General features: G+C 60.4%; 211 protein-coding genes and 3 tRNA genes (2 of these 214 running past the window's edge). 124 read left to right on the top strand and 90 right to left on the bottom strand.

Annotated features, from left to right (window positions below):
* Positions 1–533 carry the 5' portion of a pentapeptide repeat-containing protein gene (locus D3Y59_RS12925; protein ID WP_162910768.1) on the bottom strand. The gene continues 76 nt to the left of window position 1, outside the view, so 533 of the gene's 609 nt are visible here — the first part of the coding sequence; it begins with the start codon at positions 531–533; its stop codon lies beyond the left edge, outside the window.
* Positions 534–678: 145 nt separating this feature from the next.
* Entirely contained in the window at positions 679–945 is a 267-nt protein-coding gene (locus tag D3Y59_RS12930) for a hypothetical protein (protein ID WP_119445425.1), read from the bottom strand.
* 4 nt (positions 946–949) lie between these two features.
* Between D3Y59_RS12930 and D3Y59_RS12935 the strand changes: the two genes are divergently transcribed.
* Entirely contained in the window at positions 950–1,504 is a 555-nt protein-coding gene (locus D3Y59_RS12935; RefSeq protein WP_240410362.1) for an NUDIX hydrolase, read from the top strand.
* 21 nt (positions 1,505–1,525) lie between these two features.
* Here D3Y59_RS12935 and D3Y59_RS12940 read toward each other — a convergent pair whose 3' ends face one another.
* Together D3Y59_RS12940 and D3Y59_RS12945 are read right to left on the bottom strand one after the other, a co-directional pair.
* The gene (locus D3Y59_RS12940; RefSeq protein ID WP_162910769.1) at positions 1,526–2,185 is read right to left on the bottom strand and encodes a hypothetical protein; all 660 of its coding nucleotides are present in this window, start codon (positions 2,183–2,185) and stop codon (positions 1,526–1,528) included.
* Positions 2,186–2,331: 146 nt separating this feature from the next.
* Entirely contained in the window at positions 2,332–2,592 is a 261-nt protein-coding gene (locus tag D3Y59_RS12945) for a hypothetical protein (protein ID WP_119445427.1), read from the bottom strand.
* Positions 2,593–2,804: 212 nt separating this feature from the next.
* Here D3Y59_RS12945 and D3Y59_RS12950 point away from each other — a divergent pair, with 212 nt between their 5' ends.
* Positions 2,805–3,392: a hypothetical protein gene (locus D3Y59_RS12950; RefSeq protein WP_119445428.1), complete on the top strand. Its 588-nt coding sequence runs from the start codon at positions 2,805–2,807 to the stop codon at positions 3,390–3,392.
* Between the two features lie 86 nt (positions 3,393–3,478).
* Here the strand turns inward: D3Y59_RS12950 and D3Y59_RS12955 are convergent, their stop codons facing one another.
* Both D3Y59_RS12955 and D3Y59_RS12960 read right to left on the bottom strand, forming a co-directional pair.
* Complete coding sequence (locus D3Y59_RS12955; protein ID WP_119445429.1) at positions 3,479–5,599, bottom strand: M13 family metallopeptidase; 2,121 nt, start codon at positions 5,597–5,599, stop codon at positions 3,479–3,481.
* Positions 5,600–5,792: 193 nt separating this feature from the next.
* Complete coding sequence (locus D3Y59_RS12960) at positions 5,793–7,916, bottom strand: M13 family metallopeptidase (protein ID WP_119445430.1); 2,124 nt, start codon at positions 7,914–7,916, stop codon at positions 5,793–5,795.
* A 177-nt stretch (positions 7,917–8,093) separates the two neighbouring features.
* On the opposite strand from D3Y59_RS12960, the gene D3Y59_RS12965 reads away from it, so the two are divergent.
* Positions 8,094–8,549, top strand: a complete 456-nt coding sequence (locus D3Y59_RS12965; protein ID WP_119445431.1) for a hypothetical protein — start codon at positions 8,094–8,096, stop codon at positions 8,547–8,549.
* A 408-nt stretch (positions 8,550–8,957) separates the two neighbouring features.
* Here the strand turns inward: D3Y59_RS12965 and D3Y59_RS12970 are convergent, their stop codons facing one another.
* Entirely contained in the window at positions 8,958–10,034 is a 1,077-nt protein-coding gene (locus tag D3Y59_RS12970; RefSeq protein WP_119445432.1) for an NADH:flavin oxidoreductase/NADH oxidase, read from the bottom strand.
* Positions 10,035–10,109: 75 nt separating this feature from the next.
* Positions 10,110–10,541, bottom strand: a complete 432-nt coding sequence (locus D3Y59_RS12975) for a hypothetical protein (RefSeq protein WP_119445433.1) — start codon at positions 10,539–10,541, stop codon at positions 10,110–10,112.
* 157 nt (positions 10,542–10,698) lie between these two features.
* Between D3Y59_RS12975 and D3Y59_RS12980 the strand changes: the two genes are divergently transcribed.
* The 3 genes from D3Y59_RS12980 (at position 10,699) to D3Y59_RS12990 (ending at position 14,216) form a co-directional block, all read left to right on the top strand.
* On the top strand, positions 10,699–11,553 hold the full coding sequence (locus D3Y59_RS12980) for a pirin family protein (protein WP_119445434.1): 855 nt from the start codon (positions 10,699–10,701) through the stop codon (positions 11,551–11,553).
* A 279-nt stretch (positions 11,554–11,832) separates the two neighbouring features.
* Positions 11,833–13,653, top strand: a complete 1,821-nt coding sequence (locus D3Y59_RS12985) for a serine hydrolase domain-containing protein (protein ID WP_162910770.1) — start codon at positions 11,833–11,835, stop codon at positions 13,651–13,653.
* A gap of 113 nt (positions 13,654–13,766) precedes the next feature.
* A complete protein-coding gene (locus D3Y59_RS12990) occupies positions 13,767–14,216 on the top strand; it encodes an SUKH-3 domain-containing protein (protein WP_119445436.1) in 450 nt (149 codons plus the stop codon).
* On the opposite strand, the gene D3Y59_RS12995 is transcribed toward D3Y59_RS12990, so the two are convergent.
* The gene (locus D3Y59_RS12995; RefSeq protein WP_240410363.1) at positions 14,213–14,731 is read right to left on the bottom strand and encodes a GNAT family N-acetyltransferase; all 519 of its coding nucleotides are present in this window, start codon (positions 14,729–14,731) and stop codon (positions 14,213–14,215) included. The two genes, D3Y59_RS12990 and D3Y59_RS12995, sit on opposite strands and share 4 nt — an antisense overlap.
* Before the next feature lie 41 nt (positions 14,732–14,772).
* Entirely contained in the window at positions 14,773–16,020 is a 1,248-nt protein-coding gene (locus tag D3Y59_RS13000) for a TCR/Tet family MFS transporter (RefSeq protein WP_119445437.1), read from the bottom strand.
* A 184-nt stretch (positions 16,021–16,204) separates the two neighbouring features.
* On the opposite strand from D3Y59_RS13000, the gene D3Y59_RS13005 reads away from it, so the two are divergent.
* Both D3Y59_RS13005 and D3Y59_RS13010 read left to right on the top strand, forming a co-directional pair.
* Positions 16,205–16,567, top strand: a complete 363-nt coding sequence (locus tag D3Y59_RS13005) for a VOC family protein (protein WP_119445438.1) — start codon at positions 16,205–16,207, stop codon at positions 16,565–16,567.
* Between the two features lie 180 nt (positions 16,568–16,747).
* Entirely contained in the window at positions 16,748–17,503 is a 756-nt protein-coding gene (locus D3Y59_RS13010; protein ID WP_119446464.1) for an Hsp20/alpha crystallin family protein, read from the top strand.
* Between the two features lie 61 nt (positions 17,504–17,564).
* On the opposite strand, the gene D3Y59_RS13015 is transcribed toward D3Y59_RS13010, so the two are convergent.
* Positions 17,565–18,266 carry a hypothetical protein gene (locus tag D3Y59_RS13015; RefSeq protein ID WP_162910771.1) on the bottom strand — a complete coding sequence of 234 codons (702 nt, stop codon included), beginning with the start codon at positions 18,264–18,266 and terminating at the stop codon, positions 17,565–17,567.
* 193 nt (positions 18,267–18,459) lie between these two features.
* Here D3Y59_RS13015 and D3Y59_RS13020 point away from each other — a divergent pair, with 193 nt between their 5' ends.
* Positions 18,460–18,843, top strand: coding sequence for an Hsp20/alpha crystallin family protein (locus tag D3Y59_RS13020; RefSeq protein WP_119445440.1), 384 nt, complete (start codon positions 18,460–18,462; stop codon positions 18,841–18,843).
* 355 nt (positions 18,844–19,198) lie between these two features.
* On the opposite strand, the gene D3Y59_RS13025 is transcribed toward D3Y59_RS13020, so the two are convergent.
* Entirely contained in the window at positions 19,199–19,528 is a 330-nt protein-coding gene (locus D3Y59_RS13025; RefSeq protein WP_119445441.1) for a hypothetical protein, read from the bottom strand.
* A 112-nt stretch (positions 19,529–19,640) separates the two neighbouring features.
* Here D3Y59_RS13025 and D3Y59_RS13030 point away from each other — a divergent pair, with 112 nt between their 5' ends.
* From D3Y59_RS13030 to D3Y59_RS13040, 3 genes are all read left to right on the top strand, one after another.
* Positions 19,641–20,489 (top strand): glycoside hydrolase family 25 protein, encoded by an 849-nt coding sequence (locus D3Y59_RS13030; protein WP_119445442.1) that lies wholly within the window; start codon positions 19,641–19,643, stop codon positions 20,487–20,489.
* Between the two features lie 128 nt (positions 20,490–20,617).
* Positions 20,618–21,007: a septal ring lytic transglycosylase RlpA family protein gene (locus D3Y59_RS13035; protein WP_119445443.1), complete on the top strand. Its 390-nt coding sequence runs from the start codon at positions 20,618–20,620 to the stop codon at positions 21,005–21,007.
* 17 nt (positions 21,008–21,024) lie between these two features.
* Complete coding sequence (locus D3Y59_RS13040) at positions 21,025–21,222, top strand: hypothetical protein (protein ID WP_119445444.1); 198 nt, start codon at positions 21,025–21,027, stop codon at positions 21,220–21,222.
* An 86-nt stretch (positions 21,223–21,308) separates the two neighbouring features.
* Here the strand turns inward: D3Y59_RS13040 and D3Y59_RS13045 are convergent, their stop codons facing one another.
* Positions 21,309–21,731, bottom strand: coding sequence for a DUF6799 domain-containing protein (locus D3Y59_RS13045; RefSeq protein ID WP_119445445.1), 423 nt, complete (start codon positions 21,729–21,731; stop codon positions 21,309–21,311).
* Between the two features lie 247 nt (positions 21,732–21,978).
* On the opposite strand from D3Y59_RS13045, the gene D3Y59_RS13050 reads away from it, so the two are divergent.
* Entirely contained in the window at positions 21,979–22,935 is a 957-nt protein-coding gene (locus tag D3Y59_RS13050; protein ID WP_119445446.1) for a DnaJ C-terminal domain-containing protein, read from the top strand.
* A 336-nt stretch (positions 22,936–23,271) separates the two neighbouring features.
* Here the strand turns inward: D3Y59_RS13050 and D3Y59_RS13055 are convergent, their stop codons facing one another.
* The 6 genes from D3Y59_RS13055 to D3Y59_RS13080 all read right to left on the bottom strand — a co-directional run bounded on the left by D3Y59_RS13055 (position 23,272) and on the right by D3Y59_RS13080 (position 27,492).
* Positions 23,272–24,006, bottom strand: a complete 735-nt coding sequence (locus D3Y59_RS13055) for a ZIP family metal transporter (RefSeq protein ID WP_119445447.1) — start codon at positions 24,004–24,006, stop codon at positions 23,272–23,274.
* A 34-nt stretch (positions 24,007–24,040) separates the two neighbouring features.
* Positions 24,041–24,790 (bottom strand): class I SAM-dependent methyltransferase, encoded by a 750-nt coding sequence (locus D3Y59_RS13060; RefSeq protein ID WP_119445448.1) that lies wholly within the window; start codon positions 24,788–24,790, stop codon positions 24,041–24,043.
* Between the two features lie 150 nt (positions 24,791–24,940).
* Positions 24,941–25,336: a hypothetical protein gene (locus D3Y59_RS13065; protein ID WP_119445449.1), complete on the bottom strand. Its 396-nt coding sequence runs from the start codon at positions 25,334–25,336 to the stop codon at positions 24,941–24,943.
* A gap of 50 nt (positions 25,337–25,386) precedes the next feature.
* Entirely contained in the window at positions 25,387–26,031 is a 645-nt protein-coding gene (locus D3Y59_RS13070) for a hypothetical protein (protein WP_119445450.1), read from the bottom strand.
* Positions 26,032–26,137: 106 nt separating this feature from the next.
* Positions 26,138–26,998, bottom strand: coding sequence for a carboxylating nicotinate-nucleotide diphosphorylase (nadC, locus tag D3Y59_RS13075; RefSeq protein WP_119445451.1), 861 nt, complete (start codon positions 26,996–26,998; stop codon positions 26,138–26,140).
* A gap of 95 nt (positions 26,999–27,093) precedes the next feature.
* A complete protein-coding gene (locus D3Y59_RS13080; RefSeq protein ID WP_119445452.1) occupies positions 27,094–27,492 on the bottom strand; it encodes a DUF4783 domain-containing protein in 399 nt (132 codons plus the stop codon).
* 142 nt (positions 27,493–27,634) lie between these two features.
* Between D3Y59_RS13080 and gpmI the strand changes: the two genes are divergently transcribed.
* Positions 27,635–29,179 (top strand): 2,3-bisphosphoglycerate-independent phosphoglycerate mutase, encoded by a 1,545-nt coding sequence (gpmI, locus tag D3Y59_RS13085; protein WP_119445453.1) that lies wholly within the window; start codon positions 27,635–27,637, stop codon positions 29,177–29,179.
* A complete protein-coding gene (locus tag D3Y59_RS13090) occupies positions 29,172–29,756 on the top strand; it encodes a hypothetical protein (RefSeq protein WP_162910772.1) in 585 nt (194 codons plus the stop codon). The genes gpmI and D3Y59_RS13090 overlap by 8 nt, the downstream gene beginning before the upstream one ends.
* Positions 29,757–29,773: 17 nt before the next feature.
* Here the strand turns inward: D3Y59_RS13090 and D3Y59_RS13095 are convergent, their stop codons facing one another.
* The 5 genes from D3Y59_RS13095 to fumC all read right to left on the bottom strand — a co-directional run bounded on the left by D3Y59_RS13095 (position 29,774) and on the right by fumC (position 34,624).
* The gene (locus tag D3Y59_RS13095) at positions 29,774–30,298 is read right to left on the bottom strand and encodes a hypothetical protein (RefSeq protein WP_162910773.1); all 525 of its coding nucleotides are present in this window, start codon (positions 30,296–30,298) and stop codon (positions 29,774–29,776) included.
* A gap of 89 nt (positions 30,299–30,387) precedes the next feature.
* Positions 30,388–30,813 carry a secondary thiamine-phosphate synthase enzyme YjbQ gene (locus D3Y59_RS13100; protein ID WP_119445456.1) on the bottom strand — a complete coding sequence of 142 codons (426 nt, stop codon included), beginning with the start codon at positions 30,811–30,813 and terminating at the stop codon, positions 30,388–30,390.
* A gap of 153 nt (positions 30,814–30,966) precedes the next feature.
* Positions 30,967–32,487 (bottom strand): hypothetical protein, encoded by a 1,521-nt coding sequence (locus tag D3Y59_RS13105; RefSeq protein WP_119445457.1) that lies wholly within the window; start codon positions 32,485–32,487, stop codon positions 30,967–30,969.
* Between the two features lie 142 nt (positions 32,488–32,629).
* Positions 32,630–33,070, bottom strand: a complete 441-nt coding sequence (locus tag D3Y59_RS13110; protein WP_119445458.1) for a hypothetical protein — start codon at positions 33,068–33,070, stop codon at positions 32,630–32,632.
* Between the two features lie 150 nt (positions 33,071–33,220).
* Positions 33,221–34,624 carry a class II fumarate hydratase gene (fumC, locus tag D3Y59_RS13115; RefSeq protein WP_119445459.1) on the bottom strand — a complete coding sequence of 468 codons (1,404 nt, stop codon included), beginning with the start codon at positions 34,622–34,624 and terminating at the stop codon, positions 33,221–33,223.
* Between the two features lie 387 nt (positions 34,625–35,011).
* On the opposite strand from fumC, the gene D3Y59_RS13120 reads away from it, so the two are divergent.
* The 7 genes from D3Y59_RS13120 (at position 35,012) to D3Y59_RS13150 (ending at position 39,315) form a co-directional block, all read left to right on the top strand.
* Positions 35,012–35,479 (top strand): group I truncated hemoglobin, encoded by a 468-nt coding sequence (locus D3Y59_RS13120; RefSeq protein ID WP_162910774.1) that lies wholly within the window; start codon positions 35,012–35,014, stop codon positions 35,477–35,479.
* A gap of 37 nt (positions 35,480–35,516) precedes the next feature.
* Positions 35,517–35,948: a heavy-metal-associated domain-containing protein gene (locus D3Y59_RS13125; protein WP_162910775.1), complete on the top strand. Its 432-nt coding sequence runs from the start codon at positions 35,517–35,519 to the stop codon at positions 35,946–35,948.
* 187 nt (positions 35,949–36,135) lie between these two features.
* Positions 36,136–36,495: a heme-binding domain-containing protein gene (locus tag D3Y59_RS13130; RefSeq protein WP_162910776.1), complete on the top strand. Its 360-nt coding sequence runs from the start codon at positions 36,136–36,138 to the stop codon at positions 36,493–36,495.
* Positions 36,496–36,615: 120 nt separating this feature from the next.
* Positions 36,616–37,101 (top strand): YceI family protein, encoded by a 486-nt coding sequence (locus D3Y59_RS13135; RefSeq protein WP_240410364.1) that lies wholly within the window; start codon positions 36,616–36,618, stop codon positions 37,099–37,101.
* 28 nt (positions 37,102–37,129) lie between these two features.
* Positions 37,130–38,050 carry a DUF5777 family beta-barrel protein gene (locus tag D3Y59_RS13140; protein ID WP_240410365.1) on the top strand — a complete coding sequence of 307 codons (921 nt, stop codon included), beginning with the start codon at positions 37,130–37,132 and terminating at the stop codon, positions 38,048–38,050.
* Between the two features lie 51 nt (positions 38,051–38,101).
* Positions 38,102–38,539: a CHRD domain-containing protein gene (locus tag D3Y59_RS13145; protein ID WP_119445464.1), complete on the top strand. Its 438-nt coding sequence runs from the start codon at positions 38,102–38,104 to the stop codon at positions 38,537–38,539.
* A gap of 401 nt (positions 38,540–38,940) precedes the next feature.
* Positions 38,941–39,315 (top strand): dodecin family protein, encoded by a 375-nt coding sequence (locus tag D3Y59_RS13150; RefSeq protein WP_119445465.1) that lies wholly within the window; start codon positions 38,941–38,943, stop codon positions 39,313–39,315.
* A 138-nt stretch (positions 39,316–39,453) separates the two neighbouring features.
* Here the strand turns inward: D3Y59_RS13150 and D3Y59_RS13155 are convergent, their stop codons facing one another.
* Positions 39,454–40,563, bottom strand: a complete 1,110-nt coding sequence (locus D3Y59_RS13155; RefSeq protein ID WP_119445466.1) for an energy transducer TonB — start codon at positions 40,561–40,563, stop codon at positions 39,454–39,456.
* Positions 40,550–41,143, bottom strand: coding sequence for an RNA polymerase sigma factor (locus D3Y59_RS13160; protein WP_119445467.1), 594 nt, complete (start codon positions 41,141–41,143; stop codon positions 40,550–40,552). Before D3Y59_RS13160 ends, D3Y59_RS13155 begins: the two co-directional genes overlap by 14 nt.
* 135 nt (positions 41,144–41,278) lie before the next feature.
* On the opposite strand from D3Y59_RS13160, the gene D3Y59_RS13165 reads away from it, so the two are divergent.
* Both D3Y59_RS13165 and D3Y59_RS13170 read left to right on the top strand, forming a co-directional pair.
* Positions 41,279–43,219: a vWA domain-containing protein gene (locus tag D3Y59_RS13165; RefSeq protein ID WP_119445468.1), complete on the top strand. Its 1,941-nt coding sequence runs from the start codon at positions 41,279–41,281 to the stop codon at positions 43,217–43,219.
* Between the two features lie 18 nt (positions 43,220–43,237).
* Positions 43,238–43,999: a carboxypeptidase-like regulatory domain-containing protein gene (locus D3Y59_RS13170; protein WP_119445469.1), complete on the top strand. Its 762-nt coding sequence runs from the start codon at positions 43,238–43,240 to the stop codon at positions 43,997–43,999.
* Between the two features lie 174 nt (positions 44,000–44,173).
* On the opposite strand, the gene D3Y59_RS13175 is transcribed toward D3Y59_RS13170, so the two are convergent.
* On the bottom strand, positions 44,174–45,382 hold the full coding sequence (locus tag D3Y59_RS13175) for a tetratricopeptide repeat protein (RefSeq protein ID WP_162910777.1): 1,209 nt from the start codon (positions 45,380–45,382) through the stop codon (positions 44,174–44,176).
* Between the two features lie 119 nt (positions 45,383–45,501).
* Here D3Y59_RS13175 and D3Y59_RS13180 point away from each other — a divergent pair, with 119 nt between their 5' ends.
* On the top strand, positions 45,502–46,902 hold the full coding sequence (locus tag D3Y59_RS13180) for a lysophospholipid acyltransferase family protein (protein WP_162910778.1): 1,401 nt from the start codon (positions 45,502–45,504) through the stop codon (positions 46,900–46,902).
* A 10-nt stretch (positions 46,903–46,912) separates the two neighbouring features.
* Here the strand turns inward: D3Y59_RS13180 and D3Y59_RS13185 are convergent, their stop codons facing one another.
* The 4 genes from D3Y59_RS13185 to D3Y59_RS13200 form a co-directional block, all read right to left on the bottom strand.
* The gene (locus D3Y59_RS13185) at positions 46,913–47,584 is read right to left on the bottom strand and encodes a hypothetical protein (protein ID WP_119445472.1); all 672 of its coding nucleotides are present in this window, start codon (positions 47,582–47,584) and stop codon (positions 46,913–46,915) included.
* Positions 47,584–48,399, bottom strand: a complete 816-nt coding sequence (locus D3Y59_RS13190) for a metallophosphoesterase family protein (RefSeq protein ID WP_240410366.1) — start codon at positions 48,397–48,399, stop codon at positions 47,584–47,586. Before D3Y59_RS13190 ends, D3Y59_RS13185 begins: the two co-directional genes overlap by 1 nt.
* Positions 48,400–48,624: 225 nt before the next feature.
* On the bottom strand, positions 48,625–50,286 hold the full coding sequence (locus D3Y59_RS13195; protein ID WP_119445473.1) for an FAD-dependent oxidoreductase: 1,662 nt from the start codon (positions 50,284–50,286) through the stop codon (positions 48,625–48,627).
* A 126-nt stretch (positions 50,287–50,412) separates the two neighbouring features.
* On the bottom strand, positions 50,413–51,816 hold the full coding sequence (locus tag D3Y59_RS13200; protein WP_119445474.1) for a sensor histidine kinase: 1,404 nt from the start codon (positions 51,814–51,816) through the stop codon (positions 50,413–50,415).
* A gap of 281 nt (positions 51,817–52,097) precedes the next feature.
* Between D3Y59_RS13200 and radA the strand changes: the two genes are divergently transcribed.
* The 3 genes from radA (at position 52,098) to D3Y59_RS13215 (ending at position 56,455) form a co-directional block, all read left to right on the top strand.
* On the top strand, positions 52,098–53,483 hold the full coding sequence (radA, locus tag D3Y59_RS13205) for a DNA repair protein RadA (RefSeq protein ID WP_119445475.1): 1,386 nt from the start codon (positions 52,098–52,100) through the stop codon (positions 53,481–53,483).
* 205 nt (positions 53,484–53,688) lie between these two features.
* On the top strand, positions 53,689–55,155 hold the full coding sequence (locus tag D3Y59_RS13210) for a TlpA family protein disulfide reductase (protein WP_119445476.1): 1,467 nt from the start codon (positions 53,689–53,691) through the stop codon (positions 55,153–55,155).
* Positions 55,156–55,432: 277 nt separating this feature from the next.
* Positions 55,433–56,455, top strand: coding sequence for an SPASM domain-containing protein (locus tag D3Y59_RS13215; protein ID WP_119445477.1), 1,023 nt, complete (start codon positions 55,433–55,435; stop codon positions 56,453–56,455).
* 151 nt (positions 56,456–56,606) lie between these two features.
* Here the strand turns inward: D3Y59_RS13215 and D3Y59_RS13220 are convergent, their stop codons facing one another.
* From D3Y59_RS13220 to D3Y59_RS13230, 3 genes are all read right to left on the bottom strand, one after another.
* Positions 56,607–59,675, bottom strand: a complete 3,069-nt coding sequence (locus D3Y59_RS13220) for a M16 family metallopeptidase (RefSeq protein WP_119445478.1) — start codon at positions 59,673–59,675, stop codon at positions 56,607–56,609.
* A gap of 265 nt (positions 59,676–59,940) precedes the next feature.
* Positions 59,941–60,354, bottom strand: a complete 414-nt coding sequence (locus D3Y59_RS13225; protein ID WP_162910779.1) for a hypothetical protein — start codon at positions 60,352–60,354, stop codon at positions 59,941–59,943.
* Positions 60,355–60,506: 152 nt separating this feature from the next.
* The gene (locus D3Y59_RS13230) at positions 60,507–61,616 is read right to left on the bottom strand and encodes a glycosyltransferase (protein WP_119445480.1); all 1,110 of its coding nucleotides are present in this window, start codon (positions 61,614–61,616) and stop codon (positions 60,507–60,509) included.
* Between the two features lie 141 nt (positions 61,617–61,757).
* On the opposite strand from D3Y59_RS13230, the gene D3Y59_RS13235 reads away from it, so the two are divergent.
* Entirely contained in the window at positions 61,758–62,177 is a 420-nt protein-coding gene (locus tag D3Y59_RS13235; protein ID WP_119445481.1) for a hypothetical protein, read from the top strand.
* A gap of 79 nt (positions 62,178–62,256) precedes the next feature.
* Here D3Y59_RS13235 and D3Y59_RS13240 read toward each other — a convergent pair whose 3' ends face one another.
* From D3Y59_RS13240 to D3Y59_RS13260, 5 genes are all read right to left on the bottom strand, one after another.
* Positions 62,257–63,864, bottom strand: coding sequence for an MFS transporter (locus D3Y59_RS13240; RefSeq protein WP_119445482.1), 1,608 nt, complete (start codon positions 63,862–63,864; stop codon positions 62,257–62,259).
* 83 nt (positions 63,865–63,947) lie between these two features.
* Complete coding sequence (locus D3Y59_RS13245) at positions 63,948–65,807, bottom strand: alpha-amylase family glycosyl hydrolase (protein WP_119445483.1); 1,860 nt, start codon at positions 65,805–65,807, stop codon at positions 63,948–63,950.
* Between the two features lie 139 nt (positions 65,808–65,946).
* Positions 65,947–66,654 carry an SDR family oxidoreductase gene (locus tag D3Y59_RS13250; protein ID WP_119445484.1) on the bottom strand — a complete coding sequence of 236 codons (708 nt, stop codon included), beginning with the start codon at positions 66,652–66,654 and terminating at the stop codon, positions 65,947–65,949.
* A 31-nt stretch (positions 66,655–66,685) separates the two neighbouring features.
* Entirely contained in the window at positions 66,686–67,087 is a 402-nt protein-coding gene (locus tag D3Y59_RS13255; RefSeq protein ID WP_119445485.1) for a GxxExxY protein, read from the bottom strand.
* 66 nt (positions 67,088–67,153) lie between these two features.
* On the bottom strand, positions 67,154–69,055 hold the full coding sequence (locus D3Y59_RS13260; RefSeq protein WP_240410367.1) for a glycoside hydrolase family 13 protein: 1,902 nt from the start codon (positions 69,053–69,055) through the stop codon (positions 67,154–67,156).
* Positions 69,056–69,398: 343 nt separating this feature from the next.
* Between D3Y59_RS13260 and glgP the strand changes: the two genes are divergently transcribed.
* Positions 69,399–71,066 (top strand): alpha-glucan family phosphorylase, encoded by a 1,668-nt coding sequence (gene glgP / locus D3Y59_RS13265; protein ID WP_119445486.1) that lies wholly within the window; start codon positions 69,399–69,401, stop codon positions 71,064–71,066.
* A gap of 185 nt (positions 71,067–71,251) precedes the next feature.
* On the opposite strand, the gene D3Y59_RS13270 is transcribed toward glgP, so the two are convergent.
* Positions 71,252–71,962, bottom strand: a complete 711-nt coding sequence (locus D3Y59_RS13270; RefSeq protein WP_240410368.1) for an arylesterase — start codon at positions 71,960–71,962, stop codon at positions 71,252–71,254.
* A gap of 264 nt (positions 71,963–72,226) precedes the next feature.
* Between D3Y59_RS13270 and D3Y59_RS13275 the strand changes: the two genes are divergently transcribed.
* Together D3Y59_RS13275 and D3Y59_RS13280 are read left to right on the top strand one after the other, a co-directional pair.
* The gene (locus D3Y59_RS13275; RefSeq protein ID WP_119445487.1) at positions 72,227–72,544 is read left to right on the top strand and encodes a thioredoxin family protein; all 318 of its coding nucleotides are present in this window, start codon (positions 72,227–72,229) and stop codon (positions 72,542–72,544) included.
* A gap of 13 nt (positions 72,545–72,557) precedes the next feature.
* A complete protein-coding gene (locus tag D3Y59_RS13280) occupies positions 72,558–72,800 on the top strand; it encodes a DUF6952 family protein (RefSeq protein ID WP_119445488.1) in 243 nt (80 codons plus the stop codon).
* Between the two features lie 216 nt (positions 72,801–73,016).
* On the opposite strand, the gene D3Y59_RS13285 is transcribed toward D3Y59_RS13280, so the two are convergent.
* The 5 genes from D3Y59_RS13285 to D3Y59_RS13305 form a co-directional block, all read right to left on the bottom strand.
* The gene (locus tag D3Y59_RS13285) at positions 73,017–73,628 is read right to left on the bottom strand and encodes a TetR/AcrR family transcriptional regulator (protein WP_119445489.1); all 612 of its coding nucleotides are present in this window, start codon (positions 73,626–73,628) and stop codon (positions 73,017–73,019) included.
* A 44-nt stretch (positions 73,629–73,672) separates the two neighbouring features.
* The gene (locus tag D3Y59_RS13290; protein ID WP_162910780.1) at positions 73,673–74,335 is read right to left on the bottom strand and encodes a carotenoid biosynthesis protein; all 663 of its coding nucleotides are present in this window, start codon (positions 74,333–74,335) and stop codon (positions 73,673–73,675) included.
* A gap of 57 nt (positions 74,336–74,392) precedes the next feature.
* Positions 74,393–75,913, bottom strand: a complete 1,521-nt coding sequence (gene crtD, locus D3Y59_RS13295) for a 1-hydroxycarotenoid 3,4-desaturase CrtD (protein WP_119445491.1) — start codon at positions 75,911–75,913, stop codon at positions 74,393–74,395.
* Between the two features lie 58 nt (positions 75,914–75,971).
* Positions 75,972–76,913, bottom strand: coding sequence for a hypothetical protein (locus D3Y59_RS13300; protein WP_162910781.1), 942 nt, complete (start codon positions 76,911–76,913; stop codon positions 75,972–75,974).
* Positions 76,914–77,314: 401 nt separating this feature from the next.
* Positions 77,315–78,502 carry a class I SAM-dependent rRNA methyltransferase gene (locus D3Y59_RS13305; RefSeq protein WP_119446469.1) on the bottom strand — a complete coding sequence of 396 codons (1,188 nt, stop codon included), beginning with the start codon at positions 78,500–78,502 and terminating at the stop codon, positions 77,315–77,317.
* A 170-nt stretch (positions 78,503–78,672) separates the two neighbouring features.
* On the opposite strand from D3Y59_RS13305, the gene D3Y59_RS13310 reads away from it, so the two are divergent.
* Positions 78,673–79,149: a GNAT family N-acetyltransferase gene (locus D3Y59_RS13310; RefSeq protein ID WP_119445493.1), complete on the top strand. Its 477-nt coding sequence runs from the start codon at positions 78,673–78,675 to the stop codon at positions 79,147–79,149.
* A gap of 28 nt (positions 79,150–79,177) precedes the next feature.
* On the opposite strand, the gene D3Y59_RS13315 is transcribed toward D3Y59_RS13310, so the two are convergent.
* Entirely contained in the window at positions 79,178–79,624 is a 447-nt protein-coding gene (locus D3Y59_RS13315) for an SRPBCC family protein (RefSeq protein ID WP_119445494.1), read from the bottom strand.
* 90 nt (positions 79,625–79,714) lie between these two features.
* Here D3Y59_RS13315 and D3Y59_RS13320 point away from each other — a divergent pair, with 90 nt between their 5' ends.
* From D3Y59_RS13320 to D3Y59_RS13330, 3 genes are all read left to right on the top strand, one after another.
* The gene (locus D3Y59_RS13320) at positions 79,715–80,803 is read left to right on the top strand and encodes an aminotransferase class I/II-fold pyridoxal phosphate-dependent enzyme (protein ID WP_119445495.1); all 1,089 of its coding nucleotides are present in this window, start codon (positions 79,715–79,717) and stop codon (positions 80,801–80,803) included.
* 217 nt (positions 80,804–81,020) lie between these two features.
* Complete coding sequence (locus D3Y59_RS13325) at positions 81,021–83,435, top strand: TonB-dependent receptor (RefSeq protein WP_119445496.1); 2,415 nt, start codon at positions 81,021–81,023, stop codon at positions 83,433–83,435.
* An 11-nt stretch (positions 83,436–83,446) separates the two neighbouring features.
* Positions 83,447–84,574, top strand: a complete 1,128-nt coding sequence (locus tag D3Y59_RS13330) for a PepSY-associated TM helix domain-containing protein (RefSeq protein ID WP_119445497.1) — start codon at positions 83,447–83,449, stop codon at positions 84,572–84,574.
* A gap of 10 nt (positions 84,575–84,584) precedes the next feature.
* Here the strand turns inward: D3Y59_RS13330 and D3Y59_RS13335 are convergent, their stop codons facing one another.
* From D3Y59_RS13335 to D3Y59_RS13360, 6 genes are all read right to left on the bottom strand, one after another.
* Positions 84,585–85,499: an alpha/beta fold hydrolase gene (locus D3Y59_RS13335; RefSeq protein WP_119445498.1), complete on the bottom strand. Its 915-nt coding sequence runs from the start codon at positions 85,497–85,499 to the stop codon at positions 84,585–84,587.
* A gap of 76 nt (positions 85,500–85,575) precedes the next feature.
* A complete protein-coding gene (locus D3Y59_RS13340) occupies positions 85,576–86,145 on the bottom strand; it encodes a Crp/Fnr family transcriptional regulator (protein ID WP_119445499.1) in 570 nt (189 codons plus the stop codon).
* A 62-nt stretch (positions 86,146–86,207) separates the two neighbouring features.
* On the bottom strand, positions 86,208–89,114 hold the full coding sequence (locus D3Y59_RS13345) for a DEAD/DEAH box helicase (RefSeq protein WP_119445500.1): 2,907 nt from the start codon (positions 89,112–89,114) through the stop codon (positions 86,208–86,210).
* A gap of 205 nt (positions 89,115–89,319) precedes the next feature.
* Complete coding sequence (locus D3Y59_RS13350; RefSeq protein ID WP_119446470.1) at positions 89,320–90,549, bottom strand: ABC transporter permease; 1,230 nt, start codon at positions 90,547–90,549, stop codon at positions 89,320–89,322.
* Between the two features lie 80 nt (positions 90,550–90,629).
* Entirely contained in the window at positions 90,630–91,439 is an 810-nt protein-coding gene (locus D3Y59_RS13355; RefSeq protein WP_119445501.1) for a class I SAM-dependent methyltransferase, read from the bottom strand.
* 100 nt (positions 91,440–91,539) lie between these two features.
* Positions 91,540–91,956, bottom strand: coding sequence for a ribosome-binding factor A (locus D3Y59_RS13360; RefSeq protein WP_119445502.1), 417 nt, complete (start codon positions 91,954–91,956; stop codon positions 91,540–91,542).
* A 234-nt stretch (positions 91,957–92,190) separates the two neighbouring features.
* Between D3Y59_RS13360 and D3Y59_RS13365 the strand changes: the two genes are divergently transcribed.
* Entirely contained in the window at positions 92,191–93,612 is a 1,422-nt protein-coding gene (locus D3Y59_RS13365) for a hypothetical protein (protein ID WP_162910782.1), read from the top strand.
* A gap of 65 nt (positions 93,613–93,677) precedes the next feature.
* Here the strand turns inward: D3Y59_RS13365 and rpiB are convergent, their stop codons facing one another.
* The 3 genes from rpiB to D3Y59_RS13380 all read right to left on the bottom strand — a co-directional run bounded on the left by rpiB (position 93,678) and on the right by D3Y59_RS13380 (position 96,508).
* Entirely contained in the window at positions 93,678–94,112 is a 435-nt protein-coding gene (rpiB, locus tag D3Y59_RS13370; RefSeq protein WP_119445504.1) for a ribose 5-phosphate isomerase B, read from the bottom strand.
* A gap of 94 nt (positions 94,113–94,206) precedes the next feature.
* The gene (gene tatC / locus D3Y59_RS13375) at positions 94,207–95,082 is read right to left on the bottom strand and encodes a twin-arginine translocase subunit TatC (RefSeq protein WP_317127412.1); all 876 of its coding nucleotides are present in this window, start codon (positions 95,080–95,082) and stop codon (positions 94,207–94,209) included.
* A gap of 130 nt (positions 95,083–95,212) precedes the next feature.
* A complete protein-coding gene (locus D3Y59_RS13380) occupies positions 95,213–96,508 on the bottom strand; it encodes a serine hydroxymethyltransferase (RefSeq protein ID WP_119445505.1) in 1,296 nt (431 codons plus the stop codon).
* Positions 96,509–96,729: 221 nt separating this feature from the next.
* Between D3Y59_RS13380 and D3Y59_RS13385 the strand changes: the two genes are divergently transcribed.
* Positions 96,730–98,022: a sigma-70 family RNA polymerase sigma factor gene (locus D3Y59_RS13385; RefSeq protein ID WP_162910783.1), complete on the top strand. Its 1,293-nt coding sequence runs from the start codon at positions 96,730–96,732 to the stop codon at positions 98,020–98,022.
* A gap of 189 nt (positions 98,023–98,211) precedes the next feature.
* Here the strand turns inward: D3Y59_RS13385 and D3Y59_RS13390 are convergent, their stop codons facing one another.
* From D3Y59_RS13390 to D3Y59_RS13400, 3 genes are all read right to left on the bottom strand, one after another.
* Entirely contained in the window at positions 98,212–98,913 is a 702-nt protein-coding gene (locus tag D3Y59_RS13390) for a metallophosphoesterase family protein (protein ID WP_119445507.1), read from the bottom strand.
* Positions 98,914–99,159: 246 nt separating this feature from the next.
* Positions 99,160–99,384, bottom strand: coding sequence for a hypothetical protein (locus D3Y59_RS13395; protein ID WP_059071635.1), 225 nt, complete (start codon positions 99,382–99,384; stop codon positions 99,160–99,162).
* Between the two features lie 61 nt (positions 99,385–99,445).
* Positions 99,446–100,030 carry a hypothetical protein gene (locus tag D3Y59_RS13400; protein WP_119445508.1) on the bottom strand — a complete coding sequence of 195 codons (585 nt, stop codon included), beginning with the start codon at positions 100,028–100,030 and terminating at the stop codon, positions 99,446–99,448.
* Positions 100,031–100,174: 144 nt separating this feature from the next.
* On the opposite strand from D3Y59_RS13400, the gene D3Y59_RS13405 reads away from it, so the two are divergent.
* The 7 genes from D3Y59_RS13405 to D3Y59_RS13435 all read left to right on the top strand — a co-directional run bounded on the left by D3Y59_RS13405 (position 100,175) and on the right by D3Y59_RS13435 (position 106,295).
* Positions 100,175–100,432, top strand: a complete 258-nt coding sequence (locus D3Y59_RS13405) for a 4a-hydroxytetrahydrobiopterin dehydratase (protein WP_119445509.1) — start codon at positions 100,175–100,177, stop codon at positions 100,430–100,432.
* Between the two features lie 116 nt (positions 100,433–100,548).
* Complete coding sequence (gene rsmI / locus D3Y59_RS13410) at positions 100,549–101,247, top strand: 16S rRNA (cytidine(1402)-2'-O)-methyltransferase (RefSeq protein WP_119445510.1); 699 nt, start codon at positions 100,549–100,551, stop codon at positions 101,245–101,247.
* Positions 101,222–102,856, top strand: coding sequence for an apolipoprotein N-acyltransferase (gene lnt, locus D3Y59_RS13415; RefSeq protein ID WP_240410369.1), 1,635 nt, complete (start codon positions 101,222–101,224; stop codon positions 102,854–102,856). Before rsmI ends, lnt begins: the two co-directional genes overlap by 26 nt.
* Positions 102,857–103,174: 318 nt before the next feature.
* Positions 103,175–103,975: an inositol monophosphatase family protein gene (locus D3Y59_RS13420; RefSeq protein WP_119445512.1), complete on the top strand. Its 801-nt coding sequence runs from the start codon at positions 103,175–103,177 to the stop codon at positions 103,973–103,975.
* Between the two features lie 257 nt (positions 103,976–104,232).
* Positions 104,233–104,433 carry a FeoB-associated Cys-rich membrane protein gene (locus D3Y59_RS13425; protein ID WP_162910784.1) on the top strand — a complete coding sequence of 67 codons (201 nt, stop codon included), beginning with the start codon at positions 104,233–104,235 and terminating at the stop codon, positions 104,431–104,433.
* Positions 104,434–104,561: 128 nt separating this feature from the next.
* Positions 104,562–104,903 (top strand): hypothetical protein, encoded by a 342-nt coding sequence (locus D3Y59_RS13430; protein WP_059071642.1) that lies wholly within the window; start codon positions 104,562–104,564, stop codon positions 104,901–104,903.
* Positions 104,904–105,008: 105 nt separating this feature from the next.
* Positions 105,009–106,295 (top strand): erythromycin esterase family protein, encoded by a 1,287-nt coding sequence (locus D3Y59_RS13435; RefSeq protein ID WP_119445513.1) that lies wholly within the window; start codon positions 105,009–105,011, stop codon positions 106,293–106,295.
* A 66-nt stretch (positions 106,296–106,361) separates the two neighbouring features.
* Here the strand turns inward: D3Y59_RS13435 and D3Y59_RS13440 are convergent, their stop codons facing one another.
* Both D3Y59_RS13440 and D3Y59_RS13445 read right to left on the bottom strand, forming a co-directional pair.
* Positions 106,362–107,654, bottom strand: a complete 1,293-nt coding sequence (locus D3Y59_RS13440) for an NAD(P)/FAD-dependent oxidoreductase (protein ID WP_119445514.1) — start codon at positions 107,652–107,654, stop codon at positions 106,362–106,364.
* A gap of 91 nt (positions 107,655–107,745) precedes the next feature.
* Positions 107,746–108,387 carry a c-type heme family protein gene (locus tag D3Y59_RS13445; protein WP_162910785.1) on the bottom strand — a complete coding sequence of 214 codons (642 nt, stop codon included), beginning with the start codon at positions 108,385–108,387 and terminating at the stop codon, positions 107,746–107,748.
* A gap of 94 nt (positions 108,388–108,481) precedes the next feature.
* On the opposite strand from D3Y59_RS13445, the gene prfA reads away from it, so the two are divergent.
* The 3 genes from prfA (at position 108,482) to D3Y59_RS13460 (ending at position 110,765) form a co-directional block, all read left to right on the top strand.
* Positions 108,482–109,555: a peptide chain release factor 1 gene (gene prfA, locus D3Y59_RS13450; RefSeq protein WP_119445515.1), complete on the top strand. Its 1,074-nt coding sequence runs from the start codon at positions 108,482–108,484 to the stop codon at positions 109,553–109,555.
* A 219-nt stretch (positions 109,556–109,774) separates the two neighbouring features.
* Positions 109,775–110,371 (top strand): GNAT family N-acetyltransferase, encoded by a 597-nt coding sequence (locus tag D3Y59_RS13455; RefSeq protein ID WP_119445516.1) that lies wholly within the window; start codon positions 109,775–109,777, stop codon positions 110,369–110,371.
* On the top strand, positions 110,364–110,765 hold the full coding sequence (locus tag D3Y59_RS13460; protein WP_240410370.1) for a diacylglycerol kinase family protein: 402 nt from the start codon (positions 110,364–110,366) through the stop codon (positions 110,763–110,765). Before D3Y59_RS13455 ends, D3Y59_RS13460 begins: the two co-directional genes overlap by 8 nt.
* On the opposite strand, the gene D3Y59_RS13465 is transcribed toward D3Y59_RS13460, so the two are convergent.
* Positions 110,766–111,323 carry an RNA 2'-phosphotransferase gene (locus D3Y59_RS13465; RefSeq protein WP_119445518.1) on the bottom strand — a complete coding sequence of 186 codons (558 nt, stop codon included), beginning with the start codon at positions 111,321–111,323 and terminating at the stop codon, positions 110,766–110,768.
* 92 nt (positions 111,324–111,415) lie between these two features.
* Between D3Y59_RS13465 and D3Y59_RS18665 the strand changes: the two genes are divergently transcribed.
* The 5 genes from D3Y59_RS18665 to D3Y59_RS13490 all read left to right on the top strand — a co-directional run bounded on the left by D3Y59_RS18665 (position 111,416) and on the right by D3Y59_RS13490 (position 114,576).
* On the top strand, positions 111,416–111,883 hold the full coding sequence (locus D3Y59_RS18665) for a DUF6970 domain-containing protein (RefSeq protein ID WP_240410371.1): 468 nt from the start codon (positions 111,416–111,418) through the stop codon (positions 111,881–111,883).
* A 72-nt stretch (positions 111,884–111,955) separates the two neighbouring features.
* On the top strand, positions 111,956–112,435 hold the full coding sequence (locus D3Y59_RS13475) for a DinB family protein (RefSeq protein WP_059071650.1): 480 nt from the start codon (positions 111,956–111,958) through the stop codon (positions 112,433–112,435).
* Positions 112,436–112,530: 95 nt separating this feature from the next.
* Positions 112,531–113,157: a thioredoxin family protein gene (locus D3Y59_RS13480; RefSeq protein ID WP_119445519.1), complete on the top strand. Its 627-nt coding sequence runs from the start codon at positions 112,531–112,533 to the stop codon at positions 113,155–113,157.
* Between the two features lie 76 nt (positions 113,158–113,233).
* Positions 113,234–113,824: a nitroreductase family protein gene (locus D3Y59_RS13485; RefSeq protein WP_119445520.1), complete on the top strand. Its 591-nt coding sequence runs from the start codon at positions 113,234–113,236 to the stop codon at positions 113,822–113,824.
* 41 nt (positions 113,825–113,865) lie between these two features.
* Positions 113,866–114,576 carry a pirin family protein gene (locus D3Y59_RS13490; RefSeq protein ID WP_119445521.1) on the top strand — a complete coding sequence of 237 codons (711 nt, stop codon included), beginning with the start codon at positions 113,866–113,868 and terminating at the stop codon, positions 114,574–114,576.
* A 75-nt stretch (positions 114,577–114,651) separates the two neighbouring features.
* Here D3Y59_RS13490 and D3Y59_RS13495 read toward each other — a convergent pair whose 3' ends face one another.
* Together D3Y59_RS13495 and D3Y59_RS13500 are read right to left on the bottom strand one after the other, a co-directional pair.
* Positions 114,652–115,467, bottom strand: a complete 816-nt coding sequence (locus tag D3Y59_RS13495) for a DUF4382 domain-containing protein (protein ID WP_119445522.1) — start codon at positions 115,465–115,467, stop codon at positions 114,652–114,654.
* Positions 115,468–115,690: 223 nt separating this feature from the next.
* Positions 115,691–118,798, bottom strand: a complete 3,108-nt coding sequence (locus tag D3Y59_RS13500) for an AsmA family protein (protein WP_119445523.1) — start codon at positions 118,796–118,798, stop codon at positions 115,691–115,693.
* 154 nt (positions 118,799–118,952) lie between these two features.
* Between D3Y59_RS13500 and D3Y59_RS13505 the strand changes: the two genes are divergently transcribed.
* Positions 118,953–120,026, top strand: a complete 1,074-nt coding sequence (locus tag D3Y59_RS13505; protein WP_162910786.1) for a PorP/SprF family type IX secretion system membrane protein — start codon at positions 118,953–118,955, stop codon at positions 120,024–120,026.
* Between the two features lie 71 nt (positions 120,027–120,097).
* The gene (locus D3Y59_RS13510; RefSeq protein ID WP_119445525.1) at positions 120,098–121,369 is read left to right on the top strand and encodes an SUMF1/EgtB/PvdO family nonheme iron enzyme; all 1,272 of its coding nucleotides are present in this window, start codon (positions 120,098–120,100) and stop codon (positions 121,367–121,369) included.
* Between the two features lie 72 nt (positions 121,370–121,441).
* On the opposite strand, the gene D3Y59_RS13515 is transcribed toward D3Y59_RS13510, so the two are convergent.
* The gene (locus tag D3Y59_RS13515) at positions 121,442–122,137 is read right to left on the bottom strand and encodes a ComF family protein (RefSeq protein WP_240410372.1); all 696 of its coding nucleotides are present in this window, start codon (positions 122,135–122,137) and stop codon (positions 121,442–121,444) included.
* A 118-nt stretch (positions 122,138–122,255) separates the two neighbouring features.
* Between D3Y59_RS13515 and D3Y59_RS13520 the strand changes: the two genes are divergently transcribed.
* The 12 genes from D3Y59_RS13520 to D3Y59_RS13575 all read left to right on the top strand — a co-directional run bounded on the left by D3Y59_RS13520 (position 122,256) and on the right by D3Y59_RS13575 (position 136,429).
* Complete coding sequence (locus D3Y59_RS13520; RefSeq protein ID WP_059071658.1) at positions 122,256–122,636, top strand: carboxymuconolactone decarboxylase family protein; 381 nt, start codon at positions 122,256–122,258, stop codon at positions 122,634–122,636.
* Positions 122,637–122,638: 2 nt separating this feature from the next.
* Positions 122,639–122,998 (top strand): hypothetical protein, encoded by a 360-nt coding sequence (locus D3Y59_RS13525; RefSeq protein WP_119445527.1) that lies wholly within the window; start codon positions 122,639–122,641, stop codon positions 122,996–122,998.
* Positions 122,999–123,105: 107 nt separating this feature from the next.
* On the top strand, positions 123,106–123,870 hold the full coding sequence (locus D3Y59_RS13530) for an exodeoxyribonuclease III (protein WP_119445528.1): 765 nt from the start codon (positions 123,106–123,108) through the stop codon (positions 123,868–123,870).
* 211 nt (positions 123,871–124,081) lie between these two features.
* Complete coding sequence (locus D3Y59_RS13535) at positions 124,082–127,507, top strand: DUF4175 family protein (RefSeq protein WP_240410373.1); 3,426 nt, start codon at positions 124,082–124,084, stop codon at positions 127,505–127,507.
* 41 nt (positions 127,508–127,548) lie between these two features.
* A complete protein-coding gene (locus D3Y59_RS13540) occupies positions 127,549–127,980 on the top strand; it encodes an ATP-binding protein (RefSeq protein WP_119445530.1) in 432 nt (143 codons plus the stop codon).
* A gap of 4 nt (positions 127,981–127,984) precedes the next feature.
* On the top strand, positions 127,985–128,497 hold the full coding sequence (ybeY, locus tag D3Y59_RS13545) for an rRNA maturation RNase YbeY (RefSeq protein WP_240410374.1): 513 nt from the start codon (positions 127,985–127,987) through the stop codon (positions 128,495–128,497).
* Between the two features lie 173 nt (positions 128,498–128,670).
* Positions 128,671–129,399 carry a GNAT family N-acetyltransferase gene (locus D3Y59_RS13550; protein WP_240410375.1) on the top strand — a complete coding sequence of 243 codons (729 nt, stop codon included), beginning with the start codon at positions 128,671–128,673 and terminating at the stop codon, positions 129,397–129,399.
* 243 nt (positions 129,400–129,642) lie between these two features.
* Positions 129,643–131,505 carry a tRNA uridine-5-carboxymethylaminomethyl(34) synthesis enzyme MnmG gene (gene mnmG, locus D3Y59_RS13555; RefSeq protein WP_119446476.1) on the top strand — a complete coding sequence of 621 codons (1,863 nt, stop codon included), beginning with the start codon at positions 129,643–129,645 and terminating at the stop codon, positions 131,503–131,505.
* 151 nt (positions 131,506–131,656) lie between these two features.
* Positions 131,657–132,559, top strand: coding sequence for a class I SAM-dependent methyltransferase (locus D3Y59_RS13560; RefSeq protein WP_119446477.1), 903 nt, complete (start codon positions 131,657–131,659; stop codon positions 132,557–132,559).
* Between the two features lie 264 nt (positions 132,560–132,823).
* A complete protein-coding gene (locus D3Y59_RS13565; protein ID WP_119445532.1) occupies positions 132,824–134,443 on the top strand; it encodes an Ig-like domain-containing domain in 1,620 nt (539 codons plus the stop codon).
* Positions 134,444–135,277: 834 nt separating this feature from the next.
* Positions 135,278–135,769 carry a DUF4385 domain-containing protein gene (locus D3Y59_RS13570; protein WP_119445533.1) on the top strand — a complete coding sequence of 164 codons (492 nt, stop codon included), beginning with the start codon at positions 135,278–135,280 and terminating at the stop codon, positions 135,767–135,769.
* Between the two features lie 180 nt (positions 135,770–135,949).
* Entirely contained in the window at positions 135,950–136,429 is a 480-nt protein-coding gene (locus D3Y59_RS13575; protein WP_119445534.1) for a hypothetical protein, read from the top strand.
* Between the two features lie 201 nt (positions 136,430–136,630).
* Here the strand turns inward: D3Y59_RS13575 and D3Y59_RS13580 are convergent, their stop codons facing one another.
* Entirely contained in the window at positions 136,631–138,031 is a 1,401-nt protein-coding gene (locus D3Y59_RS13580) for an inorganic phosphate transporter (RefSeq protein WP_119445535.1), read from the bottom strand.
* A gap of 185 nt (positions 138,032–138,216) precedes the next feature.
* On the opposite strand from D3Y59_RS13580, the gene D3Y59_RS13585 reads away from it, so the two are divergent.
* Entirely contained in the window at positions 138,217–139,734 is a 1,518-nt protein-coding gene (locus D3Y59_RS13585; protein WP_119445536.1) for a glycine--tRNA ligase, read from the top strand.
* A gap of 99 nt (positions 139,735–139,833) precedes the next feature.
* Here the strand turns inward: D3Y59_RS13585 and D3Y59_RS13590 are convergent, their stop codons facing one another.
* The gene (locus D3Y59_RS13590; protein WP_205590837.1) at positions 139,834–140,220 is read right to left on the bottom strand and encodes a hypothetical protein; all 387 of its coding nucleotides are present in this window, start codon (positions 140,218–140,220) and stop codon (positions 139,834–139,836) included.
* Positions 140,221–140,407: 187 nt separating this feature from the next.
* Between D3Y59_RS13590 and D3Y59_RS13595 the strand changes: the two genes are divergently transcribed.
* From D3Y59_RS13595 to D3Y59_RS13630, 8 genes are all read left to right on the top strand, one after another.
* Positions 140,408–142,867: an efflux RND transporter permease subunit gene (locus D3Y59_RS13595; RefSeq protein WP_119445538.1), complete on the top strand. Its 2,460-nt coding sequence runs from the start codon at positions 140,408–140,410 to the stop codon at positions 142,865–142,867.
* A 148-nt stretch (positions 142,868–143,015) separates the two neighbouring features.
* Positions 143,016–146,420, top strand: coding sequence for an isoleucine--tRNA ligase (gene ileS / locus D3Y59_RS13600; RefSeq protein WP_119445539.1), 3,405 nt, complete (start codon positions 143,016–143,018; stop codon positions 146,418–146,420).
* 225 nt (positions 146,421–146,645) lie between these two features.
* Complete coding sequence (locus D3Y59_RS13605) at positions 146,646–147,284, top strand: lipoprotein signal peptidase (RefSeq protein WP_119445540.1); 639 nt, start codon at positions 146,646–146,648, stop codon at positions 147,282–147,284.
* 141 nt (positions 147,285–147,425) lie between these two features.
* A complete protein-coding gene (locus D3Y59_RS13610) occupies positions 147,426–149,435 on the top strand; it encodes an ABC transporter ATP-binding protein (RefSeq protein ID WP_119445541.1) in 2,010 nt (669 codons plus the stop codon).
* A gap of 443 nt (positions 149,436–149,878) precedes the next feature.
* The gene (gene rnr, locus D3Y59_RS13615; RefSeq protein WP_119446478.1) at positions 149,879–152,455 is read left to right on the top strand and encodes a ribonuclease R; all 2,577 of its coding nucleotides are present in this window, start codon (positions 149,879–149,881) and stop codon (positions 152,453–152,455) included.
* 370 nt (positions 152,456–152,825) lie between these two features.
* A complete protein-coding gene (locus tag D3Y59_RS13620; protein WP_119445542.1) occupies positions 152,826–153,800 on the top strand; it encodes a polyprenyl synthetase family protein in 975 nt (324 codons plus the stop codon).
* Between the two features lie 51 nt (positions 153,801–153,851).
* On the top strand, positions 153,852–154,493 hold the full coding sequence (locus D3Y59_RS13625) for a rhomboid family intramembrane serine protease (RefSeq protein ID WP_317127413.1): 642 nt from the start codon (positions 153,852–153,854) through the stop codon (positions 154,491–154,493).
* Between the two features lie 105 nt (positions 154,494–154,598).
* The gene (locus D3Y59_RS13630; RefSeq protein ID WP_205590838.1) at positions 154,599–154,877 is read left to right on the top strand and encodes a PLDc N-terminal domain-containing protein; all 279 of its coding nucleotides are present in this window, start codon (positions 154,599–154,601) and stop codon (positions 154,875–154,877) included.
* Positions 154,878–154,984: 107 nt separating this feature from the next.
* Here D3Y59_RS13630 and D3Y59_RS13635 read toward each other — a convergent pair whose 3' ends face one another.
* Complete coding sequence (locus D3Y59_RS13635) at positions 154,985–155,617, bottom strand: DUF2939 domain-containing protein (RefSeq protein ID WP_162910788.1); 633 nt, start codon at positions 155,615–155,617, stop codon at positions 154,985–154,987.
* 244 nt (positions 155,618–155,861) lie between these two features.
* On the opposite strand from D3Y59_RS13635, the gene D3Y59_RS13640 reads away from it, so the two are divergent.
* Complete coding sequence (locus D3Y59_RS13640) at positions 155,862–156,713, top strand: glycerophosphodiester phosphodiesterase family protein (protein WP_119445544.1); 852 nt, start codon at positions 155,862–155,864, stop codon at positions 156,711–156,713.
* Positions 156,714–157,097: 384 nt separating this feature from the next.
* Positions 157,098–157,472 (top strand): helix-turn-helix domain-containing protein, encoded by a 375-nt coding sequence (locus D3Y59_RS13645; RefSeq protein ID WP_119445545.1) that lies wholly within the window; start codon positions 157,098–157,100, stop codon positions 157,470–157,472.
* Between the two features lie 698 nt (positions 157,473–158,170).
* On the opposite strand, the gene D3Y59_RS13650 is transcribed toward D3Y59_RS13645, so the two are convergent.
* Together D3Y59_RS13650 and recF are read right to left on the bottom strand one after the other, a co-directional pair.
* On the bottom strand, positions 158,171–158,488 hold the full coding sequence (locus D3Y59_RS13650; RefSeq protein ID WP_119445546.1) for a DUF721 domain-containing protein: 318 nt from the start codon (positions 158,486–158,488) through the stop codon (positions 158,171–158,173).
* Between the two features lie 90 nt (positions 158,489–158,578).
* On the bottom strand, positions 158,579–159,688 hold the full coding sequence (gene recF, locus D3Y59_RS13655) for a DNA replication/repair protein RecF (protein WP_119445547.1): 1,110 nt from the start codon (positions 159,686–159,688) through the stop codon (positions 158,579–158,581).
* Between the two features lie 75 nt (positions 159,689–159,763).
* Between recF and pdhA the strand changes: the two genes are divergently transcribed.
* The 13 genes from pdhA (at position 159,764) to D3Y59_RS13720 (ending at position 176,047) form a co-directional block, all read left to right on the top strand.
* Positions 159,764–160,861 carry a pyruvate dehydrogenase (acetyl-transferring) E1 component subunit alpha gene (pdhA, locus tag D3Y59_RS13660; RefSeq protein WP_119445548.1) on the top strand — a complete coding sequence of 366 codons (1,098 nt, stop codon included), beginning with the start codon at positions 159,764–159,766 and terminating at the stop codon, positions 160,859–160,861.
* 57 nt (positions 160,862–160,918) lie between these two features.
* Positions 160,919–161,695 (top strand): tetratricopeptide repeat protein, encoded by a 777-nt coding sequence (locus tag D3Y59_RS13665; RefSeq protein ID WP_119445549.1) that lies wholly within the window; start codon positions 160,919–160,921, stop codon positions 161,693–161,695.
* A 125-nt stretch (positions 161,696–161,820) separates the two neighbouring features.
* Positions 161,821–162,297, top strand: a complete 477-nt coding sequence (ribH, locus tag D3Y59_RS13670; RefSeq protein ID WP_119445550.1) for a 6,7-dimethyl-8-ribityllumazine synthase — start codon at positions 161,821–161,823, stop codon at positions 162,295–162,297.
* 232 nt (positions 162,298–162,529) lie between these two features.
* Positions 162,530–162,913 (top strand): TraR/DksA family transcriptional regulator, encoded by a 384-nt coding sequence (locus D3Y59_RS13675; protein ID WP_059071681.1) that lies wholly within the window; start codon positions 162,530–162,532, stop codon positions 162,911–162,913.
* Positions 162,914–163,113: 200 nt separating this feature from the next.
* The gene (locus D3Y59_RS13680; protein ID WP_240410376.1) at positions 163,114–164,874 is read left to right on the top strand and encodes a pseudouridine synthase; all 1,761 of its coding nucleotides are present in this window, start codon (positions 163,114–163,116) and stop codon (positions 164,872–164,874) included.
* 83 nt (positions 164,875–164,957) lie between these two features.
* Positions 164,958–165,701 (top strand): type III pantothenate kinase, encoded by a 744-nt coding sequence (locus D3Y59_RS13685; protein WP_119445551.1) that lies wholly within the window; start codon positions 164,958–164,960, stop codon positions 165,699–165,701.
* A complete protein-coding gene (locus D3Y59_RS13690; protein WP_119445552.1) occupies positions 165,691–167,025 on the top strand; it encodes a hypothetical protein in 1,335 nt (444 codons plus the stop codon). Before D3Y59_RS13685 ends, D3Y59_RS13690 begins: the two co-directional genes overlap by 11 nt.
* A gap of 7 nt (positions 167,026–167,032) precedes the next feature.
* Positions 167,033–167,623 carry an LPS export ABC transporter periplasmic protein LptC gene (gene lptC / locus D3Y59_RS13695; protein WP_162910789.1) on the top strand — a complete coding sequence of 197 codons (591 nt, stop codon included), beginning with the start codon at positions 167,033–167,035 and terminating at the stop codon, positions 167,621–167,623.
* 9 nt (positions 167,624–167,632) lie between these two features.
* Positions 167,633–167,884, top strand: a complete 252-nt coding sequence (locus tag D3Y59_RS13700) for a hypothetical protein (RefSeq protein ID WP_119445554.1) — start codon at positions 167,633–167,635, stop codon at positions 167,882–167,884.
* A 79-nt stretch (positions 167,885–167,963) separates the two neighbouring features.
* Positions 167,964–170,072, top strand: coding sequence for a peptidylprolyl isomerase (locus D3Y59_RS13705; protein ID WP_119445555.1), 2,109 nt, complete (start codon positions 167,964–167,966; stop codon positions 170,070–170,072).
* Positions 170,073–170,267: 195 nt separating this feature from the next.
* Complete coding sequence (locus tag D3Y59_RS13710) at positions 170,268–172,103, top strand: tetratricopeptide repeat protein (protein WP_119445556.1); 1,836 nt, start codon at positions 170,268–170,270, stop codon at positions 172,101–172,103.
* A 254-nt stretch (positions 172,104–172,357) separates the two neighbouring features.
* Positions 172,358–174,079, top strand: a complete 1,722-nt coding sequence (gene recJ, locus D3Y59_RS13715; protein ID WP_119445557.1) for a single-stranded-DNA-specific exonuclease RecJ — start codon at positions 172,358–172,360, stop codon at positions 174,077–174,079.
* Positions 174,080–174,184: 105 nt separating this feature from the next.
* Complete coding sequence (locus D3Y59_RS13720) at positions 174,185–176,047, top strand: M61 family metallopeptidase (RefSeq protein WP_119445558.1); 1,863 nt, start codon at positions 174,185–174,187, stop codon at positions 176,045–176,047.
* Positions 176,048–176,118: 71 nt separating this feature from the next.
* On the opposite strand, the gene D3Y59_RS13725 is transcribed toward D3Y59_RS13720, so the two are convergent.
* Positions 176,119–176,658 (bottom strand): hypothetical protein, encoded by a 540-nt coding sequence (locus tag D3Y59_RS13725; RefSeq protein ID WP_162910790.1) that lies wholly within the window; start codon positions 176,656–176,658, stop codon positions 176,119–176,121.
* A 106-nt stretch (positions 176,659–176,764) separates the two neighbouring features.
* Here D3Y59_RS13725 and lptB point away from each other — a divergent pair, with 106 nt between their 5' ends.
* From lptB to D3Y59_RS13745, 4 genes are all read left to right on the top strand, one after another.
* On the top strand, positions 176,765–177,496 hold the full coding sequence (lptB, locus tag D3Y59_RS13730) for an LPS export ABC transporter ATP-binding protein (RefSeq protein ID WP_059071691.1): 732 nt from the start codon (positions 176,765–176,767) through the stop codon (positions 177,494–177,496).
* Positions 177,497–177,672: 176 nt separating this feature from the next.
* On the top strand, positions 177,673–179,184 hold the full coding sequence (locus tag D3Y59_RS13735) for a GH3 auxin-responsive promoter family protein (RefSeq protein WP_119445560.1): 1,512 nt from the start codon (positions 177,673–177,675) through the stop codon (positions 179,182–179,184).
* Between the two features lie 61 nt (positions 179,185–179,245).
* Positions 179,246–179,761 (top strand): toxin-antitoxin system YwqK family antitoxin, encoded by a 516-nt coding sequence (locus D3Y59_RS13740; RefSeq protein ID WP_162910791.1) that lies wholly within the window; start codon positions 179,246–179,248, stop codon positions 179,759–179,761.
* A 78-nt stretch (positions 179,762–179,839) separates the two neighbouring features.
* Positions 179,840–180,040 (top strand): hypothetical protein, encoded by a 201-nt coding sequence (locus D3Y59_RS13745; protein WP_119445562.1) that lies wholly within the window; start codon positions 179,840–179,842, stop codon positions 180,038–180,040.
* 113 nt (positions 180,041–180,153) lie between these two features.
* On the opposite strand, the gene D3Y59_RS13750 is transcribed toward D3Y59_RS13745, so the two are convergent.
* From D3Y59_RS13750 to D3Y59_RS13770, 5 genes are all read right to left on the bottom strand, one after another.
* Complete coding sequence (locus D3Y59_RS13750; protein ID WP_119445563.1) at positions 180,154–180,933, bottom strand: TIGR00266 family protein; 780 nt, start codon at positions 180,931–180,933, stop codon at positions 180,154–180,156.
* A 123-nt stretch (positions 180,934–181,056) separates the two neighbouring features.
* Complete coding sequence (locus tag D3Y59_RS18455) at positions 181,057–181,446, bottom strand: hypothetical protein (protein WP_205590839.1); 390 nt, start codon at positions 181,444–181,446, stop codon at positions 181,057–181,059.
* 232 nt (positions 181,447–181,678) lie between these two features.
* Entirely contained in the window at positions 181,679–183,235 is a 1,557-nt protein-coding gene (gltX, locus tag D3Y59_RS13760; RefSeq protein WP_119445564.1) for a glutamate--tRNA ligase, read from the bottom strand.
* A gap of 243 nt (positions 183,236–183,478) precedes the next feature.
* A complete protein-coding gene (locus tag D3Y59_RS13765) occupies positions 183,479–183,670 on the bottom strand; it encodes a hypothetical protein (RefSeq protein WP_119445565.1) in 192 nt (63 codons plus the stop codon).
* 55 nt (positions 183,671–183,725) lie between these two features.
* Complete coding sequence (locus D3Y59_RS13770) at positions 183,726–184,115, bottom strand: RidA family protein (protein WP_119445566.1); 390 nt, start codon at positions 184,113–184,115, stop codon at positions 183,726–183,728.
* Between the two features lie 57 nt (positions 184,116–184,172).
* Here D3Y59_RS13770 and D3Y59_RS13775 point away from each other — a divergent pair, with 57 nt between their 5' ends.
* Positions 184,173–184,868, top strand: a complete 696-nt coding sequence (locus tag D3Y59_RS13775; protein WP_119445567.1) for a 3-hydroxyacyl-CoA dehydrogenase family protein — start codon at positions 184,173–184,175, stop codon at positions 184,866–184,868.
* Here D3Y59_RS13775 and D3Y59_RS13780 read toward each other — a convergent pair.
* From D3Y59_RS13780 to D3Y59_RS13795, 4 genes are all read right to left on the bottom strand, one after another.
* Positions 184,865–186,355 carry a DUF6056 family protein gene (locus D3Y59_RS13780; protein WP_162910792.1) on the bottom strand — a complete coding sequence of 497 codons (1,491 nt, stop codon included), beginning with the start codon at positions 186,353–186,355 and terminating at the stop codon, positions 184,865–184,867. The two genes, D3Y59_RS13775 and D3Y59_RS13780, sit on opposite strands and share 4 nt — an antisense overlap.
* A gap of 113 nt (positions 186,356–186,468) precedes the next feature.
* Entirely contained in the window at positions 186,469–188,304 is a 1,836-nt protein-coding gene (gene glmS, locus D3Y59_RS13785; protein WP_119445569.1) for a glutamine--fructose-6-phosphate transaminase (isomerizing), read from the bottom strand.
* A 78-nt stretch (positions 188,305–188,382) separates the two neighbouring features.
* Entirely contained in the window at positions 188,383–189,855 is a 1,473-nt protein-coding gene (locus D3Y59_RS13790; RefSeq protein WP_162910793.1) for a DUF4270 family protein, read from the bottom strand.
* Positions 189,856–189,865: 10 nt separating this feature from the next.
* A complete protein-coding gene (locus D3Y59_RS13795; protein ID WP_119445571.1) occupies positions 189,866–190,678 on the bottom strand; it encodes a glycogen/starch synthase in 813 nt (270 codons plus the stop codon).
* Between the two features lie 116 nt (positions 190,679–190,794).
* Between D3Y59_RS13795 and panC the strand changes: the two genes are divergently transcribed.
* The 7 genes from panC (at position 190,795) to D3Y59_RS13830 (ending at position 196,949) form a co-directional block, all read left to right on the top strand.
* Positions 190,795–191,649 carry a pantoate--beta-alanine ligase gene (panC, locus tag D3Y59_RS13800; protein WP_119445572.1) on the top strand — a complete coding sequence of 285 codons (855 nt, stop codon included), beginning with the start codon at positions 190,795–190,797 and terminating at the stop codon, positions 191,647–191,649.
* Positions 191,650–191,719: 70 nt separating this feature from the next.
* Positions 191,720–192,067, top strand: coding sequence for an aspartate 1-decarboxylase (gene panD, locus D3Y59_RS13805; RefSeq protein ID WP_119445573.1), 348 nt, complete (start codon positions 191,720–191,722; stop codon positions 192,065–192,067).
* A 90-nt stretch (positions 192,068–192,157) separates the two neighbouring features.
* The gene (locus D3Y59_RS13810; protein ID WP_119445574.1) at positions 192,158–193,219 is read left to right on the top strand and encodes a lysylphosphatidylglycerol synthase transmembrane domain-containing protein; all 1,062 of its coding nucleotides are present in this window, start codon (positions 192,158–192,160) and stop codon (positions 193,217–193,219) included.
* Positions 193,203–193,697, top strand: coding sequence for a D-glycero-beta-D-manno-heptose 1-phosphate adenylyltransferase (rfaE2, locus tag D3Y59_RS13815; protein WP_119445575.1), 495 nt, complete (start codon positions 193,203–193,205; stop codon positions 193,695–193,697). The genes D3Y59_RS13810 and rfaE2 overlap by 17 nt, the downstream gene beginning before the upstream one ends.
* A gap of 106 nt (positions 193,698–193,803) precedes the next feature.
* Entirely contained in the window at positions 193,804–194,469 is a 666-nt protein-coding gene (locus D3Y59_RS13820; protein ID WP_119446482.1) for a zinc metallopeptidase, read from the top strand.
* A 257-nt stretch (positions 194,470–194,726) separates the two neighbouring features.
* Entirely contained in the window at positions 194,727–195,866 is a 1,140-nt protein-coding gene (locus tag D3Y59_RS13825) for an acyl-CoA dehydrogenase (RefSeq protein ID WP_119445576.1), read from the top strand.
* Positions 195,867–196,025: 159 nt separating this feature from the next.
* Positions 196,026–196,949, top strand: coding sequence for a helix-turn-helix domain-containing protein (locus tag D3Y59_RS13830; protein ID WP_119445577.1), 924 nt, complete (start codon positions 196,026–196,028; stop codon positions 196,947–196,949).
* A 74-nt stretch (positions 196,950–197,023) separates the two neighbouring features.
* Here the strand turns inward: D3Y59_RS13830 and D3Y59_RS13835 are convergent, their stop codons facing one another.
* The 3 genes from D3Y59_RS13835 to D3Y59_RS13845 are packed head-to-tail and all read right to left on the bottom strand — an operon-like array spanning position 197,024 to position 198,902.
* The gene (locus D3Y59_RS13835) at positions 197,024–197,797 is read right to left on the bottom strand and encodes a geranylgeranylglyceryl/heptaprenylglyceryl phosphate synthase (protein WP_119445578.1); all 774 of its coding nucleotides are present in this window, start codon (positions 197,795–197,797) and stop codon (positions 197,024–197,026) included.
* Positions 197,775–198,512 (bottom strand): hypothetical protein, encoded by a 738-nt coding sequence (locus D3Y59_RS13840; RefSeq protein ID WP_119445579.1) that lies wholly within the window; start codon positions 198,510–198,512, stop codon positions 197,775–197,777. The genes D3Y59_RS13835 and D3Y59_RS13840 overlap by 23 nt, the downstream gene beginning before the upstream one ends.
* Positions 198,513–198,533: 21 nt before the next feature.
* A complete protein-coding gene (locus tag D3Y59_RS13845; protein ID WP_119445580.1) occupies positions 198,534–198,902 on the bottom strand; it encodes a phage holin family protein in 369 nt (122 codons plus the stop codon).
* A 176-nt stretch (positions 198,903–199,078) separates the two neighbouring features.
* On the opposite strand from D3Y59_RS13845, the gene D3Y59_RS18460 reads away from it, so the two are divergent.
* Complete coding sequence (locus tag D3Y59_RS18460) at positions 199,079–200,218, top strand: DnaJ domain-containing protein (protein ID WP_119445581.1); 1,140 nt, start codon at positions 199,079–199,081, stop codon at positions 200,216–200,218.
* A 212-nt stretch (positions 200,219–200,430) separates the two neighbouring features.
* Here the strand turns inward: D3Y59_RS18460 and D3Y59_RS13855 are convergent.
* Positions 200,431–200,503: transfer RNA gene (locus D3Y59_RS13855), tRNA-Phe, on the bottom strand.
* Positions 200,504–200,668: 165 nt separating this feature from the next.
* Here D3Y59_RS13855 and D3Y59_RS13860 point away from each other — a divergent pair.
* The 5 genes from D3Y59_RS13860 (at position 200,669) to D3Y59_RS13880 (ending at position 207,323) form a co-directional block, all read left to right on the top strand.
* Positions 200,669–202,024, top strand: coding sequence for a 4Fe-4S dicluster domain-containing protein (locus D3Y59_RS13860; protein ID WP_119445582.1), 1,356 nt, complete (start codon positions 200,669–200,671; stop codon positions 202,022–202,024).
* Positions 202,025–202,171: 147 nt separating this feature from the next.
* Complete coding sequence (locus D3Y59_RS13865) at positions 202,172–203,026, top strand: (Fe-S)-binding protein (RefSeq protein WP_119446483.1); 855 nt, start codon at positions 202,172–202,174, stop codon at positions 203,024–203,026.
* A 151-nt stretch (positions 203,027–203,177) separates the two neighbouring features.
* Positions 203,178–203,672: a hypothetical protein gene (locus tag D3Y59_RS13870; protein ID WP_119445583.1), complete on the top strand. Its 495-nt coding sequence runs from the start codon at positions 203,178–203,180 to the stop codon at positions 203,670–203,672.
* 129 nt (positions 203,673–203,801) lie between these two features.
* The gene (locus D3Y59_RS13875; RefSeq protein WP_119445584.1) at positions 203,802–205,790 is read left to right on the top strand and encodes an OmpA family protein; all 1,989 of its coding nucleotides are present in this window, start codon (positions 203,802–203,804) and stop codon (positions 205,788–205,790) included.
* Between the two features lie 345 nt (positions 205,791–206,135).
* Positions 206,136–207,323, top strand: a complete 1,188-nt coding sequence (locus tag D3Y59_RS13880) for a DUF4476 domain-containing protein (RefSeq protein WP_119445585.1) — start codon at positions 206,136–206,138, stop codon at positions 207,321–207,323.
* Between the two features lie 80 nt (positions 207,324–207,403).
* Here the strand turns inward: D3Y59_RS13880 and D3Y59_RS13885 are convergent, their stop codons facing one another.
* A complete protein-coding gene (locus D3Y59_RS13885) occupies positions 207,404–207,871 on the bottom strand; it encodes a DUF4293 domain-containing protein (RefSeq protein ID WP_119445586.1) in 468 nt (155 codons plus the stop codon).
* Between the two features lie 79 nt (positions 207,872–207,950).
* Here D3Y59_RS13885 and D3Y59_RS13890 point away from each other — a divergent pair, with 79 nt between their 5' ends.
* From D3Y59_RS13890 to truA, 3 genes are all read left to right on the top strand, one after another.
* Positions 207,951–209,153: a thiolase family protein gene (locus D3Y59_RS13890; protein ID WP_119445587.1), complete on the top strand. Its 1,203-nt coding sequence runs from the start codon at positions 207,951–207,953 to the stop codon at positions 209,151–209,153.
* An 11-nt stretch (positions 209,154–209,164) separates the two neighbouring features.
* On the top strand, positions 209,165–209,725 hold the full coding sequence (locus D3Y59_RS13895; RefSeq protein WP_119445588.1) for a GNAT family N-acetyltransferase: 561 nt from the start codon (positions 209,165–209,167) through the stop codon (positions 209,723–209,725).
* 99 nt (positions 209,726–209,824) lie between these two features.
* Positions 209,825–210,649, top strand: coding sequence for a tRNA pseudouridine(38-40) synthase TruA (gene truA / locus D3Y59_RS13900; RefSeq protein WP_119445589.1), 825 nt, complete (start codon positions 209,825–209,827; stop codon positions 210,647–210,649).
* 79 nt (positions 210,650–210,728) lie between these two features.
* Here truA and D3Y59_RS13905 read toward each other — a convergent pair whose 3' ends face one another.
* Positions 210,729–211,259 carry a hypothetical protein gene (locus tag D3Y59_RS13905; protein WP_119445590.1) on the bottom strand — a complete coding sequence of 177 codons (531 nt, stop codon included), beginning with the start codon at positions 211,257–211,259 and terminating at the stop codon, positions 210,729–210,731.
* A gap of 146 nt (positions 211,260–211,405) precedes the next feature.
* Here D3Y59_RS13905 and D3Y59_RS13910 point away from each other — a divergent pair, with 146 nt between their 5' ends.
* The gene (locus tag D3Y59_RS13910) at positions 211,406–213,184 is read left to right on the top strand and encodes an ABC transporter ATP-binding protein (RefSeq protein WP_119445591.1); all 1,779 of its coding nucleotides are present in this window, start codon (positions 211,406–211,408) and stop codon (positions 213,182–213,184) included.
* 100 nt (positions 213,185–213,284) lie between these two features.
* Positions 213,285–213,806, top strand: a complete 522-nt coding sequence (locus D3Y59_RS13915) for a hypothetical protein (protein ID WP_119445592.1) — start codon at positions 213,285–213,287, stop codon at positions 213,804–213,806.
* A 24-nt stretch (positions 213,807–213,830) separates the two neighbouring features.
* Here the strand turns inward: D3Y59_RS13915 and D3Y59_RS13920 are convergent, their stop codons facing one another.
* From D3Y59_RS13920 to D3Y59_RS13930, 3 genes are all read right to left on the bottom strand, one after another.
* Positions 213,831–214,487, bottom strand: a complete 657-nt coding sequence (locus D3Y59_RS13920; protein ID WP_119445593.1) for an outer membrane beta-barrel protein — start codon at positions 214,485–214,487, stop codon at positions 213,831–213,833.
* A gap of 177 nt (positions 214,488–214,664) precedes the next feature.
* Positions 214,665–214,738 (bottom strand) — tRNA-Pro (locus D3Y59_RS13925).
* Between the two features lie 80 nt (positions 214,739–214,818).
* Positions 214,819–214,892, bottom strand: a tRNA-Pro gene (locus D3Y59_RS13930).
* 216 nt (positions 214,893–215,108) lie between these two features.
* Here D3Y59_RS13930 and D3Y59_RS13935 point away from each other — a divergent pair.
* Together D3Y59_RS13935 and D3Y59_RS13940 are read left to right on the top strand one after the other, a co-directional pair.
* Positions 215,109–215,477: a T9SS type A sorting domain-containing protein gene (locus D3Y59_RS13935; RefSeq protein ID WP_119445594.1), complete on the top strand. Its 369-nt coding sequence runs from the start codon at positions 215,109–215,111 to the stop codon at positions 215,475–215,477.
* 87 nt (positions 215,478–215,564) lie between these two features.
* Positions 215,565–216,704, top strand: a complete 1,140-nt coding sequence (locus tag D3Y59_RS13940; RefSeq protein ID WP_240410377.1) for an NAD(P)/FAD-dependent oxidoreductase — start codon at positions 215,565–215,567, stop codon at positions 216,702–216,704.
* Positions 216,705–216,759: 55 nt separating this feature from the next.
* Here D3Y59_RS13940 and D3Y59_RS13945 read toward each other — a convergent pair whose 3' ends face one another.
* A complete protein-coding gene (locus D3Y59_RS13945; RefSeq protein WP_119445595.1) occupies positions 216,760–218,544 on the bottom strand; it encodes an ABC transporter ATP-binding protein in 1,785 nt (594 codons plus the stop codon).
* 239 nt (positions 218,545–218,783) lie between these two features.
* Between D3Y59_RS13945 and D3Y59_RS13950 the strand changes: the two genes are divergently transcribed.
* The 8 genes from D3Y59_RS13950 to coaE all read left to right on the top strand — a co-directional run bounded on the left by D3Y59_RS13950 (position 218,784) and on the right by coaE (position 225,384).
* Positions 218,784–219,875 (top strand): Glu/Leu/Phe/Val dehydrogenase dimerization domain-containing protein, encoded by a 1,092-nt coding sequence (locus D3Y59_RS13950; RefSeq protein WP_119445596.1) that lies wholly within the window; start codon positions 218,784–218,786, stop codon positions 219,873–219,875.
* 113 nt (positions 219,876–219,988) lie between these two features.
* Positions 219,989–221,191, top strand: coding sequence for a transcription antitermination factor NusB (gene nusB / locus D3Y59_RS13955; RefSeq protein ID WP_119445597.1), 1,203 nt, complete (start codon positions 219,989–219,991; stop codon positions 221,189–221,191).
* A gap of 95 nt (positions 221,192–221,286) precedes the next feature.
* A complete protein-coding gene (locus D3Y59_RS13960; RefSeq protein ID WP_119445598.1) occupies positions 221,287–221,598 on the top strand; it encodes a YtxH domain-containing protein in 312 nt (103 codons plus the stop codon).
* 119 nt (positions 221,599–221,717) lie between these two features.
* Positions 221,718–222,719 carry an isocitrate/isopropylmalate dehydrogenase family protein gene (locus D3Y59_RS13965; protein ID WP_119445599.1) on the top strand — a complete coding sequence of 334 codons (1,002 nt, stop codon included), beginning with the start codon at positions 221,718–221,720 and terminating at the stop codon, positions 222,717–222,719.
* A gap of 83 nt (positions 222,720–222,802) precedes the next feature.
* Positions 222,803–223,327: a DUF1573 domain-containing protein gene (locus D3Y59_RS13970; protein ID WP_119445600.1), complete on the top strand. Its 525-nt coding sequence runs from the start codon at positions 222,803–222,805 to the stop codon at positions 223,325–223,327.
* Positions 223,328–223,415: 88 nt separating this feature from the next.
* Positions 223,416–223,733 carry a preprotein translocase subunit YajC gene (yajC, locus tag D3Y59_RS13975; RefSeq protein WP_119446485.1) on the top strand — a complete coding sequence of 106 codons (318 nt, stop codon included), beginning with the start codon at positions 223,416–223,418 and terminating at the stop codon, positions 223,731–223,733.
* A 34-nt stretch (positions 223,734–223,767) separates the two neighbouring features.
* Positions 223,768–224,754 (top strand): YbbR-like domain-containing protein, encoded by a 987-nt coding sequence (locus D3Y59_RS13980; RefSeq protein WP_119445601.1) that lies wholly within the window; start codon positions 223,768–223,770, stop codon positions 224,752–224,754.
* 3 nt (positions 224,755–224,757) lie between these two features.
* Positions 224,758–225,384: a dephospho-CoA kinase gene (coaE, locus tag D3Y59_RS13985; protein ID WP_119445602.1), complete on the top strand. Its 627-nt coding sequence runs from the start codon at positions 224,758–224,760 to the stop codon at positions 225,382–225,384.
* Here the strand turns inward: coaE and D3Y59_RS13990 are convergent.
* On the bottom strand, positions 225,353–225,722 hold the final stretch of the coding sequence (locus D3Y59_RS13990) for an ArnT family glycosyltransferase (RefSeq protein WP_119445603.1). It continues 1,226 nt past the right edge of the window; the window shows 370 of its 1,596 coding nt (coding positions 1,227–1,596); its start codon lies beyond the right edge, outside the window — the gene reads right to left on this strand; its stop codon occupies positions 225,353–225,355. The two genes, coaE and D3Y59_RS13990, sit on opposite strands and share 32 nt — an antisense overlap.

The raw sequence follows: 225,722 nt of genomic DNA on the forward strand, positions 1-225,722 counted from the left end.
TAGTTCAGGGTGGGGTCGATGATGAAGTTGGCGGCCGTGGTGAAATCGGCGCCGGCCAGCTGCGTATGCTCGAACACGGTACCGGCCAACGAGCATTCCTGAAACACGGCTTCCGTGAGGTCGGTGTTCGTGAAATCGGCGTCGTGCAGGGTGCAGTGCTCGAAGCGGGTGCGTGGCATCCGCTTGCCCGCAAACGAGGCGTAGTGCAGCTGGCACCGCTCGAAGTGCACCCCAAACAGCATTTCGCGGCATACCGCAAACTGCACCCCCGACAGCTTGCACTCGCTGAACGCCACGTTTTGTAGCCCCGTGTTGGCCAGGCTCGCCGAGGCCAGGTTGCAGCGCTCAAACAAGCAATCGATGAACAGCAAATTGTTCAGGTTGGCCCCCGAAAAGTCGCAGCTCACAAAGCGGCATTGCTCCAGCTCGTGCGGGTAAGCGGCGAGGTGGGCGGCATCCCAACGCTCAAACACGTTTTCGACCGGAAATACGGAGGGTTTGCGCAGGACGGGGGCTGAGCGCCGGGCTTTCACGACGGATGCGGGAATTGGGGTTGGGGCTGAACAAGCCGGAACAGACGCCGCAAGGTACCCAACAAACCGCAGGGCCTCGGCCAAAAACCGCAGCCCGGCTGCCCAAGGCAACCGGGCCGGGTTGGGGTGCTAAGCACCTAGGCGCTTAGCTGCGCTTGTTGGCTTCTTCGTCCGAGCCGAGGGTGCTGGGGTTGCTGTTCTGACCTTCCATGCCGTTGGTTTGGTCGCTGTCGCCGTAGCCGCCGCGTTGGCCGCTGCCGTCGCCCATGTTGCCTTGGGTTACCTCGGTGGCGCCGCCGGCGCCCTGCGAGGCCGCACCGGGCGTATGGTTTTGTTGCGGATTTTCCTGGCGGCTGTTCTGCTCGTCGGCTTCGTTGGGGATGCTGTTGGGTTGGTTTTGTTCGGTGCTCATGGGTATGATCGAAATAAAAGCTCGGGAGCCGCGGCCCTGCGCCACTGGCTACTCCACTGTACGCCGGCCGCGCCCGGTGGTTGGGGCCCACCGCAGCGGCTGGCGCCGCAGCCGCCGCGCCCTAGGTACCTTTGCGCCTCTACCCGCTTTTGCCTGCATGAAGATCATCGACAAAATTGCCTGGCTGCTGCTCGATGGCCAGGGGCGCGTGCTGAGCACCCGCAGCCGCGGCAAAGACTGCTACTACTTCCCCGGGGGCAAGCGCGAACCCGGCGAAACCGATGCCCAAACGCTGCTGCGCGAAATAAAGGAGGAGCTGACCGTTGACCTGGACCCCGACAGCCTGCAGCACCTAGGCACTTTTACGGCGCAAGCCCACGGCCACGCCACCGGCATTCGGGTACAGATGACGTGCTACGCCGCCCGCTACCACGGTACCTTGCAGCACGCCGCCGAAATCGAAGAAGTGGTGTGGCTCCGTTACCACGACCGCCCCCGCGTGTCGCCCGTCGACCAGATTATTATGGATTGGCTGCACGCGCAAGGCCAACTCGCCTAGGTGGCTCCGGCTAACAACGGGCTACTTCGTGTACACCCGAATGATGCCGTTGCGGCCTTGCTCACCGTAGGTTTGCAACAGCTCGGGGTGGCCGGTGATTACGGACACACCCTTGAAACGCGCGGCGGTTAGGGCGCGCAGCTGGGCCGGTGTGGCCGCCTGCTGATCGATGTAAAGCAGGCGGCCGGCCAGCTCCTGCTCGGTGAGGGGCTGTCCGGTTATGAATTTCTCGTAAAGCTGTTTGGTGGAGGCATACAGCTGCGCATCCAGCCCCGGGTGGGTAGCCGGCCGATGCCGTGCCAGGAAAGCGCGCACGGCCGGCTGCTCGGCATTTTGCCTGGTAGTGATAAGCACCACCACCGGCGACATGGGCCATAGTAAGCTGCTGCTTAGCCCCTCGCGCTGCAAAAGGGCAGCTGCCTCCGCGTCGCGCAATGCGCTGATTTCGTCAATGGAGTCGGGAGCAAGTTGGGTAGCGGCGGTGCGCTCGGCCAGCTTGCCGTCGATAAAATACACGGCCTTGCGGGGCAACGTGGCGGGCTCGTGCCTGGGCCGAAACAGCGCCATAAATCCGCCGCCAGGCGACGGGTTCTGCTGCGCCGAACTTGAGGCCGCGCCTAACAGCATCGGCAATGCAACAAGCGCCATGCGTAGCGCGCGGCCCAACAATGGTTTCATCATGGCGATAGAGGTGTAATGGTGACGAATGATAAACAATTACACCGGCCTAACGCCTTGCCTGGCTGCACATTGCGCAGCACCGCGCCGTTTTTGGCTGGCTGCTGCCAAGCCCGCTTGGTGCGGCGGGTCGAACGCCGCCGCGGCACCTAGGCGCGCGTGACTTTGCCTTTCAAATCCCAATGGCTGGCCTGTACTTGCTGGCTGCCGGGCACGCGCTTAATGGTGCGCACGTACCGCTCGCCGACAATGGCGCCATCGGGCCGGCGCTGGCCGATAAACAGCGTAACCGGCTCGCCTAGGTCGTTGGTTACGAAGGTGATGTCGAGGCCGCGAAAACGGTCGTCGATGGTGCTGGAGGGCTCGTAGGTTTTGCTGAGTTTTTCGGCGAGCTGGCGGTGCAGAGGCATGGCTGAAGGGCAGTTGTACCAAGGCCGGTATACGCGCAGCGGTGCGGTTGGGTGGGCGCTGCGCGGCAGCTGGTGGCACCTAGGGCAACCCGTCCGAAACGGTACTCACATCATCATGTGAGGCGCTGCGCGGGTTTCTGGCATTGTTTTCGAGACTTGACTCAGCAGCTGTCGAGCTTTCGGCAGCGTCTGCTCTCAACACTTTTCCGCGCATGAAAACACTAGCTCTACTCCTGCTGCCAGCCGCTGCCCTGCTCACGGCTACCTCCTGCTCCAAAGACTCCGTAAAGCCCAAGCCCGACCCGGCCGTTGAGTTGGGCATGCAGCGCAGCTTTCACTTCACGGCCGACAACACCCACCGCGACACCACCTTCGCATCGGGTGCCATGGAGAGCTTGGCCGCGCGCACTTCACAAGAAATGTACTTGTGCTTCGGGCCCGCTGCGGGCGCCGATTACATCAACCTGAAGCTTGATCCGCGCCAGATGCCCAGCAACTTCGTGGGCACCTACTCGCTGGACTCGAACACCGGCGCCGTGTACTCGCGCTACCTGTACCGCCGCATCACCCCGAGCGGCTACAGCGCCTCCATTCTCAGCAGCGACGCCCACCCCACCACCGGCACGCTCACCATCAGCCACTACGATGCCGAGCGGAAGCTCATCAGCGGCTCCTACACGGCGCAGTTTACCGGCGTGTATGACCCTACTTCCACCTCCACCAACCACACGCAGCTGCGCCGTTGCAACTTATCGTTGTCGGGCACATTCGAGAACGTAAAACTCTCGGTGGTTCCCTAGGTGCCGAAGCGCCTGTAACACAAAACGGCCGGCCTGCACCCTGCAGACCGGCCGTTTTGCTTATGGCACATAAGGTTAATGGCGGCTTACCACACCTTAGCGCGGCTTACTTGCGGGCGCACCATTTTGTCGCCTTCCTTGCAGCCGAACGCCTGGAAGAACTCCGGCATGTTCATGAGGGGGCCGTTCACGCGGAACTGGGCCGGCGAGTGCGGGTCGGTGAGTACTTGCTGGCGCAGGGCCTCGGGGCGCATGCTGGTGCGCCACACCTGCGCCCACGCCAGGAAGAAGCGCTGCTCCGGCGTGAAGCCATCGTAGCGGGGCGCGTTGCCGTTGGGGTATTTCGCCTTCAGCTGCTTTTGCAGCGCCGAGTAAGCCAGAGCCGTGCCGCCGAAGTCGGCCAGGTTTTCGCCCATCGTCAGCTTGCCGTTCACGAACACCGAATCGAGCGGCTGGAAAGCCGAGTACTGTGCCCCTACCAAATCGGCGCGCTTCTGAAATTCGGCCGCGTCTTCCTTGGTCCACCAGTCGCGCAGGTTGCCCTCAGCATCCGATTGGCGGCCGCGGTCGTCGAAGCCGTGCGTGATTTCGTGGCCGATTACCGCGCCCATGCCGCCGTAGTTCACGGCGTCGTCGGCTTTCGGATCGAAGAACGGCGGCTGCATAATGCCAGCCGGGAACACAATCTCGTTGAGCGAGGAGTTGTAGTAGGCGTTTACCGTGGGCGGCGTCATGCCCCACACCGAGCGGTCGATGGGTTTGCCGTAGCGCTGCACGTTATCCTTGTACTCCCACTCGCGGGCGGCCATTACGTTTTTCAGGTACGACTCGCGCGAAATCGTGAGGGCCGAGTAGTCCTTCCATTTGTCGGGGTAGCCGATTTTCACCGTGAAGGAGTTCAACTTCTTTTGGGCTTCCTGCTTGGTAGCGGGGCTCATCCACTCGAGCTGCTGAATGTGCTCGGCCATGGCCTCCTTAATGTGGCCCACCATCTCCAAGGCCTTCTGCTTGGTTTCGGGCGTGAAAGCGCGGTCGACGTACAGCTGGCCGAACGCCTCGCCCAGCGAAGCATCCGTGGAGCGCAGCATGCGCTTCCAGCGGGGTTGCTGCTGCTTGGCACCCGTGAGCACCTGCTGGAAGCGGAACGACTCATCCACATACGCTTTGGGCAGCGCCGAAGCCATGCTCGAAGTGAGGTGCCAGCGCAGGTAGGTTTTCCAGTCGCTGAGCGGTTCGGCTTTCATGGCGGCGCTGGCGTCCTTAAAGAAGTCGGGCTGACCCACGATTACTTCCTTAGCCGCACCTAGGCCCACTTGCTGCAGCACCGCCGGAATAGCCAGGTTGCCGAACTGCTTATCGGCTTCGGCCACCGTCATTTTGTTGTAGTTGGCGTACGGGTCGCGCAGGGCTACGCGGTCCTTCGAAGCCTTGGCCAGGCGCGTCTCAAGGCGCATCACCGTTTCGGCGTTCTTCTTGGCCGTGGCCTCGTTGTCGCCGAGCAGCTTAAAGGTGTTTACCAAATAGGTAGTGTACGCCGAGCGAATGCCCTTGGAGCGCGCATCGTCTTTGAGGTAGTAGTCGCGGTCGGGCAACGTGAGGCCGCCTTGCGAGAGGTACACCGCGTACTGGGTGCTGTTCTTGCGGTCTTGGTTTACGCCTAGGCCAAATACCGAGCGCGTTTGCAGCATTTGCTGACGCGCCAACGAGGTTTGCAGGCCCTTCAGGTCTTTGATGCTGCCAATGCGGGCGAGTTCGGGCTGCAGGTACTTCAGGCCGGCCGCCTCGATGGCCGCGGTGTCCATGGCCGAGGCGTAGAAGTCGCCCACCTTCTGCAGGTTCGTGCCCTTCTGCGCCCCCTTGTTGGCCGCTGCTTCTTCCAAGATCTGCCGCATCAGGGCCTGGTTCTTATCGATGAGCGTATTCCAGGAGCCCCACGAGGTTTCGGCGGCCGGAATGGGCGTGTTCTTCAGCCAAGTGCCCGAGGCGTACTGGAAGAAGTTGTCGCAAGGCGATACTGATTTGTCGATGGTGGCAACATCGAGGCCTACGCCGGGTACGCTGGGCTGCTCGGTGGTAGTAGCGGTGGCAGTAGCCGCAGTGGGGGCAGCGGTAGCCGCCGTTTGCGTGGTGCTGCTCGAGGAGGCGCAACCACCTAGGAAGCTGGCCAGCGCGCCGGCAGCCAGCAGCAGGTACTTGTTGTGTGTCATGCGTGGGATGGTAATGACAACAGTGAACGAACGGGGAAAAGCGCGGAGCTTCCGATGGGGTAAAGTCCCGCGCTTCTAAGTTCGGTATTAATGCCGGGTTTTGTAGCACAGCTTGGCAACAAGCGCGGCACTAAAAAAGCAGCTTGGCATTACCAAGCTGCTTTTTTTGCGTATTTATCAACAAGCAAGCGGCTTACCAGATTTTGGCCCGGTCGGCTTGGGCGCGTACCATCTTTTGGCCTTCTTGGCAGCCAAAAGCCTCGTAGAACTGCGGCATGTTCATCAGCGGCCCGATGGTGCGGTATTGGCCCGGCGAGTGCGGATCGGTGAGGATTTGCTGACGCAGGGCTTCGGCCCGAATGTTGGTGCGGCGCAGCTGCGCCCAGGCCAGGAAGAAACGCTGCTCGGGCGTAAAGCCGTCGATTTTGGGGCGCGGGTTGCTGCCGTATTTCTGCTGCAATTGCTTCTGCAGGGCCCCGTACACTACGGTTAGGCCGGCAAAGTCGGCGAGGTTTTCGCCCATCGTCAGCTTGCCGTTTACGTGCACCGAGTCGAGCGGCGAGAAGGCGTCGTACTGGCGGCCTACCACAGCGGCGCGCTTGGTAAACTCGTCGGCGTCTTCCTTGGTCCACCAGTCGCGCAGGTTGCCTTGCGAGTCGTACTGGCGGCCTTGGTCGTCGAAGCCGTGGGTGATTTCGTGGCCGATTACGCCCCCAATGGCGCCGTAATTCACGGCGTCATCGGCTTCGGGGTCGAAGAAGGGCGGTTGCAGGTACCCAGCCGGAAACACAATCTCGTTCATGGGCGGATTGTAGTAGGCGTTTACGGTGGGCGGCGTCATGCCCCACTCGTTGCGGTCGATGGGCTTGCCGAGCTTCTGTGCATTGTCTTTGTATTCCCACTCGCGGGCGGCCAGCACGTTCTTCAGGTACGACTCGCGCGAGATGGTAAGGGCCGAGTAGTCCTTCCACACGTCGGGGTAGCCAATTTTCACGCGCAGCGCGTTCAGCTTTTTCAGGGCTTCCTGCTTGGTTGGTTCGCTCATCCAAGTGTTCGAGCGAATGTGGTCGGCCATCGACGCTTTGATGTTGTTTACCATCTCCAGCGCTTTGGCTTTGGCCTGCGGCGAGAAAGCCTTGGCTACGTACAGCTCGCCAAAAGCCTCGCCCAGGGTGGCATCCGTCGAGGCCAGCATGCGCTTCCAGCGCACCGTTTGGGTTTTGGCCCCGCCCAGCACCTGCGAAAAGCGGAACGTCTCGTCGGTGTAGGCTTTGGGCAGCGCGCCGGCCACCGAGCGCACCAGGTGCCAGCGCAAGTAAGTCTTCTGATCACCTAGGGGCTCGGCCTTGAGCGTGGCGTTTAGCTCGTCGAAGAAAGCCGGCTGGCCTACGTTTACCTCTTTGGCGGCGCTGAGCTGCAACTCCGAGAGCAGGCGCGGTAAATCGAGGTTGGGGTAGCGCTTGGCCGCGGCGGCCACCGTCATTTTGTTGTAATTGGCCTCGGGGTTGCGCAGCTCCACGCGGGTACGCGAGGCTTTGGCCAGGCGCGTTTCGATGCGCTCTACCGCGGTGGCGTTCTGGGCGGCCGTGGCTTCGTTGTCGCCGAGCAGCTTAAACATGTTGCGCAAGTAGGTGCGGTACGCCTCCCGGATGTTCTTGGAGCGCGCATCGTCTTTGAGGTAGTAGTCGCGGTCGGGCAGCGTGAGGCCGCCCTGGTTCATGCCCACGATGTACTGCGTCGAGTTCTTGTCGTCGATTTCGACGCCGGCGCGGAAGTAGCTGCCCACCTGCAACATCTTCTGCCGGGCCATGGCCGATTGCAGGCCTTTCAGGTCTTTGATGCTGCCAATGCGGGCGAGTTCGGGCTGCAGGTACTTCAGGCCGGCCGCTTCGATGGCCGCGGTGTCCATGGCCGAGGCGTAGAAGTCGCCCACCTTCTGCAGGTTCGTGCCCTTTGCAGCGCTCTTGTTGCCCGCTGCTTCCTCCAAAATTTGCCGCATCAGGGCCTGGTTGCGGTCTTGCAGCAGGTTGCGCGGGCCCCAGCTCGAGGCGTACGACGGGATGGGGTTGTTCTTCAGCCACACGCCGCCCGAGTACTGAAAGAAGTCTTCGCACGGCGACACCGAGTTGTCGATATCGGCGGGGTTGATGCTGCGCCCTTTGATTTCGGGCTCGGTGCTGGCGGAGGCCGTGGCGGCGTTGGGAGCGGCCGGGGCCGAAGCCGAGGCGGTGCCGGCCGTGTTGCTGGCGGCGCAGCCCGCCAAAGCCAGCACCGAGGCAACGGCCGCGGCGCGCGTTAGGGTAGGCAAATGTTTCATGAGTAGCAGTGCAAAAAGGAAGGCGCCCCAAAGGGTGGGGCAAAGACTTGCGTTGCCCAATTTAGGCTGCACGCGGTTACCCAACCAGCGCTGGTTGGCCCTACTTGCGCCCACGCCACCTAGGGCCGCGCGGCGAGTGCGTAACTTGCGGCCTTCATCTGCTTATCTGTTGACGTTGTGCGCACGCTCCGGTTTCTCTGCTTCGCTTTTGTTATTGCCCTAGGTGCTGCCCCGGCCGCCCAGGCCCAAGCCCCGGCGCCTGCTGCCCCGGCCACCGCCAACGGCCCCGAACAGGAGTTTCTGACCGCAGCCGATGCAGCAGCCGGCCTGATGAAGCGCCTCATGGCCCAGCCCGCCACCGCGGCGGTCGAGGCTCCGTTGCAGCGCGAATGCACCGCCCTTTGCCAACGCGCCAAAGCCCAGCGCATTACGCCCGCCTACACCCAGTGGCTGCGCAGCCTACGCAAGGAAGAACTGCGCACCGCCGTGCAGCACCTGCAGGCCAGTGCCTTTGTGCAGTACCTAGGCAAGCTGCAAACCGCGCCCGAGTTTGAGGCCCGCTACAAACGCAGCCCCGTAGCCGCCGACATGATGCTGCAAATTTTGAACGCATTTGATATCGAGCGGTATTAGCGCGCTGTAGCGCGGAGTTCAGTCCGCGTTTGCCAGAACAACAGCCCCGAAACCACTTCCGCGTCATCCTGAGGCGCCAGCCGAAGGACCTTGTTGTAACCTCACCCCCCGCCCCCCTCTCCGGAAGAGAGGGGGAGCGGTTCGTATCCGGCGTCAGCACGCGGGATAAGGTCCTTCGCTTAAGCTCAGGATGACAAAACCTTCGGGCATCAGCACGGAAGATGTCTCGACAAGCTCGACATGACCGTTCTGGGGCTGGGTAGGACCGGTGTTCCCTAGGTCGTCAGGCTCCCCCTCTCTTCGGGAGAGGGGGCCGGGGGGTGAGGTCTCGATAAGGTCCTTCGGCCAGCGCCTCAGGATGATAGGATAAACAACGACGCCTTTGCAGCCATTGCCTTATCAAAAGCTCTACCGCCGGCGGGGCTTGGCGCGCACGTACTGGTTGGGCCATTCCACCTCGGCACCTAGCTCCTCGGCGGCGTGCAGCGGGAAGTACGGGTCGCGCAGCAGCTCGCGGCCCAGCAGCACCAAATCGGCTTGGCCGGTGGCTACAATTTGCTCGGCGTCGGCGGCGGAGGTAATGAGGCCCACGGCTCCGGTAGCAATGCTGGCCTCGCGCCGAATGCGCTCGGCAAACGGCACTTGGTAGTTGGGGCCCACCGGAATAGAGGCGGCAGGCACGTTGCCGCCCGTGGAGCAGTCAACCAAATCCACGCCTTTGGTTTTGAGCACCTGAGCCAGGGCCACCGAGTCGTCGGCGGTCCAGCCGCCCTCGGTCCAGTCGGTAGCAGAAATGCGCACCAGCAACGGGTAATCGGCGGGCAACAGCTGGCGTGTGCTTTCCACCACTTCTACCAGCAGCCGAATCCGGTTCTCGAACGAGCCGCCGTAAGCATCGGTGCGCTGGTTGCTGAGCGGCGACAAAAACTCGTGGAACAAGTACCCGTGGGCGGCGTGCAACTCAATTACCCGAAAGCCAGCCTCCAGGGCCCGCAGCGTGGCAGCCCGAAAATCGGCTTTCACTTTCTCGATGCCGCCTAGGTCGAGTTCGAGGGGCGCAGGCTCTTCGGCGCCAAAGGGCACCGGGCTGGGCGCTACCGCAGGCCAGCCGCCCTGGCTTTCGGCCACCACCGTGCCGCCTTTCCAGGGGCTGCTGTGGCTGGCTTTGCGCCCGGCGTGGGCCAGCTGAATGCCGGGCACGGCGCCGTGGGCCTCCATGAATGCCGTGAGGCGCTGCAAGCCGGGCACGTGCTCGTCGTGCCAAATGCCCAAGTCGTCGGGGGTGATGCGGCCCTCCGGCGATACGGCCGTCGCTTCTATAATAATGAGGCCGGCGCCGCCCACCGCCCGGCTGCCCAGGTGCACCAGGTGCCAATCGTTGCTGAAGCCGTTGGTGCTGCTGTACTGGCACATCGGCGACACCGCAATGCGGTTTTTCAGGGTGAGGCCGCGCAACGTAAGCGGCGAAAACAGGGCTACCGTCATACTAATCAACCATGGTGAAAGCGGGTACAGGCTGCATAAACCACCCGCTGCCCGGGTTGGTTGCGGCGCGGGGCCCTAGGTGCGTGGGGCAGGCTGGCAGCCGAGCAGCCACGCCACGGCATCGGCCTCGTCGGTAAAGCGTTCGGCCATAAAGGGTTTGTCCTCGAAAAAATGGGCGGGCGGAAAGTTTTCGCCCGAGGCAGCATCGCGCAGGTGCAGCGGCGCCACCAGGTAGGCCAGGTACGAGCGTTGCCCGCTTAGGCGCAGCGGCAACTGCGGGGTAAACCGGTCGAGCATCCAGTGCATCACCTCCTTGTCGGTATCGATGCGCCGGCGGGCATCGAGCAGCCAATACGGGCACTGGTGGGCCGCGGCCAGCTCAAGCATATCGAGGTAGCCTTGCTGAAGCTCGGGCAGGCTGGCCTGGCGCAGCCACCGGCCCACCACCAAGTGCAGATCGGGGCGGTAGGCAAGGTCCAGAAAACTGCGCGTTGTGGGCGAAATCATGGCAAAAGAAGGCGGCAGGTGGGCGGCAAAGGTAGGCAGCGCCCCCCGATGCCCCGCGCCGCCAAAACCCGAGCCGGCCGCCGGCTGTACTACCCCTTTGTTGGTTATCGGCGGCAGCCTACCTAGGTTGCCCTTCCCTCCTCTACTTTACCTGGCCATGCGCACCATTAAGCAGCAGCACCGCGCCCTGAGCGCCCCCATCAACGACCTGATTACCTACCGGGCCTTGCCCACGCAGTCGGTCGAGCACCTCGATCCGTTTCTGTTTCTGAACCACCACGGGCCGCAAACCTACGCGCCCCACAACCGCGGCTTGCCGTTTGGGCCGCACCCCCACCGTGGCTTCGAAACGGTGACGTTTATTCTGGAAGGCGACATCATGCACAAGGATACCGGCGGGCACGAAAGCGTGATTAACGCGGGCGGCATTCAGTGGATGACAGCGGGCTCGGGGCTGATTCACGCCGAGGTTTCGTCGGAGGAGTTCAAACGACAGGGCGGCCCGCTCGAAATTCTGCAGCTGTGGGTAAACCTGCCGGCCAAGCACAAAATGACGGCGCCGCGCTACATCGGCCTGCAAGCCCCCGACATTCCGCAGGCCAGGCTCGACGAAGGCCGCGTGAGGCTGCACGCCGTTTCGGGCGAGTGGGCCGGCACCGCTGGCGCTGTGCAGCCGCTGGCGCCCATTGCCTTGGCCTGGGCCGAGCTGCGCACCGGCGGTCAGCTAAACTTGCCCATTACGGCCGAGCACACCATTTTCTTTTACACCGTGCGCGGCAAGCTGCGCGTGAACGGGCACGAAACCGAAGCCCTGCGCCTCGTGGAGTTCAACCACGACGGCGACAAGCTGCAGCTGGAGGCGCTTACCGATGCCGTGGTGCTGTTGGGGCACGCCCAGCCTTTCCGCGAGCCTATTGTGGCCTACGGGCCATTTGTGATGAATACGCCGGAGGAAATTGAGCAAGCTTACCACGATTACCAGGCCGGTAAATTTGGACACTGGCGTGGCTAGTTCCTAGGTGCTGCCGGGGTTATCCGGCCTTGGCAGCACCTAGCCATAAGCCTACCTCACGCAAGGCTATGGCTGCAAGCCCATCAGTAGCCAATCTTAAGCTCAACTATATGTAATTCAATATTATATACGGCTGATCAGAAGCTTTAAAACTTACAATTTTATCCTCCAAAGCTATTACCACAATCCCGGAATTATATAATAAACTTGTCAAACGGCTTGGTGCTTGCAGCAGAGGCCGCCCACAAGTTTGTACAACGTATACTTTTAGCGGGGTTGGTGAAGAAGTGGCTTACGGTGCTGCTGGGGCTTTGGTCGCTGGCGGCGGTGGCGCAAACAGGGGTTTCGGAGCCGGAGTTGGCGCAGTGCGATGCGGCCGTGCAACGGTTTTTGCAACGTTGGAAAATACCAGGCGCCACGGTGGCCATCAGCCGCCAAGGCAAGCTGGTGTACTCGCGCGGTTTCGGCCACGCCAACCTAGAGCGCACCGAATTAATGCAACCCTCGCACTTGCTGCGGGTGGCCAGCGTGTCGAAACCGGTAACGGCCGTAGCCATCATGAAGCTGGTGGAAGACGGCCAAGTGCAGCTCACGCGCAAGGCCTTTGGCCCCGAGGGCTACCTCAACATGCCCTACTACACCGGCGTAATCGAGGATAAGCGCATTTACGACATTACGGTGCAGCAACTGCTCGAGCACACCGCCGGCTGGAACCGCAACGCCGGCGTCGACGGCTTCAGCAGCTCCGACCCCATTGATTTTCCGCTGCACGTGGCCGCCGCCATGCAGGTGCCCAACCCCGTGCCCGACTCCACGCTGGTGCGCTACCTGCTAAGCAAGGGCCTCAACTTTACGCCCGGCAGCCGCTTTGCCTACTCCAACATCGGCTACATTGTGTTGGGCAAAATCATCGAGCGCGTTACGGGCCAGCCCTACGAGGCGTGGGTGCGCCGCCACGTGCTCGAGCCCACCGGCGTGAGCGAAGCCCACCTGGGCCACAACCTGCTGGCCGACAAGCTGGAGCGCGAGGCCGAGTACTTCAGCAAAGACCTCAAAGAATCGTGCTATGGCACGGGCAAACGCGTGCCCTACCCCTACGGCGGCTGGAACCTCGAGGCCATGAACGCCCACGGCGGCTGGCTGTTTTCGGCCCGCGACCTGGTGCGGCTGGTGCTGGCCATCGACGGCTTGCCTACCCGCCCCGATTTGCTGCTGCCCGCCACCCTCGATACCATGACGACCTCGCACGAGCCCAACCGGCGCTACGCCAAAGGCTGGCTCGTGAACAAGGACCGCACTACGTGGTGGCACACCGGCTCGCTCGATGGCACGGCCAGCTGCGTAGTGCGCACGGCCTCGGGCTACACCTGGGCCATTTTGCTTAACGGCCGCTCCACCACCAACCGCTTCTGGAACGACCTGGAAGAGCTGGGTTGGGAGTGCATCAACGGCACCGCCACTTGGCCGATCCACGATTTGTTTCCGCCGGAGCGGAACGCGCGCAACCTGCGCGTGGCTAGCCTATGTGTCGGCACAGCCCGCTTGGCCTGGCACAACGGCAACGGCAGCGCCCGCCTGCTGGTGCTGCAAGAAAAAAGCCCCGTGCGCGACTTGCCGCAGGACGGCACCAACTACGTAGCCGATGCCTCGTTTGGCCGCGGCGCCATTTTGGGCCACGGCTCGGTGGTGGCCGCCGGCCCCGATAGCACCGTAACGGTGCGCGCCCTGCAGCCCGGCAAAACCTACTACGCCCGCCTGGTGGAGTACCACCAAACCGCGGCCACCGGCCAACACCCCGTGTACGCCCTCGAGGGCAACCCCGTGCTGGAGTTTACCATGCCGGCCGCGCCGGTGGTGGCCAAGAGCAGCAAGGCCGGCAAAGCCGCACTGGCCCGCGCCGGCAAGGCGCGCGCCAAGCGCGCACCCCAAGCTGTGCGCCTCGCTGCGCCCAACTTCCTGCCCACGGCCGATGCCGAAAGCGCCCAACCGGGCCAGCCGATGCCCGTTTCGCCGGCCACCGAGCCCCAGTCAGCTTCTTACTGGATTCGTTTGCGCGAAATGAGCCGCGGTTTGCTGAAATGGTTGGGCACCTCGAGCTAACAAACCACTAATTCGTGCAACAACCGCTTTATTGTGCAGCTTCATTAGTTGCGTAATAAATTCTTCTGCTAACTTAGCTATCTACCTATACCTCAAGCAGACGCGCAAACAGAATGATTAGCTTTTCGGACGAGGTTCTGCAACTGCTGCAAGAAGCAGGATGGTACAAAGGCAGAAGCGTGGATACGAACCGTTATGCGGCTGCCACCCGGGCCAACAATTGCGCTTGGCAAGAGCCAGCGCAGCGTTTTTTGGCTGAGTTTGGAGGCTTGCTGCTGCGTTTTTTGCGCCGCGACGGCAGCGTTACCACCTTGCACTTCAACGTGTCGCAGGCGTTGGCCACCCACAACAGCTCGCAGGTGTTCACCGATTGCATGGCGCGCCTAGGTTCGGAGGGCCTCACGGTGATTGGGCAGGCTTACGCCGAAGACCTGGTGCTGCTGATGGACGGCGAAGGCCGCGTGTACGGCGGCGGCTGCGACGACTGCCTGTACCTAATTGCCCACAGCGGCGAAGAGGCCATCGAAACGATTTGCCTCGATTTGGCCTTCGAAGTGGTTTAGCGCCCTGCGGCGTCAAGGCGCTTTTCGTAGCAGTAGAAGCGCAGGCCCGGCCGGAAAGCCAGCGTGATTTCGCCGGCAAACCGGTAACCCAGCTTCGGGAAAAGCTGTTGCGTGGCCTTATTTTCCGAGTTGGTATTGACGCGCAGGCTGCGTAGCCCCCACTCAGCGGCCAATTGCTCGGCTTGCTGCAACAAAGCCGCCGCCACGCCCCTACCTTGCACCTCCGGGTCGACGGCCAGGCGGTGCGTAACCACGGCCGGCTCGGCCGCGTCCCAATCGGCTTGGGCGTATTCGGGGTCTTGGTCGGTGGTGAGGGCCGCCACGCCGGCTACTTGTCCTTCGAGCTCGGCCACCCACAATTGTTCCCGTTCGATATCGACCCGAAACACGGCTTCGTTGGGGTAATCGGCTTCCCACTGAAAGTTACCGGCCGCCTGCATCAGCGGTACCACACGGCGCACAATGCGCAGGATGGCAGGCAAATCGGCAGTGGTGGCGCGGCGCAGGTACAGCATAAAGGCTTTGGGTGGGTTGGCTTAAGAAAACGGGCGCGAAGCTACTCAACCAGCACGGGCTCCGCGACTGCGGTTTGCGGTAGGTTTTTGCGCAATGAGCGCCTGGCCAGCCATACGCTAATGGCCGTGAGCACCGCCCCGGCCAGGAAGGGCGCACCCGGGAAGTACATCGGTGCTTTGGGCCCCGTGAAATATGCAAACAAGTTGGTCATCAGGGGCGGGCCTATCACCGAGGTAACGCTTACCAAACTGGTGAGGCCGCCTTGCAGCTCGCCCTGTTCGTTGGCGGGTACCTGCGACGAAATCAGCCCTTGCAGCGCCGGGCCGGCAATACCACCTAGGCAATACGGCACCAAAAACACGAACATCATCCAGCCTTGGGTGGCAAACGCAAATAGGGCAAAACCCACCGCGTACAAGGTCATGCCCAGGTAAATGGCGCGTGCGGCCCCCAGGCGCGGATTGATGTACCGAATGAGCACGCCCTGCACCAAGGCCACCATCAGCCCCACGGCACCTAGGGAGTAGCCCACCCACGCCTTGTTCCAGCCGAATTTCTCCATGGTGTAGTACGACCACGTGCTTTGCGTGGCGTGGGCCGCGATGTAGATGAACACCAGCGAGCCAACCAGCCCCAGCACCACCGGGTAGCGCTGCAGCTGCCGCAACGAGCCCACGGGGTTGGCCCGCCGCAGCTCAAAGGGCCGGCGGTTTTCGGGAGCCAGCGACTCGGGCAGCACCAAGTAGCCGTAGAGCCAGTTGAGGAAAGCCAGCCCGGCCGCCGCCATAAAGGGCACGCGCGGGCCCAGCTCGCCCAGCACCCCGCCTAGCACGGGCCCGATGATAAACCCCAGCCCGAACGCAGCGCCCACCATGCCAAAATTTTGCGCCCGCTCCTCGGGCGGGCTCACGTCGGCGATGTAGGCGGTGGCAGTCGTCATGCTGGCGCCGGTAATCCCTGCGATAAGGCGACCCGCAAACAACCACGCAATGGTGGGCGCAAACACCAGCAGTAGGTAATCGAGCCCGAAGCCGAACAGCGAAAACAGCAGCACCGGCCGCCGGCCGTACCGATCGGAGAGGTTGCCCAGTACCGGCGAAAACAGAAACTGCATGATGGCAAACGCAAACACCAGCCAGCCGCCGTACTGCGCGGCCTCGCTGATGCTGCCGCCCGTGAGCTGCCGAATCAGATCGGGCAGCACCGGAATGATGATGCCAAACCCGATGACATCGATGAGCAGCGTAACGAAGATGAAGCCCAGCGCGGCTTTGCGTTTGTCGGCCATAACAGGGAAGTACAACTAGGTTGGGGTGCGCTGGTTTGGCTGAGCCCTAGGTGGTTGGCGGCCACGGGGCTGGCAGCAAGGCAGCGGGCCGTAAAAGTAAGCCGCTGCCAAGCGCCAAGCATCAGCCTGCGTTATTACTTTGGCGCAACCGCTGTGCTTGGCGGCTTAACCAACTCACTCCTCTATGTTTCAAGGACTACGCACGGTGGTGTACCCCGTGGGCAACCTGGCCCGGGCCAAAGAATGGTACAGCCAAGCGCTGGGCCAACCGCCTTATTTCGACGAGCCGTTTTATGTGGGATACAACGTGGGCGGCTACGAGCTGGGTCTCGACCCCGACGGCCCCGTGGCCGGCCAATCGGGGCCCGTGGCTTACTGGGGCGTGGCCGATGCTGCCGCGGCCTACCAACGCCTGCTCGACCTAGGTGCCCATGCGCACGAGCCCGTGCGCGACGTCGGCAGCGGCGTTTGGGTGGGCACCGTGCAAGACCCATTCGGCAACTTGTTCGGAATCATTGAGAACCCGCACTTTAGTCTTCCGGCTTAGGCGTTGCTGACGCGCCGGCAGCATGGCTTCCGTCGACTTGTACCTGCGGGCTGACATCGTGGCATTATTTTTTGTTTGGAAAGCACTTTGTTCAGAACAAAACAACTGCTTCGGCGGTACTCAAGCCTCCGGTCCGAAGTTCCAATGTTGTCTTCTTTTCAACCCAAAACGCTAAGTACCATGGCTATACAACGTTATTCCGACTCGTTCGGCGACATGACGCCGCAGAGCTTCTCGTCGATGCTGGATCGTTTCTTCAGCGACTCGCTGAACACGCGCGGCCGCCTCAGCGCGTTTGTGCCGCACGTGGATGCGTACGAAACTGAGCGTGGCTACGAAATCGAGGCCTCGCTGCCGGGCATGAAGCGCGAAGACATCAGGGTTGAGTTTCAGCAGGGCCGGTTGTCGATTTCGGGCGAGCGGCGCATGCAAAACGAGCGCAACGACCGCCGCTACCACCTGATGGAAAGCCAATACGGCTCGTTTCAGCGCACGTTTCAGCTGCCCGATGTAGCCAATGGCCAAGGCATCGAAGCAACTTTTGAAGACGGTGTGCTGCGCATCAGCGTGCCCAAGGACCAGCAGAAAACCATGCGCCACCGGGTCGAAATTCGCGGGGGCCAGCAGCAGCAAAACAACCTGCAAACCGGCCAGGTGTCGGGCCGCATGGGCCAGCAAGCCGCCGATATTCGGGTGGAAGAAGGCCACAGCCAAGGCCAAGGCGCGCAGCAAGCGCAACCCAGCCGCGCGTACGAAGGTGCTACGGCCGCTGCGGGCACAAGCCCCAGCGGCAGCGCGCCGCAAACCCCCAGCATGAGCAGCCAGGGCAGCAACTCTGGCTCCTGGACCAACGCCAGCTCGGCCGCGGATAGCTACGGCGACGGCCACCCCGACGACGGCGCCGGCTCGATGCGCGGCTCGGGCGTGGGCTCTTGATGTGGTACCGAAGCCAACAAACACGGGGGCTTGCTTCGGCCGAAGCAAGCCCCCGTGTTTGTTAGGTAGTGGGGTCGGGCGTGGGGCTGTGCTCTACCGACTGCCCATCGGCCGCCGGACCTAGGGCCGCCAGGGTAATGGGGCCCGGCGTAACCAGCCGCAGGGCGGCGGGCAGCCCCACGTCGAGCAGGTCTTGCACCAGGCCCTCGCCGGCGGCTTCGGGGGTGTAGGTATCAACGGTGGTGGCCACCACGGTTACGGGCCGCTCGGGCAAGCTCACCAGCGTAGCGCGGCGGTCGAAATCGGGCGGAAACACGCCGGCGTACAAAATCAGCCGCTCGTAGTTGAAGCGGTTGCCGCTTAGCCAGCGACAAGCCGCGGCGGCGCCTTGCCCGTAGCCCAGCACCGTGCAGCTAACATCGGGCGGACATTGGGCCAAAATGTGCTCGGCCAACGCATCGAGGTAAGCCGTAAGGTCGGTCAGGTCCGGCAGCAGGTCGCCACTGCCCGGCGCCAGCCACGCCGCGGCCAGGTGCGGTACTTCGGCCAGGCTGTTGCCGGGCACGGTGTAGCGCGAGAGGCCTTCGGGCAATACCAGCAGCCGTTCGGGCGCTTCGATGGGGGCCAGCTGGGCCGCCAGGTCGGTTACCGATTGGTCGGCATCGTGCAGGCAAAACCATACGCTTCGGATGCCCGGCCCCGGCTCGCCCGACAGGGCGTAGCGAGCCGTGCGGGTGGTGGCAAAATCGTGGAGAGGCAGCATAACGGACACGGATTGGGTGGGCCTAAGCCTATACGCATGCCCGGGGTTTTGGCTGCCAAGCTGGCGCAAAGGCGGCAGCACCAGCCTGCCAAACTCGGCCAATGTGGCAAGCCAATTACTCGGCACGCATACATTTAGGGTTGGTACATGTTTTGCCTATAACCCTCTGACAAACAGAAGGACGACTGATACCATGAAGCTCATAAGCCAACAATTTCTGCACAACATAGCCCCCCAGCTCGACCTGCTTAATACCCTGGGCGGTGGGGTAGCGCAGGCGCAGGTAAGCATGCACAAGCGCGAGCAGGGCGTGGTTATTCGGGTGTCGGCTCCGAGCGTACAACCCGATACGTTCCGCCTGGTGCTCAACGACAATACCCTGAGCGTATTTGCCGAGTACCGCCACCACCCCGACGACAAGCTGGCCGCGCCGCTGTTCGTGCAGGTGTTCGATTTGCCCGATACCCTCGATGTTGCCCGCATCGACGCGGTGCACCACAACGGCGAGTTGCGCGTGCGCATCCCGTACCAGGACCCCGCCAACCGCTACCGCGAAATCAACATCAAGCGCCGCTAAGCCAGGCTTGGCTCTTCATTGCTTTCTATAACGTCGGGACCGACCGACACCCATGGTTTCACAGCCACTGCCAGCCGCAGTGGCTTTTTCGTTGTTGGGGTTCGGCGGTCAGCGTTTTTGCTCACGCTGGTTTACACCTGTCATCCTGAGGCGTGAGCCGAAGGACCTTCTCACGCGTACTGACATCGGATAGCTTACACTCCCCCTCTCTTTTGGATAGGGGACCGGGGGGGGGTGAGGTCCTGATGAGAGAAGGTCCTTCGGCTCAGGATGTCGATAGTTTCACGCCAGATGTTCCGGCAAGCTTGACAGCACGATTCGGCGAAGCCAACAATTACCCACGAACAACCTCCTGCTACCCAAACAACGGCCAGAGCAAGAAGAACATGGTTACCAGCGAGAGCAGAAACCAGCGCATAATTTGGCCGCGGTGCTGGCGCGGCAGCATGTTGCTGAGCATCAGCAGAGCCGCAACCATAAGGGCGAGGTGCAGCAGCAAAAACGCCGTGGTTTTAACCCAGTTGCGCACAATGGTGTTTTCGGGCTGAAGCTGGTTGCTCTCGCCCAGGCCCGATACTACCCAGCTGATGAGGAAATACGACACCGCCTCGAAGGCCACAAAGCCCGCTAAACCAATAAGAAAGGCCTTGGAGCCAGCAGATTCGGGTTGTACGTCGGTAGCCATAGCGCCAAGATAGCAGCCGCGGGCCAATGCGCACCTAGGGCAATTGCCGCTGCCCCGGGGCACGAGTTACGCACCGGTTGGCGTTATCTTCGCTCTTAGCTCCGCTTTGCTTATGCCCCGTACCCGACGTCCTGTGCCTGTTTCGCCCCGGCGCCGCCCGGCTCCGAAGCGCCGCGCGTGGCTGCCGGCCGTGCTGCTTGCGCTGTTGCTGGTGCTGCTGGGCTCGGGCGCGTTTTACTGGCACTACCGCCGCCAGATACACCGCTACGCCCGCCGGGCTTGGGCTTCTTTCACGGCCGAGCAGCTAACGGGCCGCGAAAAAACTCCCTTGCTCTCGGGCTACTCGGTGCACGGCATCGATGTGTCGTCGTACCAGGGGCGCGTTGATTGGGAAGAAGTTTCGCGCCACAACGTGCGGTTTGCGTTCATCAAAGCCACCGAAGGCGTAAGCCTGCGCGACCGGCGCTTCCAAAAAAACTGGGGCGGTGCCAAGCGGGCGGGCATTGTGCGCGGCGCCTACCACTACTTTCAGCCCAACTACGACGGCACCGACCAAGCCAACCTGTTTGTGCGCACCGTGCCCCTAGGTACCGGCGACCTGCCGCCCGTGCTCGACGTGGAGCACCCCGAGTTTCACGACGTGGCCGTGATGCGCCGCAACGTGGCTACGTGGCTGCGCCTGGTGGAGCGGCACTACGGCGTGCGCCCCATTTTGTACTCCAACTACAGTTTTTACAAGCGCTACTTAGCCGGCCACTTCGATAAGTACCCGCTGTGGCTGGCGCACTACGAGGTGGAGCGCCCCTCGCTGCCGCGCGATAAATGGATTATCTGGCAGCACTCCGACGAGGCGTACGTGCCAGGCATCCGCGGCGCCGTCGATTTCAACGTGTACCAAGGCAGCTACGAGCAATTACTATTGCTGCGCATACCCCCAAATGCAGCTGCCCGAGCCAATTAGCGCCTGCCCGGCCCAAGGTGCCCGCCTGGGCCCGGCTGCCGGGCAGCCCGGTTTTTTGCCGCGAAACCGAGCTGCGATTCGCCAAACAAGGCTAATTTAGGCTCCGGTTGAGCTGGTGTTTGTTGCTTATGGTATCTGCAATTTCGCGTTCGTTTTTTCTTTTGGCCCTAGGTGCCAGCCTGCTTACCAGCTGCGCCGGCAGCAAGGCCTACACCGAAACCGGCAAAGCCTCGTACTACGCCGATAAGTTTAACGGGCGCAAAACCGCCAGTGGGGTGCCGTACCGCCCCGGCAAACGCACGGCTGCGCACAAAACCTTGCCTTTTGGCACGGTGGTGCGCGTTACCAACCAGCAAAACGGCCGCTCCGTAAAGGTCACCATCAACGACCGGGGCCCGCACGTAAAGGGCCGCGTCATCGACCTTTCAAAAAAAGCCGCTCGCAAAATTGGCGTCGACAAAGCCGGCGTGGCGCCCGTGCAGGTGCGCGTGGTGCGCCAAGCCAGCGCCGCCCGCTAGCGTTTATCTTCAGCCCCATGCGCATTCGTAAAAAAGTAAAATGGACCGCGCCGCCGGTCGCCACCGCGCGGTTTGTGGTGCTCAGCCAGTTCATCAAGGCCGCCGAGCAACAGGGCTGGTCGGAGCAGGAGGTGCAATTTGTGATTGACGAGGTGGTGGAAGCGCGCGACGATGCCGAAGCCCGCGACATTTTAGCCGATTACACTTTTGCCTAACCCCCGTTGCCTAGGTGCCCCAACGCACACGGGCCCGCAGCAGCAGCTGCGGGCCCGTGTGCGTTGCAAGCAATAATTAATGAAGCTTAGCCCTTGCGCTTCGATTTCATCTTGGCTTTGCCCGATTGGCCGCCCTTCACGGCTTGCATCAAGCTGTCTTGCTCGGCTTTCATGCGGGCGGTAGTCAGGCGGCCGCTCAACGACATGTAGTCGCCTTCCTGCAATTGCGAGGTGTTGCCATCGGCCAGCACCACCACGCCATCGGCTTGCACTTTGGTGCCGTTCGGGAAGCTCTTGATGTTGGGCGCCGTCAGCTCCGAGGTGAAGCCGTTTTCGGTTATCATTACTTTGCCCTGCTTCATCAGCACACCGTCTTTCACGCCGGCGTTCTTCAGTACAGGGCGCGGGGGCGGCGTGGCGGCTTTGCGGGGCGCCGGACGCGTTTGGGCCTGGGCCGACAGCGTGAGGGCCAAGGCACCTAGGACTAGGAGCGAGGAAATGATTTTCATGCGCGTGGGTAGGAATGCAGAAAGGTGGTTGAAATTAGCCATTGGCACGTTTTGGTGCTAATGCTGCTTACGCAACACGCGCCCGGAGTGTGCTGATAAACAGAGGCAAGAAACGCGCCAGCTTGGCTGCATCTGACCTTACGAAAAAGCAACCCAAACCGGACTGCGTTCGAATTAGGAACGCTAGCGGCTGCCGGCGACTTTGGCAGCCCACAAGCACCTAGACCCAAGCGCAGCCCTGCTGGCCATGGAATACAAAGACTACTACCAGATTTTGGGCGTTGAGAAGAACGCGACCAAAGACCAGATCAAGAAGGCGTACCGCAAGCTGGCGCGCCAGTACCACCCCGATGTGAACCCCAACAACGCCGAAGCCGAGCGAAAGTTCAAGGAGGTGAATGAAGCCAATGAAGTACTCAGCGACGACGAAAAGCGCCGGAAGTACGACCAACTGGGCGCCGATTGGCAGCGCTACCAGCAAGCGGGCGGCCGCGGCGGCTTTGGTGGGCAAGGCGGCTTCGATTGGTCGCAGTACGCCAGCCAGGGCGGCGGGTTTGGGGGCTTTGGCGGCGCCCACGACTTTGCCGATGCCGGCGACTTTTCCGACTTCTTCAGTTCTTTTTTCGGGGGGATGGGCGGCGGCCACGGACGCACCCATTCCGCGCGCCCCGCAGCCGGCCACGATTTGCAAGCCGAAATGGAGCTGACGCTCGAAGAAGCCTACCACGGCGGCCCGCGCACCGTGGTGCTGGGCGAGCGAAAGCTGCGCATCAACATCAAGCCCGGCGTGGAGGACGGCCAAACCATTCGGCTGCGCGACCAGGGCGCGCCCGGCCGCCACGGCGGGCCCAACGGCTCCTTGCTCATCACCTTCCGCATTCAGCCCGATGCGCGCTACGTACGCACCGGCCCCGACCTAACCCTTGACGTGCCCGTGAGCCTGTACAAAGCCCTACTCGGCGGCGAGCAAGTGGTAGAGACCCTAGGCGGCCCCGTGAAAGTGAAGATCAAGCCCGAAACGGCCAACGGCACCCGCCTGCGTTTGCGGGGCAAAGGTTTTCCGGTGTACGGCCACGTCGGCCAACACGGCGACTTGTACCTGCGCCTGCAAGTGCAGCTGCCGCAGCAGCTCTCGACGCAAGAGCAGGAGTTGTTTCGGCAGCTGGCCCAGCTGCGTGGCGAGGCCGTGGACCAACCTTCCTGACCCAACGCATCAGCCATGACCAAGCGCTACATCTCGCCCTTTCCTTGCGCGCCTGCGCCGCGACCTAGGGCCCGCCTGAAGCCGTGCCTACAGCCCGAGGCCTGGCGCGCCACGAACGCCGGTTGGCCGGCAAGTGTTCAGCTTAACAATTAACGCGTCGTTGCGGGCAAGTGCTTTAAGTTGAATTTGTTTAGAAAGTCAGGAGTGGTCATGCTCATCTGGCGTACGCTTGTCGAAGCATGACCGTTCTTGTTCTTCCGGGAGACTTTCAAAACGACTTCGTTACCAAGACAATAACTCACAAACTCTTACCCTCGTTAACTCATTAACTAATCCTCAATGCCCATTCACCACCAGCGCCAGCGCGGCACCTAGGAGCGTCGCCAGCAGCTTGCGCACGTTAATCTTGTGCTCGGGGCTTACTTCAAACAGAATGGTGGTGGACACGTGCAAAAAGTTGCCGCTTACCAGGCCCAGCAGTGCCGGGTACCAGCCGCCTTGCTCGGCGGGGTTCAGGCCGCTGTAGTGGCTCCAGAGTACACCCAGGGGCGCGGCGGCCGCAAACAGCATCAGCCAAGGCAAGGCGCGCCCAAAGCTGCCCAGGCGGGTTACCAACACGGCCATCAGGGCAAATGCCGCCGGAATGTGGTGCAGCGCCACGCCGGCCAACACGGCATAAAACCCGCCCGGCACCTCGCTCTGGGGCTGGCGCACCAAAATGCTGCCTTCCAAAAATCCGTGTAGCGTAAGCGAGCCAAGCAGCAGAAAGGGCACGCCCGCATGCGCGTGCTCGGCGTGCACGTGCTGGTGGCCATGCTCTACGCCCTGCGAAAACAACTCAAGTACCAGTTGGCCGAAAAACCCGGCTAGCAAAAAATACCCCACGCGGTGCGCCGAGCCATCGAGGGCAATGGCCTCGGGCAGCAAGTGCGTGAGCGTGAGCGTAACCAGGTAAGCCCCGCTGAACGCCAGCAACGGACGAAGCCAGGTGGTGTGGCTGGTGGGCACAAAGCGCGTAAGCCAGCCGGCGCCAAGCACCGTTCCGAACAGCAGCAAAAGAGCTACGAGCATGGCAAAAAGCTGCGGCAGCGCGCACAAAGCGCGGCTACTTTTTAAGAATGAAGATCATGCGAGGGCTTTCGGCCTCGATGTAAGGGTTCAGGTCGTAGTCGCCCAGCACCTCGCCCAGGCGCAGGCCCGCGAGGTAGAAGTACTCCCGAAACCGCTCGATGGTAAGGGCCCGCACGCGCTCCTGAAAGTGCTGCTCCCGGCCCCTAGCATCAGTAAACCGGATGTCCTTAACGATAAAATCACGGTCGAGGTGGCGGTCGATGCTGAACAGCGTGCCCTCAACCTCCTTCTGCTCGTGCGCCACCAGCTCGCGCACAGTGCGCTCGGTGTTCATGAAATCGATAACGAGTTTGCCGCCGAACTGCAGCGCATCGGCCGCGTTGCGCAGGGCTACCACGTTCTCGGCCTCCTCGTCAAAATACCCAAAGCTGGTGAACAGGTTCAGGATGAAATCGAAGGGGCCTTCGGGCAAGGGCGCCCGCATGTCGTGCACGAAGAAGTGCAGCCGCTCGTTTTCGAACTGCCGGGCGTGGTCGATGCTCTGCGGCGAAAGGTCGATGCCGGTTACGTCGTAGCCTTGTTCGTTGAGATATATCGCGTGCCGGCCTTTGCCGCAGGCCAAATCGAGCAAGCGCTGTTTGGGCTTGGGGTGCAGGTGTACCAGCAGCTTATCCAAAAACGCGCGGGCCTCGTCGTGGTTGCGGTGCTGGTACAGCAGGTGGTAGTAGGGCGAGTCGAACCAGGTGCTAAACCACTCGGCCGACTCGGCGTAGGATCGCGCCATGGGGCAAATTGCAATAAGCGGAAAGAACAGCCCGGCGCGCATGCGTAGGGCTAGCCAGCATGCACCGGCGCCCCGGCGCAGCCACTGGCGGGCATGCCAGCGCTGTGCCGGGGCGCTCGGGGGCCAACAAGAAGGGCCACAAACCGCAGCTTAGTTCTGCTTCTGCTCGCCTTCCTTGTTGTTCAAATCGTGCTGCGTTTCGGTCGGGGCCGGGGTGTGGGCCTCGCCTACTTTGTTGCCAGCGCCGCCGGCTGCATCGGGCGTGGAGGCACGCTGGGCTTGCGGCTTATCGGGCAAGCCACGGGCCGGGTCGAGCGTTTGCTCTACTTCCATCTGCGAGCTGGCCGGTTTCTCGATAGCGCCGCCTTTGTGCTGGCTGGGCGCGTCGGTGGCTTGGTCGAAGTCATACGACTCGCGGGTGCCGGGGGGCACCATATCAACCGACACTTTTTTGTCGGCGCGCCAGTCCGAAGGTTCGCTGCTGCACGAGGCCAGGCCCAGCAGAGCTACGGCGGCCAGGCCCAAAATGCGTTTGTTGGAGGTCATAAGAGAGAATGCGGAAGAAAATCAAATGCGAAATACGGAGAATTCGACCATTAGGCCGCCTTCGGAGCGTTGGGAGTTGCGCCCGCCTCGGTCGGCAGCAGGTTTTTGCGGCGCAGCAGGTTCTCGAACATCTGCTGATCCTTGGCCGAGTTGAAGATGCGCGTGGGAATGTGCAAAAACACCGGCACCCACATCAGCTTAGCCAACCACAGCCTCCAGCCCGAAATCTGGTCGGCTACGTCGGGCTGCTTCAGGTTCAGCACGTACGCGTCTTTGTCGCGGCGCACCGATTCGATGGTATCCCAGTTCATGCCGCGCGGCGGGTCTTTCTCGTTGCTGCGCATGGCAATGTAGCGCGGGTCGAACTCATAGCTCACCCGGTCGAACAGCACCTTGCTCTGCTCCATTTGGGTTACGCCCGTAACCTGGGCCGAGCGCACCAGCACGTAGAGCACCGCTACCAGCACGGCTGCGGCTACCCACCACCACGAAAAGCTGAACGCGGCCGGCAGCAGCAGCACTACCAGCGGAATAACAGCCTGCCACCAGTCGCGCTTCCATACCTGGGTAAGCGCCATGCGGGTGAAGGTGTTCTTATCGAGTTGATGTTTCTTGGTGCGTATGGCGAGCGGCGAGGGCGCTTGTTGCTGCTGAACGAATTGCCGGCCGCCACCACGCGGAATGGGAGGTTGCATTATCTAAGTTGTCGGTTATCAGTTGTTAGTTGTCAGCAGGCCCCGTTGTTAGCCGAAGCGTGGACTTAGCCCACTGACAACTAACAACTCGCAACTGACAACTGAATCAAAACGCTTTCAGGCTCAGGTCCAGGCTTTTTACGGAATGCGTAAGCGCCCCGACTGAAATAAAATCGACGCCGGTTTCGGCCACGGCTCGGATGGTGTGCTCCGTGATGCCGCCCGAGGCCTCGGTAGGGAAACGTCCGCCCACCAGCCCCACGGCTTCGCGCAGTGTGTCGGGCTTCATGTTATCGAGCATGATGCGCTCGATGCCGCCCACCGCCAGCACCTGCTGCACCTCCTCCAGCGTGCGGGTCTCCACCACAATGGGCAGCTCCCGACCTAGGGTTTTCAGGTAGGCGTGGGTGGCCTCAATAGCCTGCCGGATGCCGCCGGCGTAGTCCACGTGGTTGTCCTTCAGGATAATCATGTCGAACAAGCCGTAGCGGTGGTTTACGCCGCCCCCGATCAGCACGGCCCACTTTTCGCAAATGCGGAAGTTAGGCGTGGTTTTGCGGGTATCGAGCAGGCGGGCTTTGGTGCCAGCCAGCAAGCTCGTGAGGTAGGCCGTGTGGGTAGCAATGCCACTCATGCGCTGCATGCAGTTGAGCACCAGTCGCTCGGCCGTGAGGATGCTGCGCGCCGGGCCTTCCACCGTCAGGGCCACGTCGCCGTGCTTCACGCGGGAGCCATCGGGCAGCTGCACCTGTACCGTAAGGGCGGCGTCTACCTGCCCGAAGATTACTTGGGCCAGCGCCACGCCGGCCAGTACGCCCTCGTCCTTTACCAGCAAACGCGCTTGCTTGCGGGCCTCTGCGGGTACCCCGGCCAGCGAGGAATGGTCGCCGTCGCCGACATCTTCGGCCAGGGCCGACTGAATAAACAAGCGCAGGGCTTCGGGCGTGAGGTAAGGAGCGTTTTGCACGGCGCAAAAATAGCAAAAGGCCCCGACTTAAAGCCGGGACCTGCCGTTGTAACCAGACCGCAAAAGAAGAGGGAGAAAGTAGCGGTCTAGGCCATCTATTCGTGCGTAAAATCGATGGTGTCGATCTGCTGACTGCCCTGCGCCGGTTTCATCTTGATGAAAACCCGGTAGCTGCCGCTTTTGCCGGCGTATTTGCCGATTGCGTATTGAATGCCTTCGTTTGAGGCGCCTTGGTGCACTAACTCAAACGTGGCGGGCGAGTTTTTGGCGAAGAAGTCCTTCAGCACAAACTCGGCTTGCGTAGCACTGTAGCTCTGCTTGTCGCCATCGAAGCCCAACTCCACCGTACCCCCAAAGTACTGGGATATGGCGCGCGAAGAGCCGTTGCGAATGGCCGAGCGCACCGCCCCGAACGTATCGCCCTGGGCGTTGACTACGGGCGCGGCCAAAGCCAAGCACAGCACAGTCAGAACTCGGAAAAACAATCGTTTCATGTGTTAAGCTGGGTTGCAGCGGCGGATGTGCTAAAACTGTGCCAAGGTAGGCAGGTACGTAAGATGCGACAAATGGGCGGCTGCTACTCCAAAATAGTGAATGGTTACGTTTTGCCACCTGCCTTCCCGTTATCTTTGCCTCATGAATAAACCGGTACTGTTGGTAATCCTTGATGGGTGGGGTTTAGGCACCAATCCGGCCGTGTCGGCTATTGCCGCGGCCAACACGCCCTTCGTGGATTCGCTTTTTCAGCGCTTCCCGCACAGCCGTTTGCAAGCCTCGGGCGAGGCAGTGGGCTTGCCCGAAGGACAGATGGGCAACTCCGAGGTAGGCCACATGAACCTAGGCGCCGGCCGTGTGGTGTACCAGGATCTGGTGCGCATCAACAAGGCCATTCGGGAGCGGAAGCTGGGCAGCATGCCGGCCCTGCAGCAGGCCTTTGAGTACCTGCGCCAGCACCCCGATAAAAACCTGCACCTGATGGGCCTGCTCTCCGATGGTGGCGTGCACTCCCACATCGAGCACCTGAAGGCTCTGTGCACCCTCGCCCACGACGAGGACGTGCACCGCGTGTTTATTCATGCCTTCACCGACGGGCGCGACACCGACCCCAAAAGCGGCGTGCGCTACGTAAACGACCTAGAGGAACACCTGCAGCACGGCGCCAGCGGCAAAATTGCCTCGATTGTGGGCCGCTACTACGCCATGGACCGCGACAACCGCTGGGAGCGGGTACAAGTAGCCTACGATTTGCTCGTGAACGGCAAAGGCCAGCGCTGCAACAACCTCATCGGGGCCATGCTCGACTCTTACCGGGCCGGCGTTACCGACGAGTTTCTGAAGCCGCTGGTGAAAATTGGGGCCGACGACCAGCCATTGGCCACCATGCAGCAGGGCGATGTGGTGATCTGCTTTAACTTCCGGACCGACCGCGGCCGCGAAATCACGCAGGCCCTCACGCAGCAGGATTTCCATGCCTTCAACATGCACCGGCTGAACCTGCACTACCTCACCATGACGAACTACGACGCCACGTTCGTAGGGGTACAGCCCATTTTCGACAAGGACAACCTCGATCAAACCCTAGGTGAAGTGTTGGCCGCCCACGGCCGCACCCAAATTCGGATTGCCGAAACCGAGAAGTACCCGCACGTTACGTTTTTCTTCTCGGGGGGCCGCGAGGCCGAGTTTGCCGGCGAAAAGCGCCTGCTGCGCGCTTCGCCCAAGGTAGCCACCTACGACCTGCAGCCCGAGATGAGCGCCTACGAGCTGCGCAACGCGCTGGTGCCGGAGCTACGCGCCCGCACCGCCGATTTTGTGGTGCTCAACTTCGCCAACCCCGACATGGTGGGCCACACCGGCGTGTTTGAAGCGGCCGTGCGCGCCTGCGAAACCGTGGATGAATGCACCCGCGACGTGGTAACGGCCGCCATCGAGAGCGGTTACGCCAGCATCATCATTGCCGACCACGGCAACGCCGACATGATGATTAACCCCGACGGCACGCCCAACACGGCCCACACCACCAACCTGGTGCCGTGCATCCTGGCCGATCCCGACTTCCTAGGCACCCTGGCCGATGGCAAGCTGGGCGACATTGCGCCTACCGTACTGCAGATACTGGGCCTGCCGCAGCCCGCCGAAATGACCGGCGAATCCCTGTTGCGCCCCCAAGCCCATGCGTAAGGGCTCATGGTTGATAAAAACGGCGGCGCTGCTCCTGCTTGGGTGCAGCGCCGCCTGCTCTTCGGACCCCTCGGAGCGGCCGGCCCGGCAACCCGCCGGCTACTTCGATGTGCCTGGCCTGCTCGATGCGCAAGTAAAGCAGTTGCAGCAGCAAGGCACAGCCCTGCAAAAGCGCGTGGTACTGCGCAACGGCCAACCCGAAACAACGCGCTTGGCTGCGCCCAACTGGGCCAACGAGCTGCAGCTGTTTTACCAAGCCGATATCAACAAGCCAGCCCTGCGCGGTGCCTACCAAGCATCGGCCACCGACTCGGCGGGCCTAACGCGCCGCACCTTCCGCCGCGGGCCCGAGGTAGACCACCCCGTGCGCGAGCTCACGGTGCTGCAAGCCGGGCCGGTGGTACGCGAGCTTACCGCCACCGTAAGCCAGGACAACCCGCTGTTTTTCTCGGGCAAGCAGTTCCGCATGCGCTTCGGGGCCGATGGCACCCTGAGCAGCTACGAGGTGCGCGGGCAGCAAAAGCTCATAGCCTTCGATACCACGCGCTACATAGCTAGTGGCCAGGTTGTGCAGTAATTTAGAGTTGCCGTTGGCTAATCCAAATACGGCTCGATGCGCACTTTGCGCACTTGCCCGCTGCTCATGGAGGCCACCACGCGGTTCATCTGCATGTCGTCGGAGATGAGCAGGCTGTCGCAGCCGCTGCCTTGGCGGCGGTAGCTGGCGCCTACGCGGCTGCGCAGGGCCTGGCCGTAGGGCGTAGTAAACGTTACCAAGGTGGCGCTGCTCAGCAAATCTTTCTCGGGGGTGCGGTAAAACACCCAGCGGTTGCCGCCTTGCTGCACGGTTACGAGCGTATCGGTTTGCTTGGGGGTGTGGGCATTTTTCACGGCTTTGCGGCTGGTAATGCGCCCGCCGCTGCGCACAATGTCGGCGGCGGTAAGCTCGGTGCCGAAGGGGTCGTTGGCGGCGTCGGCGTCGGTAATGGAGCACACGCGCTTGGCCCGGGCCACGGCAGGCTTGGCCGGCGCGGGCTGGGCGCGCGGTTTGGTTACCGGCCGGCGGGGCGGCTCGGCGTTGGCCGTCTGCGGATCGTCGCGGCAAGCAACCAGGATCATCAGGCCTGTCAGAAGCGTACCGGGCACCATAATATTCATGCGCTGGGGCTATTTACAGCCCTATACGCAACTCGGCATAAAATAACTACCTAGGCCACACCCAACAGCGTGAGCACCAGCCAGCGGCGGCCGCCGTCGTTGCGGTGCTCGCCTAGGTACACGCCTTGCCAAGTGCCCAGGGCCAGCTCGCCGTTGGTTACCGGTAGGCTTACGCTGCTGCCCAGCAGGGCGGCTTTCAGGTGCGCGGGCATGTCGTCGGGGCCTTCGAGGGTGTGCCGGAAGTACGGGGCGTTTTCGGGGGCCGTGCGGTTGAAGAACTGCTCGAAATCGTGACGCACGGTGGGGTCGGCGTTTTCGTTGATGCAGAGGCTGGCCGAGGTGTGCTGAATAAACACGTGCAGCGTGCCCACCCGAACCTGCTCCAGTTCGGGCAACTCGGCCGTAATCAAATCGGTGATGAGGTGAAAACCGCGCCGAACGGCCGGTAAGCGCATCCGCTTCTGAACGCTGATCATGGGTTGGTATTGAGTATCGAGTACTGGGTAGTGAGTATTGGGTATTAAGTACCGAGTAGTGAGACTTTGTTCAGACAATCCTGCACGTGGTCTCAGTTTTCGTTTCCCAGTACTAAATACTCGCTACCCTGTACTCAATACCCAATACTAACATCACGGATTGACGCGCTCATAGGCGCCGGGGTCGGGGCTGGTGGCGCTGCGCCCTAGGTTGCGCAGGTCGGTGGTGAGTTGGGGCAGCGGTACGGCGCGGTTGCTGGCCGGCGACAGGGTATCGAGGCGGTAGTCGAAACGCTCGGTAAAGCGCTCCGGCGTGCGCCGAAATTTGGGGTTCACGTTGAGGAGGTTGCCGTTGCGCGCCAGACCGGGGCGGCCGTTGGCATCGGCCGCGGCGGCGTAGGCTTGGGTGCGCAGCACGCTGTGCTGCACGCTGATTTGCCCTAGGTACTTCTGGCTGTTCACGAACAACAGCTCCTCTTCGCTCGAGCCCCACACAATGGTGTTTTGCATGCTGAGCACGGGCAGTACGCTAAGCGTAGGCTGGCGCACGGGCAGCACATCGGCGAGGGTGATGGAAGCGGTTTCGCGGCGGAACTGCGGCGTGTAGTTGGCAATGGTGCAGTATTGCAGGTTGTAGGTGCCGCCCTGAAAACCACCTAGGGCATACTCGCCGCAGTTGGTGAGCAGGGTGTTGCGCACGTCGAAATCGCCGGAAAAGCTGAGAATGCCGCCGCCGTTGAAGCGTTGCCCGCCGCTGGCAAACGTAAGCCCCGCCCCCGAAATGTTGCGGATTGCGGTATGCTCGACGGTAACCTTTGGGAAGGGCTGCTGGGCCTCGGGGTTGTACACCAATAAGCCAAACGAGGCATTCTTGATTTCGCAGTAGCGCACCACGCTGTTGCGGCTGCTGCCAGCCTCAAACTGAATACCGGCCCATTGACCCGGAATGTCGTTGTAAAACGCCTCAAGCCGGTCGCCCTGAAACCGCACAATGCGGCGGTCGTCGGGGCGCACTTCGCCCGAGGGCTGCAGCGTGGGGTTTACCAGCAAGGTGCCACGCACAATGATGCCCGTACGCGCATGGCAGTACACGCGGGTGCCCTCCTCGAGGCGCAGCGAGCAACCGGCTGGCACCACCACCCCGCCGTAAATTACATGGGGCTTGTCGTTGCGCCACACGGCGTTGCAGGCCAGCGTTTCGTTGACGTGGAAATAGGCATTTTGCCCGTAGGCCACCAGCTGCACCCGCTGTTGGTTGCCGTTGGTGCTGAATTCGATGCGGTCTTCCTGCAGAAAAGGCCGGTTTTGCGGCTGGGCGTTAGCTCCCAGCGTAGCTTTCACCAGAATCAGAAGGCTGTCTTGGCCCCGGATGGTAACGTTTTGGGCCACCGCGCCCGAGTCGCCGTTGATGACGAGCTTGTACGGGTTGCCGTAGGTACCAGCCAGCCGGATTTCGGCTACCTGCACCGCCCGCTTGTTGCGGTTGTACACCCACAGGCGCTTGGCCACGGTGCGCGTTTGCACAAATACCGTGTCGAAGGCGACGGTATCAACCGAAAAAGCCAGCCGCACGCTGCCGTCGGTGGTGATTAGCTCCTCCTTGGGTTCGCAGCCGGGCAGCACCGCGGCAGTCAACACGGCCAGCAAAAACAAAACGGGCAACAGAAAGCGCACGGCAGAAAGCTAAGGTGAAAAACGGTGTCTTAGGCGGGCAGTGGCTTAGGCACGCGGCTGCTTGCGCCTGCCGCAGCCACCCAATACACAAACCTACGCCTCGGCGGCTTAACAACCGAAGGCAGCCCTAGGTGCCGGGCAGCTAGTGGCGCGGGGGCAACTGCATCGATACCAGCGGCTGCCGCACCCAGCGCCGGGCCTCCTCCGCCGACTCGAAGTACCGCACGTGGGGCTGCAAAGCCATGCCGTTGCTGCGGGCCGCCAGCAAAGCCGCTTTTAGGTGGTCGTGGCGTATCGCATCGGTGGGGTTTACCACGGCCACTTTGTGCAGCGGCAAATCTTGGTAGCGCGGAAAGTACTGCTGCTGCAGCCACAGGTACTCGGTGGGCAGCAAGGCCGGTAGCAGGCGCAAATCGCTCAGCCACGACACCACTTGGTAGCGCTCCACCATCAGCAGGCTTTGCCACAGCCCCTCGCGCAGCTCCCCCATCGCCACGTGCTGGTTGAGCCATTCGCTCTCCAGCAGCCGCAGGTGCGGGTCGTAGTGCATGCGCAAAAACGGCTTATCGTAAAGTTCAATCATAAGCACAAGCGATGAACGGCGGGCAGAAGGTCGCCTCGTGTAACCGCAGAGCGCCCCGATAGTTTGATTGCCCACAATGCAATAACGCCGCAACCCGGCGGGGCTGCGGCGTTACAACGTCAGTTGGGCTGGGTTATTGGCTGCCCGGGCTTAGCGGGGCAACTCGCCCACCATGTCTTCGGGCTTTAGCCACTCGTTAAACTGCTGCTCGTTTACGTAGCCCAGTGCCAGCGCCGACTCCTTGAGGGTGGTGCCGTCGCGGTGGGCTTTTTGGGCAATTTCGGCGGCTTTGTAGTACCCGATGTGCGGGTTCAGGGCCGTTACGAGCATCAACGACGAGTCGACGTTGCGCTTGATGTTGTCTTCGAGCGGGCGGATGCCCTCGGCGCACTTGTCGTTGAAGGCCACGCACACGTCGCCGATCAGGCGGGCCGAATGCAGGAAGTTGTAAATCATCACCGGCTTGAACACGTTCAGCTCGAAGTGGCCCATCGAGCCGCCTACGTTGATGGCCACGTCGTTGCCAAGCACCTGGGCGGCTACCATGGTCATGGCTTCGGCCTGGGTGGGGTTTACCTTGCCGGGCATGATGCTGGAGCCGGGCTCGTTGTCGGGGATGAAGATTTCGCCGATGCCAGCGCGCGGGCCCGACGAGAGCATGCGGATGTCGTTGGCAATTTTCATCAGGCTCACGGCCACCGTCTTCAGGGCGCCGTGGGCTTCCACGATGGCGTCGTGCGCGGCCAGGGCCTCAAACTTGTTTTCGGCCGTGATGAAGGGCAGCCCCGTAAGCTCGGCAATGTACCGGGCCACGGTTTCGGAGTAGCCCTCGGGGGTGTTGATGCCCGTGCCCACGGCCGTGCCACCTAGGGCCAGCTCGGAGAGGTGCGCCAGGGTATTCTTAATGGCACGCAGGCCGTGGTCGAGCTGCGATACGTAGCCCGAAAACTCCTGCCCCAGCGTAAGCGGCGTAGCATCCATAAAGTGCGTACGGCCAATCTTCACGATGTTCATGAACTCCTTTGACTTGCTGGCCAGTGTGTTGCGCAGCCGCTCGATGCCCGGGATGGTAACCTCGATCAGCGTTTTGTAGGCCGCAATGTGCATGGCCGTCGGGAAGGTGTCGTTCGACGACTGCGACTTGTTTACGTCGTCGTTCGGGGCCAGGGCCTTCTTCTCGTCGAGCAGGTTGCCGCCCTGCAGCACATGGCCGCGGTAAGCAATTACCTCGTTCACGTTCATGTTCGACTGCGTGCCCGAACCGGTTTGCCACACCACCAGCGGAAACTGCTCGTCGAGCTGGCCGGCAAGGATTTCGTCGCACACGCGGCCGATGAGCTCGGCTTTGTCGGCGGGCAGGATGCCGGCGTCGCGGTTGGTGAGGGCGGCGGCTTTCTTGAGGTAGGCGAAGGCGCGGATTATCTCCTTGGGCATGCGGTTGATGTCCTGCGCAATCGGGAAGTTCTCGATGGAGCGTTGGGTTTGGGCGCCCCAGTAGGCGTCGGCGGGTACCTGTACGGTGCCCATGGTGTCTTTTTCGGTGCGGAATTGCATCAGCAGCAGACGACTCGGTGAAACGATGGGAATAAGCCCGGCAAAGGTAGGCAAAGGTGCCGCTCGGCCTACTGTTGAGCCGGGGCTTTGCGTAGCCACCTAGGGCCGGGGTAGGGTGCAATTTACAGACCGCCGCCGGGCCGCCGCTACGGCTGCGCGCAGGCCTAGGTATATACGTTATTTCAAACCAAAATTTGACGATTTTCAGACGCTATGATATTTCGGGTTTAACTAATCCTAGGTCATGTTCATCGAGCAATAGCCGAGCTTCATCGAATTGGGCCAACTCCTGGGCTCGTCGGCCGTTTAGGTTGCGCTGTTGAAATACTACAAACACAATAATTTTCTATGCTGAAAAAGTACTATTCTTCCTGCCGTTTGGTTGCCATGCTGCTGCTTGGTGCTACCCTAAGCACCAGCCTTACCGCGTGTGGCGAGCAGGAAAAAGCGCCCGAGCCCACTCTGTACGAACGCATGGGCAAGGTCGACGGCATCAGCAAGCTCGTCGACAACTTTATGGCCAATGTGGTGGCCGAGTGCGCCTCGCCCAACTCGGTGCTGCTGCGCAGCCACACCGCTTTTCTGGCCGATGTTAGCGCCGGCAACGACGCCCGCCGCCTGGCTTTCCGCAACAACCTGATCGACCAGCTGGGCCAAATTTCGGGCGGGCCGTTGGTGTACCGCGGCAAAAACATGGTGGCCGCGCACATCGGCATGAAGATTACGAACGCCGAATTCGATGCCGTGGCTGCTGAGCTTACCAAAGCCATGAACACGCAGCAGATTAAGCCCGCCGACCAGGAGCAGCTGCTGGGCCTGCTGGGCGCCATGCGCGGCGATGTGGTAGGAAAATAAGCCCCCGCTAAATCCGACTACTGCCGAGCTTCCGTACATGCGTCATTCCGCATCCAAACGCCTGTTGGTTTGGGCACTAGCGCTGGCACCCGTGCTGGCGTTGCTGGCCTGGGCCAACTGGCAAACCCCGAACCTACACGACTACGTGCCGCCCGTAACGGTGACGCGCCTGCAGTACCAGCCGGGCCCGGCCGAGCCGGCCGCCGTGCTGGAGCAGGTGCCCGGCGTAACGAGCTGCGCTGCCAACCCAGCCGCAGGCATTGCGGTGGTAATGCACCAGCCCGAGCAGGTGTCGCCGCAGCAACTGGCGGCGGCCCTGCAGCGTGCCGGCGTGCGGGCTACGGCCCTGCCGCGCCCGCCCGCCATGGTGCTTACCGGGCCGCAATGCCCGGTGCCGCCCTCGTACCTGCTGGCGCTGGAGCGGCTGCGCTTTGCGCTCAACTTCCGCCGCTTTTTCGTGGAGGTGTAGCGCCGGGCGCTTTGCCACCTAGGGCCAGCCCCCACACGTTGGCGGGCGGCCCTAGGTGGCGCCTTACCACCCCGCAGCTGTCGGGCTGCCTTGCCCAAGCGCCTGCCAGCTGCCTGCGCGCTTTTACTACCCTGCCTCATTGCCCCTTTCTACATACCACTGCCGCTCAGCGGTTTTCCTGTTGCTTATGCGCCGATACGCTTTACTCCTGATGATGGCCCTAACGGGCTGCGCCTACGACAACGTGGAGGAACTTGCCGGCCCCAAGGTGCCCTGCACCACGCCCGAGCAAGTTTCGTATTCGCTCAACGTGTCGCCGCTGCTCGACCGCAACTGCCGCTCGTGCCACGCGTCGGCGCTGCGCTCGGGCAACTTCAACATGGACGATTTCAACGAGCTGCAAACCCGCGCGCGCAGCGGCCTGCTGATGCACGTGGTAAACCACGACCCGGGCTATCCGCAAATGCCGCAGGGCGGTGCCAAGCTCTCCGAGTGCGACTTGGCCTTGCTGCAGAAGTGGGTTAACGCCGGCGCTCCGAATAACTAGATGGCGGCCCTCCCAACAACCGCATTTTGGCGGCGGTACGGTGGCTGGCTGCTGATAACCCTGCTCTGGTGCGCGCCCGAGGCAGGCGCCCAAGGCAAATACCAAACCCGCACCGGCACAGTGTCTTTCTTCTCCACGAGTATTCTGGAAGACATTGAGGCCCGCTCGGAGCAATCCGCGGCGCTTATCGATTTGCAAAGCGGGCAGGTGGCTTTCGTCATCCCGATCAAGTCGTTTCAGTTTAAGCGCACCCTCATGCAGGAGCACTTCAACGAGAACTACATGGAATCGGAGAAGTACCCGAAAGCCACGTTCAAAGGCCAGCTCCACAACCTCGACCGCGACGCCCTGGCCAAAGGCCAGTCGCAGCAAGTGCAGGTAGAAGGCGACTTGTTTATCCACGGCGTAACCAAGCGCGTGCAGGTGCAAGGCGCGCTCGAGCTGCAAAAAGGCAACCTGCTGGTGCACGCCTTTTTTAGCGTAGCCCCGGCCGATTACGGCATCGAGATACCCTTGCTCGTGCGCGAAAACATTGCCCGCATCGTGAGCATCAAGCTGGTGGCCTCCTGCGAGTCGGTGTCGCAGATATCGGCTGCCAAACCCTAACCCCCACCCCACGTCAACGCACACTCCTATGCATTTACCTTTTACTCGCCTAGGTCGTCGGGTAGCCGCGACGCTGCTGGTGGGGGCTGCTGCCTCCACCGCCGCCCTGGCCCAAGACGACCTCCTGAACCAACTGGAGCAAACGCCCCAGCCCGCCGCGCCCGAGCTGGTGGAGGCCACATTTAAAGGCTTGCGCCTGATAAACGGCCACACTGTGCAAACGCCCGGGCAGGGCACGCTGGCCTTCCTCATCAGCCACCGCTTTGGGGCTCTCAACAGCGGCGCTTACAACTTCTTCGGGCTCGACCAGGCCACGCTGCGCCTGGGCTTTGAGTACGGCGTGACGGACCGCTTGACGGTGGGCATCGGCCGCAGCTCGATGGAAAAGGCCTTCGACGGCTTTTTGAAGTACAAGGCCCTGCGCCAGAGCACCGGTCCGCGCGCCATGCCCGTAACCGTTACTCTGCTGGCCACCTCGGCCCTGAACACGCTGCGCTTTACCGACAACCTGGAGCGCACGCTGCCCCGCCGCCTCACCTACACCTACCAGGCGATGATTGCGCGCAAGTTCAGCCCCGATTTGTCGATTCAGGTGATGCCCACGCTGGTGCACCGCAACCTGGTGGCCCGGGCTACCGAGCCCAACGACGTGTACGCCCTAGGTGTGGGCGGCCGCCAGAAGCTGACCAAGCGCACCTCGCTGAACCTGGAGTACTACTACCTGGTGCCCAGCACCAAGCCCTACGATTTGCGCAACTCGCTGGCCGTGGGCTTCGACATCGAGACGGGCGGGCACGTGTTTCAGCTGCACGTTACCAACTCGCAAGGCATGATTGAGAAGCAGTTTATCACCGAAACGCGCGGCAACTTTTTCAAAGGCGACCTGTTTTTCGGCTTCAACATGGCCCGCAACTTTACGGTACGTGCCAAAGAAGGCTTCCGCAAATAAACCGATCTGGCTTAACACGTTCTCGTTTTTTCCCTCTTCACACCTCCAACTATGAAGCGTTTCTCTACAATGCTCCTGCTGGCCGGCCTGATGGCTACCGCTGCCTGCAACGACTCCAACGACGACGACAACACCCCCACCACCATGCAGGCCTCGGCTACCCTAAACGGCAGCCAAGAGGTACCGGCCAACAACTCGGCCGCTACCGGCACCATGACGGGCACCTACGACAAGAGCACCCGTACGCTCACCTACACCGTTACGTACCAAGGCTTCACGCCGGCCGCCGGCCACATTCACCAAGCGCCTCCCGGCCAAAACGGGGGCGTAATCGTGCCTTTCTCGAGCGTAGCTACCTCGCCCATCAGAGGCACTGCTACCCTAACGGAGGCCGATGCGGCCAGCCTGATGGCCGGCAACACCTACGTAAACCTGCACTCGAGCACCTACCCCAACGGCGAAATCCGCGGCAACATCACGCTGAAGTAAGCCACGGCTAGCACCTAGAGTTGGTTGTACTGCCCCGCTTGCCGACTGCTGCCCTTCAGGCAGTGGCGGCAGGCGGGGTTTGTGTTTTAAGGGTCGTCAGCGCCGCAGTTACAGCTTCTCATAAGTACCCAATGATTATCTGTATCAAGCTATATATAGTATCCATACTTGATTTAAACACATGTTCGTCAGATAATTATCGGCAGTAAACAGGTTTACGATCAGCTTAACAATTAGCTCGGCGTTATATAGTTGTAAACTGGTTTACTACCGGTGCTAAACCGGGGGTTGAGCGGTGCGTGCGCTTGGGATAGCAGCTTTTTGAGCAGTGGCTGCGTAGTACCTCGTGCCTGGCCGTGCGGCTGGGCGCCGCTTGCCGTTCACCTAAATTCTCATCGGTTATGAGCACCATCAAAAAAGTTATCGAAGTGCTGGCGTCGTCCGACAAAAGCTTCGAGGATGCCCTGCAGCGCGCCCTTACCGAGGCCAGCACCACCGTAAAGGGCATCAAATCAATTTACATCAAAGACCAGAGCTGCAAAGTACAGGACAACAAGATCGTGGAGTACCGCATCACGGCCAAAATCACGTTCGAGGTGATGCACCGCTGGCAGCCCAACCAACACGGCTCGGCTGCCGCTACCGAAACCATCGACGGGGGCGGCGTGCCCGATTATTCCGGCGTCGACATTAACGCCGAACCGCAGCTGCCCCGCCCTGTGGTACCGGGCGGCAGCGCCACCGCCCCCGAAAGCGGCGGCGGTTACAGTGGCTAGAACAGCTTAACTTATAGAGGCCCGTGGGCCCTAGGTGCATAGCTGCACCTAGGGCCCACGGGTTGTTTGTGGGGAGTGGGTATGTAGCGCGGAACCGAAGGTCGGCGTAGCCAACGGATTTCCGCGCTACAACTGCGGTTACTCGCGAAAGGGCACCTCCAGCAACACCGGCATGCTGGTGCGGCGCCCATTTACGATGCCGGGGTGCCAGCCAGGGCCTTCGCACACCAACCGAATGGCTTCCGCATCGGCTTCGGGGCTCAGCCCTTTCACCACCTGAATGTTCTGCAGCGAGCCATCGGCCTCCACGGTGAACTTCAGCTTTACGCTGCCGCGCACCTTGGGCGCTTCGGGTGGTAGCTGCTGCTCTTGCCGCAGGTAGCGCGTAAGGGCTGGGTAACCACCCGTGGGCAGCGGCGCTACGGGCGGTACCGCGGGCATGGTGGCTTTGCGGCGGACGGCGCCCTCGTACGCTACGGCGGCTTTGCTTTGTTCGGTCAGCATCATTTTGCTGTCGGGGGCAGCGGCGGCCCGGCTGCGCAAGGCGAAGGCTGCATCACCCGAATCGGCTACCGTGGCGAGTGGCGCAGCAGCAACGGTGGGGGCGTCGGCCTGCGGCTCGGCGGCAACTATAGCGGCCGGAGGCGGAGTGGCTGCCTCAACCTGCGGCGGCGAGGCGACACCTAGGCGCGTAGCCCGGCGCGGTTTAGCAGGCGCAGCGGCGTAGGCCGGCTCGGAGCGCTTGGCGGTGGCAGGCTTGGTGCTTGCCGCAGCGGCGGCATCGGTCGGCTCGGGTGCGGCTGGCGTGGCGGCTAACATTTCCGCTTCGGCAGCAGGCGCGGGCGGCGCCACGGCTTCGGGGGCCGATTGCCGGGCTTGGGTGCCGGCTATTGGCGGCTGCCGCAGGTTGGGCCACTGCCACACACCTAGGGCTACGAGCAGCGCCAACACGGCCGCGGCTACGCTGAGCCACCAGGCACCATGGCGTTGCGGCTCGGCGGTTTCGGCAGCCACGCGGGCGTGCAGGCGCTGCTGCAAATCGGCCAAGGCAGCCGGGGCTATGGCCTGGGGCGCAGCGCCTAAGTAGCCCTCGAGGGCATCGGCGCACAGGGGGCAAGCCAGGGTATGCTGCTCTACCTGCCGGCGCTCGGCGGCCGCTAGGGTGCCGGCCGCATACTGGCGCAGCACCGCAGCCGGCACGTGCGCGGCGGCGGGGGCGTTTGGGTGCTGCTGGTTAGCGGGCGACATGGCTGGCGAGGTAGAGTTTGAGGTTGCGCTTGCCGTTTTGCAGGTGGCTTTTTACTTGCTTGAGGTCGAAGCCCGTGAGGTCGGCTATTTCTTGGTACGACTGCTGCTGGCGGTAAAACAAATCGAGGCAGCGTTGCTGCTCCGGGGGCAGCCGCGCCATGGCCACCGCGAGCTGCTGCAGGTGCTCTTCGGTCGGGAAATCATCGTCGGCATCAAGCAGATGCGCCGCCCCGTCGGATTCCACACCGGGCAACGAAATTTCGACGGCTTCGGGCGTGGCTTTGCGCCGGCGCAGCTCCATCAGGCAATGGTTGCGGGCGGTGGTGTGCAGCCAGCTGCTGAGGTTTTGCACCTCGTGGCGGCGCAAATCCACCACGAGCTTCTCGAAGATCTGCATCACGGCGTCCTTGCTGTCGGCCTCGTCGCGCAGGTAGCGCAGGCACACGCCGTACACCAAGTGAAAGTAGGGCTCGTAGAGGCGGCCTAGGTCTTGCACATCGCCGTGGGCGCGGTAACGCGCCAGCAGCTCGGCCTCGGTAGGCGGCTGCTCCTGGGGTTTGGTGCGGCGAAACAAAAACATGCGGCAAGGCTAAGCGGACGACTGTTGCTAAAGGTAGCGGCTTTGGGCGGCGGCAAAAAAAGTTGCGGGCGTCGTGTGGAATTTCTGGCGAGGCTACATCAACCCAACAAACGCCACCGCTAACCACTCACCGCCATGCGCACCGTTCTATTCTGCGGCCTCCTAGGTGCCGCCCTATACCTAGGCGCTGCCAACCCGACCACGGCTCAGGTAAAACTCAAAGCCGAGCCCATCAACCCCATTTCCGATTCGCTTGCCATCAGAGGGCTCGTAACCGACGTTAGCACGGGTGTGGGCATACCGGGAGCTACCGTGCTCCTGAAGGGCACTACCACCGGCGTCAGTACCGATGCCAAAGGGGCCTTTCGGCTCGTACTGCCCACGGCCAAGGGCAAGCACATACTGCAGATCAGCAGCGTAGGCTATGTTACCCAAGAAATGCCGGTGCGGCCGGGGCAAACGGTAGCTGTGGGCCTTTCGGCCGACACCAAAGCGTTGAACGAAGTGGTAGTAACGGGCGCCCTTTCGGGGCGAGTTGCCGGAGTTCAGATACGGGGAGCTGTCGGCAAAGCCAGGCGTTCACATGCCTCAACTCCTAGCTACTACCCGTACGACCAAGCCCGACGCCCGCGCGAAAACCGCGAATCGAACGAGCACACCACCGAAAACGGCTTCCAGCAAGTACGCAAAGCGCCGCTGAGCACGTTCAGCATCGATGTGGACGCGGCCTCGTACAGCAACGTGCGCCGCTTTTTGCTGCAAGATGGCCAGCTGCCTCCGCCCGATGCCGTGCGCACCGAGGAACTGGTAAACTATTTCCGTTACAACTACCCGCAGCCTACCGATGCCAGCGCCCCCTGCGCCCTAACGCTGGAGCAAGCCCGCTGCCCGTGGGCCCCGCAACACCAGCTGGTGCTCGTGGGCATGCAGGCGCGCACCGTGCCCACCGATAAGCTGCCGCCCGCCAATCTGGTGTTCCTGATTGATGTGTCGGGCTCGATGTCGTCGCCTGATAAGCTGCCGCTCGTGAAGGCCTCGCTGAAGCAATTGGTGCGCGAGCTGCGGCCGCAAGACAAGGTATCGATGGTGGTGTATGCCGGCGCGGCGGGTTTGGTGCTACCACCCACGCCCGGCACCAAGCGGGCTGATATTGTGGCAGCGCTGGATAACCTCGAAGCAGGCGGCTCCACGGCCGGCGGCGAAGGATTGCGCCTGGCCTACGCCACGGCCCGGCAGCACTACCTGAAAGAAGGCAACAACCGCGTGATTTTGGCCACCGACGGCGACTTCAACGTGGGCGAATCGTCGGACGATGCGATGGAGCACCTCATAAAGCAAGAGCGCGAATCGGGTGTGTTCTTGTCGGTGCTGGGCTTTGGCACCGGCAATTTGCAAGACAGCAAAATGGAGCGGCTCGCCGACAAAGGCAACGGCAACTACGCCTACATCGATAATCTGGCCGAGGGCCGCCGCGTGCTGGTGCAGCAGTTTGGCGGCACCTTGTTTACGCTGGCCAAAGACGTGAAGCTGCAGGTCGAGTTCAACCCCGCCCGCGTGCAGTCCTACCGCCTCATCGGCTACGAAAACCGCCTGCTAGCCGACGAGGACTTTAACAACGACAAAAAGGACGCCGGCGAACTGGGTGCTGGCCAACAGGTAACGGCCTTGTACGAGGTAGTACCCGTAGGCGCGCCGCCCGTGGTAGATGGCCTGAAGTACCAGCCCGTAGCCCAAGCCCCCACCGGCGCGGCTGCTACCGAGCTGCTCACCGTGAAGATGCGCTACAAAGAGCCCCAGGGCCAGCAGAGCCGCTTGGTAAGCCAGGCCCTAGGTGCAGCCGATGCCAAGAGCATAACCGAAGGCTCCGAAAACCTGCGTTGGGCGGCAGCCGTGGCCCAAATGAGCCTGCTGCTGCGCCAAAGCGAGCGGCGCGGCAACGCCACCTGGGAAAACACTCTGCAGCTGGCCCGCCCGGCCCGCGGCCGCGACGATGACGGTTACCGTGCCGAGTGCATCCGGATGATGGAGGCCGCCGCTGGCCTTGCGCCCACCAAAGAAGTGTACGGCAGCCGCTAACCCCTACTCCCTGATTTTATGCCCCGTACAACTACACAAGTGGAGGTGCCGCGCCCGTGCGCCGAGGCGTGGGAAGCCATGACGCCCACCGCGCACGGCCGCCATTGCGCCGCCTGCCAACACACCGTCACCGATTTCACCCACAAAACCGACGCCGAAGTGCTGGCCCTGCTGCGCCAGGCTGCCGGCCGGCGCGTGTGCGGCCGCTTTCGGGCCGATCAGCTGCAGCGGCCGTTGCTGGTACCTAAGACGGCCGCGCGCTGGCACACGTGGCTGCTGGCGGCCGGGGCCTTGCTTGGGCTACGCGCCCTAGGTGCCCCGGCGGCGCAGGGACAAACCGCGCCAACGCACCTCCCCAGGCCTGGCCAGCTACCGGCGCCCGTGCCGGTTCCACAGGTAATTGCCCTAGGTATGGTAAGCCCCGGCGCGGTTATCAGCACTTCAGTTACCGGCCAAATACTCGACGCTGCAACCGGTGAACCTATGCCCGGCGTAACCGTGTTGGTTAAGGGCACGCTGGTAGGAGTTTCGACGGATATGGAGGGAAGGTTTCGGCTGAATGTACCCGCCGGTGCCCGCGTGCTGCAAATTTCGGCAGTAGGCTACGTGCGCCGCGAGGTAACCATAGCAGATGTGTCGGAAGCCGCCCCCATCGAGTTGAAGATGAGTGCCGATGTACTTGGGGGGCTGGTGTACGTGCGCCAGCCCTGGTACGCACCGCGCACTTGGCTGAACGTGCTGCGCTCGGTGCCGCGCCGTGTGGCCAACATCTGGCGCTAATGGCTGACACCTAGGACGCACTGCCTTAAATAATCAAATGAATGCGCAATTTCGCGCCACCAAATTTTCCTTCGACACACCTCTAACCATTCACTCACCTATGCAAACGGCCCGCCCTTGGCGGGCCGCTTCTTTTTTGCGGTTGATTTGCTGAGCCAGGGCATGTGGTAAGCGCTACCGGCGGGGCTTGCTCTCGGCCAAACCGCGCCGGATGGTATCGAACAACGGATTATCGGACTTGGCCACCTTGCGCAGCTGCGCATCGGCTTGCTGAAAGTGCGGGTACGCGGCGGCCGGGCGGCCCAGCTGCATGTTCAGGACGGCTACGTAAAAGTGCAGCATGCCCTGCGCCGTGGGGGTTTGCGGCGCGGTGGGCAATTGCTCCCGAAAAAACACCTCCATGGCCGGAAACTGGTTGTTGGCCTGGTAAATGTCCATCAGGTCGGCGTACATGCCGTCGTTTTCGGGGTCGAGCTGAAACAACTTCAGGGTTAGCTCTTTGGCATTGCTGGCTTTGCGGGCTACGGCGGCAGCTACTTGCTCGCGCAGGGCTGCGTAGGCACCGGCAGGTTGGCTACCGTCAGCGTTGCGGGTGCCGAGCAGGTTTAGGGCCGGGCCGCCTTGTAGGTGCTTCTCCAGGGCCTCCACCATGCTTTGCGCCTCGCCTTTGTAGGGCTGCAACGCGTAGAGCGCGGCGGCTTGCTTGGCGTGCGGCAAGGCCTCGGCGGGCCGCTCGAGGGCCGCATAGGCGTAGGCCAGGTTGTAGTGTGCGTTGGGGTACTCCGCGTTCAGGGCCACGGAGCGCTCCAGCTCGGGCACGGCGGCGGCCAGTTGTTGCTTGCGCATCAGCATAAAGCCCGTGGCAAACCGCGACTCATAATCCTCCTGGTCGTGGCTGTGGGCCGCGGTGTAGTACTGTTGGGCCTTTTGCAACAATTCTTCGTCGCTGAAGCGCTGTTTGCCGCAGCCGCACTGCTGCAAGGTGTAGTAATAATGGCCCAGCCCTAGGTCGAGGCGGTAATCGGAAGGGTGGCGGCGCTTAAGGGCCGCCAGCACCTGGGCTACCGGCAGTTGGTAACTACCGTACTTGCCGGGCTTGCCGCGCAGCTGCGCTACCTGCTCGTTGGCTTTCAGGTCGCGCAGCCCGAATACCTCCAGGTTCACGCTGAGCAGGTAGTAGTTCAGGGCTATGTCCTCCTTCTTCAGCACCACGGCCACGTGGGTGTTTTTGGGGTCGAACTCCTCGAGGGCGCGGTAGGCCGATTCGTACTTTTTCTGGCCGATGAGCTGCTCGGCTTTGGCCAGCACGGCGGCCTCGGTTTGGGCCCGGAGCGAGCCGGCACCTAGCAAAACCAGGGCGGCCGCCAACAAAAACACGCGCATAAACATCGATTACTGGCCCGGTTGCTGCCGGAAGCCAAATGGATTCGTTAAATATGACTGATTTTGGCCAGTATGGGCAATTGCGCCCCCGCTTGCCACCGGCCGCCCTCCTACCCAATATGCTTTTTTACGCCCTGATGAAGCCGCCCGTGCAGCTCGCGCTGCGCGTGTTTTTCCGCCGCCTCGAAATTCGCAACGCCGAGCGCTTGCAGGAGCCCGGGCCGCTGCTCATCGCCGCCAACCACCCCAACACCCTCATGGACCCCTTGGTGGTGGCCGCCAACCGGCGCCGGCAAATCTTCTTTCTGGCCAAAAGCACGTTTTTTCATAACCCGGTGTCGCGGTGGTTTTTTGAGCGCTCCAACTGCATACCCGTGTACCGCCGGCAAGATGTGGAAACCGGCGACGCCAACGTTACGCCCGAGCAGCTGGCCGCCCTCAACGAAAAAGCCTTCGGCCGCAGCTACGACCACCTAGGGCGCGGCGGCACGCTCATGATTTTTCCGGAGGGCACCAGCGTTGCCGAGCGCCGGCTGCGCCCGCTCAAAACCGGCGCGGCCCGCATTGCCCTAGGTGCCGAGGCGCGCCACGACTTCAAGCTGGGGCTGCGCATCCTGCCCATCGGCATCAACTACTCCGAGTCGAGCCGCTTCCGCTCCGATGTGCTCATCAACCCAGCGGCGCCCATTGCCGTTGCCGATTACGCCGCGCAATACCACCACGACCCCGAAGCCGCCGCCGAGGCTCTTACCGACGAGCTGCGCCGCCGCCTGGAGCAGCACTTGGTGGTAACCCGCGACGATGCCGAGGACGCGCTGGTGCGCCGGGTGGAGGAAACCTTTGGCCGCTACCTCGTGCCCGCGCACAACGAAGGCAGCCCCTACGAGGAGTTTCAGCTGACGCGCACGCTGCTGCAGGCCGTGGCTTGGTTTGAGGACCACTCGCCCGACCGCCTGCAGGAGCTGCACCGCCGCGTAACCGATTACAGCCAGGCGCTGCGCCGCCTGCGCCTCAGCGACGAGGCCCTGCAGCGCAGCGGCGCCGGGCGCGGCCGCCTCGAGCGGGGCGTGCTTACCACGCTCAAAGTGGTGTTGGGCTTTCCGGTGTATGCCTACGGCGCCTTCAACAATTATCTGCCCTACATTATTCCCTCGATGGTGGCGCGTCGCGCTACCAAGGATGTAGAGTTTATTGCGCCGATTATGCTGGTTACGGGCATGCTCACCTTCGGCCTGATGTACCCGCTGCAAACCTGGCTGGTGCACCGCCTCACCGACAACAATTGGCTGACGGCGCTGTACGCGCTTAGCTTGCCCGTTACGGGTTTTTACGCCCTGCACTATTGGAACCGCCTGACCCTGCGCCTGCAACGCCTACGTTTGCTGCGGCTGTTTCGGGAGCAGCGCCCGGTGGCCGAAGGCATCTTGCGCCAGCGCACAACCATTATGCGCCTGCTGGCCAATGCCCGCAACGCCTACGCGGCCGCCCAGCGCCAAGGCACCGCCGAAAACCCGGCGTAGCGGCTGGTTGCTACAAGTCCAGCTTCACCCCGAAACCTAGGGTCAGGATGTCGTGCAGGGGCAAGCCGCCTAGGTTGGTCATGGCGCTGGTGAGGTACAGGTCGTTGGTGCCCAGCTCGTAGTAAGCGGCTACGGTGCGCGGCTGCCCAAAGCGGTTGCTGCCGATTACGCGCGCCACCCTGCCGCCCACAAAGCCGCCGATGCGCGTGCGCGCCGACCACCAGTAGTACCCTTTGTAATACTTTTCGTCGCGCGACTCGACCATGCCGTTGCTGGCCGTGTGGGTCACGAACATGCCCACCGACAGCGGCCGTACCTGCCATTTGGTTTCGCCTAGGTCGAGGGCGAAGGGCGAGAACGTGGCCTTGCCCGTGAACACGCCCATGGGCGTGATGCTGTATTTTTTGGGCACGTAGCCCGCCAGCACGTCCACCTCGAGCTTGCCGCGCAAGGTGGTGTAGCCTACGCCGGCGGCTACCATGCCTTGCCCGCCGGCGGCTTGCACCAGCACGTGGTGCGGGCGGTACCAGGGTTGGGCAACAAGGCCCAGCGGCGCGGCGGGCTCGTCGGCAGCCGGCGCAGCGGCGGCCGTGGTATCGGGCACGGCGGCGCCTAGGTGCGCGGCGCGTGCAGGAGCCGGCAGCAGCGCCGCCAGCAACGGAAGCAGGAACAGGCTACGCATCAGAACTGTACCTTTTCGAGCTTGAACTCCTTCTCGCCCCACACCGTGAGCACCACGTACTGGCGCTTTTCGAAGCTGTACGAGTTGATAAACGTCACGTCGTTGTCGAAGGGCTTGCCGATGCTGAAATCGTGGTTGTGACCGTTCAGCTCGAAGGCCAGGCGCGGCGCGGCACCTAGGGTTTGCACGTAAGAGTCAACCAACTTCGGGTCGAAATCTTCGCTCATGGGCGCCACGTGGCTCATCACAATTTGGCGCTTTACGTCGGGGGCGGGCTCGCGCAGTTCGCGCTGCACCCAGCCCACATCGGGCACGCGACCGTTGAAACCGTACTCGCGGCCGTTGGTATCCACCATCACAAACTTGGTACCGGCGTAGGTAAAGGTGTAGTTGAGCGGGCCGTATACTTGCTGGTACGCCCCGCTGCCGTTGGCCACCAAATCGTGGTTGCCCACCACCGTGAGGTAAGGCATGCGCAGGTGCTGCAGCTTATCGTGCACCCAGCGCAGCTCGCGCACCAAACCAAAGTCCGATACGTCGCCGGCCAGCACCACAAAAGCAATGTTGCGCTGCTGGTTTACGCTCTTCACAAAGTCTTCGGCCTCGGAGTAAAAGCGCTGCGAATCGCCCGTGAACACAAAGCGTAGCGTATCGCCGCCGGTGGGGTTGGGCTGGGCCTGCAGGCGCTCTAGGTTTTTCTGGGTGAGGTTGCGAAAGGCCTCGGGGGTTCGGGTTTCGTTGGGGCTGAACTCGATTAAATCGCAGCCGGCCAACAGGCACATTACGGCACCGGCCAACAGGCTGCGGTGGAGCAATAAAGTTGTATGAAGGAGAGAGAAGAGCTGTTTCATGGGTTCTGCACCGTGCCCGCACATGCGGCGTGGGGCTTGGCGTGCAGTTGTTCTATACCATCGAATACACTGTTTTGTTAATATATTTTTTGGATTAAGCAATATTTAATACTGCATTACTCGTCTTTAACATGTAACAAGCTCAGCAACAGACACAAAATTTATTTAACCAGCGCTACACTGTTGAGCTTATTCGTCGAGGTACTGGTGCACAAACTTGATGGCCATGGCCCCCTCGCCCACCGCCGAGGCTACGCGGGCCATGGCGCCGGCGCGGCTGTCGCCGGCCGCGAAAATGCCCGGCACGGAGGTTTCCAGGGCGTACGGCTCGCGGCGCTTTTTCCAGATGGGCGCAAACCGGGCATCGGCCAGTAAGTCGCGGCCCGTGATTACAAAACCTTTGCCGTCGCAGAGCAGGGCATTGCACAGCCACTCGGTGCTGGGCTTGGCCCCGATGAACACAAACACAGCCCGGGCGGGGCACTCCTGCTCGGCACCGGTTTGGTTGTGGCGGAGCACCACGGTTTCGAGCCGGTCGTCGCCGCGCACTTCCCGTATTTCGGTGTAGGGCAGCAGCTCGATGTTGGGTGTGCGGCCGATTTGCTCGATGAGGTACGCCGACATCGAAGCCGCCAACGAAGCCCCGCGAATGACAATGTACACCTTGCGCGCAAACGCAGCCAGGTACATAGCTGCTTGGCCCGCCGAGTTGCCGCCGCCCACCACGTACACATCTTGCTGGCTGCACGAGCGCGCCTCGGTGCGGGCCGCGCCGTAGTACACGCCCGCGCCGGTGAGCCGCTCCATGCCGGGCACGGCCAGTTGGCGGTAGCTTACGCCGGTGGTTAGCACCACGGCGCGGGTGCGCACCTCGCTGCCATCGGCCAGGGTAAGCACCTTGTACTCGTCCTGCACGCACAGCTGCGTTACCTCCTGCGGCGACAAAAACTCGGCTCCCAGGCGTACGGCCTGCGCCCAGGCGCGGTGGGCCAGTTCGGCCCCGCTTAAGCCCGTCGGGAAGCCTAGGTAGTTTTCGATGCGCGAGGAGGTGCCGGCCTGTCCGCCGGGCGTCTGCCGTTCGATCAGTAAGGTTTTCAGCCCCTCGGAGGCGCCGTACACCGCGGCACCTAGGCCCGAGGGCCCGGCGCCCACCACCACTACATCGTAAAGCGGCTGCGAGGCTTTCAGGGCCAAGCCCAGCTTTTCGGCAATGGCGGTGCGGGTGGGCTGCGCCAGTGCGGTGCCGTCTTCGAACACCGTCACGGGCAAGTCGCTGGGCGTTAGGCCTAGGGAACTGAGCAGCACGTCGGCCTCGGGGTTGGCTTCGAAATCGAGCCACTGAAACGCTATCATGTAGGCCGCCAGAAAGTCCTTCAGCTCGTGCGACTGCGGCGACCACTGAAAGCCCAGCAGCCGCACACCCTGAAAGCGGGGCTGGTACTGCGCCTGCCACGTGGCCAGCAAATCGTGCAGCGTGGGGTACAGCAGGTGCTGGGGTGGGTCCCAGGGCTTCATTAAGTAGTAATCGAGGTGCGCCTCGTTGATAGCCCGAATGGCCGCTTCGGTATCGGCGTAGGCCGTGAGCAGCACGCGCTTGGCCTCCGGAAACAGCGTACGCGCCTGCTCAAGCAGCTGCACCCCCTCCATATCGGGCATGCGCTGATCGGAGAGTACCAGGGCCAGCGGCTCGGCGCGGGCTTTCAGCTGGCGCATGGCCTCGAGCCCCTCTGCCCCCGAGCCAGCGCGCAGAATGCGGTAATCCTGCCGGAACTCCTGCCGCAAGTCGCGGTCGATGGCGGCAAGTACCTGCGGGTCGTCGTCGACCACGAGCAAAGCTGGCTTTTTGGACATGATGTGGTGGTTGGGAACAGGTAGCAGGTGATTGGTGACAGGTGACGAGTAGCGGGCGGCAGGAAACAGGCAACACATTAGAGGCACGTCAGTTACGTGTCACTTATCACCTGTCCCCAATCACCTTCAATCCGCCAGCGGCAGCCACACGCAAAACTCGGTGCGGCCGGGCTCAGAGTTGGCTTGCAGGCGCCCGCCGTGGCTGAGCACAATGCGCCGGGCAATATCAAGCCCCAGCCCCGTGCCTTCGCCTACGGGCTTGGTAGTGTAAAAGGGCTCGAAGATGTGCGGCAGCACCTCGGGCGCGATGCCCGTACCGCTGTCGATGATGCACACGCAAATAAATTCGCCCTCGCGGCGGGTGCGCAGCGTGAGGGTTCCGTCGTGGGGCAAAGCATCGATGGCGTTGTCGATCAGGTTGGTCCAGACTTGGTTGAGTGCCCCCGGCGAACCGTTTACCAGCACCAAGCCCTGGGCGTACTCGCGCACCACTTGCACGTGCCGCTGCCGCAATGGGTAACTCAGCAAGGCCAGGGTGCTATCGAGGCCGCCGTGCACATCGGTGGGCACCATGCCCGCGCCGCGGTCCATGTGCGTGTAATCCTTTACGTTGCGCACCAGCTCCGAAATGCGCCGGGCCGCCTCCTGCACATCGCGCACCAACTGGCGGCTGGCCAGCTGGCCTTCGAGCCACCGGAGGGCAGGCTGGCGTGCGTGCCTAGGTAGCGCAGTCAGCACGGGAGCCAAGGTATCTTCGTCGAGGCCACCGCTGAGCAGGCCCGCAGCCAAAGCATGGGCGTCGGCAATGCCTTGTTTCCGCAGCCAATCCTCGAGTTCCTCTTCGCAATCGGCTTGCTCCAGTACCGAGAGCGAGGTGCTGGCCAGCGCCGAGCGGCTGGCCAAGGCCAGCAAGGGCGGCAATTGCTCGGCCGGTACGCCCGCGGCCAGCAGCTCTTGCAGCAGCATGGGCTCGGCGCCGGTGCGGGCCGAGAGGTCGGCGGCCGCCCGGCTGATGGCGGCGGCAGGGTTGTTCAGCTCATGGGCCAAACCAGCGGCCAGCTTACCTAGGGCCCGCAACTTGTCGTCGCGCTCTTGCCCACGGGTTTCTTCGCGCACCCGGTCGCTCATCAGCCCCACCAGCCGCTGCACCAGCTCGGGGCTTTGGTGCTCCAGCGCCGGAAACTGGCTGCGGTGCAGCATTAGCAGGGTAGCATCGGTTGTAACCACGCCGGTGGCCGAGGTTTGGCGCAGCCGCGAGTACGGCAGCACACCCGAAATGGCCGGGGCCTCGAAGCGCAGAAAAGGCTCGCGCTGCCCGCCCTGCTCGCGCCACAGTTGTAACGCGCCGCGCAACAACACAAACATGTGGTCGGCCGGGTCGCCGGGCCTGAACAGCTCGGTACCAGCGGGCAATAAGCGCGCTTCGCCGTGCTCCAACAGCCACGCCAGCACCTCAGTGGGCAAGCCGGCCAACGCGGGCACGATGGCGAGGTCGTCGGTTGTGAGCAGCGGGGTAGTTGAAGTAGCCATAACCGAGAGAAATAAGGGGGTAACAACCGGCAGCAGCGCGAAACAGCGCACGCGCCGGGCGGCGCCTAATGTACTTGCAACCCGGGTGGGCCTGCGAGGTTTAGCGCCATTGGCCACCTAGGCTAACGCAGCCGCCGGCCGTATGCTTTATGCCGCGCTTCAAAAAACAGAGGCGCCGCCGCCGGGCTGCCCAAAAAGTAGCATTACTAGGTCGGAAATAGCGTTTCTTGCCAAACTTTTCTGCCCGGCTGCGCATTATTCCAGAATACCCTGAGCATTACATGGCCAAAATCAAGACCCTTTATTTCTGCCAAACGTGCGGCGCGCAATCGGCTAAGTGGATTGGGCGCTGCCCCTCTTGCGGCGAGTGGAATACCTACGTCGAGGAAGTTATCCAGAAAGAAGAAATTACCCCGGCCACTGCCTGGAAAGCTTCTACCTCGGTGGGCGGCACCAGCAAAGCGGCCAAGCCCAAGGCCCTAGGTGAAATCCTGTACGAAGAGGAATCGCGCCTCGACACCCACGACGGCGAGCTGAACCGCGTGCTGGGCGGCGGCTTGGTGCCGGGCTCGTTGGTGCTCATCGGCGGCGAGCCGGGCATTGGCAAAAGCACCCTGATGCTGCAAATTGCCATGCAGCTCAAGAACTTGCGCATCTTGTACGTATCGGGGGAGGAAAGCGAGCAGCAGATAAAAATGCGCGCCGAGCGCCTGGGCCGGCAGCACCAGGGCCTCTACATCCTCACCGAAACCAGCACGCAAAACATCTTCAAGCAGATTGATGCGCTGCAGCCCAACGTGGTGGTGGTCGACTCCATCCAAACCTTGCACTCGCAGTTGGTCGAGTCGGGGGCGGGCTCGGTAAGCCAGGTGCGCGAGTGCACCACCGAGCTGCTGAAGTACGCCAAAGACACCGGCGTGCCGGTGCTGCTCATCGGCCATATTACCAAGGATGGCTCCATCGCCGGCCCCAAAATTTTGGAGCACATGGTGGATACCGTGCTGCAGTTTGAGGGCGACCGGCACCTCACCTACCGCATACTTCGCACCATTAAAAACCGCTTTGGCTCCACGGCCGAGCTGGGCATTTACGAAATGCAAGGCGCAGGCTTGCGGCAAGTGTCGAACCCGTCGGAGATTTTGCTTAGCCAGCGCGCCGAAACCCTGAGCGGCATTGCCATTGGCGCCACGCTCGAGGGCAACCGCCCCCTGCTAGTGGAGGTGCAGGCCCTGGTAACGCCTGCTACCTACGGCACGCCCCAGCGCAGCAGCACCGGCTTCGACAGCAAGCGCCTGCAAATGCTGCTGGCCGTGCTGGAGAAGCGTAGCGGCTTGCGCCTGGGCCAGCACGATGTGTTTTTGAACATTGCCGGCGGCCTGCGCCTCGAAGATCCTGCCCTCGATGCGGCCGTGTGCGCGGCCGTGGTATCGTCGCTGAACGACATTCCGGTGCCCGGCGACGTGTGCCTGGCGGCCGAGGTGGGCTTGAGCGGCGAAATCAGGGCGGTATCGCGCTTGGATCAGCGTTTGTCGGAGGCCGAGAAGCTAGGTTTCCGCGAGATGTACATCTCTCAATTCAACGGGCGCGGCCTCGACCTAGGGCGGTTTGGACTAAAGGTGCACCCGGTTGCACGTCTCGACGAAGTTCTCAGCGGGCTGTTCGGGTAATCACATAAAATGGGGGTAATCACCTAAAAATGTGAGGCCTGATATAGGATTTTATATACCTGTTCGCCGTAACTTAGACCCAGCAATTGTCTTTTCCCGTGAATTACTTGAGGCACAAATATTATAAACTCAAGCACAACGGGGCGGCTCCGGCCGCGTATGCTGATTGTTGTTCTTGTGCCACACCCCGATACCTAGCCGCCTGATGTCTTTCGTCTCACGTCTCACTGCTCTGTCCCTGTTTGCACTGGGGTTGTTGGCTGCCCCCGCGGCCGCGCAGGCGCAGAGCACCGTGGTGCTCACCGGCAAAATCAACGGCAAAACCGCCGATACGGTAGCCGTATCGTTGCGCGAACACCCCCTCGACCCCAAGGAGCAGCTCACCTACGCCCGCGTCGACGGCAAGGGCGAGTTCAGGTTGGCGGTGAAGGTGGACGGCCCCACCAAAGCCGACTTGGTGTACGGCGACGACGTGGCCGGCCTGTGGCTGGAGCCCGGCACCAACCTCGACGTACGCTTTAAGGGCGAAGACCTGGCCACCACCGTGAAGTTTAAGGGCAAAGGCGCCGAAGCCAACACCTACCTCGCCGATTTCGACGAGCGGTTCGTGGAAAACGACGGCTTTCAGGTGCTGCCCGACAATATTTCGCTTTACGAGGGGCCGTTCCTGTCGTTCCTGGACTACCGCCGCAAGGAGGAAATGAAGTTCTTGCAGGACGTGCAGGAAGACCCCAACGTGTCGGCCGCGTTTCGCAACTACACCAAAGCCGAAATCGACTACAGCTACGCCAACGACCGCCTCACGTTTCAGGACTTGCGCGAGCAGGTAGTGGCCACCGAGGGCCGCCTGAAAATGTCGGGCACGTACTATGATTTCCTGAACGACGCGGCGTTGCTGAACAACCCCGATGCGTACCAGAACGAAAGCTACCAGGAGTTTCTGCTGAACTACGTGCACTATGCCGCCGCTACGGCCGGCCGCAAAAAAGGCGACCCGGAGTTCTACCAGATGTGCTACAACCTGGCCAAGGAAAAGCTGCAAGGCCCCATGAAGCCCGTGATTATGGGCCGCGTGCTGCAGGAGTCGTTCCGCTTTGGCCACGTGAAAATGTCGGCGGCTATGCTGGAGGATTTCCGCGGCTCCGTCGACCAGAAAAACCAGTTCTATCCCTTCCTGAAAGCCGATTTCGACAAGCACAAGGACTTTGCTATCGGCTCGCCGGCGCCCAGCTTCAAGCTTGTTTCGGCCAAAGGCGACTCGGTTTCGCTGCAGGATTTGCGCGGCAAGCTGGTGTACGTAAATTTTTGGCGCACCACCAGCGGCTTGGCCCTGCGCGATTTGCCCTACGCTCAGGAGTTGGCCAAGAAGTTTAACGGCCAGAACATCGTGTTCGTGAACATTGCCCTTGATGAAAACGAACCCGCTTGGCGGCAGCTCGTAGCGAGCAAAAAGCTGACTGGAATGCACTTGCGCGCCCCCGGCGGCCAACGCGGCCCCTTGGCCCGCGCCTACATGCTGCAGGAGGTACCGGCATACTTCCTGATTGCGGAGGACGGCACCTTTCTGAACACCAGGCCCAAACGCCTGAGCAGCCGCGCTGCCGTCGACGAAATCAAAGAATCGTTCGGCAAGGCCTCGACGTATAGCAGCGCTCTGCCTACCGGCAAATAACTGCCCTAAGTGCCTAGCATTACAAAGGCCCCGCCCACCTAGGGCGGGGCCTTTTTGTTGGGGTGCATCAAAGCGTTGAATGCCCGCCAACGTTTTGGCCGGGCAGCCTAAGGTTAGTTGAGCACTAGTGCGTACAACCTAGACGAGTATTAGCCTGCACAAGGCGACTCGCGCCGGTAGTTCAGCAGCTAAGCAGTTCATATCAGCTTTTCAGCCTACGCCGCCGCAACATCCGCCACTCACTTCAGTTAACCGGCCATTCGCGACCTTTGCACCCATGCGCTCTACCCTCCGCGACGGGCTTAATTTCTTTTCCAAGCTCACGCCCCTGCGGGCGCTCAATGCCGTGCAGGTAACGGGCTCCTATGTGCTCAGCCGGCTCACCAACCGCTCGCGGGCGTGGGGGTTGCCCATGGCCGTGTCGCTCGAGCCCACCACTTCGTGCAACTTGCGCTGCCCCGAGTGCCCCAGCGGCCTTCGCTCCTTTACGCGGCCCACGGGCATGCTGGAGGGCGACGTATTTTACCGCACCATCGATGAGCTAGCGCCGCGCTTGTGGTACCTCACGTTCTATTTCCAGGGCGAGCCGTACCTGCACCCGCAGTTCCTCGACATGGTGCAGTATGCTTCGCGGAAGAAGATATACACCGCCACCAGCACCAACGCCCACTACCTCACCGAGGCCAACGCCCGCAAAACCGTGGAAAGCGGCCTCGACCGGCTCATTGTATCCCTCGACGGCACCACGCAGGAAGTGTACCAGCAGTACCGCGTAGGCGGCCGCCTCGATAAAGTACTGGAGGGAGTGAAGCGCGTGGTGAAGTACAAGCAGGAGCTGCGCAGCGCCACGCCGCGCATCATCTTCCAGTTTTTGGTGGTGCGGCCCAACGAACACCAGATCGACGAGGCCCGGCAGCTGGCCCGCGACTTAGGCGTGGACGACGTGTGGTTTAAAACCGCCCAGATTTACGACTACCAGCAAGGCTCGCCGCTCATCCCCACCATCGACTATTACTCGCGCTACCAGAACAACCAAGACGGCACCTGGAGCATTAAAAACCGCCTACTCAACCACTGCTGGAAGATGTGGCACTCCTGCGTAATTACCTGGGACGGGCTGGTGGTACCGTGCTGCTTCGACAAAGACGCCGAATACCGCCTAGGTGATTTGAAGGGCCAAACCTTCCGGCAGCTCTGGCACGGGCCCAAGTACCAAGGTTTCCGCAAAGCCCTGCTCAAAGGCCGCGACCAGGTAGAAATGTGCCGCAACTGCACAGAGGGTACGCGGGTGTGGGGGTGATTAAAAGAACGTCATGCTGAGCGCAGCCGAAGTATGACGCTGCTATTCAAAGCAGGATTACTGCACAGCACCTAGACTGAAAAACAAAAACGGGGCGTTGCCGATGTGGCAACGCCCCGTTTTGCTTCGGGAGTTGGTTACGACCTAGGGCTTAGTCAGCCTTTTCGGTTTTCACTTTCTCCTTGCCGCCGTCTTCGTCAGACTTCTGCTTGCGCTTGGCCTTGTTGCCGTCGGCATCTTTCACTTTGGTCTTGCTCTTCTTGTCGGAAGTAGCGGGGGCGGCAGCCGGAGCAGCGGCCGGGGCCGGAGCGGGTTCGGCAGCTACGGCCGGAGCCACGGGGTTGCCGTCGGCATCCAGCTCGATTACCTCGTAGCCGAGTTGCTTCAGCTCGGGCAGGTACTTCTTATCGCCCACGGTTACGATGTACATGTTCTCGGCGGGCAGGTACTTCTGCGCCATGGCCGCTACATCTTCCTTGGTCAGCTTCTGCAGGATTTCCGTCTGCTTGGCTACGTAATCGGTGGGCAGGTCGTACTCTACCAAGCGCGCCAGGAAGCTGGCCTTCTGCTGGCCGGTTTCGTACTTCAGGGCGTCGCTCTGGCCGATCGAAGCCTTCAGGAACTCCAGCTCTTCGTCGGTGATGCCGGTCTTGCGGAAGTTCTCGATTTCCTTCATGAACTCGCGAACCGAGGCAGCCGAGGCATCGGCGCGCACACCAGCTTGGGCGGTGTAGGGACCCGCGTAGCGCGAGCCGCTAAAGCCCGAGCGGGCACCGTAGGTGTAGCCTTTGTCTTCGCGCAGGTTCAGGTTGATGCGCGAGTTGAAGGCACCACCCAGGATGTAGTTCATCAGGTACGCGCGGTAGTACTCGCCGGTGGCGTCGTAGGGCAGGCCTAGGTAGCCAATGCGGATTTCCGACTGCGGAGCACCATCCTTATTCACGAAGTACAGCTTCGTTTTATCGGCTTTGGCAGCCATGTTGCCGGCGGGCAGGGTCACGGCTTTCTGCTGCCACTGGTTCAGGAAGGCCAGCTTCGGCTCGATGGCTTTCTGCTGCACGTCGCTCACCACCACCAAGTGGCTGATGTTGGGCGCGTAGTTTTCCTGGTAAAACTTCTTCACGTCGTCGAGCGTGAGGGCCGATACGGTAGCGGCCGTACCCGAGGTGGGCACGCTCATGATGTCGCCGGCACCGTAGAGCAGGCGCGAGAAGGTTTTGTCGGCCACCATCACCGGCTGCGTGTTCTGGTTGGCAATGCCTTCCAGCGTTTGCTTCTTCAGGCGGTCGAAATCGGCTTGGTCGAAGCGCGGGTGCAGCAGGCGCTGCTCCAGCAGGGCCAGCGTCTTGTCGAGGTTTTTGGTCAGCGACTGCACGTACACCGTGGTGTTGTCGGTGCCGGGGCTTACCGAAATCTGGCTGCCCAGCTTCTCCAACTCGGCCGAAAACTGCTCGGCGGTGTACTTCTCGGTGCCTTCGTTCAGCAACGAAGCCGTGAGCGAGGCGATGCCGGCCTTGTTACGGTCACTCTGCTCGAGGCGGTGGCCACCGCGGATGGTGAGCAGCATGGTGGTCGTCGGCATCTCGGCGTTTTGGGTGCCGATTACCTTCAGCTTGTTGGGCAACTCGCTTTTCCACACGGCGGGCACGGCCACCATGGGGCTGGCGCCAGCCTTGGGCTGCTTGGTGCGGTCGAAGTTGTCGGTGGCCTTCACGTACTTCAGGCCGGCGTACTCGTCTTTGGGGGCTTTGAAGCCGTCCTTCGATACGGTGTAGTTATCGGCCTTGGCAACGAGGTCGGGCGAGGTTTTGGGCACCACGCTCAGCACCACGGCGTGCTTACCCTGGATGTACTGCTTAAACACGCGCTGCACATCGGCCTTGGTGAGCGACTGAATGCGCTTCAGCTCCACGGGCAGCAGGTTGGGGTTGCCGGTGAGGTACTGGTAGGCGGCCAGGGTGCTCACTTTGCCGCTCACGCTGTTGAGGCGGTTGATGAGGCTGGCTTCGGCCGAGGCTTTGTAGCGGGTTACTTCCTCGTCGGTGATGCCGCGCTTGGCCAGCTCGTCGATGGAGGCACGCATGGTGGCTTCCAGGTCGGCCAGCGGCTTGCCGGGGTAGCTCAGGCCCACGAGCGTGAACTCGCCGCTCAGCTCGGAGGTGGGGTGGTACGATTGGGCTTGTACGGCCTTTTGGGCCTTCACTAGGTTCTGGTACAGCGGCGAGGTTTTCGAACCGCCCAGGATTTCGGCCAGGGCATCGAGGGGTACCTCGTCGGGGTGGTTTTGGGGCACCGTCGGGAACACCATCTGCAGCATCGGGAAACGTACGTTGTCCTGGTAGCTGGTGTAGCGGTCCTGCGTCAGCTGCGGCGTGGGCAGCTTCATGTTCTGCACCTCGGGGCCGCGCGGAATCGAGCCGAAGTATTTCTCCACAAGCTTCACCACGTCGGCGGCTTTCACGTCGCCACCCACGGTTACGGTAGCGTTGTTGGGGCCGTACCAGCGCAGGAAGAAGTTCTTGAGGTCTTGCAGGTCGGAGCGGTTCAGGTCTTCGAGGTAGCCAATGGTCAGCCACGAATACGGGTGGCCGTAGGGGTACATCGTTTTGGCTACGTACTCCGAAGCCAGGCCGTAGGGGCGGTTGTCGTAGTTCTGGCCGCGCTCGTTTTTCACGGTGGCGCGCTGCACCTCAAACTTCTTCTCCGTTACGGCGTCGAGCAGGAAGCCCATGCGGTCGGCCTCGAGCCACAGCGCGGTTTCGAGCTGGTTCGAGGGTACGGTTTCGAAGTAGTTAGTACGGTCGCGGTTGGTGGTGCCGTTGAGGGTACCGCCGGCGGCCGTTACAGTTTTGAAGTGTTGCTCGTCGGCTACGTTATCCGAGCCCTGGAACATCATGTGCTCAAAGAAGTGAGCAAAACCCGATTTGCCGATGGTTTCGCGGGCCGAACCTACGTGGTAGGTCACGTCGACGTGGGCAATCGGATCGGAGTGGTCTTCCGACACAATCAGCGTCAGGCCGTTGGGCAATACGTACTTCTCGTACGGAATGGCTACCTCGCCGGCCTTGCGCGTTACTTTTTCTACCAGGCGGGTGGTGCCCGTGCTGGCTTTGGCCGCGGTGGTTTTGGCGGCGGGTTTGGCCTGTGCCTGGGCTAGCTGCGGCGTACCTACCGACAGGAAAGCACCTAGGCCCAACAGCAACAGTTGGTTGCGGGTCATACGGTGAGAATAGAGGAGTTTGAGTGAAGCCAAGGTAAGGACAGAATGACAAAGCGCGCTGCTTTGGCGCAACCTGTTCCGCGCGAATGACGTAGGCCGCGCCCGCAAGGCTGCTTGCCACGGGCTTTGCACCATACATTTTTTTTGAAGCCCTAGGCACTGCCGGGCCCGGGCACGCCCGGGGGGGGCGCTGGGCAAGACCCGGTAGTAAAAGGCCTCTTGGCCAGCTCCGGTGCCAATGCACCTAGGGCGAACAGCGCCGCCTTCAGAAAGATCGGTAGCGAAAATACTTGGGCTTGAGGCGGCGGCGTACGTAGGCGGGCAGCGGCTCGCCCTGGGCGTAGGCCGCGGCCACTTGCGCGTAGCGCCCCGGCCCAAAGCGCTGAGTGTGGAACAGGCCGTACCCCGCCATCAAACCACCAAAAAGCACGTTCTGACGCGCTTCTATGCGGCGGTCGGCCAGCGTTGTATCGCGCGGCTGCAGCAGCCCGGCAATACCTTGGCCAACCAGCGCACTACCGCCATCGAGGTAACCGTCGCCGCCCTTGCCGCGCTGCTGAAACAAATGCCGCACCGCCCGCAAAGTGTCGGCGGGGCTGTAGCGGGCGTTGTTTAGCGGGCCGGGCGGCAGCACAGCGGCCGTTTGGGCCAGCGCCGGGGCGGCCGAGAGGAGCAGCATTGGAAGCAGCAAGTAACGCATAGCTGTAGTTGGTAACGCAGCAGGCCCGCGGGCAAGGTTACCAAAGCTAAGCGGGGCGGCGGGTTTTTGGGTTCCGATGCGCCAAAAACCCGCCGCCCCGCTTATCAGGCTAAGTTAAGCGCGCACAAGGCTTACACCTCGGCCCACACGTAGCGGCGCTCTTTCCAGTTGATGTGGCCGGGCAGCAGCGTGTAGCCGATTACCAGCAACGACATGCCCGCTAGGTAAAACTCGTAGAGCAGCAGCACCCACAGCTTTTCGCGGCGGCCCACTTGCCGCAGGCTGCCCCACAAAAACGCCACTTGCAGCAGCACTTTCAGGCCAAACACCAGCGGCGTGAATGGCCACGAAATGAGCGGCGGGCAAAACAGCACCGTGTAAAACAGGCCGTACATGCCAAACAGCCCCGACAAATACCACGGCAGGCGCGTGGTGCCGCGCATCCAGCGCTTGCGCTGCTCCAGCAGGCACTTTACATTGGGCTGCGGCACCGATACCCCCAGCACACGGCTGTGCCACAAGTTGCGGTAGCCCCAGCCGGCCTGCACAATGCAGGCAAACAGCTGCAAGTCTTCGGTTATCTGAAAGGCCAGGGTTTCGTAGCCGCCGATGGTGTTGTAGGCCGCGCGCGTTACCAGCATGTTGTTGCCCACAGCGGTTACGGGCAGGTTGGCGTCCGATAGAATCCGGATTACGCTCAGGCCAAACAGCCAGTCGAGGCCCTGCAGCTTGCCAAACAAGCCGCCCTCGGCGGTGGTGGCACCCGTTACCACGCCCACCTTGCCGCCGTTGTCGATTTCGGCAGCGCCCAGCATGTACTGCACCCAGTCGGGGGCCATGGCCATGTCGGCGTCGGTGAGCAGAAAATAATCGGCCGAGGCTTGGTGGCACAGCTGGGCAATGGCGTTGCTTTTGCCCTTGGCCTTGCCCACCGGGGCGCCAATGCTCACCAACCGAAACTGCGGTTTGTCCTGGATGAAGCGCGCCACCACTGCGGCCGTGTCGTCGGTCGAGTGGTCGTCTCCGATCAGGATTTCCAGCTTATCGGCGGGATAAGTAAGCGCCGCCAGGGCGCGCAAGCACCGCTCGATGTTGGCCGCCTCGTTGCGCGCCGGCACCAAGATGCTCACCTTGGGCCGGGCCACGGCCGGCGCCGGCACTTGCCAAAACCCCGCCAACCGCACCAGCAGGTACAGGCACACGCCGAAAAACACCACGAAGAACGCGTAGACAAGAAACATAAGGGCAGCTTTTCAGATATCAACTGTGCGGCTTCTGCCTTACGTTAAATCACCTAGGGATAGTTACCGACGAGATACTGCCGGGTTGTCGGCCGGAGGCCTTTTGGGCACTACCTTCGGGCCCTTGCGCACCCCGCTGCTATGCACCTCATCAACCACCACGATTACTTGCGCCTCTCGTACCGCCCCGATCTGCGCCTGCTGTTCATGCGCTGGGTGCGGCCCGTATCGTCGGAAGAGCACCGGGAGGGCTACCACGTGGCCTTGGCGCTGGGCCGCGAGCAAGCTTGCGGCTGCTGGCTGATTGATTTGCGCGCCCGCGGGCTGGCCTCCGTCGAGGATTTTGCCTGGGTGCTGCGCGCGTTTCGCGAGCGGCTGGCCGAGGCAGTGCCGGCGCCCCGCCGCATCGCTTACTTGGTTACGCCCTACCAAGCCGAGGTTATGAACGAACGCCTGCGACAGCTGGAACCCGAGGTACCCGAAGCCACGCGCCTAGGTGCGGCGGTGCAGGCTTTTACCGAGGAGCTGCCCGCGCAGCATTGGCTGCAAGCGGGGCGGTAGGCCTAGGTGCCCCCAAACGCACACCGCCCCGGCAGCACAGCGGCTGCCGGGGCGGTGGGACATAGCAAAAGCGTTGTGGTTAGGCCTGCGGGTTGGTAAGCACCGGCGTATCGTAGCCGGGGTTTTCCATTACAGCGGCCACGTGTGTGTCGTCGTCGTCGCGCACGCGCAGGGTAAGTAGCCCGGCCAGCAACATGCTGGCGCCACCTAGGGCCAGCGTATTCAGGGTGTTGCCCTGAAAGATGTTGACCGTGAAGTAGCCCAAGATGGTGGCGGCCACAATCTGCGGAATCACGATGAAGAAGTTGAACACGCCCATGTAGTAGCCCATGCGGTTGGCGGGCAGCGAGCCGGCCAAGATGGCGTAGGGCATCGAAAGGATGCTGGCCCAGGCAATGCCCACCAGCCCCATCGACACGATGATGTAGTCGGGGTTGGTGATAAACTTAAGCGAAATCAGCCCCAAGCCACCCAGCAGCAAGCACAGCATGTGGGTGCGGCGGCGGCTGGTGCGGGCGGCAATCAGCGGAATAATAAAGGCAAACACGGCGGCCACGCCGTTGCGCACCGAGGAGCACAGGCTCAGCCAGTCGGCGCCGTCGTTGTATTGCTGCTGCACGCGCTTGGTGGTGGCCAGCTCGTCGGGGGTGAGTTGGCCTTTGGAAGCGGCGTAGTTAGCCATGTTCAGCGTGATGACCTTATCGGTGCTGCCCGTCTGAAAACGCTCAATCTCCTGGATGTCTTGCTGCAGGCCGGCCACTTCTTTGCTGCCGCCGTTGGCCTGCGCTGCAATCTGGCTTTTCAGCTTTTGGTACAGCGGCGCATCCACGCGCATGTTGTAGATGTTGCTGGTAACGGCGTTGGTGGAGTAAATCCACATCGAAAACAGCGCAAACCAGGTGAAGAACTGCACCACAGCCAGCTGCTTCATGGCCGCCGGCATCTGAAAAATACCGGCAAACGACTCGCGCAAACCGTCCCACATGCCCACCTTGGCGTTTTCGGCCCTAAAGGCTTCCATGTCTTCGGGCGGCGTTTCGGTGCTGGTGAACACCGTGTAGAGCACCGACAGCAGGAAAGCCGCTGCTCCTACGTAAAAAGCCCACTTTACCGAAGGCGGAATTTCGCCGGCCGGGGCCGTATTACTCATGCCCAACCAATTGGTGAACACCCACGGCAGCAAAGCCGCAATTACCGACCCCACCCCGATAAAGAAACTCTGCATAGCAAAGCCGGTAGTGCGCTGCTCCGAAGGCAGCTTATCGCCCACAAACGCCCGAAACGGCTCCATCGAGATGTTGATGGAGGCATCCATAATCCAAAGCAGGCCGCCGGCCATCCAGAGCGCGGGCGAGTTGGGCATCAGGATAAGCGCCAAGCTGGCCAGCAACGCCCCGATGAGGAAGAAGGGCCGACGCCGGCCAAAGCGCGGGCTCCAGGTGCGGTCGGAGAGGTAGCCGATAATGGGCTGCACCAGCAGGCCGGTTACGGGCGCCGCAATCCACAGAATCGGAATTTCGTCCTTGTTGGCACCTAGGGTTTCGAAAATGCGGCTCACGTTGGAGTTCTGCAGCTCGAAGCCAAACTGAATGCCGAGGAAGCCGAAGCTCATGTTCCAGATTTGCCAGAAGCTCAGGCGCGGCTTCTTCTGGGTACCGGCGGGTGATGGGGCCGAAACGGTTGCCATACAGGGAATGCGGAAAGGGAGGTTGGGTGATGGGGCAACAGTCGACGCAGAAACATGCTACGCGGCGCCTGTTGGCGCATCACTTATTTCAGCGGTTCGATTTCGAGTACCACGGCCGAGAGGGGCGGCAGCGTAACGCGCGAGGTGTTGCTTACGGCGCGGCCGTTCAGCACATCGGTGTACGTAAACTGGTTGCGCAAGGGGTCGAGGCCCATCAGCTTCCAAGCCGCGGGCGACACCTTGAGGGTAGGCACGTAGGTTTGGGTGGCGCTGAAGTTGACGACCACCAGCACGCGCTTGTTGTCGGTGTAGCGCAGGTAGGCGTACAGGTCTTTGTCGTTGTACTCCTTGGCGAGGTTGTTGGCGTCCTGCAGCTCGTAGAAGCGGCCGCGGCGCAGCGCCTCGTGCGAGCTGCACAGGTTGAGCAAGCGGCTGTAAAAGTCGCGTAGCTGCTTTTGCTGCAGGCTCAGCTTGCCGCCGTCGAACTTGCCGCCGTTCAGCCATTTTTGGTGCTCGGGCACGCCCCAGTAATCGAAAATGGTGGTGCGGCCGTCTTCGCCCGAGAAGCCTTCGGCTCCGCGGCCCGGCTCGCCTACCTCCTGCCCAAAGTAAATCATGACGGGGCCCGAACCTAGGGTGGCCGATACCGTCATGGCCGGAATGGCGCGCAGCGGGTCGCCGGCAAAATCCTTGGAGGCAATGCGTTGCTCGTCGTGGTTTTCGAGGAAGCGCAGCATGTTGGAGGAGAAGCCCCGGCTTTCCTCGCTCCACACCTTGGTAATGTCCTCGGTTTTGCCCTCGCCGCGCATCAGGCGGCGCAGGCCGTCGTAGAGGCCTACCTTGTCGTAGAGAAAATCGAACTTGCCTTGCTCCAGGTACTTGCGGTACTCTTTGGGGTTGTAGGCTTCGGCCAGGAAGATGATGTCGGGCTTCACCTTTTTCACCTCCGGTATAACCCAGGCCCAAAAATCCACGGGCACCATTTCGGCTACGTCGCAGCGAAAACCGTCGACGTCTTTTTTGGCCCAGTACACCAGAATGTCGCGCATCTTCAGCCACGTATCGGGCACGGGCTCGAAGTACGTTTTGCGGCCGTTCTGGTAATCCACGCCGTAGTTCAGCTTGGTGGTTTCAAACCAGTCGTCGATTTTGGGCGCTTCCGAAAACACGTCGTTGCCAGTAGCTTTGGCCGGAGTTTCGGTGTACTTGCCGTCCTCTTTGGGCCCTTTGATGGCGGCACCTAGGGGGTCGTTGCCTTTGGGCACCACCAGGCTTTTGCCGGGCAGGTAGTAAAAGTTGTTGCTGGGGGCAAAGGCCTTGGTTTTGTCGTCCTTCTGGCCTAGGTCAACCACGCCGGCGGGCTTGGCATCCGACTTATAGCTGCGGGCTACGTGGTTCGGAATGAAGTCGATGAGCAGCTTGAGGCCGTTTTTGTGGGTGCGCTGCACCAGGGCTTCAAACTCCTGCATGCGCTTTTTGGGGTCCACGGCCAGGTCGGGGTCTACGTCGTAGTAGTCCTTCACGGCGTAGGGCGAGCCGGCGCGGCCTTTCACCACGTCGGCGTCGTCGAGGGCAATGCCCAGCTTGCTGTAGTCGGCCATGGTGGCGTGCTCCAGCACGCCGGTGTACCACACGTGCGAAGCGCCCAGCTTTTTCAGCTCCTGCAGCGCTTTGTCGTTGATGTCGTTGAACTTGCCCACGCCGTTTTCGGCCGCCGAGCCGAAGGGCTTGTTGGTGGTTTTCTGGTTCCCGAACAGGCGCACCATCATTTGGTAAATGACGAGCTTGTTATCCTTCGGTACTTCGTCGGTGGTGTTGGGGTCGGCGGCTAGGTCGGCTACGGAGTCCACGGGCAAAGGGGCCGGGGGCGTGTGTGGGTACAAGGTAAAAGAAGCCAGCCCTAGGCTTAGCGCGGTGGCTGACAAGAGTAAAGAGCTTCGCATAAGGCTTAAAGTTAGGAACCCGGGGGCTTGGGGGCTCAGGGTGCGGGGTTTTTCTTGCTGAATACTTTCGGCTGGCCTTGCCGGTGCGGGCCAGAGGCCAGTGAAACGCTCCAAGTTTCCCGAGCTCCCAAACCCGGGTTTACCACTCCTGCGTGGTGGGGTGCAGCATCAACTCGTCGATTACGACGTGGGCCGGCGCCTCCAACACGTAGCGTACGGCCTGGGCCACATCGAGGGGTTGCAGATGCGTCAGCTGCTTTTCGGGGGCTCCGGGGCGCGCGTCGTTGAAGTGCGTATCAACCAGCCCGGGGTAAATCACGCTCACCTTGATGCCGTGCGGGCGCACCTCCTTGCGCAGCGCATCGAGCACGGCGTGTTGGGCGTACTTGCTGGCGCCGTAGGCGGTGCCGTGCGCAAAAGTGCGCTTGCTCACGTCGGAGGCAATGCCCACGATGTGGCCGCGGCGCTGCTCCTTAAAGTGCGGCAACGCGGCTTTGCAGAGCAGGAAGGTGCCCTTCACGTTCACATCGAACATCCGGTCCCACTCGGCTTCCTCAAAGTTTTCGAGCAGGTTAAACGAGCCGACGCCGGCGTTGCACACCACCATATCGAGACGGCCGTAGCGGTTCAGGGCCTCGGCTACCACCAGTTGCGCGTCGGCCTCTTGGCTTACGTCGGCCACCACGGGCAAGCCGTTGGTTTTGTGGGCCACTTCCAGCAGGTCGTCTTCGGAGCGGGCTACCAGCACTACCTGGGCGCCCTGCAGGGCCAGCAACGTGGCAATGGCCCGCCCAATGCCGCGGCTGGCCCCGGTTACAATGGCTACTTGGTTGGTTAGGTCGGTCATCGTGTTATTTCTCGCTGAGGTTCGCTGAGGTTTACGCCGAGGTTCGCGGAGAATCTTGCAGGCCATTTACGATACGCACGATTCCTTCTTTGACGTGCACCACGCTGAAATTCATCAACAGGCCAAGCTTGCAGTCCGAAAGTTTCAGGTACGTGAGCAATTGTTTGTGGTGCACATCCAGCAAAGCATCTACCGATTTGATTTCAACGATAACCCGATTATGCACCAGCAGGTCGAGTCGAAAACCTACGTCCATCCGCTGTCCTTCGTACACCATCGGCAACGGCACTTGGGTTTTCACCTCGTAGCCCAACAGGCGAAGCTCATAGGCCAAGGCCACCTCGTATACCGATTCGAGCAAGCTCGGACATAGGGCCGTATGCACCTTAAAGGCAGCCTTGCGGATGTTGAAAGAAATATCGTTTTCGTGCATAAAAGCTCAGCGAACCTCTGCGCTTTACCTCCGCGAACCTCAGCGAGAAAAATCCTAGGTCAACGATTACTTCTTCAGCTCCAGCACCCAGGCCGTGTAGGCGGGCACTTTCAGCGAGGCCAGGTTATCGAGCGAGGTGCCGGTAATTACCTCCTGCGCCGACTTGTAGCCTTGCATGCGCTCGGCAAAGCGGGCGGTTTCCACGGTTTTGGCCTCTTTGCTGGCGTTCATCACCACCATCACGGTTTCGCCCTGCTCGTTGTAGCGGAAGTAAGTGTACACGCCGTTGTCGGGGATGAAGTGCATGTACTTGCCGGTGTGCAGCACGGGGTGCGTGCGGCGGTAGTTGGCCAAGCGGCTTACGTACTCGAAAGCGGCGTTTTGCTGCTCGTTGCGGCCGGCTTTGGTAAAGGCATTGTTCTTGTCGCCGGCCCAGCCGCCGGGGAAATCCTCGCGCACTTTGCCATCGGGGTTGGAGTAGTTCTTCATCAGCACCTCGGTGCCGTAGTACAGCTGCGGCGTGCCGCGCGTGGTGAGCAGCCAGGCAATGCCCATCTTGTACTTCTGGAAGTCTTCGCCCACCACCGAGAAGAAGCGGCTCACGTCGTGGTTGTCGAGGAACACCACGTTGCGCTGTGGGTCTTCGTACATCCAGTCGGTTTGCATGGTGTAGTACAGCTTGTTGATGCCTTCCGTCCAGCCGGCGTCGCGCGTCAGGCCTTCGTTGATGGCGTATTGCAGCTGAAAATCGAGCACGCCGGGCATGTTGCTTTTGAAGCCCTGCACCTCCGGAAAGATGTTGCGCGCGAAGTAGGCCTGCTGCCCGGTGCCTTGCACCCAGGTTTCGGCAAACATCCCTAGGTTGGGGTACTCGTCGAGGATGGCCTTGCCCCAGTCCATCAGAAACTTGCGGTCCGAGTACGTGTAGGTATCCACGCGGTAGCCGTCGAGGCCGGTGTACTCTACCCACCACAGGAAGTTCTGGATGAGGTAGCGCGACACCTGCGGGTTGCTCTGGTTCAGGTCGGCCATGTGCTTATCAAACCACCCTTCGCCAAACTGCTTGCGGTCGGCAGCTGATACGTAGGGGTCGTTGAAGGCGGCGTCGCGGAAGTTGGAGCGCGTAAACGCGGGCCACTGATGAAACCAGTCCTTGGAGGGCGCATCCTTCACGAGGTAGCCCGAGGTGCCCATGTGGTTCAGCACCACGTCGTGCACCACTTTCAGGCCCTGCTTGTGGGCGTTCTGCACAAAGCGCACGTAGTCGTCGTTGGTACCGTAGCGGGGGTCAACGCGGTACCAGTCGGTGGCGGCGTAGCCGTGGTAGCTGGCTTTGGGCTCGTCGTTCTCCACAATAGGCGTGGGCCAAATGGCCGTTACGCCCAGCTCCTTGAGGTATCCGAAGTGGTCTTCGATGCCCTTTAGGTCGCCGCCGTGGCGCGAGAACATGGAGTCGCGAGCAATGCCCGGGGCCCGCATGCCCTTCACGATGTCGTTTTTGGGGTTGCCGTTGGCAAACCGGTCGGGCATCAGCAGGTAAATGAAATCGGCGGTGTTGATGCCCTGCACCTTCGATTTGTCGCCCGGCGTGGTGCGGGCGCGCAGCTCGTACTGAAACTTCTGCTTTTTGGCGCCGCCCGTAAACGTGAGCGGCAGCTTGCCCGGCTTGGCCGTGGGCTCGATGCGCAGGTTTACGAGCAGGTAGTTCGGGTTTTCGAGTTTCTCCTGGCTGGTAAGCGTTACGCCGGGGTAGCTGCCATCGATTGCGGCCGTGCCGGAACCGATTCCGGGACCGTACACGAGCAATTGCACTTCGGGGTTTTTCATGCCCACCCACCAAAACGTGGGGTCGATGCGGGTAATGCCGCTTTTGGCAACGGCTGCGGGGGCCGGATCGGCCGCTTGGCTGGCCGCGGGCGCGCCGAGTAGCATCAGCAGCAGCGGCGCCCAGGAAAACTTACGGGACATAGGACTGGGAGAAATGAGCGGTAAAAGCAACCTAGCAGAAACGCGCCAAAGTAGCATGCTTCGCGGCGCGCACTCAAACCTAGCTCGGCAATTGCAGATAATTTGCGTTATTTATTTACTTTTTCTTGCGCTTACCCCCTAATTCGCATGCACTTTGGCCTGCTTGGGCCGCGGTGGCTCGCCCGCACCTAGGGCTGCTGCCCGCCCCAGGCCACCGCGCCTGGGTGGTTGCGGCCCACAGGGTTGCGCATCACTTTTTTGCTTACCCCGCCGCCCGCAAGGCGCGGCACTGTTCATTCACATCAGCCTTACCAGCTTCATTTCTAACGGATTTTCACACGAAATGGCCTTTTCATTTACCTCGTACCAGCCCGCGCCCGAGTTCAGCAAATCGGCAGCTTACTTCTCCATGGAGTTTGCCATCGACCAAGCCCTGAAAACGTACAGCGGCGGCCTCGGCTTTTTGGCGGGCTCGCACATGCGCTCGGCCTACGAGCTGAAGCAAAACCTCATTGGCATTGGCATTCTGTGGTCGTTTGGCTACTACGACCAAGGCCGCCAGGAAGACGAAACCTTGCGCGTGGACTACGTGCAGAAGCACTATAGCTTTTTGCAGGATACGGGCGTGATGTTCGAAATCACCATCCACAACGCCCCCGTGAAGGTGCGCGCCTACTACCTCGCGCCCGAGGTGTTTGGCACGTGCCCCATGTTCTTCCTGACCACCGACGTGCCCGAGAACGACTACCTCTCGCGCACCATCTCGCACCACCTCTACGACGCCGACCTGGCTGCGCGCGTGGCCCAGAGCATTCTGCTGGGCGTGGGCGGCGGCAAGCTGCTCGATATCATCGGCCGCACGCCCGAGGTGTACCACCTCAACGAGGGCCACGGCCTGCCCCTGGGTTTCTACCTCTACAACAAGCACGGCCATAAGTTGGAGGAGGTGCAGAAGCGCTTGGTGTTTACCACGCACACCCCCGAGCTGGCCGGCAACGAGGAGCACGGCTTTAAGCTGCTCGACGACATGGGCTTCTTCGCCGGGGTATCGGGCGAGGAGGTGCGCCGCCTGGGCTTTGTGGAGCACGAACGCGTAAACTACACCCTCACGGCCTTGCGCATGTCGCACGTGGCCAACGGCGTTTCGGCCGTGCACGGGCGCGTATCCAACCAAATGTGGGCCGGCAACGCGGGCATTTGCCCCATCATCCACATCACCAACTCGCAAAACGGCACCTACTGGCGCGACAAGCAGCTGCACGAAGCCTTGGCCGCCAACGATACCGACGCGCTAAAGGCTCGCAAGCGCCAGCTAAAACAAGAGCTATTTAAGGAAGTGGCCAACCAAACCGGCAACGTCTTCGACCCCGACGCCCTGACGGTGGTGTGGGCCCGCCGCTTTGCCGGCTACAAGCGCGCCAACCTTATTCTGCACGACTTTGCCCGCTTTGAGGCGCTGGTGCGCAGCTCGGAGCGCCCGGTGCAGGTAATTTGGGCTGGCAAGCCCTACCCCAAGGACTACGGCGCTATTGGCTTGTTCAACGACCTGATTAAGCGCACCCGCCACCTCAAGCAGTGCGCCGTGCTCACGGGCTACGAGCTGCAGCTTTCGGCTTTGCTGAAGAAAGGCTGCGATATTTGGCTGAACACGCCGCGCTTCCCGCGCGAGGCCTCGGGCACCTCGGGTATGACGGCCGCCATGAACGGCGCCCTCAACCTGAGCATCCCCGATGGCTGGATTCCGGAGTTCGTGCGCCACGGCGAAAACGGCTTCCTGATTCCGCTGGCCGACCTGCACGAGCACGACGACACGAAAGACGCCATTGAAGCCAGCGGTACGCTCGACGTGCTGGAGCAGGAAATTCTGCCGCTGTACTACGGCAACCCCGCCGCCTACTGGCAAGCCGTGCAAACCGCCATGCGCGAGGTGGAGCCCCAGTTCGAATCGGGCCGCATGGCCACCGAGTACTACGAGCTGATGTACAATGCCAACGTGCCGGTAGTTAAGTAAAGGGTGTTAGCTGTCAGTCATTAGCTGTTAGTTGTCAGGAGTGGTTGCAAGCCGACAACCGAAAACCCGCAACCACCTACTAGGCCGCTAACAGCTGATAACTGCCAACTAATAACTGATTACTAACAGCTAAAAGCTGACTACTAACAGCTGCCCCCGGCGAACGAAGAACGGGCCGGTACCTCCTAGGTGCCGGCCCGTTCTTCGTTCGCCGGGGCTTGGCGCAGCACTGGTTCCAGCACTTGCCACACGTTTTCGGCCACAATGCGGTAGCCCGCGGCGTTGGGGTGGGCGCGGTCGGGTAGGTTCAGCTCGGGGCGCCCCAGCACGCCCTGCAGCAGAAAAGGCACGAAGGGCAAGCGGTTTTTATCGGCCACTTGCCTAAACAAGGCCTTGAACTCCTGGGCATAGCGCGCAAACTGGTGGTTGCCAAAGGGCCCTAGGTCGAAAGGAAACTCCATACCAACGAGCACCACCTGGGCCTCGGGGTATTTGCGGTGCACCTCGTCGATGATGCGCTGCAGGTTTTGGGTGGTTTCGCGCACGGGTATGCCGCGCAGGCCGTCGTTGGCGCCCAGCTCCAGCACAAACACATCGGGCCGGCGCTTGCTCAGCACCGCGGACAAGCGCTGCAGGCCGCCGGCCGTGGTTTCGCCGCTTACGCCCGCGTTGATGCACTGCCAAGCCATGCCGGCCGAATCGATTTTTTGCTGAATAAGAGCCGGAAAGGCCTGCTGCGGCGGCAAGCCGTAGCCAGCCGTGAGCGAGTTGCCGAAAAACACAATGTTGCGCATACGTACCACGGGCGGCGCCGCTCCCGACCGGGCCCGTTCGTCGGGCGAGCAAGCCAGCAGCATTGCAAACAGCATTACCAGCCAGGGAAAGAAGCGTCGCATGTTGTTGCTGTACGGCAAAGCGCTTCCGCAGGATAGGCAGCTCCCTCGCCCCAAAACCCACCCAAGCACCTAGGGCCATGGGCTTGCGGCTTGCGCCGGGCAGCTGATTTCTCAAAACCATCTGGCCGCTGGCGCGTTGGGAAAGTGCAGCAGCCCCGCTGGCTGGGCTAAACTATTTTTCGCCCAAAACGCTTTAGGTTTGCAGCCAGGTAAGAATGATTCTTATCTGCACCCGCATCATTTCCTTACATACACATACTATTCATGGCCGTAATCAAAGCCACCGACGCTGAATTTCAGCAGCTTCTGCAGGAAAACGAGAAAGTAGTTGTGAAGTACTACGCCGACTGGTGCGGCAACTGCCGCCTGTTCTCGCCCAAGTTCAAGCGCCTCTCCGACCAAGAGGGCAACGAGCAAGTGGTGTTTCTCGACGTAAACGCCGAGAACAGCCCCGAGGCGCGCAAAGCGGCCAACGTTACCAACTTGCCCTTTTTTGCCGTGTTCCGCAACGGCGAGCTGGTGGATACGGTAGCCGCCAGCAAGGAAGACGCCGTGGCTTCGTTGATCGAAAAAATTCGTTAGCCCCCGCCCCGCCATGAAGATCCCGGCCATTAAACGCTTGGTTGAAAGCCAAACCCTCCAAACGCTGGTAGAGGCCGAAGAGGCCCTGCTAGATGAGCGCCAACCCTCGTTTGAGGTGGAAGGCGAAGACGAAGGCGAGCAACTCACGCACGTGTTTGCCGCCATCTGGATATTGAACCACATGAAAGACCACGGCGTGGAGTTTACCGCCGCCCTGCGCGAGTACACCAAAAAGGTGCGTGTGTCGATTAATTAGGTTTTAGGGATTGGGGCATTAGGTGACAGGTAACACGACGAGACCTGTGCCGCCAAAGCCCATAATACAGCCGGGCCGCCCCAAATGGGGCGGCCCGGCTGTTTTGGTGCCTAGGTGCTGGCAGGTGCCTTTTGCGCAAGGAGCGCCAGCGCACCTAGGAGCGCAGCGCCAACATGTTGCGTGTTACCTGTCACCTCATCACTCAATTCCCAAAACCTACATGCGAGCGAAGTACGCGGCAGCGGCCCGAATGCCCTCGTCGGTGCAAAGGCCGCGGATGTAGTACAGGTACACGCTGCGGAATACCTCGGCGGTGTTGTAGCGCGCCGGCGGAAAGATTTGCTCGTTCAGCACCATGTTGAGCTGCTCGAGGATGATTTTGGTAACCAGTCCGATGTTGATGTCGCCGCGCAGCATTTTTTGCAGCACGCCCTCGTTGAGAATGCCCGAAATCTGGGGGTAGGAGTACGTGGCCAAGTGCTGCTGCCCTACGTCCCACACCTCGGGATAATGATGAATGAGGTCGGCGAAGTAAGAGGGCGAAATCTCGCGCAGGTCGCGGATGCCCAGTTCGAGCAAGCCCAACAATTGGCCAACGGGGTTTTGCACACGCGCAAACAACTCGACGTGCTCGCGCTTTTGGCGCTCGATGTCGTAGCGCATGGTTTGCAGCACCAAGTCGGCCTTGTCGGCAAACATCTCGCGAAACGTGGCCGGCGATACGTCGAGAACGTTGATTATTTGCTCCTGCGACTGGCTTTCGATGCCTTCGCGCCGGAACAGCAGGTGGGCTTCTTCAAGCAGGGTGTCGCGTAGAGTTCGACTCATGGTGGGGGAATAAGGCAGGTGCGAAAACGCGGCAGCCAGGCAAATTAGCCTATTATCAGGCCCAATGCAAAAAAGAACAGCAGCTGCAGCATGTACACAAACGGTACCAGCGGGTTGCGCCCGGCCATTACGCGGCTGCGGTTGTAGTAGAGCTGCAGGATAAACGAGACGGCAAACCAGGCCTTAAAGTTTTGCATCGGGATGAGGTCGGCAAACCATTTCCACCAGCCAAAATGCACGGCCACCGGCTCGATGCACACATCGAGCCCCACCATGAGCGCGGCGGCCAGCAGCGCACGCGCGAAGCCCGGCAGCGGCAGGCGTTGCGCCAAACCGCCGGCTATATACGTCAGAATAAGCCAGTTGAGGCCAATGATAATGGGGGTTTCCAGGAACTTGGGCCCGAGGGTGGTGCCGTACTCGTAGCGGCCAAAAATTACCCCCGTTTGCACGCCTACTACCTCCACGCCGTAACCTACCAGCATGGTTGTGAGGGCAAACCAGCCGAACATGGGCACCGGGCTGTGCTTATCGAACCCCAGCAACAGCGCCGCCGTGAGCAGCAGCGTGAGGGGCATAAACTGCAGGTAAAAGGAGGGGTCTTGGGAATAGCCCAGGCCCACCAAACCCGTGGCGTAAAACAGCAGCAACACGAATTGCGCTATGCGCAGCCGGCGCGATGAACTAGGCGCAGGCGGAGCAGCCACAGACGGGGTTAGTTGATCGGGTTGTGGCATTAAGAATGAAAGATTACTAATTAATAACTACGCATTATTAATTAAATCAGCAGTGATTTTGGCCGAGAGCAAGCACAGCGGAATACCGCCGCCGGGGTGTACCGAGCCGCCGCAAAAGTACAGCCCTTCGAGCTTGCGCGAGAAGTTCGGATGGCGCAGAAAAGCGGCCATCATGGTGTTGGAGGAACTCCCGTAGAGTGCCCCGCCCGCCGACGAGGTATCGGCGGCGATGCCCGGGGGCGTCCATACCTGTTCGGCCCGGATCAGCGTCTCAACGTCGATACCCAGGGCTTGGTTGAGGCGGCGCAGCACGGCGGCGCGGGTGTGGCGGGTAAGCGCCTCCCAGTCCTGGCCTTCGTCGTGGGGCACGTTCACCATCACAAACCAGTTCTCGTGGCCAGCGGGGGCGTCGGTGGGCGTTTTCTTGGAGGTAATGTTGACGTACACCGTCACGTCGTCGGCCACGGTTTTTTGCTGAAAAATGGCCTCGAACTCGCGACGGTAATCGGCCGAGAAGAAAATGTTGTGCACGCCTAGGTCGGCAAACGCCCGCCCGATGCCCCAATAGAAGATCAGCGCCGACGACGACCTAGGTTGCCCCAAGGTGCGCTCGGGGGCGGGCTGCCGGGGCAGCAGGCGGCGGTAGGTGGGCACCACATCCATGTTGCTCACCACCTGCCCGAAGTCGTATACCTCGTGGGCGGTGCGCACGCCCGTAACGCGGCCGCCGGCGGTCAGGATTTCCTCCACGGGCTCGTTGTAGCGGAACTCCACACCCAACTCTTCGGCCAACCGCACGAGGCTGCTGGCAATGCTGTAAATGCCGCCCTCGGGGTAAAACGCGCCAATGCCGTGCTCGAGGTGCGGAATCATGCTCAGCGTGGCCGGGGCCTGGTACGGGTCGGAGCCGTTGTACGTGGCGTAGCGGTCGAAGAGCTGCACCAGGCGCGCATCCTGCGGAAAGGCTTGCTGGTGCCGCCGGTGCATGGAGCTCAGCAAACCTAGGCGCGGCATCTCGGCCATGGCGCGCAGCGTGTCGCGGCTGAAGTAGCTCTGGGGCCGGTGCAGCGACTTGTGCAGAAACGTGCTGGCCGTGGCCTCGTAGGCGCGGCGGGCGCCTTGCAAAAAGCGGCGCACCTCGGCGGCCGGCACTTGTAGCTTTAGTTCTACTTCCTGGGCAAACTTGTGTTCGTCGGCCCAGGCCGTGAGGCGCGTGCCATCGGCGAAGAAATACTGCGTAATGGGGTCGAGCCGCTCGTAGCGGAAGTAGTCTTTGGGGTCGCGCTCGGCCAGCCGAAACAGCTCATCCACCAGCTGCGGCAGCGTAAACAACGACGGGCCCGCATCGAACCGGTAACCGCCCGGCAGCTCGAACTGATGCATTTTGCCCCCGAACGAATCGCGCCCCTCGAACACGGTAACCCGGTGCCCGGTGGCCGCCAGCCGCACGGCCGTGGCAATGCCGCCAATGCCGGCGCCAACTACGGCAACCGGTTGCTTGAGCGACGAGGCTTGGCGGAGCTTGCGGGCAGCGGGCAGAACGGACATGAACCTTGTTAAGCGTGAAATTCAGAAGTAAACCGCACGGCGGCCGATTCGTTTGCGGCTAGTTGCCCGGGGCCTCGATACGCTCGTAGCGCAGGCGGGTTGGCTGGGCCGGATCGGCGTAAAAAGCAAATCGGGCTGTTTCGGTGCCCATTACGAAGCGTACTTCGGTGGGGCGCTGCGGCTTGCGAAAGCGTTGCATCTGCTGAAAGCGTACTTCCGTAACCCGCGCGGGGTTGTGCTTATCGAGCACGTGCACGCCACGCGCTTCGTCGAGCAGGTAATAAGAGTGCGTTTGCCACACGTAGCGCCGGGGTACTTCATAGTCCAGCACCTCGTAGTAGCCTGCGTAGCAGAACTGCTGACGTATTTGGCCCTTGGTGTTTAGAACAAAGGCGTTTGGAGAATTGCGCAGATGTTTGTCCGCTACCCACTCGTAATCCTTAAGGCTATCGGCACCTAGGACCTCACGGTAGTACCCGTACCGGTAAAGGGTAAAAAGCGTGGTGTCGGTAAGCGGCAGCGCGGCTATCAGCGTAGCATTGGGCTTCTTCAACCTCACGCTGGTACCGTCGGGGCGGCGCAGCTCTTCGCAGTTCAGCACTGTTCCATCGGCCAAGAGCTTCACCTCGCAGTCGGGGCCCTCGCCGCCCGTCCAGCGCCCGGCCGTTAGCTGCCGCACGCGTCCGTCGAGGCCAAGTGTGAGCGCGCAAATTCTCGACACGTCGCTGTCCGGAATGCCTACAGGCACGGTGAAAACCAACGCTTGGCTTGGCGCATGGTAGCCGATAAAGCGCGGGCGCTCCGGCGCACTCACCGTCACTATGTCGCGGCCAACCGCTTTGTAGAAGTCGGCCTTGCCTAGGCGCCGCCGAAACACCTGCCGCCCTGCCGCGTCGAACAGGGTGATGGTTTGCCCGCCTTCGTAGCCGCGCACCCGGTGGGTTACCTGAAAGGTGGCGGTGTCTTCGGCATAATAGGGCCCTACGATACCTTCCGTCACGGCTACTAACGGCTTGGTTGAGTCCGTTTCGGCCCGCAGCAGCAGCCGGTAGCGTTGCCGCCCGATGTAAAAGGTGGTATCGCGCCCTGGTTGATAGCTGGACTGGGGTCGGCTGGCGTCCACTGTATCAGGCAGGGCTACAACAGGGGTCGGAGCGGCGGCGGCAACGGCAGTATTCCGCGCAACGGGCGGGGTAGTTTGCTCCGCCGCGCGTTGCGGTTCGCAGGCAACCAATAGCACCGCCCCCGCTAGCGCAGCACTTATTCGGCGGCTAATCATGCCGGAAAGTAGCCAAAGCTGAACCGTTGTACTAGCTGCTCAGCGGTATAAAACTATGTAGGCTGCTGAGATAGGAGAACAAGCCTACCTCAGCAGCCTACGCATTGATCTGGTTGTCGAGTTTAATCCACGGCCAGCACCAAGCCCTTCAGGTACTCGCCCTCGGGGTGGAAGAGGCTCACGGGGTGGTCGGCGGGTTGGGTGAGGCGGTGCAGAATGCGCGCCGGGCGGCCGGCCTCGATGGCGGCGGCCATTACGGCACCCTCGAACAGCTCCATGCTCACCACCTGCGAGCAGCTAAAGGTGAACAACAGCCCACCGGGCGCAATTTGCTTGATGCCGGCCACGTTCAGGCGCTTATAACCCATAATGGCGTTGTGGCGGGCCGAGAGGTGCTTGGCGAAAGCCGGCGGGTCGAGCACGATGAGGTCGTACTGGTTGTGGCGGTCTTTCAAGAAGCTGAACACGTCCTGGGCGTAGGCTTCGTGCTTATCACCTAGGCCCGACAGCTCGGCGTTGCGGTTGGTCAGCTCAATGGCTTTTTTGCTCGAATCGACGGAGTCCACCAACTCGGCACCGGCTTGCAGGGCGTATACCGAAAAGCCGCCGGTGTAGCAGAACGTGTTGAGCACGCGGCGGCCCGGCGCGTAACGGGCCAGCAAAGCGCGGTTGTCGCGCTGGTCGATGAAGAAGCCGGTTTTCTGGCCCGTTTCCCAGTCCACGGCAAAGCGGTGGCCGTTTTCGTTTACCACGTGCTCGGCACCGGTGCTTTCGCCCAGCAGGTAGCTGTTCTGGGCATCGGGCGCAGCTTTGGCGGGTACGGTTTCGCTGCTCTTGTCGTAAATCGCGCGCAGGCTGGGCACGGCCTGCTGCAGAGCGGCGGCAATTTCGGGGCGGGCCTGGTACATGCCGGCGCTGTGGGCCTGCACCACGGCCACGTCGCCGTACACGTCGATGATCAGGCCGGGCAGGCCGTCGCCTTCGGCGTGCACCAAGCGGTACACGTTGGTGTTGCCGGCGCCCGTAAGCCCTAGGCTGTGGCGCAGCTTGTAGGCGTTGCGCAGCTTCTCAACCCAAAAATCAGCATCGATGGGTGCGGTTTCGCCGAAGGCCAGCATGCGCACGGCAATGGAGCCCGGCGCGTAGTGCCCCTGGCCCAGCAGCTCGCCGTTGTGGGCGTGCACGCTCACCACCTTGCCCTCTACCACTTCGCCCTGCATGCGGGCAATGGCTCCCGAAAACACCCAGGGGTGCAGGCGGCGCAAGGATTGGTCTTTACCGGGTTTGAGAAAGATGGTAGCGGCTGACATGGGCATTCGGCAAAACAGGTACGAAAGGCAAAGGTACGCACCTGGGCGCAGGCGGCCGAGGTAAGCACCAGGCATACGGACAACCGCCGCGCCGCCTAGGTTCAACCAGCACTAGGTTTGGCCCGAAGGCAGCAGCGGCATGTGCGCAAGCTTTCCGACCTTTGCCGCCGATGAACACCGCCTCTGCTACCGTCGACATTCTGCCTTACGCGCCCGAGCACCAAGCCGCATTCCGCGACCTGAACCACGAGTGGATTACCCGCTACTTTGTGCTCGAAGACCTCGACCGCCGCATGCTCGACGATCCGCAGGGCTACATTCTCGACCGGGGCGGCTACATCTTCATGGCCCGGTACCAAGGGCAGCTGGTGGGCACTTGCGCGCTCATATTCGAGCACGAGGGCGTGTACGAGCTGGCCAAAATGGCCGTAACGCCCAGCGCACAGGGCCTAGGCATTGGTTGGCTACTGGGGCGGGCCGCCATCGAGAAGGCCCGCGAAATAGGTGCCCGCGAGGTAGAGCTGCTCTCGAACCGCAAACTGGCGCCGGCGTTGCAGCTTTACCGCAAGCTGGGCTTTGCGGAGGCGCCGCTGCCCGCCTCGGAGTACCAGCGGGCCGATATCCGGATGGTACTTGCGTTGAGTTAGTTGTCAGTTATCAGTTGTTAGCGGCTTTTCACCCGCCGAAGTAGCGCCGGTAAATAGGCCGGCGCCAAGCAAATTGCGCCCACACCAGCGGGTACAACAAAGCATCGAGCACCCGCGAGGCAGTGCGGTACTCCAGGTCTTCCACTATCACAGTGCCGCCGTTGGGGGCAGCTTCCATCAGGTGGCGGTGCTGCCAGTAGCGCAGCGGCGCGGGTAGTTGCTGCCCTAGGTCGACGAAGTAGCGGCCGCCGCCGGGCAGCTCGCCGTGCTCGGTAATGAGCGAGGTCCAGCGGGCAAGGCCCACGGGCCCTAGGTACATTCCGATTTCGACCAAGTTGCCACGCTCGCAGCCATCGAAGCGCAACAGGCGCAGTTGCGGCAGCGGCGGGGCTAGGTCGAGGAACAGTTGGCGGGTGAAACCGGCCCAAACCTGGGCAGGCGGTTGGGCCACGGGGGTGCGGAGCTGCATGCGCATATAGTAGGATAACTAGGTGAGTGCACAGGATGTTGTGGCCAAGTCCGAAAGCTCGTATGTTCAGGCATTTCCTACCCTACGCCATAGCCTATGCTGCACGCCGACCAGCTGCCGGGCCGTACGCTGCTTGCCGCCGACGGCCGCCAGTACCTGTTCTGCAGCGGCACAGGCTACCTAGGCATTGCCCGAAACCCGGCTTTTGCCGAGCTGTTGGCCGAGGGCTTGGCCCGCTACGGCACCAACTACAGCAGCTCGCGCAACAGCTCGTTGCAGCTGCGCATTTACGACGAAGCCGAGCAGTACCTGGCGCGTTACACCGGTGCCGAAGCGTCCCTTACCGTGTCGTCGGGGTACTTGGCGGGGCAAATGGCCGTGAAGGCACTGGCCCGCGCTGGCCGTTTCGAGTACGCCCCCGGCACGCACCCCGCCGCTTGGCTTGCCGATCACCCCGCTTTGGTTGGCGCTGCGCGAACTTTTGACGAGTGGGCCCAGCACTTGCTGCACCGCCTGCACCACGAGGCACCGCACCCGGTAGTCATCGTCAGCAACTCGCTCGACGCGCTGCGGGTGCAGCGCTACAATTTCGGCTGGGCGCAGGAGCTGCCCACCGACCGCCCGGTTACCCTACTCATCGACGATTCGCACGGTTTTGGCCTAATCGGCCGCGGGGGAGCAGGCATTTTCACCGAAGTGCAGGTGCCCGCTTCGGTGCGGCTGGTGGTGGTTAGCTCCCTAGGTAAAGCCTGCGGCATACCCGGTGGGGTGGTACTCGGCGATGCGAGTTTTGTAGGCAGCCTGCGCCGAAGTGCGTTTTTCGCGGCCAGCTCGCCGGTGGTGCCAGCTTATTTATATGCCTTTGTGCACGCCCAAGCGTTGTATCAACAAGCCCGCCAGCAGCTTGCCACTAATGTGCAACGCTTTGCCGAGGCTGCGCCAGCTGCGCTGTTTCAGGGTGCCGAAGGGTTTCCGGTGTTCTACACCCCTGCCAACAGCCTAGCCGATTACCTGCAGCAGCGGGAGGTGCTCATCTCGAGTTTCCCCTACCCCGCCCCTACCGACCTATGCATTACGCGCGTAGTGCTTTCGGCGCTGCATACCCCGGCCGATGTAGAGGGGTTGGCCAGCCTGACAACCGATTTTGCCCGGCAGCAAATTTACGATGAGCTGAAGGGCAACTAGTTGCCAGCAGATAAGCCGCCGAAGGCATATTCAGCAGCACGAGCCACTTCGCAAGCACACCTAGGTTCTGCGGCCTCACCGCAGTGCTCGGTATCTTTATTTAGAAGATTCTAAATAATGTTGCGGCACTGGACAACCGCATATACTTTTGCTGCTGTTTAGAAACATTCCAAATGGCAACCATGAACACCTGCGTGGCTGCCATTTACCTTACTTCATGTATTCACCACTTCTGCTCGCCCTCTTGGCGACGGAGTTGCCGCTCCCGTCGTCAGCTGCTTCTGAAATTTCAGCCTACCGTGTTGCACCCGTTGCGGGTGGTACCCTCGAAGGCGTAGTTCGTACCGCCGATGGCCAGCCAGCCGCCTATGCCGCCGTAGCCCTTAAAGGCACCACGTTTGGCACCAACACCGATGCGCAAGGCCGGTTTGTGTTGGCGGGTGTACCAGCAGGCCGGTACACGGTAGTTGCGTCGGCAGTAGGCTTTACCCCCGCCGAGCAGCAAATAGAAGTAACCGAAAGCGCCACTGCTACCGTGCCAGCGCTTAGCTTGGCGCGAACTGATCAGGAACTGGGCGAAGTAACGATTACGGGCCGCAGCTACACGGCCTACAAGCGCGACGCCACCAACCTGGCCACGCGCTCCGAAACCCCACTGCGCGATATTCCGCAGAGCGTGCAGGTGTTGCCCGAGGCCGTGCTGCGCGACCAACAAGTGCAACTGCTGCAGGAAAGCATCCGCAACTTTGCCGGCATCACGCAGTTCGGCGGCTACAACGACTTCAACATGCGCGGTTTCCGGTCGAGCACCGGCAACTTCGCCCTGAACGGGCAGCGCCTAGGTGGCTCCTCGTACACGCCGCAGCCTACCTACAACCTGGAGAGCGTGGAGGCCGTGAAGGGTCCGGCTTCGGTACTCTACGGTTTCGCGGCACCCGGCGGCATCATCAATCAAACCACTAAGCTGCCCCAGGCCGAAGCCCGGCGCGAAATACGCCTGACCTACGGCAGCTTCAACCAAATGCGGGGCGTAGCCGACGCTACCGGCTCGCTTACGGCCGATGGCAAGTGGCTGTACCGCGTGGTGGCAGGTGCCGAGCGCACTGGCCACCAAATGCGCGACTGGAAAACCCGCAACGTGTTCATCAATCCCTCGCTCACGTTCCGGCCCACCGACCGCACCCAACTCACCCTGACTTCTTCGTACTTCCACCAGAACGAAGACGGCGGCACCTGGTACAACCGCGGCATCATGGCTGTGCAAGGCGACCTAGGCGTGCTGCCCCGCGACTGGAGCCACCACGAGCCTGACGACAAAGCCCACGACCGGATTTGGAATACGCAGCTGCTGGCCCAGCATCGCCTGTCCGACAAGCTGGCCGTGAACCTGCTAGCGCGTTACACGCACTACGATTTTCTGCAGCAGTACCACCACATCAACCGGCGCAGCTTCAACCCCGCCACGGGCAATATCAGCCGGCACTTCCGCGACTTTCACGACATCAACTCCGATGTCTTCGTCAATGCCTACCTGACCTGGAAGCCCACTACCGGAGCCATTGAGCACACCGTGTTGGCCGGGGTAGACTACGGCAACAGCCAGCGCCGCTACGACTACGCGCAGAGCTACGACGGCGTACCCCAGCTGAACATCTTTAATCCGCGCTACGGCCTCTCCGACCGTGCTGCCTACCGCGGCGAAGGCTACAACGCCACCTACCAGAACCCGGTGTACTTTGTTGGGGCCTACGTGCAGGACCAGTTCACGCTTACGCCGCAGCTGAAGGCCGTACTGGGTTTGCGCTACGACACCTACCGCAGCACCAGCCTCGACCTAGACCGCACCGAGCAGGTTAGCAACCCCGCCGCGGCCGTAGTAACCACCCGCGATACTTCGTCGGCGTCGGCTTTTGTGCCCCGCGCCGGGTTGGTGTATCAGCCGCTGCCGCAGCTAAGCCTGTACGGCTCGTACAGCCAGAGCTTCGAGCCGCAGTACTCCAACCTGCCCCGCGCCGGTGGCCCCTTCGACCCAGAAACCGGCAAGCAGTGGGAAGTGGGCGCCCGCACCGAGCTGCTGAACCGCCGCTTGGTTGGCTCGCTGGCCTTCTACCGCATTCGTAAGGTCAACATTCTTACCACCGACCCGAACGACCCCGACGGGCAGCGGCAGATTGCCGGCAACGAGGCCACCAGCCGAGGCGTGGAAGCTTCGCTGACGGGCCGCGTGCTGCCGGGCCTCAACCTGATTGCCAACTACGCCTACAACGAGGCGCGCATCAGCAAAAACGGCAACCCCGATCAGCCTTACGGCTCGCCGTGGTTCGAGAATGCGCCCAACCACTCGGGCAACCTGTGGGCGGTGTACACCGTGCCCCAAGGTACGTTGCAGGGCTTGGCCCTAGGGGGCGGCGCCTATTACGTGGGCAAGCGTTACAGCTTCGATTCGGGTTTCTCGATACCGGGCTACAAAACTTTCGATGCTGTGGTTAGCTACGAGCTTAAGCGCGCTTCGCTGGCGCTTAACCTGTACAACCTGGCCGATAAGCGCTACTACTCGGGCGTGTTCTTCCGCGACGTAGTGTGGGTTGGCAACGGCCGCTCGTTCCGCCTTACGGCAGGTTATTCCTTCTAATCGGTCGGCGCATGTCCCGCTCGCAAGTAACCCGGCGCCTGTTCAAACTGCATAGCTGGCTGGGGCTGGCCACGGGCGCGCTGCTGCTGGTGGTGAGTCTCAGCGGGGTGATTCTGCTTTTCGAGCCCCAGCTGGACCACGCCCTGAACTCGCGTTTGCTTACCGTTGCCGTACCCGCTCAGCCGCAACCCTCGCTCGACGGGGTGCTGCGGGCGGCCCGCCAGCGGTTTCCGCAACCTGCTTACCTGCGCCTGCGTCGGCTGCCCGAAGCGCCCAATCAGGCCGTGGAAGTCAGCGTCGATCAGCCTGACCATACCTGGACGCTGGCTTACTTCGACCCATACACCGCCCGCTACCTAGGGCAGCGCAACGCCCGAGAGCATTTGTTTGGCTGGCTCCTGGGGCTGCACTACAGCCTGATGGGGGGCAAAGCGGGCGAGTTGGTAGTGGCCTTGCTGGGCCTCACGTTGCTGCTCAGCGTGGGCACGGGTACTGTAGTGTACCGCAAGCACCTGCTGCCGGTGCTGCTGTTTCGGCAGCGCATCAACTGGAAGAACGCCCGCACCGCGGCCTCGGGCCTGCACCGGGTGGTGGGCGTATGGGCGCTGCTGTTTAATCTGGTTATGGCCGGCAGCGGCGCCTGGATGTTGCGGGCCTCCTTTCTGCCGAGCACTTATGCAGCCGAGGAGGACGCCGAAACCCAAACTGCAGCGCAGCCCCCCGTTCAGGTCTCGCTCGACACCTTAACCCTGCGAGCCACCGCCGCGGTACCCAGCCTGCAGGTGCAGGGCGTGGTGCTGCCCCGCACAGCTACCGATACGCTGGTGACGGTGTCGGGCCGCTTGGCCGACAGTCCGCTGTTGGGTAACTTCAGCCAGGCGGTAGAGCTATCGGCGAGTACTGGGCGCATCGTGCGGGCCGACGACGTGCGAGCCAGTGGCGTGACCGAACGCGCGGAGCTGGTAGCCCTAACGCTGCACTTCGGGCAGTTTGGGGGTTGGCTAGTGAAGCTGCTCTGGACCGTAGGAGGCCTTTCGCCGGCGCTGCTCAGCATTACTGGTTTTGTGCTATGGCGGCGCCGCACTGCGCCTCGTACCCGAGCGGCTCGGCGCCAGCCCGCAAAGCAGCTTTCGCGCTAAGCGCCATCCATCAGCTCGAACTTGGCGCCATTTCGGCCAGAAAACTACGCAGCGCTTGGGTTAGCTCGGCCGAGTTTTCTTCGGGTATAAAATGGCCGCAATTGAGCTGCACGGTGCGGGCTTGCGGCAGCAGGGTCTGCCAACGCCCTAGGTGCTGTTGGTTGAAAAAGGGGTCGTGGGTGGCCCAGATCAGCAGTGCGGGCTTACTGGCTAGTCGCGGTAGCTCCTGTCGGCGTGCTGCGTACCAATCGGCGGCGCGCACGAGCCATTGCCCAAGGCGCCACGGCCCCATGCGTTGGCTCCGGTGGGCAAATGGCTGCAAGTAGTGTCGATGAATGGCAGGAGTGAGTTGCCGCGCGTCGGCGAAGCCTTTTTTCAGCAACACCCGCGCCGAGAAGTTCAGCCCCAGGTACAGCCAGCGGCCGAGCCAACTGTGCAGCAGCCAATCGGCTTGCCGGGCTTGCGGTTCGGCGCCGGTATCCCAAAGCCAGGTGTTCAGCACCACCACACGGCGGATGCGCTTGGGGTACTGGGTGGCAAACCCCAAGCCTATCGGGCCGCCGAAATCGTGCACCACCAGCGTTATTTGGGTTAGTTGCAGGTGGTCGAGCAGTTGGCCTAGGTTGGCTGCGTGGCTGGCGGGGTGGTAATCCCAATCGGTGGGTTTGTCGGAAAGGCCGAAGCCTAGGTGGTCGGGTGCTATGCAGCGGTAGTGCTGCCGCAGCGCCTTGATTTGCTGCCGGAACAGCCACGACCACGTCGGGGTGCCGTGCACGAAGACCACCGCCTCGCCCTGGCCCTCGTCGACGTAGTGCAGGCGGCCGGCCGGGGTTTGCAGGTAATGCGTGGCAAAGGGGTACTCGGCGGTGTCGAGCCAGGCTGGTGCAGCTGGTTGTGCAACGGGGGTGGCGGTTGGGGTTTCCATGGTTCCGTGGATTGAAGAAGTTGACGGAACAAAGGAGCCCACGCGGCTCAGCAAAACTCTTGGTGCAGACCAAGATTCAGACCGGCAGCTGGTTCAGCAGCTTGCTGAAGTTGGTAGCATCCATGCCCAGGTACGAGGCCAGGTGCTTGTGCGGTACCGCGTTGAGCAGATGCGGGCTGCGCTGCAGAAACAACCGAAACCGCTCGGCCATGGAGCAGGTAAGCAGCTCCGTTTGGCGGTGCAGCACGCCCACGAGTATCTGCTCGGTTAGCTTGCGCATCAGCCGCTCCGCCGCCGGCGACTCAAGCATCAGCTGCTCCATTTTGTCGTAGGGCAGGCGCAGCAAGCGGCTCGGCGTGATGCACTCTAGGAAGTGCGGCGAGGGCTGCCGCACCAGCACCGATTCCGGAATGCCCGTAAACGACGGCGGGTAAGTAAATGCCAGGGTGTACTCCTTGCCGTCACGCAGGTGGTAGCTGCGCTGAATGCCCTCGAGCACAAAGTACAGGTGCCGCCCCACTTCGCCGGCCCGCGTTATGAACTCGCGCCGACCAAAGTGCACCTCCTGCCACAGCGGCAATATGCGCGCTAGGTCGGCATCGGGCACAGGGTAGATGCGGCGCAGGAAATCGGTAAGTGGCTCCATAACAAAGCAGCTCCCACCTCAGGTAGGAGCGGCAATAACGTTGTTCTGCTGCCCGTACAGACTTAGCCGAGCAGCTCCTCGATATCTTCCTTGGTGAGGCTTTTGATAATGGCCTCATCGGTAGTTATCAGGTCCGACACCAGCTGAATCTTGCGGTTTTGCAGAGCTAGAATCTTTTCCTCCACCGTGCCCTTGGTGATGAACTTGTAGGTGAACACCGTACGCTCCTGCCCAATGCGGTGGGCGCGGTCGACGGCCTGAGCTTCTACAGCGGGGTTCCACCACGGGTCGAGAATGAACACGTAGTCGGCGGCGGTGAGGTTAAGGCCCACGCCCCCGGCTTTCAGGCTGATGAGGAACACGCGCAGGTCTTCCGTGGTCTGAAAGCGCGCTACCTCTTTGGCTCGGTCGCGGGTGTTGCCGTCTAGGTAGGCGTACTCAATCTGTTTTTCGTCGAGCACGTGGCGCACCAGCTCTAGGTGTTTCACGAACTGACTAAACACCAACACCTTGTGGCCTTCGGCTACTACGCTCCGAATCATGCGCACCACTTCGCGCAGCTTGCCCGACTCGGCCTCGTAAGTTTCGTCGGCCATGCGGGGGTGGTTGGCAATCTGGCGGAGCTTGGTAAGGCCCTGCAGCAGCATAAACTGGGTGCTGGCCGTGCCGTGCTCCTCAATGCTCTGCAGAATCTTGTTGCGGTAGTAGCTCTTGGTTTCTTCGTAGCACTGCTGCTGCTCCTCCGTCATGCGGCAGTAGCTCAGGTGCTCAATCTTCTCGGGCAGCTCGGTGGCTACCTGCGCCTTGTGCCGACGCAGGATAAAAGGCTTGATGAGCGTGTGCAGGCGCCGCGTCTTTAGCTCGTCCTTCTCTTTTTCGATCGGTTTGAGAAACTCCTTGCGGAAGAACGCCTGCGAACCTAGGAGACCCGGGTTGATGAACGACATCTGCGACCACAAATCCATGGTGCTGTTCTCCACGGGCGTGCCCGTGAGGATGAGCCGGTGGCGCGAGTGCAGGTGCCGCACCGCCTGCGAAGTGGTGGAGCTGGGGTTCTTGATGGCCTGCGACTCGTCGAGGATTACGTAGTCGAACTTGTAGGTTTTGAGCAGCTCCGCATCGAGGCGCACAATGCCGTACGACGTCAAGATAAGGTCGTAGTCGGCAAACTGCTCCACGTTTTTGTCGCGGTAGGTGCCGGTGTAGGTCAGCACGCGCAGGCCGGGCGTAAACTTTTGGGCTTCGTTCAGCCAGTTGTATACCAGCGACGTGGGCATTACCAGCAACGAAGCCGCACCGCCTGCCGCACCGCTCTCTTTGCGCTGCAACAGCATGGCCAGCGTCTGAACCGTCTTGCCAAGCCCCATATCGTCGGCCAGGCAGCCGCCGAAATGGTAGTCCTGCACAAAATGCAGCCAGTTGTAACCGGCTTGCTGGTAAGGGCGCAACGCACCGTTGAAACCCACGGGCAGCGGCCGATCTTCCACCGCCTCAAAACCGCGCAGGCGTTCCAGCTTGCGCGACATGGTGACGGTGGCAAGATTGCCGTTCTCTAGGTCCGAAACCAGCGCTACGTGGTGCTTTTTGAGCGTGAGCGAGTGGTGGTGCTCCTCCGAGAAGGCAAACAGCTCGAGGTACTGCGTAAACCACTCCTCCGGAATAATGGCAATCTGGCCGTTGGGCAGCTTAAACTCGTGGCGCTTCTGCAAAATGTAAGGCCGCAGCTTCACGAACGGGATTTCGAACTCGCCGAAGCGCACCGTGCCGTGAATGTCGAACCAATCGTTGTTTTCGGTGATGCCCACGTTCACCGTAACCGTGCCGATAAAGTAATCCTTGCCCGAAGTGCTGCCTTGCTGCACCGTGAAGCCTAGGCGGGCCAGCTCCTCGGCGTGCGAGTGCAGCCACTTAAAGGCGGTGGCTTTTTCGAGCACGGCGCGGCCGTTGCGCACCTCCAAGGCGCGGTCTTGCAGCTCCCGGATAAAGTTCTGCTCGTTTTCCAGGTCGCGGATGAGGCGGTGGAACACGTACGACTCGGGCGTTTTTTCCAGCTTCACACTCACGCGCTTGTCGTGGTTGCGCACGATATGGTCGCCGTACTGGAAAGCAATATCGAAGTGGATCTGGTCGGCGTTGGCGTCGAGGTCGTAGGTAGTGGTGCCAGCCGTGGGCACATCCGAAAAGATGAGGTGCGGCTTGGCCTGGTAGCGCTCCGAGCGGATATCGAACCCGCGGGCGTGCACATCGAACGACTCTACCAAAGGCGCCACAAAGCGCTGGTAGTAGCTGTCCTCTACCTGCCTAGGTATTACAATGAACTTCTTGTTCAGGAAGGGCTGCAGCTTCTTGCCATCTACCTCATTGCGGAAGTTGTGCAATACCCCATCCAGCAGCATCCAGGCGGGCTGGCAGCACACCATCACGGCGTTGCGCTGCTGAAAGTCGAGCCGCTGCCCGCGGTACTGAATGGTGGGGAAGTAATGGGTGTTTTCGGGGTTGCGGCGGAAGTGAAACAGCACCGAAGCGGCCTCAGGCGCTACCGAAATTTCCTTCCAGGTCGGCTCGCCGTCTTTGCCCATGATGAACACCTGCTTGCCGTGCAGCCCATCGAGCAGCTGGCCCATGCGCTGCTGAATATAATTGCAGATGCGCTCCTGCAGGGCTTTGTCGCCTTTTTCGGGGTCGTAAATCTTCAGGAAGAAGTCGGCCGGCGTGGTTTTCTTTGGCCAAAACTCTTTGATAACCGCGTCTTGCTGAATTTGGTCCGTCAGGGCTATCAACTCGAAGTCAATGGCGTCGAGGCCATCGGCAAATTCGGCCGCGTTCATGGCCGAAATGTTCTGGTGCTGCAGGGTCAGTTGCCCCTTGGCATTACGCTGAACCACGTAGGATTCAAACAGATATCCAAGGTACTCGTGCTCGAAGAGCGAGTACACTATTTGGAAAGGCTGTGAAGTAGAAACCTTCATGGCGACAACGAAAGCAGCGTTGAAAGTAGGAACAAATGCTAAATAGCATATAATTTCAATAATATTGAAATTGATTCTATAAATAGTTATACGCTATAGACCAACTAGCCCGTTCGGGTAGGCGAACGAACTACCTGGCTCGATTAACAACCCGAACGACGGGGCAAAAGTTGGTTTTGGGGGCCTCAAAACGGCCGAGCTTGCGCTAAAGGTTTTCGCGCAAATCGATTTGCGGCGCATTCAGCGCCGGCCGAATCGATACGATGATGGTGATTAGCACAATGGCAATGCCCACCCATATCACGTCCGACAACTGCATCTTCACCGGGTAAGCGTTTACCACGCTCGTGGCCATGCCCATCGACACCAACTCGAAGCGCTGCTGCAACCAACAGATGGAAACACCTAGGGCCAAACCCGTAACAGCGCCCACCTGCGCCACAATGGCGCCTTCCATCAGGAAGATGCGCCGAATAGTATTGGGCGTAGCGCCCATGGCCATCAAAATAGCCACGTCTTTCCTCTTGTCGATTACCAGCATCGAGAGCGAGAAAAAGATGTTGAGCGAAGCTATTAGCAGAATAAAAGCGAAGGTGATGAACACGAACATCTTCTCCACCTTAATGGCTTTCAGCAACGATACGTGCTGCTCGTCGGAGTTCAGCACCTGAAACTGCTGCCCCAGGAGCTGCTTGAGCTCCGCCTGCACCTCTCCGATGGGGCGGCCCGATACATTCACCTCCAAGGAGGTGCGGCGGTTGCCGTAGCGCAGCAGGCGCTGGGCAAACTGCAGCGGCACGAAGATGTAGCTGTCGTCGACGTGCTGCTCGATGGCAAACACGCCGCCGGCCAGAATAGGCTCTTGGGTAAAAGCGTTTTCGGGGTTGATGCTGAGCGTGCGTTTGCCCGGCGTGTTGCGCGGGTAAAGCAATTGCAAGGGCGAGAAGCGGTTTTCGAGTGCAATGCTGAGCTCGTGCTGCACGCCGGCGCCAATAAGGGCAAAGTCTTCGCCGTTGCGGCGCAGGCGGTGGTCACCGTCGACGATGGCCGAATCGATGTCGCTCTGCCCGTAGTAGTTTTCCGATACGCCCTTCATCTTCACCACCATCTGACGCTCGTGGTAGCGCAGCAGGGCATTGTCCTCGATTACCTCGGTCACCAGCCCAACGCCCGGAACGGCACCTAGGCGCTGCAGCAAAAAGCTATCAACCGAAAAGCTTTTGCCTTGCACAGCGGTAATCTTCAGGTCGGGGTCGGATTTGCCGTAGAGCGAGCGTACCAGGTCTTCGAGCCCGTTGAACACCGACAGCACAATGATCAGCGCCATCGTTCCCACGGCTACCCCAATCATGGAGATGTTGGAAATGATGCTGATGATGTTGCGCTTTTTCTTCGAGCGGAAGTAGCGCCAGGCTATCAGGAAGGGTACGTTCATGCGGCGGGGCAGGCCCAAACGCGGGCTGTCGGGCTATAAAAGTAGCCGGCCGGTAGTACGATGAACTACCGGCCGGGTTCTTATTTCCAAGCTTTCACGATCAAACCGGTGCCCGAATCGTGGCGGGAGGTGGTATCCAGCCAGTTGAGCAGCAGGCAGAGCGGGAATGTAACGAGGTAGTAGAAAGGCAGTACGATGAAGAACAATTTGGAAGCGCCCAGCATCTGGATGGGATACTTCATCGACAAGCGCCACGAAATCTGGCCCGGAATGCCGTAGCTGTACTTGGCCTCGATGCGGTCGAAGCCGGCTTTGCGCAGCTTCTGCTGGATTTCATCGATGTTGTAGCCATCGCGCACGTGCTCTTCGATAAAGCTGGCGTCGTCGGCGCCGTGCACGTCGGAGCCGCCTTGGTCGGAGGGCGTGCTGATGATGAGCATGCCGCCGTCTTTGAGCGAGGTGTGCAGGTTGGTCATCACCTCCACATCTTCCAGAATGTGCTCCATCACATCGATGGCCAAGGCCAGATCGAAGCTGTTGGGCTGCTGGTACAGCACAAGGTCTTGCACGGCAAACTGCACGTTGGGCCGCCCAATTTGCCGGAAGAAATTGTTGGAATCGGTTACTTGCTCATCCTTTACGTCCACGGCCAAAATCTGCCACTTCGGGCTCATGCCCGACAGCCAGTAGGTGTATTGGCCGTAGCCAGCACCCGCATCGATGATGTTGACGGCCTGCTCGCGGCGGTTTTGGGCCCACTGGCGCAACTCGCGGTGCACGTGCCAAGTTCGGAGCAGTAGCAAATCGAGCAGGTTGTAAAACAGCCGGCGGAGCCATGGCGTGCGGTTGAACACGTTGCCAAGCGTCCGCTTAATCGGGTCGTAATGCAAGGAAAGGAAGAATTGAGTACTGAGTATTTGGTATTGAGTAGTGAGCGAGGTCAGCAGTAAGAATACCGAGTACTAACTACTCCGTACTCTATACTCACTACTATTCCTCGTCGGCGAAGAGGCGCGGGCGGGCGGGCTTGTCGTCTTGGTCTTCGGGCGGCGCCGGCGGAATATTAAGGTCCGAAATGACCTTGTCCATGTGCGTAGCGTAAGCGGCCGAGTCGTCGAGAAAGAATTGCAGATCGGGCACCACGCGCAATTGGTTGCGCACGCGCTTGGCCAACGCGAGGCGAACTTCTTTGGTGTGTTCCTTAATAGCCGCTATCTGCCCCTGCGGATCGGCCACCAGCAACACGCTTAGATAAATGCGCGCCACGCCCAGGTCGGGGCTCACGCGCACCGCCGTGATGCTGGGCGGCAAAGTGCCGCTGAACAAGTGCGGCAAATCGCGCCGGAACACTTCGGCCAGTTCTTTAGTAAGTAGGCTGGCGAATTTCTGCTGTCGTTTGCTTTCCATAGAATGTGCAAAGGTAAGTATTTAGGGCCTTGGGAGCTCGGGCTCATAGGATGCTAGGATCACGAACCATTTCATACGGCCTGTGCAACCACTGTTTCGCGCGGCGGAGGTTAATTATTCTGATTACCGCGCAGCCGGCAGTTGCTGCAAGCACCAAACATTGCAGGGCCGCCCGCTACCTTTGAGCAAGTGTAGCCGGCCATCAGGCCACAAGCTTCCAACACCCATCCTGTTTTGCTTCAGTTTTTTCGAAGTACGCTTCCCTCGCGCCTTGTGCTGCTGGTGCTGCTGGCCCTAGGTCTGCGGTTGCCGCTGCTGTGGTTGGGCGAAGCACCCCTCTCGCTGGCCGAACTGCGCGGCTGGCTGCTGGGCGAGCGGCTGCACGCCGGCGCCGTGCTCTATCGCGACCTGTACGACCACACGGCCCCGCTGGCCGCACTGATGTACGGTTTGCTCGATTTGGCCTTGCCCCGCTCGTGGGTGCTGTACCGCTTTGCGGCCTTAGGGCTGGTGGTGGTGCAGGCCATTCGGCTGAGCGTAGTGTTTAACCGCTACAACGTGCACCCCGAGCGCGGCTACCTGGCGGCGCTTACCTACGCGCTGCTCGCTAGCGTTACCACCGACCTCGATGTGCTTTCGCCCCTGCTTATGGGCCAAACCTTCGTGGTGTTTTCGCTGAGCGCGCTGCTGCCCACCTCGCGCGAGGGCTACGACAGCAGCCGCTTGTTTAGGGCGGGTTTTTTGCTGGGGCTGGCGGCGCTGTGCTACCTGCCGCTGGCTTGGCTGCTGGTGGTGGGGCTGTTCGCGGTTATCAGCTTCGCGGCCAACTCGTTCCGAAGCTTTTTGCTGTTGCTGTGCGGCTTTGCTTTTCCGTACGCCGTTACGGCCACGTTCTTCCTGTATACCAACTCTCTATCCAGCTTTCAGCAGTTCCATTTTGCGCCCATGCTTACCGGGGCCGCCATGGCCGATGCCCTGCCGCGCAGCTTGCAGCTGGGGTTGGCCATTCTGCCGGGCGTGGTGTTGCTGGCCGCGCTGGGGCGCACTTTCACTTCTTCCCTAGGTCTTGTCTTTCAGGTAAAGTTTCAGCAGCTAATGCTGGTGTGGCTGGGTGTGGCGCTGGTACTGGGGGCGGCTTTGCGCGCAACGGCACCGGGCATTTTGGCCATTGCTTTGCCGCCAGCGGCATACTTCGCGCTGTTTTTGTGGCAGCGTACGCAGCGCGTATGGGTGGCCGAGGCCATGTTTTTGGTACTGGTAGGAGCCGTGGCCGTGGTGCGCTACCGCACTGTGTTGGGCCTGGAGCAACTGCTGCGCCTGCCCAGCGAAGCACGCTACGCCGCCCGCCCCGATAAGCGCTATGCCGCAGTGCGGGGCCAGCGCGTGCTGGTACTGGGCCCAAGCCGGGGCGTGTACGTCGAAAACGCGGCGGGTAGCCCCTACGTCGACTGGCGCCTGGCGCAGCGCGATTTTGGCTACCTCAACCAGTACAGCGCCATCTTCAGGCTAGCCAACAACCTGGCGTCGCCCCCGCCCTATCTCATCGACGAGGTAGGCTTGCTGCCCGAGCTGCGCTACAAGCTGCCCACCATCTTCGGCCGCTACCATCCCACCAGCACACCTAGGGTTTACCGCTTGGCCGGGGCAGGCCGCTGAGTTACTTCCAAAGCAAAAGCCGCCGATACGATCGGCGGCTTTTGCTTTGGGTTGTGTGGCTTGGTTTAGCACTCAATCTTGCCCACGCGGTTCTGATGACGCCCGCCCTCGAAGGCGGTGTTCAGGAACTCGGTGGTGATTTCGCGGGCTTGCTCCTCGCTCACAAAGCGGGCTGGCAAGCACAGCACGTTGGCGTTGTTGTGCTGACGCGCCAATGAGGCCAGCTCGGGCAGCCAGGCAATGGCTGCGCGCACGCCTTGGTGCTTGTTGGCCGTGATGCACACGCCGTTGGCCGAGCCGCAGATAAGAATGCCCTGCGGCAACTCGCCCGAGGCCACTGCAGCGGCCAGCGGGTGCGCAAAATCGGGGTAATCGGCCGAGTCGGTGGAGTAAGCGCCGAAGTCGCGCAGCTGGTAGCCTTGCGCTTCAAGCCAAGGCTTCAACATTTCCTTGTAAGCAAAACCGGCGTGGTCGGAGCCGATGGCGAGTTGCTTGTTCATGCGGGTTGTGGGGGTTGGGTACCGCGGGGGCACCTAGGGTTTATCAATCGGCAACAAAGAAAAAGAGCGGGCCGCAACCCGCTCTTTCCGAAACTTATACCTGGCCGTGGTTTTCGGCCAACTGGGCGTTCAGGCGGGCCACATCCTTGCGCCGCACCACGCGGGCAATGTTGATGCTAAGCTCGTAGAGCAGCAAAATGGGCAGCGTTACAATCAGCTGCGACGACACATCGGGCGGCGTGATTACAGCGGCTATTACCAGAATTACCACAATGGCATGCTTGCGGTACAGGCGCATGATTTCGGGCGTAATCAGCCCGGCTTTGGCCAGGAAGAACACCACCATGGGCAGCTCGAACACAAAAGCGCACGAAAGCGACATCGTGGTGAGCGTGCTGATGTAGCTCTGCAGGTCGATTTGGTTTTCGATGGTGGGGTCGAGCTGGTACGAAGCCAGGAACTGAATGCTCAGCGGCGCCGCGATGTAGTAACCGAACAGCAGGCCCAGCGCAAACAGCACCGACACGAAGAACACCGCCCCGCGTGAGTTGGCCCGCTCGTGCGGGTAAAGCCCCGGGCTGATGAACCGCCACAGCTCCCAGAACAGGTACGGAAACCCGAGGGCCAGGCCCACCACAAACGAGGTGCTGATGTGCATGCTCAGCTGCCCGCTCATCTGCCGGTTCTGCAGATCGAAGGTCAGCTCCTTGAGGCAAAGCTCGGCGGAGTTCAGGGTTTGCCCGAGCTGGCAGAACATGCGGTAGGTCCAGAAATCCGGCCGCGAGGGGCCCAAAATCAGCTCGTGAAACAGGAACTCCTTCGAGAGGAAAGCCCCGAGCGTGAACACCACGATGGCAATGGCGGCCCGGATGATGTGCCAGCGCAGGGCTTCGAGGTGGTCGATAAAGGACATCTCGCCCCCTTCGGCGGCCGCGCGGTTTTGCTGGAATTGTTGGGTCGGGGACTGCAAAGAGTTGATGAGTTAGGTAGTTGGCGAGTTTATGAATTCAGGCATCCAACCCGTGGTAAGCAGGAAGAGGTACGCGCAAAGCCGGCGAGTAGATTTTCTCCGGCTCCAAAACTCATAAACTCTTCAACTCTTAAACCGAAAAGAGTGGCAGGTCGCGCATCATGGCGTTTACCTGCTGGCGCACCTCGCCAATGCGGGTATCGTTGTCGTGGTTCATGAGCACCTGGTCGATGAAGTCGACGACGCGGGCCATGTCGGCTTCGCGCAGGCCACGGGTAGTTACCGCCGCCGAGCCAATGCGCATGCCCGAGGTAACAAACGGCGACTTGTCGTCGAAGGGCACCATGTTTTTGTTGATGGTGATATCGGCCTTGATTAAGGTGTTTTCGGCCAGTTTGCCCGTGAGGCCTTTCGAACGCAGGTCAATCAGCATCAGGTGGTTATCGGTGCCGCCCGAGATGATTTGGTAGCCGCGCTCCGTAAAGGCGGCGGCCAAGGCCTGCGCGTTTCGGATTACCTGCTGCGTGTACTCGCCGTAGGCGTCGCTCAGGGCTTCGCCGAAAGCCACGGCTTTGGCACCGATTACGTGCTCGAGCGGGCCGCCCTGCGTGCCGGGGAACACGGCACCGTCGAGCACCGACGACATCAGGCGGATTTCGCCCTTCGGCGTTTTCAGACCTAGGGGGTTCTCGAAGTCGCGGCCGAGCATGATGAGGCCGCCGCGCGGGCCGCGCAGGGTTTTGTGCGTGGTGGTGGTTACGATGTGGCAGTGCTCGAAGGGCGAGTTCAGCAAACCCTTGGCAATGAGGCCCGAGGGGTGCGAAATATCGGCCAGCAGCAGCGCGCCTACCTCGTCGGCGGCTTCGCGCAGGGCTTGGTAGTTCCAGTCGCGCGAGTAGGCCGAGGCACCGCAAATAATAAGCTTGGGCTGCTCGCGGCGGGCGGTTTCCTTTACCTTTTCCCAGTCGATGAGGCCGGTTTCGGGCTCTACACCATAAAACGAAGGCTGGTACAGCTTGCCCGAGAAATTGACGGGCGAGCCGTGGGTGAGGTGGCCGCCGTGCGAAAGGTCGAAACCCAGGATTTTGTCGCCGGGCTTCAGGATGCCCAGCATTACGGCGGCGTTGGCCTGCGCGCCCGAGTGGGGCTGCACGTTGGCCCACTCCACGCCGAACAGCTCTTTTACGCGGTCGATGGCCAGCTGCTCGATTTGGTCGACGATTTCGCAGCCGCCGTAGTAGCGTTTGCCGGGCAGGCCCTCGGCGTATTTATTCGTCAGGATGGAGCCCTGGGCTTGCATTACCTGCTCCGACACGAAGTTTTCGGAGGCAATAAGCTCGAGCCCATGCATCTGCCGCTCTTTTTCACGGCGAATCAGATCGAATACAACGGTATCGGGAGCGAGAGTGCGGGTCGTGGTTTCCATTCTTCAAAGGTAAGGCGCGGCTTCTTACCGATGAACAACCCCACCCCTGCCTTGTGCCGGCGGCTGGCCCTAGGTGCGCGGCCCGGTTTTGGGCGGCGGGGCCAACCAAAGCCAAGCCCGGCCGTTAGGGCAGGTAGCCTAGGTTGTACGGGCTTTTCTTTCCTCGGCAGCAGCGGGCGTATGCCAATTGTTGTTACTTGCTGCTTGAAGCCTTTCGCCCCGTGAGTTACTTTCTGTCGGAACAGCTTGCCCGGTTGCGCACCGGTACCCTCACGCCGCTCACCGATTTTTACGAGCAGCAGCGCGACATTTTTAGCCGTTGGGCTCGGCGCCAATTCGGCACCGCGCCCGAGTCGGCCCACGCGGTGCTGCGCGAGGTGCTGCTCGAGTTTTACGACCAAGCCAACGACGGGCGCCTGAGCCGCTGGCCCGCCGACCTGCGCGCGCACCTCTACGGCGTGGCGCGGCAAATCCTGACGGCCACCGTAACCAACACGGCCCTACCCGCCGATACGCCCCTGCTGCCCGCGTCGGAGGCCGACCGCCGCCAGCTGTTGCTGCGCACCATGCGCCAACTGCCCTACGACAGCCAGCTGGTGCTGCAGCAATTCTACTTCCACGGCTCCAATTTCGAAACCCTAGCCGTAAAGCTTGGCTACCCCAACGCCAACGTGGCCCGCCGGCAGAAATCCGACGCACTGCGCAAGCTGTACGAAGCCCTGCAGCGGCAGGGCGCCGTGGGTGCTGCCGAGCTGCTGCCGCACCTTACCGAAGTGGAGCGCTCGGCCGATGGCCTCCTGACCGTGGCCGAGCAAGACGAGTTTGACACGCAACTGCTGCTCGACGGCGGGCTGCGCCAAGCGTGCTTGGCCTACGAGCAGTACGCCGCCGACCTGCGCTGGGCCGCCGGCCGCGAAACCTTGCGGCTGCGCCTCGAGTCGCTCGACCGGCGCGTGGCGCAGCGCGTGGCCGCGCAGCAGCGTATTACCCGCCGCAAGCGGCGGCAGCGCGCGCGCCTGGGCGTGGGCCTTGCGGCGCTGGCCATTTTACTTGGGTGCTTGGTGGTGTTTTGGCCCAAGCGCAGCACGCCAAGTAGGGCCTGGTCGGACTTTGATGTGCAGGAGCCGGGGCTGCCCGCCGCCGTAACCAAAGGCCGCACGCTGCTCGAGCAAAGCATGAACCTGTACCGCAGCGGCAGCTACCCGGCCGCTTTGCACTCGTTGCGCCGCCTGCCGGCCGGTTCCCTAGGTCAGGATACTTTTTTGTTTTACAACGGCCTGCTGTTGTTGCGCCAGGAGCAGCCCCAGCAAGCCGAAAGCTATTTTCAGCGGGTAAGCCAAATGCGCAACTCTGCCATGGCCGGGCGAGCCTCTTTTTACCTAGGGCTGGCGCACTGGCAGCAGCAAGAGTTGCCGCAGGCCCAAACCGCGCTGCAACAGGCCGCCTCCACAGCCCCCGAGCCCCAGCGCGCCGAAGCCCGCCGCGCCCTGCGCGAGGCTGGCCTCCGGCGCTAACGCCTGGCGCGGCCACAAAGCCTAGGTGCTAATAGGCCTGCTCCCAACAAGGCACCCCGTGGCAACGCTGTGGTTTACCGAATGCGGTGGCCACGGCCTTGGCGGCCAGCGCGAATTGCTGCTGGCGGCGCCAACTGCGGCGTGTTGTGCTCGGCGGGCAAAGGATGGCGGAGCGCAGCCCAGGCGTGGTTACCGGTGCCCGATGGGATAAGGCGGCTCCAGGTTTTCTTGACGCAGCAGCTCCCAGGAATCGAGGTTGAGGGCCGAAAGGTGGCGCAGCTCGGGGTTGTGGCGGTACACGCAGCCGGTATCCAGACCGATGGCGCCGGCTCGCTGCTTCAGGCGGCGGCGCAGCTCCTGCGTGGGCACGGGCGTGTGGCCGTGCAGCAGGCGTTTGCCCTGCAAGCGCGAGGCATCGAAGGTAAAGTTCTTGATGTTGAGCATGCTATGCCGGTCGGTGCGCATGCGCTCGGGCGGCAACCGAAAATCGAAGCCGGCGTGCACCAATACAAAATCCGGCAGCTCCAGCGTGAGCGGCAGCGCCTCCAACCACTGCAGGTAATGCTCCGGAATGTGCTGCGGGTGCGCCACGCCAAAACTACCTAGGGTGAGTTGGTCGGGCTTGGGCCCGGCAGCCCACGGCGCCAGGGGCCGCGCCTCGCGGGCAGCTTGCAGCAACTCGTAGTCGTGGTTGCCGAGCAAGCAGTGAACTTGGTAGCCGGTGCGTTGCAGCTGCATCAGGTAATCGAGTACGCCGCGGCTGTCGGGGCCTTTGTTTACGTAGTCGCCCAGCAGGTACAGCTCGTCGGTGGTGCCAAGGCCAATGCGCTCCTCCACCAAATGGCGTAGGGTGCGCAGGCAGCCATGAACATCGGTGGTGGCGTAGCGCATATTTTTTTAAGGAATAAGGAGGAATGAGCAAGGAAGAAGCGCAGATGCGTAGTCGGGCCGCGGCGCCGCGGCCGGGGCCTGGGTGCTGCGGCATCTAGGCTCCCGCGTGCAGGGCAATATGTAGGGCGGCGTCATTGTTCTTCTTTCTTCCTTACTAATTCTTCCTTCCCGCCGGCGCGCCGAACGCAAAAGCCCCGGCCTTTTCCGCGGAAAAGGCCGGGGCTTTTGCGTTCGGCGCGCCGGCGGCTAGTGGCCGCCGCCGTAGCTGGGCTTATCCAGGTCGGGTTTGTTGAGGTTGCGGTTGGGGTGGGCTTGCGGTGCATCTTTGGCCAGCTGCTCCAAACGCTCTTCGGTTTCGTCGTCGCGGTTGGTAACGGGCAATTGGCCTACAGCGCGCGGCTGGCCTTCGCCCGCCGGATCACCGTGGTTTTCTTTCGATTGCTTGTTGGTGTTATTGCTCTTGTAAGGCATGACTTTCTGAGGTTTAAACGTGATACTCCTAGGTTCTCAGTAGCCCGGCACTGCCAGAGAGTTAGAACCCTTTGGCAATGCCCGACTCCTGCGCGTCGGGGTCGGTGAGGTCGGCGTTGGTATCGGGCCGGGCGTCCTCGGCTTTCATATTATAGTCGATGGCAGCGCCGCGGCGGGCGTTGTTGCCGGAGCCGTCGTTGTCCGTGCCGGTTTCGTCCTCGCCGGCGTCGTTGCGGCGGTCTACGCTGTCAAAATCGTCTTCGTCGGTCAGGTCCTCGTCGGCGTTGCGGGCGCGCATGGTATCGCCTTCGGTTTCGCTAACGGGGTCGGGCAGGCGGCGCGGGTCGAGCATGTCGGGCGTGGGCATGTCCTCGTTGGGTACTACCGGGCGGCCTTCGTCGTCGGAGCGCATGTTGTCAGCCGGGTGGCCAGGCTTGTCGGCGTCTTCGTTGACGGAAACCGAGGTAATGCCGTCCGACGAATCGGTGCCAAAACCCTGCTTGCCGTCGCGGTTGCCGAAGCCGCCGCGGGCGTTTTCGTTTTTGGGCGGATCGGCGCCCGGAATAATATGCCCCGCGTTCAGTTCTTCCTCGGTCGTATCGTTCGGTATTTCCCGGATCGGCCGGTTTTTCGGATCTATAGCCATGGGAGTAGGTGCGGTGTTTTGGAAGAGAAGGTTCTTGCGGAGGTTTACTGCAGCGGGCCTGTTTGGGTTGCCGTTCGGCCGAAGCTGTGTATGTTGGCAAAGCCCACGGGCTTGCCCAACGTTTCACCGACCGCCTCAACCATTATGTGGACTGAAGTAGACAACTCCCTCCGCTGCACCTTCCGCTTTAAGGATTTTCAAACGGCATTCAGCTTCATGACCGACGTGGCCGAAGAAGCCGAACACCAGGACCACCACCCGTGGTGGGCCAACGAGTGGAATACCGTGGAGTTTCGGTTGCGCACCCACGATGCGGGCAACACCGTATCGAAGCGCGACCACCGCCTGGCCGAGTCCATCGACAAGATTGCGGCCGAGTACGGGGGCGAGGCCGTGGCCTAACGTCGGGTTCCCGCCAAGGTCGACGGAAGAAACGCGGAGGTTCGCAGAGGCCAAACATCATCCGCTTGCATCCGTTTCTGCATCCGTCAATATCTGTGGTCTACCTTTGCCGGCCCATGCAAGACAACACGCCCGAACCCGCCGCGCTTACCATCGTGCCCACGCCCATTGGCAACCTCGAGGACATTACCCTCCGGGCCATTCGGGTGCTGGGCGAAGTGGATGTGGTGCTGGCCGAAGACACCCGCACCAGCGGCCGCCTGCTGCAGCACCTAGGGCTGAAAAAGCCCATGCAGAGCTACCACCTGCACAACGAGCACAAAGTGGTGGCGGGCCTGCTCGAGCGCCTCGAAAAGGGCGAGCGGATGGCGTTGGTGTCGGATGCGGGCACGCCGGGCATATCGGACCCCGGTTTTTTGCTGGTGCGCGAGTGCTTGGCCAAAGGCCTAAAAGTAGAGTGCCTGCCCGGTGCCACGGCGTTTGTGCCCGCGCTGCTGAAATCGGGCTTCGGGGCCGAGCGGTTTACGTTTGAGGGATTTTTGCCCGTAAAAAAAGGGCGGCAAACCCGCCTGCGCGAACTTGCCGAGGAGCGTCGAACGTTGATCTTCTACGAGTCGCCGCACCGCGTGGTGAAAACGCTCGAGCAGCTGGCCGAGGTATTTGGCCCCGAGCGGCCCGCCTCGGTAAGCCGCGAACTAACCAAGTTATTCGAAGAGACCGTGACGGACACGCTGGCCAACCTGGCACAGGTGTTTGGCGCGCGTCCGGCCATTAAAGGAGAAATTGTCATTGTCGTTCAAGGACTTCGCGAATAAACCCTGGCTGCTGGTTCTGCTAGGGCCGCTGTTGCTGTGGGCAGGCTGGCCGGTGCACCCCGCACCCGCGCCGCTTTTGCTGTTGGTTGGTTTGGTGCCGCTGCTGCGCCTCGAGCAGGTGCTGCGGACGCAAGGCGCCCGCACCGGCCGTTTTTGGTGGCTTAGCTACCTGTTTCTGCTGCTCTGGAATGTGCTTACCACCTACTGGGTGGCCTACAGCACCCTAGTCGGCGGCATTGCGGCCAACATCCTGAACGCGGCCTTGCAAAGCCTGCCGCTGCTGGCCTTTTGGCATACGCGCCGCCGCTTGGGCCCGGCCCTGGGCTACCTGGGGTTTGTGGTGTACTGGCTGGCCTTCGAGCAGCTGCACCTTACCTGGGACCTATCGTGGCCTTGGCTCACGCTCGGCAACGGCTTTGCCATGGTGCCCGGCTGGGTGCAGTGGTACGAGTACACCGGGCAGCTCGGCGGCTCGCTGTGGGTGCTGCTGGCCAACCTGGCGGTGTTTTGGGTGCTGTTTGGCCGACAGGAGGTTGCAGCACCTAGGATGCTGGGCCTGCGCTGGAAGCCCTGGCTGGCCGCTTTTACTACGCTGGTTTTGCCGCTGCTGGTGTCGTTTGCCATTGATGCGCGCTGGCAGGAGAAAGGACAAGCGGCCGAGGTAGTGGTAGTGCAACCCAACATCGATCCGTTTCAGGAGAAGTTTGCCGGCGGCGCCAAGTACATTCCGGCCGATCAGCAGTTGCAGCGCTTGGTGTCGCTTACCGAATCGGCCCTGACGCCGCAAACCAAGCTGGTGCTCTGGCCCGAAACGGCGCTGGAAGAAACCCACTGGGAAAACCAACTAGCCCAACAATCCGATGTGCAACGCGTGCAACGCCTCGTGGCCGCGCATCCGGGCTTGCGCCTGATTACCGGCATCACCTCCGTTAGTTCGTATGCTTCCAAGGAGGTGGCCAGCCCCACGGCCCGCTTCCGCGACGACCTCGGCTACTACGATGTGTTTAACGCGGCCCTGCACGTGAGCAGCCCCACCGGGCCGCTGCAGGTGTACCACAAATCGAAGCTGGTGCCCGGCGTGGAGAAAGTGCCCGGCTGGCTCAACTCGGCCCTAGGTACCATCGACCTGGGCGGCGTAGTTGGCTCGTACGGCTCGCAGGAGCAGCGCACGGTGTTCCGCTCGTTCAGCCCCACCGCCGACAGTTCGCTGCGTGTGGCGCCGGTCATCTGCTACGAATCGGTGTACTCCGACTACGTAGCCGAGTACGTGCGGCGCGGGGCCACGCTTATCGGCATCATCACCAACGACGGCTGGTGGAGCGACTCGCCCGGCTACAAGCAGCACCTTACCTACGGCCGCCTGCGCGCCATCGAAACCCGCCGCGACATTGCCCGCTCGGCCAACACCGGCATTTCGGGCTTCATCAACCAGCGCGGCGATATTGTGCAGCAAACCGGCTGGTGGGTGCCCGCCGTGAGCCGCTACACCGTGCACCTCAACGACGAGCTTACCTTTTACACCCGCCACGGCGAGCTGCTAGGCCATGCTGTGCAAGCTGTGGCCGTGCTGCTGCTGGCCTTTGTGGTGGTTCGGCGCTTCGTGAAGTAAGCATGGCAAGCTCCCCTCCTCAGCTGAGGAGGGGACGCGGCCACGCAGTGGACGCTGGGGTGGTTGACCTAGCGTCAGATAGTAACCTTACCTAAAAGGGATGTCATGCTGAGCTTGTTGAAGCATCTCTACCGCTTGGTTGAGAATACTATCAGTAGAGATGCTTCGGCTGCGCGGACGCCAGATGCGCATGACGACCTAGGGTTATCGACTTAGAATAATCGTTCTAGCCTACCACAACGACCATCAACCACCCCGCCCTTCGGGCACCCCTCCTCATCTGAGGAGGGGAGTATCGTTCAATATGCTTTCTGTTCCATGACTCCAGACTTCGACCAACTCAGCCTCCAAGTAGCCGACATAGCCCGCCGGGCCGGTCAGTTCATTCGCCAGGAAGCGGCCAACTTCGACCGCAACCGCGTGGAGAACAAGGGCCTACACAACCTGGTATCGTACGTCGATGAAGAGTCGGAACGGATGGTTGTAGCGGGGCTGCGCGAGCTGTTGCCCGAGGCCGGGTTCATTACCGAAGAAGGCACGGCCGGCGAAGCCACGCGCCAGGAGTACACCTGGATTATCGATCCGCTCGACGGTACCACCAATTTCATCCACGGCTTGCCGTGCTATGCGGTAAGCATTGCGCTGCTGCATGGGCAGGAGCTAGCCATTGGCGTGGTGTATGAAGTCAACCTCGACGAATGCTTCCGGGCCGTGCGCGGCGGCGGCGCCTTTTGCAACGATACGCCCATTCGGGTATCAGCCGCGCCCGATTTGAACCACTCGTTGGTGGCCACGGGCTTCCCGTACAGCAACTTCCACCGCATTGACGCTTACTTGCCGATCCTCACGGAGTTTATGCGCCGCACCAACGGCGTCCGCCGCGTGGGCTCGGCAGCCGTTGATTTGGCGTGGGTGGCCGCTGGCCGCTTCGAAGGATACTTCGAGTTCAATATCAACTCCTACGACGTAGCCGCCGGCATTTTGCTCGTGCGCGAAGCAGGCGGGCAGGTAACCCAGTTTCTAATCGACGGCGACCCCATTTTCAGCCGCGAAGTGCTGGCCACCAACGGCCACGTGCACCGCGAAATGCAAGAGGTAATAGCCGAGCACTGGCGGTAGATAGCAAGCAGTGGCAGAACGACAAGCTCCCCTCCTCAGATGAGGAGGGGGACGCCGCGGCGCAGCTGCGGCTGGGGTGGTTGACAATCGTTGCTGACGTGCGGGCAGTAACTTCCCGTAGCTACCGTCCTAGGTCAACAACATCAGCAACGACGCAATCACCCCCGTCGCTGCTAAAGCAACAGCATGCCTTCCTCAGATGAGGAGAGGATGCGGCCACGCAACTTTTTATCTGCCACGCTAGTTTTGCAAGCGTTATGCTGATTCAGGAACTCATCATTCTGGCGCTTTTCCTAGGTGCGGCCTTCTATGTGGGGCGCCGCCTGTGGCAGAGCTTCTTTGCCAAATCCGAAGGTGCTTGCCCCAAAGGCTGCGGGGGCGCGTGCGGCACCATCAACGTCGATGCCCTGCAGCGCACCATCGAAAAATCTCAGCAGCAAAAGCAACAACCTGCTTAGTCAAGCATTTCGCTTGGGGTATATAACCCGCCCCGCCCATGGCTGCGTATAGCCGGGGCGGGGCGGCGTGTTTTCAGCCGCTTCGGTTTCCTTCTCTCAATCCTTCCACACCAAGCACCCCCTGCGTTATGCAAGACAAAGAAGAAGAACGCGCCCTTGTCAACGTCGAACGAAAGCTGACCGAAGACGGCTTTACCTCCGATTTCAACGTGCAAGACGGCCGTTTGTGCGTTATCGGCTCCGAAACCAATAAAACCTACGGCCCCGAGGAGGTGACCATCGTTGATTTTTACCGTTTTGAGGGCGAAAGCAACCCCGACGATATGTCGATTCTGTACGCCATCGAAACCGCCGACGGCATCCGCGGTACCATCTCGAATGCCTTTGGCACCTACGCCGATGCCGACGTGGATGATTTTCTGCGGAAAGTAGAAGACCTGGGAAAAAACCTCGACAAGGCACACAAGTAAGCCTTAGGCCGTATACCTATTGCCGCGCCGCCACCAGCTGCCTCCCCACACCTGGGGAGCAGCGGGGGCGGCGCTCCGTTTTTCATCCTTCCCCCCAAGCTGGCCATGAAAACAATCATTCCGCACCACCCGTTGCGCCGCGCCGCCGACCTCGACCCGCTCCTCGAAGCAATCGGCGATGCGCGCGTGGTGCTCCTGGGCGAGGCCTCGCACGGCACCCACGAGTACTACACCTGGCGCGCATCCCTGAGCAAGCGCCTCATTCAGGAGAAAGGCTTCAATTTTATTGCTGTGGAGGGCGACTGGCCCGATTGCTTCGAGGTGAACCTGGCCGTGAAGCAGCAGCCCGACGGCCAACCTAGCTCCAAACTGCTGCAAAACTTTAACCGCTGGCCCACCTGGATGTGGGGCAACTGGGAAATTGCCCACCTCGTGGATTGGCTGCGCCAGCACAACGCCCAGCAGCTTACGGGCCATAAGGCCGGTTTTTATGGCCTCGACGTGTACTCGCTGTGGGAGTCGCTGGAGCAAATTATGCAGTACGCCGGCCGTAAAGGCGAGGCCGCAGCCCAAGCCGCCCAGCGCGCCTACAAGTGCTTCGAGCCGTACAGCGCCGACCCGCAGGAGTACGCCGAGGCCGTGGCGTTTGTGAGCGAAGATTGCGAAGACGAAGTGCTGACGATGCTGCGCGCCCTGCAGCGCCGCACGCCTACCACCGGCACCGACGGCCTCGAAAAGGAAATTGACTTTGCCACCGAGCAGAACGCCTTGGTAGCCGTGAATGCCGAACGCTACTACAAAGCCATGCTGCGCGGCGGGGGCTCGTCGTGGAACGTGCGCGACCACCACATGATGGAAACCCTGCAGCGCCTGCTCGATTTGCACGGGCCCGAGAGCAAAGCCATTGTGTGGGAGCACAACACCCACGTGGGCGACGCGCGCTACACCGATATGGTGGCCGATGGCATGGTGAACGTGGGGCAGCTGGCCCGCCAAGAGCTCGGCCGCGAAAACGTGTTCATCGTGGGGTTTGGCTCGTACCAGGGCTCGGTAATTGCCGGCAAAAGCTGGGGTGCCCCCTTCGAAAAAATGACCGTGCCCGAAGCGCGCAGTAACTCCTGGGAAGCCATACTGCATGCCGATATCGGCCAAAACGCGCTGTTGTTCTCCGATGAGCTGCGCCGGCACGATGCCTTGCTCGACCACCTGAACCACCGGGCCATTGGCGTGGTGTACCGGCCCGAACGCGAACGGTTTGGCAATTACGTACCCACGGTAGTGCCCGAGCGCTACGACGCCTTCCTGTACCTCGACGAAACCCGGGCGCTGCACCCATTGCCCACCGCCGCCGACGAGCACGTGCCACCCGACTTGTATCCCTGGGTGTACTAAGCGGCGGCAGCTGCTGCTTTAAGCTGAGCCCTGGGTGCCCCACGCAGCCGACGCGGCACCCAGGGCTCAGCTTTGGCGCTGGGCAATAATGGCCTCGGCAACTTCGCGGCCGGTGGCCATGGCGCCGTTCAGCGAAGGGTAGGAGGCCCAGTCGCCGCAACGGTACAGGCCTTCGGCCAGCTGCAGCGGTTGGCGCGCGGGTTGGCCGGCGCCGTACAGAGGCAAAGCGTGCTCGATGTGGTAGGTACCTAGGCGGCGCCATTTGCCGGCGGCAGGGCCAAACCACGCCATTAGCTCGTCGCGCAGGCGATGGGCTAGTTCATCGTCGGCGAGGCCGTGGTTGCCGTGCGTGCTTACCGACACCAACGTTTGGCCTACGGGGGCATACTCCTGTGCCACATCGCTCAGGAAAGCCACGTTTTGGGCCAGCGCATTGGGCGCGGCGTTCAGTCGCAACAGCCCGTCGCCGCGGCCCGGCGAGCGGCCTTCGGCAGCAAAGTACGTGCAGGTAGTGCGGCGCGCCTCGGTGGGCTCGTGGGTGCGAAGGGCAGGCACCAAGTTGCGCAGCGCGGGGCCGTCGGTGGCTAGCACCACGGCGCTGCCTTCGTAGCTGCGGCCGTCGGTTAGCTGCACCTTCGCGCCGTCGAGGGCGGCAACGCGGGCGTGTAGCAGCACGCTGTCGGCGGGGAGGCGCGCCGCCAGCTGCCTAGGTATTTCCTGAATGCCGCGGGCGGGCAGGGCCGCGTCGCCCTCCACAAATTGCTTGAATACAAATTCGAAAAAGTTGCTGGCCGTGGTCAGCTCCCGATCCAGGTACACGCCGCCAAAAAACGGCCGGAAAAACGTTTCGATAATCTGCTCGCTCCAGCCGTAGTTGCGCAAAAACGTGAGGGTATCGGTAGAGGGGCGAGCCAGCAGTTCCTCGTTGCTGCGGCGGCTTACGTGCTGGGCCAGGCTTACCAGGCGCAGCTTATCGGCCAGTGTGCCAATCGGGGCCGTTACGGCCGATAGCGCCCGCAGCGGCTGGCGTAGCGGGTTGCGCAAGGTGATTTCCTGCCCGTAAGGCAGCCGAATAACAGCGCCGGAGGTAAACGTCTTAAGTTGCAGCGCACCATAGTCCATCAGGCGCTGCACCTCGGGGTACTTCGTGAGCAGGATTTGAAACCCGTGGTCGAGCCGGAAACCGTCGGGCGTAACGTCGGTGCGCACGCGGCCGCCCACGGCATCGGCCGCTTCGAGCAACAACACGGGCTGGCCGGCGCGGTGCAGGTAGCAGGCGCAGGCCAAGCCGGCCATGCCACCACCAACAATAATTACAGGCTTTTGCGCAGCAGGCGAGGAGGGAGCTTCAGCGTTCATACCCTGCCCAAACTGCGAAACCGGCCCTAAGGTTGGGCGGGTGGTGGCTGCGTGTAGCGCGAACGTTGTAGTCCGCGCTACACGCAGCCACCTACCACAGCTTGCGGCGCTTGGGAATTTTGCGGGTTTTTTGGGTGTAGAACTCGGCCACGCCTTTGCGCGTCATCGGAATATCCCAACGACCAATTAACTGGCCGGCGGTGTAGCCCGTGAGTTGCTTGCTGGGATAAGTATCGGCCAAAAGCTGGGCGTCGGCGGTGGCTACGTCGGTGCCTACTTGGCCGTGGCAACGCAGGCACATGTCGTTGGGCATCAGCACCAAGGGGCTTTGCACCAGAAACTTATCCTGGCCGGGGCGCTGGGCGCGCAGCGAGTCGCCCTCGGTAATGGCGCGGGGCGGCAGCAACGCGCGGCGGGGCTGGGCTTGCAGCTCGCGGGCCAGCGCCAACACCGCGGGCAGGCGCTCGGGCTGGCAAAACGGGTGGGCCGCGGCCACGCCTCCGGCGTTGAGGCGTTCGGTTAGCTGGGCGCGCCAGCCGCGGTCGGCGGTGCGGGTAAGCGAGTCGGAGGCCCAGCGGGCAGCCTGCAGCAACTGCTCGGGCTTGATGCGCTTGGGCTGGAAGTTCTCGACTTCGCGAGCAATTTCCTTGGTGTTCTCTAGGTGCTCAACTTGGTCGGGGCGGCAGGCAGCCAGCAGGGGCAGTAAGGCCAGTAAGGATAGGCTTCGGCGCATATAGCAAAACGACAACACTGCCGGAACCACTCCCGGGCCCGACGGGTTTTGTACCTTTGCAAAAGTACCGCCCAATTTCGGACCCCAACGACCGATGCTCGACAAATTAGAGGCTATCAGCCAGCGCTTCAACGACGTGAGCCAGCAGCTGCTGGACCCCGAGGTCATGAGCGACATGAAGCGCTATAAAGCCCTCAACAAAGAATACAAAGACCTCAACAAGATTGTAACGGAGTACAAAGCCTACCAGAACGTACTCTCGAACATCGAAGGCGCCCGCGAAGTCATTGCCACGGAGAAGGATCAGGACTTTCGTCAGATGGCCAAAGACGAGCTGGACATGCTGCTTCCCGAGCAGGAACGCCTGGAAGCCGTCATCAAAGACCTGCTGATTCCGAAGGACCCGAACGATTCCAAGGACATCATCATGGAAATCCGGGCCGGGGCCGGCGGCGACGAAGCCGCGCTGTTTGCCGGCGACCTGCAGCGCATGTACATGCGCTTTGCCGAAAAGCAGGGCTGGAAGATGGAACTCATCGACGCCATGGAAGGCACGGCGGGCGGCTACAAAGAAATTATTGTGGCGGTGCGCGGCGAAGACGTGTACGGCAAGTTGAAGTTCGAATCGGGCGTGCACCGCGTGCAGCGCGTGCCGGCCACCGAAACCCAGGGCCGCATCCACACCTCGGTGGCTTCCATCGTGGTGCTGCCCGAAGCCGAGGAATTCGACATCGAGCTGAACATGAACGACATCCGCAAGGACTTGTTCTGCGCCTCGGGCCCCGGCGGGCAGTCGGTAAACACTACCTACTCGGCCGTACGCCTGACGCACTTGCCCACCGGCCTGGTGGCCCAGTGCCAGGACCAGAAGTCGCAGATGAAAAACTTCGACAAGGCCCTGCAGGTACTTCGCTCGCGCGTGTACGAAATGGAGCTGGCCAAGAAGAACGAAGCCGAAGGGGCGCAGCGCAAGAGCATGATCGGCGGCGGCGACCGTTCCGATAAAATTCGCACCTACAATTACCCGCAGGGCCGCGTTACCGACCACCGCATTGGCTACACGGTGTACAACCTGGTGTCGGTGATGGATGGCAACATCGACGACTTTGTGGAGCAGCTGCGCATCGCCGAAAGCGCCGAGCGCCTGCAAGAGGGCACGGTAGCTTAATTGATCTGTTAGCTATTGGCTTTTGGCTGTCCGCTTCTGATGAGGGCTTACCCACAGCCGTTGGCCTAACAGCTAACAACTGGCAACTAATAGCTTAAAACGGACCTTGCTGCGGTGGGGTCCGTTTTTTCTTGCCCAAGCTTAGTTTCTTTGCGTTTCACCACCTAGGGTTTGCGGCCGGCGGCCGGCAACTCGCAACCAACCTGATTGCCCCTGCCCATGGATTGTTCGCGCTGCATCACGCTCGAGAATAGCCGCGTACGGCTGCGCCCGCTCGAGGCATCGGACTTTGATGCCCTGAAGCAGATTGCTTTCGACGCCGATATTTGGCGCTACTTAACCACGCCCGCTCCGCGCGACAACATGGCTCTGGCGGCCTACCTGGCGCAAACCCTCAAGGACCGCCAACAGGGCAAGCGCTACCCCTTTGCCATCATCGACCTGGCAACCGGGCGCTTGGCGGGCAGCACCAGCTACGGCAGCTTTGCCATGCCCGATGGCCGCCTGGAAATTGGCTGGACGTGGCTGGGCAAAGAGTTTCAGCGAACAGGCGTAAACCGCGCCGCCAAGCATCTGCTGCTGAAGTATGCCTTTGGCGAGCTGGGTTGCGAACGAGTGGAGTTGAAAACCGACCTGCGCAACCACCAGTCGCAGGAAGCCATGCGGCGCATGGGCGCGGTGCAGGAGGGCATCCTGCGTAGCCACATGGCCCTGCCCGATGGTTCGCGCCGCGACTCGGTGTATTTCAGCATTCTGCGCTCGGAGTGGGACAAGCTGCGTCAGTCGGTATTTCGCGAGTACGACGGCCGTGGCTAAGCCCCCGAGCCGGCACCGCGCGCGTTGGCGCCACGAGGTAGCCTCGTTTGGCTACGCCCTGCAGGGCATTGGCGAAGCCCTCAAATCGGAACCGCACCTACGCTTTCATGCCCTGGCCACCGCGGCGGCCGTAGCCCTAGGTGCGTGGCTGCAATTGCCCAGGTACGATTGGGCTTTGGTGGCGCTGGCCATTGGCGCCGTCTGGACGGCCGAGCTGATGAACACGGCCGTGGAAAGCATTGTCGATTTGGTGTCGCCCGACTTTCATGCGCTGGCCGGCCGCGCCAAAGACGTAGCCGCTGGCGCCGTGCTGCTGGCCTCGTTGGCCGCCGTGGTGGTGGGCTTGCTGGTGTTTGGCCCGCCGCTGTGGGCCAAGCTGCTGCCGCTGCTGTAGCTATTCGGCCGCAGCACCTAGGATAAACTGCGGCGGTACGCTATCCGTCAGCCACACGCCGTTTTCTGATCGGTAAAATGGATGCCCTAGGTCGTGCATCTGGCCGGCGGCAACAGTTAGCACCACGGGGCGGCCGTAGCGCTGGCCCACACTGCGGGCCGTGGCCACATCAGCCGAAAGGTGCACGTGGTGGCGCTTTTGCTTGAGCAAGCCATGTTGCCGAATGCTGGCCAGATTACGCTCGGCGGTGCCGTGGTACAGGAAATCGGGCGGTGCTTTCGGCTGATAGCCTAGGTCGATGGAAACCGAGTGGCCTTGGTTGGCCCGAATGCGCTGCCCATCGGGGCTGAAGGCAAAGCGTTGCTTATCGTTGTGGGCCACCACGGCCTCCAGGGCGGCGCGGCTAATGCCGCGGCCGTGCTGCTGCAGGCGCTCCAGCAACTCCGTTACATTGGCCCAGCCGGCGTCATCGAGCCGAAGGCCGATAAGCTGCGGCTGGTGGCGCAGCACCAACGACAGGAACTTGCTCAGGCGGCGGTCGGAATCGGGAGTAGCCATGGCAACGCTGATTGCGTAAGGGAAAAGTAAGTAAGCCCGTCTGGCAACGCCGGGGCAAGTTGTAGATTTGCCGCCTTCTCTCGAAAAAGCCTATGCGCTGTATTGCTGCTTTTGCCCTGGGTGCCCTGCTGCTGAGCGGCTCGTGCGCCCGCCGCGTCGACCTGACCACGCCCACCGATACCTCGGAACCTAGGGCCACGGGCAACGCCTCCACACCTGCGCCTACCACCACGCCAACCACCATACCCGTGCCCGACGGTGGTCAGGTACCTTTCGACAAGCGCAACCGCCCCACGTGGCTGGACGACAAGATCAATAAATATCTGGCAGCCAAGCCCGAGAACCCGCCCATCCGCATCATGAGCTACCAGTATAAGGGCCAAACGGTGTACTACGAATCGGCTCCTTGCTGCGACCAGTTCACCACGCTCTACGACGCCAAAGGCAACGTTTTGTGCAGCCCCGATGGCGGCATCACGGGTCGCGGCGACGGCCGCTGCGCCGATTTTGAAAAGCTCCGCACCAACGAACAACTGGTGTGGCAGGATCCGCGCAAATAACCTTTTGCTCTTTACCTCGGGTAAGATGACCTACTCACACCTAGGTCCGTCTTCCGCATACACTACTCAACAATGATTAACACGATCGAAAAGCTCGGTGCCTACAACGTGTGGGCCAATGGCAAACTGCTCAGCCACCTCGATGGCATTGTAGCCACCGGCCAACAGCTGCCCGAGCGCGCCCTTCGCCTTTTTAGCCACGTACTGAATGCCCAAGCTATTTGGCTGGCTCGCCTTACGGGCACCCAAAGCCCTGTGAAGGTGTGGCAGGAGCACGATTTGCAAGGCCTGCACAAGCTGCACCAGCAAACTTCGCCTTCGCTGCACCAGTACATGCAGGATGCCGACGACGCCGAGATGACGCGCATGATCAGCTACGCCAACTCGCTGGGCAACGCCTACGACAGCCAAGTGTCCGATATCCTGACGCACGTGTGCGTGCACGCCAACTACCACCGTGCACAAGTAGCTGCCGATTTGCGCCAGAACGGGTTGGAGCCCATCAACACCGACTTTATTACTTATTGCCGCGAGCTGGCTGGCCAGGCTTAGGCCGCGCAACCTAGGGGGCCGCTCCCTGCGTTTCAAAACCCTTCCGACCCGGAAGGGTTTTTTATTGCTCCTTTACCTTATCAGCCACAGAAACCATGTCGGATAATACCACTGCCTCGGCGGCCGTGCTGGCGCCCGAGCGCCTGGCCCAGGCCTATACTTACGAATCGTACCGCCAACTCATCGACGATTTGCTGGCCCAAGGCCTCACCACGGGCCCCAACCAATCGGCCGATTTGCTGAAGTACGCCCGCCTGAACGAACAGCGCATGTCGCGCATAGACAAAACGGTGGTGCTGGTGCCCGAGCTGCAAGCCGAGCTCGACCGCCTGCAGGGCCGCTACGTGTGGCTGGTGCTGACCGAAGGCTGGTGCGGCGATGCGGCCCAGATTGTGCCCGTGTTCGAAGCCGTGGTGCGCGCTAGCCACGACAAACTAAAATCGGCCTACTTGATGCGCGACGACAACCTGGACTTGATGGACCGCTACCTCACCAACGGCGGCCGCTCCATCCCGAAGCTCGTGGTGCTGCAAGCCGACACTCTGGCCGAGGTAGCCACTTGGGGCCCGCGCCCAGCTCCGGCCCAGGAGATGTTCGTGCGCTTGAAGGAACAGCAGCTGCCCTTCGAAGAATTTGCTACCCAGCTGCACAGCTGGTACGCCAAAGACCGCACCCAGAGCACCCAGCGAGAGTTGTTGGCACTGCTGCAACAATTAGCTTAGCTGCCCCAGGGAGCCCGGTTCCGCGCCACCTAGGTGGCCCGAGGCCTCTCTATTTCCTCCGATTTACGCTTTGTTCATGTCCGTAAAACACGCCCAAACCAAGTACCCGGTAGCCGATTTCATTAAGCACCGCTGGAGCGCCCGCTCATTCAGCAACCAGCCCATCGACGACGAAACCTTGCGGACGCTGTTTGAGGCTGCGGCTTGGGCCCCCAGCGCCATGAACGAGCAACCCTGGCGCTTTGTGTACGCCCACCGCGAGCAAACCGAGGCTTTCGGGCAGCTGTGGAGTTGCTTGTTGCCTGGCAATCAGCCTTGGGCTAAGAATGCGGCCGTGCTGGTGCTGGTGCTGGCGCACAAAGCCTTTGCCCAAAACGGCCAGCTCAACCGCCATCACCTGCACGATACGGGCATGGCCACCACCAATCTGTTGCTGCAAGCCGGCGAGCTGGGCATTCATGGGCACCCCATGGGCGGCTTCGACGTGGCCAAAACGCGCGAGGCCTACCACCTGCCCGACGAGTTGGAGCCCGTTACCGTACTGGCCCTAGGGTACGTGGGCCCAGCCGAGCAGCTGGAGGAGCCATTTCGCTCGCGCGAGTTGGCCGCCCGCAGCCGCAAACCCCTCGAGGAGTTCGTGTTCGAAAACAATCTGCCCAAGCAGTAGCTTCTGCTGCTACCTGCCACACCTCATCCTGTTCAGCTGCAATGAAAACCCAACGCTTTGCCGCCGCCGAGCGCGGCCTGAAAGACATTGGTTGGCTGCAAAGCAACTTCACCTTCAGCTTTAGCTCCTACGCCAACCCTGCGCGGTCCGGCTTTGGGCTGCTGCGCGTGTTCAACGACGACTTTGTGAAGCCCGGCAACGGCTTTGGCATCCATCCGCACCAGAACATGGAAATCATTTCCGTGATGCTGGCCGGCCGCATGAACCACCTCGACACCCTAGGGTACAAAGAAGTGGTGGAGCAGGATTGGGTGCAGATTATGAGTGCCGGCGCCGGCTTGCGCCACGAGGAGCATAACGTGGGCGACGACGAGGTAAACTTCCTACAGATCTGGATCGAGCCCAAGCTGCAGAACATCAACCCGCGTTATCAGCGGCGGCAGTTTCCGCGCGAGCAGCGCCGCAACAAGCTCACTACCGTGGTTTCGAACGAGGAGGGCCAAACGCATTGCTGGATCAACCAGAACGCCAAGTTGAGCCTGGGCTACTTTGATGCCGGCCAAACGCTGACGTACTCGCTCAACCCCGTGAATAAGTGCTTGTTCTTGTTCGTGATGGAGGGCGAGCTGCGCGTAGCCGGCGAGCCGCTGCTCAAGCGCGAAGCCCTAGGTATTTGGGAAACCGACAGCCTCAGCATCGAATGCACTGCCGAAAGCCAGTTCTTGCTGATTGAGGTGCCCGTAAACCACTAAGCTTTGTTTCAGAAACAACAAAAAGCCCGCACGGCAGCTGCCGTGCGGGCTTTTTGCATTGGTGCCTAGCCGAAACTACTGTACCGCAATGGTGCCTAGGTCGGTGGTGGCTTCGTTGGTTACGGTTACGCCGGTGCGCGTGGCTTCTTTGTAAGCGCCTTGGCCTTGCGGAGCCGTGGTGGTCGGGAACAGCTTCACGGTGTAGGTGCCAGCCGGCAAGCTCATCAGCTGGAAGCTACCCGAAGCATCGGCTTGGGTGCTGAACGTGTCGGGCACCGTAATGCTCTGGCGAATGGCTAGCACCTGGGGCAGGGCCGCCGAGGGCGAAGCCACGCCGCGCAGCATGCCGTTCAGGTCTTGGGCTACTACGCGAATAACCGGCTTCAGAAGGTAGCGGTCGGAGCCGTTGCCGCGCTCTACAATGGATTTGGCCACGTCGAAGTCAAGCAGCAGCTGGTAGGTTTCGCGCTCCTTCAGGTTCACGTTCTGCAGCTTCAGCTTTACGCCCGAAGTCTGGCCGCTCGGGGTTTTCAGGGCAAAGGTGCCGGTGCGGGTGGTAACGGTGTTGTTCGGACCGAGTACCAAGCGAATTTCCTTGATGTCGCCGGGCTCGAAATCGGTATCCACGAGCAGCGCCGACTTGCCGTTCACGTACTCGAGGATGTTGATAGTCTGCGCCGTAAAAGGCAGGTTCTGCCAGCCGTCGGGGTTGCCTTCGTCTTTCAGGTGCACCTCAATCTGGCGCAAGTCGAGGTTCACGGCCCGGAAGTCGCCGGGGGCGTCGGTCATGCGAATCTGCAATTTGGCCGACTTCGAATCGTTGTCTTTGCCGCAGCCACCTAGGGCCAGGGCGGCCATCAGGGCCAGCGGGGCGAGAAAGAATTTTTTCATTGGTGGAGAAAGAGGAGGCGGAGAAAAAATGCAAGCGGGCCTAATACGAACGAACCGTAAAAAGGGTACACAGCATAAAATATACCATTTCAGCTATGAATATCCTTCGGGTAACAGCCTCGCTGCGCTGGTTGCCTGCCAGAAATCCTCAGCGATAATCGGACCAAAAACAAACCGGCCCGCCGATAAACATCGGCGGGCCGGCACCTAGGAACATTGCAACTTACTTACCTCCAGCGGAGGTCGTATCGGTTTTGGCGGGCGCAGGTTGCGGCGCCTCTGCCGGCGGAGTGGCCTCGGTGGGGGCCGGTTGCGTCGGTTGCGCGGGTTTCTTGCGGCGGTTTAGCAGGTTGTCGAGGCCTTGCGATGCCTTGGCCTTCAGCTTGGCTTCGGTTTCGAGGCGCTTCTTCTCGATTTCCTGCTGCGCCTTGGCCTGCAGCTCCAGTTGCTTGCGCTCCAGCTCGCGGCGGGCGCTGTCTTGGGCTACCTGGGCTTTGGCGGCCAGCTTCAGCTTGGCGTCGTCGACCTTGCTTTGCACTACGCTTTGCACTAGGTTCTTGGCTTGGGCCTTGGCGCCGGCCGTGGTCAGGCGCACCTCGGGGTTGGTCATGGTGCCGCCTATTTTGAGGCCCATGGTTACGCGCTCGGTGCCTTTAATGTCCTGCACGCCGGTTAACTGGGTGAGCTTGGCGTTGAGTTGGTTGCCAATTTTGCCAGTGGGCACATCCAGCGCCATTACGTACTCCAGGTTGCCGCCCACGTTGGAAGAGCCGCCCACGGTGGTTTTGATCTGGCCCACGGTAAAATCAAAGGGCTTCACGATGAAGTTGCCGTTGAGCATTTCGGCGGCCACGTCTTTGTTTTCCACCACAAAGCGCTTGAGCTCCTGCAGTTGCGTGAGGTTGCTCACTTTCGTCAGCGCCGGCGAGTTGCCTACGGCGGCGCGCACCACCTCAAACAAGCCTTTGCCGGTGAGCGAGCTGTACACGGGCATCATGTCCTGGCCCATTTCGCCGCTCACGTTGAAGTTGGTGGAGAAAATGCCCTCCACCTGCGAAGCCAGCGGCAACAGCACCTTCACGGAATTGAAAGCCCGGAAAGCGTTTTGGAAATCGAGGTTCTTGATGTTCAGGCCCAGCGCAAAGCGCGGGTGCTGCAGGTTTTTGCTGCTGTAGCTACCCGTGGTGGCAAACGCCCCACCTAGGGTGTTGAAAGTGAGCCCGCTCAGGTTTACCGTTTCGTCGTTCACGCCAACGGTGCCCTTCACGTTGTCGAGCTTCAGGTTGTCGTACACCACCTGGCCCACGTTGGCATTCAACTTCAGATCGAAGTACTTCGGAATTTCCAGCACGCCCTGGGCGGCGGCCGGCGCTGCTTGGCCTTTGGCAGTAGCCGTAGCGGTTGGCTTGCCGCTCACCTCGTCTACCATCCACTCGTTTACGTTGAAGCGGCGCGAGTTCACGGTGAGATTGCCGCGCAGCGGCTGACCAGGCGTGAACAAATAGCCCATGTAGTTGCTGATGGTGCCCGACGCGGCAATATCCGACGAGCCCACAAAGCCCGCCATGTTCTGCAACACAATGTTGGCGTTGTTGAAGGTAGCCGTGGCCTGCGTAATGCGCATGCCCTGCGGCAGGTCGGTGCTTTTGTACGTCACGTTTTGGGCATTCACGGTGCCCGAGGCCACGATGTTCTGGTAACGCTCGGCCTCAATGTCGGCCATGCTGCCTTTGGCGGCCACGTTGCCGTTGAGGCGGCCCGTAACCGTCATGCCCTCCAGCGGGAAAATCTTGGTCAGTTTGGTCAGGTCGACTACGCCTTTCACGTTGGCATCGAACACGGGCTTGTCGATGTTCTGGGCAGCCACGCGGCCCTCCAGCGGCTCGCCGTCGAGCAGCATCCGAAACTGCGGAATGTCGATGCGCGTGTCGTTTACCTGGCCGGTGGTGTTCAGCACGGTGCCGTTCAGGGTCAGGTTTTGGATGGGAGCCGGGAACTGCTTGGCTTTTACGTAGCCATTACTGAGGCGCAAAGCCGCCTGCGTTACCGGCATTTGGGTTTTGGAGTACGTGCCCTTAGCCGTTGCATCCACAAACAGCAAGCCGCGCAGCACCATATCGGGCACGGGGTACACCTTGGTAGCCTCAGCCAAATCGATGTTGGCCTTTACGCGGCCATCTACCTTCATGGGCTCCAGGCCGTCGATGGCCACGTTGCCGTCGACGGGGTTCTTACCTAGGTCCAAATGGAAGCGCTTCACGTTCACCTTCACGTTGTTGGTAAAGCCCGAAGGGTTGTCCACCTGCATGTCGACGTTGATGTTGCGAGCGGCTTCCGGCAACTCGGGGTAATGGAACATGCCGTTCGTTACCTGCAGGTTCACGCCGTAGCCGGGCATTCGCACCTCGTTCTGCACGCCTTTGAAGTAGCCTTCGAACGCCACCTTGCCGGCGGTTTCAATCTTGTCGAAGTCCTTTGTGAAGGTGCCCGGCACCAAGCTCAGAATATTCTTGAAATCGGTTTCGAGGGCCTTGAAGGTGAGGTCATAGGTGATGTCGGTATCGTTGGGCAGGCCAATAGCGCCTTGGAAGCTGAACGGAAAGTCGTTCAATCGCACCTGGTTGTCCTTGAAAGTGAAAAGCATTTTGCCTAGGTTCATGCCCATGGTCACGTCGGCCGTCAGCTGCTTCTTGTCGAGGTATGTGGTGCCGTCGTAGCTCATCGTCAGTGCCTCGGCCGTGGTCTGCGACTTCATATCGAACACGTTCTCGGCAAAATCGCCCGAGCCCGAGTGGTCGATGCCGCGCAGCTGCATGGCAAACGGGATGCTCTCGTCGGCGTAGCGCAGGCGGCCGTCGGCAATTTTCCAACCTTTGATGGTGAGCTTCACGGCGGCGGTGTCCTTGCCTTGCTCGGCCAAGGTCGAATCCGGAATGACAATGTCCCAGTTGGCGCGGCCGCTCTTCAGCACGTGCACGTTGATGTCGGGCTGCTCCAGGTTGACTTGGTTGATTTTGATCTGGTCGCCGCCGATGACGCTCATCAAATCAAGCCCAACGTCGAGGCGCGGCAGGTAAGCCAAAGTGTCGCGCGCAAACGAATCCTGCCCAATAATGCGCAGCTGTTCGATGCTCAGCGCCATGTCGGGGAAGGTGCGCAGCAGGCTTACGCTCACGTTTTCGGGTTGGTACTCTACCCGCGCCGCAAGCTTTTGCGCGAGTTGCTTGTCGAGGGCGGCTTTCAGCTTGTCCTTGAACAGCACCGGCGCCAACGCAAGGGCAGCTACCAGCACCACCAGGAAAATCAGCAAGCCCAGAAAAAATTTACGCATGGGTATAGCTTTGAAAGCGAAGCCGAAATACCTAGGCAAATGTTCGGCCAGCTTGGGTGGCAATAGAATGATGGGCGAATTTGCAATTTTAGTTCCGGCGCCCCGCAGCACCCGTGCACCAAACGCAGCCATTTCGCCGTTAGTACCGCCACCTATGCACGCCACCCCCGCCTCGCTACGTTTGCTTTGCAGCTTCCGGTTTGCTCGTCGGGGCAAGGAGCTGGCAACGGCTTTGGCAACGATTGGGGCCCTAGGTGCTGCGCCCGCCGTGCAAGCCCAAGACGTGTACTATTCGCAGCCCTACGCCACGCGGCTGCACCTCAACCCGGCTTTCACGGGCCTGCTCGACGATTTCAGCGCGACGCTCGCCTACCGCAACCAATACCCTACACTGATCGGCACGTTGCAAAGCAGCCAGCTCGCAGCCGATTACCGCTTCCGCGACCAGCGCAGTGCCCTAGGTTTGCTTGTGAATGCCGACAGGGGAGGGGGCCTTAACCTGACGCGGCTGGAGGCAGGCTTTACGTACGCCTACCGCACGCGCTTGGCCCGCGACTTGTATGCCAGCGCCGGGGCCCATGCCGCCTACGGCTCACAGCGCATCGACTACGGCAACCTGATTTTCGGCGACCAGCTCGATACCGACGGCAACTCCATCGGCCCTTCGGCCGAGCCCGTTGAGCTGTACGACCCCAAACGCTACCTTACCCTAGGTGTGGGGGGCTTGCTCTACACCAGCCAGGCCTGGCTGGGCGTGGCGGCGCACCACCTCAACCAGCCGCTTATCGGCTATGCCACAGATGCTAAGCTGCCCGCGCGGCTGGCAGCCCACGGCGGGTTCAAATACTATTTCGTGCGCAGCAACGTTAAGCAGCAGTACCGCGAGGTTAGCCTAGCGCCTACGGCCGCCTACACCTACCAAGGCGGTTCGCAGCGCGCCGAAGTTGGCCTTTACGGTACCAGCACGCCGCTTACCTTGGGCGTGTTGTGGCGTGGTGCTTTGCCCGGGCCCGGCAAGGCGCAACAGAGCTTGGTAACACTTCTTGGCTTGGCATGGAACGGCTTTCGGTTTGGTTACAGTTACGACGTGAGCCTCAGCCGTTTCAGCCGCGAAGTTGGCGGCGCGCACGAGCTCACATTGTGTTTAGAAAAGATTGACTTGCTCGAAGCCGCGAAGCGTCGGCTCAGGCGCAAAAATTACGCCGCTCCCCCTTGTCCGACCTTCTGAAAACTCGTAGTATTGCGTTCAGTTTGCCTATCTCAAGCCTTTTTCGCTCAAGGAGTTCCACGTAAACAAGTATGAATTTTTCCAAGTACCTGCGTTTAGCTGTCGTTGGCGCGTGCGCCCTGTCGGCTTGCAAAAGCGGTCCGCCTTCGGCTCAGAAGCCCGGTAAGTACTCGTCCACCACGGGCATCGAGTACAACACCGAGGAGGGCATGAAGGTAGCTGACTATCAAGGCATCCCCGAGGGCCCCGGCCTGGTGTTCATCGAAGGCGGCCGTACGGTTTTGGGTTCGGGTGAGGAAGATGTGGCCATGACCCACGACAACCTCGAGCGCACCGTAACCGTGGCCTCGTTCTACATGGACGAAGCCGAAGTAGCCAACATCCACTGGCTCGAATACCTGCACTACGTTCGCAAAGACTCGTCGGAGGAGGTTTACCAGAAGGCGCTGCCCGACACCACCGTGTGGGCCCGCGACCTGTCGTTTAACGACCCCTACGTTGACTACTACCTGCGTTACCCCGGCTTCCGCTACTTCCCGGTAGTAGGCGTAAGCTGGCTGCAAGCCAACGACTACTGCACCTGGCGTACGGCCAAGGTGAACGAAAACCTCGCCGGTATTTCCGAAGAGGGCACCGAAGAGGCTCCCAAGAAGAAAAAAGGCGGCCTGTTCGGTAAGAAAAACAAAGGCGGCGACGCCCCTGCCGACGGCGCCGAAGGCACCGACGAAGAAGGCAAGGTAAAAATCTCGATCGAGAACGGTAACACGCTCCCGAACTACCGCCTGCCCACCGAAGCCGAATGGGAATACGCTGCTCAGGCTATGATCGGCACCCAGGAAACCGGCAACGAAAACCAGGAGAACAAGCGCGTGTACCCTTGGGATGGCCGCCAGATGCGTAACCCCTACGGCAAGAAGATGGGCCAGTTCCTGGCGAACTTCAAGCGTGGCCGCGGCGACTACGCCGGTATTGCCGGTTCGCTCAACGACGGCGCCATGATTACGGAGTACATCTACAACTACCCGCCCAACGACTACGGCCTCTACAACATGGCTGGCAACGTAAACGAGTGGGTGCAGGACGTGTACCGCCCGCTGTCGTTCGAAGACATGGAAGACCTGAACCCCTTCCGCCGCAACGGCGTGCTCGACGAATCGGAGAAGTACGACAAGAAAGGCTACCAGTCGCTCATCGACGACCACGTGCGCGTGTACAAAGGCGGCTCGTGGAAGGACGTAGCTTATTGGCTCTCGCCCGGTACGCGTCGCTTCATGGCTGAAGACTCGGCTACGGCCTCGATAGGCTTCCGCTGCGCCATGATCAACCCCGGCTCGAACAAGTAAGCCACCTAGGGTTATCTAAGCTGACAACGGCCCGGACTCTCGTAGTCCGGGCCGTTTTGCGTTTTTGGGCACCTAGGCGCAGGCAATGGTAGCAATGCTAACGCGGGCAGCCCCGGCCTGCAACAACTGTTGCGCACAAGCTTCTAGGGTAGCGCCGGTGGTTAGCACATCATCCACCACCAGCACGTGCTTGCCGGTTACGGCGGCGGGCTCGGTCACTTCAAACACGTTGGCCACATTCTCCCAACGTTCGGCGCGGTTTTTCTTGGTTTGGGTGCTGGTGTAGCTGTTGCGCCGCAGCGCTTGCGCCGACCACGGCACCTGCAAACTCGCGGCTAAGCCTTCTGCAAACGCATCGGCTTGGTTGTAGCCGCGCTTGGCCAGCTTGCGCCGGTGCAGCGGCACGGGCACTACCAGGTCGATGTCGGCTAGGTTGCCGCTGGAGGCCAGCTCTTGCCCGTACATCTTACCTAGGGCCACGCCCACCTCCGATTGCCCACGGTATTTCAGCTGATGCAACAAGTGCTGGACGCGGCCCCGCCGCAAAAAGCGCAGGTAGCTGAGCACTTGCTCGACGGGCACACGGCCCCAGAAACGGGGAGCCAACGGGTTTTCGGCAGGGGCGAGCAGGTGGTAGTCGGTGTAGGGCAGCGCGGTGCGGCACGTGGTGCAAATGTGCTGCTCGCCACGGCTCAGGGCTTGCTCGCAGGCCAAGCAAGTGCGCGGAAAGATGAGCGCGATGAAATCGGACAGGGCGGTACGCAGCATAGGCATAGGCTAACGGCTACGCATACGTGCTTGGGTGCCCACCGTTGAAACCTAGGGCGCAAGCAGGTGGTTGTGGTTACTTTCGTGCTTTCACTTAGCCTTACACTTGCCGAAGCCCATGAGCCTCGTTACGGAATTTAACGACTACCGCCAGCGCATGAATGAAAAGATCATGGCGGCGGATAACAAAGTCATCAAGCGCTTTTTCAACCTCGATACCAATACCTACCAGGCCGGCGCCCTCGACGTGCGCACCAAGGAAATGCTGGGCCTGGCCTGCTCCATGGTGCTGCGCTGCGACGACTGCATCAAGTACCACCTAGGCAAGTGCTACGAGGAAGGCATCAACGACTCGGAGATTTACGAGGTATTTGCCATTGCCAACCTCATCGGCGGCAGCATCGTGATTCCGCACTTCCGCCGCGCCGTGGAGTACTGGGAAGCCCTGAAAGAAGAAACCGCTACCCCCGCCGCGCCCCACGCCGAACACAGCGCCTAGGTATGCTGAACCCCCAGGAAACCGAAGCACAGTTTGAGCACCGCTGGTGGGAGCTGATGAGCGAGTTACGCCAGCGCTTCGGCAAAAAGCCCGACCTGAACGCGCTGTTGCTGCTTATTGGCGTGCAGGAGTTGGGGCAAGGCGCGGGTCCGTTCTCGAAAGAGCAAAAGCAGGACCTGATGCACATTGCTACCTGCAAGCTGTTTAGCTTATCGGGCTACTACGAGCTGGAGCGCATCGACGAAGACGGCTGGCCGCACTACCGCCTGGCGAAACCGGTGCCCTTTGCCAACCTGAAAGAGCAGGAACGCATGCTGAAATGGCACATCCTGGAGTACTTCGCGCAGCAAGACAATGAATAGATGAATGGATGAGCGGGTGAGTGGATGGACGGATAATCTTTCATCCACTCACCCGCTCATCCATTCATCCGCTCATCTACTCATCTGCTCACCTACTCATTTATCTCTTGAAAATCATTTCATACAACGTTAACGGCCTGCGCTCGGCCCTGAGCAAAGGCTTGCTTGATTGGGTGAAGGAAGCCAACCCCGATGTGCTTTGCCTGCAAGAAATCAAGGCTGGGCGCGAGGCGTTGGACGTAGCCGGCTTCGAGGCCCTAGGTTACCATGCTTACCTGTACCCGGCCCAAAAGCCGGGCTACAGCGGCGTAGCCATTTTCAGCAAACAAGTGCCTAGGTCGGTAACGATGGGCTGCGGCCGCGAGCTGTACGACCACGAAGGCCGCGTGCTGCGCCTCGACTTCGAAGATGTTTCGGTGCTGAACGTGTACATGCCCTCGGGCACCAGCAGCCCCGAGCGCCAGCAGTTCAAGCTCGATTGGCTGGCGTGGTTCTCAACCTACATCAAAGCGCTGCGCCACACGGTGCCGCCGTTGGTTATTTGCGGCGACTTCAACTGCTGCCCCACGCCCATCGACCTGCACAACCCCAAGGCCAACCAAAACAGTCCCGGCTACACGCCCGCCGAGCGCGCTTGGTTTGCCGCGTTTCTGGCCGATGGCTACACCGATTCGTTTCGGCACCACCACCCCGAAACCCCGCACCAATACTCGTGGTGGAGCTACCGGGCGGGCAGCCGCTCGCGCAACGTGGGCTGGCGCCTCGATTACCTGTTGGCCGACAACGCTCTGCAACCTAGGCTAGCCGCGGCGGGTCTGTTACCCGATGCCGTGCACTCCGACCACTGCCCGGCTTTTGTGGAGCTGACGTAGGGGCGCGTCGCACGCACCTAGGCATTCGGTGTTGCCCCTAGGTCGTAGGGCGGCGCCACCGACCCAGGGGCAACACCGAATGCCTAGGTGCGTGCAACGCACCCCACATGCCACTTTTTCGGGCGGACGGTGGTTAAGAAGCTCAACGGCGCGGTGCTGCTCAGCCTACCGAGCGGTTTCGTCGTATCTTCCTGTACTCTGCCGTTCACCTGTGTCGAAAGGTTCTGCCATGCCGGCAACGCAATACGCTTCTTCTGCGGCCGCTCCTGCCAGTTGGCAGGCCGTACGCCAACACCTAGAGGGCTTCAAACGCAAATTTTACCTCAGCCTGCTAGTGCGCGGGGTGCTGGTAGCCGGTGGGCTGCTGCTTACGCTGTTTGTGGTCTTCAACCTGCTCGAGTACTTCTTGTACCTGCCCACCTGGGTGCGGGGCGGGCTGCTGTTCGGCTTTTTGGGGCTGACGGTTTGGGCCTTTGTGCACTGGATTTGGCAGCCGCTGGCCGCCCTCACCAACCTGCGCCGCCTGCTCTCCGACGAGCAAGCCGCCCAGCGGGTAGGTCAGCTGTTTCCGGAGGTGCAAGACCGCCTGCTGAACGCGCTGCAGCTGCAGGGCCAAGCCCGCGACAACGCCCTGATTGCCGCCAGCCTCGAGCAACGCGCCGGCCAGCTGCAAGGCATCGACTTTGCCGGCCGAATCCGCATCAAAGAGGAAACCCGCCCGCTCTGGAAGTACGCCGCCGTGCCGGCCCTGGTGGCCGCGGGCTTGCTGTTGGTGTGGCCCAGCCTGTTTGTGCAGGGTACTGAGCGCATTTTCCACTACAACCGAGCGTACTCGCGGCCCATGCCGTTCCGCTTTGTGGTTGGCAATAAGCAGCTGCAAACCTTCAAAAACGAAGATTTCAAGCTGGAAGTAACAGTGGAGGGCGACGTGATGCCCAACGAAGTAAGCGTGCTGTACGACGGCCGCGAGCGGCGCCTCACCAAAGTAGGTCCGGGCCGGTTTGCGTTTACGTTTCAGCAGCCGCAGCGCAGCACCGATTTTCAGCTGGCCGCTGCCGGCTTCACTTCCGACGACTACCAGCTGCGGGTGCTGGAGCGCCCCACCTTGCGCGAGTTTGCCGTGCGGGCCGAGTACCCCGGCTACCTGCGCCGCGCCGCCGAAACCCTGCCCAACGACGGCAACCTCACCGTGCCCGAAGGCACGCGCCTGACCTGGCAGTTCAGTACGGCCGCCACCGAGCAGGTAAAGCTGGAATTTCTGGAGCCCAACGAAACCCTAACGGCCCAAGCGGCCAACGACGACGGCCGGTTCACCATCACGCGCCAGGCCCTGCGCAGCCAACCCTACCGCGTGCAGCTGCGCAACGCCATCAGCCCGCAACGCGACCCGATTGAGTACCAGCTCACGGTGGTGCCCGATCAGGCGCCCAGCATCACTGTAGAGGCTTTTGCCGACACAGCCACGCGCCGATATTTGGCCCTGGCTGGCACCCTGCGCGACGATTACGGCTTGTCGCGGTTGGCGCTGCACTACCGCGTAGGCACGGCGCAACGCCCCGGCCAGTGGCGCACGGCACCCATTGCCTTAGCCAACAACGGCCCTGCCCAAACCTACACGCACCAGTGGGACCTAGGGCCGCTGCGCCTGAAAGCCGGCGACCAGCTGGAGTACGCCGTGGAGGTGTGGGACAACGACGGCCTGCACGGCCCCAAAAGCGCCCGTACCCGCCCCATTACCTACCGCTTGCCCTCCCGGGCCGAAATGCGCGAGCAGCTGAACGCCAGCGCTTCGGCCATGCAAAACAAAATGACCAGCGCGCAAGAGCAGAGCAAAAAGCTGCAGCGCGAGTTGGCCAAAGCCGAGCAAAAGCTGAAAACCAAGCGCGAGCTGAGCTACTCCGACCGCAAGGAGATGCAACAGATGCTGCAGCAAAAGCAGCAGATGGATCAGCAGCTCTCGGAGATGAAGCAGCTATTTGAGCAGCTGCAACAAAAGCAGGAGCAAATGGACCCGCGCAGCCAGCAGCTTGCCGAAAAAGCGCAGGAGCTGCAAAAGCTGATGGACTCGATGATGGACGAGCAGACCAAGAAGCTGTACGAGGAGCTGCAAAAGCTGCTGCAACAGCAAAAGGCGCCCGAAAGCGAGATTCAGAAGCTGCTCGAGAAAATTGAGAACAAAGAAGAAACGCTGCAGAAAGAGTTGGAGCGCGCCATGGACTTGTTCAAGCAATTGCAGCTTGAGCAGAAGATGGAAAGCACCACCGAGCAGCTGGAAAAGCTAGCCGAGCAGGAGCAGAAGCTGGCCGAGCAAACCCAAAAAGCCGCCGACAAGCCCGCCGACCAGCGCAAGCAGGAAAACGAGCAGCTAAAGCAACAGCAGCAGGAAGCGCAAAAGGCGTTCGAGGAGGTAAAGAAAGAGCTGCAGGAATTGCAGAAGATGGATCAGCAGCTCGACAACCAGAACAACCTCGACCCCATGCAGCAGCAGCAGCAGGAAACCGAGCAGCAAATGCAGGACAGCCAGGAGCAGCTGCAGAAAAACCAAAACCAGAAAGCCAGCCAGAGTCAGCAACAGGCCGCTCAAAACATGAAGGAAATGGCGCAGAAGATGCGCCAGCAGATGGAGGAAGAAGAGTCGGATGAGCAGCAAGAGAACATCGACCACTTGCGCGACATCCTCGAAAACCTACTGAAGCTTTCGTTCGACCAGGAAAACCTGATGAAGCAGTTTCGGCAGGTCGATCAGTCGGACCCGCGGTTTGTGCAGCTCAGCCAAAACCAGCGCAAGCTTCGCGACGATGCCGTGGTGGTGCAAGACTCCTTGTATGCCCTGGCCAAGCGCGTGTTCCAGATCCAGAGTTTCGTGACGCGCGAGGTGACGGAGATGAACGGCCAGATGGACCAGGCCATGGAGCAGCTGCGCCAGCGCAACCTAGGCCGCGCCACCAACTCGCAGCAGCTGGCCATGACCTCGATGAACAACTTGGCCCTGATGCTGAACGATGCCCTGAAGCAAATGCAGGAGCAGCAACGCCAAGCGCAGCAAAACCAATCGGGCAGCGGCAGCCGCGGCAAAAAAAAGAAAAGCGGCCAGCAGAACCCTGGCGCCGGCCAAATGGGCAAGTTGCAGCAGCAGCTCAACCAGCAAATTCAGCAGTTGCAGCAAAGCGGCAAAAGCGGGCGGCAGCTTTCGGAAGAGCTAGCCAAGATGGCTGCCCAGCAGCAGATGCTGCGGGAGGCACTGCAGCAACTCGAGAAAATGCAGCAGCAAGCCAAAGACGGCAAAAACGGCCAGAAAAAAGGCTCCGACGGCCAGGGGGGCCTAGGGGATTTGAAGAAGATGATGGAACAAACCGAGGAAGACCTCGTAAATAAACGGTTGACGGAGCAAACCGTTATGCGCCAGCGTCAGATCCTGAGCCGCCTCTTGGAAGCCGAGAAATCGGCCCGGGAGCGGGACCTCGACAACAAGCGCGAAGCCGAAACAGCACGCACGGTGCCGCCCGGTTTTCCGCCGGCTTTCGAGAAATATCGTCGGGAACGTAACCGTCAGACGGAGTTGCTACGTACGGTACCGCCGGCCCTCACGCCGTATTATCAGCGGGAGGTGAGCGAGTATTTTCAGAAAATGAAATAGCGCTGCCTATTTTTACGCCCGTTGCCCCCTTTCTCCACACCATGAAGCAGGTTAAAATCCAGATTCCTTCCCTCGTCGAGAACATCCGCGTGGTGGAAAGTTTCATCGACAACTCGAAGGAAACGTTTCACATTGAGGACGACATTTACGGCAACATCATGGTGGCCGTAACGGAGGCCGTGAACAACGCCATTCGCCACGGCAACAAGTTCGATAAGGACAAAAACGTGTTGCTGTGCCTTTCCGTGGACGAAGGCCAGGTTAAGTTCGAAATCGAAGACCAAGGACCGGGCTTCGATTACAACAACCTGCTCGACCCCACCGCCCCCGAAAACCTCGAGAATCCCGGCGGGCGCGGTATCTTCCTGATCCGCCACCTGGCCGATGAGGTAGAGTTTACCAAGGACGGCCGCAAAGTAGAACTTACGTTCTTCTTGCCCCCGACGTCGGGCAACGGCCACGCCACTGCCTAAAACCGTGTCATCATCCTTTTTCGGCTCCGCCATGCAAGACGATGCCCAGCTCCCGCCGGCCCACGACGAGGCCTACGACCCGTTGCACGACGCGCCGGGTATCGAGTTTGTGGTGGAGGATGTAGACTTTGAGCTGACCGACGCCACCGAACTCACCGAGTGGGTGGAGCGCGTAGCAGCCGTGCACGAGCACAAAATCGTGCAGCTTACTTACATTTTCTGCTCCGACGAGTACTTGCACCGCGTGAACGTGGAGTACCTCGACCACGACACGTACACCGACGTTATCACCTTCGACAACGCCGACGACGCCGACATCATCGAGGGCGACGTGTTCATTTCGGTGGAGCGGGTGCGCGAAAACGCCCAAAGCCACAACGTGAGCTTCCGCGACGAGCTGCACCGCGTAATGATACACGGCGTGCTGCACCTGCTGGGCTACAAAGACAAAGACCTGCTGAGCCAGACGGCCATGCGCAAGAAAGAAGACGACTGCTTGTCGCTGCGCACCTTCTAACTCATACCAGCTGCTACTTCAAAACGCCCACTTCACCGTGGGCGTTTTTTGTTTTTATAGGGTCATTGACTGAGAAACAACCTCAACCACCTAGGGTTAGGAACTATCCGGCCTTGCGCGTACTCTTGTAGCTATTCGGCACCTAGGCAGCCCTGGGCCCGGCGCTTTTTGCTATGTCCGTTTCCCCGTCTTCGTTGCCCGTTATTCAGGGCGAGGTGCTCGATTTTTACTTAAGCCAGGGCTATTACCGGATGCACCAGGACTTGTTTACCTGCCGGTTTTTGCCCCTCGACGAAAGCCTGTACACGGTGCATTGGCTGCGCCTCGACCTAGGCCGCGTATCGTTTGGCAGCGAGCAGCGCCGCCTGTTGCGCCAGAACAAGCGGTTTACGGCCGTAGTGCGTCCGTTTCGGCTTACTGCCGAGTACGAGGAGTTGTACGCCCGCTACCGCAGCTCCATCACCTTCGATGCGCCCGAAACGGTAGAGGCCTTCTTGCTGGCCGGCGCGCAGCACAACGTATTTACCACCCACGTCATCGAGCTGCGCGACGGGGAACAGCTGATAGCCGCCGGCATTTTCGACAGCGGCGAGCAGAGCCTGGCGGGCATCATGAACTTCTACGACCCAGCCTACCGCAAGCACAGCCTGGGCAAGCACCTGATGCTGCTCAAAATCATCTATGCCTTGCAGGAGGACAAGGCCTACTACTACCCGGGCTACGTGGTACACAACTACCCCAAGTTCGATTACAAGCTGTACCCGTGCCCAGCCGCTACCGAGGTGTACGATTGCGCCACCGGCTACTGGCTGCCTTTCTCCTGGGATGTTGTAGCGGCGCAATCGGCTGAATTGCTGAAGAATTGGCCGCCTAAGTTCAGCGAAGAAGGGGAGGCGGAGTAAGGTTTTTCAGCACCCTAGGTCGGTAAGCCTGCGCGCGCTACAGCAGCCTTATTGGGCTCATAACCAGCTTATCATCTAGGAAAGCGGCGGAGTGCGTATCTTTGCGCACGTTCTGAGCGGGTTAGACCACAAGTCACTTGATATACGAAAACCGTTTCTGCCGAGCGTAGAAGCGGTTTTGTGTTTTGGCACAAAACGCGGGCTAACGCTGTTCATACCCTCCGAAACAACCCTCCAGCTATGCTGACTCAGGAATACGATGTGATTGTGGTAGGCGCCGGCCACGCCGGTTGCGAAGCAGCGGCGGCCGCGGCCAACCTCGGCTCGAAGGTGCTGCTCATCACGATGAACATGAACACCATCGCGCAGATGTCGTGCAACCCGGCCATGGGCGGGGTGGCCAAAGGCCAGATTGTGCGCGAGGTGGACGCCCTGGGTGGCCAGAGCGGCATTATCACCGACAAAACCATGATTCAGTTTCGGATGCTGAACCGCTCGAAGGGCCCCGCCATGTGGAGCCCCCGCGCGCAAAGCGACCGGATGCGTTTTGCCGAAGAGTGGCGCCTGACGCTGGAAGGTATTTCGAACGTTGATTTCTGGCAGGAAGCCGTAACCGGCCTGTTGGTTGAAGGCGACGTGTGCGTGGGCGTGCGCACGCAACTCGGCATCGAGTTCCGTTCGAAAACGGTGGTGCTCACCAACGGCACCTTCCTGAACGGCCTCATTCACATCGGCGAGAAGCAATTTGGCGGGGGCCGCGCCGCTGAGAGCAAGAGCACCGGCATTACGGAGCAGCTGCGCGACCTGGGGTTTGAAACCGGCCGCATGAAGACGGGCACGCCGCCCCGCGTGGATGGCCGCACGCTCGACTACGCACGCATGGAAGAGCAACCCGGCGACGAAGAGCCGAGCAAGTTCTCGTACCTCGATACGCCGCGCCTCGCCAAGCAGCGCCCCTGCTACATCACGTACACCAACGAAAAGGTGCACGACATTCTGCGCACTGGCTTCGAGAAGTCGCCCATGTTCCAGGGCCGCATCAAGGGCCTAGGCCCGCGCTATTGCCCGTCGGTGGAGGACAAGATCAATCGCTTTGCCGACAAGGACCGCCACCAGATTTTTGTGGAGCCCGAAGGATGGAGCACCGTGGAGGTGTACGTGAACGGCTTTAGCAGCAGCCTGCCCGAAGACGTGCAGTACAACGCGCTGCGCCAGATTGCCGGCTTCGAAAACGCCAAGATGTTCCGGCCCGGTTACGCCATCGAGTACGACTTCTTCCCGCCCACGCAGCTGCACCTTACCTTGGAAACCAAGCCGGTGCGCAACCTGTACTTCGCGGGCCAGATCAACGGCACCACGGGTTACGAGGAAGCCGCTTGCCAAGGCCTGATGGCCGGCATCAACGCCCATTTGCGCGTGCGCGAGCAGGAGCCGTTTGTGCTGCGCCGCTCCGAGGCCTACATCGGCGTGCTCATCGACGACTTGGTAAACAAAGGCACCGACGAGCCCTACCGCATGTTTACCTCGCGCGCCGAGCACCGCATTTTGCTGCGCCAGGACAACGCCGACCTGCGCCTTACGCCCTTGGCCCACAAGTTGGGCTTGGCTTCGGATGAGCGCCTGCAGCGCGTGGAGCAAAAGCGCCAGCAAACCGCCGACGTGCTGGAGTACCTCAACAAAAAAGCCGTGGAGCCGGGCGAAATCAACGGGCTGCTGGTGGAGCTGGGTTCGGCCCCGATCAGCGAGAAAACCCGTGCCGTAAATCTGCTGCGTCGCCCGCAAATCGAACTTTCCGATTTGCAGCGCGCCCTGCCCGAGCTGAGCCAGTACCTAGGTACCTACGGCGCGGAGGCACTGGAGCAGGCCAGCATCCACGTGAAGTACGAGACCTACATCGAGAAGGAAAACCAGCAAGCCAAGCGCATGGGCGAGCTGGAGGACGTGCGCATTGTAGGCCGCCTGGATTACAAGCAAATGCCGGCGCTGTCGCACGAAGCGCGCGAGAAGCTGCTGCGTATTCAGCCCGAAACCATTGGGCAAGCTTCGCGCATCAGCGGCATTTCGCCGGCCGATATTTCGGTGCTGATGGTTTACCTGGGCAAGTAATTCTGGGCTAAGAAGTTCTCAGTTAAGCACGCTACCGGCACGCGCCCGATTGGCCCCGTGCGCCGGCGCATTCCGCAAAAGCGTATTTTTGCAGCATTCCAGCAGCCGGCGTCAAAACCGGCTGTTTTGTTTGTGTCTGAATCCTAGTTTGGTGTCGTACGAACGCGTAGAACAGTGCCCGGTATGCGGGCAAAACGACTTTCGGCCGCGGATGACGGTGGAGGATTACTCCGTCAGCCACGAGCAGTTTGCCATTGTGCAATGCACCAACTGCACGTTGCTGCTCACCAACCCGCGGCCCGACGCGGCCAGCATTGGCCGCTACTACGAAAGCAACGACTACGTTTCGCACTCCGACACGCGCCAGGGGCTCATCAACCAGATTTACCAAGTGGCGCGCTCGTTTACGCTGCGCCGCAAGGTGGCCCTCATCAACCGCTTCGTTGCCAAGCCGGGCCGCGTGCTTGATTACGGCTGCGGCACGGGGTATTTTCTGGCGGCTTGCCAGAAGGCTGGCTGGCAGATTGCCGGCGTCGAGCCCAACGCTACAGCCCGGCAGCTAGCCGAGCAGCACACTGGCCAGCCCATCGGCGCCGGCAACCTAGGGCAGTTCGAGTCGGGCTCGTTTGATGTGATTACGCTTTGGCACGTGCTCGAACACGTGCACGAGCTGAACGGTACGCTGGCCGAACTGACGCGCCTACTCAAGCCTAATGGCGTGCTGATTGTGGCCGTGCCCAACGCCGCCAGCCCCGATGCGCAGTACTACCGCGAGCAGTGGGCCGCCTACGATGTGCCCCGGCATTTGTACCACTTTACCGACAAAACCATCGGCTTGCTGTTCGGCAAGCACCAGTTGCGCCTGCGCCAAACCCTGCCGCTGCCGCTCGATGCCTACTACGTGAGCATGCTGAGCGAAAAGTACCGCGCCGAGCGCAACGGCGGTTTGTTAGCCGCCGTGAAATCGGGGTACAAATCGAACACCCAAGCCAAGCAAAAAGGCGGACAATACTCCAGCCTGATTTTCGTGGCGGGCAAATCGCCCAGCGCGTAGGCTTTTCCGGTGCTGTAGGGTAGGAGGGGCTAAGCTGGCAGGGCTGTGGTTTTGCTGCGCCCACCTAGGCCATACTCTTGCGGGCGCAGGCACTTCCTAAGCGCCCCGCATCCCTTTTGTATTTTCGCCCGCAAGGCCGCGCCTGTGCGTACAAGCGCTGCCGGCAGCAAGTACTTAGCCTAGGTGGTATGCGTTAGCTTCGGCAAGGGCAACTCCGCCGCGGTCACGTGGCGTGCTGGTGTGCCTTTTACTTCTCGATTCTGCATGTTCGTACGCCCTTATTTGCTGTTGTTGCTGCCCGTGGGGTTTTGGGTGGCGGGTTGCGCGGCCATTAGCCAGCCCGAAGGCGGCGCCCGCGACACCGTTGCGCCCAAATTTGTGAGCAGTTCGCCCAAAAACGGCGCTACCAATGTGTCGCAGCAAAGCATTCGGCTGGAGTTTTCGGAGCCCGTGCAGCTGAAGGACCTCAGCAAAAACCTCATCATCACGCCCAGCCTCGCCGAGGGCAACGAGTACAAAGTGCGCGAGGAGCGCAATGCCATCGAACTGCGTTTCGAGAAGCCCCTCGACGAAAACACCACGTATGTGTTCAACTTCGGGGAGGCGGTAACCGATATCACCGAGAACAACAAAGCCGCCAACGTGGTGCTGGCATTTAGCACTGGCGCCGCCCTCGACTCGGGCTCGGTAAGCGGCACGGTGGTGCAGCTGCTCACGGGCCAGCCCGAGGCCGATGCCGTGGTGGCCTTGTACCCCGCCCGCGACACGGCCGACATACGCCGAGCGCGGCCCTACTACCTAGGGCGCACCGATAAAAGCGGGGCGTTTCGGCTGAACAACCTGCGCGCCGACAATTACCGCCTCTACGCCCTGGTTGACAAAAACCAGAACACCCGCTACGAGGAGCCCGAGCGCATTGCTTATTTGCCCCAGCCCGTGCAGGTGCAGCCCCGCGCCGATTCGTTGCGGTTGTTTACGGTGCGGCCCGATGCCCGCCGGCCGCTCATCCAGTCGCAGCAACCCAGCGCGGCGCAGTTCCGCATTGGTTACAACGAAGGCCTGCGCCAACTTACCTTGGCGGCCCTAGGTCAGCCGCCCAAACCGGAGCAAAACCAGTTGGTGGCACTGGCCGAAAAAGGGCGCACGGCCGTGGTGTACCGCGCCGCCGCTATGCCCGCCGGCCGCTACCTTGTGTCGGCAACCGATAGCGCCGGCAACGTGGGCCTCGATACGGTGAACGTGCGCTTTGCCGGCGAAACGCTGCCACCGCGCAAGGGCCCGCAGTACCAATTGGCCAACAACCAGCGCGAAACCCCGGCTACCGGCCAGCTGCGCCTGCAGTTCAACGAGCCGCTGCGTTTGGTCACCAACAAGCCTTTTGCCACGCTGGTAGAAGACTCTACCACGCGCCGCCCGTTGCGCGCCCCCGCCGATGGCCAGCTCAGCCCCGACCGCACCCAGCTCATCATTAACCTCAACACGCGCGCCCGCCGCGCCATCAGCATTGTGCCCGATAGCACCGCCATTACCGGCGTTACGGGGCAGTCGTTGGGGCTGCGGCCGGTGCGGTTGCGCATAACCGAGCAAGCCACCACCGGCAGCTTATCGGGCACGGTACAAACCGCGGCCAAGCGTTTCGAGCTGCAACTGCTCGACGACAAATACCAACTGGTGGCCTCGTTGCAAAACCCGCGCACGTTCCGCTTCGACAACCTGGCGCCCGGCAGCTACCGCCTGCGCGTGCTGGTTGATGCCAACAACGATGGCCGCTGGCAAGGCGGCGACCCGGGCCTGCGCCGCCCGGCCGAGCCCGTCTGGATTTACCAGCAACCGCTAACGGTGCGCGCCAACTGGGAGGTCGAAGACATCCGTTTCGGCTTCTAGCCCGCTTACCCAATTCGCTAGCCCCGGCGCCCTAGGTGCCGGGGCTTTTTTGTGCGCCGGCACCTAGGGCTTGGCGGCCCATCCATATTCGCGGAAGTAACTATACTCTGATTTTCAGCAGCATTGTTTTGGGCTGATATTCAGTTATCCACGAATCCACAGGGCATTGTGGACTACTCGGGCCGGTTTCGCGCGCCTAGGGCAACCTCCGGGGATAAGCCGTGGAAAACGACTGTATAACCAGTGGACACCGGTGGAGAACTTTCGGAAAAGTTTTTTTGGCTTTTCGCACCCCGTACCACTCCCAAACCGGTGTGAATAGCGGTGGACAACTTCCCCACGGTTTTGGCGCTATCCACTATGCACACACATGTGAATTCACAGGGCTGTGCACAATTCTGTGGATTGTCGAAAAGCCTGTTAAGTAACTGAGGAACAAGCACCTAATTTTAACATGCCCTGTGGATAGGCAGTGTATAAATGAGTTCTTGTGCACATGTTATCAAGCCGTGTGCATAAGCCCCATTCTTATCCACTTATGCACCGCCCTAACAACTGAAGACAAAAAAGATTTTTAAAATTTTATTTAGTGAAAAGTTATTAGGCGAGTGGATAAGTCGGGCCGGAAGAAAAAAGACCGAACAAACCGCCGGCTCCGGGAAAGCAGCGCTACCGCTGGTGCGGAGAAAGCATTGCCGCGAAAAGAGCAGCGGCCTAGGTCGGAAAAAGGCACCGCGCCAAAAGCAGGTGCCGGCCGCCGCGTTACCCAGGCTCGGCAAATCATTTGGGTAGCTGAGTTGCGTATAAAGCCACTCATCGCTTCCGCGCTGCCTTATGCCGTTCGATTACACCCTCGATTTTCACCACGTCGATTTCCGGAAACACCCCGAGCTCTACCGGGTGGGCAAGGGCGAGCAAGGTGTTTTGCTTGTGGAGCCCTATAAGAGCGAGATCTTGCCCTTCTGGCGCTTTCGTACGCCCGAGGTAGCCCGCGAGTCGTCGGAAGAGATTTACGGCCTGTTTCTGGCTTATTTGGCCAAGGAGGATTTTGTGGGGGCCGATATGGCCCGTAAGTTTTTGCAAATGGGCTTCACCAGGGCCCGTCGCTACGCCAACCACCGCGGCGGCAAAAAGTACGACGGCCCCGTGCCCGACGACAAAAAGGGCCAAAGCGGCGCCCACGGCCGCGCCGAGCTGCCGCGTAGCCCCGAAGACCCCGTAAAAGCCGAGGCGGCGGCCATCTTTAAAGCCAAGTGGGACGAAGCCAAGCAACACCCCGACTACTTGCGCCAGAAAGCCGAGTTCGAAGCGCGCTACGGGAAATGAGTTGCCTGTTGTCAGTTGTCAGTTGTGGGTGACCAAGCGCCTTTAGTCAGATTGCATGAATGGCGGCCTGCGGACAGACAACCGACAACTCTCAACTGACAACTGACAACTGACGACCGACAACTGAAACCAACACCTACCTTTACCTCACTACCAACCCTACAAACCTCCCTCCGCGATATGAATACGACCCAACCCCGCAGCACCGAGGAAAACGAAATCGTGTTGGGCCAAGGCATGGGCCCGCTGAAGTTTGGTGCCAGCATGGACGAAGTGCGCGCCCTGATGGGTGAGCCCGAAGAAATTGAAGAGGCGGAAGAAGACGACGAGTTCGAGCACCAGGCCTGGAACTACCTCGAGGAAGGCTACTCGCTCTACTTCGACCGCGAAGACGACTACCGCCTCTCCTGCATCGAAACCGACCACCCCGGCATGCGCCTCTACGGCGAGCCAATTCATGGCAAGTCGCTCGAGCACGTGCAGGAGCTCATGCGCCGCCACGGCCACGGCGCCGGCGAAATGGAAAAGGTGGACACCGGCGAGGTGCGCCTTTCCTACGAGAAGGAGATGATAGACCTTTACTTTGACGAGGACGAGCTACAGTTCGTGAACTTCGGCGTGTTCATCAACGACGACTTGGAGGTGCAGTGGCCCGCCTAGGTGCTACTTATCCACAAAAACAGCGTTTTTCGGTGTTGATAAGTTGATAAGTATTTGAAAACAAAAGATCAACGCCCCAAAACCAACGATTTGTTAGCAAGGCTCGTATAAGGCTGCTTCGGCGCCTGGTACCGGCCAAATAAAAAAGCCGCCCCGTTGCTGGGGCGGCTTTTTTGTGCCTTTCGAAGAATAGGGTTGCGTTTACAGCAGCGCCCGGAACAGCAAGAACAGTACGCCCGAAAGGGCCATGGTTACGGGCAGCGTAAGTACCCAGGCCAGCGCAATGTTGCGCACCATGCCGGGGTTGAGGTTGCGAATGCCGCGGTTGGCTACCATGGAGCCGGCAATAGCTGACGACAGCACGTGCGTGGTAGAAGAGGGTAGGCCCGAAGCCGTGCTCAGGCCAATCATGGTGGCGGCAATGAGCTCCGAGGAGGCGCCTTGCGCGTAGGTGAGGTGCTCTTTGCCGATACGCTCGCCAATGGTTACCACAATGCGCTTCCAGCCAATCATGGTGCCGATACCCAGGGACAGCGACACGATCAGCACCACCCATTTCGGGGCGTAGTCGGTAAAGCTGCGCATGTCCTTGATGCCTTCTTCGTAGGCTTTGCGGTCGGCGGGGCTAAGGCTTACCCGGTCGCTATCCATCAGCTTTTTGGCCCGGTTGTACGTCAGCAGAATAGCCTTGCGGATCTGGAAACGGTCGGTTTCGGGCAGCTGCTTCACGTCGGTTTTGCCGGCAAAAATGCGGTCGAGGTTACCCGTTTGCTGGTTGATGTCGGCCAGTGCTTTCTGCTCGTCGGGAGCCAGCTCGGCGGGGTTGATCTTGCGCATCACCTGCTCCACACGCACCAGCGAATCACGCATGTCGAGCGGGTTCTTCGACTCGTCCAAAGCGAACTTGATGGGCACAATGCCAATCAGGATCAGCATAATCAGGCCCACGCCCTTCTGGCCGTCGTTGGAGCCGTGGAAGAAGCTCACCAGGGTGCAGGTGGCAATCAGGATCAGGCGAATCCAGAGGGGTGGCGGCTTGCGCTTGTGCGGCTCCTTGAAGATAGCCTTCGACTTGACAAACCGCTTCAGGATAAACATTACCAGAATGGTAAGCGTGAAGCCAAACAGCGGACCAATCAGCAGCGCAATACCCGTTTCGGTGGCCTTGCCCCAGTTTACGGCCGCTCCGCTCGAGTCGGGCAGCAGCGAGTAGGCAATGCCAACGCCCAGGATGGAGCCAATAAGCGCGTGCGACGACGAGGCCGGAATGCCGTAGTACCAGGTACCCACGTTCCAGATAATGGCCGCCAGGATAAGCGCGCCTACCATGGCTATGCCGTGATAAATGTTCTGATCGACCAAACTCTCGACGGGCAGCAAATACACAATGCCCATGGCCACGGTGATGCCGCCGCCAAACACGCCGATGAAGTTCCAGAAAGCCGACCAGACTACGGCTATCCAGGGCCGCAGCGTATTGGTGTAAATTACGGTTGCTACTGCGTTAGCAGTGTCGTGAAAGCCGTTGACGAATTCGAACGCGCAAGCGGCTATCAGACACACCAGCAGCAGCAGGAGCACTTGGGGCTCTAAGCCAAGCATATTGGTGAGGGTTAGTGAGCAAAAAAGTTTGGCCGCCCAAAAGTACGGGCCACCTAAAAGGGCACAAGATTATGAAATTGTTATTCGATACGCCCACACCGCGGTGTGCAGAATAGGCCTTGTACCATTGCTTCTACAAAAAGTTTAGTCGACAGGCTTTTATCGGAAGCCGTACTTTTGCCCCTATGAGCAACCCGACGCAGAAACCAACCCTCGAAAATACCCAGCTGAAAGATATTGTAGCCCACGCCAAGGAATACGGCTTCGTGTTCCCGTCGTCGGAAATCTACGACGGCCTCGCGGCCGTGTACGATTACGGCCCCAACGGCGTGGAGCTCAAGAACAACCTGAAGCGCCTGTGGTGGGAAGCCATGACGCAGCTCAACCCCAACGTGGTGGGCATTGATGCGGCCATCTTCATGCACCCGCTTACGTGGCACGCTTCGGGCCACGTGGCTGGTTTCAACGATCCGCTCATCGACAACCTCGACAGCAAGAAGCGCTACCGCGCCGACGTGCTGGTGGAGGAAAAGGCCGCTCAGTACGAAAACAACGGCGAAGCAGAGCGCGCGCAAGCGTTGCTGCAGCACCTGGGCCGCCTGCTCACCGACAACGACCTAGGGGGCGTAAAGCAGCTCATCATCGACGAGAAGATTACCTGCCCCGTTTCGGGTACCGGCAACTGGACGGATGTGCGCCAGTTTAACCTGATGTTCTCGACGCAGGGCTCGGCCGTGGAAAGCGACGCCGCCCAGATTTACCTGCGCCCCGAAACCGCCCAGGGCATTTTCGTGAACTTCCTGAACGTGCAGAAGTCGGCCCGCATGAAGGTGCCCTTCGGCATTGCGCAAATCGGCAAGGCCTTCCGCAACGAGATTGTGGCCCGCCAGTTCATCTTCCGGATGCGTGAGTTCGAGCAAATGGAAATGCAGTTTTTTGTGCGCCCCGGCACCGAGATGGAGTGGTACCAGCAGTGGAAGGAAACCCGCCGCCGTTGGCACGAGGCCCTAGGTCTGCCCGCTGCTAAGCTGCGCTTCCACGACCACGAGAAGCTGGCCCACTACGCCAACGCCGCCGTTGATATCGAGTTTGAATTCCCCTTCGGCTTCAAAGAAATCGAGGGCATTCACTCGCGCACCGACTTCGACCTGACCCAGCACCAGGAGCTGTCGAAGAAAAAGCAGCAGTACTTCGATGCCGACGTGAACCCCGAAACCGGCAAGCCCTACGGCAATTACGTGCCCTACGTGGTAGAAACCTCGGTGGGCGCCGACCGCCTGTTCCTGGCTACGCTTTGCAACGCCTACACCGAGGAAACCCTGACCGAGGGCGAAGGCGAAGCCCAGCAAACCAAGCAACGCACTTACCTGAAGCTGCACCCCGCGGTGGCGCCCATTAAGGCGGCCATCTTCCCGCTGGTGCGCAAGGATGGTTTGCCCGAAAAAGCCCAGCAGATTTTTGACGAATTGCGCCACGACTTCCGCATCATCATGGAAGAACGCGACGCCATCGGCAAGCGTTACACCCGCCAAGACCTCATCGGCACGCCGTTTTGCATTGCCGTCGACCACCAGACTCTGGAAGACGAAACCGTGACCGTGCGCCACCGCGACTCGCGTGAGCAAACGCGCATGCCCATTGCCGAGCTGCGTCAGTACATCGGCCAGGCCGTAAGCTTCCGCCGCATTTTCGAGCAGCTCTAAGCCCTAGGTGCTGATAGGTGCTGAACAAAGCAAGAGGCCCCGGACAAGCGTCCGGGGCCTCTTTGTATGTTGGTGGTACGGGATACCTAGGGCCGCGGCCTACATGCCACGCGAAGCCACGTAGCTAAACCGAACCTGCTCGGGCCGAAATGTGCTGCCGATGGGGCCGGCGCCAATGCTGTAGCAATACTGGCCCTCCTGGGCGGGCGAGGCCATAAACAGCGGCTGCGCCGGGCGGCGCAACCGGGGCCCTAGGTGCACCTCGGTTAGCCACTGCTCGTAGGAGAGCGAGGCCTGATGGCTGCGCTGCAGGTTAAGCAACAACCTGCCAACGTGCTGGGCCAACATATGCTCGAGGGCACCGTGGTAAGCCCCGCCAAAGGATAACTGACGAAAGGTTGCGGAAGCGGTAAGCGAAAACGTATCGGATACGGCACCGTGGTTAGGCGCTGCGTCCGGAGTAATAAACCATGTCATTGCGTGCATACGGGCCGCCAAGCAAGGGTGGGTTGCGTTGACTGGCAGAAAACTAAGCACTTATACGCGCTTAGCAACCTAGTGAGTTACAAATACTTGCAGTATTGCTGCTTTTTCAGTGCTAGGTGCAATTGCCCCCGAAAAAATAGCCCCACCAGCATTGCGTACCTTTGCCCCAATTTTCCTGCCGTAGCCGATGTGGAGTAAGCTTGCCCTGCTGATTATCAAGAACCGCCGCCTGCTGGTTGGGCTGCTGGCCGTGGTTACCGTGTTCATGGCCTGGAAGGCCAAGGACGTGGAAATGACCTACGACTTTGCCCAGGTTGTCTCGCCCGACGACCCGGACATGGTGTATTTCCAGGAGTTCAAGAAAACCTTCGGCGAAGACGGCAACGTGCTGGTGCTCGGCATGCAGGACAGCTCGGTGTACAAGCTGGGCAACTTCAACGAGCTGCGCATGCTTACCGATACCCTGGGCAAGGTGGAGGGCGTGAACGGCGTGCTTTCGGTAACCAAGCTAATCCAACTTACCAAGGACACGGCGGGCCAGCGCTTTGCCGCCGCGCCCATCTTCCGCACGTTTCCGCAAACCCAGAAGGAGCTCGACTCGCTGATGCAGATCGTGAACCGGCAGGAGTTTTACAAAGGGCAGCTCATCAGCCCCAGCACCGGAGCCACGCTCATGGCCCTTACCATGGACCCCAAGTACCTGAACTCCTCGCGGCGGCAAGCCGTGATGCAGGACATTCTGGCCCATGCTGAGCGCTTCACGCAAAAAACCGGCATTAAGCTGCACTACGCTGGCCTGCCCTACGTGCGCTCCACCATGACGAGCAAAGTAGCCAGCGAAATGAAGTTTTTCCTCATTTTGGCGGCCCTGGTTACCAGCGCCACGCTGCTAGTGTTTTTCCGCACGTGGTCGGCGGTGGTGTTTCCGCTACTGATTGTGGGCGTGGCCGTTATTTGGTGCGTGGGCACCATTGTGCTGCTGGGTTACAAGATTACCCTGCTCACCGGCCTGATCCCGAGCATCCTCATCGTTATCGGCATCCCCAACTGCACGTACCTGCTCTCGCGCTACCACTACGACTACCGCATCTCGGGCAACCAGGTGCTGGCCATGGTGCGCGTAGTGCGCAAAATTGGCTTGGTAACGTTGATGAATAACACGGCCACGGCTACGGGCTTTTTCGTGTTCTGCTTCACCAACATTGCCATTCTGTACCAGTTTGGCTGGGTGGCTACCATCAGCATTTTTGCGGCGTTCTTTATCTCGATCATCCTCATCCCGATCGTATTTACCTACCTGCCGCCGCCCACGCCCAAGCAGCTGGAGCACCTCGATGCCAAGCCGCTAACCAAGCTGCTCGAGTTTTTCGACTACTTGGTGCTGGAGCGCCGCGGCCTGGTGTACGGCACCGCCATTGTGCTGTGCGCCCTAGGTGCTTTGGGGGCCAGCCGGCTGCAGTCGGTGGCGTACATGGTCGACGATCTGCCCAAAAACTCGTCCGTCAACGCCGACCTCAAATTCTTCGAGCAGCACTTCAACGGCATTATGCCGCTTGAAATCGTGGTGGATACGGGCAAGAAGCGCGGCATTCTAAAGCTGAAAAACCTCGAGCGCATCGACCGGCTCGAGAACTACCTGCGCACGCAGCCGGTGCTTACCTCGCCCATCAGCATTGTTACGTTCCTGAAGGCCTCTACGCAGGCTTTCTACAACGGCGACCCGGCTTATTACCGCCTGCCCGATAACTCCGAGCGCAACTTTATTCTGAGCTACCTGGCTCGCTCGCAGGGCAAAGAGGGCTCGGGCATGGACAACAAGCTGCTGCGCTCCTTTGCCGACTCGACGGGCCAGAAAGCGCGCATCTCGCTTAAGATTGCCGACATCGGCTCGCGCAACCTCGATACCCTGTTGCTCAACAAGATTCAGCCCAAAATCCGCGAAATCTTCAACGGCACGGGCATGGAGGTGAAGCTCACCGGCACCACCATCCTGTTCACCAAAGGCAATGAGTACATCATTGGTACGCTGCGCAACAGCCTCATTCACGCGTTTGGGTTGGTGGGCCTGATCGTGCTGGTGCTGTTCCGCTCCATTCGCTCGGTGTTCTTTACGTTGCTGCCCAACTTCGTTACGCTGCTGCTCACGGCCGGCCTGATGGGCTACTTCGGCATTGCCCTGAAGCCCGCTACGGCCCTGATCTTCTGCATTGCCCTAGGTATCGACGGCGACAACTCCATTCACCTGTTGGCCAAGTTCCGGCAGGAGATGGCCACCAACGGGCGCCGCGTGCGGGCTGCTATCAGCACCACGCTTTCGGAGGCCGGCACCAGCATGATTTACACCAGCATCGTGCTCTTCGTTGGCTTCAGCATTTTCGCTTTCTCAGAGTTTGGCGGCACCAAAGCCCTAGGTCTGCTGATGTCGGCCTCGCTGCTGATTACCAACTTCTCGAACCTGATTTTGCTGCCCGCGCTGCTGGTAACCTTCGAGCACGGCAAGGACGAAACCATCGACCGCGCCCTCATTCAGCACTACGACGACCAGTACCACGAGGAGGACGACGACCTGGAACTAAACCTCGATAAGATGACCGTGCAGCCGCGTTTGCCGCAAGGCTCGCAACCCGACCGCGGTGCCAACGTCTAGGCGTGTAGCTTGTTGCTACTGAGCCTTTTTGCCCTCTCCTTTGTTTGCTTTCGATAACCGACTTTCCTAGCCAAATCCAGCGCTAAAAACCAGTGCCACGGGCTGCCTTCAAGCGGAGGGCAGCCCTAGTGCCGAGGCCGTCTGACCGATGAAATACCCCGAATACAAACAGCCCTTCAACTACGCCCAAGTAGGCGCCGACATCCTGCGTTGGTGGCAGGAAAACGGCATTTTCGAGAAGAGCGTGAGCACCCGCGAAGGGCGCCCCAGCTTCGTGTTCTACGAGGGCCCGCCCTCGGCCAACGGCGCGCCGGGCATTCACCACGTAATGGCCCGTACGGTGAAAGACATCTTCTGCCGTTACCAAACGCTCAAGGGTTTTCAGGTAAATCGCAAGGGCGGCTGGGATACCCACGGCCTGCCCATTGAACTGCAGGTAGAGAAGGAGCTGGGCATTACGAAGGAGGACATCGGGAAGAAGATTACGGTTGAGGAGTACAACCAGCGCTGCCGCGAAACGGTAATGCGCTTTAAGCACCAGTGGGACGAGCTGACGGAGAAGATGGGCTACTGGGTTGACCTCTCCGACCCGTACATCACCTTTGAGCCCGCGTACATCGAAAGCTGCTGGGCTTTGCTCAAGAAGCTCTACGACAAGGGTTTGCTCTACAAGGGCTACACCATTCAGCCATACTCCCCGGCCGCCGGTACGGGCTTGTCCTCGCACGAGTTGAACCAGCCCGGCACCTACAAGGACGTGAAGGACACGACCATCGTGGCCGAGTTCGAGGTGAAGCGCAATGAGCAATCGGAGAAGCTGTTTGCCTTGGCCGATAGCTTGCCCGTGTTCATCCTAGCTTGGACGACCACGCCCTGGACTTTGCCCGCCAACACCGGCCTAGCCGTGGGCAAAAACATCCGCTACGCCGTGGTGCGCACCTTCAACCCCTATACCCGCGAGCCTCAGGTAGTGGTGCTGGCCAAGGATTTGCTCGGCCGTCACTTCTCCGAAAAGGGCGCCGAAGCCTCGCTGGATGAGTACAAAGCCGGCGACAAAGTGCTGCCCTGGCGGCAACTGGCCGAATTCAGCGGCGCCGAACTGGTGGGCATTAGCTACCAGCGCTTGTTTGGCACGGAAGCTGGCTTCCCGGCATTCGAAGGGGAGGAGCGGGCCTTCCGCGTTATTCCCGGCGACTTTGTAACGACCGAGGACGGCACCGGTATCGTGCACATTTCGCCTACGTTTGGTGCCGACGACTTCCGGGTAGCGCAGCAAAACGACATTCCGGCTTTGCTGGTAGCCGACGACCAGGGTAAGTTCGGTCCCATTGTCGACCGCACCGGCCGCTATGTGGCCCAAATGGGCGAATTCGGCAGTCGTTGGGTGAAAAACTACGACGGCCACGACGAATCGGCCGCCGAATACCGCACACTCGATGTCGATATCAGCGTGCGCCTGAAGGAGCGCGGTCGGGCCTTTAAGGTGGAAAAGTACGAGCATACCTACCCGCACTGCTGGCGTACGGACAAGCCCGTGCTGTACTACCCCCTGGACTCGTGGTTTATCAAGACCACGGCCGTGAAGGACCGCCTCATCGAGCTCAACAAAACCATCAACTGGAAGCCCGAAAGCACCGGCACCGGCCGCTTTGGCAACTGGCTTGAAAACCTGGTCGACTGGAACCTGAGCCGCTCGCGCTACTGGGGCACGCCGCTGCCCATCTGGCGCACGCAGGATGGCTCGGAGGAAATCTGCATCGGCTCCATTGCCGAGCTGAGCGCCGAAATCGACAAAGCCGTAGCTGCACAGGTGATGACGCATAACCCCATCAAGAGCGGGGAAATGACCGATTTACACCGGCCCTACGTCGACGACATCTTCCTGGTATCGCCTTCGGGCCAGCCGATGTACCGCGAAACCGACCTCATCGACGTGTGGTTCGACAGCGGCGCCATGCCCTACGCGCAGTGGCATTACCCCTTCGAAAACCACGACACTTTTGAGCGCAACTTCCCGGCCGATTTCATTGCCGAAGGCGTCGACCAAACCCGCGGCTGGTTCTTCACGCTGCACGCCCTAGGGGTAATGCTTGAAGACTCGGTAGCTTTCAAAAACGTGATTGCCAACGGCCTGGTACTCGATAAGAACGGCAACAAGATGTCGAAGCGCCTCGGCAACGCCATCGACCCGTTCAAAACCATCGACCAATACGGACCCGACGCCACCCGTTGGTACATGATTGCCAATGCCCAGCCCTGGGACAACCTCAAGTTCGACCTCGCGGGCATTACGGAGGTGCAGCGCCGCTTCTTCGGCACGCTGTTCAACACCTACTCGTTCTACGCCCTCTACGCCAACCTCGACGAGTTTCAGACCCGCGAGTTCGACCGCGTGTCCTTAACCGAGCTGTCGGAGCTGGACCGTTGGATTCTCTCCAAACTGCAGTCGTTAATTCTCGAAGCGCGCGGCCATTTCGACAACTACGACCCCACGAAAGCGGCCCGCGCCATTCAGGATTTCGTTACCGATCAGCTCTCCAACTGGTACGTGCGCCTCTCGCGCGGCCGTTTCCGCAAAGGTGAGCTGACTGCCGATAAGCAGGCTGCCTTCGAGACCCTGCAGGAGTGCTTGGTGGTGGTAGCGCAGCTGATGTCGCCCATTGCGCCCTTCTTCGCCGAGTGGCTTTACAAGAACATGACCGACGGCATGCGCGCCGAGGCCATGGAGAAAAACACGCCCTTGCGCCACGAATCGGTGCACCTCTCGGAGCTGGTAGAGGTCGAGGAAGACCTTATTGACAAGGCATTGGAGGAGCGCATGGACTTGGCGCAGCGCATCAGTTCGCTCACGCACTCGCTGCGGAAGAAATCGGGTATTAAGGTGCGGCAACCGCTGCAGCGCATACTGGTGCCGGTGCTTACCGAAACCACGCGCGAGCAAGTAGGGCAGGTAGAGGACCTGATTTGCGCCGAGGTGAACGTGAAGCACGTGGAGTTCCTCGACGATACCAGTGGCGTGCTGGTGAAGTCGGTGAAGCCCAACTTCAAGCGCCTAGGTCAGCAGTTTGGCCCGCGCCTGAAGGCCGTAGCTGCTCGCATTCAGCAAATGACTTCGGAGGAAATTGCTGAGCTGGAAAAAGCCGGCCAATTGGCGGTAGAGGTTGATGGTCAGGCAGTAACGCTTACGCCCGAAGACGTCGAAATCCGGACCGAAGATTTGCCTGGCTGGTTGGTAGCCACCGACGGCCCGCTCACCGTAGCCCTCGACGTTACCCTAACCGACGAGCTGCGCCACGAGGGCGTGGCCCGTGAGCTGGTGAACCGCCTGCAAAACTTGCGCAAGGATTCGGGCCTGGAGGTGCAGGATAAAATCCGCGTAACCCTAGGTGCCGATCAGCCCGAGCTGGTGCAGGCAGTAGAGGCGTTTGGCGAGTACATCCGCACCGAAACGCAGGCCTTATCGCTCGACCTGGTCAGCGGTGTAGCCGATGGCGCCGTGCTCGAATTTGACGAGTACAGTGTGCCAGTGCGCCTAGAGGTCGTAAAAAGCTGAACCACAGTAGCCGGGCGGCGTGCTAAATTCGCCGCCCGGCATACCGGCGCACAAAATGCCGTCGGAGTAGTCCGAAAAGGTCAAAAATCCCGATTTTCAAGCCCGCAAGGGCAAACCCATCGGCACAAAGCTCGACAGAATCTTGTGCTAAGCTAGTCTAAGGTTGGGGTGTGGTTGTGTGCCAACTGCAGTCCAATTCGGCCCGCCGGCTAAATCCGCGAATTCATGAAATACTGGAAGTACTACCTGCTCGCGTTGCTGGTAATTGTTATCGACCAACTCTCGAAGTGGGCCGTGCACACCTACATGCAACCGGGCATGCCGGGCGAAATTCCGCTGCTGGGCGACTGGTTTAAGCTACACTACACCCTAAACCCGGGTATGGCTTTCGGGGTGGAGCTGCCGCCGCCTTACGGCAAGGTGTTGCTAACCAGCTTTCGGTTGGTAGCCGTTACGGGCATTGCGTACTACATCTACCGGCTGCGCAAAAACGGTATGCACAGTGGCCTGATCTGGTGCGTGGCCGCCATTCTGGGAGGGGCCATAGGCAACCTTATCGACTCGATTTTTTACGGGCTGATTTACGACAACGCCCCGTTTACCGCGCCCACACCGTGGTTCCACGGCCAGGTTATCGACATGCTGTACCTCGATTTGTACGAAGGCTTCTTGCCCGACTCGTGGCCTTTGGTTGGCAACATGCACGTGTCGCTCTGGCCCATTTTCAACATCGCCGACGCGGCCATTTTCATGGGTGTGGTGTTCATTTTGCTGAACCAGAACCGTTTTTTTCACCCACATCCGCAGCCAGCGCACCACGCTGAGCACCGTTCCGACGCTGAAACAGCAACGGAAGTCGCCTAGGTACTCCGGATTATGTTAAGTAGCTGGGTTTAGCCACTTTTTCGCAACAGCCCGCGCCGAAAGCGCGGGCTGTTGAATTTTTACGCCGAACGTTGCCGTTCTTGCAACTGCGCAGCTGTGTGCTGACGCCGTTTACCTCGCTTGCCTTTGAAGCCGCTGCTCGACATACGCGACCTAACCATTGATTTTGCCTCGCAATACGGCACCACGCGTGCTGTAGAAGGAATTTCCTTTCAGCTAAGCGCGGGAGAAACAGTGGCTATAGTAGGCGAGTCGGGCTCGGGTAAATCGGTGACTTCGCTGGCGCTGCTAGGACTGATTCCGATGCCGCCGGGCAAGCTTAGTGGGGGAGAAGCGCGCTTTCAGTCGCAGGCCCTAGGTGCCGAGGTCGATTTGCTGCGCCTATCGGAAGAGGAGCTGCAGCGGGTACGCGGCAACGAAATTTCGATGATTTTTCAGGAGCCGATGACCTCCTTGAACCCTGTGCACACCTGCGGGGAGCAAGTGGTAGAGGCGCTGTTGCTGCACACTTCGCTGAGCAAGCAAGAAGCCGCTGCCCGCACCATCGAGCTGTTTACCGAAGCGCAACTGCCGCGGCCTGAGAAAATATTCAAATCCTACCCGCACGAAATCAGCGGCGGGCAAAAGCAGCGGGTGATGATTGCCATGGCCATGGCCTGTCAGCCCGCGATCCTGATTGCCGACGAGCCCACCACGGCCCTCGACGTAACGGTGCAGGCCCGCATCTTGCAGCTTATTGACGATTTGCGCCGGCAGCGCAACACGGCCGTGCTGTTCATCACCCACGACCTAGGCGTGGTGGCCGAAATAGCCGACCGCATTTTGGTGATGTACCGCGGCAAAGTGGTAGAGCAGGGTAGCGTGCTCGAAATCTTCACCAACCCCAGGCACCCGTACACCAAAGGGCTGCTGGCGTGCCGGCCAAAATTGTCGCAAGGCAAAAAAAGATTGCCTACCGTGGCCGATTTCATGCGCGAAGACGCCGCCGGAGGCTTTTTCAGTACTGAAGGAACAACACTGCAAAGCCCTGCTAACGAAGTAGCTGCTTTAGTCGACGAACCATCTCAGAACGCAGACGAAACTGCCAAATTGTTCCCCGTGGAACATCGAACTGATGTTCCACAAGCGGCCGATGCATTGGTAGGTTTTGAGCAAGCGCCGCTGCTCGAAACCGGGGTGCCAGTGCCTGGCACGGCCGCTCCCGTAGCACCCGAGCCGGCCGAGCCCGCTGCTGCTGATGTGGCTCCGAGCAATGCCCTAGGTGTTGCCGCGGTTAGCAGCCAAGGCATGCTGGCCGGAGAGGTGCTGCTGCGGGTGCAAGATTTGCGCGTGTATTACCCGGTACGCAAAGGCTTCTGGGGCCGAGCTACCGAAGTGGTGCGGGCCGTCGATGGCGTAAGCTTTGATATTTACCGCGGCGAAACCGTGGGGCTGGTAGGGGAGTCGGGCTGCGGCAAAACTACCTTGGGGCGCACACTGCTGAGGTTGGTGGAACCAACAAGCGGCAGCATTATGTTCGACGGTACCGACTGGGCAAAGCTGCGGGCGGGCGAGTTGCGCCGCCGCCGCCGCGATTTCCAGATGGTGTTTCAGGACCCCTACGCTGCCCTCAACCCCATGCTTACGGTGGGCGAGGCCATTTTGGAGCCAATGCGCGTGCACAACGTAGGAGGGACCCGCCAGCAGCAAAAAGACCGCGTATTAGAGCTGCTGCGCACCGTTGGCCTGAAAGAAGAGCACTACCTCCGCTACCCGCACGAGTTCAGCGGCGGCCAGCGCCAGCGCATTTGCATTGCGCGGGCTTTGGCCCTGCAGCCCAAGTGCATCATCTGCGACGAATCCGTATCGGCGCTCGATGTGTCGGTGCAGGCGCAGGTGCTCAATTTGCTCAACGACCTGAAACGTGACTTCGGCATTACGTACCTTTTCATCACCCACGATTTGTCGGTGGCCCGGTTTATGAGCGACCGGCTGCTGGTGATGAACCAAGGGCAGATTGTGGAGCAAGGCCCCGCGGCCGAGCTGTATGCCAACCCGCAGCACGAGTACACCAAGCGTTTGCTATCGGCCATTCCGAAAGACACGCCGGCGGATATTCGGGCGGCTGTGGCCCGCCGCCAATTGGCGTAGCGCCGGTACGTCAGCCCAGGTGGGTAACAATTATTTAACCGTTGGCTTTAACCAGTCACACCCTAAGCATAGGCTTGCGCTGCGCTGCTGAGCGCATTGCAGCTCTTTTACGGGCACATTGCAGCTCGGCTGTGGTTGATGTTCATCGAAACATCGTAGAGGCTTACAAGCCCTGAAAACCGCACAAATACCTCTCGGCTGCTTACCACGTATCATCTCGCAGCGGCCATTACCAGCGAAATATTCAGAAGTTCTGTTTTTTCGCACAACCTAAGTCGGCACTTTGCCGAACAACTACTGCCCGCAGGCCCCTAGGTCCGGAGGGCAGTTACCATCCACCCGTGGGCAAGCCCGGTACCCAACCCAGCGGCTACCCACTGTTTCAAGCTAACTCGCCGCCCGTCAGAGATACCCAAAAGCAGCCCGGCGGCGACCCTTTTCGAATGAGAAGAAACCATGACTCGGCCGATGCGCCGCGCCCCTCGCGCGACCCGGCCCGCCGCCGTGATGCAGCCGCTCCGGCTCCCCTGTCGAAAACCCAAGTGTTCCGGATTTTTTCCGAGAACCCAGGCAAGGTGTTCAGCTACCGCCAGATTTCGCGCCGCCTAGGTGTCGTGAGCAAAGAGCAGCGCGAGGAGGTGTTTCACTACCTCAAGGACCTTAAGCGAAGCGGGCACATTGCCTTGCTCCAGAACGACGATTACCGCCTGGTGGAGCTGCCGGGTCGCTCCTTCAACGAGCGCCCCGACAACGACAAGCCCGCCCGCGACCGTGGCCCCAAGCGCGGCAAATTTGACCCCGGCTTTGTGGCCGAATTGGGCCAAGAGCCCGTGACGCATCGCCGCCGCACGCCCGGCTTCGACTTCCCTGGCACCACCGACCGCACCCACCGCCCCGGCAACTACCGGCACCGCGAGAATGGCGCCGGCGGACAGGAAATTACCGGCACCGTCGACCTGGCCAACAACAAGTACGCCTACATCGTGAGCGAAGAGCTCAGCGAAGATCTGCGCGTGTACACCGACCGCCTTGGCTTTGCCCTCGACGGTGACACCGTGCGGGTGCGCCTAGGCAAAGCCCGCGACGGCCGCCCCTCGGGCGACGTGGTGGAGGTAGTGGAGCGCCGCAAGGAAGAAGTAGTCGGCCGCCTGATGATGCAGGCTGGCTTCGGCTTTGTGCAGCCCGACAACAAGCGCATCTACTTCGATGTGTTTGTGCCCGGCCACGCGTTTGCCGATGCCAAGAACGGCGACAAAGTGCTCGTGAAGATTACCGAATGGCCCGACGAGTTTGGCCGCCAGCCGGTGGGCGAAGTGCTGCGCAGCTTTGGCGCGGCCGGGGAGCACGAGGCCGAGATCCACGCCATCATGGCGGAGTTCGGTTTGCCCTTCGAGTTTCCCGAAGAAGTAGAGCGCGAGGCCAACGAAATTCCGGCCAACATCTCGGCCGAGGAAATTGCCAAGCGCCGCGACTTCCGCGACATCACCACTTTCACCATCGACCCCGTCGATGCCAAAGACTTCGACGATGCCCTCTCCTTGCGCAAGCTCGAGAACGGCAACTGGGAAGTAGGTGTGCACATCGCCGACGTGACGCACTACGTGCTGCCCGGCACCCGCCTCGAGAAGGAAGCCCATTGGCGGGCCACCTCGGTCTACCTCGTCGACCGCACCATCCCGATGCTGCCCGAGCGCCTCTCCAACGGCCTATGCTCGCTGCGCCCACACGAAGACAAGCTGACTTTCTCGGCCGTGTTCGAGCTCGACGAGCAAGGCAAGCTCTACGACGCGTGGTTTGGCCGCACCGTGATTCACTCCGACCGCCGCTTCACTTACGAGGAGGCGCAGGAGCGCATTGAGTCGGGCGAGGGCGACTTTGCCGACGAGGTAAACCTGCTCAACCGCATTGCCAAGGAGTTGCAGGCGGCCCGTTTCCGCAAGGGCGCCATCAGCTTTGAGGCTCCCGAGGTGAAGTTTAAGCTCGACGAGCACGGCAAGCCCGTGGGCGTGTATGTGAAGGAGCGCAAGGACGCGCACAAGCTGATTGAGGAGTTTATGCTGCTCGCCAACCGCAAAGTGGCTGAGTTTGTGTACCGCCTCAAAAAGACGAAGCCGCGCTTCACGATGGTATACCGCACCCACAACGCCCCCGACCCCGAACGGCTCGAGAACTTCGCGCTGTTTGCCCGCCAGTTTGGCTACGACCTGAACCTAGGCGAAGACGCCAACGTGAGCAAGGAGCTGAACAAGCTGACTGCTGAGGTAGAAGGCAAGCCCGAGCAGTCGGTGATTCAGGCGCTGGCCGTACGCTCCATGGCCAAGGCTATTTACACCACCGAAGCCCTAGGTCACTTCGGCCTGGCTTTCGACCACTACTCGCACTTCACCTCGCCCATCCGTCGCTACCCCGACATGATGGCCCACCGCCTGCTCGAGCACTACCTGCAGGGCGGCAAGAACGTGGATGCCGAGGAGCTAGAAGAAGACTGCAAGCACTCTTCGGAACGTGAGAAGCGGGCTGCCCAAGCCGAGCGCGCCAGCATCAAATACAAGCAAGTCGAGTTTATGGCCGAGCATGTAGGCGAAACGTTCACCGGCGTGGTTTCGGGCCTTACCGAGTGGGGCCTGTACGTGGAGATGGGCGAAACCAAGAGCGAAGGAATGGCCCGCCTGGCCGATATTCAGGAAGACTTTTTCGAGCTCGACAAGGAGAACCTGCGCATTATTGGCCGCAACACGGGCCGCATCATTCGCTTCGGCGACGAGGTGAAGGTGATCATCAAAGCTGCCAACTTGCTCGACCGTACCATCGACCTGGAGCTGGTGTCGTTGCCGCGCAATGCCGGCCGCGCTGCCCGCCCCCGCGAAGAGTTCGGCGACCGGGCTCCGCGCCAGCGCCCCAGCGGCCGCGGTGTGGCAGGTGGTACTGGCGGCGATGGCCGCTCGCGCCGCGAAGGCGGCCGCTCGGCTTCCGACAAGCCCAAGCCCAAAGGCAAAGGCCGCAGCCGCTACCACGGCTAAGCGAGCGTATTGCAGATAACTAAAACCGCCCTGTTGGCCTAGCGCCAGCGGGGCGGTTTTGCCTGTAGCGCGGACTTTGCAGTCCGCGTCCCCGGATAGTAATTTCTGTTTTAGACCTAGGAATGCAGCGCGTGTAGCGCGGGCTTTAGTCCGCGTTGGCATGAAGAAATCCTAGGTGCGAAACCGCGCATCACCGGCTGTTCTGGCAAACGCGGGCTAAAGCCCGCGCTACACGCGCTACCAATCACGATTAAGATTACTATCCGGGGACGCGGATTTAAGTCCGCGCTACATCGCGCTGCCACCCTCGTGCAACTGCCCGTGCCACCTAGGCGTCGTACCTTGCATCCGACGACTTACTGCCGCCTCTGTGGATCTTTCTGTATTCTCTAACACCCTTACCTCTGCCCTGGCTGAGCTGCGCTACGGCGACCAACCCCAGGAACTGTACGAGCCCATTCGCTACTCCATGAGCATGGGTGGCAAGCGCATCCGGCCGCTGCTTACGCTCCTAGGTGCCCAGCTTTTCACCAACGACTGGCAGCGTGCCTTGCGCCCCGCCATGGCCGTTGAGGTGTTTCACAACTTCACGCTGCTCCACGACGACATCATGGACCAGGCTCCGCTGCGCCGCGGCCAGCCCACGGTGCACGTTAAGTGGAATCCCAACGTGGCTATCCTGTCGGGCGACGTGATGCTGGTGCGCGCCTACGAGCTGCTTTTCGACATCGAGCCGGCCTTGCTGCCCGAGGCCCTGCGCCGCTTTAGCCAAACGGCTGCGGAAGTGTGCGAAGGCCAGCAGCTCGACATGAACTTCGAGAAGGAGGCGCACGTCAGCATTGCGCAGTACCTCGATATGATCCGCCTGAAGACGGCCGTGCTGCTGGGCTTTGCCCTGGAGCTAGGCGCGCGCCTAGGTGGCGCCTCGCCCGAAGACGCCGACCACCTGCGCCGCTTCGGTACCGACATTGGCGTGGCCTTCCAGCTGCGCGACGATTTGCTCGATGTGTACGGCGACGCGGCCACTTTCGGCAAGCGCGTGGGCGGCGACATCGTTTCAGACAAGAAGACCTACTTGCTACTGACGGCCCTAGAACAAGCCAACGAAGCCCAGCAAGCCACGCTGCACCGCTGGATAGGCAACAACGCCCCCGAGGATGCTGAGGCCAAGGTGGCGGCCGTGAGGGCCGTTTACGACGAGCTGCAAATTAGGCCACGTACCGAAGAGCTGATCAACGCGTACTTCCAAGATGCGCTGGCGCACCTAGAGGCTGTGCAGGCTCCCGCCGAACGCAAGCAACTATTGCGCGGCTTGGCCTTGCAGCTGATGGAGCGCGAAAACTAAGGGCCTGCATTCCGGCCGCTGTTTGTTTCTGAATCCACTCCCCCAACCTTCATGGACATCGACCTTGTAGTGCTGCTAATCATCGTTACCAGCGGCATTTCCATTTACGCCTGGCAAAACCATTCGCTGCTCGAGCGTTGGATTTTCAGCCCGTACCGCGTGCAGAAAAACCGCGAGTACCACCGCTTCCTCACGTCGGGCTTTCTGCACGCCGACTGGATGCACCTCATCTTTAACATGTTTTCGTTTTACTCGTTTGGCCAGCTCGTGCTTCAGCGCATGCAAATCGAGTTCGGCGGATTGAACGGCATGTTGGTGTTTCTACTGCTTTACGTCGGCGGCATTATCGTGTCGGATATTCCTACCTTCTTCCGGCACCGCCGCGATGCGCGCTACGTCAGCCTAGGTGCTTCGGGCGGGGTGGCCTCGGTCATTTTTGCGGCCGTGCTGTTTTACCCGGTAGCGCCCGAGGGTGGTGGCATCCTCATCTTTCCCATCCCGTTCCGCATTCAGCCGTTTGTGTTCGGCTTCCTATACTTGGCCTACTCCTACTACCAAGGCCGCCGTATGGGCGACAACATCAACCACGACGCGCACTTCTACGGCGCGCTCTACGGCGTGGTGCTCACCATGCTCATCAACCCACAGGCTGGGTTGGATTTCTGGCAGCAAATAAGTGATAAGTATTTGTAAATCAATTATTTATATACAAAATAAGCTCTTCAATATATCTAATGTGCGAGGCTTGCGTAAAGAGACCAAATTGAACGCTCCTTTCTTACCTAAGCCAAACACCACATGAACTTCCTCGCAAAATACTCCTTGCGCCCAGCCGTTACGGCCTGCCTGATGACGTTGCTCACCTTAAGCATGTCGGCCTGCAGCCGGCGTTCGTCGAGCGGCAGTCTTACCATCTTCGGCGGCATCATTCTAATTCTTGACGTCTTGGCGCTGATCGATATTCTGCGCCAGCCCTGGTCGCTGGGCAAGAAAATTCTTTGGGTAGCCATCATCTGGTTCCTGCCCCTCCTGGGTCTTATTCTGTACTACCTGCTGGCTGGGCGCGGCAAGTCGTAATAGACGTTGCTCAAACCCAAAAGAAAGGCCCGCTGCCATTGGCAGCGGGCCTTTCTTTTGTAGGCGCCTAGGGTAATTGCTCAACCGCAGCAACCTGTACTTGCGGGTTATGGCCGCCGACCGAAAAGGCGTTGCTTTTCGAGCCGTGCCGTTTGCTGCAACACCTCTCCTAGATTGGTTATTTCGGTTACCTGCCAATAGTCGCCTCGGTCGCGCATTTGCAGTTCAAGCACCAGTGTAGTGTCGAGCTTTGGCTGCGTAAACTCCAAGCCCACCAAAGCCAGCTCGCCTTGCTCTTGCAAGTACTTTACGCCTTTGAAACTGCTTTCGGGGGTTACAATTCGGCTGGCCAGCCCTGCCAACGAAAGCTTAACTACGCGCTCAAGTTCGTTGCTGGCGTTGGCGTCAAACGAGCCTGTAGCCACGTAATGCTGCACCTCTTTGCGGGCTGCCTGGGCCAGTTGTGGCTTCGCCAGGTTTAGGGCCCCGCGCAGCATTAGGCTATTGGTATTGGCGCCCAACAACCCGAGCACCTCGTCTTGCGCAGCTACCTGATCGACGAGGCGGCTGCTTACGCTTTGCACGTCCACGTACTTTTCGAAACTGGCCACGTCGTGGTCGTGTACTGCCTTTGCGGCTTTGGCTAAGGCATATTTGGGCCCGGTAGTCACCGATCGGTAGTACAAATAGCCGCCCACGGCCAGTACAATCAGTAGCAACAAAACAAGAATACGCTTCATAGGGAGGTTTGGTAAGCCAATTGAACCCGCTGGTAGCTGGCAAAATAGCGTTTTGCGCCCTCTTGAGAGTTCTGCTATGCTCAACAGTAGGTGCATAGCGGTTTGTGCCCATATGGCATTTTAAAGCACTTACAGTGCCTAATAACCTATTGGCAAAGCACTTTAAGGTCGCCTGATTAGTCTTCAATAGACCGTTGCTTCGCCCGATTCTAATCGTCGGTTCGCGTGCTGCGTATGCAACAACATGGCTCGTGGTTCCCAGTTGTTGCAGCGCCCGCGCATTTACGGCCACCGTGGTTGCCGAGGCTTGCGCCCCGAAAACACCTTGGCTGCGTTCTTGCACGCGCTCGAGTGGCCCATCGATGGCCTAGAGCTCGATGTAGTGCTTTCGGCCGATAACCAGGTGGTGGTTTCGCACGAGCCTTGGCTAAATGCTGACATCTGCCTAGGTCCTACCGGAGAGCGGCTTACTCCGGAGCAAGGCCGCGGCTTTAACTTATACCAGCAGCCCTACGCCACCATCAGGCGCTGCGACTGTGGAAGCCTCCGCCACCCCAGCTTTCCGGAGCAGCAATTAGCACCCGCCTACAAGCCTCTGCTGAGCGAAGTGCTGGAGGCCGTAGCACGCCGCAGCGCCGAGCTGCATAGGCCCGTACCCGCCTACTCCATCGAGCTAAAAAGCGAGCCGCACGCCGATGGTTTGCTGCAACCGGCTCCGGCCGTGTTTGTAGCGCGCGTGTTGGCCGAACTCGATGCCTATTTGCACCGGCCATGGCCCGAATTACTCATCATGTCTTTTGACCATCGAGTAGTACAAGCCGCGCGCATGCTTTCGAGCCTTCCGGTGTGCTTGCTCATCGAAGACAATTTGGCAGTAGAAGAGCATGTGCATCAGCTCGGCTTTTTGCCGGATGTACTGGGGCCCCAACACACGTTGCTTACGCCCGACTTGCTGCGCTGGTGCCAAGCGGCTCAATTGCCCATCGTAACCTGGACGGTAAATGCCCTAAGCGACCTAGGCGCCGTCGCAAAGTTGGGTGTCCACGGCATAACAACCGATTATCCCAACCGCGCTGCAAGTCTGTTAGGCTTGTAACGCGCGGCTGCCCAACACCGAGCTCTTCACGCCATTCGCCCGTGCTCTTTCGGGCCGGTACAGTATTGGCCCAGCGGGTAGGGGAGTGGTACAAAGCTGCAGCGTGAGTTTATGCCGAGCGCAACGTAAACGCGCTCAGCCATACTAACTGCTCATAATTGTATGCGACGGCCCCGGCTGAATGCCACGCAGCTTCGTGTTATGTATAGGTGTATCATTACACCTGTTCAATTGTATCTGTAAAATAGATTGTGTAACACTGTATCATTGCTTTAGTGTTACACTTGCAGATCTGTTTTTGTAACAAACAATTTTTGTTGTTGTGTTTGATACAATGAAACAATTTGACATCTTTACAATACACCTCGTTACGACACACTGTATATGGCTCACCAAGGCGAAATCTTGCAGGAAGCAATCAAAAACAGCGGTATTTCGATTAGTAAGCTGGTGCAAGAGTTGGGTATTACACGCCCGACTATTTACCGTAAATTCAAAGAGACAACCCTAGATTACAGTTTTGTACAACGCGTAGGGGAGTTGATACAACACGACTTTACGAACGAATTTGATACACCTGTTCAGTCTCAATTACACTTTACACCTGCACCTGTAAAGCAACAGCCCGCTTTACGATCTGTATCATTACAGCCTGTGGATCAGGACCCTGCAAAAGCATTAATGACACTTCAGGCTAAGTATATAGCCTTGCTAGAAGCATATAATGAGCTCCTGTTAAAAGTATATGGTTCGAGGTGAACAAAAATGTTTCACGTGGAACATTGCAGTGTTATCCAGCTTGTCAAAACTGTAGCGGCCTATACACAACAAACACAGTCGCCGGTGGGGGAAGTGTAAGCAGGTGCCTTGGCTAACGAGCCCAGCTTCTAGGCTTGGGGAAGCCGGTGGTTTAACTGTTATCAGTTCAACAGGAGTAACCGATAGATCGGTCGATACACATGAACGCAATAAAAATCATAGCACACGGTATTTGGGTGTGTGCCCAGACTAGGATTGGAATAAGGTGCGGTGCTGCCTAAAGGGCAGGAACGAGTGATTGTATCAACTAAATGTTTAGTGAAATTCCCTTTTAAAAATTGTACAGGAAAGTACTTCGGTAAAGGGCCGAGGTATAGAAGCAATAAGAGGAACACAAGTAGGTATGCTCACATACCTAGAAGCCTATAGGTATAGGGCCACCAAACCCATACGGGGGAGGAAAATAGGCCGAGTGAAAAGCCGCAGGGATATTTTTCTGAAACACCTTAAAGCAGGCGCAACATTACTGAGCTAGCGCAGGTGCTAAGGCAACCTGCATGGTAACGCTAACTAGTAGGAGAGGGGTAACTTGTGAATGGGCATAACAATGCTCTTCATCTGACTAAACAGAGAAGTGATTGAAGGCTAAATCAAGTTGATAACCGGCTCGGCTATATCCAGCCCTTCCCTAAAGGGATCTAAAGGAACACGACCTCATGCACAATGTCTTCGCCAACTTCGCTGTTGATGATTTCAGCAACCCGCGTTTTAGCCATGAAGAGCTCGTGCTTAAGCGGAGCCGAGGTGAGGCGAACAAACAGCTTGTTGTTGCGGAAATACACCTCTTGGGTTTTAAGGGCAACAGCCCGGCCCATGATTCGCTCCCACGAGGCGACAACGTAAACCTCGTTCATCTTGCCCTGCAGACGGTACGCCTTCAGCAGTGCCTGGATTCCCTCTTTAAGAGGTACTACATCGGCCCTGCGGGAAAATTCGGAGGCGTTACGTGATTTCAAGGCGGATTGAGTAAAATAATGCGCGAAAAGCCATCGAAAGGCTTAAGCGCAACGGGTAATTATGCTACGCAAAGGTAGCCCTGCTTGGGCCTAAAGTGGCCGAACAGACCCATTATCTACCGTAAAACGCTTGATTTGTTCGGATAGCCCAGCCAATGCCTGGTCGGTGCGCTCAAGGTGGGTATCGGTGAGAAACACTTGCCCAAAAGTGTGGTTGGCTACCAACTGAAGCAAGCGCGTGATGCGGCGTTCGTCGAGCCGGTCGAAAATGTCATCAAGCAACAGCAAAGGTTTGTGCTGCTTTTGGGAAGCCATTACCTCGAAGTGCGCAAGCTTAAGAGCAATTGCGTAGGACTTCTGCTGGCCTTGCGAGCCAAAGCTCTTGACAGGCGACTCGTTCATCAGGAAAACGTAATCGTCTTTGTGGGGCCCGGTGGTAGTGCGTTGCAAGGCTAGGTCCTTGCGCTCGTTTTGACGAAGCAGCAAGGCAAAGTCCTGGCCCGGCAGTTGGCTTTTGTATTCCAGGGTTACCTGCTCGCGGCTATCGGCTAGCTCTTGGTAATGGCGCTGGAACACCGGCGTGAACTGCTTCAAAAACTCTTGTCGGCGAGCTACCAGCTGCTGGCCCGCTGGCACCAACTGTTCATCGAGCACGTGCAAGTAGTCGCGGTCAAAGGTGTGGCGGTCGGCGAACTGCTTCAGCAGTGCGTTGCGTTGTTTCAGCAGAAAGCTATACTGAATGAGCAGCTCAAGGTACGCATGGTCGAGCTGCGAGATAATGCTATCGAAGTACTTGCGTCTTTCTTCGCTGCCTTGCCGTATAAGGTCGGTATCGTAGGGCGAAATGAGGACAACCGGACAACGGCCAATGTGGTCGGAGATACGGTCGTAGGGCTGCTTGTTATGCGTCACCAGTTTTTTCTGGCCGGTGCGCAAGCTGCACTGGATGACTTCGGGGGTGGGGGAGGAAGGCAGTGAGAAGCCGCCCTTTACAAGAAAGAAATCGGCACCTTGCTTGAGGCACTGGGCATCGGAAGCGGCAAAGGCGCTTTTGGTCATGGAGAGGTAATGAATGGCATCGAGCAAATTGGTTTTGCCGCTGCCGTTCTCGCCAATAAAGCAGTTGATATGAGGCGAAAGAGTTAAGCTGGCCTCGTCGTAATTCTTGAAAAAAAGGAGTTGCAGCGAGTCCAGCGTCATGAAAAGCGAAGGTTTCGGAGTTGCAATGCTTTTACGTACTTTCGCATTCCAAAACCCGAACAAGAAGAGCTACTAATGGCGGATACGAAGGTAAAGGCTGCCTCCAAGGCATCCAATTCGGTAGGCAAAGCCAAGAACGGTGCCCAGCAGCAAGGCCAGGCGCCGGAGGCTGCTGCCGCCGGCAACGCCGAGTTCAATAAGGAGACTTACCTGAACTGGTACGAGAGCATGATGCTCATGCGCCGGTTCGAGGAAAAGGCTGGTCAGCTATACGGTCAGCAAAAGATTAAAGGTTTCTGCCACCTCTACATTGGGCAGGAGGCTTGCGTAGCGGGCGCTGTATCGGCGCTGCAGAAGGACGATAAGTGGATTACCGCTTACCGCGACCACGCGCACCCGCTGGCCCTAGGTACCTCGCCCAACGCCCTGATGGCAGAGCTATTTGCCAAAGAGACCGGTTGCTCTAAGGGCAAAGGCGGCTCCATGCACATGTTCGATAAGAACGTGAACTTTATGGGTGGCCACGGTATCGTGGGCGGCCAAGTGCCCCTAGGTGCCGGCGTTGCTTTTGCCGAGAAGTACAACAAGACGGGCAACCTGTGCATTTGCTACATGGGCGACGGCGCTGTGCGGCAAGGCGCTTTGCACGAGGCTTTCAACATGGCCATGCTGTGGAAGCTGCCCGTAATTTTCGTGGTTGAGAACAACGGCTACGCTATGGGTACCTCGGTGAGTCGTACCTCCAATGTAACCGACCTGTACACCATAGGCGAGGGTTACGACATGCCGTCGGAGCCGGTTGATGCTATGCAGGTGGAGGAAGTACACCGCGCCGTGGCGCGTGCTGCCGAGCGTGCGCGGGCCGGCGAGGGGCCTACCTTCTTGGAGTTCAAAACCTACCGGTACAAAGGCCACTCCATGTCGGACCCGGCCAAGTACCGCACCAAGGAAGAAGTGGAGGGCTACCGCCAGCGCGATTCGATTGAGAACGTGCGGGCCGTAATTCTGGAGCGCCAATACGCTACCGAAGGCGACCTGAACGCTATCGACGAAAAGATTAAGGCTGTGGTGGCCGAGTCGGTTGAATTTGCCGAAAACTCGCCGTTCCCGCCTGCCGATGAGTTGTTCCAGGACGTTTACGTGCAAGCGGACTACCCCTACATCCGCGAGTAACCACCGCTTACGCAAAGCTGGGCGGCCCGCAAGGGCATGCCTCCCTTTTCTGCACTCATGTCGAAGATTCCCTTTACGCGCAACTCGCCGCTAGCGCGCCAAAACCAGCCGCAGCAGCAACCCGAGTCGGGTCAGCCGGACCCCAACGCGCCCGCTGCCCATCCTTTGCTGGAAGACCCCAACGCCTTAGCAACGCGCCTAGGCGAATCGGAAGTTTTTGTTCGCCGCAACAAGAACATCTTGTTTGGCGTGCTAGGCGCGGTGGTGCTGCTGGTGGTAGCTGGCTTTGGTTATTTCACCTGGCGCAGCTCACAGGACGAGAAAGCCCAGGCTGCCATGTTCCAGGCTGTGCACTACTGGGAGGCCGATTCGCTGAAGAAAGCCATGAAGGGCGACGGGCAGTACGCCGGCCTGGAGGCAGTGGCCAACGAGTACAGCGGCACCAAGGCCGCTAACCTGGCAAACTTTTACGCTGGTACGGCCGCCCTTAAAAACGGCGAGTTCCAAAAGGCCATCGATTACCTCGAAGACTTTAGCTCCGACGACCTGCTGCTGCAGGCCCGCGCTTACGCTTTAGTTGGCGACGCGAACATGGAACTGAAGAAGTACAAAGAGGCCGCCGACTACTACCAGAAAGCAGCCGATTACAAAACGAACGATTACTTCACGCCAGCTTACTTGATGAAACTGGCGCTGGCGCAGGAGATGCAAAAAGACTTCGCCGCCGCCGAGCAGACGTACAATAAGATCGTAAACGATTACCCCACCTCTTCGGAAATAACCGATGCCAAGGTGTACCAAGCCCGGGCCAAAGCCATGTTGGGTGGCAAGTAATCCCTAGGTGGTAAAACAGCGTCGCCGCTGCCTAACGTTAGGCAGCGGCGACGCTGTTTTACCACCTAGGGGTATTGTACGCGCCGAAGCAGATATTTGCAGCCTCTAACCCCAAAGCTTTGCCCATGGCCACTTCCCTCAAAAACCTCAGCGACTACACCTCCGATCAGTTTATCGACATCAGCGATAAGCGCTTTGGCCTGGTGGTGGCCGAGTGGAACCGCACCATTACCGATACCCTTTGCCAGGGGGCCTACGAAACCCTGCTGAAGCACGGCGCTAAAGAAGAGAACATTTACCGCAACACCGTACCCGGCAGCTTCGAGTTGGGCCTAGGTGCGCAGCTGCTGGCCCAGCACGAGGAGATTGATGCGGTAATCTGCTTGGGCGTTATCATCAAAGGCGAAACGCGTCACGACGAGTTTATATCTCATGCCGTGGCCCAAGGCCTCATGAACGTAGGCCTCAAGTTCAACAAGCCCGTGATATTTGGCGTGCTTACCACCGAAAACGAAGAGCAAGCCTGGGACCGTGCCGGCGGCAAGCACGGCAACAAAGGCGTAGAGGCTGCCGTAACGGCCATCCATATGTTGGGTTTCTGAACCTTGCCAAGCTCGACAGGGTTGGTGTAGCAGTAAAGTCTTAGCTTTGTGCTACGAAAACCGGGCTGATTGGTCGGCCGGAACACCTTGAAACACTTGGCATTGCCGCAGCAGAGCAACTATTTTGCTCGACCTGCCTGGCCAACGTCACAAGTTTAATGCGGTTCCGCAACTAATGCGCTTTTGGTAAGTTATTTAATTTCAACTGCTTACACCATTTTCCTGCCTCACCATGAGTGAAGAATCACTACGCTACTCCCGGGAAGAGCTGGCCGAGTTTGAAGCCATCATTCAGGAAAAGCTAGCCGCCGCCCGGAAAGAAGTAGCGTTCATTAAAGAAACGCTGAGCCGCCGCAACGACTCAGGTACCGATACCACTGCCTCGCCCTCCAAGGTGCTGGAAGATGGTGCTGATACCGCCGAGAAGGAAAGCCTCAACCAATTGGCTTCGCGGCAGATGAAGTTTATTCAGCAGCTCGAAAACGCCCTTATTCGCATAAAGAACGGTACGTACGGTGTTTGCATCGGTACCGGCAAGCTTATCCCGAAGGAGCGCCTGCGGGCCGTGCCGCACACGCAGCACTCGATCGAAGCTAAAATGGCGCGCCGCGACTAACCTTCGCCAAACGCTGTACTACTAGCCGCCCGGATTTGCGCGGTCGACTTTGCTCCTGATCGGAGGGAAGCCGTGCGCGAAATCCGGGCGCTGTTTTCGCAGGCACTTAGTTGCACGAAAACGCCCCGCCTGACGTTTGTCAGATTTTACAAGTCACATCATTAGTCCGGCAGCGATGCCGTGCGTCTGAATACTCCCACATGGGTAACAAGCAGCAATCCTTTGGTGGCCCCGGCAACCGCCGGCCCGGCCGCCCCGACTCCGCCAACAACCGCGGAGGCAAACCATTCAATTCGTCGTATGGCGACGACCGCCGTTCTGGCGGTGCGCCGCGCCGCGCCGAGGGCGGTAACGAGTTTCCTTCGCGGCCGCCGTTTGGCCGCCCGGCGGGCAAGCCCAGCTACGGCGCTGGCTCTGATCGGCGGTTTGGCCGCCCGGCCGGCGACGAGCGCCGTTTTGAGCGCCCGCGCTACAACAAGCCGGCCGAGCCCGATGGCGCGACCGACTTTATGCGCAGCCGCCTGAACAAACCCGACTTCCGCAAGGACGAGCGCCCCGAGCGCCCCAGCAACGACGAGCGCGGCCCGCGCCGCAGCTTCGACCGCCGCCCCGAGGGCAACGACCGTCCGCGACGCAGCTTCGGTAACGAGCGCGGCAGCTTTGGCAACGACCGCGGCGGTTTCGGCAACGAACGTGGCGGAGCCGGCGCACGCGGTGGCAATTTCGGTGGTGAGTCGCGCTTTGGCCGCGACGAACGTCCGGCGCGTCGGTTTGAGCGCGACGGCGACGCTCCGCGCCCGAGCCGCGGCTACCGTGGCCCTGGCAACGACGAACAGCGCTCCGAGCGCGGCCCTGCGCGCCGTTTCGAGCGCGCTGACCAACGGCCCGAGCGCTCGGAACGTCCCGAACGCCGCTTTGGCAACAACGATGAGCGTGGCGGAGCGGGCCGGTTTGGCCGCCCCGCCGATGACCGGCCGCGCTTTGGCGGTGCAGGTCGATTCGAGCGCCCGCAGCGTGAGGAGCGCCCGCAGCGTGAGGAGCGCCCCAGCCGGACCGAACGCCCCGAGCGAACCGAGCGTTTTGGCCGCGATGAGCGCCCCGGCTTCGACCGGAAGCCCCGTGCTCCGCGCGAAAACCGCTTTGGCCGCCCCAACGACGAGCAGCAGGAAGCACCGGCTTACAAAAACCTCAAGTTTTACGAAGAGGATAAAACCCGCGGCAACAAACGCCGCCGCGAGGAGGTCGAAGGCGACGAAACCGTACGCCTGAACCGCTACATTGCCAACGCGGGCATCTGTTCGCGCCGCGAGGCTGATCAGCTGATCGAGGCGGGCGAAATTCGGGTGAACGGTGAAGTGGTAACAGAGTTGGGCTACAAAGTGAAGCCCAGCGACACCGTACACTACGGCAAAACCAACCTCAAGCGCGAGAAGCTGGTGTACGTGCTGCTGAACAAGCCCAAGGACTTCCTGACAACTACCGAAGACCCGGAAGGCCGCAAAACGGTAATGGACCTCGTGAAGAACGCCTCCAAGGAGCGCATCTTCCCGGTAGGCCGCCTTGACCGGAATACCACCGGCCTGTTGCTGTTCACCAACGACGGCGAGGTAGCCCAAAAGCTCAGCCACCCTTCGCACCGCAACAAAAAGGTGTACCAGGTGGAGCTCGACAAGGAACTCACCGACGAGCACCTAGGGCAAATTGCCGCCGGCCTCGAGCTGGAGGACGGCAAAGCCGAGGTTGACGACGTAGCCGTGGTAGCGGGCAACCGCTACTTTGTAGGCGTGGAAATCCATATTGGTCGCAACCGCATTGTGCGCCGCATTTTTGAGCACCTGGGTTACGAGGTAAAAACCCTCGACCGGGTGCAGTACGCAGGCCTTACCAAAAAGGACTTGCCCCGCGGCAACTGGCGCTACCTCACCGAAAAAGAGGTAATCCGCCTGAAATATTTCATGTAAGCACGCAACCCCGGCTACGCGTTCGGGGCTCTTACCGGCGGCGGTCTGGCCTTAAACAAGCCAGGCCGCCGTTGTTCGGTAGCATGACCACACTGGTACTCGACATTGGCAACACAGCGGCTAAGTACGGCTGCTTTCGGGGGGCGGCTTTGGCCGAAGCCGGCAGCGTAGCTACGCCTGCCGAGTTGCGGGCCGTTGCGCAGCGTGTGCAGGCCGAGCACGTGTTGCTGGCCTCGGTGGCGGCACCGGCCGATGTGTGGGCTGCGGCCCTAGGTGGGGCGGTGAGCGGCAAGGTGATTGTGCTGAGGCCGGGCGAAACGCCGCTGCCTATTGCAAATGCCTACGCCACTCCGCATACCCTAGGTGCCGACCGCCTGGCTGCTGCCGTGGGAGCTGCCCACCTGCTGCCGGGCCGCCCGGTACTGATAGTTGATGCCGGCACTTGCATAAAGTGCGACTTGGTAGCGGCCGATGGTACCTTTTTGGGTGGTAGTATTGCACCGGGTTTGCGCATGCGCTTGCAAGCCATGCACCACTTTACGGACCGCCTGCCCGAGTTGGCGCTGCCGAGTGCACACGACGCAGTAACGCTTGCGTTGTGCGGCACCGATACGCGTACGGCCATGCTGAGCGGGGCCCTGCACGGGGCCGTAGCCGAGGTAAATGGCCTGCTCAGCAGCTACCGCCAGCAACACCCTACCTTAGCGGTGGCGCTGGCCGGTGGCGACGCTGCATTTTTTGAATCGCGCCTTAAAGGCCACATCTTTGTACTGACCGAGCTGGTTTTGCTTGGTCTTCACCGAATACTGGTGCATAATGTCGGGTAACAAACTGACCGCACTGGCTCTGCTGAGCCTGCTGGGGGCTGCTTCAGCTGCTTCAGGGCAGGGTCTTGGCAACTCCCCTTACTCACGCTTGGGCCTAGGCGACTTCAATCCGAATGCCGGCGGCGTTCGGCAACAGGGCATGGGCGGCGTTGGCTTGGCGGCACCCAATGCCATTCAAATCAACGAGCTAAACCCCGCGCTGCTGTACTACACTAGCCGCACCACCTACGAGGCGGCCTTCACAGGGCAGCTAAAGCAGTTGCGCAGCAACACGGCTTCGCAGCGCACGGGCAGCGGCACGCTCGGTTACCTAGCCTTGGGCATCCCTATTTCGCGGAGCTGGGCGCTGGCTGCCGGCCTGAAGCCCTTGTCGGCCGTGGATTACGAATCGGTGGTTACCCGGAACGTCGACGGCAGCACCGGCGCGTTGGTGCGCAACGAGTCTACTGGTTCGGGCGGTTTGTCGGAGGTATACCTAGGGCACGGCGTGCGCGTGGGCAAAGGGTTGAGCGTGGGCGTTACCACTTCGTACATCTTTGGCAACATCGACCGCGCCGCATACGCCATTGTGCAGCCACCGCTGGAAGAGCAGGAGCCCGACGAAATCCTGAAGCGCGTAGGCACCGTCGACCGCACGAAGTACACCGATTTTAGCTTCCGGACGGGCGTGCACTACCGCTACGACCTGAGCAAGAAAATAGCGGCCAACGTGGCGGCGGTGTACACATTCGGCACCAACCTGAACGGCCGCCGTACGCTGCTGCAGGAAACGCAAGACATAAACGGCACCAACCTGCAAGAGCCGCGCGTTTTGCAGAACGAGGCGCGGGGCGAAGCCGTGCTGCCGGGCTCGTTGCAGCTGGGCGTAAGCTTCGACAACAACAAGAACTGGAGCCTGAGCGCCGACGTGGCCCAGCAGCGCTGGTCGAAGTACCGCGACTTCAACGGCACGCAGCAGGTGTTCAACGACACGTGGCGCGTGGGCATTGGCGGCGAACTGGCCCCCGATCCGGGTTCGGTTACCAACTACTTTCAGCGCGTTACCTACCGTTTTGGCTTGAGCGCGGCCCAGTTGCCGTACCGCCCGGGCGGCCAAACGCTCTACGACCGGGCCGTGAGCTGGGGCTTCAGCTTTCCGTTCCCGACGTCGTCGGCGCTGGAGGCTACCAACATGAACCTGAGCTTTACCTACGGGCAGCGCGGCAACACCGAAGTGGTTAGCGAGGGCACCACGCGCTTCTCGAACATCAAGGAAAACTACGTGCGGGTGCAATTGGGCGTATCGCTCAACAGCCGCTGGTTCCTGAAGCGTCGTATTGAATAAGTCTGCCGTGAAAGCCACGGAATGCACTGCCAACCAAACCCAATGGGGTGCCCTGTTGCTGGGCGCCGCATTGGCGCTGGTCGGCTGCCAGGAAAAAGCGGCCGAGCCCGCCAAGAAAGTGGTGTACACGGGCCCCACGCTCGAAACTTCCAACGTTACCACGCTTTTTAGCGACTCGGCCCGGTTGCAGGTGCGCTTAACAGCTCCGCTCGAGCAAACCTTTGAAAACGGCGACCTGGTGTACCCCAAAGGCGTGAACATTGTGTTTTACGCCAAAGACGGCACCACCGTGGTGAATAACCTGCGCGGCAACTACGGCAAGTATACCCGCACCGAAAACGTGTACGTGGTGCGCGGCGACGTGCGCGTACGCAACGAGCAAAAGCAGCAGGGCATGCGCTCCGAGGAACTGTACTACGACCGGCCGCGGGCGCGCATCTACACCCAAAAGTTTGTGCGGGTAGAAACCCCTACCGAAATTCTGACGGGCCAAGGGCTTGAAGCGAACGAAGATTTTTCGCGCTACAAAATTTTGAAGCCCGAAGGCGTGTTTACCCTCGACCAGGGCACGGCCCCCGCCGGTACGGTTACTCCCTAGGTTCTGATCATGAAGTTTCCTTCTTTCGACCGCGGCCTCGCGCGCACGGTGTTGTTTTCGGTAGCGGTGGTGGCGTTCATCATCGGGGTGTACGAAACGCTGCTCACCAACGACATCATGCGCAACTATGTGTTTTTCATGGTCAGCATCATTTGCTTGCTGGTGTACCGGCGCCTGAAGATTGCCGAACAGGAGGCCGCACCCGCGGCCCCCGAGCCCAAGCGCAAAACCACCAAGCCCAAGGGCAAGGGCCGCCGCTAGGTCGGCTTTTGTCATTTGCCTCAAAAGGGGTTATTTTGCGCGTCTTACTGCGTTTTCTTTGCTGCTTACTTTCAACTAAATGGCTTTAATCAACACCATCCGGGAAAAATCAGGCTGGGCCGTTGGCACCGTAGCCATCGGGATGCTGCTGTTCATCGTGGGCGGTGACCTGATCGGCGGACAAAACAATCTGTTTAACCGGCAGGATACCTCCGTGGGCGAAATAGCCGGCGACGAGGTAAGCCTCGACGAGTTTAACGCCGCCCTGGAGCAGTCGAAAGAAGCGTTTGCCGCCCAAAACGGCCGCCAGCCCACCGAGCAGGAGCAGCAGCAACTGCGCGACCAAGCCTGGAACCAGATTGTGTTTCAGCGCGCCTTTCAGCCCCAGTTCGAAGCCCTAGGTCTGAAAGTGACCGACGAGGAGCTGACCGACATGGTGCAGGGCAAGAACATTCACCCCACCATTCAGCAGGCCTTCACCAACCCGCAAACCGGCCAGTTCGACCGCGCCCGCGTAATTGAGTACCTGCGCGCTTTGGATAAGCTGCCTCCGCAGCAGCTGCAGGCGTGGCTGAGCTTCGAGCAAAACCTGCCGCAGGAGCGCATGGGCAACAAATACTACGCCCTGCTGAAGAACTCGGACTATGTAACCAGCGCCGAAGCCCAGCGTTTCGACGTGTCGCAAAACAGCCGCGCCAACCTGCGCTACCTGTTTGTGCCGTACTTCAGCATCTCCGATTCGGCCGTGAAGGTGAACGACTCGCAGCTGCAAGACTACATTACCCGCAACAAGGCCCGCTACAAGGTGCAAGACGGCCGCGACCTGGAGTTTGCGGTAGTAAACGTGGTGCCTTCGAAGGAAGACTCGGCTGCGGTTCGCCAAACGGTAGACCAGCTGGCCCAGCAGTTCCGCACCGCCCCGAACGACTCGCTGTTCGTGCGCCTGAACTCCGATCAGCCCTACAACGGTCAGTTTGTATCGCCGGCCGATCTGCCCGAGAAGCTGCGCCAGCAACTGCCGCTGCAGCAAGGCCAGGTGTACGGCCCCTTCGCCGAAAACGGCACGTACTCGCTCTACAAAATTACCGGTACCAAAGCCGGCGCTACGCAGGCAGCCCGTGCTAGCCACATTCTTATCAAGCCCGAAGGCACCACGCCCGAGGCCGATGCCGCTGCCAAGGCCAAAGCCCAGGGTATCCTGAACCAGATTAAAGGCGGCGCCGATTTCGCTGCCATGGCCCGCCAGCACGGCACCGACGGCACCGCGCCCCTAGGTGGCGACCTGGGTTGGTTTACTTCGGGCCGCATGGTGCCCGAGTTCGAAAAGGCCGTGTTCGGCGCCTCGTCGGCTGGTTTGCTGCCGAGCTTGGTGAAAACCTCGTTTGGTTACCACATCATTAAGGTGACGGCGCCCAAAACCAGCCAAACCTACCGCGTTGCGGCCGTGCAAAAAGGCATTACGCCTTCCGACGCTACCAACGAAACCGCCTACCAGCGCGCACAGGAGCTGAAGGCCAAGGCCACCGACCTCGAGTCGTTCCGCAAAGCCGTAGCCGCCGACAAAGCCCTGCAAAAGCAGGAAGCCCGCGGCGTAGGCAAGTCGGATGCCGTGGTGGGCAACGTGCCAAACGCCCGCGAAGTAGTGCGCTGGGCCTTCAACAAAGAAACCGAGGTTGGCCAGGTTTCGGAGGTGTTTCAGGTGAACGACCAGTACGTGATTGCGGCCCTCACCGGCACGCGCACCGAAGGCACCGCCGACGTAGCCGCCGTGAAGCCGGAAGTTTCGGCCTTCGTGCGCAATGAGGAGAAGGCCAAGCAAATTATGGCCAAACTGAAAGGCAGCACCCTGGAGCAAATGGCCACCGCTTACGGCGCCAACGCGCAGGTGCGCACCGCCAACGACGTAACCCTAGGTCAGGGCGTGATTCCGGGCCTGGGCAACGAGCCAGTGGCCGTGGGTACGGCGTTCGGCCTGAAGCCCGGTCAGCGTTCGGCTCCCATCAAAGGCGAGCAGGGCGTATTGGTAGTCGAGCTGGTAAACAAAAACGAGCCGGCTGCTCCCTCAACCGACCTGAAGACGGTACGCAACCAGCTGCAGCAAATGCGCGGTGCCCGCTCGACCGGCGCCATCTACGAAACCGTGCGCCAGAAGGCTGAGGTGAAAGACGAACGCGTGAAGTTCTTCTAAACCACTGCCGCTACCACAAGTGCCGAAGGGCCGTATCTTTCAAGGGTACGGCCCTTTTGCTTTGCGCAACGGCGGCGGTATTGGCTGGTCTTTAGCGTTTGGAGGCCGAGCTTGAATGAAACCCCGGCGGTAGATGTTGAGCGCCCAAAGCCACCCCCGTTTGTTGTTACGAAGCTCGTTATCCGTTTGCCTGCCATGAGCCTGTTATCTGCGTTGAGGAAGAAAAGCTACCTAGGGCTAGTGGGCCTGCTGCTGGCCGCCGGGCCCGCGCTGGGGCAGGAGGGGGGCGGCCCCATTGCCAGTGCCCGCGAGTACGCCCGCAAAGGCCAGTGGCTGAAAGCCGAAGCAATGTTCGAAGGCTTGCCCAAGGATGCGCAATTGGCCCCCAACGTGCTGCCCGATTACCTGCGCGTGTTGGTAGAGCTGAAGAAGTACAAAGACGCCGAAAAGTTGGCCCGCCGCGCCATCAAAAAAAGCCCTGCCGAGCCAACGCTGGGCGTGGCCCTAGGTAGCGTGTACGCCGCCGCCGGCGACAGTGCCGCTGCCAACAAGCAATACGGCCGGGTGGTAGCCAGCCTCAAGCCCGAGCAGGTGCTGCCGCTGGCGTCCGAGTTTCAGCAGCGGGGCTTGGTACGCTGGTCGGAGCAGGCCTATTTGCAGGGCCGGCAGCTGGCAAATAACCGCACCGAGTACGCCCAGCAGCTCATTGACCTATACAGCCGCCAGAGCCGCGTAGAGCCGCTGGTAGGCGAGGCGCTGAACTTGGTGGAGCAAGACGAAAAGCAGCTGCCCTTCGTGCGCAACATGCTCCAGAACCTAGGGCAAAACGAGCAGGCATTTGGCGCGCTCGAGAAGTCCCTCATCACGCGCACCCAAAGCAACCCCGAGCAAAGCGCCTGGCCCGAGCTGTTGCTGTGGCTTTACCAGCAGCGCCGCGACTTTAGCAATGCTTTGGTGCAGGCCCGTGCCCTCGATCGGCGCCAGCGTACCGAGGGCCGCCACGTGATGGATGTGGCCACCATTGCCCAGCGCAACAAGGATTACGACACGGCCATTGAAGGCTACGCGTACCTGGCCAAGGAGTACCGCGGCGGCCAATTTTACCAACCCGCCCGCCAAAAACTGATTCAGGCTCGCGAGGAGCAGGTGCGCAATACCTTCCCCGTCGACCAAGCCAAGCTGCGTGCGCTGGCAGCCGATTACCAACAGTTGCTTACCGAGCTGGGCCGCACCGCCCAAAGCGCCGACGTGCTACGCAACTTGGCCCTGCTGTACGCCTTTCAGCTCGATGAAAAGAACAAGGGCATGCAGCTGCTGCAGGAAGTAATTGACCTGCCTCGTGCCGACCCGCAGCTCGTTGACGAAGCCAAAATTGCCCTAGGTGATATTTACCTGCTGCGGGGCGAGCCGTGGGAAGCCACGCTGCTGTACTCGCAAGTGGAAAAGTCGCGCAAGGACCAACCGCTGGGCTACGAGGCCAAGTTGCGCAACGCCCGCCTCAGCTACTTTGCCGGCGACTTTAAGCTGGCGCAAAGCCACCTCGATATCCTGAAGCTGGCCACCAGCCGCGAAATAGCCAACGACGCCATGCAGCTCAGCCTGCTCATCGGCGACAACACCGCCATGGACACGTCGGGCGTGGCCATGCGCGCCTACGCCGCTGCCGAGCTGCAGGTGTTCCAAAACAAAATACCGCAGGCCATCAAAGCCCTCGACGATTTGCTGACCAAGTATCCCGGCCACGCCCTCACCGACGAGGCTTGGTACCTGAAGGCCCAGCTGCAGCGCCGCTCCGGCGACTACAACGGCGCCCTGGAAACCCTGCAGCGCATCGTGGGCAACCCCAAATACGATATTCTTTCCGACGACGCTTTGTTCCTGACGGCCGAGATACAGGAGCAAAACCGCCAAGACCGCGTGCGGGCGCAGGAGCTTTACACCTCGTTGCTCACCAAGTACCCTGGCAGCATCTACGGCGCCGAGGCCCGCAAACGCGTGCGCCTTTTGCGCGGCAACGCGGTGCCGCAGTAACGCGAACCCGCACTTACCTAGGGCTACCCGAAGAACACAAACATCAGCAACAGCGCCACGATGAACGCTATGTACATCAGCCCATCGGTGAGGATGTACTGCTTGTAGCGTTGGTAAAAATCGCGGAGGGGCTGCATGGCTGAAAAAGAGCAAAATGGTGCCCAAAATTACTCCTGCCGAGGTGGCGTTTCGCAAAATTGGGGCTGAAAGCGTGCCGTTTTCTTCTTACTTTTGAAGGTATTGCCCTCCCCACCATGCTAAAACGTTGGATTCGTAAGCCTGCTCCCGACCGCGAGAAGGTCGAGCACCTGTCGGCAGCCCTGCGCGTAAACGAGTCCATCATTGCTTTGCTGTGTCAGCGGGGCATTTGCTCCTTCGACGAGGCCAAGGCGTACTTCCGCCCCACGCTCGAAGCGCTGCCCGACCCCATGCTCATGCGCGACATGGACTTGGCCGTGCAGCGTTTGGTGGAGGCGCTTTTTCAGGAAGAAAAAGTGCTGGTGTACGGCGACTACGACGTGGACGGCACCACCTCCGTGGCGCTGGTGTACTCGTACCTGCGCTCGTTGTTCGGCCCGGCCCGCATCGATTACTACATCCCCGACCGCTACATCGAGGGCTACGGCATCTCGAACATGGGCATTGATTGGGCGGCTGCTAACGGCTTCAAGCTGATTGTGGCACTCGACTGCGGCGTAAAAGCCGTGGACAAAATCAGTTACGCCCGCGACAAAGGCGTCGATTTTATCGTGTGCGACCACCACTTGCCCGGCGACGAACTGCCGCCCGCCGTGGCCGTGCTCGACCCCAAACGTTCCGATTGCCCGTATCCGTACAAAGAGCTATCGGGGTGCGGCGTAGGTTTTAAGCTGATGCAGGCCCTGTGCCGCAGCCAAGGCTTCGACGAAGAGCCCCTGCACGAGCTGATGGACTTGCTGGCCGTGAGCATTGCGGCTGATATTGTGCCCATCACCGGCGAAAACCGCACGCTGATGTACCACGGCCTGCGCCGCCTCAACGACCCCAGCATCGAAACGCGGCCCGGCCTGTATGCCTTGCGCCAGCTGGCCGGCCTGCGCGAAGGCCCGCTTACGGTAAGCAGCCTGGTGTTTGGCTTTGCGCCGCGCATCAACGCCGCCGGGCGCCTAGGTGATGCCAAGCGCTCCGTGGCCATGCTGCTCTCCGAAACGGCCGAGCAGGCCCTGGCTACGGCCAGCGTAGTCGACCAAACCAATACCGAGCGCCGCGGCTTCGATACACGCATTACCGAGGAAGCCCTGCAGATGATCGAAACCGATCTGGAGCTGCGCAATGCCCGCTCCACGGTGCTGTTCAAGCAGGACTGGCACAAGGGCGTAATCGGCATTGTGGCTTCGCGCTGCCTCGATAAGTACTACCGCCCCACGGTTATCCTCACAGAGTCGAACGGCAAGGCCACAGGTTCGGCCCGCTCGGTGGCGGGGTTTGATGTGCACCAAGCCATTTTGGAGTGCTCCGATTTGCTCGAGCAGTTTGGCGGCCACATGTACGCGGCAGGCCTTACGCTACCGCTCGAGAATGTGGCCGAGTTCCGCCGCCGTTTCGAGGCCGTGGTGGCCTCGCGCATCAAAGAAGAGCAGCTCATTCCGCCCGTTGAGATTGACTTGCCGCTGCGCCTGCGCGAGGTAACCTGGAACTTCTTCAACCTGCTGCGCCAGATGGAGCCCTTTGGCCCCGGCAACCCCAGCCCGGTATTTGAGGCCCAGCAGGTGTACGCCGTGCCCGGCACCGCGAAGGTGGTAGGCACCTCGCACCTCAAGCTGACCTTGATGCAGGAAGATTCAAACCAGATCGACGCCATCGGCTTCGGCTTGTCGGATCATTACGGGCGCATCTCCAAAGGCCAGCCGTTCAATATCTGCTACACCGTGGATGTAAACGAATGGCGCGGTCAAAAATCGCTGCAGCTACGCCTCAAAGACATAGGCTGGGAATAAAGCGCCTAGGGCGGCCGCGTCGTCGCATTTGGCTAACCATTACCTTAGTAGCCTAGGTTCTCAGCCGAACCTGGGCTATTCGCTTTTCTATCCTTTCCTAGGTTGATGAAATCAATCCTGCTTAGCGCCGGCCTCGGCAGCTTACTGGCTTATGGCGCCCACGCGCAAACTCCTGCCACCGGCACCTACCGCATTACCGTCGACACGCAGCCCGCTGCCAGCTCCGATCAGTTGCGCGTCATCATCCAGACGCCACCCGTGCGCGATGAGCGCGTAACGTACGTGATGCCGAGCGTGGTGCCCGGCTCGTACTCCAAAAAGGATTACGGCCGCTTTGTGCAAAGTTTGAAAGCATTCGACGAGCGGGGCAAGGCGCTGAAGGTGACGCGCGAAGGCCAGAACCTGTTTACCATCGACAAAGCCACCAAGCTCGCCCGCATCGAGTACCTCGTGGATGACACCTGGGATGCCAAGCAGGACGACAGCTACATCTTTCAGCCGGGCGGTACCAACTTCGACGCCCGCTCGCCCTTCCGCAACTTCGTGCTGAACCACTACGGGCTGTACGGCTACCTCGAGGGCTACAAAATGGTGCCTTACGAAGTAACCGTGAAGCACGCGCCCGAGCTCTACGCCAGCACCGCGCTGCCGGTGCAGCGCTCGGCCACGCAGGATGTATTTCGGGCCGATAGCTACGTAACCCTGGCCGATGGCCCCATCCTGTACAGCAAGCCCGATACCACCAGCTTTGTGGCCGGTGGGGCGCGCATTGGCGTGTCGGTAGTATCGGAGCTGGGCAAGGTAAAAGCGGCGCAAATCAGCCAAACCATGCGCCCGATGGCCGAAGCCCTAGGTCAGTTTTTTGGGAAGATGCCGGTACCCAACTACCAGTTCCTGATGTACTTCCCCGATTACCAAACCTCACAGGTAATCAACCGCAGCACGGGCGGCTTCGGGGCCATGGAGCACTCGTACTCGTCGTTGTACTTTTTGCCCGAGCGCAACACCGAAGCCGAGCTGACGGAAATGGTGCGCGAGGTGGCTTCGCACGAGTTTTTGCACATGCTGGCCCCGCTGAACATCCACTCCCGCGAAATCGGCGAGTTCGATTTTCGCAACCCCAAAATGTCGCAGCACCTGTGGCTGTACGAGGGCGTGACGGAGTACTTCGCCCACTTGGTGCAAGTGCGGGCCGGACTCACTACCGAAGAGCAGTTCCGCGGCACCATGCAGGAGAAAATCCGCGACGCGGAGAAATACCCGGCTGGCGTGTCGTTTACGGAAATGAGCCGCCGCATTCTGGAGTCGCCCTACGACAAAATGTACGAAAACGTATACAAGAAGGGCGCGCTCATTGGTTTGCTGCTCGATATCCGCATTCAGGAGCTTACCAAAGGTCAGAAAACCCTCCGCGACGTGCTGCTGACCCTGCGCGACAAGTACGGCCCCACGCGCTCCTTCGAAGATGCGCAGCTAATACCGGAGGTAGTAGCCCTCACGCACCCCGATGTGCAGCAGTTCTTCGACCGCTACGTGGTGGGCACCGAAGCCCTGCCGCTAACCGAGTACCTCGACAAAATTGGCTGGCGCTACGCCGATAAAGCCCCGGCCCGCATCAAAGCATTTGGGCAGCTAGGGTTCCGCTACGACGAGGCCAAAAAGGAGTTTGCCGCTGCCGACGTAACGGCCGAAACCAATGCTTTTGGCCTGCAGAACGGCGACGTGATTGTGGCCGTAAATGGCAAGCCCGTAACGCTCGACACGGCCGAGCAACTGCTGCGCCCCTTGGTAGAGCCCGCCACCGATACGCCCGTGCGCCTCACGCTGCGCCGCGGCGCAGCCACCAAGGAGGCCCAAGCCGCGCCGCGCGAGTTCGATGTAGAAATCCGGAACCACCTGGCCCCCAACCCTACGCCCACGCCGGCACAGCTGGCCCTGCGTCGGCAGCTGCTCAACAGCAAAAGCTAACAAGCACCTAGGGCTTATCCGCAAACAAACGTGCCGGCGACTACTCTTGCCGGCACGTTTGTTTGTAGCCGCTAGTTGTTGGCAGCAGTGGGTACGATGAAAGTCTCGGTACCCCAACGCACGTAGCCACTGCTCGAAAGCCAACCTTGCTTGGCAACCGTGGGCAACGATACGTAGGGCGTCCACTTGTAGCGCGTGACGCGCACGTAGGTAAGTTGGCCGTTGTGCCGGGTTTCCTCCAGCACGGGGTGTTTGCCCTGGTAGCCGTAGAACCGATCGAGCGTGGTGCCGTTGCGCCGAATACGGCGTACGTGCTTCCAGAGCAACACTTGTTTGGTTGTGCGACCCCCGCTAGACGCACTAGCCGTAGCCATCAAGCGTTCTGGCTGAGCGTAGCCCCGCGCTACTACCCGGCGCTTGCCAGCAGCTGGCGCTTTGGTTTTGAAGCCAATGGTGCGGCTTTGCAACTCTTGGCGCAGCGTATTGGCCGCGTGCACCACCGAGTCGCGCGCGGCGGTGGCTTTCCCTGGGTCTGTAACCACCTGGGCAGTGGCCCAGCCAGGCAATAGGCTAATAGCGGCAACAACACCAGCACGAGTAATCGTAAGCATGCAAATTGATTGTTAGGTGGACTAAATCCGGCTCAAAAACGTTGCCAAGCTCGACTATAGCGTTTGCGGTAGCATTGTGCGCCGCCCCCTTACCTTTGCTGACAGCATGATTCTGCGCGCCGAACACCTCGTCAAGAAATACAAGCAACGCACCGTTGTAAGTGATATGTCCCTGCACGTGGAGCAGGGCGAAATCGTAGGCTTGCTAGGGCCCAACGGGGCCGGCAAAACCACCTCGTTTTACATGACGGTGGGCATGGTGAAGCCCAACTCGGGCCGCATCTTCCTCGACGACGAAGACATCACCGGCCTGCCCATTTACCAGCGCGCCCGCCGCGGCATCGGCTACTTGGCCCAAGAGGCCTCCGTTTTTCGCGACCTGACGGTGGAGGAAAACATCCTGTCGGTGCTGGAAATGACCAAGCTCAGCAAGCAGCAGCAACACGATAAGGTAGAAGAGCTGCTCAACGAGTTCAGCCTCACGCACGTGCGCAAAAACCTAGGGCGCGTGCTCTCGGGCGGCGAGCGGCGGCGCACCGAAATTGCGCGCGCCCTGGCCGTCGACCCCAAGTTTGTGCTGCTCGATGAACCCTTTGCCGGCGTCGACCCGATTGCGGTGGAGGAAATCCAAGGCATTGTGGCCAAGCTGAAGCACAAGAACATCGGCATCCTCATCACCGACCACAACGTGAACGAGACGCTGAGCATCGTCGATCGGGCTTATTTGCTGTTCGAAGGCAAGCTGCTGAAGGCCGGCACCGCCGAAGAACTGGCTGCCGACGAAATGGTGCGCCGCGTATACCTAGGCCGCCATTTTGAGCTGAAGCGCAAAATCTAAATCGCTGATTAATGCCGATTACCCTGATTTCGCTGATTTTCGAAGCCAGACGGCTTGTGGTGGTGGCGTATCGGGGTGTTTTGGGCGCTCGGCCAGCCGCCCTTGCGTAAATCAAGCCCTCGGAGCCAAATCTGCGTAATCTGCGTAATCAGCGAAATCACAAAAATCAGCGATTGATGATTGATACCCTGCTCACCTGGATGGTAAAGCCGCGCATGGTGCGCCTCGAGCGCATGCGCTCCGAGCCGCATGCTACCCAGCGCGAGGTGCTGCAGGATTTACTTCAGACCGCCCGCCACACCGATTGGGGCCGCATGTACGGCTACGCCGACGGGCTGAACGCCCGCGAGTTTGCCCAGCGCGTGCCCGTGAGTAGCTACGAGCAGCTGTACCCTTGGATTGAGCGCGTGCTGCACGGCGAGGACGACGTGCTGTGGCCCGGGCGCGTGCAGTGGTTTGCCAAAAGCAGCGGCACCACCAACGCCCGCAGCAAGTACATACCCGTTACGCCGCAGTCGCTCGAAGATTGCCACTACCGCGCCGGCCGCGACATGGTGGCCGTAGCCCAAACTTTGTATCCCGAAGCGGGAATCCTGCGCGGCAAAACCCTTTCCCTAGGTGGCACGCACGTGCCCAACCCCTTCCGGCCCGACGACCCCGCCTCGCGCGTGGGCGACGTGTCGGCGGTGATCATGCAAAACCTGCCGGCCTGGGCCGAGTCGCGCCGCACGCCGCCGCTCGAGCTGGCTTTGCTTGATGAGTGGGAGGAAAAGCTGGAGCGCATGGCCCAGCACGTGCTGCACGAAAATGTATCGTGCTTGGCCGGCGTGCCCACCTGGATGATCATGCTGCTGCGCCGCGTATCGGAGCTGGCTGGCGGCCGGCCCATTCCGGAAGTGTGGCCCAACCTACGCCTGTTTATGCACGGCGCCGTGGCTTTTGGGCCGTACCGCGAGCTGTTTCGGCAGCTGATACCGGAAGCCCAGATGCGGTACCTGGAAATCTACAATGCCTCCGAAGGCTACTTGGCGTTCCAGGACCAGCCCGACTCGCAGGACTTGCTGCTGCTGCTCGACCACGGCATTTACTACGAGTTCATTCCCATTGATGAGCTCGGGAAGGAGCACCCGCGCACGCTTACGCTCGAAGAGGTAGAGGTAGGACCCAGCTACGCCCTCGTCATCAGCACCAACGCGGGGCTGTGGCGCTACCAAATCGGCGATACGGTGCGCTTTACTTCTGTGGCGCCGTACCGCATCCGCATTTCGGGCCGCACCAAGCACTTTCTCAACGCTTTTGGCGAAGAAGTGGTAGTAGAAAACGCCGATGCCGCCATTGCTGCCGCCGCTGCTACCACCGGCGCGTTGGTGAAAGAGTACACGGCCGCGCCTATTTACTTCAGCACCGGCGAAGGCTCGCGCGGCGGGCACCAGTGGCTCATCGAGTTTTCGCAACCGCCCGCCAGCGAGGCACAGTTTGCGCAAGTACTCGACGAAACCCTGCGCCAACTCAACTCCGATTACGACGCCAAGCGCCACCGCGACATAGCCCTGCAGCCGCCCGTACTTACGGTGGCCGCGCCGGGCACGTTTGAGCAGTGGCTGGCGCGCCGCGGCAAGCTGGGCGGGCAGCACAAAGTACCCCGCCTCAGCAACAACCGCGAGCTGCTGGAAGAACTGCTGAGCTAGCCACCTTACCCTAGGTGGGCCGGCAGTTGCAGCGGGTTGGCAGGGCTGCTACCTTGGCCCGATGGATTTATTACCTAGGGTAGCATTGGTAGGTAGCTGCGCGTTGTTGGCCGCTGCGTTAGCTGCCTGCCAGGCGCCGCGCGGCCCCGTGGGCTTTTGGTCGCGTAACCGCCTCGATGCGCAGCAGGAGCGCCACGGCCCTTGGCGCGCGTACTTCGATAGCGCCGCCACCAAACTGGCATCGCGCGGACACTACCGGCACGGCCGGCCCCGTGGCCATTGGCGCTACTACGCCTACCAAGGCCAACTCGACCACGACGACCGGTACCGCTCGGGCGGGCTAATGCTGGTGCGCCATTTCCACGCCAACGGGCAAGTGGCCCGGCAGGGCCAAGCCCATTTGGAGAGCGACAGCGCGGTGGTGCAGTACTACTGGTTTGGGCGGTGGCTGCTTTACGACACAATCGGGCGCGAAATCGGATGGGAGCTCTACGACAAAGGCTACCGCATGGCCCAAGGCAAGGGTGCGACCAATGTATCGCACAAACCCCGCAGCAGCAGGCAGGGCAGCAAATAATCCTATTGTCTTTATTTGTTTATTATTAAGGCGATTATATATTTATCGTATTCGTTCTGCTACTAAATACCACCTGCATTGCACACTTTTACTGCCACCGAACTCGCTTCGCAGCCGTACGTTTCGCGCAAGAAGCGCTACCGCCGCCGGGTTGTAACCGAGCCCAAAAGCATTCTGGGGAAACGAACCACGCTAGCTTTGCTGGGGCTGCTGGTGCTAGCCTTGCTGGCCAGCCTGGGGGTGATTGCCGGCTCCCTGGCAAGCGGCATCCCAACGTAACCATTCATCGGACCAAACGGCTCTGTACTAATTAGCTATAGCGCAGCCCGGCAACGGCGGCACCCCAACGTTGGAGTGCCGCCGTTGCCGTTGATTGGTAGGGGGCAGTTGGCTTATTGGTCGAACACGCGGCCTAGGCCACCTAGCACCGAGCCGCTTTCTTTTTGGGCATTGCCACCGTTGGGCATCAGGGCCTGAATAAGTTTTTTCACGGGCATGCTTTGCAGCCACACGCGGCCGGTGCCACGCAGCGTGGCCAGCAGCAGGCCTTCGCCGCCAAAAATCATCGACTTGAGGTTGCCGGCGCGGGCAATGCTGAACTCGATGCCCGGCTCGAAGGCCACCACGCAGCCGGTATCTACGCGCAGCATTTCGCCGTTCAGGCGGCGCTCAATTACGGTGCCGCCCGCATGAATAAATGCCTTGCCGTCGCCGGTAAGCTTCTGCAAGATAAATCCTTCGCCCCCGAAAAAGCCCGAACCGAGGCGCTGGTTGAAGTGAATGCCGATTTTGGTGCCCCGCGCGGCAGCCAAAAAGCCGTCTTTCTGCACAATCAGGCCGTTGGGCAGGGTGCTCAGGTCGAGGGGCATAATGGTGCCGGGGTAGGGGGCCGAAAAGCCCACCCGGGCTTTGCCGTGGTGCCCGGCGTGGGTAAAGTGCGTCATGAAGAGCGACTCGCCGGTAATCATGCGCGTGCCAGCCGAAAGCAGCTTGCCGAAAAAGCCCTGATCAGGCTCCGAGCCGTCGCCCATGCGCGTATCCCAGGCAATGGGCTCGTCCATGTACACCATGGTGCCGGCCTCGGCAATAACCGATTCGCCCGGGTCGAGCTCAATTTCTACTACCTGAATATCGTGGCCAATAATGCGGTAATCAACGTCGTGTGAACGCATGGGTAAGCAGCTGATTGGTGCAGCAGCAAGTATAGCGAAGTGCTAATTAAAAAGCAGCGCCCCGGCACCTAGGCCACTTGACCTAGGTGCCGGGGCGCTGCCAGCAGCCACGCGCGGCGGGTGTTATTCTTCGGGCTCGGCGGTGGTTCCGCCGGTGGGCAATGCGGTGTCGTCGTCGGTTTTTTTGCTGCGTTTGGCCTCGCGCGAGGTACGCCGCATGAAGTCCTCGTCTGTTTCCTCGGGTTCGGCGGCTTCGCCTTCCTCCAGCGGAAAATCCTCCTCGTCTTCGGCGGCGGCATCGGCCAAGGCTTTTTCGCCAAACTGGCCTTCGCGGTTCACCAGTTTCTTGTCGCGCACGTGGCGGTTCAAGAATTCGTTGATCTGCTCGATGCTGTACGTAGAGGTGATTTCGCCCAGCGGGTTCACTTTGATTTCAAAGCCTTCCAGCTCTTTGTGCACCCGGGGCTTCTTGGCCGGGTCCTGCTGCTTTTTTTTAACGGGTTTCTTGGCCATGATGGGTCGCGCCTAGGGTTGGGGTGTGCTGGCGGCTTCGTCTGCGTTTGCAGCGCAACCAAAGCCGCTGTGTGGCTTCACAATTACGTAGGGGCTAGCTTCTCGGATGCGTTGCGCAACGGATTAGGCCGCGGGGCCCGCCAAGCACAAGCAGCCCGGGTGCAAACAAAAAGCCCATCGACAACAAACTGCCGATGGGCTTTTCAAAGCCAAGCTAGAACAAGCCTGCCGGTTAGCTGGCTTGCGGCGCAAGGGCCGCCACGGCGGCCTCAATTCGCTCGGCCGTTTCCTGAGTGCCCAGAATGCTCATGATGGCCATCAAATCGGGGCCGGCGGCGGCGCCGGTAACGGCTACGCGCAGCGCTTGCAGCACTTGGCCAATCTTGATGCCCAGGCGCTCGAGAACCTGCGTGAGCAGCGCCTTGATGCCGTCGGGGGTGGTGTCGGTTGCCGCGGGCAGCGCCTGGGCAAATTCACCTAGGGCGCCGGCTACCTGGGCGTTCCACTTCTTGCTGATTACCTGCTCGTCGTAGCCGTTGGGGCGCTCGAAAAACAAGCGAGCTTCGCGGGCCAAATCGGCCGGGAAGGTGGCGCGCTCTTTCACCAGCCCGGCAATTTGCTCGGCTTTGTCGGCGGGTACTTCGGCCGTAATGCCTTGCTCTTGCAGCGAGGCCACGAGGTACTGCGCCAGCTCGCTATCGGGCTTGGCGCGCAGGTACTGCTCGTTGTACCAGCGCACTTTGTTTTGGTCGAAGCGGGCCGGCGACTTGCTTACGCGCTCAATCGTAAAGGCCTCGATCAGCTCCGGCATCGAGAACAGCTCCTGCGTGGTGCCGGGGTTCCAGCCCAAGAAAGCCAGGAAGTTGATGAACGCCTCGGGCAAGTAGCCCGCTTCGCGGTAGCCGCTGCTCACGGTTGGCTCGCCGGTTTCGGCGTCCTTGCCGTGGAATTCAAGCGGAAATACCGGGAAACCCAGCCGGTCGCCGTCGCGCTTGCTCAGCTTGCCGGTGCCGTCGGGCTTCAGCAGCAGGGGCAAGTGGGCAAATTGCGGCATGGTACTTTCCCAGCCTAGGTAGCGGTACAGCAGCACGTGCAACGGGGCCGAGGGCAGCCACTCCTCACCCCGAATCACGTGGGTGATTTCCATGAGGTGGTCGTCCACGATGTTGGCCAGGTGGTATGTAGGCATGCCGTCCGACTTCATCAGCACCTTGTCGTCGATCGACGAGGAATGCACCACCACCCAACCGCGGATCAGGTCGTTGAAGCGAACTTCCTCCTTGCGTGGCACCTTCAGGCGAATGACGTAGGGCGCGCCGCTTTCGAGCAGCTGCTTTACTTCCTCGTCGGGCAGCGTGAGGGAATTGCGCATTTGGGTACGCGTAATGCTGTTGTACTGCGGGTTGGGCACTTTGGCCGCCGTGAGGCGCGCGCGCATGGCGTCGAGCTCCTCGGGCGTGTCGAAGGCGTAGTACGCGTGGCCCGCCTCGATGAGCTGCATGGCGTACTGCATGTACATGGGCTTCCGCTCGCTTTGGCGGTACGGCGCGTGCGGGCCGCCTTGCTCGGGGCCTTCGTCAATCTCGATGCCGCACCACCGCAGCGAATCCATGATGTACTGCTCGGCGCCGGGTACGAAACGGTTCTGGTCGGTGTCTTCGATGCGTAGCAGCATCTTGCCGCCCAGCTTGCGGGCCAGCAGGTAGTTATACAGCGCAGTGCGCACGCCGCCAATGTGCAGCGGCCCGGTCGGGCTGGGCGCAAAACGCACCCGAACTTCTCTTTCCATACAAAACGACAATATCGGGCCCCAACCAACTGCAGGGGCCTAACAGCGGCGCAAAGGTAGGAAGGAAGTTAGGTAGTTTAGGAGTTAATGAGTTAGGCAGTTGAAGAGTAGATGAGTTTGTGAGTTAAGGAAAGCTACGCAGAGCAGTAGAGCAAGCGAGGCCCTAGGTCGCGCGTGCGCGTCGGGGCCCAGGCACCTCGGCACTCTTGCTTTCGCTAACCCACAAACTCCTAAACCCTGTAGCTAAGCTTCGCCCCGGTTTCGGAACGCGAGCCAAAGCGCCAGCCCGAGCAGCGTTACGCCGCCCCGGATTAGCCAAGCCGTGGTTTCGCCCCACTGCTCGATCCAGCTCAGGAACATGAATTTCATGCCCACAAAGGGCAACACCAACGACACCAGCCCCACCAGCAGTAAGCCAAGGCCTAGCTCTTTCATAACGGCTTTGTTTAGAGTACTTGGGGGCAACGCCGCGCCGCCGAGCTTAGTACACCTAGGCCTTCACGGCAATGCACGAAATTTCCACCAGCACGTCTTTGGGCAGGCGGGCTACCTCCACGGTTTCGCGGGCGGGGTAGGGACCGGCGCCAAAGTACGAGCCGTAGATTTCGTTGATGGTGCCGAAGTGCCCTAGGTCTTTCACGAAGATGCTGCACTTCACCACGTCGGGCAGGGCGTAGCCGCCGGCGGCCAGCACGGCCTGCAGGTTGCGCATTACTTGGTGGGTTTGGGCCTGCACGTCGCCTTCGCCGATGAGCTGTCCGCCCGAGGCGTCGAGGGCAATTTGGCCCGATACGTAGATGGTGTTGCCGGCCTGCACGGCCTGGCTGTAGGGCCCGATGGGGGCCGGCGCCTCGGGCGAGTTGATGATGGTATTTGCCATGAGAAAGGTAAAGGCGGGCCGAAACCCTATTTTCGTGGCCTGAACTTAGCCAAAACGATGCACCTGCTCATCCTCGACGGTCAACACCTTGCAGCCGAACTCCGCGAAAAGTTCGGCGCGCAGCACCAATACACCTTCGTGCCCGAGGCCGGCGGCCGCCTCGTCGACGAGCTCGAATCGGCCATGCCGCTGCTCGACGACGCGCTGCCCACCGCCGACGTGGTGTTCGATTTCGGCAACTACGGCCCGCTCTACGAAGAAAAAGAAGGCATTGTAGCTTTTGTAGAGGCTGCTACCGAGTCGTTGGCTTCGCGCTTTGGTGCCGACAAGCCCGCGTACCCGGTTTTTGGCTTTTGCGGATTGCCCACCTTGCTCAACCGCAGTTTGCTCGAGGTAAGCCTCTACGACCCCGCCGATGCTGCGCTGCTCGCCAGCACCTGCGCGGCCCTAGGCACCGCGTACCGCGTGGTAGAAGACCGCGTGGGCCTGGTAACCCCGCGCGTGGTTTGCATGATCATCAACGAAGCCTGCTATACCCTGCAGGAAGGCACGGCCAGTATCCGCGACATCGACCTAGGGATGAAGCTCGGCACCAACTACCCCAAGGGCCCGTTTGAGTGGGCCAACGCCATAGGCGTGGAGCGGGTGTACGAGGTGCTGAATATGCTCTGGGAAGATACCCGCGACGAGCGGTACAAAATCTCCCCTTTGCTTAAGCACATGGTGCAGCGGCAAGAAACTTTCGTGCTTTAGGGCTGCCGAGAATCGGCGGTCGGCGGCTCGGGCACCCGGATGCTGCGCTTGCCAAAGTACTCGGCGTAGGCTTGGTTGGCCCAATCGTTGGGGTTGGTTTCCAGGTCTGAAAACAAGACGGTGGCGGGCGGGTCGAGCAGGCGTTCTACCATTACATCGGGCGGGGTGGCAGTGCGTAGATAGGCGTAGCGGGCAGTCAGCTGCCGGTCGTAACGTGCCGCTGCACCACCTAGCCAGTCGCGGTAAGCCACCACAATGTTGTTGGCGTTATCGCGCGGTTCGCGGCCGCGCATGCGGCGCGTGTGCCCAAAGGCAAACACAACTACCACCCATAAAATTAGCCCCCACTGCAGCGCCCTAGGTACCGCAAGCCGCTGCACGCCAAGCTTGCTCCAGCCGTAGCGCGCCCAGGCGTAAGCATGCAAAAACCACCACACCAGAAAGAATAGGTACAGCACGTTTTTCGACCTAGGCGGCATGGCAAGGCTCGTCGTCCAGAAAGCCACAAACATCAGGAACATCAACGACACGGCCATCAGCACGAGCATAAGCAGAGGGCGCTTGGCCAAGCGGTTCAGGGGCAGCGTGGGCACTTTGTGTAAGCCAATGCCGACTGGAGCCAGCAGCACCGTAAGCGCAAGTAGTACCCCATTGCCGAGCCAGTTTACCACAAGGCGGTAGGCGGCTAACCCGCCTTTATCGAGTGCCTGCCAAACGGTGTATTGCCGCGTGGATTGATCGAGGCGCACAAAATTGCCCGGCGCCAAAAAGGTAGCCGTGCAGGCCGCCCCCACCACCAGGGCCAGCAGTACGTATGGCCAGGCAATGCGGCGTTGCTCCAGGCTGCACAGTATGGCAAAGGCGCCCGCACCTAGGAGCAGGGGCACGGCATTGGTTTCGTTGCCGCCCACAATCACGACGGCAAGCAAGCAGGCGGCCACTAGCCAGTTGCGCCGGCTGCGGGCGGCGGTGCTGCTGGCGTGTTTGCCCAAGGCGCCCAACCAGATTAGGCTCAGCAGGGCGGGCAATAAATAATTGAAGTTGCTGGTAATCCAGTAAAAGGCTTCCGCAGTGCTCGGCATCTGATACAAGAACAGTAAAGTGAGCAAGCCGCTGGCCAGCCACAGTTGCCAGCGGCCGTATTGCGTACCCAGCAGCATCCGCAGCAGCGCGTACCACGCTGCCGGCACCGCCAAAATCATCAGCAGGCAAACAGCACCGTATCCTTCGGTAATGAAGCCGTACGTTACCGGGTGCAGCAAGGCCCACAACACCGCCGAGGTGTAACGGCCCGTCCACTGCATGTACAGGTAAGTTATTTGCCCGAAATGACCGTTTTGGTCCACTTGGGTAGCCATTAGAAAATCATCGGCCGACGGGTGCGCGTACCAGCACAGCACCAAGAAGGGCAACAAGCCAAGTGCCGCCGCCGCTGCCAGCAACCAAGTACCTAAGCGAAAGCGGGAAGCTGATAACGCAGTTTTCACGGCCGCAAAGCTGGCAGGAACGGTGGAACTGTCCGAACGAAGCGTTTCGAAAATGCACAAAAAAAGCGCCCACCAGGGGGCGCTTTTCTCTTTTGTTGCTTGGTTGATGTGGATTACTCCACCGTAACCGATTTGGCCAGGTTACGCGGCTGATCGACGTTGCAGCCCCGCAGCACGGCAATGTGGTACGAAAGCAGCTGCAGCGGAATCACCGAAACCAACGGCATCAGCTCGTCGGAGGTGTGCGGCACTTCCACCACAAACTCAGCCATTGGCGGAATCACCTTGTCGCCCTCGCTCACGATGGCAATGATGCGGCCTTTGCGCGCCTTCACCTCCTGAATGTTCGATACGATCTTCTCGTACGAGCTGTCGCGGGTGGCAATAACCACCACCGGCATGTTCTCGTCGATCAGGGCGATGGGGCCGTGCTTCATCTCGGCCGCCGGGTAACCCTCGGCGTGGATGTAGCTGATTTCCTTTAGCTTTAGAGCGCCTTCCAAAGCCACCGGGAAGTTGTAACCGCGGCCTAGGTACAGGAAGTTGGCGGCGTCTTTGAAGATTTCGGAAATCTGGCGAATCTCGGTGTCGAGCTCCAATGCCTTTTCCACTTTCTGCGGAATGGTATGGAGCTCCATGGTCAGTTCGCGCAGGCGCTGATCGGAAAGCGTACCACGGCGATGGCCTACAATCATGGCCAGCAGCGTCAGCACGGTTACCTGGGCGGTAAAGGCTTTCGTCGAGGCTACGCCGATTTCCGGACCAGCGTGGGTGTAGGCACCAGCATCGGTAGCACGGGCAATGCTCGAGCCTACCACGTTGCAGATACCAAAGATGGTAGCGCCCTTGCTCTTGGCTAGCTCGATGGCCGCCAGCGTATCGGCCGTTTCGCCCGATTGCGAAATGGCAATTACGATGTCGCGCTCCGAAAGCACCGGGTTGCGGTAGCGGAACTCCGAAGCATACTCTACTTCTACCGGAATGCGCGCTAGGTCCTCAATCAGGTACTCGGCCACCAGGCCAGCGTGCCACGAGGTACCGCACGCCACGATGATGATGCGCTGAGCATTGATGAACTTCTGCTCGAAAGCGCGCACGCCGCCCATGTTCAGGTGACCTGCCTCCAACTCCAAACGGCCGCGCATCGAGTCGAGAATCGACTTGGGCTGCTCGTAGATTTCTTTCAGCATGAAGTGCTCGTAGCCGCCCTTCTCAATGCTGTCGAGCTCCAACTCCAGCTTCTGGATGTAGGGCGTCTGCGGTACATCTTCCTTGCTGCGAATATCAAGCTTGCCGTTGCGTATTACCGCAATTTCGTAGTCGTTCACATACACCACCTCGTTCGTGTACTCGATAATGGGAGTAGCATCCGAAGCGAGGAAGAACTCGTTGTCGCCAACTCCAATTACCATGGGCGAGCCTTTACGGGCTGCAATAAGCTGGTCAGGCTCGTCCTTGCTCAGCACCACAATGGCGTAAGCACCTACCACTTCGTGAAGAGCCAAGCGTACAGCTTCCTCCAGCGAGCATTTGTTTTGCTTCTGAATTTCCTCAATCAGGTTCACGAACACCTCCGTGTCCGTGTCAGAGTGAAATTCGTGGCCCTGCTGGATCAAGTGTTGCTTTAGAGCAGCGTAGTTCTCGATGATGCCATTGTGAATAATAGCAATACGTTCAGACGTGGAGTAGTGCGGGTGCGCATTTACATCGTTCGGCTCGCCGTGCGTAGCCCAACGCGTGTGGCCCATGCCCACGTGAGCGTGCACGTTCTTGTCGGCGATGAATGCTTCTAGGTCGGCAACCTTGCCTTTCTTTTTGAATACGTTCAGATCGCCGTTGAGCAAGGCAACACCCGCCGAGTCGTAGCCGCGGTACTCCAAGCGGCGCAGACCTTTAATGATGATGGGGCAGGCTTCGCGGTGCCCGATGTAAGCTACAATTCCGCACATAGCGTGTCAGAAGAAAAGTAAACAGTTAAAAAAGTCGGCCCTTAGCAAAGCTTGTGCCGATGTTAGTAGAGCAGGGTTTTACTGAGCTCCGGGTTTGGAGTAGTACACACGCAAGCGAATGTTGCTGGCGTCGATGGTAGCACGGTCCAGTGAAAGCGGCAAACTGGTTTCGTTGGAGCGTAGTTCCCGACGCAACGTTGGCGACAAAATAAATGCTGCCGGGTACGGCGTTGGCAACTGGTTGGTTACATACGTTTGAACGTAAGTCGTCAGCAGCGTTGTGTAGTTGTTGCTGGGGCCCGTAGCTGTGCTTTGGCGGTTTAGTTGTGCTTCGAGCCGCTGACCTTGGGCATTTGCGTTTTCGCCCAGCACAAACCGCAACGACTGGCTTGCGCCAGTAGTCGTTTTCAACACTTGGTTGCGCGCGTTGGCCTCGTAGAGGTAGAGGCTGGTCGGCGCCGGGTACACCAAGTTGGTGCCCGATTTCAGCGGCACAATCAGCTCGGCACGGTTCACGATAATGTTTTCGCGCTGTTGCAGGGCCCGGAGTTGCTCCAGCCCAGGAATTAGCAGCTTGGTGGCCAAGCCGGTGCCATCTTGCGTGTAGCTGGTGTTATTTAGCAGGCTAGCAGGTACCTCGGCGGCGCGGTTGTTGTTGAGCGAGCTAAAGGGGGCCCCGGCACCGCTCAAATCGTATTGAATGCCGGTGAAAAAACGCGGCTCGAATACGGCACCCGAGCTGTTCACGTAACTGAAGCGGTATATTTTCTGCTCAGTGGCCGGAGTGCCCGACGTGGTATTTACCCGGTAGTAAACCAGAATTTGCGAAATCACCGATCGGTCGAAGCCGATTACAGTGCGCTCGGTACCAGCGCCCGGAATAATGGCCAAACCCCGCCAAACACGTTGCAGCTCCTGCTGCGACAGCGTTTCGGTGGTAGTGGCCTTCATCAGGTCGAACAGGCTGGTGGCAAAAGCGGTGGGCTGCGGGCCGGAAATCAGGATGCGCAACGGCAATTGCAAGCTGTCGGCCGTGTTGGCTTTGTTGCGAATAATGCGGTTCAACGACACCGGAGCATTTTCCACAATCGCCTGACCTAGAGCCGGGCGGCTGGCTGCGTTGTAAGTGGTGCGTTCGTCAAGCGGCTTGTCTAGGTCGTACAAGCTCAGCCGCACGGGTTGGGTAGCGCTGCCATATACCCGGTCGAAACCGCCCGTGAGGACGATGGAATCGAGCCGGGGATTTTGCGCAGCAAATTTGGAGGGCAGCGGGTCGGAGGTGGCGTTGAGGCTGGGCTGCACCTCTGAATAGGCGCGTGCCTCCAGCGTAGCGCCCGTGTTGGCATCGGTAAGCCTGCCCACCAAAAAGCGGGTACGGCGCAGTGTAGGCACCGAATCCTGGTGGATGGTGGAAGCCGTTACCGGGAAGTCCTCGTACTTCGTATCGACGGATGCGGAACCCGGCAGGTCAAGGCCAAGCTCGTTGGGGTCTTCGCACGAGCCGAGCGAAAACAAAGCGGACGCCAACAGCAAGGCCGTCGACGTCCGCATGTTCAATAGCCTAGTTGGCCAATTCATTATACAGGGCGTAGTATGAGCTAAGCAGGTTCTCGTCGTCGGCCACTTGGCCAAGGCTATGGCGCTGGGCGTATTCTTGAAACAGCGCGTTCAGGTTTTCGCTGAAATCTTCGTCGGAGCGTACCACCGAATCGGCGTATTCCATGCCAATCTTCACAAAACCCGTAAAGTCGGCCGATTGCAAGGCTGCCAGCATCGAGTCGTCGATATCAAGCATTTTGGCCTTCTCGATGATGTCGCCTTCGAATTTGTAATCGAACTCGTTGTTGTAAACGGTAAAGATCGACTTCGCATCTTTGAAGATGGGGTCTTTCTTGTACGTCGTTTTGAGGTACAACGGCATCAGGCCCGTCATCCAGTCGTTGCAGTGCACGATGTCGGGGGCCCAACCAAGTTTCTTGACGGTTTCGAGCACACCTTTGCAGAAAAAGATAGCGCGCTCGTCGTTATCGGCGTGGAACTGGTCGTTCTTGTCGCGCAATACCGACTTGCGGTGGAAGTAATCTTCGTTATCGATGAAGTATACTTGCAGCTTTGCGTTCGGAATAGAGGCCACTTTGATAATGAGCGGCTTTTCGTCCTCGCCTACGGCAATGTTGATGCCCGACAAGCGCACCACCTCGTGCAGGCGGTTTTTGCGTTCGTTGATAATGCCGAAGCGGGGTACGAAAATGCGGATTTCCATCCCCATCTCTTGCATGCCTTGCGGCAGGCGCCGCAGGAACTCCGCTACCCGGGTCGTTTGCAAAAACGGATTGATTTCCGTGGCAGCATAGAGAATTCTCAGCTTCGACATACGGGGTTAATGGAGAAGTTAGGAAAAGGAAACACCATTGGGACGCACAAAATTAAACAATTTTGCCCGATAAATCCACTATGCTTACCCCGGACGTCCGGGGCCGTCTGCCTGACATGGAGATACTTGAAACCGCCGCCGCGTTGCAAGCCCTTACCGAAAAATGGCGCCGCGAAGGCCGCAGCATCGGCTTAGTGCCCACTATGGGTGCCCTACACGAGGGTCATTTGCAACTGGTGCGCACCGCCGCCGCCCAAAACGACGAGGTGGTGGTAAGCATATTTGTGAACCCCACGCAGTTCAACAACAGCGAAGATTTCAAATTATATCCCCGCGTACCCGATTCGGATGCGGAAATGCTGCGCGGAACCGGCTGCACTGTTTTGTTTACGCCCACGGTGGAGGAGGTGTACCCGCGCCCCACGGTGCTGCAGTTTAATTTCGGGGCGCTGGAGAACGTGATGGAAGGCGCGCACCGGCCGGGCCACTTCAACGGGGTGGCTACTGTGGTGAGCAAGTTGTTTCACCTAGGGCGCCCGCACCGCGCGTACTTCGGGCAGAAGGATTGGCAACAAGTGGCCGTGGTGCGCCAGTTGGTGCAAGACTTAAGTTTTGACCTGGACTTGATTAGCTGCCCAACCATTCGCGAAACCGATGGCCTGGCTATGTCGTCGCGCAACCGGCGGCTTTCGCCCGAAGCGCGGGCCGTGGCCCCGCGCCTGTACGAGGCCTTGCAGCTGGCCGCTGCACAGCTCCAACACACCCGGCAGCCGGAGCTAGCGCAACAAGCGGCGCTGGACTTCCTAGGTGCCTACCCGCAAATTGAAGTGGAGTACCTGCAAGTGGCCGACGCCCGTTTGCTGCAACCACTGCCGGCCGGTACGGAGCCTGGGCAAGAAGCCGTGATTTGCTTGGCGGCGTGGCTCGGTGGCGTGCGCCTGATTGACAACGTGGTACTCTTGCTTACCTAGGGCTGGCACCCGCGGCAGAGCGGGGCTTATTTGCGTATCTTTGCCGCCTTGTTACCCGCACCGCTTACCCATGCACATTGAGGTTTTAAAATCCAAGATACACCGCGCCAAAGTCACCCAGGCCGAGCTCCACTACGTGGGCAGCATCACCATTGATGAGGACCTGCTCGACGCGGCCAACATGGTGGAAAACGAGAAGGTCACGGTCGTGAACGTCAACAACGGCGAGCGGTTCGAAACCTATACCATCAAAGGCGAACGAGGCTCGGGCATGGTTTGCCTGAACGGCCCGGCAGCCCGCCGCGTCGCCGTTGGCGACATCGTTATCGTCTTCTCGTACTGCCTGATCGACTTTGCCGTAGCGCGCGAACACAAACCAACTTTGGTGTTCCCCGATCAGCACAACCGGTTGGTATAGCCACGTTGCTTCCGCCTCCGAAGCCAGTAGCCCCGCTGCTGGCTTTGTTTTTAGTGCTCAGCCCCGATTAGTATTACCCAATCAGTTAGAGTGAAACGGGTACTCGATATTCTCAAATACGCTTTGCTGCTGGCTTTTTCGGCGGCACTGATGATTTACGCCATCCGGGGCCAGGACCTGAGCCGCATTGGGCAGTACATGCTCGAAGCCGACTACAGCTGGCTCGGCTTAACCATGGCGTTGTCGGTGATGGGCTACTTCAGCCGCAGCTACCGCTGGAAAATGCAACTGGATGCAGCCAATTACCGGGCGCCTTTCTGGCAAGTGTACCACGCCATGATGGTGGGATACTTGGCCAACATGGTACTGCCCCGCATGGGCGAGGTTATTCGGTGTTCGGTGTTGCGCCGCACGAGCGGCGTACCGGTACACGTGGCGGTGGGCACGGTGATTACCGAGCGCGTTATTGATGTGTTGGTGCTGTTTGGTTTGTTGGGCGCCACGTTGCTGCTCGATTTTCACAAGTTCTGGGCGTTTGTGGTAGACAAGCTCCTCGGCGGGCAAGCCCAGTACGATGCCCTGGCCCGCAACCGCACGCCCCTGCTGTGGGCGGCCGTCATAGCCGGCGTGCTGCTGCTGATTGTGGCGTATGCTTTGTGGCGCAACCTCGAGCGCATCAACGAAAACCGCTTGTTCAACCGCATCATCAAGTTTGTGCGGGGGCTGCTCGAGGGCGTATTCAGCATCCGTAAGCTCGAGAACAAAGGCTTGTTCTTGCTGCACACGTTCTTTACCTGGCTGGTGTATTTCCTCATGGATTACTTAGCCTTCTTTGCCTTTCCTGAAACCTACAACCTAGGGGCCCGGGCGGGCCTGGCGGTGCTCACGTTTGGGGCCTTTGGCATGGCCGCTCCGGTATCCGGGGGCATTGGCACCTTTCACTTGTTGGTGCAAAGCATCCTCATCGTGTTCGGCGTTTCGCCCGAAGCCGGCATTGCCTACGCGCTGGTGGTGCACGGCGCCCAAACTTTGCTGGTGGTGCTAATGGGCGGTATCAGCTTTGTAGCTAGCATGATGCAGGCCGGCCGAAGAGCCCGCGTGGGCACAGCCGAGCCTGCCGAACTGTCTGTAATCCATGCCGACAAAAGATAAAATCCTGACCCGCGAGCAGCTACCCGCCGTACTCGACACCTGGCGCCAGCAAGGCAAGCGCATCGTGTTCACCAACGGCTGCTTCGATCTGCTGCACCTAGGGCACGTCGATTACCTCGAAAAGGCCCGCGCCCTAGGCGACGCCATGGTGGTGGGCCTGAACACCGATGCCTCGGTAAGTTGCCTGAAACCCGGCCGCCCGTTGCAAGACGAAATGTCACGCGCGCGGGTGCTGGCCTCGCTTTTGTTTGTAGATGCGGTGGTGCTATTCGGCGAACCTACCCCGCTGGAGCTTATTCACCTCGTGCGGCCCGATGTGTTGGTGAAGGGCGACGACTACGCCCTAAGCGGAATCGTAGGCCACGAGTTTGTGTTAAGCAACGGAGGGCAGGTGCTCACCGTACCCTTGGTGCCCGGCTACAGCACTACCCGCATCGTGGAGCGCGTGCGCCGGGCCGAGGGCAGTACGGGCGCCTAACCAGCTCGGAGCCAGTAGGGCTGCGAGTTGCCGAGCACCACGCTTCCAACATTCACACGGCTTTACTTTTTTCCAGACGATGAGTCCGAACGCTTTTTACATGCTGATGATCCTGCTCATGGTTGTGAGCATGGGCATCCAGTGGCGCCTCCGCAGCAAGTTCACCAAGTACTCCCACATCGGGTTGCAGTCGGGCCTTTCGGGCAAGCAAATAGCCGAGCTGATGCTGGCCGACAACAACATCCACGACGTGCGCGTGATTTCGACCTCGGGTCGCCTCACCGACCACTACAACCCCGCCGACAAAACCGTCAACCTTAGCGAAGAGGTGTACGACGGCCGCTCGGCCGCTGCCGCCGCCGTAGCTGCCCACGAGTGCGGCCACGCCGTGCAGCACGCTACGGCCTACAGCATGCTGCAATTCCGCTCGGCCATGGTGCCGGCCCTTAGCGCTGTGTCGCGCTTCATGCCGTTCATCCTGATCGGGGGCATGCTGATGATGCAAAGCACACCTATTCCGTTGGGCATTGGCATTGCGCTTTTTGCCCTCACCACGCTGTTCAGCTTTATCACCTTGCCCGTTGAGTTCGACGCCTCGCGCCGTGCCCTCGTTTGGATTGATAAGCGTGGCATTGTAACCGCGCAAGAACACGCACTGGCCAAAGATGCCTTGTGGTGGGCCGCCATGACGTACGTGGTAGCGGCGATTAGCTCGCTGGCTACCTTGCTGTACTACGTGAGTATTTTCATGGGCGGCAGCCGCCGCAACTAACCCCCGCTGCTGTAGCTATTGCAGCTTGCACAAGCGCCCGCACCTGCGGGCGCTTTGTTTTGCTCCCTAGGTGGTAACAACCAAAACAGCAGTTAAACCTAACGGGCGTTAGGCATGTTAGGCAAGCAGCCTATAACTTAGCGTGCGCATCGGTGCGTTTAATGCTGGTTATAGGTTGATAACCACTGACCAGCTTGTAATTTCGCGGCGCCGTACCGGGCTCCGGTAGGTGCCAAGCCTCTATTCCCATTCCCACAATGAACTTTCAGCTCACCGAAGAACAACTCGCCGTGCAAGCCGCGGCCCGCGAATTTGCCCAGAACGAACTGTGGGCCGGCGTAATCGAGCGCGACGAACACCAGAAATTCCCCGCCGAGCAAATCAAGAAGATGGGCGAGCTGGGCTTTATGGGCATGATGGTGAGCCCCGAGTACGGCGGCGGCGGCATGGATACCGTATCGTACGTGTTGGCCATGGAAGAAATTTCCAAGGTCGATGCTTCGTGCTCGGTTATCATGTCGGTGAACAACTCGCTGGTGTGCTGGGGCCTCGAGAAGTACGGCACCGAAGAGCAAAAGCAGAAATACCTGACTAAGCTGGCCACCGGCGAAATCATCGGCGCGTTCTGCCTCTCGGAGCCCGAAGCCGGCTCCGATGCCACCATGCAGCGCACCACCGCCGTTGACATGGGCGACCATTACCTGCTGAACGGCACCAAAAACTGGATTACCAACGGCTCGTCGGCTTCGGTGTACCTGGTAATTGCTCAAACCAACCCCGAGCTCAAGCACCGCGGCATCAACGCCCTGATTGTGGAGCGCGACACCCCCGGGTTTGTGGTAGGCACCAAGGAAAACAAGCTGGGCATCCGCGGCTCCGACACGCACTCGCTTATGTTCACCGACGTGAAAGTGCCCAAGGAAAACCGCATCGGCGAAGATGGCTTCGGCTTTAAGTTTGCCATGCAGGTGCTGGCCGGTGGCCGCATTGGCATCGCCGCGCAAGCCCTAGGCATTGCTTCGGGTGCTTACGAGCTGGCCGTGAAATATTCGAAAGAGCGCAAGGCTTTCGGCGTGCCGATTTCGCAGCACCAAGCCATCCAGTTTAAGCTGGCCGATATGGCGACCAACATCGACGCTGCCCGTTTGCTTTGCTTGCAGGCCGCACACGATAAGGATGCCCACCTCGACTACGCCAAGTCGGGCGCCATGGCCAAGCTCTTCGCCTCGAAGGTTGCCATGGACACGGCGGTGGAAGCCGTACAGGTGCACGGCGGCTACGGATTCGTGAAAGAATTCCACGTGGAGCGCCTAATGCGCGACGCCAAAATCACCCAGATTTACGAGGGAACTTCTGAGATTCAGAAAATTGTAATCTCGCGGGAAATTCTGAAGTAGAATCGGAATTGCCTTAAAGTCAGAATCCTTGCACAAAACCCAGCCAAATTTCTGGCTGGGTTTTCGTTTTTGTGAATTTTTATATCTTATTTTGCATTGTCGAAACAGCGGCGTCGCCGTAGTCCGCTGGTACTCAGCCAACCACTCCCGCGTCCGAATATGGAAGATTATAATAAAGTCATAGAATCGCTCGGTGTGCGCTACATCAAGGCCAAGAACTTGGTGTTGCAGCAGCCCTTTACCGTGCGCAACTCCTACGATGTAGGCAACAACCTTATTCTGTTGCACAAGGGGCGTATTTCGTTTGGCGACGAGGACACGGTGGTAGAAGAAGGCGATATGCTCTTCATCCCGGGGGGCCGGGCTACCCGCGTGAGCTACGGCGAAGCGGGCGGCAAAACCATCACCAACGACGACCTGATCAGCAACAAGGACAAGTTCTTCCACTCCAACGTTGACCTCGATCTAATTTCCGACGCCGAGGAAAGCCACTCGTTTGTGTCGTTCGAGGCCAAAGTGTTCGATTCGGTGAACTTCTTCGCGTCGCTCGACGTGCCGGCGTTCCTGATCAGCGGCAATTCCAAGCTAGCCAACCTGGTCATCAAGGTGGTGGAGGAGAGCTTGCAGGAGCTGCCGGGCCGCGAGCGTCTGATTTCGATTTACACCGAGAACATCGTTGTCGAAATCATTCGCTACATCCTGAAGAACAAGATGTTTGTGGAGCAATTGGCCACTAACAGCACGTACTTCAAAGACCCGCGCCTGATCGACTTGTTCAATTACATCAAGGAGAACCTAGGTGGCGACCTATCCAACAAGGTGCTGTCGGGCGTGGCCAACGTGTCCGAAGACTACGTGGGCCAGTACTTCAAGATGCTGACTGGCATTAACCCGCAAGACTACATTGAATACCAGCGCATGGAGCGCGCCGTGTTCCTGCTCCGTACCACCAAAAAGAGCATCCGCGACATTGGCAAGGAAGTGGGCTACAAAGACACCGCGTACTTCTGCCGCCGCTTTAAAATGATGTTCGGCATTCCGGCCGGTAAGATGCGCCGCCGCGAGTCGGCCATGAACATTTAACCTAGGGCCGCAAGCAAAAGCGCCCGCCGCCCCACGTGGGGCGGCGGGCGCTTTTGCTTGCGGCCCTAGGTGGTTTAGTTAAGCGTGGCGTCGAGTACCGCGTTGTAGGAGTGCACCACGCGCGACACTTCGCCCAAGAACTCCGGGTCGCGCTCAATCTGGTTGCCGATGACAATGACATCGGCGCCGGCAGCTAAGGCGGTATGGGCTTTCTCGGCTGTGCTGATACCGCCACCCACCACAATGGGCAACGCCACGGCCTGGCGCACAGCCCGAATCATGGCCGGCGACACGGGGTGCAAGGCCCCGCTGCCGCCATCGAGGTAAATGAGACCTAGGCCCAATTGCTCGCCCGCCATGGCCGTGCAGGCCGCAATGGTGGGCTTGTCGTGGGGCAGGGGCGTGGTGCCGCTCATGTAGCTGGCCGTGGTTTGCCGGCCCGAATCGACGAGCATGTAGCCGGTGGGTAAAATCTCGAGCTGGCTGGCGCGCAGCAGCGGCGCGGCTACTACGTGCTGGCCGATCAGGAAATCGGGGTTGCGGCCCGAAATCAGCGAGAGTAGCAGAATGGCATCGGCTTGCGCATCGATGTGCAGGCTGTTGCTCGGGAACAGCACCACGGGCACCTGCGAGTGCGCCTTCAGCAAGCGAATAAGGGCAGCCTGGTGCTGCGAAGTCACCAGGCTGCCCCCTACGAAGAAGTAATCAACGGGATGCGTGTTGCTTAGCGCCAGAATACGCCGCGTGCCGGCCTCGTCGAGGTCGTCGGGGTCGAGCAGCACGGCCAGAGATTTCTGGCCGCGGGAGCAGCGGTGGCGCAGGGCATCATGCAGTGGGGTCAGGCGCATGCGCGTCGTCGTGGTGGATGACAAAGTCGATGTCCTTGGTTTCGGGCTCAGTGGCCGAAGCTGCAAGGTCCGAATTTTTGTTCATTTCCATCCACTCGTTCACCTTGCGCGTGAGCATTGCGATGAGCACGCCCGAAACCTGCCCGATCAGCATTTTGCCTGTGTCGGATTCGGCCAGGGCCCGCAGCGTATCCAATACCATCGAACCTTGCTCGGCGGGCTTGGGTTGCGCGCGGTAGCCGCCGCGGGGCGCCTGGTACGCCGGCGCTGCCACGGCCGGCAGGCCTGCCGCGTAGGGCTCCGTGGTATCGAAAGCCGGGAAAGGGTCGGCATCGGAGGCAGCGGTGGCGTGGTACACCGGCGGGGCCAATTGGGCGCGGGGGCTCAGGCCCGACGAGCCAAAGTGGTAGTCGTCGGAGTGGGCCACGAGTTGCGCTTTGCGCCGGCCGCCCTTAACTTTTTTGGCCTTTTGCTTTTTCCGACGGCGCTGCGAGGCGTGGTCCTCGTCGTCTTCGTCGTCGCGGCCACCTAGCACTTTGCTCACGAGCCAGACGCCGCCCAGCAGGGCAGCCCCGATGGCTACGTACTTACCCACTTGGGTAGTGCGTTCCTTGATATGGTCCACGTCGCCGAGAAGGGCACGTTCGTACTCCTGCTTCTGGCGCTCCAGAAATTCACGTTCGTCGTCGAACAGCGGGTTGTGCAATTCGCTCATCGCGCTAAAACGGTTGGGGGGTTATTGGCGCTTGTCCGATTTGTAAATGGTATTGCTCAGCATTTTGTCGGCTAGCCCTTGGTAAAGTTTCTTGCCTACGCCCACCAGAAATACGATGAGCAGCAGCAAGTAAAAGCCTGCCACAATGCCAAAGCCCCAAAACGGGCTATCCAGCGCATCGTTGAGAGCCAGGCCCGCGAAGATGCTCAGGAATACCAGAAAGAGTAGCCCGAGCAGCCCGAGCGTTACGCCCTGGGCCGTGCCGACAAATGCCGTCTTGACTTTTTCTTGCACCTCCAGGCGCACCAAATCAATGCGCGTGTCGATGTAGCCCATTAGGTTGCCCATCAGCGAATCGTTGCGGGGCGTTTTGTCGTCGTCGGTAGCCATGCAGCGGCGAGGTTTGTTTAGGTGAGTGGTTTGGATCGAGAAGACACGGGAAAGTAGAAAGCCCCGCCGAACTCCAACCCCTAGGTCGTCGTTCTGCAGGTCGAGGGTATCTACGGAAAAGGCCGTTGCGCGTCTGAACTTCCCTATATTTTTACCACAACCCTTCGTCTGCCATCGTGAGTCAAACCCTCTACCAGGTGCTGGGCCTTGCGCCCACGGCCACGCTGGCCGACATTAAGCAGGCCTACAAGCAGCTGGCTTTGCGCTACCACCCCGACCGCAACGGGGGCAGCAAAGTGCACGAAGAGCACTTCAAGGCCGTGGTGGCCGCCTACAAAGTGCTGTCGGATCAGGCCCGCCGCGCCAGCTACGACCACCAACTGCACTTGGCCAAGTTGCGCGCCGACGAAGCCCGCCGCGCGCAGGCCTTTCGGCCGCAGGCCCAGCACGTGTACGGCGTGCCCATGCCGCCGCCCCAGCCACTGCGCACGCGCCGGCCGGCATCGTCGGCCGAGCGGCACTACGTACGCCGCCAAAAAGCCCGCTTCAACCGCAAGGATTATATCTTGGTGATTGGCTTGCTGCTCGGGGTTGTGCTGTTTGCCCTAGGTGTAAAATTCGTGATGGAACGCGTGGCAGCCAGCAGCAACTACCAGCAGGGCCTGAAGGCCTATGCCCAGCGGCGCTGGGGCACCGCACACAGCTTCCTAAGCGAAACCCTGGAAGCGCAGCCAAACCACGTTGGGGCCCTGCGTCGGCGGGGCGAAATTGAGCAATTGGTGTACCGCAACTATGCTGCCGCCAACGCCAACTACAGAGCCGCCTTGCGCCAAGCCGACAACCGCTTGCTGGTGGCCGAACTGTTGTACCGCGTGGGGCAATGCGAAACCGAGTTGGGCAAGCACCGGGCGGCGGTGCGCAGTTTCAGCCGCGCCTTGGCCCTCGACACGGCCCTCACCGATGCGTGGCTGGCCCGCGGCGAGGTGTCGTTGTTTGAGCAGCGCCGGTTTACGGCCGCCGCCCGCGACCTAAGCATTGGCCTGCGGCAACGCGCCGGCAACCACTCGCCGTCGGTGAAGTGGCTTACCTACCGCGGCTTGGCCTACTTTAAGCTAGGCGACTACCCCGCTGCCCTGGCCGATTATCAGCAAGTGCTGCTGCTGAAACCCAACAACGGGCAGATCTATTTCTTGCTGGGGCGGGTGGCGCAAAAGCAAAACCGCAAAGCTGCGGCCTGCGAGTTTTTCCGGCGGGGCGCGCACCTAGGGTACCTGCCCGCCGTGGAGGCCACGCGCCGCAACGCTTGCAGCCCCTAAGCATAAGCAGCCCAACCAAGCAGCGGCGTACGCGCAATCAGCAACAGCATAAGCAAAACATACCGGCAACTCGAACAGCGCTGGGCAATACCTGTTTTGTATGCATGGTGCTGAAGTACAGCCAAGCGCCGGCTGTTTATCCGGAGAAGCCGGTGCGGAAAGCGAAATGCCCGTAACGAAAAAAGCCTCCGATTTCTCGGAGGCTTTGGAAGTGGTGATGGACGGAATCGAACCGCCGACACAAGGATTTTCAGTCCTTTGCTCTACCAGCTGAGCTACATCACCAGGTGCCAGTATGTGGCTGAATGGAGCGCAAAACTAGGAACCAGATTTTACAATGCAATATTTCTGCTGAAAAAAATCTTTGCACCGAAACGGATTACTTTTGCTCACGTAGCAAAAGTATTAGGCATGCCTACTATCTTGCCGACAACGAAATCTCGCTGAGTTGTGATTCAACAAATTCTTTTTCTGCTCGTGGCAGCGCTAGGGATAGGGCTGTTTGTGTGGCAGGTGCGAAAGATTCGCGCCAACATCTTGAAGGGTAAGGACCGCGTGATGGGCGGCTCCGTGAGCGAGCGAATCAACAAGACCCTGCTCGTCGCGTTTGGCCAGCAGAAAATGTTCAAGCGCATTACGCCGGCCTTGTTGCACTTGGTGGTGTACGTGGGCTTTTTGGTCATCAACGTTGAAGTCATCGAAATCATGATCGACGGCATCTTCGGCACGCACCGTGCGCTAAGCTTTATGGGCCCGGTGTACGATGTGCTGATGGCTACCAACGAAATCTTAGGTGCCTTGGTGATTGTGGCGGTGGTGGCCTTGTGGTGGCGCCGCAACGTGCAGAAGGTACACCGCCTGAGCGCCGGCGTGGAAATGCGCGCCTGGCCTCGCCTCGATGGCAACATCATTCTGTACGTGGAGATTGTGCTGATGACGGCCTTGTTCACGATGAACACCGCCGACCTAAAGCTGCACCAACTGGAGGGCGTTGACTTGCCCGGCTCGTTCCCGATCAGCTCGCTGTTGGTGGGCCTGTTCCCGGAAAACGTGACCGCGCTGCACGCGCTGGAGCGCGTGGGCTGGTGGCTGCACATTTTGGGCATTCTGGCCTTCCTGAACTACCTGCCCTCGTCGAAGCACTTCCACATCATCATGGCCTTCCCGAACGTGTACTACACGCGTTTGGTACCGCAAGGCCAATTCTCGAACGTGGACAGCATTACGCACGAGGTAAAGGCCATGATGGACCCGAGCTACCAAGTGCCCGCCGGGCCTGTGGATGCCGACGGCAACCCCGTGGTGCAGCGCTTCGGCGCCAAGGATGCCGACGACCTCTCGTGGCTGAACCTGCTGAACGCCTACTCCTGCACCGAGTGCGGCCGCTGCACCTCGGTGTGCCCCGCCAACATTACGGGCAAGCTCCTCTCGCCGCGCAAAATCATCATGGACACGCGCGACCGGATTGAGGAAAAGTACGAGTCGCCGCTGATTTTCCGGCCCAACCAGTACAACGGCGAAATCGGGGCCGAAAGCGAAGACGGCTCGTTGGTGCGTGGCAAAGTAACCCCCGAAGAGCTATGGGCTTGCACCACCTGCAACGCCTGCGTGGAAGCTTGCCCCGTGAACATTAACCCGCTCGACAGCATTGTGGAGATGCGCCGCTACCTGGTGCTCGAGGAGTCGGCGGCACCGCACTCGCTAAACGTGATGTTTAGCAACATTGAAAACAACGGCGCGCCCTGGGCTTTCTCGCCTTCCGACCGCTTTAACTGGGCCGAAGAACTGTACGTGGCCGAGAAATAAAAGGAGTTGTCAGTTGCTGGTTATCAGTTGTCAGAAACAGACAATGGTGATTGGCGCTGACGCATTCACTGACAACTAACAACTGACAACTGTCAACTCAATACAATGGCTGAGCAAGTAGCCAAGCGTCAAGTAAACGTACCCCTGATGGCCGACCTCGCCGCCCGCGGCGAGCAGCCCGAAGTGTTGTTTTGGGTGGGCTGCGCCGGCGCCTTCGACGACCGGTATAAGCGCGTAACCCGTGCCTTTGTGCGCATTCTGGAGCACGTAGGCGTGAAGTATGCCGTGTTAGGCATGGAAGAAAGCTGCACCGGCGACCCCGCCAAGCGCGCCGGCAACGAGTTCTTGTTTCAGATGCAGGCCATGCAAAATATCACTACGTTGGATGGCTACGCTATCAAGACGATTGTGACGGCCTGTCCGCACTGCTTCAATACCATCAAGAACGAGTACCCCGCCCTAGGCGGCAACTACGAGGTGATTCACCACAGCACTTTCCTGCAGCAGCTCATCAACGAGGGCCGCGTGAAAGTGCAGGGCGGTGAGTCGTACAAGGGCCGCCGCATTACCTTCCACGACTCCTGCTACCTGGGCCGCGCCAACGACATTTACGAAGCGCCGCGCGACGTGCTGGCCGCTCTCGATGCCGACTTGGTGGAAATGAAGCGCAGCAAAGCCAACGGCCTGTGCTGCGGCGCTGGCGGTGCCCAAATGTGGAAAGAGCCCGAGCCCGGCAAAAAAGACATCAACATTGAGCGAACTGAAGAAGCCCTGGCCACGCTCGACGGCAACGCGGCCGCGCTCGAAAACCTGTACGGCGTGGAAAGCGGCAACGCCGGCGCCACGCCCGCCAAGGGCAACGGCAACGGCATCATTGCGGTGAGCTGCCCCTTCTGCATGACGATGATGAGCGACGGCGTGAAAAACAAAGAGCGCGAAAGCTCGGTGCAGGTGTTCGACCTGGCCGAACTCGTGGCCTCGGCCGAAGGCCTGAACGCCTAACCGCCGCAGCCGCAAAACCTGCCTAACTTGAGGCCCGCGCCGCCGGAACTTTGCTCCGGGGCGCGGGCTTTTGTTTGGGTAAGCCGCAGGCACCTAGGGCGGGCACAAGCCGCCCGCCAAGGCCCGGCGGTACTGATCTTTCCTGTCTGCTATGTTCGTTCCGTTTCACGAACTTCCCCCGTCGGCGCGCATCTGGATTTACCAGGCCAGCCGCCCCCTTACCGAGGCCGAACTAGCGGCCGTGCAGCCCGCGCTGCGGCAATTTTCGGAAGCCTGGACAAGCCACGGCCGCGAGCTGCGTGCCTCGGCCGAATTCAGGCACCGCCAGTTTTTGGTAATCGGCCTCGACGAAGCCGTGGCCGATGCCAGCGGCTGCTCGATCGATTCCTCGGTACGCTTTGTGCGCGAGCTTGAAGCCGCCTTGGGCCTACAGTTGCTGGCCAAAGAACAACTGGCTTTCCTAGGTCCGGAGGGGCAAGTGCAGCTCTTCAACCGCCGCGACCTGAAGCAGGCCGTGGCCGATGGCGCGCTGCAGCCGAATTCTTTGTACTTCGACAACACCATAAGCCAACGCGGTGCGTTAGAGGCAGGGTGGCCCGCACCCGCTTCGGCTACTTGGCTGGCGCGGTATTTCGGCGCGGCCTAGAAAAAGCTGCACCGCGGCCGATTGCTTCGTAAACTTAGTATTATTGTTAGCCCAAGTTGGGTTGAAAGCGGCCCGGACCTAGGGCCGCAGCCACCCCGGCGGTACCCCACCTTTCCCTTCCGACTTCCCATGAGGAACCTGTTAGTTGTCTGTGCTGCGGCCGGATCGGTTGCCCTGCTTGGCGGTTGCGCCGCCTCGGGCAACATGAGCAAGGCCGAAAAACGTTTTTCGCGCGGCGAGTACGAAACCGCCATTCAGCTGTACAAAGCGGATGTAGCGCGCGGCAAAGACGTAGCCACGGCCAACCACAAAATAGCGGAAGCCTACCGCCTCTCGAACCGCATTGAGCTGGCCGAAGATTATTACAAAGCCGCCCTCGACGGCGGGCTGAAAAACGCCGACGCGCCGTTTTACTACGCCTTGGCCATGAAGGCCAACGGCAAGTACGATGACGCCGCCGCGCGCTTTAAGCAGTACGCCGAAAGCGGCACCAACCGCAACCTGATACCGCGCGCCGAGTTGGAAGTGCAAAACGCGCAGGCTGTATCGCAGTTGGTGGCCATGCGCAGCAACAGCGAGGTGCTGCCGCTTGAGCAGATCAACACGCCGTCGGCCGAGTTCAGCGCCACCATCAAGCCCGATACCAAAGAGCTGATCTTTGCCTCGGGCCGCGACGGCAAAAAGTACCTAGGCAACGGCGAAGGATTCAACGACCTGTACGCCATCAAGTTTGATAACGTGGAGAAGATGACGGGCGGCACCGTAGTGCCGTTCGAAACGGTAGCCAAAGGCGCCGCAGTGGCCGGTACCGATGCGGCCAAGGACACGGGCAAGCCGCTGTTCAACAAGCCCGGCACGCACGAGGCCTCGCCCACGTTCTCGCCCGATGGCAAGATGATGATCTTCGCCCGCTCAAACGACGGCTCGAAGAAAGGCTACCTGAGCGTGGATTTGTACGCCTCGTACTTCCGCGGCGGGGCCTGGACGGAACCAGAAATCATCCGGGGCATCAACAACAGCCGCGCCGACGACTTTGCGCCGGTGCTTTCGCCCGATGGCCGTACGCTGTACTTTGCCTCGTCGCGCCCCGGCGGGCAAGGCGGCAACGACTTATACAAATCGACCCTAGGTGAAAACAACCGCTGGGCAACGCCCGAAAACCTAGGCGAACAAATCAACACGCCCGGCAACGAGAACTTCCCGGCCGTGGCGCCCGATGGCACGCTGTATTTCTCTTCCGACGGGCACCCGGGCCTGGGCAAGCTCGATTTGTTTCGGGTGGAAAAGAACAGCAAGGTGACGAACATGGGCGCGCCCATCAACAGCACCGGCGACGACTTTGCGCCCTACCTCACGGGCAAAGACGTGGGCGTGTTTGCCTCGAACCGCGCCGGCGGCAAAGGCTCCGACGACCTGTACTTCTTCCGGAAGAAGCCGCTGAAGCTGGTTGCTTTTTACGTGGAGGGCAAGGTGCAGGAGCTTGATACCAAAACCGGTGCTACTGCTCCGCTGGCCAACGAAACGGTTACCATCAGCGGTAGCAGGGGCCAAAAGCAAGAGGTGCAGGTTGGGGCCGATGGCACCTTCAAGACCAAGCTCGATACCTCGGCCGCCTACACGCTGTTTGCCGACCGTCCGGGTTATTTCTCGGCGCGCCAGAGCATAACCACCGTGGGCAAGGTGCCGCCGCAAGACCAGCTGCCCAACGAGATGAACGACATCAGCATTCCGGTGACGCTCACGCTCAGCAAGATTGTGGTGAACAAAGCCATTGTGGTCGAGAACATTTTCTACGACTACAACAAGGCCAACATCCGCCCCGATGCCGCCGTGGAGCTGGATAAGCTTGTGCAAACCCTGCAGGACAACCCCGACATTACCATCGAGCTCAGTTCGCACACCGACGCCCGCGGCAAGGACGCCTTTAACCAGGATCTGTCGCAGCGCCGCGCGCAATCGGCTGTCGACTACATCATCTCGAAAGGCGTTGATAAGTCGCGCATTACGGCCCGTGGCTACGGCGAAACCCGTCCGGTTATCCGCACGGCCAAAACCGAGCCCGAGCACCAGCGCAACCGCCGCACCGAGTTCAAAGTCACCAAAATCAACGGGCGCTAACCCGCTGGTTTAGCTCAACACAAAAAAGCCCCCGCGCCCACCGGCCGGGGGCTTTTTTTGCGACCCTAGATTACAGAAATGTAGCGCGGAAATCCGTTCCGCGACGCGCCATGGGCGCGTATGTGGTTCTGTGCAACAGATGGATACGCGCCTTCGGGGCGCGTCGCGGAACGGATTTCCGCGCTACACCTTGGCCAATTGGTTTCAGGCCCTAGGTAGGCGCACGCGCAAAAGCTCGGCAGCACATAATGATGTGAGCCGCGAGCAGCTGAATTGGCACAGAAGTTGGCTTAGGCTCAAGCAGTCGCTCCGACCTAGGGCGCGGCCTATTTGCCTCTCTCAGCTATGAAACGAACCCTACTCCTGTGCCTGAGCCTGCTGCTGGCCCAAGTAGCGCTGGCCATTCCGGCGGGCATGGCCGTGCGCTCTGAGCGCGGCTTGCCTTTCCGGCTGCGCCTCGATGGCAACCGCATTGGCAGCCGCTACGGCCTCACGCAAGTGCGCTTTGTGCGTCTCGCGCCGGGCTACCACTGGGCCGAGTTCCAGGTGCCCGCCAACGGCGGCGTGCTCAACTACCGCACCCGCGTGCAGCTGCTGCCCGGCCGCGAAACCCGCTTTGTGTTGGTAACGCGCCGTGGCTACCCGCCGGTGCTGCAACGCTTCGATGAAGTGCCGCTGCCGGGTTGGGCCGGCGGGTATGGCCGCGGCCCGCAGCCGGCCTACGAGTACGGCTACCAGTGCGAGCCCACGCCCTACAGCGGCCCCAGCAACTGGCCCGTGCCCGGCACCCGCGACGATTGGTACGGCCGCGACGACGATGGCTACGGCAACAACGGTGGCTACGGCCGCGACCCGTACGAGCCGGTACCCGGCGGTTACGGCAACGGCGGTTACAGCAACAACTACCGCCACCTGATGACCCCGCAAGAAGCCGACGAACTGCTGCGCGCCATCCGGGCCCGCTCCTTCGACGACGAAAAGGTGCAACTGGCCAAGCAGGCCATTGCCGAAAGCAACCTGCGCACCGACGACCTAGGGCGCCTGCTCAGCGGCTTTGGTTTCGACGAGGGCAAGGTGAAGCTGGCCAAGTACGCCTACCCGCGCCTCACCGATCGGCACAACTTCTACCAGATCTACAACCAATTTTCGTTCCGCGCGAGCATAAGCGAGCTGCAGCGCTTCGTGGAGGAATTTGCCGCGGCCGGCAACCCAAGCGGCGGCTACAACCCTGGCTACCGGCATTTGCTTGGCGCTTCGGATGTAGACCAGCTGCTAAAGGCCTTGCGGGCACGTTCGTTCGACGAGGAGCGGGTGCAGCTGGCAAAGCAAACCTTAGCCGAAAGTGACATCAGGGCCGAAGACCTGCGCCGCTTGCTCGGGGGCATTAGCTTCGACAGCTACAAAGTAGAGCTGGCCAAATACGCCTACTCGCACGTGTCGGATCGGCAAAATTTCCACCGCATTGCCGATGCTTTTACCTCGAGCCTGAGCATGCGCGAAGTGCAGCAGTACGTGACCGACAGCCGCGGCTAAACAGCCCTAAGTGCCCCAACGCAACAGGCCCCGCAGCACGTGCTGCGGGGCCTGTTGCGTTGCTACGGAAGGCGGCGCGATTAGCGCAGGCGGTCCATCGAGCGCACCAGCTTTTCGTCGCGGCGGATGAAACGGTTGGCCAGCAGGTTGAGCAGCAGCGCCAGCGTGGGCAGGTAAAAACCCGCTTCGAACTCGCCCGGCATCTTTAGGTTCAGCATCCGCTCGCCGATGGAGGAGTAGTAGAAGCTGGCACCTAGGGTAGCCGCAATCAGCATGAGGTTGAGCGAGCCAAGCATGAGCTGCGTCATGCGCTTGCGGTACTGTAAGATTTCGATGAGGGCTACCAGCGCCGAAGCCGCCGCCAGGCCCGCAATGGCGTAGGTGCCCACCGGAGCTTGGCTGGGGTTGCTGGAGGTAATCTGCGTGGCCGTCATGGTCAGCGTTTGCTGCGTCTGCGGATCGGTTTTCGACCAGATGGGCAGGAAAAGCACGCAAGCCATGCTGATGGCCAGCAACAGTAAAAACACGCTTTGGATTCTTTGTATCATCTTTGTGGTTATGGGCTAAATCCGGCTTTGTTAGGCCGGCAAAAGTAGCCAAAAGACTCCGCTAACCCGCATTTATCCAATGCCTGAATCATATATCGTCGACGCGGTGCGTACGCCCGTTGGCAAATTTGGTGGCGCGCTCAGCGCCGTGCGCCCCGACGACCTGGCCGCCGTAGTACTGCGCGAACTGCTGCGCCGCAACAACACCATCGACCCGAAATTGGTGGAAGACGTGATTATGGGCGCCGCCAACCAGGCAGGCGAAGACAACCGCAACGTAGCCCGCATGGCCGGACTGCTAGCGGGCCTGCCCGCCAGCGTAGCCGGCGTAACGGTAAACCGCCTGTGCGCCTCGGGCCTGCAGAGCATCATCGACGCCACGCGGGCCGTGCGCTCCGGCGACGGCGACGTGTACCTGGCCGGCGGCTCCGAGAGCATGACCCGCGCGCCGTTTGTAATGGCGAAGTCGGAAACCGCTTTCGGCCGCGACTTCACCGCCCACGATACTACCCTGGGCTGGCGCTTCGTGAACCCGAAGCTGGCCAAGATGCACCACCCGTACTCGATGGGCGAAACCGCCGAGAACGTGGCCAAGAAGTATGGCATCACGCGCGAAGAGCAAGACGAGTGGGCGTTTGAATCGCAGCGCAAATACCAGCGCGCGTTCGAAAAAGGCCGCTTCCGCCGCGAAATCGTGCCCGTGTTTGTGGCCCAGCCCAAAACCGAGGCCGTGATGTTCGATACCGACGAACACCCGCGCCTCACCTCGCTCGAAAAGCTGGCTACGCTGAAGCCCGCCTTTAACCCCACCGAGGGTTCGGTTACGGCCGGTAACTCGTCGGGCATTAACGACGGTGCCGCTGCCACGATGGTAGTGAGCGAGGAGATGGTAAAGCGCCTAGGTCTGAAGCCGCTGGCCCGTGTGGTATCCACGGCCGTAGCCGGGGTCGATCCGGCCATTATGGGCGTTGGCCCGGTGCCGGCCACCCAAAAAGCCCTGCAGCGCGCCGGCCTCACGGTAAACGACCTCGACCTGATTGAGCTGAACGAGGCCTTTGCTGCCCAGGTAATTGCCTGCTGCCGCGACCTAGACCTCGACCCGAGCAAAATCAACGTGAATGGCGGCTCCATTGCCATTGGCCACCCCCTAGGTGCTTCGGGTGCCCGCATCACGGCCACCTTGCTGCACGAAATGCAGCGCCGCGAAGGTGTGCGCTACGGTTTGGCCACCATGTGCGTAGGCGTAGGCCAGGGCGCTGCCGTTATCTACGAAAAGCTTTAAAGCCCTGCCGCATGCATAGCGCCCCTGCTACCGAGTTGTTGCGGCCCACGCTGCCACTGCCGGTAGCCGGGGCGCGTTTGCGTCCGTTCGGAGCGGCCGATGCACCCGCCTTGGCCCGCCACGCCAACGACCGCGGCATTAGGCTGAACCTGCGCGACCGGTTTCCGCACCCGTATTCCTTGGCCGATGCCGAGTGGTACGTGCGGTTTGTGCAAGCCGAAGGCGCTGCCGACATACACTTGTGCATTGAGGTAGACGGTGCCGCCGCCGGCAGCATCAGCGTGTTGTTCAAAGACGACATCAACCGCCGCGAAGCCGAAATTGGTTACTGGCTGGGGCGGCCGTACTGGGGTAGGGGCATTGCTTCGGCTGCTACCAAGGTGCTGTCGGACTATGCCTTGGCAAACTTCGACATCTGCCGCCTGTACGCGAGTGTTTTCGAGTACAATCCCGCCTCGGGGCGCGTGTTGGAAAAAGCCGGTTTCACGCTCGAAGCGCGCCTGCGTAAGAGCATTACCAAAGATGGACGGACCGTGGATGGCTTGCTGTACGCTCTGGTTAAGGAAGAATGAGAAATGAAGAAGGAGGATTTGCTTTGTTTCCCGTCTGCTTACCCGCGCGAGCCGCTTAACTTCTGATCTTCCTTCCTCATTCCTCCTTCTTCCTTCTCCTTGCGCTACTTTCTCGAACTCGCTTACGACGGCACCCGCTACTGCGGCTGGCAAACGCAGCCCAACGCCTTAAGCGTACAGCAAGAGCTGGACCGCTGCCTTTCGCAGGTGCTGCGGCAGCCGGTGTATAGCCTAGGTAGCGGCCGCACCGATGCCGGCGTGCACGCCAGCCACCAGGTGGCGCACTTCGATGCCGAGCTGCCCGCGCACCTTAACGAGGAGCAGCTAGTATATCGCCTCAACCGCGCCTTGCCACCCGACATTGGGGTGTACGCGGTTACCCCGGTGCAGCCCGATGCCCACGCCCGCTATGGGGCCGTGGCGCGTTCCTACGAGTACCACGTGGTGCTGCGCCGCGACCCGTTCCGGCGCGACCAAGCCCTGTGGCTCGACAAAGCGCCGAACGTTGAAGCCATGAACGAAGCCGCGCAGTACCTCCTAGGTCAGCGCGACTTTACGAGCTTCTCGAAAACCAAGGGCGCCGAGACGCATTATGTGTGCTGGGTGCACGAGGCCGGCTGGCACCCCACGCCGCACGGGCTGATGTTCCTCATTCGGGCCAACCGTTTTGTGCGCGGCATGGTGCGGCTGGTGGTGGGCACCTTGCTCGATGTAGGCCGCGGCCGCCTTACGCCCGCACAATTCGCCGAGATATTGCACCGCCAAGAGCGCATAGCCGCCAGCGGTGCCGCGCCGGCGCACGGGCTGTTTCTGAGCCGCGTGGAGTACCCGCCGGAAACGTTGCTGCCCGGGCACGAGCCGGCCGAGAAGCCGTTTTTCATCACCGACGCTGATTTGCAGCCGTTTTACTGGCAGCAGAAGTAGCAACGGGGCGGTCCTAAGCTTGCGAGGCTACAGATTCAATCTGTAAATGATTATTGGCAAGCTAATGATTAACAATTGGTTAGTTTGCTTGCCTTGTCAGGAAGAAAAACTCGCGTTCTAAGTAGTGCTTCATTTTTGATAGAAGTCGACGCATCAGCAGGTAAGGCAGCACAACGAAGATTGAGGCATGAAGTAGGGCAACCAACAGTAGTGTTGGCTTGGAATCGAGTGCCTGAATCACCAGAAAGGCATAGAAAATAAACAGCATCCCGTAAAGGGCATAGAACAAAGGGTGAAAGGCATTGAGCTCCAATTTCACAACGCATCCATCTTCTGCAGATAGAACCGCTCCTTCGACCTTTATCAGAGTGAGACTATTACGTTCGAATGACCTGGCTCGGCGGCGAATGGTAAACCAGTCGGGGCCAACATTACCGGTAAATTCCCTGTTAAAGGAGTAATTAGCCTCAACAGCTGAATACCGAGGGCTGGAAGGGCGTTGTTCTGTAGCGGATGCCAGTCTGGTAATGAATTGCTCTTGTTCAATTGGCAAGCTCAGAACCATATCATGCACAAGCTTCAACTTGCGCAACGTGTCCTTGGAAATCACAGAGAATGAAGGTGGTGCTTTAGATGACAAATCTAGTCATCATTCTCCAAGCATGCCGCTAGAAGGCTAGTCGTGTAACTTGCGTCCTGCTTGGGCGGTTTACCGCCTACGTTTCTTTCCTAGCCTTTCATTCCCACCCGCTGCCCGTGGAGTCTGCTGCTACTGCTACATCCGCCAAAGCTGGCAATATCTTCGACTGGCAAGTGCTCAGCCGCTTGCTGGTGTACATCCGGCCGTACCGCGGCACTTTTGCGCTGCTCATCTTCCTTACCATTGCCACGGCCGTGCTGGGTACGGTGCGCCCGTTCCTCATTCAGCAAATGGTGGACGTGCAGATCAGCAACGGCGACTGGCCCGGGCTGAACCGCATGTTTGCCTGGCTGCTAGGCATACTCGTGGCCCACACCGGTGTTAGCTATCTGCAAACCTACTACGGCGGCTGGTTGGGGCAGTACATCGTGCGCGATATCCGCGTCGACCTTTACCAACACATCCTCAACCTGCGCCTGCAGTTCTTCGACCGCACACCCATTGGGGTGCTGGTAACGCGCAACATCTCCGACGTAGAAACCCTCTCGGACGTGTTCAGCGAAGGCTTGGCGGCCATGATTGGCGACATCCTGCAGTTGGTGTTCATCATGGCCTTCATGTTTTACATCGATTGGCGTCTGACGTTGGTGAGCCTCTCGGTGATTCCGCCGCTGCTGCTGAGCACGTACGTGTTCAAGGAGAAGGTAAAAAAGTCATTTCAGGAAGTACGCACGGCCGTGGCCAACCTCAACGCCTTCGTGCAGGAGCACCTCACGGGCATGGGCATCGTGCAGATTTTTGGCAACGAGGAGCGCGAGTTTCGCAAGTTCGAGAAGCTGAACCAGGAGCACACCCGCGCCAACATTCGCTCGGTGTTGTACTACTCGGTTTACTTCCCGGTGGCCGAAGTCCTAGGTGCCATTGGCGTGGGCTTGCTGGTGTGGTACGCCGCGCAGGGCCAGATTGAGGGCACCATTTCGAAGGGGGCACTCATTGCCTTCATCATGTACAACTCGCTGTTCTTCCGGCCCATTCGGCAAATTGCCGACCGCTTCAATACGCTGCAGCTGGGCCTAGTGAGCACCGAGCGTTTGCTGAAGCTGCTCGACAGCAAGGAGTTTATCCCGAACGAAGGCACGCGCCAGCCCGCCACCTTGCGCGGCGAGGTTGATTTCCGCCACGTGTGGTTTGCCTATAATGAGCCCGAGTGGGTGCTTAAGGATATCAACTTCGAGGTAAAAGCCGGGCAAACCATTGCTTTCGTGGGCGCTACCGGCGCCGGTAAAACCAGCATCATCAACCTGCTATCGCGCTTCTACGACATTCAGCGCGGCGAAATTTGTGTGGATGGGCATGACTTGCGCGAGTACGACCTGAAGGCTTTGCGCCGCCACATTGCAGTCGTGTTGCAGGATGTGTTCCTGTTCAACGGCACCATCCAGGACAACATTACCCTAGGCGACCAAAGCATCACGGAGGAGCAAGTGTGGGCTTCGGCCCGGCTCGTGGGGGCCGATAAGTTTATTGAGCGCCTGCCCGGTGGGCTGCAGTATAAGGTGATGGAGCGGGGCTCGACGCTGTCGGTAGGCCAGCGGCAGCTCATCAGCTTCGTGCGCGCTTTGGTGTACGACCCGCGCATCATCATCCTGGACGAAGCTACCTCGTCGGTCGACTCCGAAACCGAGGAGATGATTCAAGACGCCATCGAAAAGCTGATGCAGGGCCGCACCTCGCTGGTAATTGCCCACCGCCTCAGCACCATTCAAAAAGCCGACCGCATCATCGTGCTCGACCGTGGTGAAATAAAGGAAAGCGGCCCGCACGAGGAGTTGCTGCGCCTGGGTGGGTACTACGCCCAGCTTTATCAGATGCAGTATTTAGTCAGTGAACAATAAACGATTATCAATGAGCAGTTACCAGCAAGCAACTCCATGGTAATTGCTCACTGATAATTACCCATTGTTCATTGCTCATTGATAATTGTTCAATACCCAAATGTCTCGTTGGTTTTTCATCATTGGCGGCGTGTTGCTGTCGGTTTTTGCGGCGGTGTATGCCTACTTAGGTGGTTTTGCTACGGCGCAGGTTGAGCAGCTCACCACGCCGCAGCCCATTTACCTAGCCGGGCGCTACTACGAGGGCATCCCCGATCAGAACTTCGCCAAGCTCTTCAGCCAAACCAACGAGCTGTACCGCGCTGGTACGCTCAAAGGCACCCTCGGCAACATTTACTACAACGACCCCGAGAAGGAAGGGCAGGAGGTAAAAGCCTTCGTTGGGGTGGTGGTGCCCGATACCACCAGCCAGCAACTGCCCGTAGGCTACTCGTTCCGGGCTTTGCCGGCTGGGCAGCGCGTGCTGCGCGCCCGCGTAAAGGCCAGCTTTATGCTGGCCCCGGGCAAGTTGTACCCCGCCCTCAAGGACGCCGTGAAGGAGCGTAAGCTCCAAACGCAGAGCGTCTTCGTGGAACAATTCCCCGAAGACGCTCCGTCAGAAATGCTGGTAGTGCTAAAGTAGGCGCTCCAACTAATTGGGTTGCTGCTAGCGGCCTAGGTACAGCGAGGCACCTAGGGCAAAGTTGCGCAAGCTGAGGTTGGCCGCAAACGAGCGGCTGGTGAACTCCTGGCGCTCCACCCGGCTGTTGGAAGGCTGTTCCTGCTTGTTGCGGAAATACGAGTAGCCGATGTTGCCAAACGAGGCCTCAATGCCCACCTTGGGCACCGGGAAGTACACCACGCCGGGCGTAAACTCGGCGTAGCCACCGCGGCCGTGGTAGTTGAAGCGCGGATCGGTTGCCTTGTACTTGTCCCAATTTTCGCGGTAGCCGGCACCTAGGGTACCTACCAGGCCAAACTGGCTTTCGCCAAACATTTTGTAGTAGCGCACAAACGGGCCCACCGACAGCTCCAGAAAGCGACGGGTATCTTCCTCGGTGGCTTGGTACTTATCGGCATCGAGGGCAGCGTTGATGCCCAAGGCCAGGTTGTCGCTAATGAAGTAGCCCGCCTGCGGGCCGAACGATACGCTGCGCCTGTTGCTTTCGGTGCCCGAGGTGTTGGGCAAAATAGGCTCGGCGCCCGAGGAACTGCGCGAATAGGCCGCGCTGCCGCCCAACAAAACGGTGCCAGCCGGTATTTGTGCTTGTGCGTTGATAGCGGTTGCGCCCGTCAGCAGGGCTGCCCATCCAAGAACTTTCATGGGTAAACAACAATATAGTGTGACATAGATGTTGCGCCGCTTATCCAACTTCCTTGCCAAAACTATTGTCGAGGTGTCAACGACTGGCAAAATAGTTCCGACCTGAGGCGGGTTATGAGCTTTTTAAAGGCGTGAAAACAAAAAAGCCCGCCGAACTAGCTGTTCGGCGGGCTTTCGTCGGAGTGGCAGGATTCGAACCTGCGACCTCCAGCACCCCATGCTGGCGCGATACCAGGCTACGCTACACCCCGAGCGTGGCGCCTTTCGGGAAGGCGGCCTTCACATTGTCCAAGAAAAAAGCCCTGGTATTAGCTTCTTTCTTATTGCGTAGTCGGGGTGGCAGGATTCGAACCTACGGCCTCTACGTCCCGAACGTAGCGCGCTACCGGGCTGCGCTACACCCCGATTCGGACAATGTGGGTGCAAATGTACGCAGGCAATTTGCAAACGTGCAACCCTTGGTAACTGATTTTTTTCAGCGGGTGCCACTACGCAGAATAGGCACGAAAGTTGGCGTAACGGGCGTTTGATGCACCGACGAGCTTGCCAACTGTCGCTGGCTCAAGCGCATCATGGCCAAAATCAGTATCTTTGAGTTCTGACACGCAGTCGTTTCCACCTATGAAAGCGTACGTCTACACCTTTATGTTTGTGGCGCTATCCAGTGCTGCCTTTGCTCAAAACAGCCCCACGGCCAAGCCCGCCCTTATCACTTCGGATAGCGTGCAGCAGCCTGTGGCCGGCCCTGGCATCACTTTCAATGTGGAGGCCAACCCCGTAAACAACACGCTGCGGGTGCGCACCAATGCCAAAGGCCCCATGCAGCTGGAAGTAAACGATGCCTCGGGCCACCCGGTGCTTACCAAAGCATTGTCGGTCAACGGTTCGGCCATTTCGGTGCCCTTGGGCAATTTGCCCGGCGGCTCGTACGTAGTGCGCTGCATGGTAGCCGACAAAACGTTTATGCGCCGCGTTACGCTCGGCCAGTAAGCCCTTGCTTTTACAGCGGGCTAGTACTTTAGCCTCCCGGCCGTGCTGGTCGGGAGGCTTTTCTGTTTTCACTTCTGCGCGCTTGCCGTGGCTACTTTGCTATCGTACTGGGAAAAACAAAGCTTTCTGCAGGGCTTTGATGTAGCTGTAGTGGGAGCGGGGCTAGTAGGCCTTACGGCAGCCATTTACACCAAGCGGCTGCGGCCCCGGGCCCGCGTGGTAGTGCTGGAGCGCGACGTGCTGCCCAATGGCGCCAGCACCAAAAATGCCGGTTTTGCGTGCTTTGGCAGCGTATCGGAGCTAATGGAGCAGGAGAAGCGCGGGGGCACGGCGGCGCTGCTATCGGTGGTGCAATACCGCTGGGAGGGGCTGCGCTTGTTGCGCGAGTTGCTCGGCGACGAAGCCATCGGCTACGAGCCCCTAGGTGGCTACGAGCTGTTTCGGGCGCAGGAGGCTGCCTTGGCCGCGCAGTGCCGCCAGCACCTAGGGTATTACAACGCGCTGCTGGCACCGATTATAGGCGAGGCCGAAGTCTTCCGGCCGGCCGACCACAAACTGGCCGGTTTTGGCTTTGCCGGTGTGCACGCCATGCTGGAAAACGTAGCCGAAGGCGCACTCGATACCGGCCGGATGATGCACGCGCTGCTACGGCTTGCCTGGCAAGAAGGCGTGGTGGTGCTGCACGGCGTGCCCGTTACCGCCATCGAAGGCGGCTCAGGGGTAGTGAAACTTCGAACGCCGCTGGCCGAGCTGGAGGCCGGGCAAGTGCTGCTGGCCACCAACGCATTCAGCCGCACGTTTTTCCCCGACCTCGACGTGGTACCCGGCCGCGGGCAAGTGCTCGTAACGGCGCCGGTGCCCGGGCTGCACTTACCTGGCACGTTTCACTACGACAAAGGCTATTACTACTTCCGGCCCGTGGCAGGCAACCGCCTATTGCTGGGCGGCGGCCGCAACCTCGACTTCGCCGCCGAAGCCACCACCGAGCCCGGCCTTACCTCCTTGGTGCAGCAGCACCTAGAGTTGCTGTTGCGCGAGGTAATCTTGCCCGGCCGCAACGTGGCAATAGAGCACCGCTGGAGCGGTGTAATGGGCTTCGGGCAGGAGTTGGAGCCGTTTATCGGTGAGCTGGCACCCGGTGTCTACGGTGCTTTGCGTTGCAACGGCATGGGCGTGGCCATGGGTGCCAGAAGCGGCCAACGCGCAGCGGAGCTGCTGAATGAATAACGAAGAAGGACGAAGGAACAGCAGCCTCCTTCTTCCTCGGTCATTAATCCTTACCTCATGCCTCTTCGCTTTGCAGTTGCCGCTCGTAGAGGGCGCGGTACAGGCCTTCTTGGTCGGCCATAAGCTCCTCGTGGGTGCCGTGCTGCACAATGCGGCCGTCGTCGAGCACCAGGATATGGTCGGCTAGCTTTACCGACGACACCCGGTGCGAAATGATGAGGCTGGTGCGGTTCTGCATAATGCGCTGCAGGCTACCCAGGATAACGTTTTCTGTTTTGGTATCAACAGCCGACAGCGCATCGTCCAGAATCAGAATGCTCGGCTCCTTAACCAACGCCCGCGCAATGCTGACGCGCTGTTTTTGGCCGCCCGATAGGGTAATGCCCCGCTCGCCTACCTTGGTCTCGAAGCCTTCCGGAAAGCGCATAATGTTCTCGTACACGTCGGCATCCTTGGCCGCTTGCACCATGCGTTCTTCCGAAAGCGCATCCAAGCCGAAACCAATGTTGTGGCCAATGGTATCGGAAAACAGAAATACATCCTGCGGCACGTAACCAATTTGGCTACGCAGCGAGGTGAGTGCATAGTCGCGCACATCTACCCCGTCGACCAAGATGCGGCCCGAGGTGACATCGTAGAGGCGGCAGAGCAGGTTGGCAATGGTGCTTTTGCCCGAGCCCGTGTTGCCAATTACGGCCAGCGTATGCCCCGGCTGAATGCGAAACGACACCCCGGTAAGCGCCTGAATGCCCGTGTCGGGATACACAAACGAGACGTTATCGAACACGATATCGCCCTGAATGTGCTGCGCGATGTTTTGGCGCGAAACAATATCGGTTTTCTGGTTCAGGAACTCGTTGATGCGGGCTTGCGAAGCCTCGGCCCTTTGCACCAACGACGAAGTCCAACCTAGGGCGGTTACCGGCCACGTCAGCAAGTTCACGTAAATCAGAAACTCGGCAATGGTGCCCGTGGTAATTGTGCCGCGGATTACCTCTTGTCCGCCAATCCACACCGTAACAATGGTGCTAACCCCAACCAAGAACAGGATCAGCGGGAAAAACAGCGAGTTAACGAAGTTCAGCTCCAGGGATTTGGCCCGGTAGGCATCGGAAGCGGTGGTGAAGTTCCGGTGCGAGTCTTGCTCGCGCACAAACGACTTCAGCACCCGAATGCCCGAAAACGCCTCTTGCACAAAGGTGGTCATGTTGGCCAGCGCCTTCTGAATCTCGTCCGACTTCTTTTCGATGAGGTTGTTGACGTAGAAAATGCTGATGCTCAGAATGGGAAGGGGCAGCAAAGTGAGCAAAGTCAGCTTCACGTTCACCATCAGCATCAGCGGCACAATCAGCAGAAACAGGATAACCAGCTGCATGAAGTACATAATGGCCGGCCCGATGTACATGCGCACGCGGCCTACGTCCTCGGAAATGCGCGACATCAGGTCGCCGGTGCTGTGGCGGCGGTAAAAGGAGAGGGGCAACGACTGGTAGTGCTGGTATATCTCGTTTTTCTGGTCGTTCTCGATCAGCCGCGACATCACGATCAGCGTTTGGCGCATGAAAAACAGAAACACGCCGCGCAGCAAGGCCAAGCCGATGATGAGCGCCCCGTACAGGATAATGTTGCGGCCGAACAGGCTGTACACGCCCTGTTGGGCTTGGGTGCCCCCGAAGAGGTGGTACAGGTCGATGCCTTCCTGCACCAAATCGAAAGCGTAGCGCACTACCTGCGCCGGAAATATGGCTAGCAGGGTGCTTAACGCCACAAACAGCACTCCACCTAGGAAGTGCCATTTGTAACGGACGAGGTATTTATCGGTAGCGCGGATGGCTTTCACGGGCGGGAGTATCGGGGCCGGGCTGACCCGTTTTTCGGGAGCATTCCCGGTGGGCTGAGTCGGAAAAACGGGTTACCTTTGCGGCCGGTTTCGGGGCGGTGGCCAAAGGTACTGCGTAGTGGGAAGTCAGTAGTCAGAAACCGGCCACGACTCCCTAGGTTCTACGCAACGTTTGGTCCGGCCACGGCGACCATGTGCCGTCTACCTACATCCTACCCATTCCCACAACGTTTTCCCCCATGGTTGAGATCCAAGCCCTGCCCGAGACCAGCATCTTTGGGCAAATTGCTGAGTTCCAGCACGAGCAAGTGGTGTTTTGCCACGACCACGAAACCGGACTCCGCGCCATCATCGGCATCCACAACACCGTGCTGGGCCCGGCCCTGGGTGGCACGCGCATGTGGCACTATGCCTCCGACGCCGAAGCCCTGAACGACGTGCTGCGCCTCTCGCGGGGCATGACCTACAAGGCCGCTATTTCGGGCCTGAACCTAGGGGGTGGCAAAGCCGTGATTATCGGCGACGCTAAAACGCAGAAAAACGAAGCGTTGCTGCGCAAGTTTGGCCGCTTTGTAAAGAACCTCAACGGCAAGTACATCACGGCCGAGGATGTGAACATGACCACCAAGGACATGGAGTACATCCGCATGGAAACCACGCACGTAGCCGGCCTGCCCGAATCGATGGGCGGCTCGGGCGACCCGTCGCCGGTCACGGCTTACGGCACCTACATGGGCATGAAGGCTGCCGCCAAGAAGGCATTCGGCTCGGATAGCCTCGTAGGCAAGCGCGTAGCCGTGCAGGGTGTGGGCCACGTGGGTACTTACCTGCTCGAGCACCTCACCAAAGAGGGCGCCGAAATTGTGCTGACCGATTACTACACGGAGCGCGCCGAGGAAGCCGGTGCCCGTTTCGGTGCCAAAGTGGTGGGCTTGGATGAAATCTACGACCAAGACGTGGACATCTACTCGCCCTGCGCCCTAGGTGCCACCCTCAACGACGACACTATCGGCCGCCTGAAGTGCGCCGTGGTAGCAGGCTGCGCCAACAACCAGCTCAAGGACGAAAACGTGCACGGCCCGGCGCTGGTGGAGCGCGGCATCATCTACGCCCCCGACTTCCTGATCAACGCCGGTGGCCTGATCAACGTGTACTCGGAAGTGGTAGGCAGCAGCCGCCAAGGTGCGCTGAACCAAACCGAGAAGATTTACGATTACACCCTCCAGGTACTGGAGAAAGCCGCCAAAGAGGGTTCGCACCCCCAAGCCGCGGCCGTTCGCCAGGCCGAACAGCGCATTGCTGCCATCGGTCGGGTGAAATCGACGTACTAAAGTTTAGGAGTTGGGGAGTTTGTGAGTTTAGGAGTTGTTGTTCAGGACTTCTGGGCTACGACTTCGCCAACTCGTAAACTCCCCAACTCGCAAACTCATTAACTCCTTCCGTTTTGCTTAACCGCCGTACGCTTCGCATCAAAGTCATGCAGGCCCTTTATGCCTACGATCAGGCAATTGGGTCCGATTTTTTATTGGCTCTGGACCGCATCAGCGAAGCTTTTCAGCCCGACCTGAACTCCATGGTACCGCAAGACCGGCGCCTGCTGCAAGGGCAGCAGAAGCTGGCTGAAGCTGGTTTTCGGGAGTGGCACAAGGCCGGCGGTACTGCTGAGCCCGAAGAACTCGACAACCAGGAGGTAAACGACGCCATCCGCGACGCTGTTAAGTACTATCAGAAGCAGGTTCAGAAAGAAAACCAATTCTACCTGAACCAGATGCTCCACGCCACGGAGAGCATCCACGATCAGTACATTCACCTGCTGAACCTGCCGGCAGCCCTGCTGCAGGTGCTGGAGGAGGAGCGTAGCCGCGAAGCCCGCCGGTTTACGGCCGCCACCGACCGCCTCGATACCACGCGCCTCGAGCAAAACCCGGTGCTGCAAAAGCTTGCCGCCAACAAGCAACTGCAGGAGCTAACCATCCGCCGCACCCTGCAATGGGCTGGCGAAGACGAGATGGAAGCCCTGCGCCAGGCCTGGCGCAACGAAATGCGCAACGACACCGAGCTGCGCAGCTACTTTGAAGCGCCAGCCGGCGACGAAGGTGTCCGTGATTACGGCGCCGAGCAGGAAATCCTCAAGCACATCTACAAGACGTACGTGTTCAAGGGGGAGGCTATTCCGGCGCTGCTGGAAGAGCAAGACCTGAACTGGGAGGAGAACCGCTCCATCGTGAAGAATCTGGTGGTGAAGACGATGAAGATGCTGGAAGAAGGCACCGACGAGAACATGGAACTTCTGTCGTTGTCGGCCAACTGGCAGGAAGACAAGGAGTTTGCCGAAACGCTGTACAAGCAAACCCTCGCCGACGACGCCCGCTACGAGCAACTCATTTCGGGTGCCGTGCAAAACTGGGACGTGGAGCGCGTGGCCCTGCTCGACAAGATCATCCTGAAGATGGCCCTGTGCGAAATGCATCTGTTCCGCTCCATTCCGGTGAAGGTGACCATCAACGAGTACATCGAAATCAGCAAACTCTACAGCACGCCCAAAAGCAAGCAGTTTATCAACGGTATTCTGGATAAATTGGCGCAAGACCTGATGGCCAGCGGCGCCATCCGTAAGTCGGGCCGCGGCCTGCTGGACAACCAGTAAGACCTAGGCAACCCCGGCAACGGCGCCTGCGTTGAGCCCCTCAGAAACCGTTCTGTTTTCCGCACTTTCCCTTCTCTCCCTACCGCTCCCGCCCCATGGCTAGCAAAACCACTACCGGCATTTTGTGCTTTGCCACCGGCGCCCTAGCCGGCGCTACTATCGGCCTTTTGTTTGCGCCCGAAAAGGGCCGCGAAACGCGTAGCTGGCTTAGCTACAAGCTCGAGAAGTACCGCGAAGTGCTGGCCGACCTAACGGAGAACTTGGTTACCAGCCGCGTCGACGAAGGTCCGTCGTCGGCCCGGGCCGAGGGGCAGCGCGTAATCCGCGACGCGAAAGACAAAGCCGAGCAACTGCTGGGCGACGTTGATCAGCTCATCAACCAAATCAACTCGCGCCGCACCGTTTAACACGCTTCGCCGAAAACCGATGTGCTGATGTGCTGCCGAATGAAATGTGCTGAGGAGATACCTAGGCGCAGTCATCGTGAGCACATCGGCACATTCTCATATCCGCACATTCATTCGTCATGCATACTATCACCCTCATTCCTGGCGACGGCATCGGCCCCGAAATAACCCGTGCCGTGCAGGACATTTTCGCTGCCGCGCAAGTGCCCGTGCAGTGGGAAGAACAAAACGCTGGCCAGACCACCTACGACCAATCGGGTGAGTTGATTCCGCAAGCCCTGCTCGAGTCGCTCGAGCGCAACTGCGTGGCCCTGAAAGGCCCCATTACTACTCCGGTAGGCAAGGGCTTTCGCTCCATCAACGTAACGCTGCGCCAGAAGTACGACCTGTACCAAAACCTGCGCCCCGCCAAAACCACCGAAGGCGTACCTACGCGCTACTCGGGCGTTGACATTGTGCTGTTCCGCGAGAACACCGAAGGCCTGTACTCGGGCCTAGAAGTATACGACGAGCCCCGCGGCATTGCCGACTCGTTTAACCGCATTTCGGTAGAGGGCTCGCGCAAGATTTGCCGTGCGGCTTTTGCCTACGCTGCCAAGCACGGCCGCAAAAAGGTAACGCTGGCCCACAAAGCCAACATCTTGAAAATGGCCGGCAAGCTAATGCTGGATGCCGCGCAGGAAGCTTCGCGCGAGTTCCCGCAAATTCAGTTCGAGGACAAGATCATCGACAACATGTGCATGCAGCTCGTGACCAAGCCCGAGCAGTTTGACGTGATTGTGACCACCAACCTGTTTGGCGACATCCTGTCGGACCTATGCGCTGGCTTGGTGGGCGGCCTAGGTGTGGTAGCCGGCGCCAACATCGGCGACGACATGGCCATCTTCGAAGCGGTGCACGGCTCGGCCCCCGACATTGCTGGCAAAGGCATTGCCAACCCTACCGCTTTGCTGCGCTCGGCTTTGCTGATGCTGGAGCACCTAGGCGAGAAGGAGTATGCTACGCGCATCGAAACGGCCCTGAACGAAACGCTGCGCCACAAGGAGCAGTGCACCGGCGACCTAGGCGGCCCGGCCACCACGCAGCAGTTTGCCCAAAACGTAATCAACAACCTGCGCTAACCCGCTGGCGGTTGTATATTTGACGGAAAGCCAGCCGCGCCGCCGCTGTATGGCGGCGCGGTTTTTTCCATCTTCCCGATTTCATGAAACGCACCCTGTTTTCGACCCTGCTGGTAACTGGCCTGCTCTTTACGGGCGCTTGCAACCAGCAAAAAACCGAGGTAGGCGAAGCCGGCATGAACGTGGCCGCCACCCAAGCTGCCGATGCCGCCAACCCTACGGTAGACAACCCCAACGTAGCGGCCGAAACGGAAGCGCCGAACCCGAACGCGCCGGTGATGACGTTTGCCGAGCCCGAGCACGACTTCGGCACCATTCAGCCCAACTCCGTGGTGAAACACACCTTTGAGTTCACCAACACGGGCAAAACGCCGCTGCTGATCGACAACGCGCAGGCCTCGTGCGGCTGCACGGTGCCCAGCTGGCCCAAAGACCCGGTAGCCCCGGGCCAGAAAGGCAAGATTGAAGTTCAATTTGATGCCCACGGCAAAACGGGCATGCAAAACAAGCAAATCACCATCACGGCCAACACCCAGCCGAGCACCACGCAGCTCACCATCAAAGGCAATATTTTGCCCGATGGCGCCAACGGACCGGTTCGGCAGTAATTGCTAGGTCGCGAAAAAAGGCCTGCGGCAACCGCCGCAGGCCTTTTTTATTGTAAACTTGTCTTTCTTCAACCATTTCCCTTCCGCCGTGCTTCTCACGCTCTTGTTGCAAGCCTCCGCCGCTACGGGCCCGTTGCAGTACCTGTTTCCGCTGCTGCTGCTGGCCGTATTTTACTTCTTCATGATTCGGCCGCAGCAAAAGCGCGCAGCCGAGGCGCGCAAACTGCGCGAAGGCCTAAGCAAAGGTTCGCAGGTGGTAACCATCGGGGGCCTGCACGGCCGCGTGGTAGAGCTCAGCGACGACAAGGTGGTGCTGGAAGTGGACAAAGGCACGCGTCTGACCTTCGACCGCAGCGCCGTAGCGCGGCAGCTGAACGCCGGCAAGTCGGGCGAGGCCGCCTCCTAGGCTGTTGTACCCCTAATTTTTTCGAACACGCGCCATGCCGCTTCAAACCGCTCGTTCGCTGGCCCGCTGGTTTGTCCGGCCGCTTTCCGAGCCGGAGCGTAGTTTTTGGCGTGTGGTAACCAGCTGTTTTTTGGCGGCCGTAACGCTGTGGCTGCTCAACGCGCTCAACAAAACCTACACCACGCGCGTGAGCTACCCCTTGCAGTGGCGCTACAACGAAGCGGAGTTTATTCCGGTGCGGCCGCTTACCGAAAGCATAGCGGTGCAGGTAACCGGGCGTGGCTGGAAGCTGCTGCGCATCACGCTGGGGCTCGACATTCGGCCCGCCGAGGTGTTGGTGCGCCGCCCGGGCGGCGCCGGTGCCGTGCCCGGTACGGCGCTGCGCGGGGGCCTCATCGGTGCCATGGACGGGCTGCAACTCAACGCAGTACTGACCGATACTGTTTACTTCGAGTTCGATCGGTTGATTACGCGGCGGCTCCCACTGCGCCTTAGCCCCGACGCTACCGGCGAGGCGCTGCCGTTCGACGCTAAGTTTGCCCCGGCGAGCATCACGTTTAAAGGCCCCGCCAACACCGTAAACGCCCTGCCCAACCCATACCCGGTGCACTTGCCGCAAGCCCCTGCCGGCAGCACCGACGGCAGCATTCGGGTGCCGGTGGGCGGCCCAGCCTTGGTACAAACCGATGTGCAAGAAGTGCAAGTGAAGCTGCAGCCCCGGCAAGTGCTGACGCGCACCATCATTGCCGAGCCGCAGCTGCGCCACTTCCCGGCCGATAGCACCGTGAAATTGTGGCCGGCGCAAGTACCCGTGGAGGTGCAGTTCTTCCCCGAAGACTCGGTCAAGCTCAATCCCAGCCAAGTGCAGGTATTTGCCGACTACCGCCAGCTACGCGAAGACGACTCCACGGTGCAGCTGTCGTTGCGCCCGTTGCCGGTGATTATTCGGGGCGCGCGCATTGGCGTAACCACCGTGCGGGTGCTGTCGGGCGCAAAATACAAAGCGGTACCTAAGCCCTAGCGTATGCTGAAAGTTGGAATAACAGGCGGCATTGGCTCAGGCAAATCAGTGGTGTGCCGGCTGTTTGCCCTGCTGGGCGTGCCCGTGTACGACGCCGATACCCGCGCCAAGTGGGTAATGCACCACGACGCGGTGTTGCGCAACAACCTGCTTGTGGCTTTCGGCCCGGAGGTGTACGCGCCCACAGGCGAGCTGAACCGGACGTATTTGGCCGGCCTGGCTTTCAGCAACCCCGAAAAGCTTGCCCACCTCAACGGCTTGGTGCACCCGCGCGTGGGCCACGACTTTGCGCAATGGGCCGCCGCACAGCAGCAGGCCGGCCACCCTTACATCCTGAAAGAAGCCGCCCTGATGTTCGAGTCGGGCTCGTGGCAGCAACTCGATAAAGTTATCACCGTGTACGCACCGCAGGAACTGCGGCAGCAGCGCGTGCTGCGCCGCGATGCGCACCGCACGTTGGCCGATGTAACGGCCATCATCGGGAAGCAGCTGAGCGAAGAAGAAAAGTTGCAGCGGGCGGACTTCGTCATTTACAACAACGACGATCAACTGGTGTTGCCGCAGGTGCTGGGTTTGCATCAGCATCTGCTCAGCCTAGCTACGGCACCCGTAGCACCCGCAACGCGGTAATCCCATCGGCGGTTATCCGGTGCACGGTGGTAGCGGGCGGTAGCGCGCGCGACGGCGGCGACAACCGTTCCGTGGTAAGCAAGTATTGGGCTTCGGCGGGGCTGCTGAGGACGATTCGTTCGCGCTCGGCGGGGCGCAAAAGCAGCCGGGCGTTGTAGAGCGGCATAAAGTGCGGCCCGCTCACGCGCAAAGGCCCGGAAGCGTGTTGCTGCAGAAGCCACTCCAGCCCTTGCCGGTACGACACGCCCCAGTAGTCGCGCTCAAATTGCTGCGCTGCTACTGCGTTGGGAATAGAGAAATAGAGCTGCTGCTGCGGATGCGCACGCATCAAATAGGCC

This window comes from Hymenobacter oligotrophus (assembly GCF_003574965.1).
GTDB lineage: Bacteria > Bacteroidota > Bacteroidia > Cytophagales > Hymenobacteraceae > Solirubrum > Solirubrum oligotrophum.

What these genes read in the sequence shown, in the direction of transcription:
- D3Y59_RS12930 (WP_119445425.1), bottom strand. Translation starts at nt 945, where the DNA reads ATGAGCACCGAACAAAACCAACCCAACAGCATCCCCAACGAAGCCGAC.
- D3Y59_RS12935 (WP_240410362.1), top strand. Translation starts at nt 950, where the DNA reads ATGATCGAAATAAAAGCTCGGGAGCCGCGGCCCTGCGCCACTGGCTAC.
- D3Y59_RS12940 (WP_162910769.1), bottom strand. Translation starts at nt 2,185, where the DNA reads ATGATGAAACCATTGTTGGGCCGCGCGCTACGCATGGCGCTTGTTGCA.
- D3Y59_RS12945 (WP_119445427.1), bottom strand. Translation starts at nt 2,592, where the DNA reads ATGCCTCTGCACCGCCAGCTCGCCGAAAAACTCAGCAAAACCTACGAG.
- D3Y59_RS12950 (WP_119445428.1), top strand. Translation starts at nt 2,805, where the DNA reads ATGAAAACACTAGCTCTACTCCTGCTGCCAGCCGCTGCCCTGCTCACG.
- D3Y59_RS12955 (WP_119445429.1), bottom strand. Translation starts at nt 5,599, where the DNA reads ATGACACACAACAAGTACCTGCTGCTGGCTGCCGGCGCGCTGGCCAGC.
- D3Y59_RS12960 (WP_119445430.1), bottom strand. Translation starts at nt 7,916, where the DNA reads ATGAAACATTTGCCTACCCTAACGCGCGCCGCGGCCGTTGCCTCGGTG.
- D3Y59_RS12970 (WP_119445432.1), bottom strand. Translation starts at nt 10,034, where the DNA reads ATGACGGTAGCCCTGTTTTCGCCGCTTACGTTGCGCGGCCTCACCCTG.
- D3Y59_RS12975 (WP_119445433.1), bottom strand. Translation starts at nt 10,541, where the DNA reads ATGATTTCGCCCACAACGCGCAGTTTTCTGGACCTTGCCTACCGCCCC.
- D3Y59_RS12980 (WP_119445434.1), top strand. Translation starts at nt 10,699, where the DNA reads ATGCGCACCATTAAGCAGCAGCACCGCGCCCTGAGCGCCCCCATCAAC.
- D3Y59_RS12990 (WP_119445436.1), top strand. Translation starts at nt 13,767, where the DNA reads ATGATTAGCTTTTCGGACGAGGTTCTGCAACTGCTGCAAGAAGCAGGA.
- D3Y59_RS12995 (WP_240410363.1), bottom strand. Translation starts at nt 14,731, where the DNA reads ATGCTGTACCTGCGCCGCGCCACCACTGCCGATTTGCCTGCCATCCTG.
- D3Y59_RS13000 (WP_119445437.1), bottom strand. Translation starts at nt 16,020, where the DNA reads ATGGCCGACAAACGCAAAGCCGCGCTGGGCTTCATCTTCGTTACGCTG.
- D3Y59_RS13005 (WP_119445438.1), top strand. Translation starts at nt 16,205, where the DNA reads ATGTTTCAAGGACTACGCACGGTGGTGTACCCCGTGGGCAACCTGGCC.
- D3Y59_RS13010 (WP_119446464.1), top strand. Translation starts at nt 16,748, where the DNA reads ATGGCTATACAACGTTATTCCGACTCGTTCGGCGACATGACGCCGCAG.
- D3Y59_RS13015 (WP_162910771.1), bottom strand. Translation starts at nt 18,266, where the DNA reads ATGCTGCCTCTCCACGATTTTGCCACCACCCGCACGGCTCGCTACGCC.
- D3Y59_RS13020 (WP_119445440.1), top strand. Translation starts at nt 18,460, where the DNA reads ATGAAGCTCATAAGCCAACAATTTCTGCACAACATAGCCCCCCAGCTC.
- D3Y59_RS13025 (WP_119445441.1), bottom strand. Translation starts at nt 19,528, where the DNA reads ATGGCTACCGACGTACAACCCGAATCTGCTGGCTCCAAGGCCTTTCTT.
- D3Y59_RS13030 (WP_119445442.1), top strand. Translation starts at nt 19,641, where the DNA reads ATGCCCCGTACCCGACGTCCTGTGCCTGTTTCGCCCCGGCGCCGCCCG.
- D3Y59_RS13035 (WP_119445443.1), top strand. Translation starts at nt 20,618, where the DNA reads ATGGTATCTGCAATTTCGCGTTCGTTTTTTCTTTTGGCCCTAGGTGCC.
- D3Y59_RS13040 (WP_119445444.1), top strand. Translation starts at nt 21,025, where the DNA reads ATGCGCATTCGTAAAAAAGTAAAATGGACCGCGCCGCCGGTCGCCACC.
- D3Y59_RS13045 (WP_119445445.1), bottom strand. Translation starts at nt 21,731, where the DNA reads ATGAAAATCATTTCCTCGCTCCTAGTCCTAGGTGCCTTGGCCCTCACG.
- D3Y59_RS13050 (WP_119445446.1), top strand. Translation starts at nt 21,979, where the DNA reads ATGGAATACAAAGACTACTACCAGATTTTGGGCGTTGAGAAGAACGCG.
- D3Y59_RS13055 (WP_119445447.1), bottom strand. Translation starts at nt 24,006, where the DNA reads ATGCTCGTAGCTCTTTTGCTGCTGTTCGGAACGGTGCTTGGCGCCGGC.
- D3Y59_RS13060 (WP_119445448.1), bottom strand. Translation starts at nt 24,790, where the DNA reads ATGGCGCGATCCTACGCCGAGTCGGCCGAGTGGTTTAGCACCTGGTTC.
- D3Y59_RS13065 (WP_119445449.1), bottom strand. Translation starts at nt 25,336, where the DNA reads ATGACCTCCAACAAACGCATTTTGGGCCTGGCCGCCGTAGCTCTGCTG.
- D3Y59_RS13070 (WP_119445450.1), bottom strand. Translation starts at nt 26,031, where the DNA reads ATGCAACCTCCCATTCCGCGTGGTGGCGGCCGGCAATTCGTTCAGCAG.
- D3Y59_RS13080 (WP_119445452.1), bottom strand. Translation starts at nt 27,492, where the DNA reads ATGAAACGATTGTTTTTCCGAGTTCTGACTGTGCTGTGCTTGGCTTTG.
- gpmI (WP_119445453.1), top strand. Translation starts at nt 27,635, where the DNA reads ATGAATAAACCGGTACTGTTGGTAATCCTTGATGGGTGGGGTTTAGGC.
- D3Y59_RS13090 (WP_162910772.1), top strand. Translation starts at nt 29,172, where the DNA reads ATGCGTAAGGGCTCATGGTTGATAAAAACGGCGGCGCTGCTCCTGCTT.
- D3Y59_RS13095 (WP_162910773.1), bottom strand. Translation starts at nt 30,298, where the DNA reads ATGATCCTGGTTGCTTGCCGCGACGATCCGCAGACGGCCAACGCCGAG.
- D3Y59_RS13100 (WP_119445456.1), bottom strand. Translation starts at nt 30,813, where the DNA reads ATGATCAGCGTTCAGAAGCGGATGCGCTTACCGGCCGTTCGGCGCGGT.
- D3Y59_RS13110 (WP_119445458.1), bottom strand. Translation starts at nt 33,070, where the DNA reads ATGATTGAACTTTACGATAAGCCGTTTTTGCGCATGCACTACGACCCG.
- fumC (WP_119445459.1), bottom strand. Translation starts at nt 34,624, where the DNA reads ATGCAATTCCGCACCGAAAAAGACACCATGGGCACCGTACAGGTACCC.
- D3Y59_RS13120 (WP_162910774.1), top strand. Translation starts at nt 35,012, where the DNA reads ATGCTGCTGCTTGGTGCTACCCTAAGCACCAGCCTTACCGCGTGTGGC.
- D3Y59_RS13125 (WP_162910775.1), top strand. Translation starts at nt 35,517, where the DNA reads ATGCGTCATTCCGCATCCAAACGCCTGTTGGTTTGGGCACTAGCGCTG.
- D3Y59_RS13130 (WP_162910776.1), top strand. Translation starts at nt 36,136, where the DNA reads ATGCGCCGATACGCTTTACTCCTGATGATGGCCCTAACGGGCTGCGCC.
- D3Y59_RS13140 (WP_240410365.1), top strand. Translation starts at nt 37,130, where the DNA reads ATGCATTTACCTTTTACTCGCCTAGGTCGTCGGGTAGCCGCGACGCTG.
- D3Y59_RS13145 (WP_119445464.1), top strand. Translation starts at nt 38,102, where the DNA reads ATGAAGCGTTTCTCTACAATGCTCCTGCTGGCCGGCCTGATGGCTACC.
- D3Y59_RS13150 (WP_119445465.1), top strand. Translation starts at nt 38,941, where the DNA reads ATGAGCACCATCAAAAAAGTTATCGAAGTGCTGGCGTCGTCCGACAAA.
- D3Y59_RS13155 (WP_119445466.1), bottom strand. Translation starts at nt 40,563, where the DNA reads ATGTCGCCCGCTAACCAGCAGCACCCAAACGCCCCCGCCGCCGCGCAC.
- D3Y59_RS13160 (WP_119445467.1), bottom strand. Translation starts at nt 41,143, where the DNA reads ATGTTTTTGTTTCGCCGCACCAAACCCCAGGAGCAGCCGCCTACCGAG.
- D3Y59_RS13165 (WP_119445468.1), top strand. Translation starts at nt 41,279, where the DNA reads ATGCGCACCGTTCTATTCTGCGGCCTCCTAGGTGCCGCCCTATACCTA.
- D3Y59_RS13170 (WP_119445469.1), top strand. Translation starts at nt 43,238, where the DNA reads ATGCCCCGTACAACTACACAAGTGGAGGTGCCGCGCCCGTGCGCCGAG.
- D3Y59_RS13175 (WP_162910777.1), bottom strand. Translation starts at nt 45,382, where the DNA reads ATGCGCGTGTTTTTGTTGGCGGCCGCCCTGGTTTTGCTAGGTGCCGGC.
- D3Y59_RS13180 (WP_162910778.1), top strand. Translation starts at nt 45,502, where the DNA reads ATGCTTTTTTACGCCCTGATGAAGCCGCCCGTGCAGCTCGCGCTGCGC.
- D3Y59_RS13185 (WP_119445472.1), bottom strand. Translation starts at nt 47,584, where the DNA reads ATGCGTAGCCTGTTCCTGCTTCCGTTGCTGGCGGCGCTGCTGCCGGCT.
- D3Y59_RS13195 (WP_119445473.1), bottom strand. Translation starts at nt 50,286, where the DNA reads ATGTCCAAAAAGCCAGCTTTGCTCGTGGTCGACGACGACCCGCAGGTA.
- D3Y59_RS13200 (WP_119445474.1), bottom strand. Translation starts at nt 51,816, where the DNA reads ATGGCTACTTCAACTACCCCGCTGCTCACAACCGACGACCTCGCCATC.
- radA (WP_119445475.1), top strand. Translation starts at nt 52,098, where the DNA reads ATGGCCAAAATCAAGACCCTTTATTTCTGCCAAACGTGCGGCGCGCAA.
- D3Y59_RS13210 (WP_119445476.1), top strand. Translation starts at nt 53,689, where the DNA reads ATGTCTTTCGTCTCACGTCTCACTGCTCTGTCCCTGTTTGCACTGGGG.
- D3Y59_RS13215 (WP_119445477.1), top strand. Translation starts at nt 55,433, where the DNA reads ATGCGCTCTACCCTCCGCGACGGGCTTAATTTCTTTTCCAAGCTCACG.
- D3Y59_RS13220 (WP_119445478.1), bottom strand. Translation starts at nt 59,675, where the DNA reads ATGACCCGCAACCAACTGTTGCTGTTGGGCCTAGGTGCTTTCCTGTCG.
- D3Y59_RS13225 (WP_162910779.1), bottom strand. Translation starts at nt 60,354, where the DNA reads ATGCTGCTCCTCTCGGCCGCCCCGGCGCTGGCCCAAACGGCCGCTGTG.
- D3Y59_RS13230 (WP_119445480.1), bottom strand. Translation starts at nt 61,616, where the DNA reads ATGTTTCTTGTCTACGCGTTCTTCGTGGTGTTTTTCGGCGTGTGCCTG.
- D3Y59_RS13235 (WP_119445481.1), top strand. Translation starts at nt 61,758, where the DNA reads ATGCACCTCATCAACCACCACGATTACTTGCGCCTCTCGTACCGCCCC.
- D3Y59_RS13240 (WP_119445482.1), bottom strand. Translation starts at nt 63,864, where the DNA reads ATGGCAACCGTTTCGGCCCCATCACCCGCCGGTACCCAGAAGAAGCCG.
- D3Y59_RS13245 (WP_119445483.1), bottom strand. Translation starts at nt 65,807, where the DNA reads ATGCGAAGCTCTTTACTCTTGTCAGCCACCGCGCTAAGCCTAGGGCTG.
- D3Y59_RS13250 (WP_119445484.1), bottom strand. Translation starts at nt 66,654, where the DNA reads ATGACCGACCTAACCAACCAAGTAGCCATTGTAACCGGGGCCAGCCGC.
- D3Y59_RS13255 (WP_119445485.1), bottom strand. Translation starts at nt 67,087, where the DNA reads ATGCACGAAAACGATATTTCTTTCAACATCCGCAAGGCTGCCTTTAAG.
- D3Y59_RS13260 (WP_240410367.1), bottom strand. Translation starts at nt 69,055, where the DNA reads ATGTCCCGTAAGTTTTCCTGGGCGCCGCTGCTGCTGATGCTACTCGGC.
- glgP (WP_119445486.1), top strand. Translation starts at nt 69,399, where the DNA reads ATGGCCTTTTCATTTACCTCGTACCAGCCCGCGCCCGAGTTCAGCAAA.
- D3Y59_RS13270 (WP_240410368.1), bottom strand. Translation starts at nt 71,962, where the DNA reads ATGCGACGCTTCTTTCCCTGGCTGGTAATGCTGTTTGCAATGCTGCTG.
- D3Y59_RS13275 (WP_119445487.1), top strand. Translation starts at nt 72,227, where the DNA reads ATGGCCGTAATCAAAGCCACCGACGCTGAATTTCAGCAGCTTCTGCAG.
- D3Y59_RS13280 (WP_119445488.1), top strand. Translation starts at nt 72,558, where the DNA reads ATGAAGATCCCGGCCATTAAACGCTTGGTTGAAAGCCAAACCCTCCAA.
- D3Y59_RS13285 (WP_119445489.1), bottom strand. Translation starts at nt 73,628, where the DNA reads ATGAGTCGAACTCTACGCGACACCCTGCTTGAAGAAGCCCACCTGCTG.
- crtD (WP_119445491.1), bottom strand. Translation starts at nt 75,913, where the DNA reads ATGTCCGTTCTGCCCGCTGCCCGCAAGCTCCGCCAAGCCTCGTCGCTC.
- D3Y59_RS13305 (WP_119446469.1), bottom strand. Translation starts at nt 78,502, where the DNA reads ATGTCAGCCGCTACCATCTTTCTCAAACCCGGTAAAGACCAATCCTTG.
- D3Y59_RS13310 (WP_119445493.1), top strand. Translation starts at nt 78,673, where the DNA reads ATGAACACCGCCTCTGCTACCGTCGACATTCTGCCTTACGCGCCCGAG.
- D3Y59_RS13315 (WP_119445494.1), bottom strand. Translation starts at nt 79,624, where the DNA reads ATGCGCATGCAGCTCCGCACCCCCGTGGCCCAACCGCCTGCCCAGGTT.
- D3Y59_RS13320 (WP_119445495.1), top strand. Translation starts at nt 79,715, where the DNA reads ATGCTGCACGCCGACCAGCTGCCGGGCCGTACGCTGCTTGCCGCCGAC.
- D3Y59_RS13325 (WP_119445496.1), top strand. Translation starts at nt 81,021, where the DNA reads ATGTATTCACCACTTCTGCTCGCCCTCTTGGCGACGGAGTTGCCGCTC.
- D3Y59_RS13330 (WP_119445497.1), top strand. Translation starts at nt 83,447, where the DNA reads ATGTCCCGCTCGCAAGTAACCCGGCGCCTGTTCAAACTGCATAGCTGG.
- D3Y59_RS13335 (WP_119445498.1), bottom strand. Translation starts at nt 85,499, where the DNA reads ATGGAAACCCCAACCGCCACCCCCGTTGCACAACCAGCTGCACCAGCC.
- D3Y59_RS13340 (WP_119445499.1), bottom strand. Translation starts at nt 86,145, where the DNA reads ATGGAGCCACTTACCGATTTCCTGCGCCGCATCTACCCTGTGCCCGAT.
- D3Y59_RS13345 (WP_119445500.1), bottom strand. Translation starts at nt 89,114, where the DNA reads ATGAAGGTTTCTACTTCACAGCCTTTCCAAATAGTGTACTCGCTCTTC.
- D3Y59_RS13350 (WP_119446470.1), bottom strand. Translation starts at nt 90,549, where the DNA reads ATGAACGTACCCTTCCTGATAGCCTGGCGCTACTTCCGCTCGAAGAAA.
- D3Y59_RS13360 (WP_119445502.1), bottom strand. Translation starts at nt 91,956, where the DNA reads ATGGAAAGCAAACGACAGCAGAAATTCGCCAGCCTACTTACTAAAGAA.
- rpiB (WP_119445504.1), bottom strand. Translation starts at nt 94,112, where the DNA reads ATGAACAAGCAACTCGCCATCGGCTCCGACCACGCCGGTTTTGCTTAC.
- D3Y59_RS13380 (WP_119445505.1), bottom strand. Translation starts at nt 96,508, where the DNA reads ATGGAAACCACGACCCGCACTCTCGCTCCCGATACCGTTGTATTCGAT.
- D3Y59_RS13390 (WP_119445507.1), bottom strand. Translation starts at nt 98,913, where the DNA reads ATGCGCTACGCCACCACCGATGTTCATGGCTGCCTGCGCACCCTACGC.
- D3Y59_RS13395 (WP_059071635.1), bottom strand. Translation starts at nt 99,384, where the DNA reads ATGCCTTACAAGAGCAATAACACCAACAAGCAATCGAAAGAAAACCAC.
- D3Y59_RS13400 (WP_119445508.1), bottom strand. Translation starts at nt 100,030, where the DNA reads ATGGCTATAGATCCGAAAAACCGGCCGATCCGGGAAATACCGAACGAT.
- D3Y59_RS13405 (WP_119445509.1), top strand. Translation starts at nt 100,175, where the DNA reads ATGTGGACTGAAGTAGACAACTCCCTCCGCTGCACCTTCCGCTTTAAG.
- rsmI (WP_119445510.1), top strand. Translation starts at nt 100,549, where the DNA reads ATGCAAGACAACACGCCCGAACCCGCCGCGCTTACCATCGTGCCCACG.
- D3Y59_RS13420 (WP_119445512.1), top strand. Translation starts at nt 103,175, where the DNA reads ATGACTCCAGACTTCGACCAACTCAGCCTCCAAGTAGCCGACATAGCC.
- D3Y59_RS13425 (WP_162910784.1), top strand. Translation starts at nt 104,233, where the DNA reads ATGCTGATTCAGGAACTCATCATTCTGGCGCTTTTCCTAGGTGCGGCC.
- D3Y59_RS13430 (WP_059071642.1), top strand. Translation starts at nt 104,562, where the DNA reads ATGCAAGACAAAGAAGAAGAACGCGCCCTTGTCAACGTCGAACGAAAG.
- D3Y59_RS13435 (WP_119445513.1), top strand. Translation starts at nt 105,009, where the DNA reads ATGAAAACAATCATTCCGCACCACCCGTTGCGCCGCGCCGCCGACCTC.
- D3Y59_RS13440 (WP_119445514.1), bottom strand. Translation starts at nt 107,654, where the DNA reads ATGAACGCTGAAGCTCCCTCCTCGCCTGCTGCGCAAAAGCCTGTAATT.
- D3Y59_RS13445 (WP_162910785.1), bottom strand. Translation starts at nt 108,387, where the DNA reads ATGCGCCGAAGCCTATCCTTACTGGCCTTACTGCCCCTGCTGGCTGCC.
- prfA (WP_119445515.1), top strand. Translation starts at nt 108,482, where the DNA reads ATGCTCGACAAATTAGAGGCTATCAGCCAGCGCTTCAACGACGTGAGC.
- D3Y59_RS13455 (WP_119445516.1), top strand. Translation starts at nt 109,775, where the DNA reads ATGGATTGTTCGCGCTGCATCACGCTCGAGAATAGCCGCGTACGGCTG.
- D3Y59_RS13465 (WP_119445518.1), bottom strand. Translation starts at nt 111,323, where the DNA reads ATGGCTACTCCCGATTCCGACCGCCGCCTGAGCAAGTTCCTGTCGTTG.
- D3Y59_RS18665 (WP_240410371.1), top strand. Translation starts at nt 111,416, where the DNA reads ATGCGCTGTATTGCTGCTTTTGCCCTGGGTGCCCTGCTGCTGAGCGGC.
- D3Y59_RS13475 (WP_059071650.1), top strand. Translation starts at nt 111,956, where the DNA reads ATGATTAACACGATCGAAAAGCTCGGTGCCTACAACGTGTGGGCCAAT.
- D3Y59_RS13480 (WP_119445519.1), top strand. Translation starts at nt 112,531, where the DNA reads ATGTCGGATAATACCACTGCCTCGGCGGCCGTGCTGGCGCCCGAGCGC.
- D3Y59_RS13485 (WP_119445520.1), top strand. Translation starts at nt 113,234, where the DNA reads ATGTCCGTAAAACACGCCCAAACCAAGTACCCGGTAGCCGATTTCATT.
- D3Y59_RS13490 (WP_119445521.1), top strand. Translation starts at nt 113,866, where the DNA reads ATGAAAACCCAACGCTTTGCCGCCGCCGAGCGCGGCCTGAAAGACATT.
- D3Y59_RS13495 (WP_119445522.1), bottom strand. Translation starts at nt 115,467, where the DNA reads ATGAAAAAATTCTTTCTCGCCCCGCTGGCCCTGATGGCCGCCCTGGCC.
- D3Y59_RS13500 (WP_119445523.1), bottom strand. Translation starts at nt 118,798, where the DNA reads ATGCGTAAATTTTTTCTGGGCTTGCTGATTTTCCTGGTGGTGCTGGTA.
- D3Y59_RS13505 (WP_162910786.1), top strand. Translation starts at nt 118,953, where the DNA reads ATGCACGCCACCCCCGCCTCGCTACGTTTGCTTTGCAGCTTCCGGTTT.
- D3Y59_RS13510 (WP_119445525.1), top strand. Translation starts at nt 120,098, where the DNA reads ATGAATTTTTCCAAGTACCTGCGTTTAGCTGTCGTTGGCGCGTGCGCC.
- D3Y59_RS13515 (WP_240410372.1), bottom strand. Translation starts at nt 122,137, where the DNA reads ATGCTGCGTACCGCCCTGTCCGATTTCATCGCGCTCATCTTTCCGCGC.
- D3Y59_RS13520 (WP_059071658.1), top strand. Translation starts at nt 122,256, where the DNA reads ATGAGCCTCGTTACGGAATTTAACGACTACCGCCAGCGCATGAATGAA.
- D3Y59_RS13525 (WP_119445527.1), top strand. Translation starts at nt 122,639, where the DNA reads ATGCTGAACCCCCAGGAAACCGAAGCACAGTTTGAGCACCGCTGGTGG.
- D3Y59_RS13540 (WP_119445530.1), top strand. Translation starts at nt 127,549, where the DNA reads ATGAAGCAGGTTAAAATCCAGATTCCTTCCCTCGTCGAGAACATCCGC.
- D3Y59_RS13550 (WP_240410375.1), top strand. Translation starts at nt 128,671, where the DNA reads ATGTCCGTTTCCCCGTCTTCGTTGCCCGTTATTCAGGGCGAGGTGCTC.
- D3Y59_RS13565 (WP_119445532.1), top strand. Translation starts at nt 132,824, where the DNA reads ATGTTCGTACGCCCTTATTTGCTGTTGTTGCTGCCCGTGGGGTTTTGG.
- D3Y59_RS13570 (WP_119445533.1), top strand. Translation starts at nt 135,278, where the DNA reads ATGCCGTTCGATTACACCCTCGATTTTCACCACGTCGATTTCCGGAAA.
- D3Y59_RS13575 (WP_119445534.1), top strand. Translation starts at nt 135,950, where the DNA reads ATGAATACGACCCAACCCCGCAGCACCGAGGAAAACGAAATCGTGTTG.
- D3Y59_RS13580 (WP_119445535.1), bottom strand. Translation starts at nt 138,031, where the DNA reads ATGCTTGGCTTAGAGCCCCAAGTGCTCCTGCTGCTGCTGGTGTGTCTG.
- D3Y59_RS13585 (WP_119445536.1), top strand. Translation starts at nt 138,217, where the DNA reads ATGAGCAACCCGACGCAGAAACCAACCCTCGAAAATACCCAGCTGAAA.
- D3Y59_RS13590 (WP_205590837.1), bottom strand. Translation starts at nt 140,220, where the DNA reads ATGCACGCAATGACATGGTTTATTACTCCGGACGCAGCGCCTAACCAC.
- D3Y59_RS13595 (WP_119445538.1), top strand. Translation starts at nt 140,408, where the DNA reads ATGTGGAGTAAGCTTGCCCTGCTGATTATCAAGAACCGCCGCCTGCTG.
- ileS (WP_119445539.1), top strand. Translation starts at nt 143,016, where the DNA reads ATGAAATACCCCGAATACAAACAGCCCTTCAACTACGCCCAAGTAGGC.
- D3Y59_RS13605 (WP_119445540.1), top strand. Translation starts at nt 146,646, where the DNA reads ATGAAATACTGGAAGTACTACCTGCTCGCGTTGCTGGTAATTGTTATC.
- rnr (WP_119446478.1), top strand. Translation starts at nt 149,879, where the DNA reads ATGAGAAGAAACCATGACTCGGCCGATGCGCCGCGCCCCTCGCGCGAC.
- D3Y59_RS13625 (WP_317127413.1), top strand. Translation starts at nt 153,852, where the DNA reads ATGGACATCGACCTTGTAGTGCTGCTAATCATCGTTACCAGCGGCATT.
- D3Y59_RS13630 (WP_205590838.1), top strand. Translation starts at nt 154,599, where the DNA reads ATGAACTTCCTCGCAAAATACTCCTTGCGCCCAGCCGTTACGGCCTGC.
- D3Y59_RS13635 (WP_162910788.1), bottom strand. Translation starts at nt 155,617, where the DNA reads ATGAAGCGTATTCTTGTTTTGTTGCTACTGATTGTACTGGCCGTGGGC.
- D3Y59_RS13640 (WP_119445544.1), top strand. Translation starts at nt 155,862, where the DNA reads ATGGCTCGTGGTTCCCAGTTGTTGCAGCGCCCGCGCATTTACGGCCAC.
- D3Y59_RS13645 (WP_119445545.1), top strand. Translation starts at nt 157,098, where the DNA reads ATGGCTCACCAAGGCGAAATCTTGCAGGAAGCAATCAAAAACAGCGGT.
- recF (WP_119445547.1), bottom strand. Translation starts at nt 159,688, where the DNA reads ATGACGCTGGACTCGCTGCAACTCCTTTTTTTCAAGAATTACGACGAG.
- pdhA (WP_119445548.1), top strand. Translation starts at nt 159,764, where the DNA reads ATGGCGGATACGAAGGTAAAGGCTGCCTCCAAGGCATCCAATTCGGTA.
- D3Y59_RS13665 (WP_119445549.1), top strand. Translation starts at nt 160,919, where the DNA reads ATGTCGAAGATTCCCTTTACGCGCAACTCGCCGCTAGCGCGCCAAAAC.
- ribH (WP_119445550.1), top strand. Translation starts at nt 161,821, where the DNA reads ATGGCCACTTCCCTCAAAAACCTCAGCGACTACACCTCCGATCAGTTT.
- D3Y59_RS13675 (WP_059071681.1), top strand. Translation starts at nt 162,530, where the DNA reads ATGAGTGAAGAATCACTACGCTACTCCCGGGAAGAGCTGGCCGAGTTT.
- D3Y59_RS13680 (WP_240410376.1), top strand. Translation starts at nt 163,114, where the DNA reads ATGGGTAACAAGCAGCAATCCTTTGGTGGCCCCGGCAACCGCCGGCCC.
- D3Y59_RS13685 (WP_119445551.1), top strand. Translation starts at nt 164,958, where the DNA reads ATGACCACACTGGTACTCGACATTGGCAACACAGCGGCTAAGTACGGC.
- D3Y59_RS13690 (WP_119445552.1), top strand. Translation starts at nt 165,691, where the DNA reads ATGTCGGGTAACAAACTGACCGCACTGGCTCTGCTGAGCCTGCTGGGG.
- D3Y59_RS13700 (WP_119445554.1), top strand. Translation starts at nt 167,633, where the DNA reads ATGAAGTTTCCTTCTTTCGACCGCGGCCTCGCGCGCACGGTGTTGTTT.
- D3Y59_RS13705 (WP_119445555.1), top strand. Translation starts at nt 167,964, where the DNA reads ATGGCTTTAATCAACACCATCCGGGAAAAATCAGGCTGGGCCGTTGGC.
- D3Y59_RS13710 (WP_119445556.1), top strand. Translation starts at nt 170,268, where the DNA reads ATGAGCCTGTTATCTGCGTTGAGGAAGAAAAGCTACCTAGGGCTAGTG.
- recJ (WP_119445557.1), top strand. Translation starts at nt 172,358, where the DNA reads ATGCTAAAACGTTGGATTCGTAAGCCTGCTCCCGACCGCGAGAAGGTC.
- D3Y59_RS13720 (WP_119445558.1), top strand. Translation starts at nt 174,185, where the DNA reads ATGAAATCAATCCTGCTTAGCGCCGGCCTCGGCAGCTTACTGGCTTAT.
- D3Y59_RS13725 (WP_162910790.1), bottom strand. Translation starts at nt 176,658, where the DNA reads ATGCTTACGATTACTCGTGCTGGTGTTGTTGCCGCTATTAGCCTATTG.
- lptB (WP_059071691.1), top strand. Translation starts at nt 176,765, where the DNA reads ATGATTCTGCGCGCCGAACACCTCGTCAAGAAATACAAGCAACGCACC.
- D3Y59_RS13735 (WP_119445560.1), top strand. Translation starts at nt 177,673, where the DNA reads ATGATTGATACCCTGCTCACCTGGATGGTAAAGCCGCGCATGGTGCGC.
- D3Y59_RS13740 (WP_162910791.1), top strand. Translation starts at nt 179,246, where the DNA reads ATGGATTTATTACCTAGGGTAGCATTGGTAGGTAGCTGCGCGTTGTTG.
- D3Y59_RS13750 (WP_119445563.1), bottom strand. Translation starts at nt 180,933, where the DNA reads ATGCGTTCACACGACGTTGATTACCGCATTATTGGCCACGATATTCAG.
- D3Y59_RS18455 (WP_205590839.1), bottom strand. Translation starts at nt 181,446, where the DNA reads ATGGCCAAGAAACCCGTTAAAAAAAAGCAGCAGGACCCGGCCAAGAAG.
- gltX (WP_119445564.1), bottom strand. Translation starts at nt 183,235, where the DNA reads ATGGAAAGAGAAGTTCGGGTGCGTTTTGCGCCCAGCCCGACCGGGCCG.
- D3Y59_RS13765 (WP_119445565.1), bottom strand. Translation starts at nt 183,670, where the DNA reads ATGAAAGAGCTAGGCCTTGGCTTACTGCTGGTGGGGCTGGTGTCGTTG.
- D3Y59_RS13770 (WP_119445566.1), bottom strand. Translation starts at nt 184,115, where the DNA reads ATGGCAAATACCATCATCAACTCGCCCGAGGCGCCGGCCCCCATCGGG.
- D3Y59_RS13775 (WP_119445567.1), top strand. Translation starts at nt 184,173, where the DNA reads ATGCACCTGCTCATCCTCGACGGTCAACACCTTGCAGCCGAACTCCGC.
- glmS (WP_119445569.1), bottom strand. Translation starts at nt 188,304, where the DNA reads ATGTGCGGAATTGTAGCTTACATCGGGCACCGCGAAGCCTGCCCCATC.
- D3Y59_RS13790 (WP_162910793.1), bottom strand. Translation starts at nt 189,855, where the DNA reads ATGCGGACGTCGACGGCCTTGCTGTTGGCGTCCGCTTTGTTTTCGCTC.
- D3Y59_RS13795 (WP_119445571.1), bottom strand. Translation starts at nt 190,678, where the DNA reads ATGTCGAAGCTGAGAATTCTCTATGCTGCCACGGAAATCAATCCGTTT.
- panC (WP_119445572.1), top strand. Translation starts at nt 190,795, where the DNA reads ATGGAGATACTTGAAACCGCCGCCGCGTTGCAAGCCCTTACCGAAAAA.
- panD (WP_119445573.1), top strand. Translation starts at nt 191,720, where the DNA reads ATGCACATTGAGGTTTTAAAATCCAAGATACACCGCGCCAAAGTCACC.
- rfaE2 (WP_119445575.1), top strand. Translation starts at nt 193,203, where the DNA reads ATGCCGACAAAAGATAAAATCCTGACCCGCGAGCAGCTACCCGCCGTA.
- D3Y59_RS13820 (WP_119446482.1), top strand. Translation starts at nt 193,804, where the DNA reads ATGATCCTGCTCATGGTTGTGAGCATGGGCATCCAGTGGCGCCTCCGC.
- D3Y59_RS13825 (WP_119445576.1), top strand. Translation starts at nt 194,727, where the DNA reads ATGAACTTTCAGCTCACCGAAGAACAACTCGCCGTGCAAGCCGCGGCC.
- D3Y59_RS13830 (WP_119445577.1), top strand. Translation starts at nt 196,026, where the DNA reads ATGGAAGATTATAATAAAGTCATAGAATCGCTCGGTGTGCGCTACATC.
- D3Y59_RS13835 (WP_119445578.1), bottom strand. Translation starts at nt 197,797, where the DNA reads ATGCGCCTGACCCCACTGCATGATGCCCTGCGCCACCGCTGCTCCCGC.
- D3Y59_RS13840 (WP_119445579.1), bottom strand. Translation starts at nt 198,512, where the DNA reads ATGAGCGAATTGCACAACCCGCTGTTCGACGACGAACGTGAATTTCTG.
- D3Y59_RS13845 (WP_119445580.1), bottom strand. Translation starts at nt 198,902, where the DNA reads ATGGCTACCGACGACGACAAAACGCCCCGCAACGATTCGCTGATGGGC.
- D3Y59_RS13865 (WP_119446483.1), top strand. Translation starts at nt 202,172, where the DNA reads ATGGCCGACCTCGCCGCCCGCGGCGAGCAGCCCGAAGTGTTGTTTTGG.
- D3Y59_RS13870 (WP_119445583.1), top strand. Translation starts at nt 203,178, where the DNA reads ATGTTCGTTCCGTTTCACGAACTTCCCCCGTCGGCGCGCATCTGGATT.
- D3Y59_RS13875 (WP_119445584.1), top strand. Translation starts at nt 203,802, where the DNA reads ATGAGGAACCTGTTAGTTGTCTGTGCTGCGGCCGGATCGGTTGCCCTG.
- D3Y59_RS13880 (WP_119445585.1), top strand. Translation starts at nt 206,136, where the DNA reads ATGAAACGAACCCTACTCCTGTGCCTGAGCCTGCTGCTGGCCCAAGTA.
- D3Y59_RS13885 (WP_119445586.1), bottom strand. Translation starts at nt 207,871, where the DNA reads ATGATACAAAGAATCCAAAGCGTGTTTTTACTGTTGCTGGCCATCAGC.
- D3Y59_RS13890 (WP_119445587.1), top strand. Translation starts at nt 207,951, where the DNA reads ATGCCTGAATCATATATCGTCGACGCGGTGCGTACGCCCGTTGGCAAA.
- D3Y59_RS13895 (WP_119445588.1), top strand. Translation starts at nt 209,165, where the DNA reads ATGCATAGCGCCCCTGCTACCGAGTTGTTGCGGCCCACGCTGCCACTG.
- D3Y59_RS13915 (WP_119445592.1), top strand. Translation starts at nt 213,285, where the DNA reads ATGTCTCGTTGGTTTTTCATCATTGGCGGCGTGTTGCTGTCGGTTTTT.
- D3Y59_RS13920 (WP_119445593.1), bottom strand. Translation starts at nt 214,487, where the DNA reads ATGAAAGTTCTTGGATGGGCAGCCCTGCTGACGGGCGCAACCGCTATC.
- D3Y59_RS13935 (WP_119445594.1), top strand. Translation starts at nt 215,109, where the DNA reads ATGAAAGCGTACGTCTACACCTTTATGTTTGTGGCGCTATCCAGTGCT.
- D3Y59_RS13950 (WP_119445596.1), top strand. Translation starts at nt 218,784, where the DNA reads ATGGTTGAGATCCAAGCCCTGCCCGAGACCAGCATCTTTGGGCAAATT.
- D3Y59_RS13960 (WP_119445598.1), top strand. Translation starts at nt 221,287, where the DNA reads ATGGCTAGCAAAACCACTACCGGCATTTTGTGCTTTGCCACCGGCGCC.
- D3Y59_RS13965 (WP_119445599.1), top strand. Translation starts at nt 221,718, where the DNA reads ATGCATACTATCACCCTCATTCCTGGCGACGGCATCGGCCCCGAAATA.
- D3Y59_RS13970 (WP_119445600.1), top strand. Translation starts at nt 222,803, where the DNA reads ATGAAACGCACCCTGTTTTCGACCCTGCTGGTAACTGGCCTGCTCTTT.
- D3Y59_RS13980 (WP_119445601.1), top strand. Translation starts at nt 223,768, where the DNA reads ATGCCGCTTCAAACCGCTCGTTCGCTGGCCCGCTGGTTTGTCCGGCCG.
- coaE (WP_119445602.1), top strand. Translation starts at nt 224,758, where the DNA reads ATGCTGAAAGTTGGAATAACAGGCGGCATTGGCTCAGGCAAATCAGTG.